Genomic DNA, 230,686 nt, shown 5'->3' on the forward strand with positions numbered 1-230,686 from the left:
GATGCTGATGTTTTCACCGATCTTAGTTACAAGAGCGATACGTGCGTCTTCAAACTTAGCTTGAAGAGCAGCGATGTCTAGACGTTCAGCTAGAGCTACTTCAGCTACTTCGTTAGCAAATGCAAGGAAACCTGCATCTTTAGCAACGAAGTCAGTTTGGCAGTTCACTTCAAGAAGAGCGGCAACGCCAGCTGCTTCTTTAATGATGATTGTACCTTCTGCAGCAACGTTACCAGCTTTTTTAGCTGCTTTCGCTGCGCCAGATTTACGCATGTTTTCAATTGCTAGCTCGATGTCGCCTTCAGCAGCAACAAGAGCTTTTTTACATTCCATCATGCCCGCAGCTGTGCGTTCACGAAGTTCTTTTACTAGAGCAGCAGTTACAGTTGCCATTCTCTATTCCTCAGTTAGTTCGAAAAAAGGTAAAAATCAGGGGCCTATATTGGGCCCCTGATGCTAACTAATACTCAATCGATACATACTTTATAAGATGTACCCATTTAGCATGGTTAAGAGCCGCTATTATTCAGCTTCTACAAAACCATCTTTTTCGCCAGCAAGAGCAGCAACATCTTTGTTACGACCTTCAACAACTGTTTGTGCAACAGCGTTTAGGTAAAGTTGTACTGCACGGATTGCATCATCATTACCAGGAATGATGTAGTCAATGCCGTCTGGGTTAGAGTTAGTATCAACAACAGCGTAAACTGGGATACCTAGGTTGTTAGCTTCTTTAACTGCAATGTGCTCGTGATCAGCATCGATTACGAATAGAGCGTCAGGTAGGCCGCCCATATCTTTGATACCACCAAGTGACTTCTCTAGCTTCTCCATTTCACGGGTACGCATTAGAGCTTCTTTCTTAGTTAGTTTATCAAATGTACCGTCTTGAGCTTGAGCTTCTAGCTCTTTAAGACGTTTGATTGACTGACGAACAGTTTTGTAGTTCGTTAGCATACCGCCTAACCAGCGGTTGTTAACGTAAAACTGGTTGCTTGCAACAGCAGCTTCTTTAACAGCTTCAGATGCAGCGCGCTTAGTACCAACAAAAAGAACTTTACCTTTCTTCTCGCCAACTTTAGCTAGTTCAGCTAGAGCTTCGTTGAACATTGGAACAGTTTTTTCTAGGTTGATGATATGAACTTTGTTACGAGCACCAAAGATGAATGGCTTCATTTTTGGGTTCCAGTAACGAGTTTGGTGACCGAAGTGAACACCAGCTTTAAGCATATCGCGCATTGATACAGTTGCCATTTTAAAATCCTCTATGGGGTTAGGCCTCCACACTCCCCATGAATCCGACCCCTAACATCTATCTACTAATGCAAATAGTTTTACTGTTGAGGCACCCCGGAACATGTGACGGAATGTGTGTGATTTAAATTAAAGTGAGTGGAATACAACAATCAACGTCGCTTATTTACTTTAAACTACGCTTATTACGGACGTAGATGTTAATAGCTTTTATTAACGTAAAAAGAATAGAGACAATTGACCGTTATTCCGGGGCGCTTTATACCATATTTTCGCATTATATGGCTAGTAAAAATTCCTTACTAAGCAGTAAGGACCCGGTGGTATATACTGTGACTATATAAAAACACATACAAAACATGCTCATTGACACAAATACACATTCATAGAACTTCCTGATAGAATGCGACTCATTATTGTCGAGAGCTCCTACAAATTGGTCGAGAATTAGCGCGAATGTCTATGAAAATTAAAAACCATGAAGAAATTGAAAGAATGCGTATTGCTGGCAAACTAGCCGCAGAAATTCTAGAAATGATTGAACCCCATATAAAAGAAGGGGTTACCACCGATGAGTTGAATACACTCTGTCATAATTATGCGACAGACCGAGGTGCTTACTCTGCACCTCTCGATTATCACGGTTTCCCGAAATCAATTTGTACCTCTATCAACCACATCGTTTGCCATGGCATCCCTGCTTCTCAAGATGAAAAAGGCAGCAACGGTCAATTAAAGCCAGCAGTGTTGAAAAACGGTGACATTCTAAACGTCGACATCACAGTTATAATTCCTGATGAAGAGAACGCCAGTTTAAGTACTCGTCCACAAGGCTACCACGGTGATACATCAAAAATGTTCCTCGTTGGTGAGGCATCTCCGGCAGACAAGCGCTTGTGTATGGTTGCTCAAGAAGCTCTATACGTGGGTATGCGCAAAGTAAAACCGGGCGCTACTGTTGGTGATATCGGTACGGCTATCGAAAAATACATCAAAGAGAACAATAAGAAGAACCCGCGTAACAAGTTCTCTATTGTTAAAGACTTCTGTGGCCACGGTATTGGTAACGAATTCCATGAAGAACCACAAGTGGTTCATTACAAAAACACTGATCGCCGCGTATTAAAAGAAGGTCACTGCTTCACTATTGAGCCAATGATCAACGCGGGTAAATTCGGTTGTTCGGTAGATGCCGAAGATGATTGGACAGTTTACACTGGCGACGGTAAGAACTCTGCTCAGTGGGAACACACATTGCTTGTAACAGCAACAGGCTGTGAAGTGTTAACTCTTCGTAGTGAAGAGAGCATCCCTAGACTGATGAAAAACTAACTCAAGGCTAATACAGCCTCATGCTAAGTACGTCTTACTTAGTATAAATAGAGTGATAGAAAACCAACTTTGATGTCCCTGCCTAGCAGGGATATTTTTTTATCAGCCCCTATCTGATAGATTAAATACCTCAATACCCATATTCAATTTGCATGGACTGCTGCATATGCCGTATCAATCGCCACTGACTTTCTCAACCGAACAACTTTCAATCGTTTCACTTAAAGATCAGTTAGAGAAGTTTTCCGAATATCAAAAGAGTGAGTTTCTTGCTCACCACCCTATCAACGATCTCGTTCTCGGGCGTTCCGATTATATGGATCTATTGTTGCACCGGCTTTGGATAGAATACGGATTTAACAACCTACCTAATATTACTCTCGTTGCCGTTGGCGGCTATGGTCGAGGTGAGCTTCACCCTCTTTCCGATATCGATATATTGATTGTTTCAAAAAAGACGCTGCCTGAGTACCTTGGCGCAAAGGTTAGTGAATTTATCACCCTGTTATGGGATTTAAGGCTTGAGGTCGGCCACGCCGTTCGCACCATCGACGAGTGTGTCACTATCGGACAGGAAGACTTAACAGTCGCCACTAACTTACAGGAAGCACGTTTGCTCTGCGGCTGTGAAGATACCTATAGTCAACTGAGCACAAGAATTGGTGCCCCCTCATTTTGGCCAAGTGATGACTTTTATAAAGCTAAAATCAATGAACAAAAAGAGAGACATGCACGCTATCACGATACCACTTACAACCTTGAACCTGATATTAAATCCACACCCGGAGGTTTGAGAGATATTCATACCCTCAGCTGGGTAGCAAGGCGACATTTTGGAGCGACTTCACTGCTTGAAATGAGTAAATATGGGTTTCTAACCGATGCTGAATACCGTGAACTGGTTGAGTGCCAAGACTTTCTTTGGCGGGTACGTTTTGCACTACATATAGAGCTGAAACGTTACGACAATCGGCTCACCTTTGGTCACCAAGCTCAAGTAGCTGAAAGCCTAGGCTTTAGTGGTGAGGGGAACCGCGGTGTCGAAATGATGATGAAAGAGTTTTATCGTACATTAAGGCGCGTTGCTGAACTGAATAAGATGCTGCTAAAACTTTTTGACCAAGCGATTCTTGATAACGGTGTTGAGTATGAAGCTGAGATTCTTAGTGACGACTTTCAGCGTCGAGGAAAACTTATCGAAGCTCGAAAACCCGCACTATTTCAAGCTAGGCCAGAAACTATTCTCGATATGTTTATTCACATTGCGAACGACTCTACAATTGAAGGCGTTGCTCCCGCAACGATGAGACAACTGCGAACAGCGCGCAGAAGGCTGAATAAGTTTCTTCATGTTATTCCTGCTGCTCGTGAAAAGTTTATGGATCTGGTTCGTCACCCTAACAGCTTACACAAAGCGTTTAGCCTTATGCATAAACTTGGTGTGCTTGCTAGCTACCTACCACAGTGGAGTCAAATTGTAGGTCAAATGCAATTCGACCTATTCCATGTTTATACAGTCGACGAACACAGCATGCGTCTACTAAAGCACATCAACCGTTTTGGACAGATTAGTAATCGCGATAAGCACCCTATTTGCTGTGAAATCTACCCGAAAATCTTTAAAAAAGACCTGCTCATCTTGGCGGCGATATTCCATGATATCGGCAAAGGGCGTAATGGGGATCACTCAGAAATAGGCGCGGTTGAAGCTTACGAATTTGGTATTGAACACGGATTATCTAAACCTGAAGCGAATCTAATATCATGGTTAGTTAAAAATCACTTACTGATGTCTGTCACCGCTCAACGACGTGATATCTATGACCCTGAAGTTATCACCGAGTTTGCCAAAAAAGTCAGAGACGAAGAGCGCCTTGAATACTTAGTTTGCTTAACCGTTGCCGATATTTGCGCAACAAATCCTGATCTTTGGAACAGCTGGAAACGAACGTTACTCGCAGAGCTATTTTACTCCACACAAAGAGCACTGAGACGGGGTCTTGAAAATCCGGTTGATGTAAGAGATCGGATTCGCCATAACCAGCAGTTGGCATCAGCACTGCTCCGTAAGGAAGGATTTACCGCCCGTGAAATTGAAGTGCTATGGCAACGCTTTAAAGCCGACTACTTCCTTCGTCATACCCACAAGCAGATCGCATGGCATTGTACGCACTTACTCAACCGAACTGATGAAAGCAAACCACTGATACTGATCAGCGAAAAAGCAACAAGGGGTGGCACTGAAGTGTTTGTTTACGGTAAAGACCAAAATGCCTTATTTGCTACGGTCGTTGCCGAGCTAGATAGACGTAACCTAAATGTTCATGACGCTCAAGTAATGACCAGCAAAGATGGCTATGTGCTCGATACTTTTATGGTACTTGACCAGAACGGTGAAGCCATAGATGTCATGCGTCATAAATCGGTGGTTAAACACCTTGCTCATGTTCTGGAGGATGGTAGACCAACCAAGATTAAAGTTCGCCGAACACCGCGAAACCTACAGCACTTTACGGTAAAAACAAAAGTAGACTTTCTTCCAACAAAGAGCAAAAAACGGACTCTGATGGAGTTTGTCGCTCTGGATACTCCAGGCTTACTTGCTAAGGTGGGAGCAACCTTTGCCGACCTAAACATTAGCTTGCATGCCGCGAAGATCACCACAATAGGCGAACGTGCAGAGGATCTGTTTATTTTGACCAACAGCAATGGCTCTAGACTCGATGAAGAAGCACAAATTCAACTAAGGGATAAGTTGATTGGAAATATCGCAGAGCTTGCGCCAAATTAATCGCGATCTTGCCCACAAGTTGCGCAGTTGTTTTTATTGTCAGCTATCTACCACGAATATAGGCTGCTACATTAGTTATGATTTAATCAATTTTACAACACTAACTAGAGGTAGCCTATGTTTCCAAACCTCACAGGCTTAGGGATTCAAAACCCGAAGCAAATTGAGCGTTACTCGTTACGACAAGAAGCGCACAAGGATGTGTTAAAGATCTATTTTCATAAGCAAAAAGGCGAGTTGTTTGCCAAGAGTGTGAAATTTAAATATCCGCGCCAAGTGAAAAACGTTTTGGTCGATAGTGGCAGTCATCAATACAAAGAAGTGACTGAAATCAATAGAAACTTAACTCTTGTAATCGACGAACTCAATAAGGTAACAAAACCAGAGAAATTAGCAGAGATCGACGTTAAAGCTAAAATTTTAATGGACTTACGTCATCTTGAAAAAGTCGTCGCTAGTAAAATTGCAGAGATTGAATCAGATCTAGAAAAATTGAACTAACTTTTTTGAAATCGGATACGCCAAAAAAAGGTTCCCAATGGGAACCTTTATTATTTTATATGGCTAGATTGCTAGATCTCTAAACAACTAAGCAACTAAGCAACTAAGCAACTAGTTACTCTAATAAAAATCACTACCAACCCGCGTAGGTCCCAATAAAATAGAGCGATATCGCGGCCATAACACCCGCAACCACATCGTCAACCATAATACCTACACCACCTTCGACTTTCTTATCAAGCCAACCGATAGGCCAAGGCTTAACCATGTCAAAGAAGCGGAAAAGCACAAAACCCGCAGCAATCCACTTCCAATCAAATATCGCAACACCAAGCATTGGGACGACAAGCATAGTGATCCAAAATCCAACAAACTCATCCCAAACGATTGAACCGTGATCGTGTACTTTCATATCATCAGAAGTTACCTGACAAATCTTAACTCCGATGAAATAAGAACCAATAATCACTGCGATAAATAGCCACAGAGGAAGTTGTACTAACAAAAGATATAAAGGCACTGATGCCAAAGTGCCCATCGTGCCCGGAATAATTGGGGAAAGACCACTGCCAAATCCTGTCGCAAGTAAGTGCCACGGATTTTTTAAAGAAATTCGAGATAAAGGGTTCGTCATTGTTTAACCTTAAAGTGATCATATCCATTAAGTTGCCAGTCAAGCTCTGTACCGCTGTTATGAAGCTCAAACGTACCTGCAGGACGTATCTGCCCAATACAAGTGATTTTCGCTCCAGTATGGTTTAGAACGCTCTCTATAGAGCCTCTATTTTCCTCAGGTACGGTAAAGCACAGCTCATACTCTTCACCACTGGTTAACGCATATTTTTGCGCAAGGACTTCATCTTGAGTAAACCCAAGCAGCTCTGGTGATAGAGGAAGTGAGCTGACATCTACCGACGCACCGACATTTGAACGGTTTAGAATGTGGCTTAAATCAGAAATTAACCCATCCGAGATATCGATAGCTGACGATGCAACATTGAGTAAAGCTTGACCGACCAATACTCGTGGTGAAGATAGATAGTGTCTCTTCTCCAGAATGTCAGAATTTGCTTTTTTTCTTTGCTCATCATCGAGAATAACATCTAAGCCCGCTTTGCTGTCACCTAGATCACCGGTGACGTATATCCAGTCGCCAATTTTAGCACCACTGCGTCTTAACGCTTTCTCTTCGGGCACAAAACCTTGTACCGTCAGCGTGAGGCTCAGTGGTCCTTTTGTTGTATCACCACCAATTAGCTGAATTCCAAAGTAATCCGCTAGTTGAAAAAACGCTTCACAAAAAGGCGCAAGCCACGCTTCGTCTGGTTTTGGCATGGTAAGCGCAAAAGAGACCCAAGCGGGTGTTCCGCCCATGGCTGATAAGTCACTAATGTTTGAAGCCAGCGCTTTATGAGCGACCCAGCGAGGGTTTGCACCTTCAAGAAAGTGCGTACCTGCAACTAAAGTGTCGGTACTGATCGCTATCGCAACATTGCTTGGACTTTTAACCAGAGCACAATCATCACCGGCCGCAAGCAGCACATCTTTTCGCTGTGATTGTCGACCAACAAAATACTTATCAATGAGATTAAATTCACCAGACATATTAGTCATTCTCAAACAAAGAGTTAATTTTATAAAGAGGCTATAGATGCTAAATAATCGATATAAAAAAGGCCAGCACTAAGCTGACCTTATTTTCACGATTACTCGTTACTTCTTCTTACGTACGTGCGGTGCCGCTTTATCAAGCACACCGTTAACGAACTTATGGCTATCTTCTGCAGCGAACACTTTAGCAAGTTCAATCGCTTCATTGATAACAACTTTGTAAGGTACATCTTCACGACGTGTCATCTCGTACATAGCAAGACGAAGCAAAGCCAGTTCCATCAGATCTAGATCCTGCATAGGACGAGATACGAATGGACGAAGCTTGCTATCTAGTTCCATATGACTTAGAGCAACACCAGTCAGTAGGTCGCGGAAGTATGCCACATCTGTTTCTGGTGCGATAAGAGCAGGCTCAGCAGCATGATGTTCTTCTTCATCATACTTACCACCAGATATAAACTGTTCTTCAACTACGGCAACATTTTCTTTGCTAATTTGCCATGAGTAAATTGCTTGTAGAGCAAATTGACGTGCATTACGACGTGCGGCTGGTTTCACACTGGCCCCCATTAGGAATCGATTTCAGAAAGAACGTTGATCATCTCAAGTGCGCTTAGTGCAGCTTCTGCACCTTTGTTACCAGCCTTGGTTCCTGCGCGTTCAATAGCTTGATCGATGGTATCAACAGTAAGGACACCGAATGCCACTGGAAGACTAAACTCCATAGACACCTGTGCCAAACCTTTATTACATTCACTACAAACATAGTCGAAATGAGGCGTACCGCCACGAATTACTGTACCTAGAGATACAATCGCATCGAACTGGCCAGTCTTGGCAACACGCTGAGCAACTAATGGAAGCTCAACCGCACCAGGACAACGAACAACAGTAATATTGTCTTCGCTTACCTGTCCATGACGTTTTAAAGTATCGATTGCACCAGAAAGCAGGCTTTCGTTAATAAAACTGTTGAAACGAGCAATAACGATAGCAATTTTTGCATTTGGCGCTGGGAAGCCACCCTCGATCACTTTCATAAGCCTTCCTTTAACTATGTTCATCAAGTGAGAATCGCCGGATTCTAGCATAAAACTGTGAGCAATATCTAATAGATATTAAAGTTTATACGAACCTTCGGCGTGTCTAATTTAAGTTTCTGATAGTGATAAAAAATCACTATTATCGATAAAAAAGGAAGCAAACGCTTCCTTTTTTACAAAGTTAGCCGAGTGTCACTCACCTAGCTAATTGTTTTTATTCACAAACGTATTCAATCACATTTAGACCAAAACCACCAAGAGCATGGTAACGTTTTGAGCTAGAAGACAATAAACGCATATCTGTCACACCAAGATCAGCGAGAATTTGTGACCCTACACCCACACGGCGTGATGTACCTTGCTTCTTCGCCATCGTTGGCGCTTCGCCTTTATCTTGGGCTTCGAATACCTTAACTTTATGAATAAGTGTTTCGGTCGACTCTTCATTGCCAAGAATAATTAATACACCGCCTTCTGAACCGATTTTCTTCATTGCCGAATCTAAAGTCCAGCTACGTTCAGTTCCACGGTCAGAGTGCAGTAAGTCAGTGAACGTATCATGCAAATGAACACGAACTAACGGTGCTTTATCAGCATCCACAGAACCTTTCACCATCGCATGGTGAATTTGATTATCAATGGTGTCTCTGAACGTAACTAATTCAAAATCGCCAAATTCCGTTGGCAACTTACATTGTGCAACACGCTCGATGGTTGTCTCTGTGTTGTTACGATATTCAATAAGATCGGCAATGGTGCCAAGCTTTACATCATGCTTTTTAGAGAAAACTTCCAAGTCTGGGCGACGAGCCATAGTGCCATCATCGTTAAGGATCTCAACAATCACTGATGCAGGTTCAAGCCCGGCTAATCGACCTAAATCACAACCGGCTTCGGTATGACCAGCACGAGTTAACACACCACCCTCTTGAGCGGTTAAAGGAAAGATATGACCGGGCTGAACGAGATCGGCTGCTTTTGCCTCTTTCGCAACTGCTGCTTGAACTGTGATTGCGCGGTCAGAAGCTGAAATACCAGTCGTTACACCTTCAGCGGCTTCAATAGACACTGTAAAGTTCGTGGTGTACTGAGCATTATTGTCTTGCACCATCGGCGGAAGACCTAGTCGCTCACAACGCTCTTTAGTCATGGTTAAACAGATAAGCCCACGACCATGAGTCGCCATAAAGTTAATCGCTTCAGGCGTAATATGTTCTGCAGCCATGATTAGATCACCCTCATTCTCACGATCTTCATCGTCCATGAGAATCACCATTTTACCAAGGCGAATATCTTCAATAATTTCTTGTGGAGTGCTAATTGACATGCTTAATTCCTTTATTTTTATACTCTTTTGATCGTGACTGCTGTTTCGATCATGACTAACGGTTTTAAACGTTTTTTATTTATTGAGAAAGCTCGTTAGGCAAAACCGTTTTGCTGTAAAAATTCCATACTTAAACGAGATTTAGGCTCAGCCTCTTCTTTCTGACCTTGAAGAAGCCTTTCCATATAACGAGCTAGAACATCCACTTCCAAGTTTACTTTACGGCCCACTTGAAAACTATTGATCGTCGTCTCTTCACCCGTATGTGGAACGATGGTGAGTTTGAAGGCATTTTTGCGTAAATCGTTTACCGTCAAGCTAATTCCGTCGACAGTGATTGAGCCTTTTTCCGCTACGTATTTAGACAGCTCCGCAGGCATTTCAACCCAAAACTCGATAGCACGACCAACTTGGTGGCGCTCTACAATTACACCAACACCATCAACGTGCCCTGAGACAATATGCCCACCAAAACGAGTGGTTGGCAGCATTGCTTTTTCAAGGTTGACTTTGTCACCGGCTTGGTAGTCTGTGAAGCCTGTCTTATTGAGCGTTTCTAACGAAAGATCGGCAGTGTAACTGGACTGATTAAAATCAACCACGGTTAGGCATACGCCATTTGTCGCGATACTGTCACCAAGGTTCACATCTGACATATCGAGTTTACCGACATTCACGGTGACACTGATATCTTCGCCTTTTGGAGTAATCGCCGCTAACGTGCCGACTGTTTCTACTATTCCTGTAAACATACTATTTTTCTTTCTTAATAAGTGTGGCTAGGTTTATCGAGTTCTACTGTTTTTATTAATAGTAGCGACGATTCTAATATCAGGCCCAACGAGACGTAAGTCTTGAATGGATAAGTCATGAGTCTCGTTCATCAACTCTAGCCCGAGAGCACCAAACAGACCACGACCATCACTACCCATTAATTTAGGTGCTAAATATAGCACTAACTCATCGACAAGCTCAGCTTCAAGCAGTGATTTCGCTAAGGTAGCGCCAGCCTCAACCCATAAATGGTTAATATTGTGTGAATCGACCAGTTGTTTAAACGCTTTAGTGAGATCAACCTGACCTTGAGCGTTTGTTTCAGCAGCGACCTCTCCATTGGGAGAAACTGTCAGTATCGGGCCTGCGGTATTAAAAAGCTTGAGATCACCAGACAGTCTTTGTTGTCGATCGAGTATGACACGAACTGGTTGGCGCAATTGACTCTCTTCATAATTTGATTGAAGAGTTTTAGGTAAATCATCCCAACGAACATTCAATGAAGCATTGTCATCAATAACCGTTTTACTGGTGGATAATATTGCACAAGATTTCGCACGATAGGCTTGAACGTCTTGTCTAGATTGGGGAGACGTTATCCACTGACTAACACCGTTACTTAATGCTGTTTGGCCGTCTAAGCTCGCCGCCATTTTTAATTGTACAAACGGCAAGCCTGTTTGCATTCGCTTAATAAAAGCAGGGTTGAGCGCTTTGGCGTCCGCTTCTAATAACCCGACATCAACTTGAATACCCGCTTCACGGAGCATAGCAATGCCACGTCCGGCAACTTTGGGATTAGGGTCTTGCATTGCACAAACAACACGCGTGACTTTGGCATTGATTAAGCCTTCAGCACAAGGTGGGGTGCGACCATAATGCGAGCATGGTTCTAAAGTTACATACGCGGTCGAGCCAATTGATTGCTCACCGGCCATACGAAGCGCATGCACTTCAGCGTGAGGTTGACCTGCTCTTTCGTGAAAACCTTCACCAACGATTGTAGTGTCATGCTCAGTTTCGCCATGTCGAACAATAACGCAGCCAACATTAGGGTTTGGTGCAGTGGTATAGATGCCCTTTTTTGCCAACGTAATGGCACGAGACATCATTTGAAAATCAAATTTGGAAAATAGAGACATAATCGGCGAACTTAATCTTCTAACTTAGCAATTTCTTCGCCAAACTCGCGAATGTCTTCAAAACTTCGATACACAGAAGCAAAGCGGATATAAGCGACCTTATCTAGGTCTTTAAGCTGATCCATTACGAGATTACCGATCATATCGCTTGGGACTTCACGCTCACCAGTTGCACGAAGTTGAGATTTAATCATGCTGATTGCGAGCTCAATAGAGTCGGCACTCACTGGGCGCTTCTCTAATGCACGCTGAAAACCTCCCACCATTTTATCTTCATTAAATGGTTCTCGATTGCCATTGGTTTTAATGACTTTTGGCATCACTAGTTCGGCTGTTTCAAATGTAGTGAAACGTTCGCTACATGCTAAGCACTGGCGACGGCGACGTACCTGATGACCATCAGCAACTAATCTAGAATCAATAACTTTTGTGTCGTTCTCAGAACAGAAAGGACAATGCATATTACCTCCAAGTAATTACCCACAGTGTAACGGAATTACTCTTATGAAGAAAAGTAAAAGGGGCGTAACGCCCCTTTATAATTCCAAATGTCTGTGTTACTTCAAGCTCGTATTATGGTCGAGCTAAATAGTTCGCTTTGCCAACCCACTTATAGCTGGTTAGCTCTTCAAGCCCCATTGGTCCACGAGCATGCAGTTTTTGCGTAGAGACAGCAACTTCTGCGCCTAAACCAAACTGTGCACCGTCAGTAAAGCGTGTTGATGCGTTAACATAAACTGCGGCCGAACCCACTGAGTTAATAAAGACTTCTGAGTTTTGTAGGCTGTTAGTCATGATTGCGTCTGAGTGACTGGCATTATGCACACGCATATGAACAATCGCTTCTTGAACGTCTTCAACCACTTTCACGCCAAGTGTATAACTCAGCCACTCGGTATCGAAATCACCTTGTTCAGCATCGCGAACATTGTCAGCACCATTCAATAGTGCTTTTGCACTTGGGTCTGCTACAAATGTCACCTGATCACTCATACGTTGTGCCGCTTTCGCTAGGAACTCTTTTGCTACCGCTTTATGAACCAATAGCGTATCTAAAGAGTTGCAAGCCGATGGACGCTGAACTTTCGAGTTTTCAACAACATTCAATGATTTATCAAGGTCAGCGCTTTCGTCTACAAAAATATGACTAATACCAAAACCACCAATAATCACAGGAATTGTGCTGTTCTCTTTACACATTTTGTGCAAGCCCGCACCACCACGAGGAATGATCATATCAACGTAATCATCAAGTTTAAGCAGTTGAGAGACAAGCTCTCTATCTGGCTTTTCAATATACTGCACAGAAGCCGCTGGAAGTGACGCTTTTTCTAGAGCAGATTGAATCACTTTCACAAGCTCCATGTTGGAGAAAAACGTCTCTTTTCCACCACGTAGAATACTTGCATTACCCGTTTTCAAACAAAGAGCCGCGATATCGATGGTCACATTTGGGCGTGCTTCGTAGATAACACCAACCACACCAAGTGGCACTCGACGACGAGACAGCGACATGCCATTTTCAAGCATTTTACTGTCTATCTCACTGCCAACAGGATCGTCTAAGCTGATCACGTTACGGACATCATTCGCGATACCAACTAAACGCTCTTTGTTAAGTAATAGTCGGTCTAATAGAGCGTCAGTCAAACCTGCGTCTCGGCCCAATTGAATGTCTTTTTCGTTCGCTGCTAAGATGGTTTCAGCATTCGCTTCTAGCTCATCTGCAATAATCGCTAGTGCTTGATTCTTCTGAGACGTTGACGCTGTTGCGAGGTGAAAAGCCGCTTCTTTAGCCGCTTGCCCCATATTGTTTAAATCCACTTTAATTTCCTCTCTTTTATTCTTGGATGACAACAAGATCATCGCGATGAATCACTTCTGAGCCGTAGTCATAGCCAAGAATAGAAATAATATCTTTACTGTGTTTACCAGCAATACGAGCCAAGTCTTGGCTTGAGTAACTCGTAATACCGCGAGCGATCAAATCACCGTGGGTATCTACGATACGAGCCACCTCGCCTCGCGCAAATTCGCCGTGAACTTTAGTCACACCCTTTGCGAGTAAACTGCTTCCTTTCGTGACAACAGCGCGCATCGCTCCATCATCAACCACAATATCACCAGCCGCCGCGGGACCAGCTAAGATCCAACGTTTACGGTTTTCCAGTGACTCAGCCAGTGGTAAGAATCGGGTGCCTTGCGGTACATCGCTGATCGAGTCAAATATGACGTTTTCAGCACTGCCCGCCGCAATAATAACCTCAATCCCAGCACGTCTTGCGATATCCGCCGCTTGTAGTTTTGTCGCCATACCGCCAGTACCGAGCGTCGTGCCACTTCCACCTGCAATTTTGCGAAGAGTGGCATCAATAGTACGAACTTCTTTGATTAATTCAGCATTGGGATCTTTGCGTGGATCAGCGGTAAACAACCCTTTCTGATCGGTGAGCAATAGCAGTTTATCTGCGCCACATAGGATGCCAACTAAGGCGGACAAATTATCGTTATCACCCACTTTGATTTCACTGGTCGCGACTGCATCATTCTCGTTAACTACGGGAATGATGTCATTATCAACCAAAGCATTAATCGTATCTCGCGCATTCAAAAAGCGTTCTCGATCATCTAAATCAGCGCGTGTTAGTAGCATCTGGCCGATTTTCATACCATAGATAGCAAACAACGACTCCCAAACTTGAATTAATTGGCTTTGTCCTACAGCGGCTAGAAGCTGCTTGCTAGACATTGCGTTGGGGAGTGCGGGGTAACCTAAGTGCTCGCGTCCGGCAGCTATTGCGCCAGAAGAAACCATTACAATTGAATGGCCGAGTTTTTTTAACTCAGCACATTGACGCACAAGTTCGACCATATGAGCTCTATCAAGAGCTTGGGTTCCACCTGTGAGTACACTAGTGCCCAGTTTAACAACCACCGTTTTTGGTTGAGCTGAGGTTCCGCTATGTTGATTCGTTGTCATGATACTTTTTGATAAGAATTACGTATAAGAGCTGATGTTTTAACAATCAACGCTGAATTTAACAAGTGAAAAAGGCGCTTAAAGCACCTTTTTATATAAAGTAGAGGGAATTGAGCTGAATTATACGAATTCGACGGACTCTTTATGAAGTTCCACCGTCATTTGAAATTTCTCTTCTAAAGTCTTGGTCAGCTTATTATGGAAATCATCTTGCGTTCTGTTCACTTCGGAAATCGCCTTCTTAGGAACAGAAACTGCGTCCCAGTTACCTTCAAGGTTGTATCGTCCAACAAAGTAATTTGCTTTAAAGCCCTGCTCATCTTGCTCAAGCTCAAGCCACCAACCCCAAAATTCACGCTCTTCCGGAGATTTCTTGTCATTGACACAGGCAGACAAACAATCAAATAAATAATTACCTTCACTGCATTGCATCTCTCGAAGGTACGGTCCGACAGCTTTTAATGTACTTAATAAGCGATAATGAGTTGGCAACTTTGTCACTTCAGCCATATGAGTTACTCCATTAAATAATTAGCGATAATATTTTTAATTAGGTGCGATTTATAGTTATTGACTTACTATTGTCACTTCTTGTTATGTGGTTATTTTTCAACCATATATATATTATGCTTAACTAATAATGGGGAAATGTCATCTATATAGTTCGTCTTCCATCCATTTTATAGCTAAAGCGAGGGATTGCTCATATCCTTCTGAAATTATTTTATTATTTATTTTCCGAGCCTTTCCATATTGGCTATATAGTGCTACTAGTTGATTATCTGAATGTGGGGACACCGGATCACCATCAAGGCTCATTGCCAAAATAGGCACTTTAGTTTTGCGGCTCGACACCACACCTTGAACCTTCAGTGACCACGCCATTAATTGACCAGATAAGCTCCCTACATCGACAATCGACTTACCAATCCTGCACGCCAGTAGGTCCAAATACATCTTAGACATATTCTGTAGTTTCTTTGGTGAAGCCAAAAGATCATGGATTGGCGCGCCCATTGAAACACACGCTTTGATCTTGTTTTGCTCTAAGAATGAAAGACGCACCATTGCGTTACCACCAAATCGGAACCCTAAAAGGCCGACTTTATAGTGATCAACCCACGGGATATTCGGTAACTCATCGAGTACAGCCTGATGAAGGCAAGAGGTATCTTCGCTTAAAGGCCAGTGACTGTTTTGCCCAACGGAAGGCATATCAACAGTCAACATTGCGATATTTTTTGGTGCTAGATGGTCTCGAAACAGTCGCCACATATCCGTTTGTAATGTATCAAGCCCAGCACTAACAATAATTACCGGTTGTGGTTGAAGTGTATTGGTGGCGTGTAAGTTCGCAGTGATCTTTCTTTTCCCGTAAGGAATTTGAAGACGCTTTACGACAAACTTACTTTTTTCAGCCGCTTCCGTGTAAGCCGCATTAGCTTGAACTTGAGCTTGAAGTGATAGGTTATCATTTTTCAAATGTGGGTAACCCGCGATGCTAAAGCACAACGAAGCCGTAAATAGCTCTTCAGCCCCTTCGTCTCCATCTAAAGCCTTGCCACGCTTTTGGTGTTCCATTCCAAGCTTGCCCCACTCATAAGCCCAGTTACCGCTGCGAAACCCGATGACAGTATCTAACCAATGATCATGGGTACGAGAGTGTGGTGACGATGCGATTCTAGCTAGCACTGCTTCTTGTTCAATTGGATCAACCCCTTGCCAAGCCCACTGCATGCGACGCAGATTCCGATACCAAGACCCTGTATTGATTTTTTCATCCAAAAACGGTTTGTTGCTCGGCATGTATTGGGTCAGTGCTGATGTTTCTTTCGCTTGCTTGTTTTTAACAAAAAGAGTTTCAGACAAGTTCTTATCGCTTTGATCAGACATATTAATTCCTAATGGGCAGCTTTAGACGTTTATAGGGGGTAAAAAAAATGACCCATAAGAGGGTCATTTTTCACTATTCACGCTAAGAAGCAATTATTTTACGCTAAGAAGCGATTATTTTTGCTTGCGATTAATAGGCTCAGCAAATTGAAGCGCCGTATCCCACGGTTGTTCAATCCATGTATCTTGAGCAATATCAACAACGTAATCATCAAGCAGATCAACGCCAGAAGGTTTAGCACATACAGCAATTAGTTTAGCTTTCGGGTACATTTCACGAAGCTTACGCGCTGTATCACCACTGTCTACCAAGTCTTCTACAATTAGAAAGCCTTCGCCGTCACCTTCAGGTGCTTTAACAACCGTCATGTCACGCTGGTGATCATGATCGTAGCTAGAGATACAAATTGTATCTACGTAACGAATACCAAGTTCACGAGCTAAGATTGCAGCGGGAACAAGACCGCCACGGCTAACACCTAGGATACCTTTCCATTGTTCTGCTGGCATTTGCTTTTCAGCTAATTGACGGCAGTATGCTTGCATGTTGTCCCAAGTGATAATGAATTTATTGCTCATTGTATAAACCTAATAATTTGAAAAATATGAATTTGTTTATTCTACGATGTACTTAATGATAAAGATGGCTGACATAACCCAAACACTGAGTGAAACATCACGTCCTTTACCACTTAATAGCTTAATCGCTGCGTAGCTAATAAAGCCAAGTGCGATACCTTCTGCAATTGAGAAAGTCAGTGGCATTAGTAAACATGTTACAACCACTGGAGCCGCTTCTGTTAGATCGCGCCAATCAATGCTCACTAAACCAGAAAGCATTAGGATCGCAACATAAAATAGCGCACCTGTCGTCGCGTAGGCTGGGATCATACCAGCAAGTGGCGAGAAGAATAATGCAAGAAGGAACAAAATGCCAACAACAACCGCAGTTAATCCTGTACGACCACCAGCTGCTACACCTGCAACACTTTCAATGTAAGAAGTTGTGTTAGATGTACCTAGAAGCGCACCAGCAGAGGTTGCTGTAGAGTCAGCAAGAAGTGCACGGTTTAAACGAGGAATCTTACCGTCTTTACCAATTAAATCTGCTTTTTGAGCAACACCAACTAACGTGCCAGCGGTGTCGAATAAATCAACAAATAGGAAAGCGAAGACAACTGAAATCATACCGATTTCAAATACTGCTGAGAAATCAAGCTGCATAAAAGTAGGTGCGATGCTTGGTGGCGCAGACATGATACCGCCCCATTGAACATCACCAAATACAAGACCCAGCGCAGTGACTACTAGGATAGCAATCATTACCGCGCCTTTTAGACCGCGATGCACCAATGCAATCGTAATGAAGAAACCGATAGCGGCTAAAACAGAAGAAAGTGACGTGATATCACCCATAGTCACTAGCGTTACTGGATTACCAACAACGATGCCAGCATTTTTAAGACCAACAAGCGCCAAGAACAGACCAATACCTGCTGAGATGCCTGTACGCAAAGACATTGGAATAGAGTTGATGATCCACTCACGTATCTTGAAGATACTTAAAAGAATGAACAGCACACCAGAAACAAATACAGCAGCTAACGCAACCTGCCATGTATGTCCCATACCCAAAACAACACCGTAGGTAAAGAAGGCATTCAAACCCATACCTGGTGCTTGAGCAATTGGGTAGTTAGCAATAAAGCCCATAATGAAACAACCAATTGCAGCAGCAAGACACGTCGCTACAAAGACAGCCCCGTGATCCATGCCTGCATCAGACAACATTGCTGGGTTAACAAAAATTATATAAGCCATTGTTAGGAATGTAGTAACACCTGCAATGACCTCAGTCTTCACGTTCGTGCCGTGTTCACTGAGTTTAAATAGCCTTTCGAGCATGATCGGATCCTATGAGGGTAAAAAGTAAACGGTTGCGTAATCGATTGGCCTGAATTATAGAGTTATCAATTAACAAATTCCAGATAGAATTATGACTCTAATGAATAATTACTGGGTAAGAGAAGAAAAATCAGGACGAATTTCAATAGAAAAACAAGATAAACCCTTTAATTTCAATCGATAAGATAGTGGAATAAAATTTAAGGTCATGATGTTTTTTTAAACCATGTTCTAAACTTTCATAAGGATTCATGGGGAAACAGGACTTCAAAGTATGAACTACGATGAATAGACGTTAAAGAATTGTTCTAAATATAGAAACTAAACGTTAGTGGCGAATGATTAATCAGTTGGCAATTTATAGATAAAAAAACGCCACTCAAATGGAGTGGCGGTTGAATCATCTCAGCTAAGTAGCTGTAAAAAAATTCCAATAATTAGGGGTGAACAAATTGTTCAAATAACATGCTTTCGCTGTTACCAACTCAACTATTGAGAATAGTCAGTTGTGATAACCTTGATTGCTAATAACCTAGTTATTAATAACCAAAGCTGATTGGGTATACAAAGTCGCTAGTGTAAACATTGCTGTTAGTCCAGAACATTGCAGATGGTAAACCTTTCATAACTATCACCTTAAAATCAATTAAAAAATACAGTTTGATTCTCAGTTCCTTGGAGGCGATTAACGGACTCATCCTTTGAGCATTTCTTCTTCATTACTGAAGATGTGACTAATATATCACCATGAAATTTAATTACAAGTAAATAGTGATTTAAATCACAAAACATTAGGGAAATAATGAATAGCATACATTTTACGTAATTAAATTACACAACCATCAATAGCCAAATTAACACCCCTGTGTAGAAGCGTATATGAGTTAGATTTAATGTTTATATTCTGTGACGGCCGTGAACAATTTCATTACAGGATAAGCTACACCCCTCGTGTAGTGAGTGGTATGCTGTGATCCACTACACCACAGTCCGCATCCAGTTAATCCATCTTTATAATATGGGTTTTTCATCGTTAAGATGTGGCAAATTAATAAATTAGGAGTTATCCGTGTCTGAATTCCACTCTGAAATTAGCAACTTATCACCTTCATCTATTTGGCAGTTTTTCGATAAGATCTGTTCTATTCCACACCCTTCTAAACATGAAGAAGAGCTAGCTCAATACATCATTAATTGGGCTAAAGCTGAAGGTCTGGATGTGCGTAGAGATCCAACGGGAAATGTGTTTATTAAAAAGCCAGCGACAGCGGGTATGGAAAATCGTAAAGGTGTTGTTCTACAGGCTCATATCGATATGGTGCCACAGAAGAATGAAGATACCGATCACAACTTTGAAACAGATCCAATTCAACCGTATATCGATGGCGAGTGGGTCACCGCTAAAGGTACAACCCTAGGTGCAGATAACGGTATGGGTATGGCTTCATGCTTGGCAGTCTTGGCTTCAAATGAGCTTAAGCACGGTCCACTGGAAGTACTACTTACTGTTGATGAAGAAGCTGGAATGACAGGCGCTTTTGGCTTAGAAGCAGGTTGGCTAGAAGGTGACATTCTTCTTAACACTGATTCTGAGCAAGAAGGCGAAGTCTACATGGGTTGCGCTGGCGGCATCGACGGCTCAATGACGTTTGATATTGTTCGTGAAGATATCCCTAAAAACTATGTAACTCGTAAACTCATTCTTAAAGGTCTTAAAGGCGGTCACTCAGGTTGTGATATTCACACTGGTCGTGCAAACGCGAACAAGCTGCTTGCTCGTTTTCTGTCTGGCCACGCTAAAGAGCTAGATCTACGATTAATCGAATTTAAAGGTGGTAGCCTACGTAATGCTATTCCTCGTGAAGGTTTCGTTACTGTCGCTGTACCGGCTGAAAACCAAGATAAGCTCGCTAGTCTCTACACTCACTACACTGAACTTCTATCAACTGAGCTTGGCAAAACAGAAGATACCATCGCCACCTTCAATGAAGAAGTAACGGTAGCTCAAGGCGCAATCACTCCTGCAGATCAAGCTCGTTTTGTTGCAGCTCTGAATGCTTGCCCTAACGGTGTAATTCGCATGAGCGATGACATCGAAGGTGTTGTGGAAACCTCACTGAACGTAGGTGTCATTACAACAGAAGATAACAGCATCACTGTTTTATGTTTGATTCGCTCTTTAATTGATTCTGGCCGTAGCCAAGTCGAAGGCATGCTGACATCCGTTGCTGAACTTGCTGGTGCGAATATGGCATTTTCTGGCGCATACCCAGGTTGGAAGCCGGATGCTGATTCAGAAATCATGGCGATTTTCCGTGATATGTACGAAGGTATCTACGGCAACAAGCCAAACATAATGGTAATCCACGCAGGGCTAGAGTGTGGCTTGTTCAAAGAACCTTACCCTAATATGGATATGGTTTCTTTCGGTCCAACTATCAAGTTCCCTCACTCTCCTGATGAAAAAGTGAAAATTGATACCGTTGCACTGTATTGGCAACAAATGGTTGCCCTGCTAGAAGCTATTCCAGAAAAAGCGTAACTTCCAGCTTTCTAACTCAAAATAAAAGCCGAGTCTCATGACTCGGCTTTTTTGATCAGACCTAATTAATTCGTACTGGCTTAACCAAATGATGCCCAAATAACCGCAGCGACTAAGGTAGGACAAACGAACTTAATATAGGTTGGCCATAGCTTCCCAAACCAACCTTGAGTAAATTCAGGGCAACCTTGTTCAATCTCTTTTATTTTGCCGTTGCGGCTCCATACCCAACCGCCAAACAAACAAAATAACAACGCTGCAAACGGCTGTAGATATTGCGTAGCAACCATCGCCACCAATCCAAACAACGTGCCAAAGTTAAATACAATCACCACACTCGCTAACGCGATTAAACCGCCAAGAATCCAGCTCGTCGCCGTACGGGGCGTATTAAAGCGTTCACCCACTAGCGCAACCGGGCATTCAAGCATAGAAATTGAAGACGTAAGCGCTGCAATCGTCAGCAGCAGGAAGAATACAACAGCAAATAACTGGCCTAAGAAGCCCAAGCTATCAAACATCAATGGCAATACGGTAAAAACGAGCGTGTCAGAATTGAGCAAAGAGCCATCTTCTGCGTAAATTTGAACGCCTTTTTGCATCGCAACAAACATCGCAGGCATAACGACTAATCCGGCAATGAAGGCAACGCCCGTATCTACCAGAGTCACGTTCATCGCCATTTTCGGTAGGTTCTCTTTCTTACTTAGATAAGAGCCGTAAATCAGCATCGAACAGCCACCAATCGTTAACGAGAAGAAGCCCTGCCCCATAGCCGCTAAGATCAGTTTTCTATCCAATAGCTTTTCAAAATCGGGAACCAAATAGTGTTTCAGTCCTTCCATTGCGCCTGTTTGCATCATGATATAAGCAAATAAAAGCAAAAATAGAACAAGCAACGCAGGCATCAGTCGTCGAGACCATTTTTCGATGCCCTGCTTCACTCCACCTTGAACGATTAAGATAGTTAACACATAAAAGGCAATGGTTCCGAATAAGTTACGTTCGACGCTAAAGCCTTTAAACCAAGCAGTCGCAACTTCCATTCCAAGCAAGTCAGTAATAGCCCCCAAAAGGAAACAAATTAACCACCCACCAACCACGCTATAAAAAGCCAATACAGCGCATGGCACGGTTAATCCTAGCCAACCGATGCTTCCACCAAGTTTCTTTGCGAAAGGATTACTGGTTAGTGAACGCATACTATCAACAGGGTTTGCTTGTCCTGCTCGGCCAATCGCCAATTCAACCACCAACATAGGGAACGCGACAACAAGAATCATCAATAGGTAGACAAGCAAAAAAGCGCCACCACCGTTACTCGCTACTTGAGTAGGAAATCCCCAAATATTACCAAGACCAACTGCAGCGCCGGCGGCTGCAAGAATAAATCCAATACGAGAGCTAAAATGCTCACGTTGCGACGAAGTTTGCGCTGACATACGACCCTTTACAATGCATCAATAAACTAGTGTGCTAGTACGATATTGATAAATGACTAACAAAACAATATCTACGCATGATTTTCATACGCATTATCGGCAATCTCCAGTCAACATAACTGTACACGCTGCAATACACTAGTAGAAACAACCACTCAAATTATTAAGCCAACCACTTCGTGAAGTCAGCCGAACAAATAATGTAATAACCAACTCCCTTCCACAACATTGGTGAAGTGCGCTGAATAAATTCATTAATTCATACAGTTACCGAGCAAACCCTCAATATTCGTCTAAAAGTTAATGTGAGTATTAAAAATGAGACAAGGAGAAGGAAATGCTCTCAAAGTTTGTAAAAGGAATTGTGATTGCCAGTTGTGCCGTTAGTGCACCTGCATTGGCATATGACTGTAGCAATACCCTTAATTGGGACAGCACGGCTGTTTATACCTCCGGAGATAAGGTGCAGCAATCATCTAGCGCCTACTCTGCCCGCTACTGGACTCAGGGTAATGATCCTGTAACTGCATCTGGACCATGGGATGCATGGGAATTACTCGGGACATGTGATTCGGGTGGTGGAAATCTTCCTCCTCAAGTCTCTCTCACGTCACCGTTAAACAATGCCGTAATGTCAGAAGGCTCTGTTATTTCAATCCAAGCAACAGCAAGCGATGACGATGGTAGTATCGATAACGTCGAGTTTTTCGCTAACAACATGAGCTTAGGTGTCGATACACAAGCTCCTTATGAGATGAATTGGACTGCAGTACTTAATACCACCTCAATAAAGGCTGTCGCTACCGATAATGAAGGGGCTAGCCAATCAAGCCAAGTTGCAATTTCAGTGACATCGTCTGGAGACTTAATTCCACCAACCGTTGAACTCACAAGCCCTACTGGTAGTGAGAAGCTCACGGCAGGTGACGCTCTCATTGTTTCAGCAAATGCAGCTGATTCAGACGGTGTTGTCGATAAAGTCGATTTCTATATCAACAACCAAGTCGTAGCAACAAGTACCAGTGAACCGTATCAATACACTTGGACTTCACAAGCTGGGGCGTATTCTTTTAAAGCCAAAGCAACAGATAATGATGGACAGTCAACATCAAGCCAAGAAGTATCACTCGTAGTTTCTTCTGCAAGTTCTGGCGGCTGCGCAGATGCGGTGCCATATGTGGCAGGAACTAACTACGCTGCTGGTGATCTTGTTCATAACCAAAATCAAAAATTCCAATGTGATATAGCAGGTTGGTGTTCTTCTAGCTCAGCTTGGGCTTATGAACCAGGTAAAGGTGAGTATTGGCAAGAAGCGTGGACAGGATTAGGAACGTGCAGCACTCCGCCTACGGTTACAATTACTTCACCAAAAGATAATCAGGTTGTACTAGCTGGTTCTCTCATCAACATTAATGTTGATGCGACAGACCCAGATGGAACAGTATCTCAAGTTGAAATATTCGCTAATGACGTCAGCTTAGCTGTTCTATCTCAGCCGCCATTCACAACCCAATGGTCAGCTACTTTAGTCGGTGCTAATACCATTAAGGCACTGGCAACTGACAACGACAACAATGTCAGTGAAGCGGTAGTCTCTGTATCCGTAAGCGATCAAGACTTAGTTGTCACTCTGACTGAGCCAAGTGCAGGTAAAACGATTGGCCTTGGTAAGTCTACGTTACTCACCGCCGATGCAACTTCGTTAACAGGTTCTGTCGACAAAGTGGACTTCCTTGTTAATGGTGCGGTCGTTGGTAGTGATAACACGTCTCCTTATAGCTATAACTGGACACCAACAGCGATAGGTAGTTTCACTGTATCCGCTCAAGCAGTTGATAGCAGTGGTTCAAGCGCCCTTTCTGATGCTGTTTCGGTTAAGATTGTAGAGCAAACAGCGAAGAAACATAAGTTGGTTGGTTACTGGCACAACTTTGTTAACGGTGCTGGTTGTCCAATGCGATTGGCGGATATGTCTGATGCTTGGGATATCATAGATATTGCCTTTGCTGAAAATGATAGAAACAGTAATGGTACTGTTCACTTCAATCTTTACTCAGGTGATATACATAGTAGCTGTGCAGCGCTAGACCCAGCTCAGTTCAAACAGGACATGGCTAACCTTCAAGCTCAAGGCAAAGTATTCGTTCTATCTCTAGGTGGTGCTGAAGGTACTATTACACTCAATAACGACCAAGATGAAGCTGCCTTTGTTTCAAGCCTTACCAGTCTTATTAATGAGTGGGGATTTGATGGACTGGATGTGGATTTAGAAAGTGGTTCGAATCTACTCCACGGTTCAGAAATTCAAGCGCGTTTAGGTCGAGCTCTACTGCAAATCGAAGCCAATATTGGTGGGGATATGTATCTAACCATGGCACCAGAACACCCTTACGTTCAAGGTGGCATGATTGCTTATAGCGGTATTTGGGGTGCGTATATTCCAGTCATTGACGTTGTGAGAGACACATTAGATTTACTGCATGTCCAGCTCTACAACAACGGCGGCTTGCCAAACCCATACATGACAGGTGCAGCACCAGAAGGCTCGATTGACATGATGGTTGCTCAATCAAAAATGTTGATTGAAGGGTTCGAGTTAGCCGACGGTTCGATGTTTATGCCATTAAGAGATGATCAGGTTGCTATTGGTCTACCTTCAGGCCCAAGCTCTGCAAACTCAGGGCAAGCACCTACGCAGAACATCCTGGATGCATTAGATTGTTTAACCAAAGGAACACGATGTGGCACTGTTGTACCAAGCTTTACCTACCCTAACTACGCAGGGGTGATGACTTGGTCAATTAACTGGGATGAACATGATGGGTTTAATTTCTCAGGCCCCGTTGGAGAGAAGCTCACTCAAATGAATGCGGGTCAGTAACAAGAGATAGAAGCAACAAGAGAGCAAATTAAGCTCAACCGCTACCATTTAACTAAATGAAAAGCGCCGATATTAATTAATATCGGCGCTTTTATATCTATAAACAAGTATGTAACACGCTAAATAGTAAACACTTGATAGTCTTTTAGCTGAGGGATCTTCTGATGCAGTTTTTGCTCTTGATCTGCAATGTCATCGAGTGATTCACAAAACTCTTCCGTCTGTTTCTGCACTTCTTGATCATGAGCCTCAATACGTTGCTCTACTTTTACTTTGATTTCTGCAAGGCTGTCGGCTAGCTCAGTTAAATTCAACCCTCCATCTGCTTGCATCTTTTCGCTCATGGCATTAAAGGCACTGGATATAAACTCTGTATTAAAGATCTCTTTCGCTTTCTCGAAGTCTTCACTCCATGATTGCGTCATCGAATCAAAGCTATTAGCAGGAAGAACCAAGTCCCCGTCCTTATAATAGCGAGCCTCAACATCAGCCAAAAAGGTTTTCATTGATGCTTTCACCTCTTCAAACGCTTCAGGCGCATCCATCGTTTCGGCAATGTCATCGACAATATCATTAGCTAAAGCCAAGCTATCTGTTGCGACTTGCTTTGCTTTAGGAAGATAACTACTAAGCTCTTCTCGATATTGCTTTAAAGCTGACTTCTGCTGCTCGTCGAGTTCAATTTTCTTACCAGCAATGTATAAATCATTGTTAGTGTCGACAACAGCAGTGTCACCACTCACTTGAACAACTTCGAGTTGCTCGCTGTTCAAATGAATTTCGTTTTTCAAATTAACCTTACATTGACCAGCCAACGCAACCTGACTCATCAACAGAGTAACCAACAGTACACTTTTTCTCATACTTTCATTCATCCAATTCGTTAACGATTACGCTTCAAACAGTTCCGTCTATTTGATTTCAATAATTTCATAATAATAGACTGATTCGCCTATTTTTAGTTCCACTTCATCGTCTAGCTCGCGCCCGATGAGCGCTTTACCTAATGGAGCAAGTGGCGTAATAACAGACACAGAATTCCCCTGCCAATGAACACTAAGGCCACCAGAACATGGGCCAACAAACAGGTTTTTCTTTGTCTCATCTTCACATAACAATGTGACATACGCGCCTAGAGCTACTTTTTGATCGCTAAGATCATTAATAACCAAAGATTCAAACTGCTGTATCTCTTGCTCGCACTCTTGTACACGTAAGGCTTGCCCATGAGCAAGATACGACGCTTCTAACGCCAACGTGTCATATTTGTGTTCAGGAACAGTCTCTTCATCTGTCGCCGCATCAATTGCGCGCTGGGTGGCAGACTTTGCAATTTCCCATTTCTCTTTTAATGAAACGAGGATTATTTGTTTTAGCTCTAATTTGTTCATACGGAAACGATAAATTTAGCAAGGAGCAACAGGATAGAATCAGGTAGAATCAAGCGCAAGCTTTTATAGGGATTAGGGTAAGAGATGATAGAGCAAACATTAAAACAAACATTTGGCTTTGATGCGTTAAGAGGTGGACAACAACAAGTCATTGATACCGTAATGTCCGGACAATCTTGTGCAGCGATCTTCCCTACTGGTGCAGGGAAGTCGTTATGTTATCAGCTACCTGCTCTACATCTGCCACATCTAACGCTCGTTATCTCGCCTCTTCTGGCATTAATGAAAGATCAGCTTAATTTCCTGCACGACAAAGGTATTTCAGCTGCTTCCATTGACTCAAGCCAAGACAGACAACAAACACAACAAGTGATGGCGGATGCAAGAAGTGGAAAGCTAAAAATCTTGATGATCTCAGTCGAACGATTGAAGAACGAACGCTTTCGTCACTTTATCTCCCAAGTACCTATTTCATTACTGGTTGTTGATGAAGCGCACTGTATTTCAGAGTGGGGGCATAACTTTCGACCTGATTATTTAAAAATCCCTCAATATAACCAAGCGTTGAATATTCCTCAGACTCTTTTACTAACCGCGACAGCAACCACTGGCGTTGTTAAAGATATGCAGAGTAAATTTTCGATCTCTGAGGAAAACACCATTGTTACTGGTTTCTACCGCAATAACCTCAATTTAAGCATCGTGCCGTGTGAACAACAAGGTAAGCTAAACCAATTGAATCAGATTGTTCAGTCGGCCCCAGTCTCTCCAACCATCGTTTACGTTACCCTACAATACACCGCAGAATACTTAGCCAAGCAATTACAACAAGCCGGTATTTCAGCGCTGGCTTATCACGCAGGACTAGAGAGCCAAAATCGAGAGTATATCCAACATCAATTTATGTCTGGTGAAGTAAATTGCATCGTCGCTACTATCGCATTCGGAATGGGCGTTGATAAGTCAGATATTCGTCGAGTTATCCACTTTGATTTGCCAAAGTCGATTGAGAATTACGCACAAGAAATTGGTCGAGCTGGCCGTGATGGGGAAACGTCACAATGCATACTATTAGGTAATAAAGATGGCCTTAATACCTTACAAAACTTCGTTTATGGGGATACTCCAGACCGAGATTCGATTGAATACATTGTTAACGAAGTTTACCAAAACGCCCCCGTTTGGGAGACGCAGTTAACACGCTTATCGCGAGATTCAAACATTCGTCAACTCCCCCTAAAAACGTTATTGGTCTATTTGGAACTAGAGGGAGTATTGTCGCCCAAATACAGCTATTTTGCGGACTACCGATTCAAGTTTGTGCTCACTAAATCACAGATCATGGCAAAATTTGAAGGTGAACGCCATCACTTCGTCGAGGCTATTTTTGCTTGTTCACCTCAAGCTAGAACTTGGTGCCAAGTTGATTTTGACGCGCTTTGGCAAGGGTTTCAGGCTGATCGCCAACGTATCATCAGCGCCATTGACTACTTTAATGAACAAGGTTGGATTGAGCTTGAAAGCAAGCAAATTACCGATGTGTATCAAATAGAAGATACATCGACTGCTCAACCTATTGTTGTCGATAAACTCTTTCAGCTTTTTAAAAACAAAGAGAGTGCTGAAACAGGTCGTCTAGAAGAGATGATCAGCTTTTTTGAATCAGACCGTTGTTTAAGTGCTCGTTTGGCTCACTACTTCTCTGATCACAACGCGCCACCAGCTTGCAGTCACTGCTCTGTTTGCCAAGGTAATGTGGCTTTATTACCACAAGAGAAAAACAACCATATTGACTTAACCGAAGTAAATCAGTGGATAACAGAATTCTCGGCCCCAAGCAGTAAAATTCTTAGTGAAGAAGCTTTAACCCGCATGCTATGTGGCATTACGACGCCATTATCCACGAAGTTAAAAGCCAAAAAGATGGCAGGGTTTGGAAAGTTAGAACAACTACCATTTGGCCAAGTATTGGCCAGCGTCCAAAAAATTAGAAAAAACTCAGCTGTTTAGTTTGTACGTCAGGCTTAAGTATAACGCTTAAGCCTAGCAAACGAATCTCTCGACCGTTCTGACGCTTGAGGATATCTCTCAATAAACCTTTGAAGTCCTCGAGTTCCAACTCAGGGTGAACATGCTCTATTGTCGTTTGTTGAAAATCAGCAAACTTTAACTTAATTCCCTGTTTAATAATGAGCTTACTTGGCATTGCTTTTTCAAGCCTGATATCTAACTCAGGGAAAAGGCGCTCTTCAATCACCTGCCAACACTCTTCATAAGTGCTAATGTTAGTGCTAAATGTCCGCTCAACACCCACACTTTTTCTTTCCCTTTCAACAACTATTTCTCGCTCGTCAATCCCTTGGCTGCGCTTCCAAAGTGAATCACCCAATCGACCAAACTGGCGCAATAGCTCTCGGTAATCACTTGCTCGAACATCACGGCAATAAAATAGCCCAGCTTTGTGTAACTTTTCTAATCCAACCTTACCGACTCCCGGAAGTTTTCCTAATGGCAAATCGTCAACAACCTCTTGAACCTTATTGGGAGGGACGACAAACTGGCCATTGGGTTTATTCATATCAGAAGCCACTTTCGCTAAGAATTTTATCGGAGCAACACCAGCAGAGGCTGTCAGTTGAAGTTCATTCCAAATATCACGCCTTATCGCTTCTGCAATTAACGTAGCTGAGCCTTGGTGCTTCGTGCTGTTAGTGACATCCAAGTAGGCTTCATCAAGTGACAAGGGCTCTATAAGCGATGTATAGCGTGAAAAAATCTCTCTAATATGTACCGAGACCTCTTTGTAAACCTGCATTCTTCCCGGTACAACAAGAAGATCGGGGCACAATTTTAATGCTCGAGCGGTTGGCATTGCACTGTGAATACCAAACTTTCTCGCTTCATAGTTACAAGTGCTTAATACGCCCCGCTGTTTTTCATGCCCACCAACAGCTAATGGTCGGCCTTGATAGTGCGGATTGTCCCGCATCTCAACAGCTGCGTAAAAACAGTCCATATCAATATGAATGATTTTTCTTACTTCACTGACCATACCGCCGCCCATAGACTGTATAAAAAAACAGTATATTTTATATTAAAGATTCATTCTAGTAATCAATAAAAAATAGTTAGCGATCTATCAAATGTTGTTTATTATTAATAAAGAGTTAAGAAAAATGGAGTTTTCATTGAGTAGCAAAATACTTGTCGTTGAAGATAGCAGAGCATTCCGTAATTATCTGCACTCTTTGTTAAGCGATGCTGGCTATGACGTCTATACCGCAGAATCAATAGCAGACGCTAAAAAGTTATTGGCCGAAAAACATGACTTTCTGTGTGCTGTTCTTGACTATTGTCTTCCCGACGGTCAAGACGGCCAAATTATCGATATTGTTTTAAAGCAAAATTACAAAGTCATCGTGTTGACGGCTATGTTTCAAGAGGAAATTAGAGAGAGCGTTATTGCAAAAGGCGTGCTCGATTACATCTTAAAGGACAGCATGGCTTCAGTTTCGTACTTACTGCCTTTAGTTAATCGTTTAACAAATAACAAAAATCACCAAGCATTAGTCGTTGATGACTCTTTGGTTGTTCGAAAGCACATCAGCCAATTACTAGAGCATCAATACATCAATGTAATTCAGGCCGAAGATGGACAACAGGCCATCGATATTCTAGAAAAAAATCCAGATGTAACCTTCATAATAACCGACCATGATATGCCCATTAAAGATGGTATATCGATGATCCGTGACATTAGAATCAAACACGATAAGAATGAACTCGCAATCCTTGGTCTTTCAGGTAGTGATGATAGAACAATGACAGCTCGCTACTTAAAAGCGGGGGCTAATGACTTTCTTCATAAACCATTTAACCAAGAAGAGTTTTTCTGTCGAGTTCATCAAATTTTAGATATGAAGGAAGCAACGAGTAAACTGTATCGACTCGCAAATCAAGATGCTCTAACCGGGCTATGGAATCGACGTTATCTATTCCACAACCTTGAAGGTAATACTACGCTTCAAAACATTGCAATGCTGGATATCGATTTCTTTAAAAAAGTTAATGATAACTACGGCCACGATGGTGGCGACGCCGCGCTCATTACACTTTCACATATATTGAAGATCTATTTTGCCGACGACATTGTTGTACGCTTCGGAGGTGAAGAGTTTTGCATTCAGTCTAGCTCACCTAATGATGAGTTTTTGACTCGACTTGAACATATGCGGCAACGTATCGAAAATACAATTATTCCACATGCTGATCATGAGATATCCATTACGGTCAGTATTGGCGTTTCTAATATTGAAGCGGGTTTAGATGAACAAATTAAAGTCGCGGATGACCGACTCTATCAAGCCAAAGAAGGCGGTCGAAATCAGATAGTTTCTCAGTAAGCGTCAACTCATAAAACAAAACCCACCTAAGGTGGGTTTTATCATTTATAAAAAGTATCTATGCAATGCGGTTTTTTTCCCAAGCGGCTAATTTCTCTGCTCGAATAGCAGCTCGTTCTTCACGTTTTTTACGTGCATCACATGGTTCAGGGCAACTACATACTTTATCAATCCCCATGGCATCTAGCCCACCGCAACTGCCTTTTACAACTTTACGTTGGAAGATATAGCCAACACCCATTGCTGCGAATACCGCTAAGAACACAGCAAAAGTCACTAAAAACTCACTCATTGTCATTTGCTCACTATAGTTAATTTTATTCTATGTTTAAGGGGATAGTCTTCCCCTTATTATATGCAGTGAATCACTGCTACTTAACGATCAATGTTACTTTAAGTATGACTTAAACGCAGATGAAGTAAACTCTTCAAAACCTTCGGGAGTTTTCACTATCATATAAGCTGCAATGTCATATTTTTCCGCAACTTCCATGCCCACGTTTTCACCCAATACCATTATACCCGTTGCAAGACCATCAGCAGTCATTGATGAAGGATCAATAATGGTAACTGAAACCACCTTGTTATCCATTGGCTTTCCAGTTTTTGGGTTAATAATATGAGAGTAACGAATACCATCACGCTCATAATAGTTTCTATAATCCCCTGATGTTGCAATCGCCATATCACCAGGTTCAATAACAAGCTGAACAGCACGCTCTTCTACACTCGGTTTCTCTATCGCTATACGCCAGCGTACACCTTCACGATTGTGACCTTTTAAGCGCATCTCCCCACCAATTTCTACCATGTAGTTATCGGCACCAAGAGAGTTCATATATTCAGCAACAACATCAACACCCCACCCTTTTGCGATGGTTGACAAATCAACATAGAGCGATGGTAGTGTCTTGCTTAATGAAGTCGAAGTCGCACTTAAATGATGAATACCGATCATTGCCTTACGGGCAGCCAACTCTTCACCCGTTGGTATTGTTTCTGGTCTAGCTTCTGGGCCAAAACCCCACAAGTTAACCAAAGGCCCAACAGTCACGTCTAGAGCACCTTGAGTCAATTGATTAAGGCGTAGTGCTTCTTTAACGACTAGTGCAGTCTCAGAGGAGACTTCAAAAGGGTCACTGCCTTGATATTGATTGAAGCGACTTAACTCAGAGTCTTTACGGTAGGTCGACATTTGGTCGTTAACTTCTTCAAGTAAGCGATCGACCTCAACTTGGATTTCGGCTGAATCAAGCAAAGAGTCTGAATTGATATATTTAATATTGTAAGTAGTCCCCATTGTAGGACCACTAATATGAATTTGTTCTGCTGACTTTTCACAACCAGAAAGAACAAGTAGAGAAGCTAACGCAACAAGCCAATATTTCACCTGTTTACTCCTATTTAAATAAAGGTAATAAAGAATTTATAAAAGTGGATAGAAAAAAACGAACGATTTACACACGCTTTTCTCTAGATACTCAGTTATTAGATGCATCGATTTAATATGTTATCTAAAAAATAATGGCTGACTCAACAGAGCCAGCCATTATTCAATCACTTACAGTAGATTAACCACCGAAGTCATCAAGTAGGATGTTTTCATCCTCAACACCTAGATCTTTAAGCATACCGATAACAGCAGCATTCATCATAGGTGGACCACACATGTAGTACTCACAATCTTCTGGCGCTTCATGATCTTTCAGGTAGTTTTCATAAATTACATTATGAATGAAACCTGTGTAACCATCCCAGTTATCTTCTGGAAGCGGATCAGACAGAGCACAGTGCCATACGAAATTTTCGTTGTCTTCTTGTAGCTTATCGAAATCTTCAATGTAGAACATTTCACGCTTAGAACGAGCACCGTACCAGTAAGACATCTTACGCTTAGAGCTTAAACGTAGTAGTTGGTCAAAGATATGTGAACGCATTGGAGCCATACCTGCACCACCACCGATAAAGACCATTTCATTGTCGGTTTCTTTAGCGAAGAACTCACCAAATGGACCTGAAATTGTACATTTATCACCAGCTTTAAGTGACCAGATGTATGAAGACATCACACCAGGTGGCACGTCTGGGTTGTTTGGCGGCGGAGTTGCAACACGTACGTTCAGCTTAATCAAGCCTTCCTCTTCTGGGTATGACGCCATAGAGTATGCACGGATTGATGGCTCTTTTACGATTGACTCGTAACGGAACAGGTTAAACTTGTCCCAGTCGCCACGATATTCTTCAGGAATATCGAAATCAGCGTATTTAATGTGATGAGGTTCAGCTTCAATCTGAATATAACCACCAGCTTTGAACGGTACTTCTTCACCATCAGGGATCTTAAGTACTAGCTCTTTAATGAAGGTTGCTTCGTTGTCATTAGAAAGAACTTCACATTCCCACTTTTTAACACCGAAGATCTCTTCTGGAAGCTCAATGTCCATATCAGTTTTCACTGCAACTTGACACGCTAAACGCTCGCCTTCACGGGCTTCACCTTTAGAGATGTGATCAAGTTCGGTTGGTAAAATATCACCACCACCAGCTTTTACTTTTACGCGACACTGACCACAAGAGCCACCGCCACCACAAGCTGAAGATACAAAGATCCCCTTGCCTGCCATTGCGCCTAATAATTTGTCACCCGGAGAAGTAATAAAGCTCTTCTCAGGATCACCGTTAACGGAAATAGTAACGTCACCTGTTGGTACTAGCTTCGATTTGGCAAATAAAATAATTAAAACCAAAGCTAATACAATCAGGGTAAACATCACTACACCAAGGATAATAACTTGCATTGACTATTCCTTTAAAATTGTGTCGTTTACCCGACTTACAGTTGAACACCAGAGAAAGACATAAAGCCTAGCGCCATCAAACCTACAGTGATAAAGGTAATACCTAAACCACGTAGACCAGGAGGCACGTCAGAGTACTTCATCTTCTCACGGATACCCGCTAATGCGACGATTGCTAACATCCAACCAATACCAGAACCGAAGCCGTAAACGACTGACTCTGCGAAGTTGTAATCACGCTGTACCATGAAAGATACGCCACCAAAAATCGCACAGTTTACTGTGATAAGTGGTAGGAATATTCCCAGTGCGTTATACAAAGGTGGGAAAAAGCGATCGAGTATCATTTCTAGAATTTGAACCAAAGCTGCAATAACACCGATAAAGGTGATAAAGCTTAGGAAGCTCAAGTCAACGCCAGCAACAAGTGCACTGTCTCTAAGAACTAGGTTATAAAGCAGGTTGTTCACTGGAACCGCGATGGTTAGAACCACGATAACAGCAACACCTAAACCAAATGATGTTTTAACTTTCTTAGATACAGCCAAGAAAGTACACATACCTAGGAAGAACGAAAGTGCTAAGTTTTCGATGAAAATCGATTTAACAAGCAAACTAATATAATGTTCCATAACGTCCTTACTCCTTCGCTTCTATTTGATCAGGTCTAATGATACGGATAGCCCAAATCATAAAACCAATCAGGAAGAACGCAGAAGGTGCTAGTAGCATCATGCCGTTTGGCTGATACCAACCACCATTACTTACCAGTGGTAGCACTTCTAATCCAAACAATTTGCCGCTGCCGAATAGCTCACGGAAAAATGCAACTGTAATCAGTACAAAGCCATAGCCTAGACCGTTACCAATACCATCAATAAGAGCAGGTAGCGGCTTCGATTTCATTGCGTATGCTTCTGCACGACCCATTACAATACAGTTAGTAATGATAAGGGCAACGAATACAGATAATTGCTTAGAAATGTCGTATAGGTACGCTTTAAGTACTTCATCAACAACGATTACCAGTGAAGCGATAATAGCCATTTGAACGATGATACGAACACTGTTAGGAATGTGATTACGAATTGCAGAAACAAAGAAGTTAGACATCGCAGTTACGAAGATAACTGCCAGTGTCATAACAAACGCTGTTTCAAGCTTTGTCGTTACCGCTAATGCAGAACAAACACCAAGCACTTGAAGTGCAATTGGGTTGTTCTCTAGAATCGGCTCAACCAGATGCTTTTGCATGTCTTTAGTATTTGACATTAGTTCAAGCCTCCATCACGTACATTAGCTAGGAATGGTCCAAAGCCCATGTCACCCAACCAGAAATCAAACGTGTTTTGAACACCATTTGCAGTTAATGTTGCACCAGAAAGGCCATCAACACCATGTTCAGAACCTGCAGGAGCGCCACCTTTAACAACTTTTAGTGCCGGTTTGTCGTTAGAGTCGAATAACTTCTTACCAACAAACTGTGAACGCCATGTTGGGTTCTCAACTTCACCACCTAGCCCAGGAGTTTCACCCTGCTCGTAGTAAGTGATACCTGCAACCGTGTTACCGTCAGTTTCGACAGCCACAAAAGCGTACATCATTGACCATAAGCCGTTACCGTGTACCGGTAAAATAACTTTAGATACCGAGTTACCTTCTTTAACAAGGTAAACAACACCAGTATTCGCTCGGCGAAGGATCTTAGCTTCGTCTTGCGTTGAAGTTAGCTTAATCGACTCTGCAGGATCTTTAGCTGCTTTACGTTGATCGTAAGTTGCTGCATCACCTTCAATGAAGTTACCCGTATCGAAATCAACCAAACGAGGTTCAATATACTTAGCGTATAGCTCAGGGATTTGACCTTCTTCGCTGATGCCTGCAACTTCAACAATCTTGCTTTGTTTATCAAGCACTGCATTGGCTTCTTGCTTAGAGCGTAGGCCAACAGCTGCTGAAGATACGATGATTGAGCACACTAGGCTCAATGCAATAACAACAAACAGCGTATTTTTAATGCTATCGTTATTTTTTGCCATAACGCGCTAGCCTCCGCTTAACGTTCTTCTCAATAACAACATGGTCAAACAGTGGTGCAAATAGGTTTGCAAATAGAATCGCCAGCATCATCCCTTCTGGGTAAGCTGGGTTTACAACCCTGATCATTACACACATTGCACCAATCAAAATACCGTACACCCACTTACCGTTGTCGGTAAATGAAGCTGAAACAGGATCGGTTGCCATGAAGAACATACCAAATGCGAAGCCACCTAGAACTAGGTGCCAGTGCCAAGGCATACTAAACAGAACGTTGGTGTCTGAACCGATGACATTAAACAGCGTCGAAATAGCAACCATACCGACCATAACGCCAGCAATAATTCGCCAAGACGCGATGCCCATGTAGACAAGCATTGCCGCACCAATCATCAGCGCAAGCGTTGATACTTCACCGATTGAGCCAGGCATATTACCAATGAATGCACTCATCCAAGTAATAGTGTCGCCACTTACTAGGTTAACTAATGCACCTTCACCACCTTGAGCCCACTGGCTCAGAGCTGTTGCACCAGAGAAGCCATCAGCGGCAACCCAAACTGCATCACCTGAGATTTGAGCCGGGTATGCAAAGAATAAGAATGCACGACCCGCTAACGCAGGGTTAAGGAAGTTACGACCTGTACCACCGAAGATCTCTTTCGCAACAACAACACCAAAGGTAATACCTAGTGCCGCTTGCCATAAAGGAAGAGTTGGTGGAACGATTAGGGCGAATAAGATAGAAGTAACAAAGAAACCTTCATTTACTTCATGCTTGCGTACCATACAGAACAGTACTTCCCAGAAACCACCAACGATAAAGACCGTCGCGTAAATCGGTAGGAAGTAGGTTGCACCTAGCAACATTTTGCTAGCCCAACCGGCCTCAGCACTTAATGTGCCTCCAACCATTTCTGTCAGCCAGTAGTGCCAGTTACCACTGATTACTGTCGCAAGCTCAGCACCAGAATACATATGGTTAAGTGCTGCGATTGCTTGACCGCCAGCGTTGTACATACCCCAGAACATTGCAGGGAATACAGCGAACCACACCATAATCATGATACGTTTTAAATCAACGCTATCACGTACATGCGAGGCACGCTTTGTTACAAGACCTGGTGTATAAAACAGCGTTGCTGCAGCTTCATACAGTGCAAACCACTTTTCGTGTTTGCCACCAGGCTCAAAATGATGCTCGATGTCTTCAAGAAACTTCTTAAGCATGGGATTAGCCTTCCTTCTCAATCTTGTCTAGGCATTCACGGAGCAGTTGACCGTACTCGTACTTACCTGGACATACAAAGCTACACAATGCTAAATCTTCTTCATCAAGCTCAAGCGCACCGAGACGCTGAGCGCTATCGATGTCACCTGCACATAGGTCACGAAGTAGCAATGTTGGTTCCATATCTAGTGGTAATACTTTTTCGTAGTTACCGATAGGCACCATTGCACGATCACTACCATTCGTCGTCGTTGTCATATTAAACAACTGACCTTTGAATAGGTGACCTAAGAAAGTACGAGTCACAGAGAACTTATTCTTACCAGGCATAGCCCAACCGAATAGCTCTTTCTCACGACCTTCACGCAATGCAGATACTTGAACGTGATAACGCCCTAGGTATGCATGTGGACCAGTCGCGTGAGTACCAGTTAGCACAGAGCCAGAAATCACTCGTACTTCGCCTGGAATTAACTCGTTATCCGCTAAATCTTGAATATTTGCACCAAGAGTGGTGCGAATTAGACGTGGGTTATTCACTACAGGACCAGCTAAAGAAACAACACGATCTGTGTATAGCTCGCCAGTTAGGAATAATTTACCAATCGCAATAACGTCTTGGTAATTGATGCTCCACGCAACATTCTCTGGATTCACAGGGAAAAGATGATGCATGTGAGTTCCCACTAATCCAGCTGGATGCGGGCCATCAAAAACATGCTCAGCGACATTTGATTGAGAAGAACGAGGAAGACTAGTCCCTGTCTTACAAACGTAAACACTGCCATCTGTTAGATTTGAAAGAATATCAAGGCCGGCAACAAACGCTTCAGGTTGTTCATTGATAATAACCTCAGGCTGTGCCGCTAATGGATTGGTATCCATCGCTGTCACAAAAATAGCCTGTGTTTTAGACTTGATAGCTGGAACCTTGCTAAACGGTCGAGTACGTAAAGCTGTCCAAAGACCTGAATCAACAAGCTGAGTTTCAATCGCATCGCGACCCAAACCGGCTAATTGATTGGTTTCAAACTTATCAAAAGTAACCTGTTCATCACCTGCCACTTCAATCACAACAGATTGAAGTACACGTTTTGCACCACGGTTCACTTCGATAACTTTACCACTTGCTGGTGAAGTGAATTTAACGCCTGGGTTCTTTTTATCTTCAAAAAGAACTTGAGCTTTTTTCACTTCATCGCCTACACGAACATGCATCGTAGGACGCATACCAACATACTCTTCGCCAAGCAAGGCGACTTTACTGATGGTTTTACCATCATTAATCACCTGGGATGGAGCTCCTGCGATTGGCAGGTCCAAACCCTTTTTTATTGTAATCATACGCACTTGCACTACTTTTATCGGGAAAAAGATTCTTTTAATTGCGTAACTTTAAGACACGACATTTGTGTCCGGTTCTGGCTATGTTTTAAACACCAAAATCGCAACATTAAATTAATATACTCATCACAGAGATGTCATGAGGTTTACTAAGCACAATAGTGTAACATTTTTTCGAAACCTGATTCTATGACCAATAACTTGATTACTGATTTTATTTCAGAGGTTTTGAATAACAAAGGGATCTCGGTCGCTTTATCTTAACATTATCGCTCAAGCGGCAAGCAGATACCCCCTTGGAGGTATTTTATTTCTTTCATATTATTTAACAAACTTATACATTCTCATCGAATCAATAATTTGTTGTAACAGTGTTAAGCTTGACCGTAATTTTAGACACTAAAAAGCGCCTTGCACTGCTTTTTGCTATTTTTTATTTCCACCCATGCACATTGGGCTATCTGGTGCCGCTTCATGTTCACTTTGCCACTCTGTTGACGTATAAGTATGAATAGCTAACGCATGAATTTGTGTCGCTAGCTCTTCGGCAAAAAGTGTATTTACAGCTCGATGCCTAGCAATTAAACGCTTACCTTCAAACTCGTCACTAGCAATAATGACTTTAAAGTGACTTTCTGAGCCTTTTGGTACGTTATGCATATAGCTTTCATTAATCACTTCCATGTAAGTTGGGTTGAAAGTTTCTTGTATTTTTGTTTCTAATTTTTCTTTAAGCATAACAATTCCTTACATCAATATGACTTAACTCTACCTTTCTATAAGCGATAATTACGACACATTGAGAGTGCTGACCATCGCTTTATTATATTCCACATGGTAACGCTCGGTCACGCTGGGTAAAAGGTTTTAGTTTCTTGTTTGCGTGCCATTTGCGACAATAACCTCAGTAATATCACTAAGTAAAAGCCAACTATGAAAACCGAACTAACGCTGCACGAACGCTCGCTTGAGCTATTCCGATTCCCGCAAAGAACTGATGAAACACTTCAAGCTTGGGATGCAGGTGACGAGTATCTGATCAATCATATTGAAGAGATGTCACTACCAAAAGGACAACAGATATTAATACTGAACGACAACTTTGGTGCGCTTTCATGTTGGTTTAGTCAGGAGCATCAAGTAACAATGATGAGTGATTCATACATTGCTCATCAAGGCGTTCAGCTGAATATCGCCCAGAATAGCAGTGCTGAAGTGACGCTATTAAAAAGTACCGACTCTTTGCCCGATAATATTGATTTGGTCCTCTTCCAACTTCCTAAAAGTAACCGCTATCTCACATGGCAATTGACTCAACTACGAAACCAACTTAAGAAAGACACACCCGTCATCGCAGTTAATAAAGCCAAAGAGATTCACTCTTCAACACTGAAACTATTTGAAAAACATTTAGGCACCACGACTACATCGCTTGCATGGAAAAAGCACCGCCTTGTATTCTCAAAACCAGACTGTGAACCGCAACATCAAGTAGAACCATACACAAGTTGGGATGTTGAAAAAGAAGGAATTACACTGGATAACCTTGCTAACGTTTACTCTGGAGAGTCACTTGATTTAGGTGCTCGGTTGATGCTTGAGCACATACCAAGTAACCCTGATTACAAACATATTATTGACTTAGGATGTGGCAATGGCGTTCTGTCGGTAAAAGCGGCACGTCTCAATCCAAACGCTAAGATCACCTGTATTGATGAGAGTTTTATGGCGGTAAAGTCCGCTCGTAGAAACTTAAAGCACAATCTAGAGGATGATAACAACATTCATTGTTTAGCGAACAACTGCTTAGATAATTTTGAAGGTCAGCAAGCATCACTTATTTTGTGTAACCCTCCGTTTCATCAGCAGCAGGCTATCACAGATCATATCGCATGGCAGATGTTCTGTGATGCAAAGCATGTTCTGGCTAAAGGCGGCCAATTAATTGTTATCGGAAACCGACACCTCGGCTACGATGGTAAGTTAACTAGGTTGTTTAGTAAGTCCCAAGTAAAGACTATCGCATCAAATAAGAAATTTGTTATTTTACAAGCAACTAAATAGTTCACTATTATCACTAAAAGTTAATTCAACTCGAATTGAGAATATAAAGGAATACATAATGAGAAAACTGGTTCTAGCAGCTTCAGTGGCTCTACTCGCAGCTTGTTCTGCTCCTCAGCAAGAACAGATTAACTTTATGCCTAAGGCCGCACTTAGCAGCAGCGATCTTGTACAAGGTTCAACTTACACGCTAACAAGTAAAGATATTCGTTCAGCTCAGTACGTTGCATTAGTTGATAGCGGTCGTTCAAACATTGAGCCTATTCACGCTAGACAAAATGTTCGCATCGCTCTAGAAAATGTATTCGCTGACCAATTTTCATCGCAAGGCTTCCAAAATACAGTCAATAGCGAAAACAGTGTAGAAATCGAGATTCAAGAAGCATTAGTAACAATTAAACACACTGTCATGTCAAATGAGATTGATGGTCGCGTTACTATTGAGGTAACCGCTGAAACGCCAAAAGGTAAACTCGTTAAAACCTATAAAGGCAACGCGTCAAAATCAGGCATGTTGAGCGCTTCAAATGACGAAGTAGAAATGGTTCTAAACGATATTATGAACCTTGTTCTTAAAGAGATCGCTAACGATTCTGAGTTGAAAAACTACATGCAGGAGCGTTTCTAATGTTGCGCGTACTGTTAGCCTCTTTAGTTATCTTTAGTTGTAGCGTCTTTGCAGGGCCAAAAGTTCTCGTTGAGACCAATTTGGGCCCATTCACTATTGAGCTAAATCAAGCCCAAGCCCCTATATCAACGAAGAACTTTTTAAAATATGTTGAAGATGGCAGCTACGTTGGAAGTATCTTTCACCGAGTAATTCCTGGTTTCATGGCTCAAGGGGGCGGATTTAATCAAGATATGGGGCGTTTAGATACTTACCCACCGATTCGCAACGAAGCCTCTAATGGTTTAGAGAACAAAACAGCAACGATCGCAATGGCTCGTACAAATGTTCCTGACTCTGCGACCCGTCAGTTTTTCATTAACTTAAAAGATAACCACTTCTTAAACATGAGCGCTGGTGATGCTGGCTACGCCGTTTTTGGTGAAGTAACACAAGGCTATGAGGTCATTCAATCAATGGCAACTAAGCCAACAAAAACAATGGGCCGCATGCAGAATGTTCCTGTTGACCCAATCGTAATTATGAACGTTACTCTACTCAAATAATCCCAACTCAAAGGCCCTTGAAAATAGGGTCTTTTTACAAGGAAGTGTTTATGTCACTTGATACCCAATCTCTTACTTGGCGAGAAACCTTACGCAGTTATTTAGACAGACGGCTAATGTGGGTATTCATGCTTGGCTGCTCAAGTGGTTTCCCATGGGTATTAATTGGCTCAAACATGTCGGGCTGGCTAAAAGATGCAGGCTTAACCCGTGCTGCTATTGGTTACTTCGGTAGTGTCTTTGCCGTTTATGCAATTAACTTCCTCTGGGCACCATTAGTTGACCGCGTAAAACTTCCTGTTTTGCATGCGGTATTAGGCCAGCGCCGTAGTTGGATCTTCTTGTGTCAGTCTATTGTGTTAGTACTTACATTGCTCATTGCCGGTGTCAATCCAGCGAATGATCTTATGTTTACTTCAATGCTAGCACTCGGAATTGCGACTGCCTCTGCAACTCAAGATATCGCTATTGATGCCTTCCGTATCGACACATTCCCTAAATCCGAATCCAATAAACTACCACAAGCTTCTGCAATGGCCGTTATTGGCTGGTGGACAGGTTATTCACTTCCTGGTTATGTGGCCTTTATTAATGCCGATAGCATGGGCTGGAATGGTGTTTATTATGGAATGGCAGGCTTTGTCGCGATTCTGATGATATTTACCCTGCTAGTCGGTGAACCGAATACCAAACGAGAAGCGCTACAGAAGCAAGCTGAACAGCGCCATAACGAAGTAGTTGGTTCTAAAGTTGCGGCTTGGTTAAGTGTGACCGTTGTTGAACCGTTTTTGGACTTCTTCAAGCGTAATGGTGTTCAAGTAGCGATTACACTTCTTCTATTTGTATTCCTATTTAAGATTGGTGAAGCCTTTTTGGGAAGAATGTCGATCACCTTTTACAAAGAGATTGGCTTTAGCAACGAACAGATTGGCCACTATTCTAAGTTAATCGGCTGGGGAGCAACGATCGTCTTCACTCTGATTGGCAGTATGTTTAACGTTAAGTTTGGTATTGTACGAGGCTTGATGATTGGTGGCATTGCAATGGCAGCCAGTAACCTGATGTTTGCTTGGATTGCCAAAGTTGGACCTAACGAAAACCTATTCTTAGCCACGATTTTGGTTGATAACTTTACAACCGCATTTTCAACTGTCGCCTTTGTATCCTTCTTAACCATATTAACTGGCGAAGCATTCTCAGCAACTCAATACGCTTTGCTGGCTTCTTTAGGGAACTTTGGTCGAACCACATTGGCTTCATTCAGTGGAGAGTTAGCTGACTTTCTTAATGACTGGTCCACCTTCTTTATTGTAACCGCCGTCATGGTAATTCCGAGTCTGATCATGCTCTACTCATTACGACATTACTTTAATCGGTTACTAGAAAAGGCAAAAACAGAAAGCCAACAATAAATATTAAAGCACTATTAAAAGGTAACCTCTCGGTTACCTTTTTTTTGCCCAACCCAACCGATTGATATCACACTAATTGGTTGGTCCTCTTTAAAACTCATTCAGAATAGCCATATTAACCAAATAAGTTGTTTAATCGATAAACAGCACAACTGATCACAAACTCACCAATAGTGATTCGAATCACAAAAATACTGCAATACAGTGCAACTTTTATTAAGTTCACTTCAACTTGATGGAAGTGTGATTCAGATCACACTTTATTTGCAACGCAATCGTTTGTCTCTCTTTTATTTTAGAATTAAGTCGCTATTATGCGCTTCATTCGGACATACTTAGCGCACGGATAAGCGCCACGTAGCATACAAAATTATAGAGAGTACTTTTCATGCGCAAATCAATTTTAGCTCTTACAGTAATCGCAGCAGCAACAGCTGTTCCAGCACAAGCAGAATATCTATACGGTTGGGGTGACGTTAGCGTTAACTACCTTGACTGGTCAAAAGGCACAGAAGAGCGTAATGGCGGAAATAAAAATGATTTCATGTTCCTAGAGCTTGAAGGCGGCGCTGGCTTTACTTGGGGTGAATTATACGGCTTTGCTGATTTTGAAATGCAAGATAATGCAGATAGCTCTGGTCAAGCAATGGCTATGTCTACTAAAGGTTCTATCGCTGTTAAGACTGGTCTAGAAGAGCTACGTGTTTACGCACAAACTTACTCTACAGAAAACCAAGGTTTCCACGCTCGTAACACGGTTGGTGGTCTATCTTACAACTTCTCAGGCGATGCATGGTCATTTAGCCCGTTCATTGGTGTTCATTACACTAATACTGTCGGTTTTGCTGACTTCAATGGTGGTATGGCTGGTTGGAATGCAGCTTACAACTTTAATTTAGGTGATCACAAATTTACGCTTTCAAACTGGCATGAAACCGAGTTTGGTCGTGCTGACGAGTACATTGGTGACGGCTCTGGCGAAACTGACGACCTTTCATACAACGGTTCTCTTGCTGCTTGGTGGCATGTGACTTCTGAAGTGACTACTGGTGTTCAATACCGTTACGCTCATAACAAACTAGGTCAAGCTAAGACTGACAATGCAATCATCTATACTGTGAAGTACAACTTCTAATAGTAGATATTGCATAAGGAAAATGGCGCTCTTTAGCGCCATTTTTTGTGCCTGCTATTTAATTTTTATTGCTTTCCTACTCTAGCCTATTATCCTTGCCTCTCGCTTTGTAATTGAGACTTTAACGTGAATATTGTGGTACTTGGCCCCGGCGCAATTGGCGCTCTGTGGGCATCTCATCTCAGTACATCTGGGCATAATGTGTCGCTATGGGGACGAAGCCCAACAGCCACAACCTCAATCCAATTGGACGACTCTCCAAAGCAAAACTTTTCTAATCAAAATCAGCAAGCACTGGAAGATGCCGATCTTTTACTCGTCACCGTTAAGGCATGGCAAGTAGAGCAAGCTCTCACGCCACTCATTAAATTCATCAACACTGACTGCATTATCCTGTTTATGCATAACGGTATGGGGGCAGTCGATTCACTAGCCAAGCAATTAAAGCCCTACCCTGTGTTACTTGCTACAACAACTCACGGCGCTCTTAAAATAAGTACAAATAAAGTCAGTCATACCGGTAAAGGATCGACTCAAGTCGGACCTTACAATGAGCAAGGTGCAAGGTGTAAGTTCATCGTTGAGGTACTCAACTATTCGGTACCAAGCGTAAACTGGAATAGTGATATCCTCAGCGCTCTTTGGCAAAAGCTCGCCATCAATTGCGCTATTAATCCATTAACGGCTATAGAGCAGTGTAAAAATGGTGATCTTGCAGAGCCCCGCTTTCAGCAGAGAATATCTACGGTCATAAAAGAAGTGATCGAGGTGGCGCAGGCTGAAGGAATAGCGTTCTCTTTCCCTGTGCTACGAGAAACCGTTGCTACGGTTATCAATGCCACTAAAGAAAATTACTCTTCAATGCACCAAGATGTTTTCTATAAGAGAAAATCCGAGATAGACTTTATTACAGGTTATCTTATCGATACCGCCAAGCATCACCATATCGAAACGCCTGAAAACAACAAACTCTATCAGGCAATCAAACAAATCGAATCAAGCTGGAAACGTCATGACTAAAAAAATACTTATCCCTATCGCGCCAGGCACAGAAGAGATGGAAGCGGTCACTATTATCGACATTATGGTTCGTGCTGGATATGAGGTGGTAGTGGCGAGTGCTGATTTTAATGGCGAGTTAACCATGAAAGCCTCACGTGGCGTTACCCTAACCGCTGATTGCCGTTTGGTCGATATCGCCGATGATGAGTTTGATGCGGTGATCCTATCTGGTGGCGTCGCTGGTGCTGAAGTATTTAGAGATAGCCCGATTCTGATGGAAATAGTCAAGCAGCATAAATACGATGACAAGCTCATCGCTGCTATTTGCGCCGCCCCTGCTCTTGTACTGCAACATCACGACTTGTACCCAACAGCTCTAATGACTTGTCATCCAAGCTTTCAAGACTGTATTGAAGAACCTTATTTGAGACAAAAACGAGTGACAATCGACGTTACTCATAACCTAATTACAAGCCAAGGGCCCGGTACTGCGCTTGAATTCGCTATTGAGATCATTATCCGATTATCAGGTAAGCCTCATGCGTGGAGTGTTGCTGAACCTATGGTCACTCTACCTACGCTTCATTACTTTAAGCTAGGCAATGAACATGCTTAATATTGAAGCCATTAGGCAGCAGTTCCCAGCACTGAACCAACAGGTTAATGGCGAATCATTGGTCTACCTAGACAGCGCAGCGACAACGCAAAAGCCTCAATGTGTGATTGATGCAATCAGTCACTACTACAGCGCTCAAAACGCCAATGTCCATCGTGGCAGTCACAGTCTAACCGCTAATGCGACTAACCAGTTTGAACGTGCTCGATCTACTGTATCAACGTTTCTTGGTGCAGCATCCACCAAAGAGATCATTTGGACACGTGGGGCGACTGAAGCGCTCAATCTCATTGCTCAAACCTATGCTCGCAACACTCTGAAACCCGGAGACGAAATACTCATCAGTGAAATGGAACATCACGCAAATATTGTTCCTTGGCAGATCGTTGCCAATCAAACTGGTGCTCGTATCGTCAAAGTCCCTATGACGGATGATTGCCAGTTCAATGAAAAAGCATTTGATGATCTTCTATCAGATAAAACGAAAATCGTTACGTTAGCGCATATCACTAACGTAACTGGTGCAAGACAACCAGTAAAAAACGTTATCAAGAAATCGCATCAAGTAGGCGCTGTGGTGGTTGTGGATGGTGCTCAAGGTATCGTCCATGAAAAGGTCGACTTGAATACACTTAACGCTGATTTCTATGTTTTCTCTGGACACAAACTCTATGCCCCTGCTGGGATTGGTGTTCTTTACGGAAGACTAGAGTTACTTGAAGCAATGCCACCATGGCATGGCGGTGGGAAAATGGTAGAAAAAGTCTCTTTTGAGCAGACTACATTTTCTGATCTTCCTGGTAAATTTGAAGCAGGTACACCGAATGTCGCAGGAGCTATCGCACTTGCTAAAGCTATCGACTGGTATCAAGGTTTTGACTTGCATGAAATAGAGAAGCATATTGCCGAGCTTCAGCAGCAAACCTATCGAGCTTTAAAAGAGATAGAAGACATTCAAATCCTCGGTTATCAAGAAGGTGCGAGTGTTATTAGTTTCATCATTGACGGCGTACACCACCAAGATATAGCCACGCTACTCGATCAACAAGGTATTGCAGTTAGAGCTGGTCATCACTGCGCACACCCATTAATGGATGCACTTGGTATTGATGGGAGCGTTCGTATCTCATTCGGCATCTACAATGACCAAAATGATGTAGATAGACTAATTAAGGCGATCAACAAAGCCGTCGACATGCTTTGATTTTTTAATCTAATACTTGCTGAGTGTGAGCACTTAAAACGAAAAAAGGTTCGCTAATGCGAACCTTTTTAATATGAATTGATTAACTACTATTGTACTGATTTTATCTTTTCAACAATCGCTTTTAGACCATTACCACGTGAAGCACTCAAATGAGCAATCAGGCCAAGAGACTCAAAATAACTGTCTACATCGAAAGCTTGTATTTGCTCCGTTGTCTTACCATCAAAAGCCGCAAGAACTAATGCTATCAAACCACGAACGATACGAGCATCCGAATCTGCACAGAAAGACCAAACGCCATCAACTGACTTGCTGACTAGCCACACTTTGCTTTCACAACCCGCAACCGTCACAGAGTCGGTTTTAAACTCGTCAGGCATTTTTGGTAATTTCTTACCCCATTGGATTACTTGACGATATCGGTCTTCCCAACCTTTAAAATTCTGCATGGTTGATACTATTTCTTCAGTCGTAATATCATGACCAAATGGTGAAATTGGAAAATCCGTCATTCTAAACTCATCTAATTAAGTGATAACTAATATTACTTACTATGCTTAGCTACTTACTGTGCTTGGCAATAATCTTCTCAACGATTTTTGAAACAGCAACAAATCCAAAGGTTGCAGTCACGACTGTTGCAGCGCCAAAACCCGTCGCACAATCCATTCGTTTTGGGCCTTCTGCTGTCGATTTTGCCGCGCAAACAGAACCATCGGCTTGTGGGTATTTTAACTGTTCCGTTGAAAACACACACTCAATTCCAAATTTACGTGCAGGGTTTTTCGGGAAATTATGCAATCGTCTTAGGGTATCTTTTAGCTTCTTCGCAAGAGGATCTTGAATTGTCTTAGTGAGATCTGCCACCTTGATTTGAGTCGGGTCCATCTGACCACCAGCACCACCAATAGTAATCACTTTAATTTTATTACTACGACAATACGACAACAGAGACGCTTTCGCTTTTAAGCTATCAATCGCGTCCAAGACATAATCAAACTCTTTACTTAGATACTCTTGCTGATTATCTGGACCGATAAAGTCGTCAATGAGATTAACCTTACATTCAGGGTTAATCAGCTTAACGCGTTCCGCCATCACCTCTATCTTGCTCTGACCGACCGTTCCGCTCATTGCGTGTATTTGACGATTAATATTAGTCACGCATACATCATCCATATCGATGAGAGTGAGTTCGCCAACACCAGTACGCACCAACGCCTCAACAGCCCAAGAACCCACACCACCAATACCAATCACACAGACATGAGCTGCACGAAGGATTTCAACTTCACTATTGCCATATAGGCGGCGAGTACCACCAAAACGTTGGTCATAATTTTCCGAAGCAGGAGTGTCTAGTTCACGCATATCAAACGTCCACAATAGATAGGGTCACAAAATAGAGTAACAAAAAGAAAGAGTGCGATTTATACGCACTCTATTTTAAAAAGTCTAGCTGTTTTAAAGACAGTCGTTATTCGACCTTTTCAGCCGGCATCATCCAAGGCGCTTGAGTGGCTGAGCCTTCCAAACCTAACTTCCACACACGCCCGAAATGTTTATAGTGACCCGCCTCTGTGCCTGCTCTTGGACCCATGCCATGATAAAGGTCTAGATGGTTCTGTTTTACCGCACCACCAGTATCAAGCACGATAAGAAGACGAAGTTGATGTGCCCCGCTCCAAGTGCCATCGGCATTAAGCAGAGGGACTTCTGCTAAAATTGGGGTTCCCATAGGGAAAATAGAGCGATCACCGGCAACCGAGGCCATTGGTTGCAGTGGGATACCTGCTGTTCCCATGACTGACATCGCATCTCTTGGTGAGAAGAATACGAATGATGGGTTTTGCTCAAGCAGATCTCGAACAACTTGTTCATCGTTCGCCATTACCCAATCTTTGATCGCCTTTAGCGACATTTTTTCACGAGCAACTTCACCTTGCTCAATCAGAACTCGTCCAATACTTACGTAAGCACGATTATTTTTACCCGCATAAGCAAAGTATTCGAGTGTATCGTCATCTTCAAAATGAACGAATCCACTCCCTTGAACTTCCATAATAAACGGGTCAATGCGGTTAGCGGCGTAACCTAGTTCTAATCCTAAACCTTCAAGTGCGCCATCATAAATTTGAGCACGTGTTGGGCAATCACTGTCACATTCTGGCATGCCATAAACAGGGTATTTAAACGTTTCATTCGCTTCATGACGTAATTCCATCACAGGTGAAAAATAACCCGTAAATAGAACATTCCCTTTATCATCACCACCACCTAACTGCGCGAACTCAATACCAAAGTTGGCAAGTTCGCTAGGGTCACCACTTTGTAGCGCCCATTCATTGAGTTTTTCATAGAGAGGTTCAAATGTTGCTGCCATCGAAGGAGAGTTAATAACCACTTGCTCTGCTTGCTTGGCAAACTTGGTGAAATCACGCGGTGTGTTTGACTCCACAACAGCAACTTGGTTAAGAGTCGTAGGAAATTCGCTATCAACGTATTGCTGAGCACGTTCGGTTGGTTGAGCACAGCCGAAAAGTAACGCTGTAGCAGCTAAAGGGAGTAATTTTTTGAGCACTGGAGAGATTCCTTAAATTCAGTCATAAGAGCATGACAAACTCTCGATAAGAACTCAATTAGCTAAACGTAAATACGAGGTAAATTAATATGTAGTTTCATTAATTTACCTCTATAGCGCTAATACTTACGTAGTGGTTCTGTGTACTTTCCATCTAAACGGTAGACTGGGTTATAGTGACTGTCTGATATTTGAATCATCTGAGTATTCTCTTCGTTGGTCATACGAAAGTGATACTCAGTACTGCCTGTTTGATACTCGAGAACAGTTCCATCAAACTCATAACGAGTCGCGACAATACCACCAGCAACCGAGACACCATCAGGCCCAATATTGATTTTATTCGTGGCATACCCAGCTACATTTTGTTCAACCCAAACCCCATGGACAGACTCTTGATCAACCATACTTATACGTATCATTTTATAAAGGTAGCTATACGTTAAAACGACAGCAGCCGATATCGCGACGATCATTAAGATAACCGCTATTTCTCTCCATTTACGCTTTTTAGCTCGTTTAACGTTCCGCTTTGGCGGTTCTCTTTTGAATACTGTTTGCGGTGCTTTTCTTACATTAGCCATCATTCACTGCTCATGTTTCGCCCTTAACCTTGCGACTACCTTACTCAAATAGATTGGCCCACAGAGCTATACTCTATAAACCGCTTGCTCGACCGTGAATAAAAAGGCAATATAATCACATATAAATTCAATTGGAATGGCAAATTGAAAATTCGTAGTACAGCCTTGGTTAAAGGATTTAGACAATCTGCTCCTTATGTTAATGCTCACCGTGGAAAGACCATGGTGATCATGCTTGGAGGAGAAGCTGTCGCTGACAAAAATTTTACCAATATAATTAGTGATTTATCATTACTTCATAGTCTTGGTGTTAGAGTTGTGTTAGTTCACGGTGCTCGACCGCAAATAAATCAAACTCTTCATTCCAATAATATAGAAACGCCCTATCACAAGGGTATTCGTGTAACTGATGAAAAAACGCTTAACGTCGTCATGCAAGCAGCAGGTCAGTTGCAATTAGCCATTACTGCCCGGCTTTCTATGAGTCTAAACAACACCCCAATGGCTGGCACTCAACTTAATGTCGTCAGTGGTAATTTTATTGTCTCTCAACCATTAGGTATAGATGATGGGGTTGATTACTGCCACAGTGGCAGAATTCGTCGAATCGATATCGAGGGCATAAATAGAGCTCTCGCGCAGAACTCCATAGTTCTTCTTGGCCCAATCGCGAGCTCAGTTACCGGTGATTCATTCAACCTGCTTTCCGAAGAAGTGGCTACTCAAGTAGCAATCAAACTTGGCGCTGACAAGCTGATTGGGTTCTGCTCAGAGCAAGGTGTGATTGATGAAAATGGCAATGCCATTGCCGAACTTTTTCCCAAAGATGTAGATAAACTGCTAGACAGTAATAATGATCATTCCCTTGATAACTGCTCTGAAAAAATGATGCAAGATGACTCTTCAGGAACCACTCGCTTCTTACGTGCAGCGACAAAGGCGTGTCGAGCTGGCGTTCCTCGAAGTCATTTAATCAGTTACAAAGATGATGGCGCTTTGATTCAAGAGCTGTTCTCGTTAGACGGGATTGGTACTCAGGTCGTGATGGCGAGTGCAGAGCAGGTACGAACCGCTCAAATCGATGATATTGGTGGCATTTTAGATCTCATTCGTCCTCATGAAGAACAGGGTGTTCTGGTCAGGCGCTCAAGAGAGCAGTTAGAGCAAGAGATCCATCAATTCACTATTATTGAAAAAGATGGCCTGATCATTGGTTGCGCAGCACTGTATCCATACAAAGATGAGCATATGGCTGAGATGGCTTGCGTAGCGATTGACCCTGAATACCGTGATGGCAACAGAGGGTTGTTATTGCTTGAGCACATGAAGCTTCAGTCAAAGTCGCAAGGCATTAAAACGATTTTTGTCCTTACAACACACAGTTTGCACTGGTTTAGGGAACAAGGCTTCTATGAAGTTGGCGTTGAATCATTACCAATGACAAAACAAAATCTCTACAACTATCAACGACGCTCAAAAATCTTAGCGCTCCGTGTATAGCTTCAGCTAAAAAACAAAAGGCTTTAAATCTTACAATCGAGACAATAAGTAATCGATTTCATAGTAAATCCTGACAAAACCCTGCTTTATTTAAATTGAAAATATGGTTAAAATTCGAGCTCCTCAAAATGAGGAGCTCCCTTTCGGGGTCATTGGACTCTTTGCCTAACTCAGTTGGGCCCGCATGGAATGCCTTAAATACTAAAACAAGTAACTAAGAGCAAATTGTCGATGAAGACCGTCATATGTAACTCTATCCAAAGTTTTTGGGATATGGCTGATAACCACTTTTTAGAAGGCTTAGATGTACATTGCGTTTTTCCTGTCAATGAAGGTCTAAAAGCCTTTATTTTGAATTATCAGGAACGCTATAAGATCAACAGTATTTCTTTTACAAGCGCAGTTTGCTAGCAAACTCGTTCAGGTTAGCGCCTCAATAACAATGCAACACCGAGTAGCCAGGGATGGTTACTTATAATTCCACCCCATGCTCATTATCAGCGTCAATCTATTACTTCTTTCTAGCTTTTTACTTCTTGCCTATTTCAACCTCTCAACCAAGCCACTCGCGCGTTCAGTTTTCACTCTTATACCACGCTTAAGTACCGTCATATTGGCATATAGCTCCAAGCGTTTTTTAGCACGAGTAATCCCAGTATAAATAAGCTCTCTGGTTAATAGAGGTGTAAAGTCAGGAGGTAAAACCATCAACGTTAACGCAAACTCACTTCCCTGAGATTTATGTATGGTCATCGCATAAGCTGTATCATGGCTTGGTACTCGGCTTGGCAGTACCGACTTAACGCTTCCATCGGGCAGTTCAAAAAAGACCTTTAGACGCCGTTCTTCATCTGAATAGTCATACATACAAATACCAATATCACCGTTGTATAAACCGAGCCCATGATCGTTTTGCGTCACCATAACAGGTCGACCGTGATACCAAAGTTCATCTTGTGGCCGTATCAATCGTTGCGTTGTTAGCGCTCTCTCTATTCGCTGGTTCAGACCCGAAACACCAAAATCACCTTCACGTATCGCGCACAAAAGTCGGCATTGAGAAAACTGTTTTAGCGCCAATTGAGCACGTTTCAGTTGCTCTTCTAGTGAAGCTATAACGTCTGTTCTCGACGCGTGTATCTGCTTTAAATACAGTCCGTACTCATCAACCAACGTTTTTAGCATTTGGTTATAACTATCACTGCTTAGTGACTGTACTTGAATATCACTAAACCCTTGCGATAAAACTACATCAACACGTTTTGATTGCCCTGAGTTAATGGCCTTGGATAATTGTCCGATGCCCGATCGCGCATCAAAACGAAAGCTTTTTTGTAACATACACAAGCTATCACCAATGGCATGACTATTCGCATTGCTCTCATTACTGACGCCTTTCTCTTCAACGACCTCTGTTCCACCATCAGATAAATTCTGATACTGAGTTAAATCTTGAAGCAGCTTGGTTTGAGCTTTGCTATATCCAATTTTCTGAAATGAGCAAATATCACCTAATACCGAACCCGCCTCTACGGACGCAAGTTGATCTTTATCACCCAACAATATCAAACGTGCATGATCTGGTAACGCGTCAACCACCTTATACATCATAGGAAGATCGACCATTGAAGCTTCATCGATAACCAGTATATCTAGGTGTAATGGGTTTAATTTATTATGACGAAACTCAGCACTATTTGGCAGAGCGCCCAATAAACGGTGAATGGTGCTGGCTTGTGTCGGTATTTGAGCTTTTAGATCAGGGGAGACCGCAAGCTCTGAAATGGCCTGCCCAATAGATTCTGTTAATCTCGCTGCGGCCTTTCCTGTCGGAGCAACCAAGCAAATTGTCGGTACCCTCCCAGCTTGTTCAGCTTGAGTAATCAACGCCGCAAGTAACTTAGTAACCGTGGTTGTTTTCCCTGTACCTGGCCCACCAGAAATAACCGCAAACCGACGAGTTAGGGCAACCGCCGCCGCCACTTTTTGCCAATTCACACATACAGCTAATGGAATCAATGCATCCAATACGGATAAGTCTTCACTCTTCCTAGCCGCTAAAATTTGTTCATCAATGGCATTCCAATCCAATGCACTGCTATCCACAACATCAAGGTGATCACACACTAGCTGTTGGCGTTGTACCTGATTAAAATTCGTATAAGTCTCACCTTTAAGTGCATTAAACAGATAGTGATAGCTGCGTTGGAATAATCGATCGAGGAGTTCGGATAGGTTTTGGATCTCTGTAGGCTTTAGGATCATAGGTGACCCAAAGCTTGCTAACCTTTGTGAAAGGCCCATCTCATATTGCCAGTAGCGATGAAGATATAAACGGGTGCCATCAAACATCATAGGTATGGCCTCACCCTGAGTACCAATGACGTTCGACTGTCCTATTAATGCAGGCCAATCAATACGTTCAAGTTGCTGAGTTAACGCTATTGCCGCCTCCCCGTACAAACCAAGATTTAGTGCCCATTGGTGTGTAGCTATAGCATCGACTGCACCTTTTGAAGACGATGACGAACTCATTAAAGAGTGAGACACAACCACACAGATATTGCCTTTACTCAGTTCATAACTCACTAAACCCGCTAAAAAACCAATCTCCTGTGGAGAGGACTTTTCTTGCGAGGCGACAAATCGAGCGAACTGATAATCAAGTTGACGAATAGCGCCCTTTGAAGCCAACGCCTTTAAAGTATCAAGAAGAGAAATTGTCATTAAAAATCCAGCTCCATTTGATCGGTGCTAATACCTGCGCTTGATGCTTCACCATCAATGAGTTTATCCATATCGTTTAACAATTCTAAGCTTGGTTTTGCAGAAAAAATGCCATGGTCTGATTGCCCGTCCATCCCACGAAGAAAGAGGTAATAGACACCACCAAAGTGATCATCGTAATCATAATTCGCCATTCGACTACGTAAAAAACGATGTAATGCTAAGGCATAGATTTGATACTGTAAATCGTATCGATGCCCCGACATCGCGCCTCGAAGTGCCTCTCCATGGTAGCAAGCGACATCATCACCAAGGTGGTTAGATTTCCAATCCAATACGTAATACTTCCCTTGGTACTCAAACACTAAATCGATAAAGCCTTTAAGCATCCCTTTGACCGTTTGAAAGCCTAATACTCCTGCTTTAGCAGACAGCTCATCATGTTTACTGATCGTTTGATTTAGCCCATTGGCAGTCAAAACTTCGATGGGTAACAAAAACTCCATCTCAACGAGTCTCTGTGACGGTTGAGTTTGATTCAAAAGCAACTTCTCTCCATCTAAAGGCGTACTTAAAACGGTATCCACTAATTGTTGTAGAACAGGAAGCCAATGCGGTTCTAGCTGATCCTTTTCCATAAGATCAACAATGACCGCTTGGTTATTTTCATCATTGGCTGGTAGTGTAAACTCAACTTCTTCAAACAGCGTATGTAGAAAAGTGCCGGGCCTTGCGCCTCGTGGAAATGTAAAGATGGATCGTTCCGGTTCAACAATTTCAGACTCGTCATGCTCTTCGACTGAGTCAATATCAAAGCCTTGAATTTCGACAGTCGCATCATACTGAGAGTGGCTATTACCCTGCTTAACTAAACCTGAGTAACTGGTTACTCGCCATGATCTATCAATCGACCTTGTTAATTCGTTTGCATCAAACTCAACCAGTTCTTCTTCTGTGGCGATATAAACAGACTCTTGCTCAGCGGGTGAGTCAGTTAATGCGATAGCGGGCAAAGCTTTTGTTTGAGCGCTAATCGCATTGGTCAAATCAGAAATCGTGCCTTGCTGTCCATTTTGTAAAAGGTATCCCAAAGCGCTTTTGTCTACGCCTGTCGGTTCTTTGGTGGAGCGGCCATTTCGTATTGGCGATGTCCCAACAAAGCAGCCATAAACGGCTCTAGTTAACGCTACGTAAATAAGACGCAGATCTTCAGCTAAACGTTCTTTGTCTGCTTGCTTGAGCGCTGCGCCGCTATTAGTGATATCGAGAATGGTTTGATCGTTTTCTTCATCGTAATACTTACCCTCGCTTGCCTCACGATAGCTAATGACGAAAGGCAAAAAGACTAAGTCGTATTCGAGGCCTTTTGATTTATGAATAGTGACGATTTGAACGAGATTTCTTTCTGATTCAAGGCGTTGTATCTGATCATCACTGCCACCTAAGCCTTGCTCAGCTTGGCTAATCGTTTCGGCTAGCCAGCGCAGTAGACCATGGTCACTATCCAGATCTTGCCTTGCTTGTTGTAGTAGCTCACCAATGTGCATTAAGTCAGTAAGCGTTCGTTCACCGTTCTCTTCTTCAAGTAACCTTTCCGCGATATGACGCTTACTCATCACCGAGCGAAGCATGGGTAGCACACCCCGTAAAAGCCACAATTTACGATACTCTTTAAACTCGTTAACCGCGTTATCCCAAATTATCTCATCGTTATTTAATGCATCTAACTGACTCGCATTTAATGCAAACAACTCAGAGGCTAAGCACGCTCTCAGAGCTCGATCGTTTTCCGGAGTCAGCGTCGCTTGAAGTAGGCGTTGAATATCTTGAGCAATACCACTGGTAAACACGCTATCACGATTAGAAAGGTACACACTGGCAATGCCTTTATCCGCAAGAGCCTGCTTAATCATTCGTCCTTCATTCCCGGTTCTAACCAAAACCGCGATATCGCCCGCTTGAACCGTTTGTTGTTTCTCGCCACTTTCAAAGTGGGCCTTATCATTTTGCGCAGCGGTTAATATGGTTTGGATCTGGCTTGCTGTTGCCAGCGTCATCTCATCAAGATACTCACCTTTAGTGCGCGGTTTGTCTTCCGCCTCTTGTAACCAGTAAGTCATCGCGGGTTGAATCTGGTCATTGAGAACCCACTGCTTTTTGTCTGCAACAGGGCTGTAGTTCACTGGCAGGAATGGAATATCATCATCATAAATAAATGGGCTTGTTGATGATTCAAATAACTGATTTACCGCAAGCACCATATTGGCACTCGAACGCCAGTTAGTCCCAAGCGTATAGTGAGCACTTACCTGATTCCGCGCTTTGATATAAGTAAAAATATCCGCACCACGAAATCCATAGATCGCTTGCTTGGGATCGCCAATCATAAAGAACCCACACTCAGGGTTATTTAAGTAGATACGGCTAAAAATATTGTACTGAAGGGGATCGGTATCTTGGAACTCATCGATCATTGCCACAGGGTATAAACTACGAATGCGCTCAGTGAGAAGAGCTTCGTCATCGACATCTATCGCAGCAGAGAGTTGAGTAAGAAGATCATCAAATGATAGCCACTGTTTCTGCTTTTTCGCACTGGCTAACTTTTCACGACACTGCTCAATAGCATGAGCCATTAATGGTGCTTTTAAGTTTACGGGCGTGGCTAAAAACGCTTCAACCGCATCAAAAACGTCATGTTGTGGCGCGCTGCCTTTGGGTGTTTTTTCTAATAGAACATTTTGTGCAAAGCGTTCTAATTTGTCGGGATAATCGTAGCTTGTTGATGGGTGCTTGGCCCATTCAGATATCGCCTCAAGCCATGTAGGTAACGATTTTTTGGTGTAGCTACGTTTGTTAATATCAGAGTTTGCGATTAAGTCATGGAAATCATCGTGATGCTCAAGCCACAGCTGCTTTAGTGCATCAACTTTGGAAAGGTTTTCTTGATGTAGAGATTGTAAATCGCCACTCATGGCTTCCACTGACAAGGTTAATGGTGCACCTGTTAAGTAACCACCAATGTCAGAAAGCAATTCAGCCGGTGAGCCCCAGATGCGCCTCACTTCCCCGGCAAGATTAATCGCTAACGGATAAAAATTACGACGCCAATAATCAGCAATGACCTGAGCTTTTAAATGACTTTCATCGGTGACGAATTCATTGTTAAATCGGCTACCGGACTCAAAAGCATTTTGCGTAAGCATGCGCTGACAAAATCCGTGAATCGTATAGACCGCCGCTTCGTCCATTTGGCGCTCTGCTTGTAATAGTATTTTAGCGGCTTCTTTATGGTTGCTGATTACTTCAAGTAACGGAGCAATAACGGGATCGTTGCTCTTACTGCGAGCAAAAGCGATTCGTGCATCATGGATTCTAGCTCGAATACGATCTCTCAATTCAGCCGTTGCTGCCTCAGTAAAGGTCACGACCAATATTTGATCAACGGTTAGCGGCTGTTGATGACGGGTATTGTCATCGCCATGCCCAAGCAATAAGCGAAGATATAAACCAGCAATGGTAAATGTTTTACCCGTGCCGGCTGATGCCTCAATAAGCCTTGCTCCATGCAGCGGAAACGTCATGGTATCTAGTGCCGTTGTCATTATATCCAAACCCTTTTACTTGCTAACTGCATAAAGCTATCCAATTGAATGCACATTACTTTCATTGCTACTGAGTAAATTACCACTATCACACTCTCGAACTTAAATTTTTTACCCAATAAATTGGCTGTATAACGTGATCTAGCTATGAAAAATCTGACAAACTAATACTTAGTTACTAACCATACTAAGCTAGTGCGATCTCACTCACGGTAGAGGATCTGGTGAGCCTATAGTATGCGCTCACAGGTTAAGCGAGTATCCAATGCGAATACTTACAACCAACAGAATAATGGTCCCTCTGACCTATGGCCGTACAGAAAACGCCCTACACTATAATGATTGACTGGCGGCCATTTTACTTCTTCTCTATTCCGTATTTTTCCCGAACACTCTACATCTCTCAGCATCGACCAATCTTAGTAATTCATCCGTCAAAGCCTTCAGACTTTTGTATCTTCAGACTTTGGCATCCTCTGCATTTATAACCGCCAAACGCGGCGCCTGAATAACTAAGGCAGAAAGCATTCTTACCTGCGCTGCTAATTCATCATTCCATTGCGGCCAAATACGAGAAATATAAACATTGGCCCCTTCACCCGTTGCCATATAACTGTCATTAAACGTCGCAGACATTTTCTTATTCGATTTCTCTTCGTCATCGACCCATTTACCGCGACTAAATCCTGCATCGACATTGGCTAACGCTGTTTTCGGGAAGTAGCACAATGGCGTTGTCATGCCTTGATAATATAGACGGACAAGCTCATTAAGCAGGTCTTGCGCATATCCAATATCGTCTATCGCTGGATAGATTTCGTGAACAACCCCTTCTTTACGGTCGTAGCCAACAATATGAGTAGGCTTAGATGTGCCAGAGATCGTTAACAGTAAATGGTCGATCCAGGCAGAGAGGTAATCTTGAGCGCGAATTTTACCACTGCGATAGCGAACAAGACCGGATTGATAGTGCTGAGTCAGCCAGCCTGTTAGCTGAATATCTTTACCTTCACCAAGCACATCGAAAGTAAGGTTTATGTCGATGTCATCAAGTGGGCTACTGCAGATAAATGCCAAAGTCTCAACCAACTCTTCAGCTTGAGCTCTGTTGGTTTCAAATTCAATATCACCAAATGCACCAACAGGTAGCTTTCCTTGCGCCCTCTGCTGCGCGACAAAATCATCAATGATTTTCTGGCTGCCCTGCTTTCCTGATGAGTTCGGTTCACCAGATAGGCGCGCAGAAAGGATGCGTTCAAGCAGTTGGTCTCGTATCTGATAGCTTTCTAAACCATTAAGGACAAACGGTTCATCATCGGCCATGACGGGCAAAGGGGGTTCAAATACGACCTTTAAACGACGGTTGAAAAAGTACTGAACAGGCAAGCGCCAAAAACGTTGTAGTTCAACAACATCGAGTGATATCGGAAAAGTAGCACCTAATAAGTAGTCACTGAGCTGACGTTCAAACTCACCACTTTGCTGGCCAAGCCTATTAACGGCTGGCATCCACTCTTTGGCATAGCTGCCATATTCACTTGAAAACTCTGATGGGCTAAATGGCACCATAGCATGTTGAGAAATAAGAGATGAAACCAGCTTGTCTCCCGATTCATCACTCGGCAAAGTTTCATCGCCCAGTAGACAATAATTTTGCTGGCAGTACTCCATGAGTTCCGTGACTAATACGGAAGGAACTTGCTCGGTATTGTCCTGAATAGAACGCCCAATATAACTGACGTATAGTCGTTGATTGGCCGAAAGTATTGCCTCTAAAAACATGTAGCGGCTATCTTCACGCCTTGAGCGGTCACCCGGTCTAAAACTATTTTGTAAGTAGTCAAAGCCTTCGGTGATGTCATTGGGCGGATAAACACCATCATTCATCCCGAGTAAACAGACAACATTGAATGGGATTGAACGCATTGGCATCAGAGTACAGAAGTTTACCTGCCCGGCTAAGAAGCGCTGACTAACCCGCGTACCTGATAGCTTATTATTGAGGTATAAACTCACCACATTGGGTGCAATATCTTCAGAGTAAGCCGCTTCAGCAAGCTGATCTTTCAATGAGGCTAACGTGTCACGTATCGATTTCAGCGCCACTTCACCTTCAAGCTCCACCGAAAAGAAATCATCCAACAATCGATTAAGTATTTCACGCCAAGCTTCAATTGACTGAGTCTGAGCAAGTCTGTTTCGGTAATCGCTTATAAGGTCGATAAAGTGAGCGAGTTTTCCTGCTAGCTCAGCTTGCATACCTTGGACTTCGTTGTAAGGAGCAAGAGCTTGCTTCTGTTCTGATGAGTCAACGCCCATATCAAACAGCCCTGCTTGTTCGGGCATGGCGTAACCCAGTAGCATTCTTTGAATGCCAAATTGCCATGTGTTTTGCGATGTCTCTGGCAGTTCAAACTCTTTGGCGGTTAAGCCATCAAGACCCCAACGAATGCCCGACTCTTCTATCCAACGTTTTGCTTGAGAAAAATCATCATCATTGAGTCCAAATTTGGCCATCATTGCCGGTGTTTCTAACAACTCAAGTAACTCTGACGCTAAACAACGCGTGTTGGGTAAATCCACCAACTGCATAAACGCTGCTAGAATTGGGCTCTCTTGAGTGGCGGTTCTGTCGGATATAGAGAATGGGATGTATCGATCACCCGGTGCATTACCAAAGACGGCTTGAATCGCAGGGCTATAAGCGTTGATGTCAGGGACCATAACGATAATATCGCGAGGCTTTAGACCCTCATTCGCGTCAAACATACCAAGTAATTGATCGTACAATACTTCAACTTCACGCATCGCACTATGACACGCGTGCAGCGTTAAAGAGTGATCAGCACCAATAATGGTTTGCTTGTGTTGACTCGAATCAAGCTGTTCGTCGTCTTGATGCTCTTCAAGGTTTAGGATATCCGCTTGCAAGTTATGCAGCAGTGAGTCCCTTGGTATATCGACAAATGCCTCAATCTCGTGTGACTCCAATTGAGAAAGTAGAAACATATTATCGCGGCCGAGCTTACCTAATGAAGCAAGTAAGTTATTGCCGACCACATCTGTATGCAGCTCATCGATAACATTATCTTCCACACTGCCTTTTAATTGCTCTGTTAGACCGCCAACTTCAGAGTGATCGCTCTGCCACTCTACGTGTTGTCGGCCCTTGGCAGCCAATTTCGATAAATATTTTTGGTCTCGCACATCGCCCCAGTAATAACGACATGGGTTGGTAAACATTAAGTGGACATCAATATGCTCACCGATCGCTTTTAAGGCATCCATATAACGAGGAGGAAGCGATGAAATACCAAACACAAAAAGTCGCTTTGGTAAGTTTTCAAACGAACCTTGGTAGTGAGCAAGCGTATCAATGAACTCTTCATAAAGGTTTGCCCTATGAAAAGGGGATTGCTCAAGTTCAAGCGTATAGTCATACAAGGCTTGCCATAATATCGGCTGCCAAGGATGCAGGTCTTCAAGCTCAGCAACGCTCTGCCCCGCTTCCCAACGGGCTATCCACTCCGGTCGATACACCAAATAGCCATCAAAAATATCAGCAATCTTCTCTACCAATTGATAGCGTTTAGAGTGGTCATCATCATCGTCGAGATAACGAGCAAGTGGCTGAAATTCGTCTTGGCCCAGCATAGAAGGCAGCAGGTGCATCAACTTCCACGTCATCGCTTCTTTGTTAAAAGCACTGCGCTTGGGAACATCGGGCAAAATCTGGGTAAACATATCCCAAATAAAAGTCGCGGGCAGCGGAAATTCAAGGTTAGCGGCAATACCAAATTCGTTGGCGAGTTCCATCTTCAACCACTGAGACATGCCCGGGCTTTGAACCAGAATTTGTTCTTTTTCAAACGGGTTTTCTAATGGGTTTTGACGTACAAGCTCAACTAAAAGAGACTTGAGAATATCGATTTGATTGGAGTGATAGACGGTAAACAAAATACGCTCATACTATTCTTGCCGCAGATATAATGAGATTAGCATAGGCATCTCTATTTCGAGAGCGATATAAGCACATGATTGTTATTAATATCGTAAGAGAATAAACATAGTCATAGAATTAACATGGCGAGATAATCAAACCATTCAAAGAGGATTGAAAAACGTACAGAACTGAAAAAATACCCACCCTACTGAATAGAACAGTAAAGTGGGCATCACTCTTATTTTGAGCACTTTGTTAAAAGCTCTATTGAAGGCTCTTTAGAGTTAGCAACTCAGATTGAGCTCCCTACAAGACCCATCCCAGTCACCTAACCCTACTTAAACCTCCAAGCTCTTTCTTGACCGTATTAGCTTTTAGCAATCAGATCTTTGTAAGCGATCGTTTTGCCCTGCGGCTTCTCATTTTCCAACTTCATCTTCGGCGATCCTGGTTGAGACAACCAATATTGAGGATCTTTCTTCGGATTCAGCTTAGGTCCACATTCACCTTGAACACCACTACGCTCAAGACGTTGCATCACTTTATCTTGCGCTTGAGCTAGGCCATCCAGAGCTTCTTGCGGTGTTTTCTCACCACTTGCTGCTTCAGATACATATTGCCACCAAAGCTGAGCAAGCTTCGGATAGTCAGGTACGTTCGTGCCCGTCGGTGTCCACTGTTTGCGCGCATCACTACGGTAAAACTCAACCAAACCACCCAGTTGAGGCGCAGCATCGGTCATCGCTTGTGAGTTAATATCAGACTCACGAATTGGCGTTAGACCAACCAATGTTTTCTTCAAACTCACTGATTTTGATACAACAAACTGAGCGTATAACCATGCCGCTTGGCGTCGATCAAGTGGTGTACTGTTCAAGAATGTCCATGAACCCGCATCTTGGTAGCCGAGTTTCATGCCATCTTCCCAGTAAGGCCCACGAGGAGAAGGTGCCATACGCCACTTCGGTGAGCCATCTTCATTCACAACCGGCAATCCAGGTTTCGTCATATCAGCAGTAAAAGCGGTGTACCAAAAGATTTGCTGAGCGATAGAACCTTGTGCAGGAACAGGACCAGCTTCACCAAACGTCATGCCTTGTGCTTCTGGTGGCGCGTATTGTTTTAGCCAGTCAACGTATTTAGTTGTCGCGTAAACAGCTGCCGGTCCGTTGGTTGCGCCGCCACGGGCAACGTCTGACCCCACAGGGCTACAGCCCTCGATACGGATTCCCCATTCATCAACAGGAAGGCCGTTCGGAATGCCTTTATCCCCCGCGCCTGCCATTGAGAACCAAGAGTCGGTGAAACGCCACCCCAGTGATGGGTCTTTCTTACCGTAATCCATGTGACCGTAAACACGCTCGCCATCAATCATCTTCACTTTATCGGTAAAGAACTCGGCAATATCTTCATAAGCTGACCAGTTAAGTGGCACACCTAGCTCATAGCCATACACTTCTTTGAATTTCGCTTTTAGATCATCGCGCTCAAACCAGTCAGCTCGGAACCAATACAAGTTAGCAAACTGTTGGTCTGGCAGCTGATAAATCTTACCGTCAGGTCCTGTTGTAAAGTCTAGACCGATGAAGTCTGGTAAATCCAAGTATGGGTTAGTAACACTTTTGCCTTCACCTTCGATAAAGTCTGAAATAGGCACAACTTTTCCGTAACGTACATGTGTACCAATCAGATCAGAATCATTAATATAACCATCATAGATATTACGCCCAGTCTGCATCTGCGTTTGCAACTTCTCTACAACATCACCCTCTTGAATCAAGTCATGGTTGACCTTGATCCCGGTAATTTCATAGAAAGCTTTCGCCAGTACTTTCGCTTCATACTCGTGGGTGGTGATCGTCTCAGAAGCAACGTTAATCTCCATACCTTTAAACGGTTTCGCTGCATCAATAAACCACTGCATCTCTTTCTCTTGCTCGCTCGTGGTCATCGTTGAAGGAGTGAATTCTTCACTCAACCACTTATTCGCCGCCGCCATATCTGCATAAGCATTTGGCGAAAGCGCAGCAAAGGCTATCGATAGTGCCATGCAGCGAGAAAGGTAAGACTTTTTGATATCCATTTTCATTATTATTTAACTCCAATTATGAGTAATCGTGTTTCTACGTTATTCGTTGCGTCAAGCGAGGCTTTATCACTCCTGTAGGCTCAAATGTTCCTATCGCAGGCATCACTACAAAAAGCACCACCAAAAACACACCATCAGTTCGTTGCTTTTATCCCCATTTCAAAACAGTACACAGCCAAATTACACAAATGGTAAAAGGCACCCAGATAGAGAGTTCTGAAAATCCGACAAAGCCCAAGTGGACAAAAGCGGAGCTCAGTAACCCAATAAACAATCGATCACCGCGCGTGGTGGTAATCGGTAAAAATCCTTTGCGTTCGATACACGGTCTCTTGATTTCAAAAATAGTCATGGTTAATAAAATCAATGCAATACCAATAAAGAACAGTGCTGAAGGTGTGGTCCATGCCATCCAAGCCATTATGTTTACTCCTTATACTCGACCTAATGCGAAGCCTTTCGCGACATGATTCCTAACAAACCAAACAACCAATATGCCCGGTAGAATCGTTAATACGCCTGCAGCTGCTAGTACACCCCAATCAATGCCTGAGGCGCTGACGGTTCGGGTCATGACGGCGGAAATAGGCTTTGCGTCCACCGAGGTCAATGTTCGTGCAAGCAACAGCTCGACCCAACTAAACATGAAGCAAAAGAATGCCGACACGCCGATACCTGAGCGGATCATTGGAAGGAAAATCTTCAAGAAAAATTTAGGGAAGCTATAGCCATCGATATACGCCGTTTCATCAATCTCTCGTGGTACACCAGACATGAAACCTTCTAAGATCCAAACGGCTAACGGCACGTTAAAGAGACAGTGCGCCAGTGCCACCGCGATGTGAGTATCAAATAGACCCACCGAAGAATAGAGCTGAAAGAAAGGCAGTAGAAAAACCGCCGGTGGTGCCATTCGATTGGTCAGAAGCCAAAAGAACAAATGCTTATCACCCACAAACTTATAGCGTGAGAAGGCATACGCAGCAGGTAATGATACCGTTAGCGTAATCACCATGTTCATCACTACGTAAGTAATGGAGTTGATGTATCCCATGTACCAACTTGAGTCCGAGAAGATGGTGGTGTAGTTCTGAAACGTCCAGTTTTCAGGGAAGAAGCTCAACCCGCCAAGGATCTCCTGATTATCTTTGAATGACATGTTCAGTAGCCAATAGATCGGCAACATCAAACAGATGATATAGAACGCCAAACCGACTATCTGGGTGTAACGCGTGTACTTAGATTTGGTCATCGACATAGTGCTCTCCTTTGATCGACATAGGTATATCCTTATTTACTTTCGCCGTGGGTCATTGCGGTATAGAACACCCAGCTCACCAGTAAAATGATGAGGAAATAGATGATAGAAAAGGCAGCTGCCGGCCCGATATCAAACTGACCGATTGCCATTTTGGTTAGGGTTTGGCTCAAGAATGTGGTTGAGTTACCAGGGCCGCCACCCGTTAATACAAACGGTTCGGTGTAGATCATGAAGCTGTCCATAAAGCGAATCAGCACGCCAATGAGCAAGACACTTTTCAGTTTTGGTAACTGGATATAACGGATGATTGACCATGTAGAAGCGCGATCAATATTCGCCGCTTGGTAATAAGCATCCGGGATAGCTCGAAGACCCGAGTAAGACAGAAGTGCGATAAGCGATGTCCAGTGCCACACATCCATAAGGATCACGGTTAACCACGCATCCAACGGATCGCCAGCGTAGTTGTAATCTATGCCTAAGCTATTGAGCGCCCAACCAAACAGCCCGATATCAGCACGTCCAAAGATTTGCCAGATCGTACCGACTACATTGAGTGGGATCAGAAGCGGAACGGCCAAAACAATCAAACAAAACACTGACCACTTGCCTTTGGTGGGCATGGTGAGTGCGACCATAATGCCCAGCGGAACCTCTATCATTAAAATGGTAAAGGTGAAGCCAAATTGGCGCAGTAATGCCCCATGCAATCGTTCGTCATTCAGCGTATCTCGATACCATTCCGTCCCTACAAAGTAGGCAGAATTGGCATCGAAGATGTCTTGTAAGGAGTAGTTCACTACGGTCATGAGTGGAACAATGGCGCTAAATGCCACCAGAATGAAGACAGGTAAAACTAAAAACCACGCTTTGTTATTGGTTACTTTGTTCATCACATGTCCCCCACATTGACAAGAAATTCATCGACATACAGCATGGTCCATTGCTCTGGAATGCTAATAAATGCCTCGTTTTTCGGGACGATTTGATCTTCTTGAAGCCGCGCCTTAATTTCTTGCTGACCGAGCTTCAACGTCACGATCTTATAAGTACCTAGGTCTTCAACGTACAGCACTTCACAACGTAATGCTGAGTCGTTCGCTTTTTCCCATATGTGAACAAATTCGGGGCGGATCCCGATCTTGATATTGGTACTATTGGTTTGTGCTATCGCGTGTCGATAGGCCTCTGACAGTGGGATCTCAACATCATCAAAGCTAACACCTACTTCCGTTGGAGTGACTTCTATTAAGTTCATCCCTGGGCTGCCAATAAAGTAGCCGACAAAGGTATGGTTTGGTCTTTCAAAGAGCTCTCTCGGTGTACCAAATTGAACAATCTGACCGTTGTACATCACGGCTATTTCATCAGCAAAAGTCGAGGCTTCTAGCTGATCATGGGTGACGTAAATCATCGTAATATTGAACTGCTGATGTATCTGCTTCAGCTTTCTACGCAGCTTCCATTTCAGTTGTGGATCGATAACGGTTAACGGCTCATCAAACAAAATCGCAGACACATCATCTCGAACCAATCCTCGCCCCATTGAGACTTTCTGTTTCTCATCGGCGGTGAGGTGTTGTGCTCTCTTAGACAGCACATCAGTCAATTCCAAAATCTCCGCAATTTCAGTGACCTTAGAGTGCACCTTGGTTTTATGAATCTTCATATTGCGTAATGGAAAGGCGAGATTGTCATACACCGTCATGGTGTCGTAGATCACGGGGAACTGAAAAACCTGCGCGATATTACGATCTTGCGGGCGCAAATCATTCACTTTGAGCTCATCAAACATCACCTCGCCTTGAGAAGGGCTCATGAGCCCCGAGATTATGTTGAGCAGTGTTGATTTTCCGCACCCTGAAGGCCCAAGCAGTGCGTATGCGCCGCCTTGCTTCCACACATGGTTCATCTCTTTGATCGCATAGATAGATGAATCGGTTGGTTTTTTATCATAGGTATGAGCCAATGAATTTAGCGTAATTTGGACCATATCGATTACCCTCTCACGTCGTTGATTGGCGCATGAATTAGCTGTTCATCCATCCCAAACACATAGAACTTATGGATAGGAATATAAATTTTAATGGTTTCATCCACGTCGTAGCTATGTACGCCCGGTAAATGAAGAACTAAATCAACCAGAGTATTTCTTACGTGTAAGAAGGTTTCTGAGCCACTGATCTCAGCCACTTCCACCTGAACGGTCAGCTCTACATCATCATCATTTTTAGGTAACAGACTTAAATGGCTAGGACGAATACCGAATAGGTGCATGCCCTTATCCAGCTTGCTCAATGATTGGTTGAGCGGAAAATGAGAGGTTTTATCGAAGGTCACTTCATTGTCAGTGATCTCACCATTGATTAAATTAATCGGCGGCTCACTGAATAGAATTGCCGAGTCTACATTGTCCGGCTTGTGATAGACCGATGGAGTCACTCCAGACTGAATCACTCGCCCTTCATGCAATATCGTGGTAGTTCCACCTAATGCTAATGCTTCATTCGGCTCAGTCGTCGCATAGATGGCAATGGTATGTCTCGCCTGAAACAACTCGCGCATCTCTTGTCGAAGCTCTTCTCTTAACTTGTAGTCAAGGTTTACTAACGGTTCATCAAACAAGATAATTTCTGCGTCTTTGACTAGCGCTCGAGCCATCGCAGTTCGCTGTTGCTGACCACCTGATAGTTCTAAAGGGTGTTTATTTAGATGCTCTGTAATCTGAAGCATCGCGGCCGTTTCATGAACACGCTGCTTGATTTCATCTTCCGCCATTTTGGCCAAACGAAGCGGTGAGGCGACATTCTCAAACACCGTCAGGTTGGGGTAATTGATAAACTGCTGATACACCATAGAGATATTTCGTTCACGGACAGAAACCCCTGTCACATCAATTCCATTGACCCAGATGCTTCCAGAAGTTGGGCGATCCAATCCTGCGATGAGCCTCATTAAAGAGGTCTTCCCTGCTAATGTGCGCCCTAATAGTACGTTGAACGAGCCCGGCTCGAAGGTGAGGCTGACATCAGAAATGTGCGCCTCCCCGTCTACCAATTTGTTCACTTGATCCAATCTTAATGACACTTAACACTCCTTAAGCTCTGAACAAAATAACTTTCGATATTGTTCGATATTGCTAGAGTCGTGCCAAAACGATTGTGACTTAACAATTTATTTACATACTGTGCCTGCACGCCTTTATTTATATAGGCATCACTAAATACCACTGATAAAAAAGGCGTTTAATCACAATTTTACATGTGAGATCTAAGTAACATTTGTTAACAAAATGTGTTCACGTGTGATTGTATAGTGATATGTTGACTGAACACTTCGTGAACGTTTTTGTTCTAATACGAACAATTAGAATAAATACTTAATTTCGCCATTTGAACTATGGAATTAGGCAAAGCTAGAGATGGACGACAAACATCAATCGATTATTGAACAGTCTTGGCAGCGCTGTCGTCAGTCTGGGCTATTGCACAGCAGTACGCCGACAATTGAGCTCGAAACGGGTCATCTCTTCAATCAGGCTTTGGATGAACACCAAGGGCTTATCACGACCACACACAATAAAGTCATCCCCTTTTATGACAGCCTCTTAGCTAACAGTAATTGCTTGATCACGCTGACTGACACCAATGGGTTAGTGCTGAACAACTGGGGTGAACAGCGATTCTTCTCTCAACAACAACCCGACGTGTTTCAAAATGGCGTACATTGGCGTGAAAGCTTAATCGGTACTAACGCCATTGGCACTGCTTTGGAAACTGGATCTATTGTTCAAGTGTTTCGTGATGAACACTTCTTAACGTCCAACCGTTTCATGATGGGCTCAGCCGCACCTTTGTTTGATTCAGATAGAAAAATGGCGGGAGTACTGTCGATTTCAAGCGACGCCTACATGCCAACCTCTCATACGCTAGGCATGGTCAAACTAATGTCTCAGGCCATTGAAAATCAGCTCATCGCTTCGAAATTTCAAGATGAACACTACCTACTTTGGTTTAACACCTCACCAGAAAACATCGACAGCCAGTGGTCATCACTGCTTGTTTTTAATGACGATGGCGTCATTATCTCTGCTAATCGACGCGCAGAAGTCACATTGGGGCAAGGGCTGGCACTACAGCGGCTTGACCAACTGTTTGACATCAAACTTGAGCAGGTTTTATCGCACCCTCATTACAACCCTATGTCGCTGATTTCGCATTCAAAATACAATTTTTTTGCGATAGTAACACCGCCTAAAGTGCCAAGTGGGCGCAAAATTGATTATCGAATTCCAGAGAAAAAATCAGCACTTAATATTTCAAAAACACCTAACGAATTAGAAAATCTCAACATGGGTGACCCGCGGCTGGCCAAAGCTATCTCGCAAGCAAGCCGAATCTTAAATACCGATATCCCGATTTTAATTCACGGTGAAACAGGAGTGGGAAAAGAGGTCTTTGTGAATGCGTTGCACCTAGCGAGTGAGCGAAAACACGCACCGATGATCGCCGTCAATTGCGCAGCCATTCCAGCTGATTTGGTTGAGTCTGAACTATTTGGCTATGAAAAAGGCGCGTTCACAGGCGCTAACCAAAAAGGCTATATTGGGCTTATCCGAAAAGCAGATAAAGGAACTCTATTTTTGGATGAACTGGGCGATATGCCGATGAACGTTCAAGCAAGGTTACTACGTGTTTTACAAGAGAGGCAGGTAACGCCGCTGGGCTCAACCACCTCTTATCCAGTCAATTTCAAGCTAGTTTCTGCCACCCACTGCAACCTAAAAAGCAACGTTGAACAAGGCAGCTTCCGACAAGATTTATACTATCGCGTTACGGGGCTAAACATTACCCTTCCAACACTGCGTGACCGAACTGACAAAGTAGTGCTCATCAATCACCTATTAGATAAGTTCTCCATCGACGATGAACAACCTAGGTTAAGCCGAGAAGTTCTAACGATGTTTACCTCACATCCATGGCCTGGAAACATTCGTCAAATGGTCAGTGTTATTCAAATTGCTTTAGCTATGGCGGGCAATGAGACAGTCACTACAGAGCATCTTCCTGATGACTTCTTGTTAGACGTCGATGAGCAAAATATATCACAGGGTCTTTTAAGTATGGTTTCAGATGATTCTTCACCGAACATCAATACGCCACCAGCGAATGTTCTAACCTCTATAGATACTAGCCAATGGCTTAGTGTGTATGAGCAGCACGGTCGAAATGTATCAGCGACCGCCAAACAGCTGAATATCAGTAGAAATACTTTATATAAACGACTTAGAGAACAAGGAATACGATAATCCAACATTGGTTTGGTTGTGGCACTTGAGTTTTATTCTTCGAATATCTTACTCAAACAGCTAAAAGCTAGCCATTACTCACTATTCCCTTATTGAATTGATAAAAATGCATGTAGCGTATCGCGACGTAACTAACGACTAACGTGGCTACCAACAATTCAAACCCAGCCAAGTATTGAACTTGAGTCACATACTTTACGTCCATTCCTGTACTCTTTATCCACCCAGTCAATTTGAACAAAGCCGTCGCACTGATCACGATAGGAAAAGTAAATGCCGCATATCCAGCGCTGAACGGTAATCGTAATAGCTTAAAAAATGCGGTATATATCAGCATGGTCATTAAAATTGAAATTCCAAACAGCACACTAATGACAACTGGGGAAGGTGATGCTTGAACAGTCAGATACCCTGCTAATGAAAGGCTTGCCGGCGCTGCCATAATTGCGATGGTCGGTTTTGCTGCGTCGGGAATTTCATGGGTAAACATAAACCGATAGAGCATGATAGGTAACATGATTGCGTAAGCCACCATACCAAACAGCAGTATTCCATTAGCAATAGGCAGTAGCATCGGGTTACCAGAAAAAGAGACATCGGCAACGATTATCCCAATAGGTGGGACAAACCAGCTTGGAACCATGTGATGCAGTTTAAACTCGCGTGAACGATGATAGATAAAGCTCACCAGAAACACGACATGCAAAGCAATAGCCGAGAGCCATAACAGATCACCAGCAAGTGCGTAGAAATGACCTAGAGAATTAGAGATAACCATCACTCCCATAGCAAATGTCGGCACAACACTACCAACAACAGGATGCGCAAGATCTTCACGTAGCAGATGATTATGGAACAAAAATTTAACGGCAAGTATTGAGAGTAACCCCGTCGCTATAGCTGCACCACTCCACTGTCCGTAACCGTGTAGATCGATAAGATTCTCCCAGCACCAACCAAGGCTAGCAATACCAAGAGCAAGGCCAGCCATTGGAGTTGGTGCGTTCATTACTCTGTATTTCATTTTATTTATCATCGACGACTCACTTAGAGCATTGTTTACTTTCAAAGCTATTCTAAGCTTGAGTTTCGTTCTAATATATCTAATTATATAGAACACCCGTTCAAGTTAACTAAACGTAAACTATGTCTTCAAATATCTCGCTCAAACAACTTAAAGTGTTCACAACCGTCACCCAGCATAGAACGTTAACCTCAGCTTCTGAGGCTCTTTTTCTCTCTAAAGCGGCCGTCAGTATGGCACTGTCTGAGCTTGAAAAGCAGATTGGTCATGCACTGTTTGATCGCGTTAATAATCGTTTAATTATCAATCAAGAAGGGCTAAAACTGCTGCCTCTTGCTGATGAGTTACTGCATCGTGTCGATGATATCGACGAACTGTTTAATCATGAACAAGCTCTTACCGGTCAGCTACGCATAGGAACAAGTGACACAATAGGCAACCATATTGCACCAAAACTGCTTAGCGGATTTCGTACAAAAACAAACCACCTATCTCAAAGTTTGTTCATTTCAAACTCAAACTTAATATGTCAAAAGTTACTTGATTACGAATTAGACCTTGCGCTTATTGAAGGGAAAACTCAGCACCCACAATTGCTTTCGACTCAATTTAGTGAAGATGAAATGTGTGTGATCTGCCCTATCGACTTTCCACACTTTGATAAAGAAAACACACTGCTGAGTAAATTAGAACATAGCCAGTGGATACTTAGAGAAGCAGGGTCGGGTTCACGAGAGTTTTTCTTACGAGTTATTGCACCTCGCATAGAGCGGTGGCACGAAGCTTTTGAACTCAACACGACAGAAGCATTAATCAATAGTGTCTCATCAGGTTTAGGGCTAGGTTGCCTATCTCGCCTAGCGGCAGAATCTGCACTCAAAGACGGCAGAGTGAAAGAACTCAAACTCCCCCTCGATATGAGAAGGCGCTTCTGGCTCTTGGTACATAAAGAAAAATACCAGAGTCCATTACTCAAGAGCTTTATTGAGTTTTGTCATCAAATGGATAAATAGCCACCACACAGCTCCCAGAAATCCACCTCTCACTAGACTTAAACGGGAGTAAGCTGTATAAACAGCCAGTAATAGATTCAAATTAATTAGGGGAATAACCATGGCTGTAATCGTTAAGTACGTGGTGGAACGCAACGGAGAAGAGAAAATGACTTTTACCTCTAAAGCCGAAGCTGACGCTTATGACAAAATGCTGGATATGGCAGATGAGCTGTTTGAACTGCTTGGCAAAAGTGACGTGTTAGAAGATGAAGGTAAGCAAGAAGAGCTTGCACTTTACCTAGCTAAGAACAAAGAAGAAGTTCTATTTGCTCTAGGTGCTAAGCGTAAGCCTGCACCGAAAAAAGCAAAGAAAATTGAAGCTGTCGAAGACGCTCCAGAAGAAGACGCCGCTTAATCTTCCCTAAAGAAGACAAAAGACCGATAAAACCCAGAACATTGACTCTGGGTTTTTTATTGCCCACTCCTTAATCAGGACCTTTATCTACTTCAATAATACGGAAAGTTAATCCGCTAAAGATTACCCTAATAAAAGCGTATATTTCTCGTTAGGATAACCATTCAACCTCAGTTAGAGCACATCTATGACCTATCACATTGAAGTCTGTATCGATAATTTAGAATCCCTGCATAATGCCATAAAGGGTGGAGCAACTCGCATTGAGCTATGTTCATCTCTAGCACTCGGCGGCTTAACGCCAAGCTTTGGTTTCATGAAAAAATCAGCACAAATTTCAACCATTCCTGTTTATGCGATGATTCGCCCGCGCCAAGGTGATTTTCTCTACGATAATGACGATATTGAATCCATGTTGTTAGATATTGAAGCGGCCAGCCTAGCAGGCCTACAAGGTGTGGTTTTTGGCGTGCTCACCGCGAGCGGCGATATTGATATGCTCAACGCGAAAAAATTAGCGAATAAAGCCCATTCACTCAATCTAGGCATTACCTTTCATCGTGCCATCGATCAATGCCGAGATTACAAAACGGCCGTTGAACAGATCTGTGAACTGGGTTGTGAACGAATACTAACTTCAGGACTTGCACCAACCGTAGAAGATGGTGTGTGTGTACTCGCAGATATGGTTGATATTGCCAAGGGGCGAGTAAATATCATGGCTGGAGCAGGACTTAATGCCGACAATGTTCAATCGATCATTGAACAATCAAACGTAACTGAGGTTCACTTATCTGGTAAATCCACTCGTAGCAGCAACATGACCTATGTAGCAGAACAGGCTAAGATGGGAAATAATGATGACTTTATCGTCCCAGTAACCGACTCTGTTAAAGTTTCACTTGTCACTAAACAATTGCCTTCAAATTAATGATAATGTGGCGACTTCGTTAAGTATTTGCTCTGAATATGGAAATTAAACAAACTTATGGCTAAAGATCTTTTCTATCAGTTGGACCTGAATCTACTTCGAACTTTCTTAGTGCTCTCTCAAGAGCTCAACATGAGAAAAGCGTCTGAACGCCTGTTTGTTTCTCAGCCCGCCATTAGCCAAGCGCTACAAAAACTTCGAAACCATTTTGACGATGAACTGTTTGTTAAAGTGCACGGTGGCCTTCAACCCACCTCATTCTCAGAGAGTCTTGCAGATAGCATCACACCACACTTAGATGCTCTTTCCACATCACTCAACCAAATACATGAATTTGATCCAATCAAAATAGATCAAAAAATAACGATTGCCGTCCCACCAATCATTTTGGCAAATGTTTCTGGCCCGCTGTTCCTTAAGATCAAAGAGTTTGCACCTAATGCGGATGTTGAGATTTTTTCTTGGTCTCAAACAACGCTTGAAGAGATCCGTAACGGACATATCCTTCTCGGAGTTCATTATGACATTAACGATTCTAAAGAGCTCTACTCCCATAAGCTTTCAGCGATAGAAGGGCGAGCGGTTGTAAGAGAAGATCATCCTCTTAAGAAGGAAGAGTGTGATGTAAGTGAGTTCGTTGGTTATGAGCACGCTTCAGTTATCAGCCGAGGATGGAATGATCACTACACCCTCTCAGCCAAGGTAATGAATGATTTTGGGGTAGAAGCAAAAGTAGGTTTTCGCTCTGAACTTATCTTAGCGGTCATCGATGTCACTCAGAACACCGACATGATAATGCCGCAGTCAAACCTGTTTCCAATTGAAAACTACCCGAAACTGCGCTCAATTAAGCCGACCTTCAATGGTAAACCATACGAGATAGATGTGTTTAGCCACTTCCACAAAAGAAACAGAAAGAGTGCGCTAATTCAGTGGCTAAACGACATTATCCAAACTGCCATCAATGATAAACTCAAACATTGATAAGTTATACTTATGTCAGATATACATTGTAATAATTAGATACAATACATTCACCAGATTAATATTACTCACATCAGGAATTACTGACTCACGGAAAGAGTTCTCTAACCCTTACTGAGAGTAATATTATGAAAACAACTTTAGCAACCATCATCACCGCAGCTCTTCTTTCAACTCCTGCACTCGCTAATACATTTGAAAGCCAACACCGTGTAGGTCTTGGTTACGCATCTACTGACCTTTATTTCTCTGACACTGACTCATCTTTAGATTGGGGAAATGGCATCAAACTAGAGTACGGTTACGAGTTTAATCGTATGGTTGGTATCAACACTTCCTACGCTCAAAATAATGAATCATTTGGCTATGGTATTGAAATGGAAGGTTCATCATTTAAGATTGATACCGATATTGGTTACAAGTTTCTTTTAGATGGCTTCAATATCAAACCTTATGGCGCGATTGGTTTAATACGCTATTCTGAAAAACTTTCAGTACCAATTGGTTCAACAGAAGTCTCTGGTAGCTGGAACGACACGAATGTATTTATCGGCACAGGTGTACGTGCCGAAATAGGTCAACACTTCTATACAGATATTCGTTTTGACTTTACCTATTTCAACGACGGTAAAGACGATGTTGACTACGATCAGTTCTCTTGGACAGTCGGCTATAAGTTCTAATGGATAAAATGCCATGGACGGCATTTTAAGCTTTTAATTCTACACCCTGACTCGCTCCATTAAATCTATTCACATTCATCTAGTGCTTCTTTTTATAGAACCGATCCAAATACTTCCATTTTAATTACTTATTCTCTCCCTATTCTAAAATAAGCTTAATAAGCAGGGCTTATTACAAGATGGTAATTAAACTATTAGAAAACAGTGTTCAATAAAAATATGATAGCGCCTATAGGATGGAGAGTGCTCATGGAAAGAGTCTTAATTATCATTTGAGAGTAAATCATGAAAATAGCGTTAACCCCCCTTTTAATTGCATCTTTTATTTCAGCGCCTGTTTTAGCAAACACACTTGAGGGCCACCGCGTTGGTCTGGGTTTCAATAAAACAGATGTAGAAGACTCTATTGGCGTATTTTCCGATGAGTATTCTTCGAATGGTCTAAAGCTCGAATACGGTTACGACTTCAACAACATCGTTGGTATGAATGTATCTGTCGGTAAGGGCAGTGGTGACTTCCACGGTACTGACTTTGATGCTAGTACGTTCAAAATGGACGCTGACATTGGTTACGCTTTCGACTTAACAGATTTCACAGTGAAGCCCTACGGTGCTATCGGCTACGCCAGCCATAAAGAAGAGCATCTAGGGGGTGATTGGAAAGATTCAAACATCTTCCTTGGTTTTGGTGCCCGCGCTTATATTGGCAATCACTTTTATTCCGATCTTAGATTTGATTTCATCAATTTGAAGGATGGCAGTGTCAATAGTTATGTCGATCAACTGTCATTTACTGTTGGTTATAAGTTCTAGTCTAGCGCCTTAAGAAATATTACCGAGAATACTCCTATGAAAAAGCTACTTATCACATTGATGCTACTAGTGTCATCGAGCGTTTTGGCTAACAACGTACACATCTCTCCAGACATGAGAATTGGACCTTACACAGGTTCAGGTATATCAGGTGGTGGAGTTCAAGTTGGTCTTGCTGACATATATGGTTTAGATGCTATTTATGTTTCTTATAGCCACACATCTGCTGATTTCTTGACGTACAAAGATCGCTTAAAAACCTATCGTGTAGGTGGACAGTACCAATTAGTTACAGTACCAAAAATGGCTTTACAGCTTGAAGTTGGCGTCGTTGAGTATGAAGGCAGTAAAGACAATATTTGGGGCACGCAGACCAGCTATACCGAAGATACAGGAGCGAGTATTTCGGCTTCTTGGGTGATATTTATCAATGATCACATCGGATTTAGAGCTGGTGCTGATTTTAACTATTTAGACAAAGATAAGACGGATTTTAATCAAAACATTTCCGCAATGCTGTCGACTGGTGTCGTATTCCACTTCTAGCACGGCACACCCTAATTAAGTTACTCACTTAAAAATTCAAGTATTTTGCTCTATCCCCTTTCCATTACGTTGAAAGGGGAGGAACTGTTACACCTAATTTATTGGTATCAACTATGAAAAAGCTTTTTCTCTCAATCATATTGCTAGTTTCGACTAATGCATTAGCTAATACTATCCATATATCACCAGATTTTAGAATCGGGCCTCATTTAGGATCTGGTGTCGCTGGTGGTGGTTTTCAATATGGCTTAGCTGATACGCTTGGATTAGAGGCTCTTTACGCCTCTTACAGTCATACATCATCTGAAATACTTAGGTCACATACTCGCCTAGAAACCTACCGTGTAGGCGGGCAATTTCCAGTCATACCTGCCGCTAATATATCACTTCAAATAGAAGCAGGGGTTGTTAAGTACGAAGGAACCCGTAACTCTTATACCAGCGATGAAGTTCGCTATGGCGCTGCAACAGGCGCTAGTATTTCAGCTGCTTGGGTCATATTTGTTAATGACAATCTTGGTTTTAGATTAGGTGGTGATTTCAATTTCATCGATCAAAACAAAAGTACCGATTCACACTCTGTCTACGCAACGATCGCGACCGGTGTCGTCTTTCAGTTCTAATCTGATTTTTCAGTCATTTAACGAAACCAACCTAACAGACCTATATTATGAAAAAACTGCTTCTATCAATAATGCTCCTTACCCCCATCAGCGCTTCTGCAATGGGCATCCATATTTCTCCTGAAGTGAAGGCTGGCATTATGCTAGGTTCCGGCATACAACTCGGCGTTACCGATGTGTGGGGACTAGAGGCCGTATATGGAAGTTACCATTACATGTCTGAAACGAACTCGGTTTATGACCACTCTTCAAAAGCATACCGAATGGGGGTTCAAAAGATGTTTGGTCAAAATAAACGCTTTGGATTTCAGGCCGAGATTGGTTATGCAGAATATGAAGGAACACGTGATAGTTGGTCAGAAACCAAACATCGCACAGCCGAAAGTGTGAGTATTGGTGGAGCGTATGTGTATCAAGCAACAGATTCGATCGGTTTGCGAGCGGGAATGGATATCAACTTATATGGGATCGGAAATGCGTATTTCGCTTATGGCGCACAACCTTCATTTAGCCTTGGGGCGATATTCCACTTCTAATATACTGCTGACTAACTCAAAAGTTACGCAATACCGACAAACCTAGCGTAGTGCATCATCAATGCTCTGTTCGCCCAAGTGGCGAACATCTTTGCCTTTCACAAAATAGATGATGTACTCACAAATATTCTGGCAGCGATCGCCTACTCTCTCAATAGCTCTAGCTGACCACATCACTTGCAAAATATTAGGGATATTTTCAGGGTCTTCCATCATATACGTCATCAGCTGACGAATAACAGCGTCATACTCTTCATCTATCTTATCGTCTAATTTATACACCTGTGCAGCTGAGTTAACATCCATCCGCGCAAACGCATCCAATACTTGATGAAGCATAGCAATCGCTTGACGACTCAAAGGTTCTAAAGAAACATGAAACGGCTGCTCTTTAGAGGAGGGATTTTCAATTGCCACTTTTGCAATACTTGTTGCAACATCACCAATACGTTCTAAATCGGTAATCGTCTTAATGATCGCCATAATCAAGCGCAGATCTTTAGCCGTCGGTTGGCGCTTAGCAATAATTCGAGTACACGCTTCATCTATCGATACTTCCATAGAATTCACTTTATGATCGTCTTTCACTACTTTCTTAGCCAGCTCAATATCATCTTTGTGCAAAGCTTGCATCGCAAATGAGAGTTGCTGTTCAACTAACCCACCCATAGTTAACACATGGGTACGAATCGATTCTAACTCGACATTAAATTGACCTGAAATGTGACGACCAAAATTCATTCTTGTTCCGTTCTCCTATTTGATGCTAAGTGCTTATATTTCTAACCGTACCGACCTGTAATGTAATCTTCTGTTTGAGTCTTTCTTGGCGATGTAAAGATTGAATCGGTATCTGAGTACTCTATCAGTTTTCCCATGTGAATAAATGCGGTGTGATCACTAACCCGAGCGGCTTGTTGCATGTTATGTGTAACAATTGCTACCGTATATTTGTCTTTAAGATCATTGATTAACTCTTCAATGGTTAGGGTTGAGATCGGATCAAGTGCTGACGTTGGTTCATCAAGTAGGAGGACTTCCGGCTCTATCGCAATTGCCCTTGCTATAACCAAACGTTGCTGCTGACCACCTGATAACCCAAACGCATTTTCATGCAATCTATGCTTCACTTCATCCCATAATGCGGCGGCACGAAGTGAATGTTCAACTGCGTCATCAAGTGCTCGACTATTGCTAATCCCTTGTAGGCGTAAGCCATAAACCACATTTTCGTATATCGATTTAGGAAAAGGATTCGGACGTTGAAATACCATGCCGACTCGGCGGCGCAATGTAGCTACGTCCACATTCGGGTGGTAAACGTTCTTACTGTGGAGCTTTACCTTCCCCTCAACACGGCACCCTTCAACCAAGTCATTCATTCGATTTATACAGCGAAGAAGCGTTGATTTTCCACAACCCGATGGACCGATAAAGGCAGTCACTTGCCCCTTAGGGATCCGCATTGAAATATCACTCAGCGCTTGGGTATCTTTATAAAAAAGATTAAGCCCTTCTATAGAGATGGCTGTTTGATCTTCGGTTAGGTTGCTCACATCTAAAGGAGTTTGATATCCCAACGCTTGATTGACTGAAAACATGATTAATCTTGTCCTAAGGTACGGTATTTTTCCCGTAAGTTATTACGAATACTAATTGCCGTTAAGTTTAAGCTGATAATAACCGTCACCAGTAAGAATGACGTGGCATAAACAAGGGGTCTTGCCGCTTCAATATTGGTTGATTGAAAACCAACATCATAAATATGAAAGCCCAGATGCATGAATTTACGGTCTAAATGTACAAATGGGAACTCACCATCAACGGGTAAGCTGGATGCCAACTTCACAACCCCAACTAACATTAACGGTGCTACCTCACCAGCAGCTCTTGCTACCGCTAAGATTAACCCTGTTATGATAGCAGGACTGGCCATCGGCAATACTATTCGCCACAAGGTTTCAAATTGAGTCGCCCCAAGCGCAAGGGAACCGTGCCTAACAGAACTTGGGATTCGAGTTAAGCCCTCTTCTGTCGATACAATCACTACGGGCAATGTCAAGACAGCCAACGTTAACGCTGACCATAATAGACCTGGCGTACCAAAGGTAGGGGCAGGAAGCCGTTCGGCATACAAGAGTGAATCTATTGAGCCCCCTAATGTATAAACGAAAAAACCTAATCCGAATACGCCGTAAACAATAGAAGGTACGCCCGCAAGATTAATAACGGCGACTCGAATAATTCGTGTAAGGGCATTATTTGCTGCATATTCATGAAGATAAATCGCCGCAATGACACCTAATGGCATCACCACAATCGACATAATTATAACCAATAGAACTGTACCAAAAATAGCTGGAAACACCCCACCTTCCGAGTTCGATTCTCTAGGGCTTTCTGATAGGAATTTCCAAACTTGCTTGCACCACTGAGCCACTTTTTCAGCTGTGCTCATTTCATTTGGATACCATACATCAAGAATTTGGCTAACTGGAATTAACGTGCGTTGCCCTGTCATATCCTCAACGATCAACGTGTCTTTATTTAGCTGCTCACGCAGTTTAAATAAGTTTTTATCCGCGACTTCTAATTGAGCGTCAAGTTTGTGTTTTTTGTTTTGATACTCTTTTAAATAGGCTTCATCAAGCGTTCCGTTTAGCTCTCGCTTACGCTTATCTAGCCTCATTTGTTCAAGTATTCGACTGACCGCTTTAAATTCACGTTCAATAACAGAGTTTATCTCAACTCGAAGTAACTCAACTTTAGCGTGCCCTTGCGAAAATACATTGAGTAAGTCTTCCGATAAAACGTCAGCCTCTGTTTGATAGCCGACTGGTTTACCATAAAAATCACCATTCCTAGTTCTCTCAATCACCGCCCAGCCTTTAGGCTGTGTTTTTCGCTCAATATCTATATCTAATATCGATACAAAATCAGCAGGGTAAAGCTCTCGGTTTGCGACTTTTATACTGTAACGCGTGACCAAATCATCAACTTCTTTATTGCTAGGAAGCGTCAAGTTCATCGCTTGTAGTCGAGTGATCGGCACATATTCTTGCGCGTACAGTTGACCGACTAGAATCTCACCATCTTGTGTCTGCCACTGATATAACGGAGCCGGCCAAAAATAAGATAGCCCTTTCCAACCGATAAGCAGCATCAACCCCATCACCGACAGTAAGCTGATACTCACAGCTCCACCCGTAAGCCATATCCAAGGCGCGCCCGACTTCAACCACCTCAACATGGCATCTCTGCCTTAGCTTTTATAGTTAGATACATATAATAATTACAGCGCACGATAACGCTCCCGTAGCCTCTGCCTTACCCATTCAGCAATTGAGTTCACGGCAAAGGTAAACATAAGAAGCAGCAGCGCGCCTAAGAAGAGTATTCGATAGTGAGTACTAGCAACTTCGGACTCAGGCATTTCTACCGCTATCGTTGCTGAAAGTGTTCGCATTCCCTCTAAAATATTCCAATCCAAAATTGGTGTATTCCCTGTTGCCATTAATACAATCATGGTTTCACCTACCGCTCGCCCGAGCCCCATCATAATGGCTGAAAAGATCCCTGGGCTAGCCGTTAACAAAACCACGTAGATTAGAGTCTGCCAAGGTGTTGCACCGAGAGCCAAAGAACCATCAGATAGATGCTTAGGAACCGAAAAAATCGCGTCTTCAGATATCGTAAAAATTGTCGGTATGACAGCAAAGCCCATTGCAAAGCCCACCACAAGCGCATTTCGTTGATCAAAATCGACACCAATATCTGCCAAGTAGATACGGACATCGCCATCAAATAGCCACAGCTCTAAAGCGGCACTTTGGGATAAAATAGCGATTACGAGACAGACAAGAACTGGCATCAAAATTAATCCGTGCCAACCATTGGGAAACAATGAAACAAATTTACTCGGTAATACGTGCCATATTGCTCCAACTACCACCGTAGAGAGTGGTAAGAATATGAGTAGTGCAATAACGGCAGACAAATGTGTTTCAACAATAGGCGCGAACCAAAGACCGGCTAAAAATCCGATAATAACAGTAGGGAAAGCTTCCATAAGTTCGATCGATGGCTTCACAATTCGTCGCATTTTCTCTGACATGAAATACGCCGTGTATATCGCTCCAAACACCGAAATAGGGACGGCAAACAGCATCGCAAATGCAGCCGCTTTCAATGTGCCAAATGCGATGGGAACTAGGCTGAATTTGGCTTCAAAATCATCATTAGCTGACGTGGTTTGCCAAGTATATTGAGGCTCAGGATAACTTTCATACCAGACTTTGTGCCAAAGCGAAGAGAACGATATTTCCGGGTGCTCATTATTAACAAGCGCAACGGACAATTCATTACCCGTCAATGACAGAAGATATTTCTCATTATTCGACATTGCCGCTAGCGTTGGCGCTTGCTGATATGGACGCTCAAACATCACCAACTTTTCGCTAGTTGTGTAATGACTTTGCAAGCTGCCATTGGTGTAAAAGCTGTAAAAACCCTTACGAAAGGTATCTGGAAGTAGAAACTCAAGTTGTGAGGCGAGCTCGAATTCTCGGATGTATGTCAGTCTGCGCTCTCCATCACTCAATACATCAAACCATTGAGAGACTAAACCGTCTTGATGCGTCACAAGCAATGAATAGGCACCCGAAAGTAAATCAATATTGGATACTGAGTGCTTATTAGTACCTTGACTGAGATCCACCACTTCGCGCACCACAAACTTCTGGTTTTGCTTTTGTGCAACCACCAGATCAGATCCACTGCGCATATAAAGTGTCTCACCACTTGGGGTCAGGATCAGCTGTTCTAAATGGGGAAGAAGCGAGTTGAAACGAAACTCATGAACCTTAGTCCCATCGTTCCATCGAACCAACACCATACCACTTTCATAATATCCAACTAAAGTGAGCAGTTTTTCATTGATAGCAAAATCAAACTGAGATAACGAATCGGTGGAATGGATTAAATTCATCCCCTCTATCAAATCATAACTTTCAACGTTGGGAGTGAAGTTGCCACCCTTTCGACTTTGATTATTCGAAAACTGGGGTCTAAATAGAAACAGCTGATCTGAAGTGTCAATCACCGCTTGCCAGCCGTTAGGCTTTTTATTTTTTGTATATAGACTAATGTCATCGGCAATGGAAAAAGAGGTATGGGCGGACTTTGAGCCGTCTAAAGACCAGAAATCAAGTTGGCCCATTTTAGAAAGAGCATAGGCGTGCCCACCGTATTCATCGATTCCAATCGAAATGGACTCAGGGGTGTCAATAATATTTGAAGAGTGATTAGATTCGATATTGGCATCAGAAAAGAGTGGCAATACCACCAAAGCTAAATAAACAAATATCAGTACCAACGCAGCTAAGACTCCAATACCACCACAAGAGACCAATAGACGAACAACACGATCTTTGATAAATCGCTTTCTATCTGGCTCTTTTAATGAAAAGTCGGCGCTGGGCATGGAACTCTCTATCTAGGTTTAAGGTAATTAGAATATTTCACTTTGATGACAATTATATTACAAAACAAGCTAAGTCGCTGAAAACAAAAAAGCGTAAGGTGGTAAATAATCAATTATGAGCTGTTAAAGCGTAATTAATCGCCTAGCCATAACTTCTAATACTCTACGCCAATTTTCTTTAACTCTTGCCGTGCTATATCAGAGCTGATTGGGATATAGCCATCCTTTTTCACTAACGCCTGCCCCTGTGAAGAGAAAATAAAGCGTATGAATTCTTGCTCTATTGGTGTCAAAGCATGACTTGGGTGTTTGTTTATATAAATATAGAGGTAGCGTGATAGTGGGTACTTACCTGACAAAATATTATCATAGCTTGGGGCTACAAAATCTTGTCCGGTTTTTGATATTGGGATCAACTTAACGCCAGATATTTGATAGCCAACACCAGAATACCCTATTGTATTTATAGACGAAGAGACTGATTGAACAACAGAGGCAGAGCCTGGTTGTTCATTAACGTTATCTTTGAAGTCGCCACTACACAGTGCGTTTTGTTTAAAGTACCCATAGGTGCCAGAAACAGAGTTACGACCAAACAGCTGCATTCGTCTTTGGGCCCAATCGTAATCTAGACCCAGTTGAGACCAACTCGATACACGCTCGGTTGCACCACACCGTAGTGTTACGGAAAAAATACTATCAAGCTGTGAAAAATTAAGCCCACTGATCGGGTTATCACGGTGAACAAACACACCAATGGCATCTATCGCTACTCTTAGCTCGGTGGGTTTGTACCCATGTTCACGCTCAAATGCTTCCATCTCTCGGTTTCGCATAGGTCGACTCATAGGACCAAATTGCGCCGTACCTTCCGTTAGCGCTGGTGGAGCCGTAGATGAACCTGACGCTTGGACTTGAGCATTAATGCTTGGGTACTGCTCCTCGAACTCTTCTACCCATAACGTTGTCATTCCGGCGAGAGTATCAGAGCCAACAGATAAGATAGTTCCAGAGATGCTTGGAATTTTTTTATACGGTTTTAGCGTTTTCTTATCGGCAACTAAACGGCTTTCGTCCGTAATTAGTTTCTTATTTTCAGGCACTACCTCTTCAGCTTGAGCAGTGAGTGAACTCATAGAGAGTGCCAATAATAGATAAGCCGCGTATTTCATCATCACTCCACGATTAAACGACTAGGTAAGATAAACGAGAACTTACTGCCCACACCAACAACACTTTGAATCTCCAAATGCGCATCATGGTGGGTCAATGCATGCTTCACTATCGCAAGTCCTAAACCGCTACCACCAGTATCTCGAGAACGCGCTTTATCAACACGATAAAAACGCTCTGTTAATCTATGTAAATGCTGCGGTTCAATACCATCACCACTGTCCTCCACCTCAAGGCAAGCCCCTTGCGCAGTCTTAAACCAGCGCACTTTGATCTGTGCCCCTGCTTCAGTGTATTTCACCGCATTGTAAACAAGGTTTGAAATAGCACTACGCAGTTGATCTTCATCAGCAAAAACTTTCAATTCTGAGTCGACCTTGAATTCCAGTTGATGTGCGTCATCACCACTTAGGCTTACTGCCTCTTTCTCCAGTACTTCAAGCATGGCAGGGACATTAACCACATCGTCAAACTCATCCATCGGTGCGGCTTCAATCTTAGACAGCGTCAGCAATTGGCTCACCAAGCTGTTCATACGATTGAGTTGCTCAGTCATCACGCCATGCGCTTTGCCCCACATAGGGCCCACTAGCATGTCAGGATCTTCCGTCATCTCGAGATAACCGCGAAGAACCGTCATTGGAGTACGTAATTCATGAGATACGTTAGCGAAGAAGTTACGACGCATTCCTTCAAGCTTCTTGAGTTGCGATACATCACGTACCACCATAAGGTGCTCACCTTCCGTATAAGGCACGATACGTAGCTCAAGCATTCGCTCAACATTAAGTGGCGAAGGCATCTCTAGCGGCTCAGAAAAATCCTGCTTATTGAGATACTTAATAAAATCGGGCGTACGGATAAGGTTCGAAACCGGTTGACCTGAATCATCTGGCCATTTGAAGCCCAGTAAGTGCTGCGCAAGCTTGTTACACCAAACGATGTTCCCCTCGCCACGAAATACCACTACGGCATCAGGCAGGGATTCCGCACCATTACGGAAACGACGAATGAGGTTAGTAAGCTCTTTACGTTTTTTACGCTGACGTTGCTGAAGGCGGTAAATACCGTTAAACAGAGATTCCCAGTTGCCACTTCCTGAAGGGGGGGTGAGTCTTTTCTCATCCCATAGCCACGCAGATAATCTCATCTGATTATGTAGGTGCCACAACAACTGCAAAACCGTGGCAGCTAATAGCAACCACGGCATATATCCAAATATCCACCCTACAATAACCCAAGGGGTGTAAAAAAAAGCCAGCTCCCAAGCTAGCTTTTTCCAGGTTAACTTTTCAACCAATGTAATTCCTCGGACACCTGTCCTTTTTCTTCCTCAAAACGGCCTATCAATATCAACAATCTAATAGAATTAAGCTTTTACTGAGAAACGGTAGCCTGCTCCACGAACCGTTTGAATTAACTTGTCATGGCCTGCGTTCTCGAGTGCTTTACGTAATCGACGAATATGTACATCAACCGTACGGTCTTCAACATAGACGTTGGTGCCCCAAACATTATTGAGTAACTGCTCACGACTGTACACGCGCTCTTGGTGCGTCATAAAGAAATGCAGCATCTTAAACTCAGTTGGTCCCATATCGAGTGGCGTATCATTGGCCATCACTCGGTGAGAAACAGGGTCAAGTCTAAGTCCTTGAACATCAATCACATCTTCAAGTGCAGTAGGAGTAACACGACGAATCACTGCTTTTAATCGGGCAACAAGCTCTTTTGGTGAGAAAGGCTTAGTGATGTAATCATCTGCGCCTACTTCAAGACCACGAACCTTGTCTTCTTCTTCGCCACGTGCTGTTAGCATCACAACAGGGATATTGCGCGTTAGTTCTTCACGCTTCATGTGCTTAATAAAGTTAATGCCACTACCGCCTGGAAGCATCCAATCAAGTAGTACAAGGTCTGGAAAGGGTTCAGCTAGCTTATCTACTGCGGTGTTATAATCTTCCGCTTCTACTGCTTGGTAACCTTTCTGTTCAAGAACAAAACACAACATCTCACGGATTGGTGCTTCATCTTCAACCACTAGAATCCTTCTGGACATAATTCAATAACCTTATGTATAAAATTAACGCTAGGGTGATTTTCTCAATCATTAGCGACTTTGGCTTACCCTTTGCAACTATAGGCATTATTACCAGTTAGTATGACACTTTTGTGACCATTGCAAACAAAGTTTAATATAACTTTCGCGGCAGCTTCATAACAAACGACGCCAAACTGAGCTTATTAAGTCAATTTACGGTTAATCGTTTGCCCGATGTTAATTGTGCGAAGATTTTTACACACGGATAAGACAACCCGCTAAAAATTGCCTATCATGATCGACTTAATTCCAGCCTAGAGAAAAAATATGTGGTTTAAAAACTGTCTGGTTTATCGCTTCAATCGCGATATTGAATTCAATGCTGACCAGCTAGAAACGCAACTTGAAGAATTCCGTTTTACACCTTGTGGTAGTCAAGACAAACAAAAGTTTGGCTGGGTAACAGCTATGGGTCGTCAGGGTGACATGATGACGCACGTTTCTGAAAACCGTATTCTGATCTGCGCGAAAAGAGAAGAGAAGATGATTCCGGCTTCAGTGATCAAAGATTCACTGAACAACAAGATTGAAACGATGGAAGCCGCTGAAGGGCGCCCTCTTAAAAAGACAGAAAAAGAGACGCTAAAAGATGAGATCATCATCGATCTTCTTCCAAGAGCCTTTAGCCGTAGCAGCAACACCTTTGTTCTTATCTTGCCAAAAGAAGGTCTTATCCTTGTTGATGCAAGCAGCTACAAAAAAGCGGAAGACGTTCTTGCACTACTGCGTAAAACCATGGGCAGCTTACCGGTTGTTCCTGCTATTCCAGAGCAAGCGATCGATACAACAATGACTGAATGGGTTAAGACAGGTGCGACTCCACAAGGTATCACTTTACTTGATGAAGCCGAGCTAAAATCTATTCAAGAAGATGGCGGTATCATTCGTTGTAAGAAACAAGAGCTAAGCGCAGAAGAGATTCAAAATCACATTGAAGCAAACAAAGTGGTCACCAAACTTGCGCTGGATTGGCAAGAGCGTATTGAATTTTTACTCGCTGAAGATGGCAGTATTAAACGCCTGAAATTCTGTGATGATTTAAAAGATCAAAACGAAGACATTCCACGTGAAGACCAAGCGGCTCGTTTTGACGCTGACTTCTCTTTGATGTGTGGTGAGCTAAGCGTTTTCTTACCGAACCTTTATGAAGCATTGGGCGGTCTACCGCACCCAGACGCGTAATAAATATCTAAACCGTAGATACCACCTTTTAAAACAAACGCTCTTCACTGGTTATTTAGTTTAGCCTGAAGGGCGTTTTTGTTTTCTCTTCCTATCACTTCTCTCACTATTCTTAATGCATAAATTCTCTATTCCCTTATTAAAACTGTGCATTTGTTTTAAGTCACATTTTAACGTAAAATACGCGCCCCTTTACTTCCACTAGGTGGGAGTAACCTGACTTGAGATCAGACTGAGAAAGAAGCAATGACAACTAATACACCATTCGTACCCGAACTACTGTCACCAGCAGGCAGCCTAAAGAACATGCGTTACGCTTTCGCTTATGGCGCAGATGCGGTTTACGCAGGCCAGCCACGCTACAGCCTTCGTGTACGTAACAACGAATTCAATCATGAAAACCTAGAGATCGGCATCAACGAAGCGCACGCTCAAGGTAAAAAGCTTTACGTGGTATGTAACATCCAACCACATAACTCAAAGCTTAAGACTTTCATTCGCGATCTAAAACCAATCGTTGAAATGGGCCCAGACGCTCTAATCATGTCGGATCCTGGTCTTATCATGATGGTTCGTGAAGCTTTCCCTGATATGGCGATTCACCTTTCAGTTCAAGCGAATGCGGTTAACTGGGCGACAGTAAAATTCTGGTCTACTCAAGGTGTTGAGCGTGTCATTCTTTCTCGTGAGCTTTCTCTAGAAGAAATTGAAGAAATTCGTGAGCACTGCCCAGAGACTGAACTAGAAATCTTCGTTCATGGCGCTCTTTGCATGGCTTACTCAGGTCGCTGCTTACTGTCTGGCTACATCAACAAGCGCGATCCAAACCAAGGGACTTGCACCAATGCTTGTCGTTGGGAGTACAAAGTAGAAGAAGCAAAAGAAGATTCTACTGGTCAAATTGTTGAGAAATTTGACCCTGCAGCTGACGTTCAAGCCGTTGAAGTTCAAGACGAGCGCCCTGATAACACGCTAGGTCTTGGCAAGCCAATCGATGATGTTGTACTGCTTTCAGAAGCGCACCGCCCTGAAGAGAAAATGGCTGCATTTGAAGATGAGCATGGTACTTACATCATGAACTCTAAAGATCTTCGTGCTATCCAACACGTTGAACGTCTAACTAAGATGGGTGTTCACTCATTGAAGATTGAAGGCCGTACTAAATCATTCTACTACTGTGCTCGTACAGCTCAGGTTTACCGTAAAGCAATTGACGATGCCGTTGCAGGTAAACCATTCGATGAGAGCCTAATGGGTACGCTAGAGAGCCTAGCTCACCGCGGTTACACGGAAGGCTTCCTACGCCGTCACACACACGATACTTACCAGAACTACGATTACGGCTACTCAGTGTCTGATGCTCAACAGTTTGTTGGTGAATTTACAGGTCAACGCCGTGGTGATTTAGCGGAAGTTGAAGTGAAAAATAAATTCCTTGTTGGTGATAGCCTTGAGCTTATGACGCCAAACGGAAACATTGTGTTCACCCTTGAAGCAATGGAAAACCGTAAGTCACAAGTTATTGATGATGCAAAAGGCAACGGTCACTTTGTCTTCATCCCAGTTCCTGTAGAGTTGGATCTCTCATACGGACTACTGATGCGTAACCTTAATGCCGGTCAGGATACCCGTAACCCAACAGGTAAATAAGATGGCGCTACTGATCACCGACAAATGCATCAACTGTGATATGTGTGACCCTGAATGCCCTAATGGTGCAATCACTATGGGTGACTCTATCTTCGAGATTGATCCTTTGCTGTGTACAGAGTGTAAAGGCCATTACGACAAGCCAACGTGCCAGTCAGTGTGCCCTATCACTAAGTGTATTATTACGGATCCAAAAAACATTGAGACCGATGAAGAGCTTCTAGAGAAGTTCGTTATCATTCAAGGCTTGGCGTAGACTTCAAATCGTCTTAGCTAAAAATAGAAGATAAGAGAAGGAGCACGGACATGTGCTCCTTTTTTGTATCTATTGATTTTTCTTCATTGAGCCTTATTCGTTCGACCTTATTCATTCAGCATAGCCAAACATTGGTTCGGGGGGATTTTTGGCTTTTTCTTCTTAGCGGGTTTAGCAGTCACTTCTGTCTTATCTTCAGGTTTTGGCCACCAACTTTCTAGCTCATAACCGCAACCGTCCCCTTCTGGTGGTTCTGCTTGTGCCTGACAAGAGTTATCTCCTTTTGGGCAATTTAAGCGCACATGGATATGAGAATGATGCCCCCACCACGGTCTTACTTTGCGAAGCCATTCTCGGTTATCGACCTGCTCAGACTGACACAGCTTATCTTTGATTACCGGATGAACAAAAATTCGCGCCACTTGGTCATTCTGAGCAGCGAATTTCACTAATTGAAAGTGCTCATCACTCCAACGCTTTCTGTTTAATTCAAATTGCTTAACGTGAACCACGCTCATCGCTTTCGGTTTGGCAAGCTCTTGTTCGCTTAATGGCTCTTTGGCTAGGCGAAGCCAAACATCAATATCTAACCCCGTTTGGTGACTTGAGTGCCCAGAAGAAAAGCGCCCACCTTGCGGCAGAGAAAGATCGCCAATCAACAAGATCGAGTCTAAGCCTTGGTAGGTTTGCTTTGCGAGAGTTTGAATAAAGCTGACGGTGTCAGGGTGCGCATAATAGCGTTCACGTTGACTGCGGATGACTTGATAACCTTCGCCCTCAAGTGGTAGTGCTTTGCCTCCTGCTAAGCAGCCATTGGCATAGCTGCCAATCGATTCCGTTGGGTGAACCGATGGGTTTTGCTTTGCTTCCCAGCCAGTTGCATTAGCCAATAGCGGTATTACACCTAACAAAGTTCCTGTTAACAGAGCTACCTTATATTTCATTATCTCCTCCATGAAATAACGCTTATCCATAATTAGTCTCACCACCAAATTAGCATAATATAGATATAACTAGCGACTTGTAGCAGAGTTATATCACGCTCATTACCCCTATTCACACTAGTACAGCTTTGCTTCAAATATAAAAAAAGCTGCTAGATTCCTAGCAGCTTTTTGTAGCGGGTTAACAAAACGCCTTATGGCATTTCATCAAACTCTTCGCCTTCTTTCTCAATTTGAGGTGGCATTAGGTGTTCTTTCTGGATACCCAGTTTCAATGCTAGTGCTGATGCAACGTAGATTGAAGAGTAAGTACCGACAGTGATACCTAATAGCAACGCCAGTGCGAAGCCGTGAATCATTGCGCCGCCTTGCGTGAAGAGGGCAATAACCACGAATAACGTAGTACCAGAAGTAATCAACGTACGACTCAATGTTTGAGTGATTGAGTTGTTCATAACCTCAGGTGGCTCGCCTTTACGCATTTTACGGAAGTTTTCACGGATACGGTCAAATACAACGATGGTATCGTTGAGTGAGTACCCGACCACCGTCAGCAAAGCCGCGACAATGGTTAAATCCACTTCAATTTGCAGTAGCGAGAATATACCAAGCGTGATGATGACATCGTGCGCCAATGCCATAACGGCACCTGCCGCTAGACGCCATTCAAAACGAATCGATACATAGATCAAGATACAGATCAGAGAAGCAATGATCGCAAGACCACCCGCTTCTGTTAGTTCGTCACCCACGTTAGGGCCAACGAACTCGATACGACGCATCTCAACACTATCACCCGTACCATCTTTAATCGCATTTAGGATTTGGTTGCCTAGGGTTTCGTTTGCAACACCATCACGTGGACGCAGACGAACCATAACTTCACGTGCTGAACCGAAGTTCTGCACCGTTGCATCGCCAAAGCCTTCCGCTTCAAGTGCACTACGAATGTCTTCTAGATTAGCAGGCTGTTCAAAGCCCACTTCAATTAGAGTACCACCCGTGAAGTCTAGACCCCAGTTTAACCATTTAGTTGATAGCGTAAAAATCGCCGCACCAATCATAAATAGAGAAAAGGCAAATGCGACTTTTGACCAACGCATAAAGTCGATCGTTTTCTCTGCTTTTAGAATTTGAAACATATTAATTCCTAGCCTTAGATCGACAGTTTATCGACACGCTTACCACCGTACAGCAGGTTAACCACACAACGTGTGCCTACAATAGCGGTAAACATGGAAGTCAAAATACCAATGGATAACGTTACAGCGAAACCTTTAATCGCACCTGTACCGACAGCAAACAGAATGATTGCAGTAATTAAGGTGGTGATGTTCGCATCGGCAATGGTACTGAACGCGTTTGAATAGCCTTGGTGAATCGCTTGTTGTGGGTTTTTCCCATCACGAAGTTCTTCACGAATACGCTCAAAGATCAGTACGTTTGCATCAACCGCCATACCAACGGTTAAAACAATACCGGCGATACCTGGCAGCGTCATTGTCGCCCCTGGGATCATCGACATTACACCAATGATTAGAACCAAGTTCGCCATTAGAGCCATGTTTGCGATAAAGCCAAATTTACGGTAGTAGAACAGCGTAAATAGCATTACGGCAACCATACCCCAGATCATCGCTTGAATACCCATATCAATGTTTTGTTGTCCCATCGATGGACCGATAGTACGTTCTTCAACAATTGAAATTGGAGCAATCAAAGCACCCGCACGAAGTAGTAGTGCTAGGTTATGAGCTTCAGCAACAGAATCGATACCTGTGATTCGGAAGTTACGGCCAAGCGCAGTTTGAATTGTCGCTTGGTTAATCACTTCTTCATGCTTGGTTAAAATCACGCTGCCTTCAGGTGTCTTACGACCACTGTCTTTGTACTCTGCAAATACGGTCGCCATAAGCTTACCGACATTTTGACGAGAGAACGTCGACATCTTGCTACCACCTTCACTATCCAGTGAGATGTTAACTTGTGGACGGCCATATTCATCAACGCTTGAGCTTGCATCAGTGATGTGAGCACCACCAAGAATAACGCGCTTTTTAACCACTACAGGGCGGCCATCACGGTTGGTCTTGATTTCGCTACCCGCTGGAGCACGACCGCTCGCAGCCGCTGAAAGGTCAGCTTTATCATCAACTTCACGGAACTCTAGAGTTGCAGTCGCACCAAGAATTTCTTTAGCACGCGCTGTATCTTGAACGCCTGGAAGCTCAACAACGATTCGGCTTGAACCTTGACGCTGAACCAACGGCTCAGCAACACCTAGTTCGTTCACACGGTTACGCAAAATAGTGATATTTTGTTCAACAGCGTAGTTACGAATTTCAGTTAGGCGAGCTTCATTGAACGTTGCAACAAGAGCAAAACGACCGTTACTGTCTGAATCAACAAACGTCATATCACGGTGTTTATCAGCAAGAAGTTTTTTAGCACTTGCGAGTTGTTCAGCATCACGCAGAAGAACTTCAACGGCATCACTACCAGAAGGGCGAATTGAGCGGTAACGAATACGCTCTTCACGCAGCTCACTACGGAACGCTTCTTCTTGTTGGCCAACGAGTGTCTTCATTGCCGCGTCCATATCCACTTCCATTAAGAAGTGAACACCACCACGCAAATCAAGACCAAGCTTCATTGGCGCTGCGCCAATAGACTCAAGCCAATTGGGCGTAGCCGCTGCTAAGTTAAGGGCAACAATTTTGTCTTTGCCAAGCGCTTCGCTGACAATATCACGAGCTGCTAGCTGAGTATCAGTGTCGTTGAAACGAACAAGAACTTGTCCATTCTCTAGAGCAATAGACTTATGGGAGAGACCCTGTTTTTCAAGGGCATTGGTGATGGAATCCAGCGTTGACAGATCAACAGAGGCGCCGCGCGCCCCTGTAACTTGAATAGCTGGATCTTCACCGTAGAGGTTTGGAAGTGCATACAGCGCAGCTGTCGCGATGGCGAAAATCACCATCAAATACTTCCATAACGGATAACGGTTTAGCACAGCAAGATTCCTTTAGCTGTTTTATAGAGACTTCAGTGTACCCTTAGGTAGCACAGCAGTAACAAAATCTTTCTTGATTACAACTTCATTGTTCGCGTTAAGCTCAATTGAGATGTAGTCGTTATCTTCAGCGATTTTAGTGATTTTACCCACTAGGCCACCGCTAGTAATAACTTCATCACCTTTGCCCATTGCAGCCATAAGATTCTTATGCTCTTTTACACGCTTAGCTTGTGGGCGGTAAATCATGAAGTAAAAAATTACTGCAAACATACCTAGCATGATAATCATTTCGAAACCACCACCTGCTGGTCCACCTTCTGCTGCTGCGTGAGCTTGAGAAATAAACATTAAGACGTCCTCTATATATATTTTGTGTTAATTCAATGTAATTGGGGATCACCCCTTCATTTTCAAGTCTTATACCAAGTGTATTCAGGCTGAAAACAAAAGGGTTTTGTAATTATTCGTTACCGAGTGGCGGCGCAGAGCGATCACGACGTGCGTAAAACTCTTCTACAAAGCTATCAAATCGATCTTCATCAATCGCCAAGCGAATGCTTTCCATTAAACGTTGGTAATAACGCAAGTTATGAATCGTATTTAATCGCGCACCTAGAATTTCGTTACAACGGTCTAGGTGATGTAAATATGACTTTGAATAATTCTGGCAAGTGTAACAGTCACAGTGCGGATCTAGTGGTGTTGTATCGGTTTTATGTTTCGCATTACGGATCTTGATCACACCTCCAGTCACAAATAGGTGGCCGTTACGTGCATTTCGCGTAGGCATTACACAATCGAACATGTCAATTCCGCGACGAACGCCTTCAACTAGGTCTTCTGGTTTGCCCACACCCATTAGGTAACGAGGCTTATCTTCAGGAAGTTGAGGACAGGTATGCTCAAGAACGCGGTGCATATCTTCTTTTGGTTCGCCTACTGCTAAGCCACCAACAGCGTACCCATCAAAACCGATGTCAGTCAGTGCTTTTACTGATACGTCACGAAGATCTTCGTAAACACCACCTTGAACGATACCAAACAGAGAATTTGGATTCTCTTGGCGATCAAATTCATTGCGGCTACGGTCTGCCCAACGAACTGAACGCTCCATTGAGATTCGCGCTTCGTCGTGTGTTGCTGGGTATGGCGTACATTCGTCAAAAATCATCACAACATCAGAGCCAAGATCGTATTGGATTTGCATTGATTTCTCTGCATCCATAAAGACCTTGTCGCCGTTTACTGGGCTACGGAAGTGAACACCTTCTTCAGTAATTTTACGAGTCTTACCAAGGCTGAATACTTGGAAGCCGCCTGAATCAGTCAGGATAGGACCTTTCCAGTTCATGAAGTCATGCAAATCACCGTGTAATTTCATGATCTCTTGACCCGGACGTAACCAAAGGTGGAACGTGTTACCAAGAAGAATTTCAGCACCCGTGTCTTTTACTTCTTCCGGTGTCATACCTTTAACCGTACCGTAGGTACCAACAGGCATGAATGCAGGTGTTTCTACCGTGCCACGTTCGAATTGCAGTTGGCCACGACGCGCGTTACCGTTAGTTTTTTTCAGTTCGTACTTTAATCTCACGAGAACTCCAATTTGCCAGAAAAACAGTCTGACTATTATTGATGGGCTTTCACCCTACGAGAGCGGTCGCGGTTCCTTGCGAAGTAAGAGCTAAGCTCTTTCTCTAGCCTACTGCTAGCACTCGTTAATTTAATTTGTAAAAAGGAAGGTTAGTTAAGTTTTACGTGTTTAGCACAAGAAAAAAGCACGGAGTTTACGATAGTAAATGAGTACTTTTGACGCTGTGATAGACGCGTAAACGACACTAAGCTGTCTTTTTGTTGATGAACATGGCATCGCCATAGCTAAAGAAGCGGTACTCACCTTCTACAGCGCGCTGATACGCAGCCATGGTGTTGTCATAACCTGCAAAAGCACTCACTAGCATAATCAGTGTGGACTCTGGCAGGTGAAAATTAGTCACTAGGCAATCCACGAGTTGATACTCGTAGCCTGGGAAGATAAATATTTCAGTATCGCCAAAGAAAGGAACAAGGTCAGTGCCTTTTTTCACAGCGTCTTGCGCAGCGCTTTCTAATGAGCGAACCGAGGTAGTACCGACAGCAATAATACGTCCACCACGTGCTTTCGTTTCAGCAATGGCATCAACCACTTCTTGCGGTACTTCTACGTACTCTGCATGCATGTGGTGATCATTGATGTTATCGACTTTTACTGGCTGGAACGTGCCCGCTCCAACGTGCAATGTAACGTAAGCAAACTCAACGCCTTTCTCTTTAATCTGAGCAAGCAGCTCATCATCAAAGTGCAGACCCGCTGTTGGCGCGGCTACCGCACCTGGCTTCTTGTTGTATACCGTTTGGTAACGTTCTTTATCTGCATCTTCATCAGGGCGGTCAATATAAGGCGGCAATGGCATGTGGCCAACATCGTTCAATATATCGAGTACCGACTTTTCATCGTTAAACTGGATTTCAAATAGCGCATCATGACGAGCTACCATTTCCGCTTGATACTCATCGTTTTCACCAAGGAACAATTTCGTTCCTGGCTTAGGTGATTTTGAGCAGCGAACATGCGCAAGAATGCTTTTTTCATCCAGCATACGCTCAACAAGTACTTCTAACTTACCACCCGATTCTTTACGGCCAAAAAGGCGCGCTGGGATCACTCGGGTATTATTAAATACCATCAAATCCCCTGGCTTAACCAGATCGAGTACATCTTTAAATGAACGGTCATTAAGTTCACCATTCATGCCATCTAAATGCAGAAGGCGGCTTGCTGTACGCTCAGCTGTTGGATAGCGAGCAATCAGTTCATCAGGGAGTTCAAAGTGAAAATCAGAAACTTGCATGTTAATCGTCTTATCTAGTGAAAATCCGCGCTCATAAATAGAGCCGTCAGCGAAAACATTTACCATCATTGAGAAGCTGAGCTATTAATAAAAAACAAAGCTATCAGCGATGGTTTTTTCGCAGCCGAACAGTATAGATTCCTTAGATTTAATAGCAAGTTTTGTCGCGTCTATAGCAAATTTTTTAGGCTATATGCATCAAAAATAACTTAGGTCAAAGTTAGCGCCGATTCTTAGAAAAATACACGGCAAAACGAACTAGATCCCAACTAAATCCTGGAAAAAAAACTATAGTCATAAGGTACAGCTAATAAGCAGGAGGCGAATATGATTAAAGTCGAAGACATGATGACCCGTAACCCTCATACACTGTTACGCTCTCATACGCTGGCTGATGCAAAAAACATGATGGAGGCGCTTGATATTCGCCATATTCCAGTTGTCGATGCAGAAAGAAAACTACTGGGTATTATCACTCAGCGTGATGTACTAGCAGCGCAAGAATCGAGCTTACAAAAAGTACCGAGCGATCAGTCTTACACTCTAACCACACCACTGGATGATGTGATGCACACCAGTATCATGACGGTGTCACCGTGTGCAGGATTAAAGGAAAGTGCTAAGTATATGCAAAAGCATAAAGTTGGCTGCCTACCTATCGTAGAAAACAGCGAACTTGTCGGGATCATCACTGACAGTGATTTCGTTTCTATCGCGATTAACTTACTTGAACTTCAAGAGGAAGCCGAACCTGAAGAAGTAGAATAGATTCAGACCTCTTTGCTGCCATATTCTTCATCGAGTGATGGCAGCATTGTTGTGTTTTAAATTAGAGATTACCGCGCTACTCTCTAATTAAAGCGAGCCGATGCAGTTCTTTCTTCTTTCGTCGGGATGCATTGCCCCAAGTTTTCTTGTAGCCAATCAGCAAACTTCTGTTCTAATTCGTCTGCCGCTCTGTCTTGACTGAGCAATATGTAATTATGCCCAGATGAAACAAACCCAAATGGCGCAACTAAATTCCCTCTTTTAAGCTCATCCATCACAAGAGGGTACGAACCTATCGCTGCACCTAATCCATCCATCGCCGCCTGAAAACAGAAATAGAAATGCGCAAAGGTTTGGTGGGGATTTTCTGAAAACGATAAATCACTGTATTGAGACGACCAGCCTTCCCACGCTTTAGGTCTTGTCTGGCTGTGAAGAAGTTTGATCTTTCCTAAGTCACCTTTTACTTGATGCCAATATTCCGCCGAGAAAACAGGGCCTACCCACTCCTCTACCAACGTCGTTTTTTTATAATCATGAAGGTGTTCAAAGTCATCTCTGCGTATAGCTAACGACAGCCCAGATTCCCCTAGTGTCACAGGCCCTCCTGCCGTCGACAACCTTACATCAGCCCCAGAAGCCATATAAAACTCAGACAATCTAGGCATTAGCCAACGCATGGTTAGCGTCGGTTCACAAGAGACCTCAATGCACTGATTTTTCAATTGGGCAAGCTTACTCACACCTGTATCCAAAGCTTGAAATGCCTGCTCTGTATACGTTTTTAACAGTTCACCCTCTTGCGTTAGGCGTACATTGCGGCCTTGCTTATAAAAGAGAGCCTGAGATAGATGACTTTCCAATACCTTGATCTGCTTACTCACTGCTCCATGGGTAATATTGAGCTTTCTAGCAGCCTCACTATAGCTCGATGAAGAAGCGGCGGTATTGAAAACATGAAATGCTTTTAAATGCCTCATCTATGATTTTTTCTCACACATTTATAGAAGTTATTTCGATTATAGTCAGCATAAAATCCACATACAATAGTTACTCATTACGCATGATTGGACAAATTAGGAGACCCTATGGAAATGTTGAGCTTGGCTATACTAGGTGTATTAATCGTTATAAGCCCAGGGGCTGACTTTGTACTGGTACTTAAGAACAGTGTGAATCAAGGAAGAAAAGCCGGAATATGGACGGCGATAGGAGTGAGCTTAGCGATCTGTGTTCACATCGGTTATTCAATGTTCGGGATCAGTTACTTAATCTCTCAGAATGCGTTTATGTTCAGCCTAGTAAAATATGCAGGGGCAGCGTATTTAATCTACCTAGGATTGAAAGGAATATTCTCATCGAGTTCTGAGCAAGAGTCGCTAAATGACAACAAAAAAGAGATTAACGCGTATCGATATTTCGCACAGGGCTTTTTGTGCAATGTATTAAACCCTAAAACAATGTTATTTTTCTTGAGTATATTCAGCCAATTAATCTCGCCCGATGCAGCTGAAAATCAAGCAGCCTTATTCTATGGACTCTACATGGTGGCATTGCACGCTCTATGGTTTTCTATTGTCGCGATTCTGTTTACTTCAAAGGCACTTCAAACACGCTTAAACAGAATGAAGAAACGACTCAACCAAGTCTGTGGCGCAGGTTTAGTGAGTTTTGGTGCTCTACTCGCTATCAAGTCATAAAAAAGTACGTTATCAAATCGTAAAAAAAAGAGCAGCCTAGGCTGCTCAAATAGTGTTGCTTCTTTATTATAATGACGTTTATAGTGGATTAGGGTTTGGTCTATAGACCGACTTTATTCGTTATTTAAACTGCTCTTCTTCCGTTGAACCAGTTAGGGCTGTCACCGACGAGTTACCGCCTTGAATCGTATTGGTCATACGGTCAAAGTAACCAGTACCTACTTCTTGTTGGTGAGCCACGAAGGTATAGCCTTTATCTGCCGCTTCAAACTCAGGGCGCTGTACTTTCTCAACGTAGTGACGCATGCCTTCACCTTGTGCGTAAGCATGAGCCAAATCGAACATGTTGTACCACATGTTATGAATGCCTGCTAACGTGATGAATTGGTACTTGTAACCCATATCCGCAAGCTCTTGTTGGAACTTAGCAATCGTTTCTGAATCTAGGTTTTTCTCCCAGTTAAACGACGGTGAACAGTTATACGCTAGCAGTTGATCTGGGTATTCTGCATGAATCGCTTCAGCAAACTTACGCGCTTCTTCCAAGCATGGTTTTGCTGTTTCACACCAGATTAAATCGGCATACGGTGCGTAAGCTAGACCGCGAGAGATCGCTTGGTTGATACCAGCATCTACTTTGTAGAAACCTTCTGCAGTGCGCTCACCTTGGATAAAGTCGCTATCATACGGGTCACAATCCGACGTCAGCAGGTCAGCAGCGTTCGCATCGGTACGCGCAATAACCAGTGTTGTTGTTCCCGCTACATCAGCAGCCAGACGAGCAGCCGTTAGTTTTTGTACCGCTTCTTGTGTCGGAACCAGTACTTTTCCGCCCATGTGGCCACATTTTTTCACTGATGCCAGTTGGTCTTCAAAGTGAACACCCGCCGCACCAGATTCAATCATGTTTTTCATCAGCTCATAAGCGTTCAATACACCGCCAAAACCGGCTTCAGCATCAGCAACGATTGGTAGGAAGTAATCAAGACCAGCTTCATCTTGTGGTGTTATTCCCGCTGCCCATTGAATTTGATCCGCACGACGGAACGAGTTGTTTATACGCTTAACGACTGAAGGCACTGAATCTACTGGATAAAGAGATTGGTCTGGGTACATTGTCGATGCAGTATTGTTGTCTGCCGCTACCTGCCAACCTGATAGGTAAATCGCTTCAATACCCGCCTTCGCTTGTTGAACCGCTTGTCCGCCAGTCAATGCACCTAAACAGTTCACATAACCTTTTTTGGAATCACCATTGACCAATGACCACAGTTTATCCGCACCGCGTTGTGCAAGCGTATTAGCAGGGACTACTGAACCACGAAGATCAACCACCTCTTCCGCAGTGTAAGTACGCTTAACATTGTTCCAGCGTGGATTAGTTGCCCAGTCTTTTTCTAGAGCTTCGATTTGTTGGCGTCGAGTTAATGTCATGGTGTTTCCCTCTTATGTAGTGCGCTATTTACCTAGAAAGTAAGTGTTTACTCTCTGGTGAACGACATGCGCATTGGTCTTCCATTTCATAGCAGTGCTTAATCTTTACGGTAAGCGATTCTGCGTCTGAAGGTTGATTTCACGTTATTGGTTTTTCTAGTTAATCTTGTTCAAGTTTTACTTAGTCCAAGTAGTCATAACCTGGAACTGTTAAGAAATCGGTCAGCTCATCACTGGTGGTCAGTTTGGCCATTAACTTAGCGGCTTCATCAAAACGTCCACTGCTGAGTCTGTCTTCTCCCAACTCTTGCTTCACTACTTCAATTTCTTCAGTCAGGTATTGTTCAAACAAAGCTTTGGTGACCGTTTTTCCGTTATCTAAATCTTTACCGTGTTTGATCCATTGCCATATTGAAGCACGAGATATTTCAGCGGTTGCCGCATCTTCCATCATTCCGTAGATAGGGACACAGCCATTGCCTGAGATCCAAGCTTCAATGTATTGCAAAGCAACACGGATGTTATGACGCATGCCTTTTTCGGTTCGCTCACCGGAACACGGCTCTAATAATTCTTTAGAGGTAATAGGTGCATCGTCGCTTCGAGAAATATCTAGCTGATTGATACGCCCACCAAACTTGGCATCGAATACTTCTAGCGCTGTATCAGCAAGGCCCGGATGCGCCACCCAAGTACCATCGTGTCCATTATTCGCTTCAAGCGATTTATCGTGTTGGATCTTATCGAGTACTTGTTGGTTCGCGACCGGATCTTTTGCTGGGATAAAGGCGGCCATCCCTCCCATTGCAAAAGCACCTCGCTGATGACAGGTTCTCACTAGCAATCTTGAATAAGCATTTAAGAAAGACTTCTCCATGGTCACAACTTGTCTATCGGGCAAGATGCGATCAGGGTGGTTTTTGAGCGTTTTGATATAGCTAAAGATGTAATCCCAGCGGCCACAGTTCAGGCCAACGATATGTTCTTTCATAGCAAACAGAATTTCATTCATCTCAAACACAGCGGGTAGCGTTTCAATTAGCACCGTGGCTTTGATGGTTCCCGTGTCGAGACCAAAATACTCTTCTGTAAAGTGGAATACGTCGCTCCACCACTTCGCTTCGTGATGAGACTGAAGCTTTGGAATATAGAAATAAGGGCCACTTCCTTTTGCTAATAACGTTTTGTAGTTATTAAAGAAATACAGTGCGAAATCGAACAGTGCGCCAGGAATAACCTCTTGATTATACGTAACGTGTTTCTCTTTCAAGTGCAGACCACGTACTCGGCAGATCAGTGTTGCGGGATCCCCTGTCAATTGGTAATGCTTGCCATTGTTTGGGTTGGTATAGCTAATCGTGCCGTTAATCGCATCACGTAGGTTAACTTGCCCATCAAGCACTTTACCCCACGCAGGTGACATCGAATCTTCAAAGTCAGCCATAAATACTTTTACGTTAGCGTTCAGGGCATTGATCACCATCTTACGATCGGTTGGGCCCGTAATCTCTACTCGACGATCTTGCAAGTCGTTGGGAATACCAAGTATTTTCCAGCTACCTTCTCGGATATCTTGCGTATCCTCTTGAAAGTCGGGCAGTTCGCCTTGGTCGATTTTTTGCTGACGCTGTTGGCGAGCAACAAGCAAATTATCAACTCTCTTGGCGAACTTCCCACACAACTCAGATAAAAGGGCTTGGGCTCCAACAGGGAATATATCTTGATGTTCTGGTGAAATGTCACCAACAACCTCAAGTTGCTCTGGGGCTTTGTCTGTTGTTTTACTATCTATCGTATTATCTGAAATTGGTGCAAACATAACTCTCTTCCTTAGAACTATCTTCATTCCGCATAAAGCTATCTAGGTAACCAAACGCAACTTTTGTAACTATAAAACCACAAAATGACATCCTAACTATTTTTTGGTTTTCTTATATTTTGTTGTTTCTTGTCTATACCTTCACCTACTAAGAAACAATTTTCAAGACCCTGCAAACTAGACATAAGTCTTAACTTCCCTTGTAGATTCCATACTTAACTTACATCAAACGACCATAGAGCAACAGCTCTAAAGTTAACAAAAAGTTAAATTCAAAGTTTTATTCCGTTTGAAACAAGTGATTGATTCACCCCCTAAACACGTAAGTTATTACGTAATTTAATTACACTTTGTTTTGTGCAAAAATTGATTTCAAACAAGCGTATGAAAACCATTAATGGGAGTATAAGCCTTGATATATAAGCTTACCGAGAGCGAAGTGAGTGATAATTAAACACTGAGCAGTGTTTGATATGTAAAATTTACATTGTGAAGTTTTACAATGTTATGAAAGGTTCAGAAAGAAAAGCCTGTAAAATTTTACAAGTTAAAGTTAACCAGCAGCATAAAATGCTAAAAAGCACACTGAAACCAGTGTGCTTTTATGTGAGACAGATAAAAAAGAAGCTACGACCAAACTCTATAGTAGTTCAGAAACTACATCCGCTAACTGATTAAATGTCGTCGTTCGAGATGAACTTGGTCGCCAAACTAAACCAATATTGCGATAAGCTTGTTGACCAGGGGGATCAATGACGACTAAGTTCTGGTTTTCAAGTAACCCATGATCAATCGCCATTTGTGGAATAAAGGTAGTGCCAAGACCGTTGGCCACCATTTGAACTAGGGTATGTAAGCTTGTCGCGCTAAATGGGTTTATCTTCTCTTTATCAGTCAACTTACATGCAGAAACGGCGTGCTCTGTTAAACAGTGCTCTTTCTCTAGTAGGAAGACCGATTCATCCGGTAAATCATCGTAGCGAATAGGAACTCGAATAGCATCAGCTTGATTGCGACTTATAACCATTCTAAATGGATCTTGCCCTACTATTTTACTGTGCATTCCATCAATATCGACGGGCAATGCAAGAATAAGTACATCTAACTCTCCATGACGAAGAGCAGCCAAAAGGTTCGTTGTAGTGTCTTCTCTTAATAGCAAATTAAGATGAGGAAAGCTTCTATTCGCCTCTTGTACCAAATCACATAATAAGAAAGGCGCAATGGTAGGAATACAGCCTACTTTTAGTTGCCCTTGCATTTTATCACCATGACATACATGACCAAGCTCAACTAAGTCCTGCCCTTTGGCGAGTAACTCTCGTCCATGCGTTACCACCAGCTCCCCTGCTTGGGTAAAGACTAAAGGACTTTTCTTGTCTTTCTTTTCATATAAAGGACAACCGATAAGCTCTTCTAGATTTTGAATTCCTTTACTCAGTGTCGATTGGCTAACAAAACACTTGTCCGCCGCATCACTAAAGTGACGAGTTTCGTGCAAAGTAACAAGGTAGTGTAACTGCTTTAAGCTAGGCCATTTATTCATAATGTAATCAATAAGTTTTTGGGTTTCATTGAGGGAGGCAATCGATCAAGTTCCATCGCTTTTTTCGATTAACTTAATCTATTTAATTCGCTTTTTTCTATAGTAACTTTTGTACTATAGTTTGTCGCGTAGAAACGACAGCCCAAACAAAGATGTTTGGACATCAACTTTTTAGGAGATTCAAAATGGTACTAGTAGGACGTCAAGCCCCTGACTTTACAGCTGCAGCAGTTCTTGGTAACGGTGAAATCGTAGATAACTTCAACTTTGCTGAATTTACTAAAGGTAAAAAAGCAGTTGTATTCTTCTACCCACTAGACTTCACATTCGTTTGTCCTTCAGAGCTAATCGCTTTTGATAACCGTCTAGCTGATTTCCAAGCTAAAGGCGTTGAAGTAATCGGCGTTTCAATCGATTCTCAATTCTCTCACAACGCATGGCGTAACACTGCTATCGAAGATGGCGGTATCGGTCAAGTTAAGTACCCACTAGTTGCTGACGTTAAGCACGAAATCTGTAAAGCATACGATGTTGAGCACCCAGAAGCAGGCGTTGCTTTCCGTGGTTCTTTCCTAATCGATACAGACGGCCTTGTACGTCACCAAGTAGTTAACGATCTTCCTCTAGGTCGTAACATCGACGAAATGCTACGCATGGTTGACGCACTAAACTTCCACGAGAAGAATGGTGAAGTTTGTCCTGCACAATGGGAAGAAGGCAAAGCAGGTATGGACGCTTCACCAACAGGTGTTGCTGCGTTCCTATCTGAGCACGCTGACGACCTAAGCAAGTAATATTGCTAGGTTCCTTAATTATTAAGAGTGTAGCTAGCTACAAGATCAATAATTAGGGAAAACACCCGCGCTCAAACGGGTGATATGGTTGGACTCTCTATAAAGAGAACATATAAAGCTAAAAGCTATAGCGCAAAGCGCACGCCAATCAGTTATAAGTAAAGTCTTAATTAAAACCCGAAGTCCTGCTTCGGGTTTTCTTTTATCTGAAAACAAACTCAACTCACACCTATACCCAAAATAATTGGAGTTGCAGTTAACAAAGCTGCACCTTCAAGTACGACGGGTATATTTCTTATTGGACGAACATATCTCCAATAAGACAAGACATATCGGTTTACAGACTTTCTCTGCTTTAGGGCTTTCAACTCAGTAAACCTCTCACTATGATGGACTACATCAAATTTAGAGCTAAGGCTGATTCTTGGTTCAAACAATTAAACGCATGGAGATAACTATGGCTAACTTTGCAATTGCCTTTGGTACAGCAACAAAAAATCGTGATGGAAAAATCATTGAAGCATTCTTCCCAAGCCCTGTACTAAACCCAAGTGACGCACTAATCAATGCTGTTACAGCTGTCTCTGATTACGAGCAAGGTAATCAAGCTGTTGAAGTTTCTTCTAAACAGTGCGTTGAACTTGCAACGGCATTCGCAGCAAGTGGCGATATCGCTAATGCATCATTTGCTGAAAAAGCTGTTTCTTCAGAGCAGCCACTGGTTCTTGTTGTTCTAGCAACGGATGAAAAACCTCAGTCAGTTGCTGAAGGCTTCCTAAAGCTACAGCTTATTTCTAATCGCCTAGTTCAGCCACACGGCACAGTACTAGACGGTATTTTTGGTCTACTGCACAACATCGCATGGACTAACGAAGGCCCTATTGATCTTCCTGAATTGGCTGAGCGTCAAATCGAAGCTCGCCTAGCAGGTCGCGCTCTAAGTGTTGATTGCGTAGATAAGTTCCCGAAAATGGTTGATTACGTCGTACCAACGGGTATTCGTATCGCAGACACTTCACGCGTACGCCTTGGCGCTCACGTGGGTGAAGGCACAACGGTTATGCACGAAGGTTTCATCAACTTCAATGCAGGTACTAAAGGTGTCAGCATGGTTGAAGGCCGTGTATCTGCAGGTGTTGTAGTCGGTAACGGTTCAGACATCGGTGGTGGTGCTTCTATCATGGGTACACTATCTGGTGGCGGTACTATGGTTATCTCTATCGGAGAAAACTGCCTACTTGGCGCAAACGCTGGCCTTGGTTTCCCGATGGGCGATCGTTGTACGGTTGAGTCTGGTCTTTACGTTACGGCAGGCACAAAAGTTCGCATGCTAGATAAAGAAGGAAATGAAGTCGAGATCATTAAAGCTCGCGACCTTGCTGGTGTATCTGACCTACTGTTCCGTCGCAACTCTGTAACGGGTCAGATTGAATGTCTTGCAAACAAATCAGCGGTTGAGCTTAACTCTGAGCTTCACAGCAACAACTAATTAGCACTCTACCTAAATTAGTTTGATAAACAGCCTCCTTTGAGGCTGTTTTTGTTTCCTTTGACCACCGCCTATTTATTCGGCCTACTTTCTTCCTACCCGCCTCGAACACATCACGTTCGTACGAAATCAATTTAAACCATCAACACATTAATTCACAAATACATTGCACTAAATTAACAATTAAAACGTCCTAACGCCCATTTTTGATGTTCGTTTGTTTTCGTTTTAATCCAAATATGCACAATATGTAGTTCTCGAAGATTATCAATATTGAGATAGCGGCACTATTTCCTGTCGACAAATTGCAGTATTTTTATGGACAAAAAATACGTTAAGCGAACATTATCAATAATTTTCGTTACCAGAATTTCAACTAAAATATTAATAGCAGAATAACAAGGAGGCTTACTATGACTGAGCAGAAGTATATTGTCGCATTAGACCAAGGAACAACCAGCTCTCGTGCGGTAATCCTCGATCATGACGCCAACATAGTGAGTGTCTCACAGCGTGAATTTACACAAATTTATCCTCAAGGCGGATGGGTTGAACATGACCCATTAGAGATCTGGGCAACACAAAGTTCAACACTCGTTGAAGTTCTTGGGAAATCGAGCATACGTAGTGATCAAATAGCGGCCATAGGTATTACTAACCAGCGTGAAACCACCATCGTCTGGAATAAAGAGACCGGAAAACCTGTCTACAACGCGATTGTATGGCAATGCCGACGAACCGCTAGTATTTGTGAAGAGCTACAAAGTCGTGGCCTCGAGCAATACATAAAAGATACTACCGGACTCATCCTTGACCCCTACTTTTCCGGTACAAAAATTAAATGGATTCTAGATAACGTCGAAGGCGCTCGAGAAGATGCGGAGGCAGGAAAACTACTATTCGGAACCGTAGATACGTGGTTAGTGTGGAAAATGACTCAAGGTCGCGTCCATGTGACCGACTACACCAACGCGTCTCGCACTATGCTTTTTGACATCAATGAGTTGAAGTGGGACGAAACGCTTCTTAAAGAAATGGGGGTTCCCGCATCAATGATGCCAGATGTTCGTCGCTCTTCTGAAATCTATGGCGAAACCAACATTGGTGGAAAAGGCGGTACACGTATTCCTATATCAGGTATTGCCGGAGACCAACAAGCTGCCCTTTATGGCCACATGTGCGTTGAAGCGGGCCAAGCCAAAAACACGTATGGTACCGGTTGCTTCCTACTTATGAACACCGGAGAAGAAAAAGTCAGTTCCCAAAATGGGCTGCTGACGACCTTAGCCTGTGGACCTAATGGTGGACCAGCCTACGCGCTTGAGGGCGCGGTATTCATGGGGGGCGCTTCCATTCAATGGCTACGTGATGAAATGAAATTGTTAGCCGATGCTAAAGATTCAGAATACTTCGCAACAAAGGTCGACTCGTCTGGTGGTGTTTATGTGGTTCCCGCTTTTACCGGATTAGGAGCCCCCTATTGGGATGCGTATGCTCGTGGCACCATTGTCGGTCTCACTCGTGGCGTAAATTCCAATCACATTATTAGAGCTACGTTAGAAGGTATCGCGTATCAAACCCGAGATGTGCTCGATGCCATGCAAGCAGACTCGGGAATTAAACTCTCTGCATTGCGAGTAGACGGTGGCGCTGTAGCAAACAACTTCTTAATGCAGTTCCAGTCAGATGTATTAGATACAGAAGTTCACCGTCCAGAGGTAACCGAAGTAACCGCGCTTGGTGCCGCCTACCTAGCTGGCTTAGCGGTTGGTTATTGGGGCAGCGTTGATGAGCTAAAAGGTAAAGCGGTTCTCAACAGAAGCTTCAAGCCCCACCATGACGAAGAGAAACGCAACCGTCGCTATAAAGGTTGGAAGCGTGCAATAAAATGCGCGAAAACCTGGGCAGAATTGCGCGATCCCGAAGATTAATCATGCTTTGAGATTAAAAAGAGCGCTGTTACGCGCTCTTTTTGCGTTTTAAGCCAAATAATCACGCATCTATTCTTCAAAGATCGACTCCTCTAGCGCACAATAACTGTAAATAAAATCTCGAGTGGCTGCATATCAACGCCCGCTATCGAGGCTAGGGAAGATTAATGAAGCAAATACCAAGACACCAACAGATCATTGAACTGGTAAAAAAGCATGGATACGTCAGCACAGAAGAGCTTGTAGAACAGTTTGATGTAAGCCCTCAGACGATTAGGCGTGATCTGAACGAGCTTGCAAACGATAACAAAATTCGACGCTATCATGGCGGCGCAACCATCCCACTCAGTTCTGAGAATACAGCTTATAACACTCGAAAAAACATGAACTTCAATGAAAAGGATATCATTGCAGAAGAGTTGGTGAAGCACATTCCCGACGGTGCAACACTCTTTATCGACATAGGCACGACACCTGAAGCCATAGCAAAAGCACTCAATAAGAATCACAAACGCCTAAGAGTCGTAACCAACAACATCAACGTCGCCACCATCTTGTTACCCAACCCTGAATTCAATGTCATCCTCGCGGGTGGTGAAGTCAGGACTAGAGATGGCGGAATAGTTGGAGAGGCTACTCTCGATTTCGTAAAACAGTTTCGTTTAGACTTTGGCATACTTGGGGTTAGCGGTATCGACTACGATGGATCACTGCTGGATTTTGACTACCATGAAGTGCGAGTTAAACAAGCCATTATTGAAAATAGCCGTAGTGTTTATCTTGCGGTAGACCACAGTAAATTTGGCCGAAATGCGATGGTTAAGCTTGGAAACGTATCACAACTGCATATGCTATTTACCGATCAAGAACCTCCAAAAGAGATCTCTGAGATTTTGAAAAATCACTCTATTCCACTAGAAATAATTCAAGGTTAGATCCTAATAATTCACCTTCACGGTCCGCTTCTCTACTAACCTCTAGCAAATCTGCTAGAGGTTTTTTTATGTCCAAATCACACAAAACGCGCATTAGCGAAAATAAACAGTGATCATAAACGAAAGCTGAGTTACGATTGTTTCACGTTCATAAATGCTCGTTCGCTCACGAAGAGGCCCAATACATGAGTATCCAACAAACAACCACAGCTGTTAACACGTCCACAACATTAGACTTACTCGTTATTGGTGGCGGGATTAATGGCGCAGGAATCGCCGCAGATGCAGCAGGGCGTGGATTGTCAGTCGGTCTATATGAAGCGAATGATTTTGCATCAGCCACTTCCTCAGCCAGTTCTAAATTAATCCATGGTGGCTTACGTTACCTTGAGCATTATGAGTTCCGTCTAGTATCAGAAGCGTTGGCTGAGCGAGAGGTCATATTAAGAAAAGCGCCACATGTTGCGCTACCTATGCGCTTTCGACTGCCACACAGACCATTTTTACGTCCTGCATGGATGATTCGCTGTGGTCTATTTCTTTACGACAACCTAGGTCGTCGCACTACCCTTCCCGCTAGCAAAACCGTCAATTTGGCTGAGTCGGGCTTGCTCAAACCTGAAATGAAGAAAGGCTTTGAATATTCAGACTGCTGGGTTGATGATGCGCGATTGGTACTATTAAATGTATTAGCTGCAAAAGAGAATAATGCAGAAGTTCGTAATTACTGCAAAGTAGAATCAGCCAAGCGTGTAGATGGCATTTGGCATGTCACTATTCATGACGTAACAACAGACCAACGTTTTGAGCGCAAAGCCAAGGCACTTGTGAACGCAGCTGGGCCATGGGTAAAACAGTTCTTTGATGACGGATTAGAACAAACATCGCCGCGCAACATTCGTTTGATCAAAGGATCGCACATTGTAGTTCCTCGTATTCACAATGAACCGCAAGCGTATATTCTGCAAAACAAAGATAACCGTATCGTATTCGCAATTCCTTATCTTGATAAGTTCTCGATCATTGGCACTACCGATATGGAATACAAGGGTGATCCGCGCGATGTTTCAATTTCCGAACAAGAAGTCGATTACTTAATCGATATTGTTAACCAACACTTTGTCGATCAACTATCACGTGAAGACGTCGTCTGGACATACAGCGGTGTAAGACCTCTTTGTGATGATGAGTCAGACTCACCACAAGCGATCACCCGAGACTATACTCTTGAACTTGAAGCGAAAAACAGCCAAGCCCCACTGCTTTCTGTATTCGGTGGCAAGCTGACGACTTATCGAAAACTTGGCGAAGCAGCGCTTAAAAAATTGAGCCCTTATTTACCGAATATGGGCAAAGAGTGGACAGCAACGAATACGCTTCCGGGCGGAAACTTCAGTTGCAGCAGAGAGCAATTAGCTAATACGATTCATACTAAGTATCCATTACTATCAGAAGCTTTAATTCTTCGTTATGTGACTCAATTTGGCACAGATACATGGAATCTATTAGAAAACATCGTTAATGAAGCTGATCTGGGAATCCAGTTCGCTTTAGGTAAAGAAGGTGCACATGGTGTCTATCAACGTGAACTCGATTACTTAATTGAACACGAGCTTGCTGTCACAGCAGAAGACATTTTATGGCGTAGAACCAAGTTAGGTTTATACCTCAACGAGCAACAACAACAAGCGATCGCTGATTATGTGAAAGAAAAACTTGAGAAAAAAGTCGTTAACTTATCGCAAGTTGGTTAACGAAATCAAAGTAAGATAGCTCAACTATTCGCAAGTTTGATTCTTTAACGACAGAAACAATAAAGGCTTGGTAAGCTCTAATCGATAGAGTTATCCAAGCCTTTGCTTTTCTGAATCACTTCCTATACAGCAGGCTTGTTATCCAGGATGACCATCAACTCTTGGGCTGATCAGCATCTTGCCAAAGAAGCTGATATACATTGCAAACGCTAGAATCCATAAGCCGCCACTAATATTAACAATCATAAATAAGTGCTCAGGGAAAAAGGTTACACCTAAACTACGAATCAACGCTGCCAATACTAAAGAAATAAAGGCGATGCTCATATTAGGCCCTTGATAAATTGCGCGCCCAGTATGCCCCATGGTGACACGAGCGATCATCGCTAGAATCACTCCAGCTAACGCACCAATAGCAAACAAATGGATGAGATTATGATGCGCAAATGGGTTTTGTAAAACACCGCGTAAAATCAAGCTTAAAGGTAAGCACAAGTACGCGGCATGCAGTGACCATACAAGTGGCTCGCTTAACGTTAACCATGGCTTCCAGCGAATGAATCGGGCAAGTTGACCAAGTCCACCAATAAGCATTAACGGCTGACCTAGTTGAGCGAAAGTAACTGGGAAAAAACTAAGAATGAATAGACCAACCAACGGAAGGTTTGCCACCCAGTCTAGCCAAACAAGCGGCTGCGCTTTTTCAAAATTAAAGCGCCTTGCAGTAAAGAACGGGATAACACGGCCACCCATTACAGACAGTAAAATAGCAAACCACCACAGCATAGCCTGCCATACCGCAGACGAAGGAAATGGAGGGAGGCCCTTGATCGTGGCGTAACTCGCAAAGTTAGCGACAATGGCCAAGATAAACAGCGGTATAAAGAAAAGGTTTTTCCACCCTTTGGCTTTGACTACGCGAGTCGCTATCTCATAGGCTGTAAACGCTAAAAATAACCCTTCAATACTCGACACTAACCAAAGCGGCGCAGGCGTCCAAAATAGAATTCGAGGCAGTAACCAAAGCAAGACTAATATCGCTAACCGATGATGCTTTGTACCATTTATGCCAGTCCAATTTTGAACTGCGGTTAATACGAACCCCACGACAATCGCCATTGCAAAACCAAACAACATTTCATGCACGTGCCACCACAATGCAGGAACACTGAGTGCTTCCGGTTGGCCTGTTTGAAACATCCATACCCACAATGCAATGGCAAGCACTGCGTAAATGCTCCCTAGTAAAAAGAAAGGACGGAAACCTAAACGTAAATAAGCGGGGATCGCTTCTTCAACTTTTTTATCGGTAATATTAAGCAAATCAACTCCTAAACCACTTTCTAATCCAACGAGGAAACAAAGTGCGAATAATGATAACTAGTCTTAGACTGCATTTTTCGAGCCAAAACAAAAAAAACCAAATATCAAATAGATAACACCATCAAGCAGTCATAATGACACGGCGAACACATGTCAATAAGACACAAAAGCGTCACGCTGTGCGTATGATATTTGACCTTATTAGAAAAGAAATGTTAGTTTTAGTGTACCGCTAGGATCAATGTATAACGAAGGGAAATGTATGTATATATTTGGCTATGGCAGCTTAATGAATTCAGCCTCAAGGAAGTTAACAGGGCAAACTGGCGCGACTATCCCCGTCAATGTACGCGGATTAGTTAGATATTGGGGCAAGATTGATGACAGCTACACGCTTTCACCTCTGGTTGTTAACGAAGGTGAAGGGCAAGTAAATGGTGTACTGCTCAAGATTGATGAGCACACATTAACTGATTTTGATCGTCGCGAGCGCGGCTATCACCGAATTAAGATCAGTGCCCTACAAGTAGACGTAGACTATTCACGTGCCAATGGAACCATACTCAAAGATGACGCCGTCATTTGGGTTTACGTGAAAAATGAGCCAGAGCCACCCTGTACATTAAGCCCAATCATGCAGTCTTACGTCGACACCGTATTAGCAGGTTGTCTCGAAGTCTCCGAAAGCTTTGCCGAGCACTTCATTGAAAATACCGTTGGTTGGAACTTCCCATTCGAAAACGATCGTGATTCACCTAAGTATGGCAACGTGGCCGGAGTTGAGCCCTCTCACCATCAAACGATTGACTCGTTGTTAGAGACGGTCCGCTAATTCGTAGCCACCAATGAATGTCCGCAGGCTTACGGCGGACATTTTACTCTGATTTCTTTTGAGCTTTTGATCTCAATGCCGTTAAACGATACGAACCCCTGCAGACATTGCTCGTTCAGGTGCAAGTAAAACACTCTCTGACTCGTCATCCGTTTCTGCGCAAAGCAACATACATTCTGATGTTTCACCACGCATTTTCGCTTTCGCAAGATTACACAAAACCACTACCTGCTTACCAAGTAGCTCTTCTTCAGTGTAATAAGGAACCAGACTTGTCACTGTCTGTAAGCTTTTCTCACCCACGTCTATTTGTACAATATAAAGCTTGTCTGCATTTTGGTGGCGGGTCACTTCCGTTATTTTTCCAACTCGAATCTCAAGTTTAGCGAAGTCACCGTAAGCGATCGTTTCCATCATTAATACCTTTAGTAAATTTTAGTAAAAACACAACGTTTACACTATCAGTAATCTTCGTATTTTCAAGTGGTAAAGATCGCATTTATACAAGTCAATTTAATCGATGATTGCCTTATTTACACTCAAGGTGTTAAATGTGCGAAGGATAAAAATGAGGTAGACCATGGCCACTATTAAGGATGTTGCAAAAGAAGCGGGCGTTTCAATAGCTACCGTTTCACGTGTAATCAATAAATCACCGAAAGCGAGTAAAAAGTCTGTTGAGTCTGTCAGTGCTGCAATGAAAAAGCTCGGCTATAGACCCAATGCAGCAGCTAAAGCATTGGTGAGCCAAAGCACAAATACCGTTGGTGTATTGGTCGGTGATGTCTCTGACCCATTCTTTGGCACGTTAGTAAAAGCCGTGGATACAGAAGCCCACAAAGACAACAAGCACATCCTAATTGGCAATGGTTACCATAATGCTGATGACGAACGTCGGGCTATTGAATTGTTAATAAATAATCGCTGCGATGCATTAGTTGTGCACTCGAAAGCGTTGTCTGATCAAGAGCTCATCGACTACGCGAATGAAGTTAATGGCTTCGTTATTATCAACCGTCATATACCTGAATTAGCTACACAGTGTATTTCACTCGATAACGAGAAAGGGGCATACCTCGCCACTGAGTATTTGATTCGACACGGTCATACCAAGATCGCTTGTATTGCCTCAAGCCATAACATTGAAGATGCGGATCAGCGAGTTAAAGGCTACTTAGCGGCATTAAGAGATCATGATATTAGCTTACCAACAAGCTATATCGAACACGGTGATCCAAACAGTGATGGCGGTGAAACCGCAATGACAAACCTGCTGACCAAGTCTCTAGATATATCGGCAGTCGTAGCCTACAACGATTACATGGCTGCAGGTGCACTTTCTATCGCAATGGAAAATGGCATTCAAGTACCAGAAAAGATGTCGATTATTGGTTTCGATGATGGATTAATTGCTCGCTACACTCATCCGAGCCTGACAACAGTACGCTACCCTATTCAAATGATGGCCGAAAAAGCGACTCGTCTAGCGCTTTCACTGGCAAAAAAAGAGCCTGTTGAAAACGAACCGATGGTGTTCTCTCCAACGTTAGTGCGCCGTGACTCTGTGGGAAAATAAGCACCTACGCGCTAAACCAATAGTGAATCATTTATCCGATAAAAAAGCCTTGTTAATACTTCATTTATTCACAGTACTTTCTATGAATAAAAATAGGTATCAACAAGGCTTTTCACTTAAACCACCTTTAAGCTAACAATACGTCCCCCGACGCACTACTAGCCTAGAGATGTAAACTGATAGCACGTTGTAGACTTATACTCACTATTTGGCCGTAAGATACAGCTTGGCTGCTCCCACTCAGAGTGGTTTGGTGTATCTGGTAAAAATTGAGTTTCTAGCGCTAAGCCAGCGTAATCCTCATATTCACCACCACTTCGATTTGGCGTTCCCGCTAAATAATTACCGCTGTAAAGCTGCATAGCGGGCTTATCGGTAAAGACATCCAATTGCACTTTTTCATCAGGTGAGATAACACGAGCAACCGGCGCTACGCCCTGCAAACTGCAATCAAATAGATAGCTGTGATCGTATCCCTTAGCTCTGATTTGCTCATCATCTTTAAATAGGTCGCGTGCAATAGTTTTCGGCAGGCGGAAATCGAAATTGGTATTCATAACTGAAATAGGCTGATCAACCGGAATGCCGTACATATCAGTAGGCAGATATTGATCGGCATGAATTTGTACGATGTGCTGCTTACAATCTTCACCCGACTCTGCGCCTAGCAAGTTAAAGTAACCGTGATTAGTTAAGTTCACTGGCGTCGCTTTGTCTGTCGTTGCGTGGTAATGGATGGTCACTAGGTTTTCTTCCGTCACTTGATAAGAGACTAAAACCGCTAAGTTACCAGGAAACCCTTGGTCACCGTCAGGAGACTTAAGCCCCATCACAACACAATTTTCACTCTGCTCAAGAATATCCCAGCGTCGTTTATCAAAACCGTTCTCACCACCATGTAAGCAGTGTCCAGCTTGATTGGTGTCAACTTGATACCACTGACCATCAATTTCAAACTGACCATTGGCGATTCGATTAGCGTATCGCCCAACCGTTGCACCTAAGTAGCTTCCTTGACGTTGAAAGTCTTCCATCGTCTTCACACCGAGTAACACTTCTCGGTTCGGCTCATCAGTGATTGGAACCATGCAACTAAGCCAAGTCGCACCGATATCCATCACTACGATAGAGAAGCCATTTGAATTGGTGAGTTCAACAACTTTCGCAGGGTGACCATCAAAGGCCACCGTTTGCGTCATTGTGGTTGATAACGTCTGGGTCATAATAAACCTACTTCGCCTCAACCAGACCAGCACCATCTTTAGCTTGGCATACGTAGACAGATTCTTTTAGGCCCGTTTCAACTTGGTATTTCGCTTCTATTGCGGCTTTAACTTCATCCACTTTTGCAGGTGGAACAAGGGCAACTAAACAGCCTCCAAAACCGCCGCCAGTCATACGTACGCCGCCTTCTTCACCGATAACTTCTTTAACAATTTCAACCAACAGATCAATTTCTTTTACTGTGATTTCAAAGTCATCACGCATAGAAGCGTGTGATTCAGCCATCAGCACACCCATACGCTTCATATCACCCGCTGCGAGTACTTTTGCCGCTTCTACCGTGCGATCATTTTCGGTAATGATGTGGCGAGCACGTTTTGCTACCGTTTCATCTAGTTCATTTACTTTTGCATTGAATTGCTCAATGGTTACATCACGCAACGCTTTAACACCAAAGTTTCTAGCTGCTTCTTCACACTGCTCGCGACGTGTGTTGTATTCACTATCAACCAAACCACGTTTCTTGTTTGAATTAATGATGACAACAGACATGTCCTTTGGCATAGCAACCGCTTGGGTTTCTAGGCTACGGCAATCCAATAGCATTGCATGATGTTCGCGCCCTTCAGCTGAAACCATTTGGTCCATGATGCCGCAGTTACAACCAACGAATTCATTTTCAGCTTGCTGACCATTCAACGCAATTTCTGCTTGGCTGATCTCTAAGTTGTAAAGCACTTTGAACGTTTGGCCAATCACAACCTCAAGCGCAGCCGATGAACTTAAACCCGCGCCTTGAGGAACATTACCGCTTACTGAAATATCAGCGCCGCTAAACTCAAAACCGCGATCACGCAAACATTTCACGACACCACGAATGTAGTTCGCCCACATTTTGTCTTGCTGAAAATCTATTGTTTCCGTTAAATCAAACTCATCAAGTGCATCGCCATAATCAACAGAAATAACACGAACAATATTGTCTTCACGTTTGGCTGCAGCCACAACTGTTTGATAGTTAATGGCACACGGCAGAACGAATCCATCATTGTAATCCGTATGCTCCCCTATCAAATTGACACGCCCTGGCGCTTGGATGATATGAGTCGGAGCGTAATTCAATACGTTTTGAAACGAGTTTTTTACTTCTTTGATTAGGCAAGGCATAGACAGTCTCTCTAAATTTATAATTCATGTTGTGAAACCGCCAAGTCTTCAGGCGATTACAAAAATTCTTTATGTTTAACTATTCAGCTCGGTAGTGAACATCGCTTAAATCACGTAGACGCTGCGCCGCTTGCTCCGCGGTTAAATCACGCTGACTTTCGGCAAGCATTTCAAAACCAACCATAAACTTGCGTACCGATGCGCTACGAAGAAGCGGTGGATAGAAAATAGCGTGCAGCTGCCAGTGATCGATGTCTGTACCCTCTTCGAAAAATGGCGCGTAGTGCCAACCCATTGAGTACGGGAAAGAACACTGGAATAGATTGTCGTAGCGACTGGTGAGCTTTTTAATCGCTAATGCTAGGTCATCACGCTGAGCATCTGTTAATTCACTCATACGGCGAATGTGTGTTTTTGGCAGTAGCATGGTTTCAAATGGCCACGCTGCCCAATAAGGAACCACCGCAATCCAGTGCTCAGTTTCAACCACGGTACGTGAACCGTCTTTCATCTCTGACTCAACATAGTCAACAAGCAGATTTGTCCCTTGCTGCTCGGAGTATTCTTTTAACAATTTTTCTTTGCGTTCAATTTCATTGGGTAAAAAGCTATTGGCCCACACTTGTCCATGTGGGTGAGGCTGTGAACAGCCCATCGCTTCGCCCTTGTTCTCGAATGCTTGAACCCAAAGATAGTCTTTACCTAACTCTTCAATTTGTTCATTCCAGGTATCAACGACATTGCGGATTTCAGGAACGCTAAGCTCTGGCAGAGTTTTACTGTGATCAGGAGAGAAGCAGATAACACGACTTAAACCTCGTACGCCTTGAGTTTTAAACAACGGGTTCTCCGACTCAGGAGCATCAGGCGAATCAGGCATTAACGCCGCAAAGTCATTGCTAAATACATATGTCCCTTTGTAGTCTGGGTTTTTATCATCAGAAATACGCTCATTTGTCGGGCACAAGAAACAGTTATCTACGTAGTTCGGTAATTGAGCGGTTGAAGGCTGCTCGTCTTGCCCACTCCACGGGCGCTTAGCGCGATGAGGGGAAACCAAAACCCACTGCCCTGTTAATGGGTTATAACGGCGGTGCGGGTGATCGACAGGGTTAAATTCTACTTTTGACATCTTAAATACTCACAAAATTTTTGGTTAATAATTCAATCTAAATTTAAAAACAGCCTATTCCTTGAAAGAATCAGTACCCTTGCGGGTTATTCGACTGCCAATTCCAAGTATCCTTGGTCATGTCCATGACACTGCGCGTAGTTTTCCAACCCAAATCTCGCTCAGCTTTTCTGGTACTTGCCCAACATTCGGCAATATCACCAGGACGGCGAGGACATATTTCATAAGGCACAGGCTTTTCACTCGCGCTAGCAAAGGCTTCAACCATTTCAAGAACACTCGAGCCTTGACCCGATCCTAAGTTGTAAATATGTAAGCCAGATTTCTCACCCACTGATTTTAATGCTGCAATATGACCGTCAGCTAAGTCCATTACATGAATGTAATCACGAACCCCCGTCCCATCTGGCGTTGAATAGTCGTCACCAAAAATAGCGAGCTTCTCTCTACGACCCACTGCAACTTGAGCAATGAAAGGCATCAGGTTATTTGGAATACCTTGTGGGTCTTCACCCATGGTTCCCGATGGGTGAGCGCCAACAGGGTTGAAATAACGAAGCAGCGTTATGCTCCAATCATTTTCAGCGTCAAATAGATCGCTCAAACACTGTTCAACCATGTATTTGCTGCGTCCGTATGGGTTCGTTGTCGCCCCCGTTGGGGAGCATTCAGTAATCGGAACAATCTCAGGGTCACCATATACGGTAGCCGATGAACTAAAGACAATGCTTTTCACGCCGGCTTTACGCATGCTACGGGCGAGAACTAAAGAGCCATTCACATTGTTGTCGTAATATTCAAGAGGATTAGCGACTGACTCACCAACGGCTTTTAAGCCTGCAAAATGGATAACCGATTTAATGTCGTGATCTCTAAACACCGTATCAAGAAAGGCTTCATCACGAATATCACCTAAATAGAAGGTTGGCTTAACACCTGTTAATGCTTTGATTCTATTTAAAACTTCTACTTTAGCATTACATAGGTTATCGACAATGATGGGTTCCATACCCGCTTCAATCATTTGCACACAGGTGTGGCTACCTATGTATCCCATACCGCCAGTGATGAGTACTTTCACTTATGCCTCTCCTAATGCTTTCGTCCATGCTGCTTTTGAGCAGCAACTTTGTATGACCAAAAGTTTATCAATCAAACCGGATCATAGTCTGTGATCAAATTCGCATTGTGTAAACGTTTCCACAAAAAGACTTTTTCCATCATATCCCGATACCTTGCCAATTAATTTTACTTAACAACAACAAATACCTGTTAATTCATATGGTTAATATAGATGTGAGCATGGAGGGCTAGCTGTATCACATTAAATAATTTTTACTAAAAAAATCAGTACATATCTTTTCGCTTCAATTACAATAGGTAACAGGAAATTTTATTCTCACTAGGATGTGAGTTACGCCGACTGGAAGTGAATAATGGCAACACTAAAAGATATAGCAACCGAAGCTAGCGTTTCATTGGCTACTGTTTCTCGAGTATTAAACGATGATCCAACGCTAAGCGTTAAAGAAGAAACCAAACGTCGTATTTTTGAAATTGCGGAAAAGCTTGAGTACAAGACCAGTAGTTCAAAGAAATCAACATTAAACAAAAAACAAAACCACCACTTTCTTGCTTTGTATAACTACAAGCAAGAAGCGGAAGTGAACGACCCGTACTATTTATCGATTCGTCATGGTATTGAGACCCAGTGTGACAAGCTAGGCATTGACCTAACCAACTGCTACGACAGTAATATCGAAGTCGAAAGTAAAAAGATCACTGGTGTCCTTTTAGTTGGCCACTGTAAGCCTAGTACGTTGAAACAACTGCAAAAATTAACTGATAACATCTGTCATGTTGATTTCAATGATCTTGATTCACCTTATGACTCGGTTGATATTGATCTCGCTAAAATCAGCAAAGAGATCACCGACTTCTTTATTGGCCAAGGCTATCAACGTTTAGGATTTATTGGTGGTCAAGACCAGCCGAATACTCCAGACATCCGTGAGGTGGCTTTTTCTGAATACGGTCAATTAAAGGGCGTGGTATCAACTGACGATATATATCGTGGTGATTTCTCTAGCTCTTCAGGCTATAAACTCGCTAAACAAATGCTTGCCAAATCAGACTATCCTGAGGCCTTATTTATCGCTTCAGATTCAATTGCTATCGGTGTTTTACGTGCTATTCATGAGCATGGTTTGTCTATTCCCAAAGATATCTCTCTTATTAGTGTCAACGACATCCCAACGGCTAAATTTACCTTTCCATCTCTATCTACGGTGAGAATTCACTCTGAAATGATGGGAATTCAAGGCGTTAACCTTTTAGTAGAAAGGGTTCGCGATGGGCGTGCACTGCCCCTGCAAGTCTATGTACCAAGTAAATTGAAGCTTCGTGATACCACAAACTAAGATTAATCTATCAAAGCGCTGATTTATCAGCGCTTTACATTCCATACTGTATTTTTTCCTTTGCCATATCTCATCATTCAACGATGCATCATTAGTTGATAACCTTCCTTATCGCTACTCCTTCTATTGCATATATTGCTTTAAATAACGCCGATTCTATTTAATAAACACCGCTTTTAAGTCGATCACATCTCTCTCGTCAATCACTCACTAAAACGTGATCTAGTTAAAGTAAAACGTTCTCACTAATTTATTTTAGTAAAACTTTTACTAATATATTTCCCAGATGCTTATTTTTACAATTAGAACGTCGGCACGACCATAGTGATCGCCATAGCCGAGGGGAGAATCAACGTGAACAACTGGGAAAACTTTCTTCACCTGCATGAGAATAGATTAGCGCCCCGCGCTTACTTCTTCTCATACGACTCAGTTCAAAACGCAACAACATTTCAACGTGAGCTAAGTAGTCATTTTCAATTGCTCAGCGGTCAATGGAATTTCAATTACTTCACTAACCCTCTGTTGGTTCCTGAAGAGTTTTACAGCGAAAAAATGACCGGTTGGGGCAACATCACGGTTCCAAATATGTGGCAAATGGAAGGCCACGGCGATCTTCAATACACAGACGAAGGTTTCCCATTCCCAATTGATGTGCCGTTCGTACCTTCAGATAACCCAACTGGCGCATACCAACGTACATTTACTCTTGGTGATAGCTGGGCAGACAAGCAGACCATCATTAAGTTTGATGGCGTAGAGACCTACTTTGAAGTTTACCTAAACGGCGAATACGTGGGTTTCAGTAAAGGTAGCCGCTTAACGGCTGAATTTGATATTTCGGCGCATGCTAAGTCAGGTGAAAACCTACTATCAATTCGCGTAATGCAGTGGGCTGACTCTACCTACATTGAAGACCAAGACATGTGGTGGACAGGCGGTATCTTCCGTGACGTTTACCTTGTTGGTAAAGAGCAGCTTCACGTACAAGATTTAACGGTTCGCACTGATTTTGACGACGCATACCAAAGCGCAACACTTTCATGCCAAGTTGAGCTAGAAAACCTAGCATCAGCAAGCACAACCGCAACATTAGAATATGCACTGTACGACAACAACCAAGTTATCTCGCAAGGCTCACTGGATAACTTAACCGTTCCTAATAAACAGACTAGCGACACTGCATCTACTCAGTTTGCCATTGATGTTGTTAACCCAATCCAATGGAACGCTGAGAACCCATACCTATACAAACTTCTTCTGACGCTAAAAGATGCAACTGGAAATGTGTTGGAAGTTATTCCTCAACGAGTTGGTTTCCGTGACATCAAAGTTCGCGACGGTCTTTTCTACATCAACAACAAGTACGTCATGCTGCATGGTGTAAACCGCCACGATAACGATCACTTAAAAGGTCGTGCTGTGGGCATGGACAGAGTTGAAAAAGACTTAGTCCTAATGAAACAGCACAACATCAACTCAGTACGTACTGCCCACTACCCTAATGACCCACGATTCTACGAACTGTGTGATATTTATGGTCTATTCGTCATGGGTGAAACTGACGTAGAAACGCACGGGTTTGCAAACGTTGATGACTTAAGCCGAATCACCAATGACTCAGCTTGGGAAGCGGTCTTTGTTGAGAGAATTGAGCGCCATATTCACGCACAGAAAAACCACCCTTCTATCATCATGTGGTCTTTGGGTAACGAGTCTGGTTACGGCTGCAATATCCGCTCTATGTACGATGCTGCAAAAGCGATTGATGATACGCGCTTGGTGCATTACGAAGAAGATCGTGACGGTGAAGTGGTTGATATCATTTCAACTATGTATTCACGTGCCCAGCTAATGAACGCGTTTGGCGAGTTCCCCCATGAAAAGCCACGCATCATTTGCGAATACGCTCACGCAATGGGTAACGGACCAGGTGGACTCACAGAATACCAAAACGTGTTCTACAAACATGACTCAATTCAAGGGCACTACGTTTGGGAATGGTGTGATCACGGCATTCTAGCGCATGATGAAAACGGTACTGAGTTCTTAAAATATGGCGGTGACTACGGCGATTACCCTAACAACTATAACTTCTGTATGGATGGCCTAATCTACTCAGACCAAACACCAGGGCCTGGCTTAAAAGAGTACAAGCAAGTTATCGCTCCAGTAAAAATACGCGACTTCAACGCTGAAGATGGCACGTTCACGGTTGATAATAAACTTTGGTTCTCAAATATTGATGACTACACCATCACTGCAGAAATACGCGCTGAAGGCGAAACCGTTGCGGTTCAAAATATTAAGATTTCTGGTTTAGCTGAAAATTCTAGCCGTGAAGTCTCGCTTGAATTGCCAGCGTCATTACAAGGTGAAAACGCAGATCCTCGCGAAGTATTCGTTAACTTTACCGTTCGTAAAGACACTCGCACCTCGTACAGTGAAGCAAACCACGACATCGCGATTTACCAATTCCAAGTAAAAGAGAACACCGCTGTTCTACCAGCCTTCACCACCAACAATGCAACAGCACTGGACGTGATTGAGTCACGCTTAGACTACGTAGTAAAAGGTCACAACTTTGCGCTTAATTTCTCGAAAGTAAACGGCAAACTGACATCTTGGCTAGTCAACGGTGAAGAGCTGATTAAGTCAGAACCTAAGCTGAACTTCTTCAAGCCGATGATTGATAACCACAAGCAAGAGCACGATGGTTACTGGGAGCCTGCACACTTACAAATCATGCAAGAGCACTTCCGTAGCATTAACCTTGAGTGCGTGAATGTAGAAACGGTTGATGGAAAAGTAGAAATCACCACCACTAGCATCATCGCACCACCGGTATTCGATTTTGGTATGCGCTGTGAATATCGCTACCAAATCAATGCACAAGGTCAGCTGAACGTGGAACTAAGTGGCGAACGCTACGGCAATTACCCTCACGTTATCCCTGTAATTGGCTTTGATCTTGGCATCAACAGCGACTTCGACCAAGTGCAGTACTACGGTCGCGGCCCTGAAGAGAACTACCAAGATAGCAAGCAAGCCAACATGATTGACGTATACCAATCAATCGTTGACGACATGTTCGAAAACTACCCGTTCCCACAAAACAATGGCAACCGACAGCATGTTCGTTGGGCTGCACTTTCCAGCCGCGCGGGTAATGGCATTGCAGTGAAACCTCAGCAAGAGATTAACTTCAGCGCATGGTTCTACACCAACCAAAACATGCACCAAGCTCAACACACTATTGAGCTAGAGAAGAGCGGTTACATCACGCTAAACCTTGATCATCAAGTGATGGGACTTGGCTCTAACTCTTGGGGAAGTGAAGTGCTTGATTCTTACCGCGTCTACATGGATGAGTTCCGCTACGGCCTAACTCTGATTCCATTCCAAGCAGGTGATTGCAGCGCTCAAGCTCTGATGAACCACTCATTTGAACAAAATTTTTTCACCAAAACTAACGCAGCTTGCACTAAGCCTGCGACTAACGAGGCGTAACCGATGATCGTTTTAGAAAACTTAGAACAATTCAAGGTCGTCTATCGTGACGGTCGCAAATGGAACCGCTGTGTAGAAGCAATAGATAACATCGGCAATCTCAAAGATGGCGTTATGTACTCCATTGGCGATTCACTGGTCTACATGATTGAAGATGGCACAGCGCGTAACACAGAAACCTTTACCGGAAATCGCCGTTACTTCGATGTCCACTACTACCTTGAAGGACGTGAAAGTGTCGAGTTTGCAGATAAAGATCAACTTAACGTTGTAGAAGCTTACAGCGACGAAACTGACCGTGAACATTTAACAGGGAGCGGAGAAGTTCGTCAATTATCACAAGGCCAAGTGGCCATTTTTGATAACAACAAAGCTTACCGCTTCCATGGTGACAACCTAGTACGAAAAGTCGTACTAAAAGTCACGATTGAAGATGGCTACTTTTTGAATAAGTAGGTTTCTAAACAAATAGTTTCCTAAATAAATAGCTTTCTAAATAAATAGAACCTTTCGCTGGATATGACTGAGCCTTGCCGTTCAAGGCTCAAACCAGTATCACGCGAACTAGGTTCATTATAAAAGTACTCTTAGCATCCACCCTACATTGGAAACTAAGAGAAATAACGACAAAACATTACGTGATTCAATGGAGGACATTATGTCTGAATCTATGCGTGGCACGATAGGCAAGTTTGCTTTGCTATCGATGACGCTTGCAGCGGTATTTAACGTTCGCAACATCGTAAATAACAATATCGAATTGGGCTTAAGCTCGGCACCTATCTTTTTATTGGCCACTATCGTCTACTTCATCCCATTCGTATTCATCATTGCTGAGTTTGTTTCTGCAAACAAAGACTCTGAATCGGGTATGTATGACTGGCTTAAAAAGCCACTAGGGACAAAATCAGCGTATTTAGGCTCATTTCTATATTGGTTTGTAAATTTGTTCTGGTTTGTATCGCTACTGCCAAACGTAATTTCATACGCATCTTACGCAATGCTAGGTTATGAGTATGCATTCTCGCCGCTGGTGACATCAGCCATATCGATTGTTCTGTTTGCACTAGCAACGCACATCTCAACCAAAGGGGCATCTTGGTTAGGTAAGATCTCTGAGTTTGTTGCTTACGGTGTCTTTGCTTTGTTCGGTATTTACGTTCTGGGCGCACTCATGGCGCTAAGTGGCGATCACGTTCCGGTTGAGCCAATCACACTCGAAGCAATGACCCCAACTATTAACTGGGCAACACTGGGTATCATGTGTTGGATCTTCCAAGCAGCAGGCGGTGCGGAAACAGCGGCAGCTTACCTAAAAGATGTAAAAGGCGGCCAAAAGACCTTCATTAAAGTCATCATCGCAGCTGGTGTTCTTATTGGTGCAATGTACGCGATTGGTTCGCTACTGGTTAACGTATTCGTGGCTCGTGAAAGCTTAACTTACGCTGGCGGCATGGTTGAAATATTCACAGGTATGGCGCAGTACTTCAGCGTTTCAGAATCACTGGTTGGTCGTTTCGTTGGTATCGTATTATTCATCGCAATGTTCGGTTCAATGATGATGTGGACAGCTGCACCAGTAAAAATCCACTTCTCTGAAATTCCTAAAGGCATTTACGGTGAGAAAACAACAGAACTAAACGAACACGGTGTTCCAGTTCGCGCAGCTTGGTGGCAGTTTGCTTTTGTAGTATTCATGCTACTAGTTAGTGGATTTGGCTCTGAGTCAGTACAAGATATGATGAATGTCGCGATCAACTTAACCGCAGGTACCGCGATGCTACCACCTATCTTTATCATGGCTGCTTACTTTGTATTCCGTTGGAAATACGATGATACGCCGCGTGATTTCCGCATGGGTTCACGTAAAGTCGGCATGGGTGTCGTACTTGTTCTGATTACCATCTTTATTGTAAGTATGACAGCGTCAGCCTTCCCTACTGGTGTGAACTTCATGAGAGCATTCTTCATTAACGTCTTCATGACCGCTGTATTCTCTGCGATTGCATGGTGGTGGATATCTCGCTTTGAAAAAAAGCAGGCCGAAGGTGAAAAACTAGAAACAGCTAAGCAATCTTAATCTTTGCTCTAGCAATTAAGTAACCATTACCCCCTAATAACCGAAGCGTCAGAGATGGCGTTTCGGTTATTTTCCATCTAGTAAAAACACCTCAGAAAATCCCAATAAAAAATTAAGTAAAAAATTTACTTAACCTCACAAAAACGATCAGGTTCATTTAACTTTCGGTCACCAAATCTTTAATATCTTTCATGAAGAAACCACTCATTTATATCGATGTGAAAATCACAAACCTAAAAATATAGGTCATAGATGAGAATTTGAATTTTGGTTTCTTTCACGTACCTCTTATTTAAAAGTAATAGTTTGAAATTAGATTATTTTTACTAAAAGTAGATTTCAAATACGGTTCGAGTACGTGCAGTCAATCAGTTATGTAAATACGTAATAGAGTGACTACTTAGCAAAATCAAATCCATCCTAACTCGATGGATGTTTGCCAAACCAACATAACAATAAAGCACGGCCTATTAACCCCATAGGACCATGCACCTACTATAATTAACGTGAAACACCGGAGAACATCATGTCCGAAACTGCACGTGGCACGATAGGCAAGTTTGCCTTACTGTCTATGACCTTTGCTGCTGTCTATAGCTTTAACAATATCATTAACAATAACATCGAGATCGGTCTCTCTTCCGCGCCGATGTTTTTCCTTGCAACCATTTTTTACTTCATTCCATTTTGTTTAATTGTGGCGGAATTTGTCTCGCTCAATAAGAATTCGGAAGCCGGAGTTTACGCTTGGGTAAAAAGCTCGCTTGGAGGTCGCTGGGCCTTCATTTCGGCCTATACCTATTGGTTTGTAAATCTATTCTTTTTTACCTCACTACTACCAAGAATCATTGCCTATGCGTCGTACGCGTTCCTAGGCTTTGAATACATATTTACACCACTGACGACCGCTGTATTGAGTATGATTCTATTTGCAATCGCCACTCACATATCCAATAACGGTGCGAAGCTGCTAGGACCAATTACCTCAATCACCTCATCACTGATGCTGCTCCTTACAATGTCCTACATCGTACTCTCTGGTGGCGCATTGATTGGTGGTATTGAACCTGCAGACCCAATCACCATTGAAGCGATGACCCCTACCTTTAACTGGGCATTCTTGGGCGTTCTCACTTGGATCTTTATGGCTGCGGGTGGCGCTGAATCGGTTGCGGTTTACGTAAATGACATTAAAGGTGGCCATAAGTCCTTTGTTAGAGTCATCATCATTGCAGGCGTATTCATAGGTGCTTTGTATTGTGTCGGCTCTGTTCTCGCCAATGTCTTTGTTTCACGCGAAGAGTTGAAATTTACCGGAGGATCCGTTCAGGTATTTGAAGGTATGGCGCGACACTTTGGTCTATCTGAAATACTAATGAACCGATTCGTTGGCGTGGTCTCGTTTACTGCTATGCTTGGTTCGCTGCTTATGTGGACAGCAACGCCAGTTAAAATATTCTTCTCTGAAATCCCCAAAGGTATTTTTGGTGAGAAGACAGTCGCGCTTAATAAACAAGGGGTTCCAGTACGTGCAGCGTGGATTCAGTTTTTAATTGTTATCCCACTGATGTTCATTCCGACATTGGCGTCAGACACAGTGCAAGATCTCATGAGTACCATCATCAACATGACAGCCGCAGCGTCTATGTTGCCACCACTGTTTATTATGATTGCCTATTTAAACTTGCGGATGAAACTGGATCACCTACCGCGTGATTTCAGAATGGGCTCACGCTCTACGGGTATCGCTGTGGTTTCCGTACTGATTGCGATTTTCACTGTCGGTTTCTTTGCTTCGACCTTCCCTACTGGGGGCGATATTATGACGATCATATTCTACAACGTAGGCGGTATCGTTATCTTCCTTGGCTATGCGTGGTGGAAGTATGGAAAATATGAGAAAGGATTAACGGCTGAAGAAAAGAAGGCTGAAGCAACACCCATCAGCGCGTAATTCTCTGCGCTAAAGCAAAAATGTAAGCACTGACCTTTGGTCGGTGCTTTTATCTATCTGTTTTTAAATATGCGCTTTATTTAGCATGCAAATTATATAGGTTATTGATAATTACTTTGATAGTTTTGTTGCGACAAAAATTAAGTAAAGTTTTACTAAAACAGATCACACTTTTAAACCAAAGTTATTTTTCGAGCCCTAAAATAACGCTACTATCTTTCCTGAAATATAAGTTGATTGGTCAATACGCCGAATAGAGCATGCTTTACTAGAACCAAAGAGACTTATGGACATTCATTGATTAAACCTAATATAGAAGATCATTAAATGAAAAGTAGTTTTACTAAAATAACCTTTATCGCTAGCTGCATTTTCGCTGCTTTATCTGTCAATGCTGCCGAGACTGAAGCTAACCACAGCACCACTCAGGCGCCACAGTCTGAATCCAATACTTCGTACAACTTTTACGGTGAGCTTGGTCTGGGTGGACACACTGCACTGGAAGGTGACAAAAAAGGCCGTTACAGCGATGGTACTTACATTGAAGCTGGCCTAGCAATCGAGCACGGTAACTGGTTCGGCTTAGCGTACATGGAAGGCTGGACAGTTCAAGCAGACGACGAAGGGAATGCTTGGGCGACTGGTCATGGCTGGGGTGGCTTTGAAGGCGGCTTTAACCGTTTCTACGCAGGCTACCGTACAGATGGTAAAACGGAATTTATTATTGGTCGAAACGACTCTTCACTTGATGATATTCAGTGGTGGGGCGATGCAACCGTTGAGTACGGCTACGCGATTTCAAACACACGCGACGTAAACATCGGGCTTAAAATTCAAAACCTTGAAGGCAAGTTCCGTTACAGCATCTCTGCAGCGCCTAAGTCTGACTTTTCAGAAGATGACGCATGGGTAAACTTTGGCAAATACGATAACTTCGCAGATCAATGGAAAGACAAAAACGCGATGGTCAATGGTTATGTTCAATACGATGTGATTGATGATCTAACCCTACTAGCAGGTGGTGAAGCGCGTAACAATGATGGTGGCGAACTGGTTATTTTAGGTGCTGAGTACAAAAATGTCGCAGCACGTGTATGGCACGACACCGACAAAGGCAACCAAGAGTCATTTGGTAGCGAATCAGGCTTCCAAACCAGTGCATGGTACGAAGCAGCGCAAGGCGTTTACCTATCAGCAGCCTACAACTACGCTAAGTTCGATAACGATCTTGGTGAGAACGAAATCAACTCTTACATCAATGCGGGTGTTTGGTACGAATACGGCAACGGTACTTACGCGACCGCATTTGACACTAAATTCGCTGTTGGTGATGACACCGAAACAGGCGATGCACAACTGTTCGTCATGCAATACTTCTACTGGTAAGCCGAGGATAACTTAATGATTTTACGTAAAACCCTTACAGCCCTAGCAATCGGTTCAGTGATTACGCTTGCTGGTTGTTCAAACTCTAGCGATGAAACTGCGTCAACAGAACAGCTACACGCCGCTAGCTTTAAAAATGTCATTGACCGTACTGGCTCTCCAGAATACATGCGTGACTATGATTTTGATGACCACCAACGCTTCAACCCATTCTTCGATTTGGGCGCATGGCACGGCCACCTACTTCCAGACTCAGATGAAGGCATGGGCGGCTTCCCAGGTACTGCGCTACTAACGGAAGAATACATCAACTTCATGGCAAATAACTTTGACCGTTTAAGCGTTTACAAAGACGGCAATAAAGTTGATTTCACGATGAACGCTTACAGCTTGCCGGGTGCACTTGTTCAGACGTTAACATCAGATGACGTAACGGTTGAGCTGACACTTCGATTCGCTTCTGACCGTACATCGCTGCTAGAAACTAAAATCACAACTGACGCGCCAGTAGAGCTTGTTTGGGATGGTGAACTTTTAGAAAAAACGCACGCGAAAGAAGGTGAAGCACAGACCGATAAAACAATCGCTGAAACTTACCCAGACTATAACCGCCAAATCGTCGCTACTGATGACGGTCTAAAGGTTACGTTCGGCGAAGTCCGTTCAACATGGGATCTATTGACTTCGGGTGAGTCTGAGTACCAAGTTCACAAATCGATTGAAACGCAAACCAATGTAGAAGGCCTAAGCTTCACATCAACGGCAAGCATTGCAGAATCGACAACTATCTACACCACTTATTCTCACGTTCTTACGGCAGAAGAAAGCCAAGCTGAACAGGCTGAGATCAAAAAGATCATAGCAACCCCTACCGACTATTTAGATGCTTCAGAAGCACGTTGGGAAGGTTACCTTGAGATGGGTTTAACTAACCCTAACGCAACGCCTGAACAAGAGCGTGTTGCCGTTAAAGCGATGGAAACCCTAAACGGTAACTGGCGTGGCGCAGCAGGTGCAATGGAATTTGATTCTGTTACTCCTTCTGTTACTGCTCGTTGGTTCTCTGGTAACCAAACATGGCCGTGGGATACGTGGAAACAAGCTTACGCAATGGCGCACTTCAACCCAGAAGTAGCAAAAGACAACATTCGCGCAATGTTTGCCTACCAAATCCAAGCCGATGATTCGGTTCGTCCATGGGATGAAGGCTACGTGCCAGACTTGCTTGCTTACAACCTAAGCCCTGAGCGCGGCGGTGACGGCGGTAACTGGAACGAACGTAACACCAAACCAAGCCTTGCAGCATGGGCTGTAATGGAAGTGTACAAAACTACTGGCGACAAAGAATGGATCGAAGAGATGTATCCAAAGCTAGTTGCTTATCATGATTGGTGGCTACGTAACCGTGACAACAACGGTAACGGCATCCCTGAATATGGCGCGGCACTAGACAAAGCGCACAACACACCTGAAGGCGACATGTTCTTCACGGTAGTACGTGGCGACGAACATGAAACTATCGTAGGCCAAGAAGCGCTTGATAAAGTGGTAGCTGAAGGCGGTTACGACTTCATCGAAAGCCCTGCACAAATCGCAGCTTCGTGGGAATCAGGTCGTGATGACGCTGCAGCATTTGGCTTTATCGATATCGATCAGCTAAACGAATATGTAGCAAATGGCGGCAAGCGTTCTGATTGGGACGTAGAGTTTGCTCAAAACCGCGCAGAAGACGGCACGCTGTTGGGTTACTCACTACTGCAAGAATCTGTTGATCAAGCAAGCTACATGTACAGCGATAACAAGTACCTAGCTGAAATGGCCGACATTCTTGGTAAAGATACTGACGCGAAAGAGTTCCGTGAAAAAGCCGAGCATTTATCAAACTACATCAATACTTGTATGTTCGATGAAAGCACGAACTTCTTCTACGACATTCGTATCGAAGATAAACCGCTAGCAAATGGCTGTGCGGGTAAACCAATCGTAGAGCGTGGTAAAGGTCCTGAAGGCTGGTCTCCACTGTTCAACGGTGCAGCAACACAAGATCACGCTGATGCGGTTGTTTCTGTCATGAAAGACACGGAAGAATTCAACACTCACGTACCACTTGGTACCGCTGCACTATCAAGCCCAGCGTTTGGTCCTGATATCTACTGGCGTGGACGTGTATGGGTGGATCAGTTCTACTTCGGCTTAAAAGGCATGGAAAGCTACGGCTACCGTGATGATGCTATCGAGATGGCTGGTGCTTTCTTTGATAACGCAGATGGCCTGATTCAAGATGGTCCAATCCGTGAGAACTACAACCCACTGACTGGCGATCAACAAGGTGCACCGAACTTCTCTTGGAGTGCAGCTCACCTTTACATGCTATACAACGACTTCTTTACTGACGCAGAGTAATTTAGTATTGAAAGACAGTCAGTCTATCAATCTGCCTATTGATAAACTGGCTACTTACAAAGTCTGAATAAAAAGCGTTAGAGTTGGGGCTCTAGCGCTTTTTCTTTTAATGAATCAGAAATAGGTCGTTAGGGGGCCTGTTAGTTAATAACTGGTCGCTGATCTCTATAATAAAAACCAACAACTGATCAACGTTTTCATGGTTTTTATCTATATAAAATCAACAACTAACAACCTAATAAAAACCATTACAGCATATTCATTGATATGCGTTACCAATCAGTGTCTAATGGCCGAAGTCGATATTACGAGGTAAACCATGGCAACGATCAAGGATGTAGCGAAAGAAGCAGGTGTTTCCGTTGCTACCGTTTCACGCGTCTTAAATAAATCATCAAAAGCCAGCAAAGCAGCCACTGACTTAGTGAATAAAGCGATGAAGCAACTCGGTTACAGACCCAATGCCGCAGCTCGCGCACTCGTAAATCAGAGCAATCAAACCATTGGTATATTAGTTTGTGACGTTTCCGAACCCTTCTTTGGCAGTATGGTTAAAGCGATTGATAAGGTTGCCCATGAGCATAATAAACACATTCTTATTGGCAATGGCTACCATAACGCCGAAGACGAAAAGAAAGCGATTGAATTACTGATCAATAACGGATGTGAAGCATTAGTCGTTCATTCCAAAGCGCTTTCCGATGCAGAACTCATCGCATACGCCCATGAAATTAAAGGCTTGGTGGTCATCAACCGACATATTCCCGAGCTGGCTGAGCGCTGTATCTCACTAGATAACTTCAGAGGTTCATACCTTGCCACCGAGCTACTGATTCGAAATGGGCACCATAAAATCGCCTGTATCGCTTCAAATCATCAAATTGATGATGCAAAAGATCGAGTAGAAGGTTACTTGGCCGCCCTAAAAGCACACGATATTCAACTAACAAGCAGTTACATTGAATACGCGGAACCCAGCAGTGAAGGGGGGGAAAGCGCAATGACAAACATGCTGACCAAATCTATCGATATGACAGCCGTGGTTTGTTACAACGATTACATGGCTGCAGGCGCGCTTTCCGTTGCAAAAGAAAATGGCATTCAATCACCGAATCAGCTCTCTATCGTTGGCTTTGATGACGGCATTATCGCCAAATATGTCTCCCCTCGCCTAACAACGGTTCGCTATCCTGTAGAGCTTATGGCACAAAAGGCAGCGGAACTCGCGTTAACCTTAGCCAAAGGCATCGATAGCTCAGAGCAAGCTTTCTGCTTCTCGCCAACGTTAGTGCAAAGAGACTCTGTTATGCAAAACAAAGCGGCATTAGTCGCCTGAAGTCGAAAGAGTTTGAGCTTCGTTTAAAAAGAACATAAAAAAATCCCCGGCCATTAAGCCGGGGATTTTTATTTAACCGTTCGCAGATTTAAGTCCTATTACGAAAAAAGCGAGAATGTATATTGGTATTGCTCAGCTTCAAGTAAGTACTCACTATGAACACTAGGGCTCCAAGAGTCATCACCACCAATTCCCATGTGGAAACCATCAACGCGTACATAAATACAATCGTCTTTCACAAGCTCATTGGTGTGCTTCGCTTGAGCCAGTGAATCAATTGAATAACGACTTACCGAGAAGTGGAAATCACCTTCAATATTAACGTCACCCACTTGCGCCTGCTTCACATCGCAACGTAGACCATTTTCACTTGGGAAGATGTAATCGACATGCATCTCATCAACGCTTGATTGATAGTGACCAACACGCGCTGCCATGATTCGATCTGGGTAGTTCTCGTAAGGGCCACGGCCAAACCAATCTACTTGAACATCTTCACTTTGAGTATGAGTACTTCCCTTAATCAACGGAATGGCAAACTCAGCACCAACACGTGGTAGCGATGGCAAGCCTTGCGCCGCTTGAACGTTCACTAGACACTCAACCTTGCCAGAAGATTGCACCTTGTATTGCCAATCTGAAATAAACACAGTGCGTCCGTCGACTTCGTGCTTATGACGAGAAGAGACGATTACGAATTGCCCAACCGTATTCACTGCAAAATTAACACAGCTTGACTCGATTCGGTTAAGACCTGCTTTCGCCCAACGTGCAGCCCAGGTATTTGGGTCAACTCGGTCAACTTCACTAGTGCCAATGTCGTTATCGATAGGCGCACGGTAGAAGTTATCTTTGATTGCACGAGCTAACAGTGCTTTACCGTCTTGCAAAGCGTTCTCTAAGTGACCGGTTTGCTTGTTAAACGTCAGAGTTAACGCTGATGTTACCACTTCAACACTAAGATCAGACTCATTGATGGTAATGTTCGACGCAACAGAAGTCTCTTCCGTCAATAACAGCTCATTACTGCCCGGCAGAGTAAACTGTGCAATAGCCGTTAAATGACCAGCATCTGCCCACGCAGTATCAGACTGAAGTGATACATCAATATTCAAGTGATACGTTTTACCCGCTTTTGGCGTTGGAAGCTCAGCGACTAATTCAAATTCTTGCTTTGATTCAGGCAGCATCGCAAGTTCAAATTCACCTTGCTTGATAGTGATGCCATCTTCAACCAGTTGCCATGTTAGCGTTTCATTCAAGCCTTTCGTAAATAAGTACTCACTAACTACAGTTAATTTCAACGCATTACTTAAACCGAGGTTTAGCTCTTTTTCATTGATCTTGAATTGGTAGAACTGCTGCGCTTTTTTCACTTCCCAAAGGTGTGGATGTGGCGTGCGATCAGGAAATACTAAACCGTTGATACAGAACTGGCGATCATTGATCGTGTCACCAAAATCACCACCATATGCCCAGTACTCTGTTCCTTGGTCATCGGTTTTAGTGATACCTTGGTCAACCCAATCCCAGATAAAGCCACCTTGTAGACGTGGGAACTTACGGAAAGCATCCCAGTACTGATCAAAGCTGCCTAAACTGTTACCCATTGCATGAGCATATTCACACAAGATAAATGGGCGATCTTCACCCGGTTGGCTAATTTCGTTTTTAATTGACCAACGCTTAATGCCTTCACCGTCGTTCTCTTCATCAACACGTGCGTACATTGGGCACAGAATATCTGTTGCGGCTGTGCGTGAGCCGCCACCTTCGTATTGAACCACACGCGTGGTATCGCGCTGCTTTGTCCACTGGTACATAGCATGGTGGTTCAAGCCGATGCCCGACTCATTACCCAAAGACCAGATGATCACAGACGGGTGGTTCTTATCACGCTCAACCATACCGATCATGCGGCGCATATAAGCAGATAACCAACTTGGATCTTCAGAAAGATTACGCATTGGGAATTGACCATGCGTCTCGATGTTCGCTTCATCGACCACATACAAACCATACTCATCACACAGTTGATACCAACGCGGATCGTTCGGGTAGTGCGCGGTACGTACTGCGTTGAAGTTGAATTTCTTCATCATTCTGACGTCTTCAACCATGCTCTCGTAGCTAACGGCATGACCAAGCTCAGGGTGATGTTCGTGACGGTTAGCACCACGGATCAATACCGCTTTGCCGTTCACTTTTAGCAAGCCATCGGTGATTTCTACGCTGCGGAAACCAATCGAATACGCTTCGCACTCAATAAGCTGCTGCTCTTCATTTTCGAGGCTACTATCAACAAGGCTCACCACAACACGGTATAGATAAGGAGACTCTGCACTCCATTTGTTCGGGTTCGCGACATCAATGGCGTGAATGACTTTGTTATTCCAACCGCCTTTTTCATCGATATCGACATTATTCGTTGATTCAGCTTTATGGCTCGCGACTAACTCACCTTCTGCATCAAATAGTTTTATGCTAACCGCGTGTTTGTCGCTGTTTTGGTTTAGCGTCGTTGTGACGTTCAATACTGCGTCTTGATAGACATCATCGAGAGTTGTAACCACATCAACATCGGCAATGTGTACTTCAGGTTTGCTGATCAGAGAAACCTCACGGAATATTCCGCTTAACCACCACATATCTTGATCTTCAAGGTATGAGCCGTCAGACCAACGGATAACCATCACCGCCAGTTGGTTTTCACCTTCTTTAACGAAATCACTCAAATCAAATTCGGCAGGCAAGCGGCTGTCTTGTGAGTAACCAACCCATTTACCATTACACCAGATATGGAATGCTGAATTTACACCTGCAAATTGAATGCGTAGCTGACGCTGGCACCAATCACTGTCTAGATTGAACGACGTGCGGTAACAACCCGTTGGATTATCATTTGGTACGTATGGAGGGGTGTCGTCAAACGGATACTTAACGTTCGTGTAAATAGGCTTATCATGGCCTTCCATCTGCCAGTTACTTGGAACGGTAATTTCGCTCCACTGAGCAACATCAAACTCTTCATCCATGAAGTTATTAGGCACTGATTCTGGCCGTTCAAACAGCTCAAACTTCCATTGGCCGTTCAGTGATACATTATTCTCTGAAGGCTCAGCATTACGAGCGCTTAGCTCACTCGTGTATGCATTCAATGCAGTGTGCGGATTAAGAGTATTAGCATGAGTCACATGTTGGTTTTCCCAATCACGCGCTCGTAGGATTTCTTCAAAACTTTTCATTATTATTCATGCCTAGTGATGTTAAACAGCGAAGACCTATGTAAACGTTTCCACTCTATCTAAGGAAAACTAACCTTGTCAAAAAAAGTGCGACTGGCTGTGATTTAGATCGCTTCATTTTTTAAAATTAGCACTTACATAATCTTGGTGAATTGATCGTACTGGGTTGAAAAAAGGCAGTAGATCGTTAGATTCACTGCCTTTCTAAGGTTTACTCTTTAAGCTATTTAACGGCAGATACGATAGTAACCGTCGTCATAGGTTCAATAACGTAGCCCTGTTCAAACTGACCTACATTTTCAAGATTGTGATTTTTATTGGTGACATAGACCTCTGAATCAGCAAGCTCAATCTTCGCCGTATTTAGCTCTAAAGGCATTGCTTGTGTGGATGATGCATTAACCACAACAGTCACTAGCTGACCTTCTTCTTCACTGTAATAAGAAGAAGCCATTAGGCCATTAAGATCATCATGACCATCTAAAGAGACACGCTCGAAGCCCGGTCGGATAAAGCGGCTGTAGTTACCAACTGTCCAAAACAGTTTTGTCTCTTCCAGCGTATCAGCGTCTAATGATGAATCTATTTTCAGTAGGCCATCTTTGTAGTTATATGGCGTTACCGCTAACCACCAGTGCCATGCAGAGGCATTAAGACGCGTTAAATCACGGTGCATTACTTTGGCTACATGAATCGCTAAATCCATATCATCCGCTTCATAACCATGACCACCAAAGCTGCGAACATCACCTTCACCGCCTAAAATACAGATCTCACTCATCCAGATTTCAGCACCCGGAGAGACTGAATCTACGTTCTGGCGCAGTAAATCACGCAAATCACCCATACGCTCTGGAACGTGATCTGACCAATAACCGTGTACCGAGATCTTATTGTGTAGAACGTCTCTCATCTGTTCGTCACCAAGAAGCTCATCAATGTAGTTCTTATATAAGCCTTGATTACGACTATTCATCGCGCCGGTATAAGCGCCGTGATCAAATTGAATTTTGTATTCATCACTCAGTGCAGCTGTGTATTCCACGACTTCTGCGCCATCAACTGCGACGGGTGTAGATAGGTTTGCTTGTTTTAGTGCGTCGTCTAATTTGAAGTAAAGAGACTTTAGTTCATCCATGTTGTAGCGGTTCGCTTCCTGTGGCGTACCGCCTTCCCAGTCCCATGTAGGCTCATTAATTGGGCTGATGTGATTAACCGGAACACCCGCTTCTTTTTGCAGGTAATCCAAAACTGAAACCATGAAGTTTACAAAGTTCTCTTCTTGTTCAGGGTCTAAGTTGGTTGAACCTACGCCACCAAAGTCGGTGAAGTTTGCAGGATAAGTTAGACCATTTTTGGTTGCCCAATGTGGAGGGCTATTAATAAATGCAACGAACTCATCGACACCTAGCGCTTGTGCTTCTTGCATCATGCGGATCTGTCCAAGCTGTTTACTCGTGTCGATCTCACCATTAGGTTCAGCCATTAACAGCTCAGCACGACGAAAGGTATCCGAGATTTGGCTAGAACGACCTTGCTCAGCACTGCCTGCACCAATATTCACTCTCCATGCAGATAACCCAATACCATTTTCAGTGGAGAACAGAAGCTCAGCTAGCTGCTCAACGTGCTCTTCTTGGCCATTCTCAATCCAGTGATTGATCAGCGGGTTGATTGTCCAAGCATCAGAAGCACCAAAGCTATGCATCGTTTGATAAGTCGTTGAGGTATCAACAGCAAGTTGCGATGCATTATCACTGACTACGCGATTTGCAGCCGAGTCATTTGATGCACCGCTACAGCCAGCTAGCAGCAAAGATCCAACAAGGGCAGCAGTAATAGGTTTCAATTTAAAGTTCGTTAACATAGTTGTACTTCTTATCGTTATCTGTAGGGAAATGGATATAACACCCAATCAATGTAAACGATTCCATTTTAATTTATTAAAGTGAATATATACGTGATCCAAAACTCATTTTTAGGGAACCTGAAGAAGTTCAGTTTCATAATGATAATTTAAACGACAATAAAGCCCATTACAATCAAGATGTTATGTGACACGTGAAATACTTACTTACATATCTCCTATTTTGGATGTGTGAGCAGTATCATTTTTCATCAAAATCACGATTGCAAACGTTTACACACTTTCCTAATCTCTGCTTCGAACATCTATCCCTCTTACAAAAATAGTCGGAAATAATAATGAAAAAAACTCTTACCTCTATCGCCGTTGCTTGCTCATTAGCTACTGCAGTGCCAGCTACGGTAAGCGCTCACGAAGTTTATCGTGATGGCGCACGTTCTCTACACTTAGGCGGACGCCTATTCACTCTTTACCAAAGCTATGATGAAAAACACTTTGATTCTGAAGGTGTGCAAGAAAGCGATCCACAAGGAAACTGGAGCAACATGAATGCACGTATCAATGTGTATGGCGAGCGTCAATTAAGTGCAGACCTTAAATTTGCCGGTTTCTTTGAGCGTGAATTCGCTGCCAATGAAAATGATGAGCAACGTGCCCTTTGGATTGGTGTAGAGAGCCAAGAGTACGGCCGTCTAACCTTTGGTCGTGAAGAGAACGTGTTATGGAATGTTCGCCCAATGGCAGATATTGTTTCTGAGTCTATCTTTGACGGTCGCCGAATCGTGGGTGCGCAAGATGGTGAAAACTGGTGGAATGACAACACCATCGCCTACAAAGTATGGAAAGAAAAATTCGATTTCTCAGCAGCTTATGTTCTAAACAGTGGAGATACCCATGACGGTGCCACTAGCTTTAACATGTCAGGTAAGTACAAAACAGACTTTGGTTTAGATATTGGTCTTGGATATGTTTACGGCAAAGAAAAAGAAATGGATTGGGATAACGGCGTATACAACGAAAATGAGACCCAACACCAATATTGGGCAGGTTTACAGTACCGTATTGCTAGTTGGACCTTTGGTGGCGTAGCCTCTTTTGCTGACATCCAAGACACGGCTACAAATAAGAAAGATGAATGGTTCGATTTCGAAGTTGCCGCTACTTATGACATCAATCAGTGGACGCTTGGTGCAGTCTATGCACAACGTAATACTGAAGAAAAAGGGACTGTTCAATATAAGCAAGGAAAATACTCTGAAACGGACGCTATCAACTACGGCGCAACCTACCATGTAACTGATCACTTTAAAGTATTTGGTGTATTAGCATTTAATGATTCAGATAAGAGTGAAGAAACTAAATGGCACTTAGGTATTGAGTACTACTTGTAATCAGCAATATTAATAAAATTTTACTGTCCTTAATTAAAGCGATGCATTAGCATCGCTTTCTTTTTTGAACCGTGTCACACTTTCTGAGGGCTTATTACATGCCAAACACAGCCAAACGCATGAGTATTGTTGCGCTAACATGGCCTATATTTATAGAGGTTTTGTTACGAACAGCGCTAAATACCAGCGATGTGTTTATGCTAAGTAGCTATTCAGATAAAGCCGTCTCTGCTATTGGCGTTGTCACGCAAATCTCTTTCTTTCTTCTTATCGTTTCTAGCATGGTCAGTAGTGGTAGCAGTATTTTAATTGCTCAGTACCTTGGCGCAGGAAATAAAGAAAAAACACACCAAGTAAACGTCGCTAGTTTTGTATTGGCACTTGGCGTCGGTGTAATACTAAGTTTGTTTGCTTGTTTTTCAGCTTTCTATCTACTGCCCTTTCTCAGCCTAGAAGCTGAAGTTCTTAGCTACGCAAAAGAGTATCTTGTGATTAGTGGCAGTTTTACTTTTGTCGTCACGTTTGGCGTGGTGATCTCAACGATCATGCGATGCCATGGCTACTCAAAGTCACCGATGATCATCAATTTGATCGCAGGGGTGATCAACCTAATTGGTAACTACATTGCACTTTATCAACCGTTCGGACTCCCTGTTTACGGAGTATCAGGCGTCGCCATGGCAACCGTCGTTAGCCAAATTGTCAGCACACTATTGCTCTTTGCAATGCTTAGATACTGCTCAATACCACTAAAGCTGGCTCAATATCGTTTGATTCCAAAAGCGGTATACAAAAAAATAGTGAAGATCGGTGCGCTTAATGCGGGTGAAGTACTCTCTTATAATATGGCTCAGATAACCATTATGTATTTCGTCATATCAATGGGAACCGCTTCAGTAGCCGCTTACACCTATGCACAAAACATTGCTCGAATCGCTTTTGCTTTCTCTTTAGCCCTTGGTCAAGCCACACAAATCCAAACAGGCTATTACATTGGAAAACAATACATCGACGAAATTTGGCAACGAGTGCAGTGGTACTTTGTTGCAGGGTTTATTGTCTCAGTATTGATGATGGGCTTGTTCTACCTATGTCGCTTCTCAATACTCAGCATTTTCACCCAAGATCCAGAAATCATACAGCTCACTGCGGCTCTGATTGGCGCTTCTATTTTTCTAGAAGCAGGCCGTGCGTTTAATTTGGTGTTTATCTCGGCTCTCAAAGCCAGTGGTGATATCAAATTCCCCGTAAAAATGGGGATAATTAGCATGTGGGGGATTGGGGTCGTAATGAGCTATATACTCGGCATTCACTGGAGTATGGGCGTTCTTGGTGCATGGATAGCCATCGCCATGGATGAATGGTTTAGAGGCCTTATTATGGTCAGACGCTGGCGCAGTAAAATATGGTTGCAGTTTAAGCTGTAGAACAATTCAATATAATAAAACCTGTCTATATTTTCATCTCACAATTATGCGAATGAGATGGGTTTTACATACGAATAAAAAACGATTTTCAATTGAAAATGTTTCCAATTTTAAACGTAATTTAAAAATTGTAACAAGAGAATAACCCCTACCCGAAAATCATTTTTCCAACCCTGTTAATCGATATAATTCAGTCTTTAAAATCTTAAAAAATAGAGGATTAACATGGACCTTAATGTAGCTTCAGTTCTAATCATGGGATCAGCTAGCGTAGTCGCAATTGTCGTAGGTTTATACTTAGGACTCTCACGAGCAGCCAGCTAATCACTCAAAAGAGTCGCTCTACTATTTACGCTATAAACCCAAATAGGAGCGACTTTCTTCTTGTCGACACTCTAACCGTTTTTCCCAATCTGTCTGGCAACCCTACAAGCCTCTGCGACAACAATTCGAACTCTAATACCCTCTGATATCGCAATCATTACTTCACTCTAAAAAGCTAATTAGTCACACCTTTGAATGTGGATCAATATTGCCGATTCAGGATCTAAGATCGGTAAACTCAAACCTACCTTTTGCAGCAAACTACCCTTCACCATGAGTGGACTTTCTTCGGTCCAAGCAGGCTGATGCTTCATTAGGCCCGCACTTGATTGTGGGAAGCTAACCAGTGTGACTAGATAGTGACTCTCCCCCTCGAGCATCGCAAGCTTTAGTGGTTCCATGAGCATGTATTCAGGCATTGCCAGTTGCGCGACTGTGACGAGCATTTGCTTCTCATCAAACATTCCGTACGCCTGTCGGCCTTTGTCTTGGCTATCTAGATAGAAGTTTTGTCCTGAATGAAGCAATGGTCTAAAACGTTTGTGTAGATCGATATAGTGCTTAAACGCCAGCTTCTCTTGTTCAGTTTCGGCAACAGGATCCAGCTCTACTCCCATATGGCCAAACAACGCGGTTAAACCTCGAAAGTGAATGTCATGGATTCGACGCGTGGTGTGGCTTTTTTTAGGGCCTATGTGTGCGCCCATTAACTCTGGTGGGAAAAATATACTCATGTTGCGCTGAATTGTTTGTCTCTCTAACGCATCGTTGCAGTCTGACGTCCAAAAACGGCAGGTATAGCGCAAAATCTCATAATCCATCCGCCCGCCCCCAGAGGAGCATGATTCAATCTCTACATCAGGATGAGCTTGATTTAACTTCTCCAGTAGGCGATACAAGGCACGAGTTTGCCCATGGACTGCCGCTCGTCCAAGGTGGCTAGCCTGTACGATTTCTCGGTTCATATCCCACTTCAAATAGCCGATGTTGTGCTCAGTTAGCAGAGTATCTAACGCGCCGTATAGGTATTCAAAACAGTTAGGGTTTTGTAGGTTAAGCAGGTATTGATTGCGCCCGGTGACAGATCGGTATCCGTCAGTAGCTAATAACCAATCAGGGTGAGAACGAAACAGATCAGAATCAGGATTAAACATCTCGGGCTCAACCCATAGACCAAACTCCATTCCCAGATCATTAACTTGTTTGATCTGCGGAGATAACCCTTGAGGATACTTAGTTTCATCCACCAACCAGTCACCTAACGCCGCTCTATCATTGTTACGTCCTTTGAACCAACCATCGTCGATAATGAATCTTTCAACACCAATTTTAGCGGCTTCAGAAATCATCTCACTCAGGTAACTAGGTTTGTGATCAAAATAGATTCCTTCCCAAGTGTTGAGATGGACAGGTCGAACTTTCGCGTCATCAAATCGAATCAAGTTCTCGCGAATAAAACGGTGGAAATGTTTTCTCAACCCATTGATACCACGAGAACTGTAGCTCGCATAAAGCGTAGGGGTTTGGTAGCACTCATCTTGATTTAGTTGTACCTCACCCGGCAGCAATAACTCTCCGGCTTGCATCAAACGACGCCCGTCACTTTTTACCTCTGCTTTCCAGCGATGATTACCACTCCATGCTAAGTGAAAGCCCCAAACCTGCCCCTGTTGTTCTGAGAAACTCTCTTCGCCAATCAAACATCCTGGAAAGTATTCGTGTGAAGTTCTTCCTCGGCGGTTCTCTTGGGTAAATTGACCATGATGCAATGCCGTTCGTTGCAACTGCAACTCCCTACTCCATCGCCCATGAAATGAGAGCACTTCATTCGCTTGATAGGGAAGAGGAAGCGTTAGAGCAAACTGATTAAGAGATAGAAGATCTTGATGGATATTAGTGACGCTCATTCGCTTTGAAAGCACGTTTGATACTTCATCTAAAGTCATCTCAATAGATACGTTTAACGATGCCAGTTCATCTCGGCACTCTATCACTAGAGTCTGCCCTGTCTGTTGATGAGAGTGGTAATTTAGCTGCGGAGCCCAAGCTTGCCCATCTCGATGCGCTTCAATGCCCGGAGAGCCAAAGTTCGCTCGGCCAAGTTCAGGACACAGAGTAAGCGGAATATCTTCATCGATTCGAGCTTGCATCAATCCTCTATCAGTCAACGATAAAAAGCTCTCAATCTGCTGATGACTTAATAACTCTAACTTCTCTCCCCAATAGATGATCGCAGGGCTAGGCAACAAATTAATAAGAATGGTTGAATCTTGGCTATTGAGTTGGATTGTTTTATTCATCAGCGTCGCTCTGGCATAGTCTTAAACGAACATACTCTAAAGGCATGTTATGAAAAAAAAGCAGTGCTCATGCACTGCTTTTTGTTTATCTAATACGTTATCAGGTTCAAATACGGTAGCTAGGGGGAAAAGCTACAGACTTGGGATACGCAAACCATCTTTAAATAAGTGCGTATTTTCGAGTGCGAAGCTAAACGTCATTACATCACCACGCTGAGCTTCCATATCACCAGAAACATGAATCTTATAGTTATGATGTCCGCCCACTTCACCAAACAAATAAGTACTGTTACCAAGTCGCTCAATATCGCTCATAGTGAATTTTAATTGGTTTGGTAGCTCAACACCTGCGGCATGATGCTCTGGACGAAGTCCAAACGTGACCTTATCGCCAATCGACAAACGGGCAGCTTCACACGTCAATGTAAACGACTGTTGATCAGGCAAGATGATAGTGACTGAGTTACCTTGAATCGCGGTAATCGTGGCTGGCAACATATTCATTTTCGGAGAGCCGATAAACCCTGCTACGAACTCATTTTGTGGATAGTTATACAGCTCTAAAGGTGACCCTACCTGTTCAACTTGACCATCACGCAGTACAACAATCTTGTCAGCTAAAGTCATCGCTTCAACCTGATCGTGCGTTACGTAAATCATTGTTGTATCTAGCTCACGGTGCAGGTTTGAAATCTGCAGACGCATATCAACCCGCAGCTCTGCATCAAGGTTTGATAGTGGCTCATCAAATAGGAACACTTTTGGATCGCGAACAATAGCACGGCCTATTGCCACACGCTGACGTTGACCACCAGAGAGATCTTTTGGCTTACGCTCCATTAGTTGATCAAGCTGAAGTGCTTTTGCTGCTCTGTCTACACGACTTGCGACCTCCTCTTTAGGAAAACCGTTCATCTTCATGCCAAAGCCCATGTTCTCTTGTACCGTCATGTGCGGGTACAGTGCGTAAGATTGAAATACCATCGCAATGCCACGCTCAGATGGATCAAGGTGGTTAACTACTCGGTTTTCAATTTCTAGATCGCCTGAAGTAATCTCTTCAAGGCCAGCAACCAAACGCAGCAACGTTGATTTACCACAGCCCGATGGCCCTACAAAAACAACAAATTCACCCTGTTTGATATCGAGATCAACACCCTTGATCACTTTTGTATCGCCGTAGTTTTTTACAATTTTAGATAGCTTGATGTCAGCCATAATTCTTCCTCAGGATGTGTACAACGCTTTCGTTAAACACGTCTTTATCGAGTTAATTTGTTCATAGCCAAGCGCAGCATTGTCGCTTGGCCCATTATTCTTTTTATTCGTATCGGTTGTGTCTATTTAACTGAACCTGTCATGCCTGCTACAAACTGCTTCTGCATTAAGAAGAACACAGCGAGCGTTGGCAATGTGGCCAAGACCGTCCCAACCATAATGACGCTGAAGTCAGGGAAGTAAGCCGATGACATGGATGACAACACTAAGTTGATCGTTTTAAGCTCTGCCGATTGCAATACAATCAACGGCCATAAGAACGCATTCCACGAGCCCATAAAGACGATAATGAATGCCGCTGCGTAGGTTGTTTTCATCACTGGAAGATAAACGTATAAGTAGATCTTCCACTCAGAAACACCGTCCACTCGGGCCGCGTCAATCAGCTCATTAGGAAACGCCTTAGTGCACTGCCTAAAGTAGAAAACGATGAAGACAGATGCAACCGTTGGTAAGATAACCGCAAAGTGAGTGTCCAATAAGTTCAGCTTCGCCATCATGGTGAACAGCGGGATCATCATGGCTGCAAATGGGATCATCATGGTTAATAGCATCGCGGTATAAACGCGATCACGATTACGGTTCTTGTAAATTTCAAACCCGTAGCCCGCCATCGATGAGATAAGCAGTGTTAGCAGAGTACTTAAAATCGCGATTTTTGCCGTGTTACCAAAGATCAAAGTGATATCAACTTGCTCTGCAAATCGAGCTAAGTTAACAAACAGCTGGTCGCCAAACGTGAACTTACCTGTGTTGATTTCTGTTGTGGTATTCGTTGTCGAGACCAGCATCCAGTAAAAAGGGAACAAGGAAACAACCGACGCAATAGTTAACATTGCGTACATAAAAACAGTAGATATTTTTGTTTTAGACATTATTTATCCTTAGCGATTCTGAATTGAAGCATAGCTAAGATAGCTGCGAAGAAAACGATGACGTAAGAGACTGTCGCGGCATAGCCAAAGTTAGGGACAAACTTAAATGACAGGTCATAGATGTACATCGACAACGTCATGGTTTCGTTTGCAGGTCCACCTTCCGTAATGTTCATCACTTCATCAAACAGCTGCAACGTACCGATCGTCGACATCACGGTGGTAAATAATATAACGGGCTTAAGCAGTGGAACCGTAATGAAGAAGAACTGCTTCACTTTACTCACGCCTTCAATCGTAGCGGCTTCATAAATCGACTTATCAATGTTCTGCATTGCTGATAAGAAAAAGATCATGTTGTAGCCAGTCCAGCGCCAAGTGATCGCTAGAATGATGGTGACTTTTGCCCAAAATGGGTCAGACAACCATGGAATTGGGTCTGCAACTATCCCAGCCCAAAGTAAGAACTGGTTCATTATCCCTTCATACGCGAACATACTTTTGAATAGAATTGAGTAGGCAACCAGTGATGTCACACACGGTAAGAAAATCGCAAGTCTAAACAACCCACGGAACTTCAAGTTAGGTGAGTTTAGACATGAAGAGAGCACCAAAGAGAGGAAGATCATTACCGGCACTTGGCACAGTAAGAAAATAAAGGTATTGGTCAGTGCTTTTATAAAAAATGGGTCGTTAAATAAACGCTCAATATTGCCAAATCCTACAAACTCCACCATGACACCACGACCTGAGTGCAGCGACATCCATAAAGAGTTTAGGATTGGGTAGATCATAAACAGAGCCACAAGCGTGACCGCAGGCAAAACGAACGCCCAACCATTTATGTCATAAAACCGGTGAAAACTTTTGTTTTTCATTTTCTTATCTGTCGAGTTTGCTAGCGTTGCACTACTCATTAAACATACCTATTAAATTAAGGCACTTTCAGCGTAGTCATTCGATAATACGAAATCTTAGCGCTAAATAAGTGCCTTGTAAGCCGTATTAACGTAATTGATATTCTAGTTGCTGTTGAACGCGCTCAAGCATTGTATCAACAGGCATACCCTGCATCAGCGCTGGCATTTGTGAACTGATTGCGTTATCTACTTCATACGTATAGATACCGTAGTTCACTTGTGGGATATCAACTAACCAGCCAGCGAAATCAGAGTAAATTTGTTGGCCAGCAAAGAAATCAGATGTGTATTTGTACGCGTCCGATTTTGCAGAAGGTAAATAAGAACCAACCGCACCGCGTTCTTTCAAAATCGTTTCGTAGAAATTAACGTCTTTCGCGTAAACGTCATTTAAGAAATCAATCGCCGTATCGGTTACTTTCGACGTACCTAATACGTACCAACTTGAACCGCCAAGGTTAGAGGCATTAACCGCCCCTTCTTTTGATAGTTTTGGTGTCGGTGCAATTGACCATTTACCCGTTTGATCATCGGATGCTTTCACTGAAGGTGTAATCCAAACACCAGTTGTGATCGTTGCTACTTGGCCGCGGTTAACGGTGCCAACCCATTCAGACCAACCAACAGCAGGGCGAGAAAGATCATCAGACATCAACTGCCTAAACACTTCTAGTGCTTCTTTAAGTGATTCGTTGTTTACAAGGTTTAGAGAACCGTCTTCATTGAAGTACCACTCACCGCCAGACTGCATCATGATACGAATCATAGCTAAGTCATCTGGGTTGGTTCCAAGCATCGCAACGCCTGTTTTCTCTTTTACTTGCTTACCAATTTCAATATAACGTTCCCAAGTAATGTTGTGCATATCTTCAGCGCTGAAACCTGCTTTTTCCAGAATATCAGTACGGTAGTACATGCCCGTCACACCCGTATCAAAAGGCATTCCGTATACTTCGCCGTTATAGCTCATTACGCTCACTTTGTAGGGAGCGAAAGCACTGTAATCCACTTTCTCAGTCATTGGTGCAAATGAACCTGGGTAAGATTGTAGATACTTTTGTGCGTTGTAATCTTCAATAAGGACAACATCTGGCAAAGCAGACGTTACGCCAGACGCCAACATGGTATGAAGCTTCTGTTCAACTTCACCTTTAGAAAAATCAATGATGTTAAATGTCACATCAGGATTCTCTTTGGTGTAACGTGCTGCCGCTTCTTCCATAATGGCTACGTTAAAGTTTGGATCCCATGCCCACACAGTAACCTCTTCAGCCAATAAAGCTTGGCTAAACAGCGACATACCGATAGCAGAAGCAATCAATCCTTTGGTCATCGTCTTTTTCATTGTGTTATCTCTCTTATTGTAGGGAACGCTTTGGTAACGTTTACACAAAATCTATCATTTAAGAAAATGAACAGTTAGTCATGAACGTGAAAACTGTGATCTGAGAAATAACAGACACCAACACCGTGAGAAAGATCACGCCTACACAAGGCTGTATATAATGAATAGGCTTTAATGTATTTAGCCGACAACTAAGTTACAAACAACATTATCAATAGTAAATTTAGGGAGAATGCTTATCAAAAAGAACTCGAAACAACATGGTAAATATATTTACCATGTTGTTTTCGAACCGATTTGGAAACGATTACATAAAGAGAGGGCGTGTAGTTGGGTGTTATACAATAAGTTTGAAGTATAGTCAGAGGTGACGACCGACGTAGCAAATAAGGTATGGGGTTCAGGGGAGTATGGGGTTGCTCTGAATGATCCAAGTTTCTATTGATTAATAGAGTGCAAAAAAGCGCCAAGGGGAACCTTAGCGCTCAATAGTTACGTGACCTAATATTTAGTCGTATCTTAAAGCTGCTACACTATTTCTTGTTCGCGTACTTCATTGAATCGAGCGCGACCGCAAAGATAATGATGCCGCCTTTAATAATGTACTGCCAGTAAGGGCTTACGCCAATGTAGGTCATACCGTAGTTAATGATGGTAAAGATAAGAACGCCGGTTACGACCCCCATCACACTACCAACACCACCAGCAAATGACACTCCGCCCACCACACAGGCAGCGATAGCATCTAGCTCGTACATAAAGCCTAAGTTATTGGTTGCACTACCTATGCGCCCCGCTTCCAACATGCCGCCAAATGCGTAGAACACACCGGATAATGCATAGATTTTAAGCAAAGTTATAGGAACATTAACACCGGATACTTTCGCCGCTTCTGGGTTACCACCAATCGCGTAAATGTTCTTACCAAAGACCGTTTTATTCCATAGTACCCAGACAAAACCAATCGCAAAAATGGCGTAGAAGGTTAAGTATGAAAGCCTAAAGTCACCGAGGCGAATAAACCCTTGAGCAAATTCAGAAAAACGATCATCAAAGCCAGCTATTGGGGATGCCCCTACTGAATCAAAGTAGAGCGAGTTAACGCCGTACACCATGATCATTGAGCCCAAGGTGGCAATAAATGGCGTCACTTTTAAATACGCGACGATAATACCGTTGATCAGGCCAATCAAAGCGCCAACGGCGCAGACTGCAATAATCACCACGACAATTGGGATTTCACCAAGAGCCGGAAAAACCTTGTTCACGTTATCAGTAGCTTGAAGTAAGGTGGCCGACAATACTGCCGCTAAACCAACCTGACGACCCGCAGAAAGGTCAGTACCTTGAGTAATAATAAGACCCGCAACACCAAGCGCAATAATGATACGCACTGATGATTGAGTCAGAATATTACTTAAGTTACGTAAGCTTAAAAATGACGGTTCTTGAATAACAATGACCGCAAGTAAGATGAACAGTACCGCGTAAATACCGCCTTCTTTGAGGTATTTCAACATGCTCAGTCTTTTTAAAGTATCCATCTAAGATATTCCTTAAAGATAGCGAGAAGCTAGTTCTATAATTTCAGTTTGAGTCGTTGTTTTTGTCTCAACGATCCCAGCATTGCGGCCATTACTCATCACCATAATTCGGTCGGTCACTCCGAGAAGCTCCGGCATTTCTGATGAGATAATAATGATCCCTTTTCCTTTTTTCGCGAGGTCCAAAATCAATTGATAAATCTCGTATTTAGCCCCCACATCAATACCGCGAGTCGGCTCATCAAGCATCAATATTTCAGGGCTAGTTAGCAGCCATCGACCAATAATCACTTTTTGCTGATTACCGCCCGATAACGAACCGATATTGGTGGCATGAGACGGTGTTTTCACTCGCATTGAATCAATCACCCACTGGGTATCACTGCTCATTTTTTTATTACTTAGCAGGCCCAAAGTAGATTTATATTCATCAACATTCGCGACCAGTGAATTGAACGTAATATCGAGGTTTGAATAGATCCCAGTAGAGCGACGTTCTTCGGTAACCAACGCGAAACCATTACCAATAGCTTCATGAGCATCGCGGTTTTTCATTGGCCGACCGTGGAGGTGTATTTCTCCATCACTGCGTTCACGTACACCAAACAGTGTTTCAACAATGTCTGTTCGTTTAGAACCCACAAGCCCTGCAATACCTAACACCTCTCCTTGGCGAAGCTCAAAGCTGATATCTTTTATAGAAGGTTGATTTAAAGCGGTGAGATTACTGACTTTGAGAATGGTATCTTTCGGTTCATTATCCTTTTCAGGAAAACGCTGTGTGAGATCTCGGCCGACCATCATGGCAATTATCTTATCCATATCGAGATCTTTCAATGGCTTAGTATCTACCCACTGACCGTCTCGCAGCACGGTAACTTCATCACAAATGGCAAAAATCTCTTCCATTTTGTGGGAGATATAAACGATGCCACAGCCTTTTTCTTTAAGCTTTTTAATGATGGTAAATAGGTGATTTACTTCTTTTTCAGTCAGTGATGATGTTGGCTCATCCATGATCACGATACGTGCGTTATAGGAAAATGCTTTGGCGATCTCCACCATCTGCATTTGCGATACTGATAACGTCGACACTTTTACTTTTGGGTCGATATCAATATCAAGCTCTTCAAATACCGCTTTAGTGTCACGATACATTTTGTCGTGATCGACAAAAAAACCTTTTTTTGGATAACGACCAAGCCAGATATTGTCCATCACGGTACGCTGTAAAACTTGGTTTAGCTCTTGGTGTACCATCGACACGCCTGATTCCAGCGCTTGCTTTGACGATTGAAAATTAATCTTGTCGCCAAGGAAGACTATATCGCCTTCATTTTTTTCATAGATGCCAAACAGACACTTAAGGAGGGTAGACTTCCCTGCTCCATTCTCGCCCATCAAAGCATGAATGGAATGTGGACGAACCTTAAGGTTCACCTTATCCAATGCCTTAACACCCGGGAACTCTTTACTTATACCTGTCATCTCTAACAGGAATTCTTCTTGATTAGCCATGGCTTCACTTACTACAGAGTGAGAAATGAGTAAGGAGCAAAACGCCCCTTACTTACTTTAATCGTTAGAAAATTACTCTAAAGTGCTCTTATCAACGCCCACGTAGGCAACACGCACTACTTTGTTGACAACTTCCCACTGAGTACCTTCTGCCGCAGGCTTACCGTTAGCCAAGTTGCGTGCTAATTCAAAGGTCGCTTTCGCTTGAGATCCTGCGTCGTTTAGAACAGTACCCGCCATTTTTCCTGATTTAACCAATGCGAGAGCTTCACTTAGTGCATCGACACCAAATACAGGTAAATCAGAATCTGCCGCTTTCAGCGACTCTATCGCGCCCATTGCCATGCCATCATTGTTGGCAATAACAACTTCAATTTTGCTTCCGTTCGGGCCTGAAATCCATGCATCCATCTTATCTTTCGCCATAGCGGTATCCCACATGCCAGTATCAAGATGAAGTTTTTCAGTTTTAAGCCCACTGTCATTCAGAGTGCTAATAACGTAAGAAGTACGCGCCTCTGCATCTGGGTGGCCCGGTTCACCTTTTAGAAGTACATATTGAATTACGCCATCACCATTAAGGTCCCAAGCTGGGTTCGCTTGCCAATGCTGCGCTATCAAGTCGCCTTGAATAATGCCCGACTCTTTAGAGTCTGTACCCACGTAGTAAGCTTTGTCGTAGCTGGCGAGTGCTTTTGCTGACGGTTCTTTGTTGTAAAACACAATTGGCACATCATCCATTTTTGCCTTTTTGATAATCACTGGTGCAGCAGCTGGATCCACCAAGTTGATTGCTAACGCTTTTACGCCACGCGCCAACATCACATCAATCTGGTCGTTTTGCATCGACTGGTTGTTTTGTGAATCATTCATCAAGATACGAGTATCACCATCTTGATCTGCTTCTTTTACAATTGCTTGGCGCACAACAGACATGAAGTTATCGTCATACTTATAGACAGTGAAACCAATCGTCGTATCTGCGATAGCTTGAGTTCCAAAAGTCATTCCGGCGCACAGCGTTGCCAATAGTGTTAGCTTTCTCATTGAACAAGTCCTATTTGTAATTGTGTCTTTCTAAAGGGTGTAGGAGGTAAAAACGTCTTTTTGTTATATTCAAACAATGAATGGAAACGTTTACCCAATCGAGTATAGTGATATTTAGAACAATTAATGTGAATTGGTTAAAAGTTTGTTCACTCTCGAAGGAAATGTAACGATTTATGTTATTTCTATGATGACGGTAACACTTTGTACGATTTTAGAGCGGAAAATTCGATACAGCGATACAAAAAGAGTGCTGTGTCACGATTTTAACTGATTGCTAATAAGGTTGAATTGAAACCAGATCCACAAAGAAAACGACAAATAAATGCAGCCGGGTGGAAACGTTGCCATAAGGGCTGGGAATTATTGCTGTTTGAACAACTTCATTATGAAATATTTTCACGCACATTACGCATTAAGTGCTCTGTGTGCACTTTATAAGGTTTACCCTATTCCATAGCTATTTTTTGCCATATTCAGATACCGTTTACTCATAGCGCACTCTAAAATGGCGCGTTATCTTTTCCTTTGAGCCACTTTGATGCCAGACACCGACTCCACGATGAACAAACGAATGAGTATTGTTGCCTTAACTTGGCCAATATTTGTTGAGATATTGCTAAGAACAGCGCTCAATACCAGCGATGTATTTATGTTGAGTGGGTATTCAGACAAAGCCGTATCCGCCGTTGGTGTCATTGGGCAAATATCATTCTTCTTAATTATCGTTTCATCTATGGTCAGCAGCGGTACTGGCATTTTAATCGCTCAATACAATGGCTCATCACGCGCGCAAGACGCTAGTTATGTGGGTATCGCCAGCGTTATCCTATCGGTCATTCTCGGTATTGCGCTCAGCGTCATCGCTATTTTAGGGGCACACTACTTTTTACCTCTCTATGGGCTAGAAGCTCAAGTTGAACAGTACGGCTATGAATATCTTGTAATCAGTGGTGCTATGACGTTTAACCTAACGATTGGTATTGTCTTAGCGACGATATTACGCAGCCACGGTTATTCCCGATCGCCTATGGTGATTAACCTCATCGCAGGGGCTATCAACGTCATTGGTAACTACATCGCTCTCTATCAACCTTTTGGAATCCCTGTTTATGGTGTTGAAGGGGTCGCGATTGCAACGGTGATTAGCCAAGTTATCGCCACCGGAATGCTTTGGGTTGTCTTGAAAAAGAAAGATATTGAATTACCCTTCCATCAATACAAGCAGATACCAAATGAGATTTACCGCAAGATCATCAAGATCGGCGGCATGAATGCAGGGGAAGTGCTGTCGTATAACATGGCGCAAATGGCAATCGTCTATTTCGTGGTTCAGATGGGTACTTCATCGCTTGCAGCCTTCACCTATGCACAAAATATTGCCCGCATCGCATTTGCCTTCTCACTCGCTCTTGGGCAAGCGACGCAGATTCAAACGGGTTACTATGTTGGTAAAGGTTGGACAGATGAGATATTAACTAGGGTCCAGAAATATTTTGTGGTTGGCTTTTTAGCGTCAACCTCATTAATGGTTGCAATCTATTTCGTTCGTTTCGAGTTAATTCATTTATTCACTCATGAACCAGAGATCGTTGTCATCACCGCTAGCTTATTAACAGGATCAATCCTTCTTGAAGCCGGCCGAGTATTTAATCTTATCTTTATTTCGGCACTCAAGGCGACGGGAGATATTAAGTTTCCCGTCCAAATGGGCATATTGAGTATGTGGGGGATTGGCGTAGCAATGAGCTACTTGTTTGGTGTTCATTGGGGGTATGGCGTATTGGGTGCATGGATGGCGATTGCACTTGATGAATGGTTTAGAGGCTTAATAATGGCAAGGCGCTGGCGGAAAAAAGAGTGGGTTAAATTCTCTTTATAAATAGTAAGTGCTTGTTTATTGGTATCACGTACTAAAAACCGAGCGATTGTCGCCAGAACCACCGTATAGCAAGCACCAAAGGCTTAGATTGGTCTACACTCTTATAAAAAGCAAAAGGCTATGGAGTGTATGAAGCAAGCACAGCTACCCAATAGAATACTGCTTTCGGCTATTTTTATCGGCTGCCTCTTTTTTAGTTTCAATACCGTGATGACTCGTGGTGAATCGTTATGGATGTATGACTCTAAGCGACTCTTTGTTTGCGCTATTATTGTTGTTTTCTGCTTGGGACTCGCTCTTTTTAAAGAGCATCGATTTCAGTTTTGGTCAACCTTTAGTAATGTCACACCATTGTGTACTGCCCTTGTTATGGCTCTGTTTACCTTTGCAGCTATTGCAAACTGGCAACGTGTTTATGTTTGGAATGCACAAGAGAATTACTTCTACATACTCGGCCTCGCTATTGTCGCCACCAGCTTAGTCCCTATATTGCGCCACCACCGAGTGTTGGTTTATCAGTACTTCTCTTGGATCTCTATTTTTCTATTTTTATCCATCGCATCAGTATTTTGGTTTCGTGCCTACATGCAATTACCAGAATCCATCCATTCAATATTAAATCCTCGATTTATCAATCAAGTTCAAATATGGCTACTTATCCCTATTTTTTATCTCACAATCATGTGTAACCGAAAGCATTATTTCCATTATGTCATGCGGATCGTTTGTGCACTTAATGTGACGACTATTCTCGCCACCGATGCGCAGGGAATTGCCGCAGTAGGCGTGGTTTCAATCCTTTTATGGGCATGGCTAGAGGCAAACTGGCGTAAAGAGATCATCACGCTACTCATTCAGTCCATTATATTTGGCATAGTATTCAAACTCGTCTTACTCTCCCCTGTGCCTGAGTGGTTTTTACATGGCAATGTGTTTACGTGGAGCACACTCAAAACGGAATCATCAGGGCAAATAACCTTGTGGCTTGAAGCCTTTTCACTGACAAGCTTCTGGGGGCTGGGTGGCGACTCTTTTCTATGTTTAAAAGAGAGTTTTTCACAACCACCTAACTGGCCTCAATGGACAAATATTAGTTGGGGTATAGTGCCTCTTGTCTCCTACTTTGCTCTTCTTATTTATGGTTTTGTATCGGTTGCGAAAACTAAAAATCAGATGGTTCGAGTTACCGGCCTCAGTATGTTGATAGGTCTAACCTATAGCTTAGTTTCTGGGGTATTGGACTCCCCAATAAGCCAGTTGATCGGCACATTTAGTATTGCTATGTATTGGGCGAGCATGAAGCCGACACCACCACTTGCTCGCCATAGTTCTCTTTATCAACATACCATCATTATTTTTCTCTCTGTTCTGTGTATTTTCTTTATCACAAACAAAGTGAAGCAACGTGTCGATATTTACCCTCAAGTAGAGCAAGCTTCAGAGTTTAAAACTCAGATATGGCTTGGTTATAAGTGCTTGCTGCCGGATCTACCGAACAAATAACCCTATGACGGCTATTTGTGGGCTTCACTAGGTAACGTTCATTCTGGTCTATGCTATTAGTAAGAAGGTAGTGTGATATGTTAGGGGGAACTAATTGAGTATGGATACAACGCCTCGTAGGCAGACATGGAAAGTTCAATGGGTAAGTATCAAGCTTGCTTTTAGCGAAGATAAAATCCTTTATGGGTACGTACTATTTACTTGCACTAGCCTTTATTTGCTTTCAAAGCTAACCGGATTTGAAGTCAATATTCAGTACGATGTGTTTACATATTTAAGAAGTTTGGCCAGTATGTGCTACGTCTCTTTTCTAGTGTGGAGCGTCTACTATTATTGCTATTTGCTGTTCCATCGCACACCTCACCCACTAGTGCGCTATATAAAAAAAATCATTTCATTTTTCCAACCTATATCTAAATCCATTTCATTTATATTATTGATTCTTATCCTTAATTTTACTTTGTCTAGTTATACCTACTTAAAAACCATCATTCCCGACCTTCATCCTTTTGAGTATGACCTTGTATTTTATCAATTCGATAAATGGCTGCACTTTGGTGTATCACCATGGGAATTATCACACGCCGTGTTTTCGAATAAATATGCAACCTTTGTCCTTAATTTTTTCTATCACACATGGTTTCTTCTTATGTGGGGGTCATTACTATTCTTCGTAATTGACAGAAAATCAAAATTACTACGTGACCAATACTTACTCAGTTTCCTATCAAGTTGGCTTCTTATTGGTGGACTCTCGGCGACTCTATTATCTTCCGCAGGGCCCTGTTATATCCACCTACTCAACCCTGAGCATAACTACTTCTTACCTTTAATCGATATTTTAAGAACACAGAGCAGGCAGCTATTGGAAATTGGCTTTCCTCCCGTTTGGGCTATTGATGTTCAAGATGCTCTCTGGCTGAAGTACTTAAGCCGTGAGGGAGGAATAGGTGTTGGCATATCAGCCATGCCAAGCATGCATGTGTCCATTGCAGTTCTGATGGCTCTGGGAAGTTACCGAAAAAATAAGATACTCGGATACTTAATGTGGGGGAATGCACTTATTATTCAAATTGGGTCTGTACACCTTGCGTGGCACTACGCAATTGATGGCTATGTCAGCGCTATTTTAACGATAGTAATGTGGAAAGCAGTAGGACTGGCTTTAACAAAGCTTAATAGAGACAACTAACGTCACTCAATACTCGAGGCTTATAAATTCTTTCTGATATCTATAGTCGTTAGTTCTTCGCCACAACACTGGAAATTAAACGGCGTAGCCACTCGCTCTTTTCATCCTTATGCTTACTTACTCGCCACAATAGCGAAATATCAAAATCAGGCACTTCTATTGGAGGTGCAGCTGTCACTAAATGATCATTAAATGCATCTGTTTTTGCCATTAGCTCAGGAACAATCGCGATTAAACGGCGTTTATTTAACAAGCTACGAACTGTTAAGAAATTACGTGATGCGACAGTTACTTGGCGTTCTAAACCGAGTAGAGCTAAACGCTTATCAACTTGAGTCGATAAGCTACCGTCAGCACTAACCAATGCTTGATCAATATTTGCGAAACACTCTATTGTCAATTGCCCTTCAAACGTGACTTGTTCAGGGTCGAACAAACAAACATGCTTTTCGGTATAAAGTTTCGCTGAATTAAATAATGTATCGACTTCGGGAATACTGCCTATCACCGCATCAAGCTTCTCCTGCTCCGCCAATTTAACGTAATTGTATCGATTCACATTGATAAAGCTGACTTGCGCTTTAGGCGCACTATGACGAATTTCATCATACAAAACGGGGGCATAAATAAATTCAGCGTAATCGGTAAGTCCTACTCGACATACACCTTCGTAGTTCTCTGGCTGAAAGGTTTCTGTTGCAAGTAGCTGTGTTGAAATTGAATCAAGCAACTTGAGAACCACTGGCGCGACTTGATTCGACCGCTCTGTAGGCTCCATGCTGTGTCCTTTGCGCACAAACAGAGGATCATCGAGAAGTATTCTCAGGCGAGATAAACTGTGGCTCATTGCTGACTGACTGACATAACTTTTTTCGGCTGCAACACTAACACTGCGGTATTGGTAAAGCTGAGAGAATGTCACTAGTAGATTTAAATCTATGTTTTTCCAATTAATATCACTCATCAGATACTATCCAATATACGTTTGTTACCAGTAATCCTATTTGATTAATAGTACAGATTAAATCTATTAATTTGAATCATTCTAGTGCATTTCATACAGTACCGCCGAATGTAATTACTAATTTAAAATGTAGAGAAAATTATGTGGTCTATTTTTAAAACCTTCTTTGCTTTAGGTTGGATCAGTTTTGGTGGTCCTGCTGCTCACATTGGCTATTTTCGCAATGCGTTTGTGGAAAAGAGACAGTGGTTGGATGATAAAGAGTATGGTCAAATCGTTGCTCTAAGTCAGTTTTTACCCGGACCAGGTTCGAGTCAGGTTGGCTTTGCTATTGGTTACAAAAAAGCGGGGCTCGGTGGTGCAAGTATGGCTTTCTTGGGCTTCACACTACCTTCAGTATTAATCATGCTCGCTTTGGCTGTTTTAAGTAGCCAACTCACTGAACACTCGTTATTTCAAAGTATCATTCACGGTTTGAAACTACTCGCTGTGGTGGTGGTTGCCGACGCTGCTTGGGGGATGTATAAAAATTTCTGTAAGCAGACTTTAACTGTCGGATTGTGCGTCGCGACCGCGGCTGCATTACTTATTATGCCAAGTATCGCAACCCAAATTGTTGTTTTACTAATATCCGGACTCATAGGCGTGAAGTATCTAGCGACTTCAACCCCACAGCCAGACAATACACCCTTTAAGCCTTCTCTATGGCCCTTAGTTTTATTTGCTGTTTTACTACTGGGCGTACCATTTATTACATACCTAGATCCGAGCATTGCATTGTTTAGTGATTTCTTTCAGGCGGGTAGTTTAGTCTTTGGTGGAGGCCACGTTGTACTTCCACTGCTGCAAAACATTGTAGGCGACCAGATAAGTACAGATGCGTTTTTAACTGGCTATGCTGCTGCTCAAGCTGTTCCAGGGCCAATGTTTACTTTTGCTACGTATATTGGCTTTGAAATGCTCCCTGAAAGCCCTGTAGTTGGTGCTATCGTTGCGACACTAGCCGTATTTTTGCCCGGCTTCCTACTGCTACTTGGCGTATTAAAAAACTGGCAACAGCTAGCAAGCAACCATAAAGTATCAGGTGCTATTTCAGGCGTTAATGCATCTGTAGTTGGTCTTTTAATTGCAGCCTTATATCAACCAGTGTTTACGAGTGCCATATTTAGCGGTCTCGATATATCTCTGGTATTGATCGGTTTCTTTTTATTGAAACAGCTTAAACTACCGATTGTATGGATGGTTGTGTTCTTTGCTTTATCTGGCATTGCTTCAGGACTTATTTAGTCACCATGAGCTATTAGTACGCCGCTCAGGAGCGCGACTATCAACCCTAGCTACTAAAAAGGAGAGCACTCGCTCTCCTTTTAATTTCGAACTGTATTCATTTTTTCTAAGTAGACGTTATTACTGAACATCAACATCAACATCAACAGGATTTTCAATTGTTTTTGCTCTCACCTCAGCAAGTGCTCGCTCTAAGTTCTCATTAGCGACTTTATAGTAAGACGGTTTTTTATCTATTGCCTGCTGTAAGTAAGGGATAGCCTTGTCTGGATTCCCTTGAAGTATTAAGAAGTACCCCACGTTATTGAGGGCTTCCGCCGCATCCATTTGACGCATAAAGACATTAATTGCACGCTTGATCTGACCTTTACTCAAATAGATCAGAGCTAAGTTATTCTGAGCTTTTTCATCATTGGGATTTTGCTCCAATGCAGATAAGGTATATTTCAACGCCGTTTGGTAATCTCCTGACATATAGTAGGAATAGCCCGTATTGATTTGAGCTTTAATCGAGCGAGGCTTTATCAATAGTGCCTTCTTGTAAAAGGCCTGCGCTAACACATGGTTCGCTTTAACATCGGTTAACACCCCAAGCCCCATGTAAGCTGTTACTGGTGACTCATTATCAATTTGTAACTCCTCCACATCCTCAGGGTTCACTAAATCATCCGGGTTAAGTGTCGTGATACTTTGTAATCGAACTTGATCGGCATTCAATGCGCGTAAATAGTAACTATAACCCTGATCAACATCGCCAGATTTTGCGTAAATACTGCCTAATTGCTCAAGTACCTTTATGTTGTTTGGATTCTCTTGCAGTGCGATTGAGTAAGATTTTTCAGCTAATGCAAGATTGCCACGTGATTGGTGAATTCGACCAATATTATACAATGATTGATCATGATATTGACCATCAGGAAAGGAGAGCGAACGAATGTACTCATACAGTGCCAAATCGATATTGTTCTTACTCAGCGCGATATCACCACGCATAATGGCTTCTTTTTCATTGAGTGGTGGCGCATCTGACGATAATGTATCGACTGGTCGCCCATCATATAAAGTGGTATCAAAACCTGGTTGTTCAGGTTCAGTAGCACACGATGTCAATACCAGTGATAAGCCAATACCAAGTAATAATCTACATCCTTTCATAAACTCTCCTTAATTGCCTAGCGTTGCAGTGAGACTCAGCATGGATGGCCCTATCGCAACGATAAAAAAGCATGGCCAGATAAAGAGTAACAATGGAAAAATCATTTTTGTTGGGATCTTAGCTGCAATTTCTTCGACTTCCTGATTGCGACGGTCTCTAAAATCTTCAGTATATTCGCGCAACGTTTGAGAAATACTGCCACCAATCTTAGAAGCATGAGCAAGCATTTTAACCAAGCCAGTGATCTCAACTACACCCGTACGCTCAACTAAGTCTTCAAATGCATCTGACATTTCAACCCCAGCTTTAATCTTGGCACATACAGTATCTAATTCATCAGCAAACTCAGGGTGAGAGATCATTAACTCATCAGCAACACGTCGGAGTGCGGAATTAAAACCAAGACCTGATTCCGTACATACTACAAGTAAGTCTAGCGCATCAGGAACTCCGCCTCTTATACTAGATTGGCGTTTTTTAACCACATGATTAAGTGCAACATTGGGGGCAAACATACCAAAAGCAACACTACCAGCCATAGCCATTCTCAGGTTGCCCATGTCAGGAGCAAAGTAATAGAACCCTCCCGCCATGAGCAGTCCTACAACGAAACTAAATACTTTAATTGCATAGAAAATTGTCAGCGAATCAGCATCATGATAGCCAGCGTGCATCAACTGATGGCGAATACTCTCACTCTCTTTTGAGTTTTTGGGCGTCATCATTGGTGCTAAAGACTCTAGCGTATTATCAAATGTACGATTCTTTTTAAGCTTCTGGCTGCCGGACTCCTTACGGATCTCTTCAAGCTTTTTCTTTATCGGAGACTTAAAGCCAAAGAAAATAAACGCTATAGACATAACGAGTAGGCTGGTCGTTAATAATATCAATAGTAGAAAAAACACTTGTTCATCTATATTTACTTGATTAAGTAACTCCATAAGGCGTTCCATATCACACCTCGAAGTTAATAATATTTCGGATCCATATTGATCCAAAAAATAGACTAATAATCCCACCACTCACTAACGTCATCCCCCTAGGATCTTCGTACAATGGCGCTACATAAGTGGGATTGATAATGGACATGAAAATAAACAAGATGAACGGTGACAAAACCAAAATCCAAGCAGATAAACGGCTCTCTGCCGAAATAGTTTTGATTTTTCGTTGTAACTTAAAGCGAGCCCTTAATACATGGGATACTTTCTCTAGGTTTTCAGATAAGTTACCACCCGTTTCTTTCTGCAATAGAACTGCACTAGAAAAGGCCAGCATGGATACAGTAGGAGTTCGTTCAGCCATTTGCATGATTGCAAGGCGCATGTCATAACCGTAATTGAGTAGGTTAAAGGTATTTTTAAATTCGATACCAATAGGAGCTGGCATCTCATTTCCCACTTCATTAAAAGCCTGAGTAACAGGCTGACCGGCTTGTAACATACGGCGCATAATATCCAACGCATCAGGAAGTTGTTCTTCGAAAGTAGCTAACCGATTTGAGATTTTTCTCTGAATCATCATGTGCATCAATACCCAAACACCAATAAATGAGGCGATTTCCACATACCAAGGTTGGTTAAGAATAAGCAGAATAATTGAGGAACTAAGGGCAATCATAAAAGTGACCGCCAGTGTATTACTCAATGACCAATCGTAGCCTGATAGTTCTATATTCTTTTTCAGGTTTGATAAAACGCCTATCTGAACCAATTTCCTATCGGTTGGCGTCAAGCTCTTTAAATAGTGCTCTTGAAGAAGTGAACGTGTCTCTTCATCCAAATTGGATTGCGACTCTTTTAATCGTTCGGAAAGTTCTTTGTGTTTCGCTTTACTCCCGGCAGCAGGTAATATCAGCGCTTGAGAGATAAACACCACGGCAAAAAAGAGTAATACATAAAAGAGCGTCGGATCTTGTCCCATGACTTACCACTCCTATTGATATGTCTCATTAAAAATTTCAAATGGCATGTGCAGACCTTTTTTAGACAAATGGTCATGGCAAGCGGGAACTACTCCAGTGGCCGTGAAGTAACCAATAACCTTACCGTCTTCATCCATTCCTTGACGTTGAAATTTAAATATTTCTGACATGGTAATTATCTCACCTTCCATGCCGTTTATTTCACTGATACTGGTCATTCTTCGACCACCATCTTCTTGTCTTTCCATTTGCACAACAAGGTGGATTGCTGACGCAATTTGAGCACGTAAATTCTTAGTCGAAATGTTCCAGCCAGCCATTGAGAACATATTCTCGACTCGGCTCAGCGCATCTCTTGGTGTGTTGGCGTGTATCGTTGCCAATGAACCATCGTGACCTGTATTCATTGCAGCCAACATATCAACTGCTTCACTGCCACGTACTTCTCCTAATACAATCCTATCGGGTCTCATACGAAGCGTGTTTTTAACCAAATCACGTTGCGTGATCTCACCTTTCCCTTCCAAATTGGCAGGTCGAGTTTCAAGCCGGACCACATGAGGCTGTTGCAATTGAAGCTCTGCTGAATCTTCAATGGTTATAATGCGACAGTCACTTGGAATAAAGCTTGAGAAAATATTTAGCGTGGTTGTTTTGCCTGAACCAGTACCGCCGGAAATCAATACGTTTAATTCCCCATGAACTGCGGCTTCAACAAACTTTGCCATTGGTTCTGATAAGGAGTTGTAACCGAGTAAATTATCCATTGTGAGTTTATCAACGGCAAAGCGACGAATAGAGACGGAAGGGCCATCTAATGCTAAAGGAGGGATAATGGCATTCACACGGGAACCATCTAGAAGACGCGCATCAACCATTGGAGAGGCTTCGTCGATACGACGCCCTACCTGACTCACAATTCGGTCGATGATGTTTCTTAAATGGCGATCATCTAAAAAAGTATAAGGGGTCGATTCCAACTTGCCTCGACGCTCGACAAAAACACTTTTAGGGCCGTTAACAAGAATATCCGAGACGGTAGAGTCATTAAGAAGTGGCTCAAGAGGCCCTAAACCGAAGACTTCATCTTCAATTTGGGTAATAACTCGCTTTCGACCTTCAGCACTTAACGCATGGGTTTGATCATCAGCCATTAACTGCACAATCGCATCATGCAGATCTTTTTTAGCACGCTCTTGCTCTAAACTGGCCAGCAAACCTAGATCGAGTGTTTCAAGCAAACGTTGATGATAGTAATGCTTAGTCTCTAACTCTTGCTCAAGCTGCTTTTTTGCCTCATCAACGGCTTTATCTCTTTCCTGAATTTCTCGAGCTTTTCTCTCTCCAGCATTACTTGATGCGTCGGGGCTATTCGACAATGATTCAGCTACATTTTTTTGTCCACTGCCCTCACTATCAGAATTCTGGTTCTCAGCTTCCGCTAATTTCTCTTGTAGTTCAGGGTTTATATTCTTTCTTTTAAAAAACATCCCGACTCCCTACTCCATTAGGAAAAAAGGCTTTTAAACCAACCTTGCTTTTGTTCATGTTCCGGCATCATGGTTAGGGTAAATTCCGCCACTGACTTTGCTAATGCACTCTTTTTCTTTGAGTCTATAAATGGTCGCCCCAAATTGGCACTTTCAATCGCTACTTTAAAATCATTTGGGACCATGTGTACTTTGACACCTAGTATGGTTGCTTCTATATCTTTCAACTTAATCGATTGACGCTTTTCGTAGCGGTTCACGATGACTTCAAGTTGCTCCGTACCAATACCAAAATCTAAAGCCAATAACTTAGCAATGCGTGTCGTATTTTTTATCGAAACCAAGTTCTGCTGCGTAATAAGAAACACCTTTGTAACTGGCGCTATCACCGGAGCAAAAAGACGATCAACCCCTCTAGAAAGATCAACAATCACATAAGAGTAAAACTCCCTAAGTATAGGAAGCAATTTGTTTATATGCTTCGCTTTATCGTAATTATCATGGGTATTCTCATGCTTAAAACCGAGCACATGTAACCCTGAAGAGTGTTTGGTAACGAGACTAGCCAGTGAGACTTCATCTAGATCAGAAACACTCGCAATCGCATCAGATAAACTGTAAGGCGAAGATACGTTGAGATAGTCCTCAATTACGCCAAATTGCAGATCCAAATCAAGCAATAGAACTTTGTCAGGAAACTCTTTCGCGATCGTGATGGCGGAATTGAGCGCCAACGTCGATGCACCTGCACCACCTTTTGAGTTTACAAAAGCGTACATCTGACCTAAATCTCTGCTGGCCACTTTTTCCTCTGCTACATTTTTGAGCATCGGAATAAGTGCGTTGATCTCAGACCGATCTGAAACAAAATCAGCAGCGCCAATACGGAGCGCAATTTTCAATGCACCGTTATCGCTTTCATTACCAAAAACAATCAAAGAGGCTTCATAACCTTCTGATGCTGCGGGAGCTTCATACTGTTGAAGTTCTACGATCTTTTGTGCCCAATTTGGACCAGTTTCAACAAAAATAAGATCAGGCGCGGTGAATTGAGCAAGGTTTGCTACCACAAGGCTGTGTAGGGAAATAGTCTCAAAGCTAATACTTTGGCACTTAGCAAGCTCTTGACCTATGTGTAATTGAAATCGATCGCTTGAGTAGAACACCCAAATATTAAGACTGGTTTTCAAGCGTATCTGATTGTCATCGTTTCTGGTTAGCTTCACAGCCTCTCCCATACATTATTCTCCTAGCAGTCTGTATCTGTATTCGAACCTCTTATTTCACCCAGATTCTCTCTAGGTAAGACAGTTTCAAAATTAGGTACAGTGATGGTACCTTGCAGAAATGACAATAGCCCTGAAAACTGATAATCAAAATCGACTACTTCTGCTCTTACATAACGAATCTCTAAAAACACATCTTCATCCGCTGATGGGTCTCCAGCGATGACAGTTCCTGTGCTGTCTAAGTAATCCAACGCTATGTTCGCTGCAGTGAAGCCACCGGGGGCGTTACTTGGAACGACCAACGCCGGTATGTCGTCCTGATCAGCTACATTACAAACTACACCTAGCCTCGCGGCAACTCGGGTCATCTCATTGATTAATTGTAATGAATACATGTATCGACCGACTTCTATTACACCCAAAATCAAAAACAAAAGAGCGGTAGAGACCAATGTGAACTCAATGATCGTAATTCCTGAGTTTTTTTTCATGGCGCAGTCCTCATCATTGCAGAAGTATTTAGAGGAACACCAAACTCAAAACTTGAAGAAAATAAGTTCGTTATAGGAGTATAGGTATGATTTATCGTAACTGTGACATATTGATTTGAATGATCGATAGAAATGTCATTGGTTGTTAACCCATTGATAAGTGCCGCACTTGAATTTCCAACGGCTGCAGTACCATAAACAACAATATTTTTTATTTCTGTTTCATCGGCAATTTGATCGTAAGTCGCCGTTCCCGTCACCTCTGTTGTGGCATATCGAGCCCCATTTCGAGCCATCTTGTTTAGGGTGTTGTACTCGATAAATGCATTACCAAATTCAGTTACTGCCCCAATAATAAGTACCAATACAGGAACTGTGATTAAGAACTCAACGGCTGCAATGCCTCGTTGTTTTTTTTGAATATTCATATCAAGACTCCGTACTCAGAGGGTCTTTATAAAGAACAATTTTATACGGTCCGTCTGTATCTGCATCTTGGCCAGGCACGCCACCCGAAGCAGTACACTCTTCAATGAACTCACCAAACACAGGTTGTTTACTACCATTATTTGTAGGTGCCTCTTGTAGTAAAAAGAAACAACCTATTGCTGTAATTGTAAATGAGTTCACACCACCAGTAGCTCCCGTACAGTCAACTATTGGTACAGGTAAAATCCTTCGGTTATATTGACCTCCTTGTGCAATTCGGCAATCGCTATCACCAGTACAATCAGGTAAAGCGGCTTCATAGTCTGAGTATCCCCAGGGCTCACCACCTGATCCTGACTCGTCCTCGTATGTGATAACACCACTGTTATCCATTGTTGCCTCTTCAACTGGTTGACGTACATAAACATCAGAAGGATGGTCTGCCGCATTGACCCCACCACCACCATATTGACCAAAGCGAGTATTTAAACCTTGCCCTACAGGTCCAACCGTATTGCCGGGCTTCGTTAAAACCGGGTCATTAATATTAACTTCCGTTTCAAAACCACCTGCTAGAGCTTCTCTTACAGTGCTGGCCCCGGAACCAAAATCAAGAAGCTGAAAGTTACCCGGCCCCATATCCGAGTTTTGATTAGATGGGAGCTTTACTGCATATAATGTTCCTGGGTCAAATCCGTTTGCTCCACCATCTTCTCCTTCACATACAGCCATAGGAACAATATTAACTAAAATCACCTCAGGAGGGCTTGGTCCGGCAACAGCACTAGCAGCTATCTCTTTGCTCATACCAAACATTTGTACAAAAAACTCTTCTAATTCATAGTCGGTTACAGAAATTCGAACATAAGTATCTTCTATACTACTGTAGCTTCCATCTGGAAAAGTGGTTGGATCATTAGAATACTCGACGGTAATAGTTGCAGTTGAGAAATCCATTTCACTGTTTCCTGTCGCACCTGCCACATTCGTGAGTGTAGTATTGGCGACCGCAGTTGCTTCGGCTGTAGTTCCGTTATTATCAATCACCAATGCGGCAGCGAGCACCGCAGCATCCACACCATTTTGTAGACGTGTTTTATTCATCAGTGAATGGTTCACATCTATTGAGAGTGCGGCTACACCTATAAGTGCAGCCATTGCAACCGTTACCATAACGAGCACTAACCCTGACTGCTTTCCCCTTCTTCGAGTAGCGAGCTTACTTCGGTTCATATTGTGGTCCTTAAGGGCTACTACTGTCCAAACCCTTGTAATACTTGGCTATCTGTGCCTTTCAAGCTTTCACTTTGTAACCCTGTGTAGACTTGATAAGCCCCTTCCATTCGTTCACCACTGCCTAATGGAATCACTGTTGCGTTTTCTTTTGTTGCATTCGGGTTGTAGGTCTGTTCCGCTTTCACATTTGCCATGTGATACCCCAACTTCGCCTCATTTGCACAGCCTACAAGCGCACCAAAACTCAACAATGCTATCGCTACTTTGATCTTATTCATGCTGCTCTCCTATAAACTATGTCCAAATGAACCTTCAGAGCCACCTTGTGAGTGGTCGATAAATTCAGCGGCATTGTCAGGTATCTCTCCACTATTTTCATTCGGCGATGCAATGTATGCTCCCTGCCCTAACAAGTAATACTTCACATCATTTGGTTCAACAAATGCGTCTGTTGGCAGTGAAATTCGATTTCTATCTAATGGTTTGGCTAAACGAGGAGTCACTAAAATGACTAACTCAGTTTCACCTGATACATATTCCTGACTATTAAAAAGCTGACCAAGAACAGGAATATCTCCAAAGCCCGGCATCTTAGTCGCGACATCTCGAACGTTTTCGCTTAATAGCCCAGCGATACCGATAGTTTGACCATCAGCAAGTTCTAGTGTTGATGAAGCACTACGACGGGTAATAGGGGGGATAACATAAGTTCCATTCGTTTCGCCAGGGCTAAGAGTAAGTGAGCTCGCGTTAGCAATTTCACTCACATCCACGGCGAGGTTAAGATTGATTTTCTTATCACTTAACACCGTAGGAATGAATTTCAAGCCAACCCCGTACTCTTTGTATTCAATCGTAATACCGTCTTCATCCGGAACAGGTATTGGAAACTCACCACCCGCTAAGAATTCAGCGCGAGCGCCACTCAAGGCTGTCAAGTTTGGTTCAGCGAGAACCTTTGCCGCCCCCGTCTGCTTAGCGATATCAAGAGCAAAAGTAAACAGCGTATTACCGTCGACAAACGAACCTAATAAGCCGTAGTCACTACTCCCTGGTATACCAAATATAGGGGTTGCCGGACTGCCTATCAGCCCTGACCCTACAGAGGCTGCTCCCCAACCAAATTCAGATCCACTGCTTTGGAAAAAATGAAAATTAGCATCAAACTTTCTTACTAGACTTCTTTGGACTTCCGCAACAGTCACCTCTAGCATTACTTGCTGAGCACCACCGATAGACATTAAGTTAATAACACCAGTTTTCTTGACTGTCTCACTCAGTGACTCTTTCGCTTTATCAGCCTCTTGCCCAACGGCATAAGTCTCAGCAACTCTCAACGCAACATTCATTTTTTCTTGGGAGCTTATTTGCCCACTCAAAATTAAGCGATTCTGTGCACTGTGTACTTTGACGTTCTCATCAGGCAGAAACTCAAACAACTTAGCCTTTAGGCTATTTAGGTCATGAGTGACTTCTATATCTATCGATTCAATCAGCTGTCCTTTACTATCCCAAGCCATAAGATTCGTAGAGCCTAGTTTTTTACCTATAAGAAACAGTTCATCTGATTTCAGCATGACAATATCAAGCACTTCGGGATCACCTAACGACACACGTTTCGCTTTGGCAGATAAATTGACGTGCGTCGACTTATGATGAGGGACCTTAACGATTTTCCCTGTTTGAGTCGATGCGGTCACCACTGCTGTCGCACTCAAAAATAGTAGGGTGAAAAATATAATTATCTTTCTCATGATGCACCTTAGTCCTTAACTCGAATATTTGAAGACTGCGTCCCTTTAATTATAGTGACACTAGGTGCAACCCGCCGTTTAACTACTTTTTCCTCTGGCTCATGAGGATTCCTTAGTGTCAATTGAATGCTTCCTTTGCTCTTAGCCGTTAGTAGTTTTTCAGCGTCTTTCGGTGTTACTTCCAGTGTTACTGCTCGAACAACAACCGGTGAGTTCTCTTGCGTTTTGGCGGTTTGATCCACTGCAAGTACTTTGATGTCCTTTAAAACGGTTGATGTATTCGTATAAGTTTTGCTGTATTCAATGGTGTTTAATATATCGACTCGATTGCCAGGCAATAAGAAACCAGCAACACCGATAACATCATTAACTCGAATGGTTACAGCGCGCATATTTTCAGAAATCAATGCAGCTAAGGTTGAGCCAACCGCTCCTGATGTCACACGAAGCGGATTAATTAGCTCACCTTGGAAAATATCCGATTCTGCCACTAGGCCTACAACCACACTTTCATCTATGTACTGAGTCTCTTCCCTCCAATCAACTTCAAGTAGCTTGGAAGTCAAGTGCTGCTCCTCAATTACAGTACCAGCAGGAATAGGCTGAGCTGCAATAACAACGGGCTCTCGCTCGACAACTTCGGTTTCAATCGTTGGTTGTACTTGACTGTCCATCCATTGTTTAGCAAAAAATACAGCGCCTAAACCAAAAAGAATGGATAACATGAACAATAAAATGACTTGTTGCTTACTCATCTAGCTCCTCCCCCTTTACCGTCAGCGGTAAAGTAGACTTCCCATGCCCGTGTTAGTATTTCTGGAGTAATTACAGGCTCTATGTCTTCAAATGCAATGATATCCCGACTAATACCCACCATATCTTTGGGTAAACAAGGATAAAAACCCACGCTATGTTGACGATGTAAACTGAATAGATTTTCAAAAACTGCTGGTTCTATGGCTAGCTTTCTCCCCTCAGCGATCTTTCCCCAAAGCGCTTTATATTCACTATCCTGCAATGCGTAAAATTGAATTTTGTAACCTAAGCGACGCAAGAAGGCGGGATCAGCGATTGTTTGAGGGTCTAAATTACTTGAAAATGCCAATGTCAAAATAAAAGGTATTGTAATTTGTTGACCATTTGGCAAGGATAAGTGATCAAAGAAATACTCCATTGGCACAATCCATCGATTAAGCAAGGTATCGACGGGCATTGGCTGCCTTCCTAAATCATCGATAATAAAGATGCCGTTATTTGCCATCATCTGAAGAGGGGCCATCCAAACACGGTTATGCTCACTGTGGTTGACCTCAAGCATGTCCATAGTCAGCTCACCACCAACTTGTATATTAGGTCGCTCACTGAGTACCCAGCGGCGATCAAACTGCTCTTTAAATAAAAGGCTTTGTTGATCACTATTGTTACCAACCCGTTTATGATGTTGTGGTGAGAACACTTTGATGATGTTGCCTGCCGCGTAAACCGCATAAGGAATGTAAACAGAAGTGTTTAAGGAATTAAGTAGTCGAGTTGCAACAAATGTTTTACCTGTACCGGCATCCCCGTACAGCAATAAAGCACGGCCCGAGTTAATTGCTGGCCCAAGCACACCTATCATTCGATCTGCGCCATACACATCATTGAGTGCATGAGTGACATCGGCTTTTGTTACCACTCTAGCTCGCACGTCTTGATCTTTGACCATTTGATCATATTCACCAAGACACACAGGGGTTGGGCCTAAATAGGCGTCCTTTGTAAAAGCAGCATCAGCTTCTTGCATCCCCGTTTCAGATAAACCATAACGTACTGTGCCGCCGGTCTCTTGGGACATGAACCCTTCACTGGCTGCTTGAAACACTTCGACTAGGGATTTTTTGCGTAAATTAGCGATCATATCTTCGATAAGATGACTATTAATGCACATAAGTTTGGTTAGATTCAGAAGATCAGATTTTGGGAATGCCGCGATTTGTTTGATGAGTAAGTTTTCGACAACCGCTCTAGGTACCCCTAACCCTTCAAAAGAAGTAGGTACTTTGGGCGCCTCCGCTTGGGGCGTTAACTCTTCTCTATGTCTACCTTCACTCGATGTCGTATTCACGGAGACTCCTTGTAATGGTTCTCTCGCTAAAGAGCTGTCTCGCTAAACTATCATTCCATTAAAAAAACTGTGCATTGCTAGCCCTATAACGACAACGGGTGCAAAGGGCATTCTTAGCATCTGAGCATTATCTTTACTTATAACTATGGCCGATGCTTTAGCACTCTTACCATATGCAAAGATCATAGTATATTTTTGCAGTAATTGTTGAAATGAAGCCGGATCTTCTGCCATTCGGATAGCACCATATAAGCCACCAATCATCACACTAGATATTGCGATCCAAAAGGTTGCATTCATTAGTTGTCCCCAGCCAACAATAACGCCAACTACCCCCAAAAGTTTGACATCGCCAGGGGCCATTGCACGTACCATGTACATAAATAGAGATCCAAGAAACATGACGACACCGGCAAGCAATGAGCTACCGATAGTTATAAGTGGATCAACAGAAAAAGAGAGGCTAATTAAGGTGATGGTTAAAAGGTAGAGAAGTCCAAGATTTGGTATGCGATTCTCCCTCGCATCGGTTGTGCCGACAAAAAGCAACCCTGCCCAAATTAGATACTCCATTACGACTTATCCCTAGCGTATTGTTTATTCGACATCATTGGCACTAAATATAGAATCAAATTCATCCGTTATGATTCCATAAATAACTGTAAATAAACCAGAAAAACCTATAATCAGTGCTCCCGCTCCAACAATATATTCGACAACAGTGAGCCCTTCCTCATCATAAAGAAACTCTTTAATTGAATAGAGAAAATGGTTCATCAAAAGCCTCCTAACAATAATACTGACGACTTAATGCACAAATGCTAATGCAATAAATCTGTCAGTATTATATAGCGTAGACGGCAATTATAACTCTTGCGTAATTTTGCTGTATCAGTACTAGTTATTTGTAAATACGCTTGATAGCTCAGCTTCAAGAATAGTACTGAATGCACCAAATATTCCGGCTAAGCCAGCAACAAGTAAACCTGCACCTACAACATATTCTACTACTGTTAGCCCTTCATCATCCTGCATAAAAGCTTTGATATTTTTCACTAAATTATTCATCATTTGGTCTCCTTCCAAAAAAGCAACTTAATTTAATTGCTAACTAATAATCTAGATAGTTATTAAGTTATTTGTTAGGACTTTATTAATCTATTTTGGTACTTTCTTGTCATTAAATATTGATATTTTTAGTAATAATAACGACAAACAACTAATTTTAACTCACACAATCAACAATGATCAAAGTAGACAAGTCGTAGTAAAACTTATTAACTTACTGAGGTAAAAGAACGTTTTCCTTTAAGAACTTTCCATTAAGAGTTTTATTAACTCTAACCTTTGCCATTCTCAATATTGATACTTGACTATCTTTTATTATAGATAATTCCTGAACAAGGATCACATTATCAGGTCAACTTAACTAACAAAATAATCAATTAGGACTCTTCTATCACCATTATCTTGAAATATTTCTACCTATGACTAGCCTTAAATTAGTTATTAAGAACTAGCTAATCTAAGGCTACTATATTATGGATGTTCTTCACGCAGGCCATTGGATTGGGCAATCAGTATCATACATACCAAAAGATACCCTATTTAGTATCGAGAAGTTCTTTAAGGTGATTGAAAGTGGACACGATGTGTCTATTTTGAGCGACCCTAATATAAATGTTTGTTTTTTCTTTTTTGATAAACATGTCAACCATCCGCTACTACTTACAGCAATAAAGCTTTGTCAAAACCTTCATAAACAACTGATCATTATCCATAAAGGTGAAATAGATGACGATATTGTTGAGTTAAATATTATTTTTGATCATTTCGATCTAAATAATTTTGACATTTATGACTGGTGCGAAAATCTTAGTCGTAATATTCACTATCGCTTCACCGATCATCAATCTGTATTAGATATACACAAAAATGAGGTTGGTCTTAATAATCAATCAATTAGTAAAGATATAATTGAGGTACTGCGTTATATAGACCTCAATATTGCTAAAACAATCAGAGAAGAAGATATTGCTGATTATTGCCACTATTCCGTCAGCTACTTTTCAAAGGTGTTCCACAAATCCTTGGGGATCAGCTTTCGTGATTACCTAACCACAAAACGAATCGAACTTGCTAAACAACTTTTACAAGACGATAAAAAGAACAAAATTGCAGTCATTGCTTACCAGTGTGGTTACAACGATGTTTCCTACTTTTCACGCATTTTTAAGAAGAAGACTGGAATTTCTCCCGGTGTTTTCAGGCAGTTCCATTAGATAGATCACTCTAATCGATCAAAATCCCTTCATAATCTTTCACCTCCCTAACGCTCGTGCTAGTGTTAACTAGTGATTAACAATTAAATAACATAATAATTAATGCATCACTTCTAATACATGGAGTTAGAGAATGATTCAGCCTAATCAAATGACAAAACCTACTTGTACTCTCCCCCCACCAAACGAGTTGATTTTAAAGTGGTCTCAAGAGCGGCCAAATGAGGTGTACCTTAAACAAATCATCAATCGACAGTTTGTTGAGTTTACTTACGCTGAAGTAGCGGACAAAGCGCTACGCCTTGTGAGTGCCTTGAATAAACTTGGTGCAGAACCTGGTGACAAGGTCGCGCTCATTTCAAAAAACTGCGCTGAGTGGTTTATCTGTGATTTGGCTATGATGCTAGGTGATTTCGTTAGCGTGCCCATCTTCCCTACGGCAGGCGCAGAAACCATAGAGTATTGTGCGACACACAGTGAAAGTAAGTTCATCATTGCTGGTAAGCTCGATGATGCTAAAGCGACTCAAGAAGTACTCTCGAACTTACCTGACATTATTAGCATCGCTCTGCCATACGATAGCGCGCCAAGTTGCCAATACCAGTTTGAAGATCTTATAACGGAAGTAGAGCCCTCTACTTTTAGACCAGAACATTGCGATGATAAATTGATGTCATTGGTGTACACATCTGGAACCTCTGGCCAGCCTAAAGGGGCAATGTTGACCTATGGTGCATTCAGTTGGTCTGTTCAACAGTTGGTAAACCATATTGGTATACAAGATGGTGACAGACTGTTCTCATATCTGCCGCTTGCACACATTACCGAGCGTGTTTACATATTTGGCTGCTCAATTATGGGTGGCGTGGTGACTGCCTTCCCTGAGTCGTTAGATACCTTTATTGAAGACGTTAAAATGCAACGTCCGACTCTGTTTATCTCGGTACCTCGTTTATGGACTTTATTCCAGCAGCGCATTCAAGACAAACTTCCACCACGTAAACTAAACCTTCTTCTTAAGATTCCATTTATCAATAGTTTGATCAAAAAGAAACTCGCTGAAGGACTAGGGCTTGATCAAGCAAGAGTATTAGGTTGTGGATCTGCTCCTGTTTCTGCGGCGTTACTCAACTGGTACCACAGTGTTGGATTAAACATTACTGAAGCTTGGGGAATGACGGAAACATTCGCTTATAGCACGATCAACTATCCGTTTAGAGAAGACAAAATTGGCACGGTTGGTGATGCAGGACCAGGGATTGAACTGAAAATCGCTCAAGACAGTGAAATTATGGTTCGTGGTAAAGGGCTATTCTCTGGTTACTACAAAAATGATATCGCGACAAAAGAGACTTTTGATAGCGAAGGTTGGGTACATACTGGTGATATAGGATCGATTGATGCTGACGGGTATCTCTGGATCCAAGGGCGTAAGAAAGACACCTTTAAAACTGCTAAAGGTAAATTTGTCGCCCCAGTTCCTATCGAGAAAAAATTATTTGAATACAGCCGTGTCGAAATGATGTGTCTTATCGGCCTTGGGCTTCCTGGGCCAATCTTACTTGTCGTTCCGCATGATTTCCCTAACTTTGACAGAAAACGCTATGAACGCACTACCGAGCGCGTTATTGAAAAAATGAACGCACAACTTGGTTCGCATGAGAAAATCAAAGGTGTATTGATGATCAAAGAACCGTGGAGTATAGAAAACAATGTACTCACTCCTACGCTCAAAATAAAGCGCCATATCTTGGAGCAAAAGTACCATGATCTCGGCGCTGACTGGCCTAAAGACAAGTTGGTCATCTGGGAAGAATAAACGATACAACGAGTTAACACTAAAGTGATGGGGAGGCTTACTTTTGATAAAAGTTCGAAAGTAAGCCTTTTCTGTTTCATGAGTATCGTTATTTCAAAAAATAAAAAACCTCAGTGTGAATACTTAACACTGAGGTGATGCTAGACAGGAAGGTTAGCGAATATTTTATTTAAGCTCTTAAACGACGTTGTTTATTTACTCTTGTCTTAGTCCCAAAACACTCGGTTACTTTCCTTAGTCGCTTGTTCTTCACTCAGACCTACATCAGCGAGTAGGTGATCCGGAAGATCCGAAAGGTGTTTTCTTGAGCGGGATTTTGACACCCACATCTTGATAATAGAAAAGAAAGTCTTAATTAAATTAGATGAAGGTCGGCTTATAGTATTCGTGCCATTCATGATTGAAGTATTCATATCTCTCTATCTCCCTTTAATTAACTCAGTTGACAAGGTTAATAATCAACCATTATGGTAAATAGGACAAACGATACAAATTGGCATTGAGTTAAGGAAAACTAATGTGAAAGAACGAATGCCTCCATTTTTGGGGATCTATTATTTTTATACCGCCGCAGAGCTAGGCAGTTTCAAAGCCGCCGCCGCTCAGCTTTTTGTAACAGCGGCAGCGATCAGTCAGCAAATTAGATTACTCGAAGAGTGGGTAGGCACTGACTTGTTTATTCGTCAGCATAGACAAGTCGTCTTAACCCATGAAGGGGAAACGTTATACTTACAAGCCAAAAAAGGATTTGCTCATCTACAAGATGGAATACGACAAATAAACCAAGACCCCAATCCAACACAGCTTTCTATTTCCACATTACCCTCTTTCGCTCAACATTGGCTTGTTCCTCGTATTGGGCAATTTAAAGAGCAACACCCTGAACTATCCATGTTAATTGAACCGTCTAATCACGTGGTGTCATTTCAGGACTCAAGTGTTGATATCTGTATACGTTACGGAGAAGGCAATTACAAAAATGTCGAAAGTCGATGGCTAATGGATGAGGTGGTTTATCCCGTCTGTCATCCTATTTATCAAGAAAAACACGGTATCTATAGTGTGGATGACCTCTATAAAGCCGAACTCATTGAAGATCGTTGGCCAGATATGGATTGGCAATTATGGCTAGATTCAGTCGGAGTGAAAGGTGGTCAATCTACACTGCAATATGACGGTTCTCATTTTGTACTCGAAGGTGCTTTAGCGGTTCAAGGCGTTGCACTGGTTAAGCACAGTCTTGCTTTACGCTACCTAGATGAAGGAAAGCTCGTTCGTATTAGTAATATTGCTCTCAAGCCACGTTTTAGTTATTACTTATGTGCCCCTGCTGGGTATTTTCGTCGTGAAAAAATTATTGTATTTGAAAAATGGATGAAGCAACAAATCGAGCAGTTTTCCTGTTTAGGGCGCGAGGAGTTGATCATTAAGGAGAGCGATTATTCTTTAAAATGGAAGCGTAACTAAGCTTAAATGGAAATGTAACTAAGCCTTAAAGAATTGCTATACTATGCCCAACGAAACGGCAAATCTAAAGCTCACTTGCTCTCAACAGCGGCTGCGCTTAACAATAGTGAAATGAGAAAATGACACAAGAAAATAACCCTCTTCATGGCATCACGCTTCAAAAGTTACTGACTGAATTGGTTGAACATTACGGATGGGAAGAGCTTAGCCGTATGGTTAATATTAACTGCTTTAAAAGCGACCCTAGTATTAAATCCAGCCTGAAATTTTTGCGTAAAACCGAGTGGGCTAGAACAAAAGTGGAATCCATTTACGTTCAACTGAAACAAGCCTAGTTAAAAAGGTTCTGAATACAAAAAGCCCCGCTAGTCAGACTAGCGGGGCTTTTAAGTTAGAGACTAAAACGATTATTTCTTAGCGTTTTCTTCTTTAACTTTAGCAATTACTGCTTCAGCCACGTTCATTGGGCATGGTGCGTAGTGTGCGAATTCCATAGAGAATTGACCACGACCTGAAGTAATAGTACGTAGGTGACCGATGTAACCGAACATCTCAGAAAGAGGGATGTCAGCTTGAACACGAACACCTGTTACGCCAGCTAGTTGATCTTTGATCATGCCACGACGACGGTTAAGGTCACCAATAACATCACCAACGTGATCATCTGGAGTAAACACGTCTACTGCCATGATAGGCTCTAGAAGTTGAGCACCCGCTTTAGGGATAGATTGACGGAATGCACCTTTCGCTGCGATTTCAAATGCGATAGCAGATGAATCGACTGCGTGGAAGCCACCATCGAATAGCTCAATTTCAACATCAAGAACAGGGAATCCAGCAAGAACACCTTCGTCCATCATTGACTTGAAGCCTTTCTCTACTGCAGGCCAGAATTCTTTAGGTACGTTACCACCAACAACTGATGAAGAGAACGTAAAGCCAGAACCTGTTTCGCCTGGTTTGATACGGTAATCGATCTTACCGAATTGACCAGAACCACCAGACTGTTTCTTATGCGTGTAGCTATCTTCAACTGCTTGAGTAATAGTTTCACGGTAAGCAACTTGAGGAGCACCAACTGTTAAGTCAACGCCGTAAGTACGCTTAAGGATATCTACTTTGATATCTAAGTGAAGCTCACCCATACCACGTAGGATAGTTTCGCCAGTCTCTTCGTCAGTGTTTACTTTGAACGTTGGATCTTCTGCAACCATTTTACCGATAGCAACACCCATCTTCTCTGAACCGCCTTTATCTTTTGGCGTTACAGCGATTGAGATTACTGGTTCAGGGAAAACCATTGGCTCAAGTGTGATTGGGTCTTTAGGATCACATAGAGTGTGACCTGTTTGAACGTTCTTCATACCAACGATAGCGATGATGTCGCCCGCTTGTGCAGAAGTTAGTTCTTTACGCTCATCAGCTTGCATCTCAACCATACGGCCAACACGCTCTGTTTTACCAGTAAATGAGTTAAGGATTGTGTCACCCTTATTCAATGTACCTGAGTAAATACGTACGAACGTTAGTGCGCCAAAACGGTCATCCATGATTTTGAATGCTAGCGCTTTGAAAGTTTCGTCAGCTGAAACAAGTGCGTGTGAACCAGTCTCTTCGCCTTCTTCATCCATTAGAGGTTGAGGATCAACTTCTGTTGGTGAAGGTAGGTAATCAACAACAGCATCAAGGATTAGTTGAATACCTTTGTTTTTGAATGCTGAACCACAGTATGTTGGGAAGAAGTCCATAGTACGTGTACCCTTACGGATACATACTTTTAGTTGCTCAATAGATGGCTCTTCGCCTTCCATGTAAGCTTCCATTAGGTCATCGTCTTGCTCAACAGCAGTTTCAACCAGCATTTCGCGGTATTCTTCTACTTTGTCAACCATGTCCGCAGGAACATCTTCAACTGTGTAACGCTCTGGAAGACCTGAGTCATCCCAAACGTACGCTTTACGGCTAAGAAGGTCTACTACACCAGTGAAATCGTCTTCGATACCGATAGGTAGAACCATTACTAGTGGGTTAGCACCTAGTACGTCTTGAGTCTGCTTAACAACACGGTAGAAGTCAGCACCCATACGGTCTAGTTTGTTAACGAAAATGATACGTGCAACTTCAGATTCGTTCGCGTAGCGCCAGTTAGTTTCTGATTGTGGTTCAACACCACCAGAACCACAGAATACGCCGATACCGCCATCAAGTACTTTAAGTGAACGGTATACTTCAACTGTGAAGTCAACGTGTCCAGGAGTATCGATAACGTTGAAACGGTGGTTATCCCAGAAGCAACTTACAGCTGCTGACTGGATAGTAATACCGCGCTCTGCTTCCTGTTCCATAAAGTCAGTCGTTGATTCGCCATCGTGAACTTCACCAGTCTTATGAATTTGACCAGTTAACTTTAGGATTCGCTCAGTGGTAGTTGTTTTACCCGCATCAACGTGCGCGAAAATACCAATGTTTCTGTACTTCGATAAATCTGCCATTGTCTTACTCTGTTAATAGGATATAAAATGCGCGCAGAGTATACCATAATCCGTCAAGACTGGTACCCTTAGCGTGTACGAAGAAGATAAAAAACTTTTATAGGCCACTACTCAGCAAAAATCAATAAGAAGCATATCAATGATACGCTTTTATTATCCCCACTACTGCTCGTGGTATTAATGAGCGTAGTCTATTTAGGCTTGCTCTGATTTACAAACCTAATTCTCTTATTTGCTTTACAGCTCATCAAAAGCAGCAAGCGCATCAGATAGCTTTTTAACCCCATGAATTTGCATACCGTCGATACCATTCTTAGGCATATTGGCGGCTGGAACGATTGCTTTTTTAAAGCCATGCTTAAACGCTTCCATTAATCGTTCTTGGCCACTTGGTACAGGGCGGATCTCTCCAGCCAAACCAACCTCACCAAAGACAACCACATCTTTTGGCAACGCTCTGTCTTTAAAACTTGATAGTAGCGCAAGTACCAAAGCAAGATCGGCGCTGGTTTCAGTGACCTTAACGCCACCCACTACGTTAACAAAGACATCTTGGTCAGCCATCTGCAAGCCACCGTGCTTATGCAGTACCGCTAACAATAAAGATAACCGGTTTTGATCTAAACCGACGGATACGCGTCGCGGGTTAGCTAGCTGAGAGTAATCAACCAACGCTTGAATTTCGACAAGTAAAGGACGCGTTCCTTCCCATACCACCATGACTGAACTGCCTGACGTCTCTTCTTCACCACGGGATAAGAAGATAGCAGAAGGGTTACTCACCTCTTTAAGCCCTTGACCCGTCATAGCAAACACGCCTAACTCATTCACCGCACCAAAACGGTTTTTATGGCTTCGCATGGTTCTAAAGCGGCTATCGGCACCACCATCAAGTAAGACAGAGCAATCAATAATATGCTCAAGTACTTTTGGACCGGCTAATGTACCGTCTTTAGTTACATGACCGACAATAAAGACTGCAACGTTATTTTGTTTTGCGTATCGGGTCAGCATCGTTGCCGACTCTCTTACTTGCGCAATACTCCCCGGTGAAGATTGCACATCCGCAACGTTCATCACTTGAATAGAGTCAATAACCATAATACGTGGCTGCTCTTTTTCAGCGATTTGACAAATTTTGTCTACATTTGTTTCCGACAACATTTTTAGGTGTTCTTTCGGTAAACCTAAGCGTGACGCTCTCATTGCGACTTGCTGAAGCGACTCCTCACCCGTTACATATAACGTTGGCATTTGAGCTGAAAGCAAACACATGGTCTGAAGTAAAAGCGTCGACTTACCAGCACCAGGGTTACCACCTATCAATATCGCAGCACCGGGAACGACCCCACCGCCAAGTACTCGATCTAGTTCTTTGAAGCCACTGCTAAATCGAGGCACTTCTTGTAGATCGATTTCAGACAGAACCTGAACCTTTGATTCATTGATACCGCCTGCATATCCAGACAAACGATCATTGCGCGCTACCGTTGGTGATGCCGCCAAACGAATCTCTGTAATCGTGTTCCAAGCCCCACAAGCGTTACATTGCCCTTGCCAGCGGGGAAAATCCGCACCACAATCGTTACAAACGTATGCACGTTTTGCCTTAGCCATGTTTCCTCAATCTACTAAACTGTTTAATAAGCACTTAATTAAACGAATGATGAAAAGCGCGTGACGCATTCAGTGATGACTAACACCACTTGCTCACCTAGAGAGTTAACATCTGGCTAAAGATCTCGGTGATTCTGCCGATGTTAATGTAACGGACTACTCTAACAGAAAAATATGCAGCAATCTGAAATTCTATCTATCGCAGAAAGACTCATCCCCGCTTTTCATTCAGGGGATTTCGATTACCTTTTGTCACAAATGACAGAGGGCGAAGCCCCGTCAGCAAAACTGCTCATAAAGATGGAATTAAATCGGGTTATGGCACCTTGCACTAAACCCATTGACCTAAGAGGTCGAGTTCAAGGCGAGTGTCGAGAGTACGAGCTTGATGGTTTAAAGCACTGGCTCGATGATGTGGCTTTCAATGCCTACCACAAGAATTTCAAGAAGTTTAACGGCTACACCGAAGGGATGTGGGAAGCCTTAATTAATACCAAGAATAATTTCAGAGTAATGAAACAAAACGGTATTACGCCTCAAAAAGAGTCGTCACCAGAGACAACCCCTTTTCATGTTGAACCAATAACGCTGGGCTATGACTTAAAACGGCAAGAGAATCGCCTGAAGGTTTACTCTCAAGTTGAAATTACTTTGCAAAATAAGCAACTTGTTCATGCGGTGAGTATCGATCTGTCTCCCTCTGGCGCTAAATTTAAAGTTCCAGCCGCAATAAACTATAAGTTGGGCGAACTTGTTAGCGTTTCATTTGTTGAATTACAAAAATCGTCTGAAGTTGAAGAGATCGCTCTACCACTTAATTACCGAGTGGTGGGCATTGATGACAGTTACGAGAATGATGCCGTTAAGTTTATTCGCGCACTTAAAGTGTCAGAGTCTGATGTCATCAATCAAGTCATTGAAGAATCGCTACAAAACAACTCACAAAAAGTTCGCCATGATAACCAAGATAAAATAATTCGAGCTCGCACTCGTGGCTATGAACACACCTATTTAAAACATACCTGCAATCTGCCACTGTTTTTTAGTGGTAGTGAATTAAAGCTGATATTGATGACCGAAAATAACTTGCCCATTTGGAACTATTGGCAAGATGAGCGTAACCAGCAGGCTTTGGGATCTCTGTTTCACGAAGAACGTATCTCACTGCTGACTAAGGCAGGTATTCGTGGCAGCAGCAACACAATTTACTCTTTCACGCATCAACATGAAGGGAAATCTCTTTTCTTCTCAATGATGATGCCTGAAGCAACGAGAGAAGAGCGTCAATTGTTCTGGCATGTAGGAGCAAGACGAAAAAGTTGGAAAGCCTTTAAGCTGTCTATTTTTGAACTCTCCGATCCTGAATGTCAGCAACTAGCGCAGCATGCCAACGAATTGGGTATCAATACTGAAGCCCTCTCTCATTGCGGTATTTTACAAGAGATAGCTGATAGCGATTCAGCAGGGGATTATCTTTTCACTCAAAAGCCGAAACTACCAAGTAAGACGTTAAATCGCTTTCGACATACTCGAAAAATAATAGGCAACCCAACCTCTATCTATTTTGATGCAAAATCTCGTAGAAAAGAGCCTCGCTATCAATTTAAGTCACCTGTTGAATTAACCACACAATCTGGAAAAGTGTATTCAGGCAATACTCTTGATCTCTCAAGGCATGGCTTAAGTATTCAGCTTGACACGCCCAGTGACATCACCGCAAATGACCGATGTACCGTAAACTTACGTGAATTGCAGTTGTACGATAAATCGTTGCCTCTCAGTGAAGTTCCTTATCAGGTAATACGTGTCGGTTCAGATGATCAACAAGTTCAAATGAGTATCGATAACTCTACTCAGAATTTAAGAACGATAGGCTTCTTTGATCGATTAATAAAACACAATGAGAAAAAGCTGCCACAGAAAAAAGAGCTACTCCCTAGTAATGAATTACTTGAAGGGCTGCACGATATTTTATTGGATAAGATGGTCAGCAACCCTGTCTTCATCGAAAAAATTAAAGGCTCATTAGTCCCTAGGGTGATCGGTGTGAACTACCCTCTTCCTCCACACCTAGTGCTAATGGCAAGATTAGGCATTGAAAAGCAGTTTTCACTAGAACCTATTTATAAAGGAAGAATGACGACACTCCTTTCTGTTCCAATGAAACGACTTGAGGGTGCTGTTCCGCAATATCATGAGGTTTATATCTCTGCACTGATTTTTGGGAATCGAATTCAGTCATTACAGACAAAGTTAAGCAGTGAGTTTGAGAGCAATAAAGAACGACTTATTTTCATTAAAAAAGCGATGAATGTGGGTGACTTTTATGTTTTGCGAGTCTCTGGCGCGCCCATTTTTGAACCTCTGAGTAATCTATTAAAAGTGGATATTGAAGAGCTTACTCAAATCAGTATGCATCAAGCGAGAAGCTTGGAAAAAGAGATAAGTTCAACCGTTGGTTACGGTGAGATTGTTGATATTACCGATGAAGTATTGGTTCGATTAGAGCTGACTCGATAAGAGTAATAAGTCGCTTAAAGAATCGCGCGAGGGCTCTTCCTCGCGCTATATATGGCATAATTCGTTGAATTACAGCCATTGGGTTACCGTTTTTTGGCTACCGTTCACTCACATAATAGTCAGCCTAAGGTCTAGATTGCCAACTCAACTTCTTCTGTTTTACAAGCCCAGCAGAAAGTATGCATAGCACCCCACCAAGCCCTGAAAATCGAATCGCTGTTTGTGCCTGCTGTTCCACTTTTGCCTTTGCGTGATAAGCAATACCCAGACCTGCCGCATCCATCATAACAAGATCATTGGCACCATCGCCTACCGCTACAGTATTGTGCAGCTCAATATCGTACTGCTCAGACAGGTCGAGTAGAATATCCGCTTTCGTCTGTGCAGAGACAACATCCCCTAAAACATGGCCAGTTAACTTGCCATCGATAATTTCCAAGGTATTTGACTGAGCATGATGTAAGTTCAATTGCTCTTTTAGATAATCTGAGAAATAGGTAAAACCGCCTGAAGCGATGGCAGTTTTCCACCCCAGCGCATTGAGCGTTGTGACGAGTTCTTCTAAATCAGGCATGAACGGCAGGTCGCTACGTACCGCTTCTAAAATCGACTCATTCGCGCCAGTAAGCTTACCAACACGTTGGCGAAGACTCTGTTCGAAATCGAGTTCCCCTTGCATCGCACGCTCAGTAACCTCAGCCACCTCTTCTCCAACGCCTGCAAGTTTTGCAATTTCATCAATACATTCAATCTGAATGGCTGTTGAATCCATGTCCATCACAATCAAACCAGGCAGAGAAAGGTCAGGCATATCATCCAGACTGGCGAAATCTAGCCCCAATGAAATAACAATATCTTGATGCGCTTGAGTAAGTTGCCCAGACATTAGCGCGACTTCGTAGTGACCTACTTTCCAAGTTTCAACAATAGGCGTATAAACACCTGTGTAGGCATCGATGTCTTCAAAGTGCTGAGCTGAAAGCTGTGTTGAAAATATAATCCAATTAGCTTTGGCTTTATCATGTTGATTAGCAAAGCGAGTTTCTGGTAATCGGCTAAGAAGCGCAGTGTGTCTTCTAATAGAGAGTGTCTTTAACGTGTCCATGTTTTTAATCCTTGAAATAACTCCTCAACGTTACCCTATTGCAATTTAAAAACGCAAGTATCAATATTAATGAAAGTAAAATAAAATTAATGACAGTAAAATAATTCTGTCTAGGAATGCTATGAATCAATCATTGTTTTCATTTCGTATAGCAATCAAAGTCGTTGCGGTACTTACCCTACTCGCTATGGTGGCTGTCATTGCAGTCAATAGTGTTAAAATAAGCAAAGGTAATGAGCAGATTCAACATAATCAGCTCGAGACCTTAACCAAAATGTTGATTTCACAAGCCGCACTTTCAGCGAGTGAACCTGTCTTACAACAAGATCAGGAAAAACTGCTTAAGCTGGCCAATCAACTGACTCACAGTCACCTCTCTTTTGACGCTACAATTTATAATGCTGAAGGCGTTAAGTTAGCTGCTAGTGATGAAGCTCTATCAGCAAGAGAAGTGCTCGGACTCGATACGCCTTTATCTACCGCTAGAATAGGCCGTCAGCAGCTTGTAGAACCAATCATGCATGATTCAACTATTATAGGCTTTGTACGCATAACCTTTGAGACAGGGCGTGTTACAGCGATTTCAGATCACCACTATCGAAAGAGTGATCGTTACATGTACACAATGATTTTGATGAGTTTTATTGGTGGGGTGTTGATGCCGCTACTGATTAGAAAAAAGAGAAAGAACAAAGGCGAGAACTTGCTACTTCAAGGGCACTAGATATTCCAAGTACTTAGCTGATCAAGCATTTGTCTAAACACTCAAACAATAAAAACCTCAGGTCATATCGAACTGAGGTTTTTTGTTTTCTATTGCTAGAGGTGACAGTGAGAGTCATTCACTCAGATTAATCTTCGTCGCCAAGCAGTACTGAATCTAATGCAATTTCCATCATTTCATTGAAGGTCGTAGCGCGCTCATCAGAGGTTGTCTGCTCACCGGTTTTGATATGATCAGAAACGGTACAAATCGCCAGCGCTTTTGCACCATATTCTGCTGCGACACCGTAAATACCCGCTGCTTCCATTTCAACACCAACAATGCCGTACTTGTCCATCACATCAAACATCTCTGGATCTGGCGTATAAAACAGTTCAGCAGAGAACAGGTTGCCGACTTTTACTTCAATACCACGTGCTTTTGCTGCATCTTCAGCATTGCGAACCATCTTATAGTCTGCAATTGCGGCAAAGTCATGATCTTTAAAGCGAATGCGATTTACTTTTGAGTCAGTACACGCGCCCATGCCAATCACAACGTCGCGTAACTTGATATCTTCGCTTACTGCACCACAGCTACCAACTCGAATGATCTTCTTAACACCAAAGTCTTTGATAAGCTCGGTCACATAAATAGAGCATGATGGAATGCCCATACCGTGTCCCATTACAGAGATCTTGCGACCTTTGTAGGTGCCCGTGTAGCCGTACATATTGCGGACATCACAAACCTGAACGGCATTATCTAGAAACGTATCAGCAATGTATTTAGCACGCAATGGATCGCCAGGCATTAAAACGACGTCTGCAAAAGCACCATTTTCAGCATTAATATGTGGAGTTGCCATTATCTAATCCTTTGTTGAAAGCCTAGAGTTGATGACTAGGCTTGAATCATCATTATAAAAAGTTTTTACCGTAATCCATTGGCGAAGTGCCGAAATACGATGCCAAACTTTGACCAATATCTGCAAATGTATCTCTAAGCCCTAATGAGCCCGCAGGTACATTTTTGCCGTACACAATGACTGGAATATGTTCACGAGTATGATCACTACCAGGCCAAGTTGGGTCACAACCATGATCTGCGGTTAGAATAAGAATGTCATCTTCTTCCATTAACTCAATCACTTCATTCACTCGACTATCGAAATATTCGAGTGCTGCAGCATAACCAGCGACATCACGGCGATGGCCATAAGCAGAGTCGAAGTCAACAAAGTTAGTGAACACAATCGTATTGTCACCCGCTTCTTTAATTGCTTCTTTGGTTGCTTCAAACAGATCAGGAATGCCCGTTGCTTTAGTTTTCTTGGTAATACCACAACCAGCGTAGATATCTGAGATCTTACCTATCGAATGTACATGACCATCTTTTTCTTCAACGAGCTTTTGTAAAACAGTTGCTGATGGTGGCTCTACAGAGAGATCTCTTCGATTACCTGTGCGTGCAAATTCACCCGCTTTAGCGCCAACAAACGGACGCGCGATAACACGACCAATATTGTAATCACCCAGCTCTTCACGAGCGATTTGGCATAACTCTAGTAGGTTATCTAGACCAAAGGTCTCTTCATGACAGGCAATTTGGAATACCGAGTCACCCGATGTATAAAAGATCGGAAGACCGCTCTTCATGTGCTCTTCACCCAAGTCATCAAGTACTTGAGTACCCGACGCATGGCAATTCCCTAGAAAACCAGACAGACCTGCGCGTTTTAGAATGCGATCAGTGAGCTCTTTCGGGAAACTATTCTCTTTGTCGGTAAAGTAGCCCCAATCAAACAGAACAGGAACACCCGCAATTTCCCAGTGACCAGAAGGAGTATCTTTGCCCGAAGAAAGTTCTGCGGCATGACCGTAAGCACCAATCACTTCGACACTCTCTTCTAAACCAGCAGCGAACTTACCCGTTGATTCTTTGTGAGCCATCGCAAAGCCAAGCTTTGACAGGTTAGGCAACTTTAGTGCCCCACTGCGATCGGCATTATCTGCCAATCCTTTACTGCACTGTTCTGCAATGTGACCCATGGTATCTGCACCAACATCACCGAACGTATCCGCATCAGCTGTTTCACCAATACCAAATGAATCTAAAACTAAAATAATTGCTCTTTTCATTTCTCTCTCCAACAGACTTTACACGTCTTCAGAACGAATTTGACGATAAACATCTGGAGTCGCTTGATACTCTCCGCCCACACTAATTGCATTTAATAGTGCAGATGCGGCCTCTTGCCATTGCTCTTCATTACGTGCATGGATGACGGCCAACGGTTTCTCGTTAGTTGCCATCTCACCTAGACGAATGAAGTTATCAAAACCTACTGCGTAATCGATGCTGTCAGTGGCAACGCGACGTCCACCGCCCATGCCAACAACAGCCATACCGATAGCGCGAGTATCCATCGCAGATACAACACCGCTTTCAGATGCGTAGACAGGTTTGATAATTTCTGCTTTTTCTAAGTAGTTATTATAGTTTTGTACAAAATCTTCAGGACCACCAAGGCCTGCAACCATTTTGCCAAAGCACTCTGCAGCTTTGCCGTTATCGAGTACTTCCATTAGCTTAGCGCGCGCGTCTTCAGAGTCAGTGGCTAAATTACCCAGCACCAACATTTCAGCACAAGATGCCAAGGTAATATTGAGTAAACGAGGGTTACGGTATTCACCCGTTAGGAACTGAACCGCTTCTCGAACTTCAACGGCATTACCAGCAGATGAAGCGAGAACTTGGTTCATGTCGGTTAAAATAGCAGTTGTCTTAGTACCGGCACCGTTCGCCACAGCAACGATTGATTTTGCCAGTTCTTCAGATGCTTCATACGTTGGCATGAATGCGCCAGAACCCACTTTCACATCCATTACAAGTGAGTCTAAACCTGCGGCTAATTTCTTAGACAAAATAGAGGCAGTGATCAGTGAGATATTATCAACGGTCGCAGTGATATCACGAGTGGCGTACACGCGCTTATCAGCAGGAGCCAAATCGCCCGTCTGACCAATAATAGCAACACCTGCGTCTTTAGTGACTTGACCAAAAACATCGTTGGTTGGCGTAATGTTGTAGCCAGGAATTGACTCTAGCTTGTCAAGAGTACCACCAGTATGACCTAAGCCACGGCCTGAGATCATTGGAACGAATCCGCCACATGCTGCCACCATTGGGCCAAGCATTAATGACGTTACATCGCCAACACCACCAGTTGAGTGTTTGTCTACGATTGGACCATCAAAGTTCATGTGACCCCAATCGATCACCATGCCTGAATCACGCATAGCACACGTGAGAGCAATTCGCTCAGGCATGGTCATTTCATTAAAGAAAATTGCCATTGCGAATGCCGCAATTTGGCCTTCAGATACGGTGTTTTTCGCAACACCTTGAATGAAGAAGTTAATTTCTTCAGTCGTTAGAATTTCGTTATCACGCTTTTTGCGGATGATTTCTTGAGGTAAGAAAGTTTGAGATAAAGACATTAGAGCCTCCCAAGCGGTTAAGCATGGTTAGTAAGGTAAGAGGTATATGGAGCGAACTAGATCAACTCGACCTAGTCACTCCACGAATCAGACTTATTGTTTTCAGTTCAGAGCCAGTAGCGATTAGTACGCTGCAGGATCTGCTGTTTGGTCTGTTACTTCTAATGTATTTAATAGATTAGTTAGCAGGCTTGATGCACCAAAACGATAATGCATATTATCTGCCCACTCAGCGCCAAGTAACTCATCAGCCATACCAAGGTAAGCTTGAGCATCTTCAGCTGTGCGAACGCCACCAGCAGGTTTAAAACCAACTGTTTTTGCAACGCCCATGTCACGAATAACTTCAAGCATCATGCGTGCGTATTCTGGTGTTGCGTTTACTGGCACTTTACCCGTTGAGGTTTTAATGAAATCAGCGCCCGCTTCAATACAGATTTGAGAGGCTTTTTTAATTAATGCTTCTTCTTTAAGTTCACCCGTTTCGATGATCACTTTAAGAAGAATGTCACCACACGCTTCTTTACACTGTTTAACCAGCTCAAAACCAACTTCTGCATTACCAGCAATCAGTGCGCGGTATGGGAAAACCACATCGACTTCATCTGCGCCATAAGCAACGGCAGCTTTTGTTTCAGCAACAGCAATAGCAACATCATCGTTACCGTGAGGGAAGTTTGTTACTGTCGCAATACGCACATCTGGAGTGCCTTGCTCACGAAGAGTCTTCTTCGCAATAGGAACAAAACGAGGGTAGATACAGATTGCAGCAGTATTACCTACGGCTGTTTTTGCATCACGACATAATGAGATCACTTTTTCATCAGTGTCATCATCGTTCAACGTTGTAAGGTCCATTAATTTAAGTGCGCGTAGTGCTGCTGCTTTTAAATCGCTCATTTCTATCTCCGATCAATATATTCAATTCATTTACCACTGGGCATGAGATCTTTAGTTATAACCTCGATAGTTAGCCCAGTAGCCTTAAATGAACGGACTTGGTTCCTTGAAGACTCAATACATACAGCGAACATGTATTGATTGCTATCCTTGTCACCGCACAGTACCAAATGGTACATGGCACAACCATCACTGATGGACGTACCTGCGTAGGCAAATCATTTGCCTGTATGAGATGTGCTGCCGTTAAGTGATAAGTGGTCACTCAAACAGAAGTGCTTTATTTAATCTATACAGTATAGATATTCATCGCAAAACTGTAGTGCCATATAAAACGCAAACGGTTTGTATCTCAAAAATCTTACGCTCTTTCCTAAATTCAGGTTTATTGACTCCCATCTCTACGACTTTAAGCCGTAATCAAGTGAAACAATAAAACCTTATCGCCCAAAACGAAAAAAGCCCCGCAGCAATTTCTTGCTACGGGGCGATTTATTAAGGCGTCTATATATTAATTACCGAGTTCTATTAAAGAGCCGCAAGGCTTAAACAGAAACCAGCAATTGTTGCTGCCATTAGGTTCGAAAGCGTACCAGCGGCAACAGCTTTCATACCCATGCGAGCAATCTCATGACGGCGTTCAGGAGCAAGGCTACCTAAACCACCTAGTAGAATCGCGATTGAAGAAAGGTTTGCGAAACCACATAGTGCGAATGAGATGATTGCTTTCGTTTTCTCAGAAAGAATAACTTCAGCACCTTCAGCAAGGTATGGAGAGAACGCAACGTAAGCTACGAATTCGTTCGCTACGATCTTCTGACCGATGAATGAACCTGCAAGTGTCGCTTCAGACCATGGAACACCGATTACGAATGCTAGTGGAGAGAATACCCAACCTAGAATCATTTCTAGCGTTAGTTCTGGCATACCAATCCAGCCGCCAACACCACCAAGCATGCCGTTTACTAGAGCAATCAAACCGATGAATGCTAGTAGCATTGCACCAACGTTTAGAGCCAGTTGTAGGCCCATTGCTGCGCCGCCAGCGGCTGCATCAATTACGTTAGCAGGTTTGTCATCGCCACCATCTAAACTATCTGCAATGTTATCATCAGGCGTGTCTGTTTCAGGCATGATGATTTTAGCAAACAGTAGACCACCAGGTGCAGCCATGAATGATGCTGCTACAAGGTACTCAATTGGAACACCCATGCCAGCAAATGCTGCAAGTACACCACCAGCGATAGAAGCTAGACCACCACACATTACTGCGAATAGTTCTGACTTAGTCATCTTAGGAACAAACGGACGTACTACTAGAGGCGCCTCTGTTTGGCCAACGAAGATGTTCGCAGCTGCTGACATTGATTCCGCACGTGAAGTACCTAGCGCTTTTTGTAGTGCACCACCAAGAATCTTGATGACCCACTGCATAACGCCAATGTAGTAAAGTACAGAGATGAAAGCAGAGAAGAAGATTAATGTAGGAAGAACGCGGAATGCGAAGACGAAACCGCCGCCACCGAATAGTTCGAACATTTTACCCGATACTAGGCCACCGAAGATAAATTCAGTACCTTTGTTACCGTATGCGATTACATTTGATACTCCATCAGAGAAGCTTTTCAGCAGCTCTTGTCCCCAAGGAACGTAAAGAATAAATGCACCCAACACAAATTGAATAGCGAAAGCGCCACCTACAGTTCTTAAGTTGATCGCTTTGCGGTTGTCAGATAAAAGTACTGCTAGTCCAAGCAGAACGAACATCCCGACGATACTCATAAACAGGCTCATAGTTTATGATTTCCTTATTAGTTATTTATTGGCGTGTTACAAAGTGGAAGCTAAAAAAGCTAGTTAATTATACGCACCACAAATAAGATAAAGTAATGCCACGTTCACACTTTCTGTTAAGACACACAGTTCATTCATGCATAAGTGTGATGATGATCACCATTTTCAATAACTACATTCATCTATCGTACATTTTCTTTAGAAATCATTCACAAATAGAGAAGAGTAAATGGCTGTTTTGCCACAACGATTGCGCAATCGTTTGCTCTGTCTGTTTTTTCATCAAAGCCAGTTCTGATAACACTTTAGGTAGCATTAGTGGGTGATTATTTTGCCCCTGAAAACCATGCAGTGGCATATCTGGTGCGTCCGTTTCAATGACCAAATAGTCTAATGGTAAATCTGTAATCGCCTGCCTTGTCTTGTTCGCTCGTGGATAGGTAATGGTGCCACCGACGCCAATATAAAAGCCTAACTCAATGTAAGCCATTGCCTGCTGATAGCTACCCGAGAATCCATGCAGCACCCCTCCTTTCGATAACGGGTAACGTTTTAATAAAGGAATAAGACGATGGTGAGCTTTGCGACAGTGCAGAATGACGGGAAGCTGATACTGTTGTGCGAGTTCCAATTGCACTGATAGACAACGCTCTTGCAGGCCATGCTCGCTCTCAATGGCGAAGTCGAGCCCACATTCACCGATAGCAACACAATGTGTAGAGCGCTGCTCTAGAGCATGTGAGAGTGCTGATTGTATATCTATTGAAGTATGTGGAAGAAACCAAGGATGGAAACCTAGAGCGTGATAAATCTGTGGATGGCGTTTTGAAAGGGATTGAATCGATGACCAATTGCTTTCATTGATCGCGGGAACTAAAAATCGCTCAACGCCCTGCATCTCAGCTAATCTAAGTTCTGCTTCAAAATTGCCACTAAAAGTATCAAAATCAAAGTGGCAATGGGTATCGAATAAACCAATCATCGATACCTACTTGTCTTTTTCTTCATTTGGTTTGTTAATCGAAGAGCAGCTATTGGCAGGGTCTTTCCGGTAAGGGACGCAACTTCGCTTGTTCTCAGGAGTCAGCCCCATAGAGAGACACCAAGCATCATACTTGCGTAAACAAGACATCAACCATTTCAGCACTGCTGCTCTCCTTTTAATTCACCTATTAGCTGTTTAATAAACCAAAGAGCTTTATTGCTCATCACGTTTGAAGACAAGCTCTTTGTCTGACGATTCCGCTTCAACAAAGTAATAGCCTGCTGTATCAAAGCTTTGTAATGCCTCTACCGAATCGACTCGGTTTTCAATCATATAACGAGCCATCATGCCACGTGCTTTTTTAGCGTGGAAACTGATCACTTTGTATACGCCATTTTTACAATCTTTAAATACAGGCGTAATCACCTGAGCTTCTAAAGACTTAGGCTTGACCGCCTTGAAGTACTCATTCGAGGCTAAGTTAACCAATACCTTATTCTCTTGAGCCTCGAAAACTTGATTCAGCTTATCTGTAATTAGGTTGCCCCAGAACTGATAAAGGTTAGTACCACGAGGGTTCGCCAGCTTGGTCCCCATCTCTAGACGGTACGGCTGCATCAAATCCATTGGTTTAAGCAGCCCGTACAGCCCAGAAAGCATTCTTAGGTGTTGCTGAGCATAATCTAAATCCGCTTGCGAAAGAGAGTCTGCATCTAACCCTGTGTAAACGTCACCTTTAAAAGCAAAAATAGCCTGACGTGCGTTATCAAATGAAAACGTCTCACTCCACTGTTCAAATCTAGCCACGTTCAGGCCCGAAATTTTATCGCTCACCTTCATTAAAGCAGCAATATCGAGCGGCGTTAGTTTTCGGCACTCATGAATTAGCTCTTTAGAATGCTCAATAAAGTCAGGCTGAGTACACTGCTCAGTAGGAAGTTTAGACTCGTAGTCCAGTGTTTTAGCCGGTGAGATAACGATCAGCATATTTAGTTTTCCATGTAGGTTTATCTTTTATAGATTACAAAAAAAGCCATGCATTGTCTGCATGGCTTTTCAATTACTCTAATAGGAAGAACTAATTAGATTTCTTACTATTGTCCCAAATGCCTTTCTCAAGTTGAGACTGAAGCTCTGGGAAATCATTGGCGTCAAATGTCGGCACTTTACCAGCGTCCAGTTGGCGGTTGTAATCTTTAGCCAGCTTAATCACGATGCCGGAAAGCAAGATGATCGCTACTAAGTTCACAATTGCCATTAAGCCCATTGATACGTCGGCCAGAGCCCATACCGTCGGCAGTGATGCAAGTGACCCAAACATAACCATGCCAAGAACAATCAGTCTAAAGAAGATAAGACCTTTCTTATTGTTGTGCTCTAGGAAGATTAGGTTTGTTTCAGCGTATGAATAGTTTGCAATGATAGAAGTAAATGCGAAGAAGAAAATCGCTACTGCTATAAAGATGCCACCCCAGTCACCCACTTGCGCCGTCAATGCACGTTGCGTTAGTTCGATACCCGTAATTTCACCGTGCGGCACGTACTCGCCAGACATCAAAATGATGGCAACAGTACATGAACAGATCACAATGGTATCCGTGAACACGCCAAGCATCTGCACATAACCTTGTGATGCAGGGTGCGGAGGATAAGGCGTCGCAGAAGCTGCTGCGTTAGGCGCAGAACCCATACCCGCTTCGTTTGAGAACAAACCACGTTTGATGCCTTGAATCATTGCTTGAGCAATCGCGTAACCTAAGCCACCAGCGGCTGCTTCTTGAAGACCAAATGCACTCTTGAAGATCAAGCTAAGAACGTCTGGCACTTTCTCGATGTTCATCAACATAACGTAGATAGCGATCAATAGGTAAGCCAGTGCCATAACAGGAACAATCAATTCAGCTGTGCGAGCAATCTTACGAATGCCGCCGAAGATAACGAATGCTGAAATAACAACGATAGCAATACCAACGTACATCTCTTCAAAACCAAATGCGTTGTTCATCGCACCAGCGATAGCATTTGCTTGAACCGCATTAAAAACCAGACCAAATGCGATAATTAGGAAGATAGAGAACAACACGCCCATCCAGCGCATGCCTAACCCTTTTTCCATATAGTACGCTGGACCACCGCGGTAGTTACCGTCGCTGTCACGTGTCTTATAGAGCTGTGCAAGGGTACTTTCGGCAAATGATGTCGCCATACCAAGCATTGCAATCAACCACATCCAGAAAATAGCACCGGGACCACCAGCAGTCAGTGCAACGGCTACACCTGCCATGTTACCAGTACCGACACGAGCAGCTAAGCTAGTACAAAGGGCTTGAAAAGATGAGATACCCGCTTTATCTGCTTTACGGCTGTGTTTAAGAACGCTAAACATGTGGCCGAAGTGGCGAAACTGAATAAAACCAAGACGTACAGTAAAGTAGATACCAACGCCAACAAGTAGATAAACAAGGATCGATCCCCATAGAAGATCGTTCATCAAATTAATTAAGTCTGTCACAAGAACCTCTCTCGGTGTTTGCACTACTCTTAGCTACGAAAGCTTAGCTCTAAAAAACTCACATCGCTCTTCAAAGAGAAGGCGAAAAGTGTCTGTTATTTTATAATGATGTTTTTTATGTCGAACCCTAATTCTAGCTAGGGTTTCAAAGCAGTGTGTATTTTTGACCGCCGGATAATGCCGTGTGGCACATCAAAAATCAATACTCAACAAAACGCACATAAATAGTATTCCACACTGTAAATTGCGCCATTTTTAACATAAAACACTTACATTTCATCACAATTACAACACATAGATAAACTTCATTTGCAACATTAACAACTCGTTACATTCGGGCGGTCAAATTCAAGCCTAAAACACACCTCAAGCTAATAGCATAAAGGTGCAAAGGGTTTTGGTTCAATTTGGAGAAATCATAAAGTTCAGCTTGTATGGTTTCTAATAAAAAGTGGCAAATGTTAACTATTGAAGCGAATCATCGTTTTTAATCCCATTTGCCAATTAACAGTAAACTTTATCGTTTGCTAACGTCTGTTTGCTTACTGTTTGACCAACTGCGTTTTGATATTTGTGATATTCAGTAAAGAAACCACATTAAATATTCATAAAAAATAAACAAATGAGAAACAAATCAAGGATAGTCTTAGGCAAAACATGGTATTAAAAAGATCCTGTTTCAGGCATATTCGAATAAATAGAGGTGGCTTATGGAAGGCATACAGTTCGACGAAGTTATGGAAACATCTTTCCCTAGAGGTAAAGCAGCTCGTTCAAAACCCGTTAAACGTAAATGGCGAGAAATAGAAGCAATAAAAGACCGACAACGTCTACGAAAAGAACTACTAGATATGGACATGAACCTTAAACTCGAAGACATAGATATTTAAACTTCACCACTTACATGGCTTAAAGAATTAGATATAAATAAAAGGCGCTACCTAAAGCGCCTTTTGTCTATCTGGATATTAATGACAGCGATTACTTTAGACACATTCAGAATCTAATTGACTGATTCTGCGAGAGAGCTGCTGATATTTATCCGCGATGGTGCTACCAAATAAAGGATCGTCTTCACTCACATCCCAAAGTTTCTCAACCGCTTGCCAATCGCTGGTATTAAATGTGCGGCTTATAAGGGGGAGTATCGACTCTTCTTCAGTTTCTAAGTGACGCTTTTGTGCCAACATAAACTCTTCTAACAGACCGACAAACATTTCCTGAGGAATAACCGCATCTTTAAGAATCATGTCTACGACATTTAAAAACTCATGGGTCTTTTCTGATAGTTGGTGATGTTCTAGCTCTAAATTACTGATCTCAAATTGATGACCATATTGAGTAAGAAAGTAGTGGTATAAGATATTTTCTTTTGGGTGGTGTACTTTTTCAGAATGATTCGCAAGATAATCCACAACATCTCGAATGAGTGAATAATTGACGGTTTGTTCATTCTTCAGTCTTAATAGTTTTTGTCTCAATATAGCAAGCAAACGAATCATATAGCCATGCTCGCGCCGAATCCTTTCTATCATCATAACCTTCTCTCCTTAACACTTACTTTTTTTAAGTGTATATGAGAGTCACTGAGTGTGTATTGAGCTTGTTCAAAAAACACTCAGCTAATTTCAATTCTGGATTCTAACTCTAAATAGAGGCTATTTATTAGTAATAGAGTCGTCACTAGTACAACCTACCGAGTAAGACGAGGTTACCCAGTAATCGACATTAATCTAATTCAATATCTTCCAGTTTCCAATCAATAGGTTGTCTGTTTTGCTTCTCTAATAACTGATTGACTTGTGAAAAGTGCTGACAACCAAAGAAACCACGGTAGGCAGACAAAGGGGAAGGGTGAACAGAGGTTAGAACATGATGCTTATCGCGATCAATAAAGCGACCTTTCTTTTGAGCATGCGCTCCCCACAATATAAAAATAACCCCTTCATTATGTTGAACAATCTGATCAATCATGTGATCTGTAAATGTTTCCCAACCAATCTTCGAATGTGAATGAGCCTTACCTTGCTCGACAGTCAGTACAGTATTGAGTAGTAAAACGCCCTGTTTAGCCCAACTCTCAAGCGAGCCATGATTGGGAGCCTTAAAACCATCAATGTCCTGAGTAAGCTCTTTATAGATATTGACCAGTGATGGAGGGGTCTTAACGTTAGGAAGTACCGAGAAGCTTAGACCATGCGCTTGATTTGGCCCGTGATAAGGATCTTGTCCTAAGATGACTACTTTGACTTGATCAAATGGCGTCATTTCAAATGCACGAAACACATCCTCTTGCGCAGGATAGATGCTGCTTCCACCAGAGCGTTCATCATCAATGAACGTCATCATTTTTGTAAAATACTCTTGTTGTTTTTCAGCTTCGATTAAATCGAACCATTGCACAGAGTTTGCCATGTCGCATCCCTATAAATTGCAGTTTTGCTCATTTTATCAGAACGCATGCAATTTACAGAGATTCGATCGGCCTCACGAGCTTTTCTGTGGCGTTCTAAAACGGCCTTGGCCACTAATATGGCGATTCGGTGTTGGCATGCGTGAAGCACGTGCAGTATATGATACAGGGGTATAATGAATAGTAGACTGAGTAATAATAGACATAGTGTGGCACTCCTCTTTGATACAACTAACAACATTTCTATTCCGTGGGGAGTTATCTATTAGATAGTCTCCCACTACAATGTTGATTCTCATTAGTAGTAATGAAAGATCAGTGCCAACTTTTTCATGATGACAATTAACTTATTGAGTTCCAATGAAACTTTCTTAATGCATTGATTTCCTCAGCCCAAACATCAGAGTCTATTGTCTCTAAAATCAAAGGGATACCGTCAAACCTAGGGTCTTTTGCTATGTATTCAAAACAATCCCAACCAATCTCACCTTGGCCCAAGGAGTGGTGGCGATCGACACGACTCGCTAATTCTACTTTAGAATCATTGATGTGCATTGCACGAAGGTAGTGCATACCAACGATTCGATCGAACTCTTCAAAAGTATGATCACAGGCTTCTTTGGTGCGTAAATCATAGCCAGCGGTAAAGGTGTGGCAAGTATCGAGGCAAACGCCTACTCTGCTCTTATCCTCTACTTTATCAATGATTTGTGCCAAATGCTCAAACTTCCAACCCAGATTAGTCCCCTGACCCGCTGTATTTTCAATAACAGCTATCACATCAGGTACCGCTTGGTGAGCTAGGTTGATTGATTCTGAAATTAATTCTAAACACTCATTCTCAGATATCTTCTTTAAATGACTCCCAGGATGAAAATTCAATAATGTCAGCCCCAATTGATGGCATCGTTCCATCTCATCAATAAACGCCGCTCTCGATTTGAGAAGCTTCTCTTCCTCCGGCGCTCCGAGATTAATTAGGTAAGAGTCATGGGGAAGAATATGATCGGTTGTAAAGCCGAGCATTTCGCAATTTGCTTTAAATGCGCTAATGGTTTTAGCCTCAAGAGGCTTCGCTTTCCACTGTCTCTGGTTTTTCGTAAACAGTGCAAATGCATTAGCACCAATCTCTCTTGCCCTCATAGGAGCGAGATCGACACCACCTGCAGCTGATACGTGAGCACCGATCAACTTATTGCCATATTTTTTCACATTCATTGTCACAAACTCGCTGTCTAATGGATCTCTTACAATCTCAATATGATTCGTTTTTTCAGACGCTTTATAGCGCGTTTGGGCTTAAAAATCACCTTTTCATAATGTTGGAAAATTACTACAAATAAGACGATTAAAAAATATTTTAATCTATAAACTATTTTGGAATCACTTATTTAACAACAAGTTATTGATCTAAATCAAAGAAATACCCATAATTTAAATAATGTTTTTGGTTGTATTTTGACTCAAATCAATATTAGAATAGACCGCATAAGATAATTATTATTAGCTCAACTTAAAATTTAACAACAATTTCCACGTGAGTGGACTAGGAGATAGTTATGATTCAAGGTATCCAAATTACTACAGCAGCAAACGACGACCTACTTAACTCAATCTGGCTACTAGATAGCGAGAAGAACGAAGCACGTTGTGTTGCTGCAGCAAGTGGCTACGAAGCTGACCAAATCGTTGCAATCAACGATCTTGGCCAATTTGAGAGCCGTGAAGTTGCAATCGAAACTCCACCAAAAATCGAAGGTGGTCAGCACCTGAACGTTAACGTTCTTAAGCGTGAAACTCTGGAAGATGCAGTTGCACACCCAGAAAACTACCCACAGCTAACTATCCGTGTATCGGGTTACGCTGTACGCTTTAACTCACTGACAACTGAGCAACAGAAAGACGTAATCGCACGTACTTTCACTGATTCTCTATAATCAGATTGCTTGTCATTCCGATAGGGGTGAACCAGTAGCAAATAAAAAAAGCGGCGCTATTAGATAGCGCCGCTTTTGTATTTAAGAGCCTCACCTACTTCCTAAATACAAAGTAGGTAAGATTTTAATCGTTGATTATTTTTGCACTCGACGTAAAACGACTTTAAGCGCGTCAAAATCATTCGCTAGATCTTCAGACAACAGTTCCATTGCTGCATGCTTAGCTAAAGGCGCTGGCACATCAATATCAGAAGAAAGGATGTCATCCACCACTTCTTTGAATTTAGCCGGATGCGCAGTACATAAGAACAGACCCGTCTCACCAGCTTGAAGCTGCTCACCGAGTACTCGGTATGCAATCGCGCCATGTGGTTCACACAGGTAACCTTCGTTATGCAATTCACGAACTGACTCAGCACTTTGCTCATCAGTTACCATGCCTTTACCTAATGTATCTAAGCCCCAACCTTTCAACTGACAAAGCTCTTCAATACGTGGCCAGTTATTTGGTTGGCTAACATCCATTGCATTTGATGTTGTAGCAACGGTTGGCTTTGGATCCCATTTACCTGTTTCTAGGTAACGTGGAACGGTATCATTTGCGTTAGTTGCGGCAATAAAGCGCTTGATTGGCAAACCTAACGCTTTAGCAAGCAAGCCAGCAGTAAGGTTACCAAAATTACCACTCGGTACGGAGATCACTAGGTTCTCACGCTCTGCTTTCGTTAATTGAGAAGCAGCTTCAAAGTAGTAACAAATTTGAGCCATCAGGCGGCTGATGTTAATTGAATTCGCTGAGTTAAGGCCAATCTCTTCGCGAAGTTGTGCATCGTCAAAAGATTGTTTAACTAGAGCCTGACAAGCATCAAAATCGCCATCAATAGCAACGGTATGGATATTTCCACCCAATGTGCAGAATAACTTCTCTTGCAGTGGACTGATCTTTCCTTTCGGATATAGGATTACAACATTGATGTCTTCCATACCGTAAAAGGCATGCGCTACTGCTGCTCCAGTATCACCAGAGGTAGCCGTTAAAATGGTGATTTTTCCACCATTAGACACAGCCGCTAGAGACTGAGCCATGAAACGACCACCAAAGTCTTTAAACGCTAATGTTGGGCCATGGAATAACTCTAATGCGTAAACACCATCTTTAACTTGTTTAATCGGTGCTGGAAATTGAAAAGCTTCAGCAACTAGACCAGTAACAACCTCTTTTGATAGTTCGTCACCGATCAGTGCCGATAAGATTTTTGCGCTGCGCGACGTGAAATCTTCTGCTAATAGAGCATCGATATCGTCAAATTTTGGCAATTCAGATGGGAAGAATAGCCCTTGATTACGACCTAGCCCTTGGCGTACGGCTTGGCTAAAAGAGACTTGTTCATCATTTTCTTTGATGTTGTAGAGCTTCATAGTGAACTTCCTGTAACGGTCGATCCTTGCTTATCCAAACGACAAACATGGACGAATCCTTCTTGATTTTGTACATAATTCTGTTCGAGCCAGCGTGCAACTCGCTCGGCGACATCTTTATCTTGGCAAACACTAAATAGAGTTGGGCCGCTTCCTGAAATGCCAGTCGCTAATGCCCCTGCTGAGGTTGCGTATTTACGCGCTTCAGCAAAACCCGGTAGCAGTTTCTCACGATATGGTTCTGCAATCACGTCTTTGATCATTTTCGCGGCTAATTCAGGTTGACCTGAGTGACAACCGTGAATAAATCCTGCGAGATGGCGACCATGAGCAATGATATCTTGTCGACGGTATTGAGAAGGTAATATTTCACGTGCTTCCGCCGTTGATACTGTAATGCCAGGGTAAGCCATAACCCAGTACCACTCATCGAAACAAGGGACTTCTTGGCTGATGATACCCAACTCTTCAAGCATCAATTGTAAGCCACCAAGGTAACATGGAGCTACGTTATCGTAGTGAATACCACCCGATATTTTACCTTCCATCTCACCCATTAATGCCAGCAGCTCAGTCTCATTTAATGGTTGACCGTGAAAACGATTCAGCGCATCAAGTGCGGCAACAATAGAACATGCACTTGAGCCTAGACCAGACCCAATCGGCATATTCTTCTCAAGCGTCATCTCAAGTGGTTTTAGCTCAATACTTTTTTTCGCTAACTCTCTGGAGAACACAACCCAACAGTCATAAACGATATTTTCTTTTGCTTCTTTAGGAAGCTTTGAAACAAAGCTCCCTGAGGTTTTTAATGAAAATGCCTCTTCGCCAGATTTTACCAATACTCGGTCACCTAGCAACGTACCGTCAATCGGTGAGACAGCGGCTCCTAATACGTCAAAACCAACACTGACGTTACCAATCGAAGCGGGAGCGTAAACAACAACATCCATATCACTTGAACTCATTATTAAACCCCTAATTTCCAACCAAGAGTACGCATAACATCCGAGAAAACACCTGCAGCAGTTACTTCAGTACCAGCACCGTAACCACGTAAAACAAGTGGGATTGGTTGGTAGTAGCGGCTGTAAAATGCTAATGCATTCTCACCATCTTTAATTTTGTACATAGGATCATCGCCATCAACAGCAGCGATACGAACCTTACATTTACCATCGGTAATTTCACCAACGTAACGCAATACTTTGCCTTCTTGGGCAGCATCTTCTACTTGCTGTTTAAAGTACGCATCCGCTTCAGGTAGACGAGCCATAAACTCTTCAACACTGCCTGAATCATCAAAGCCAGGTGGCAATGCTTGGTCAACAATAACGTCTTCAAGCTCTAACGCCATGCCAGCTTCACGAGCAAGAATAAGCAGCTTACGCGCAACATCCATCCCAGAAAGGTCATCACGAGGGTCAGGCTCTGTAAAGCCGTTGTCTTTAGCAATGTTAGTTGCTTGGCTAAGTGTCATTCCTTCATCTAGCTTACCGAAAATGTAAGAAAGAGAACCAGACAAGATGCCATTGAATTTTTCTAGTTCATCACCCGCAGAGATTAGGTTTTGCAGGTTTTCAATAACAGGAAGGCCCGCACCTACTGTTGTTTCATACATCAACTTACGACGAGAGCTACGTGCGACTTCGCGCAGTTGATGGTAATAAGCCATGCTCGACGTGTTGGCTTTCTTATTTGGTGTAACTACGTGGAAACCCGCACCAAGGAAGTCGGCATACTGATTCGCGATTGACTCACTTGACGTACAATCAACCAACACAGGGTTAATGATGTGGTTACGCTGAACCAATGAAATAAGACGCGCTAAACTGAACTCTTCAGAGGCATCCTTCATACGATCACGCCAGTGATCCAATGGAAGGCCTGCACTATCAAGCAATAGGCCTTTGCTGTTTGCTAAACCACAAACTCGAATCACAATGCCTTTATCCGCCAGCTTCGCTTGTTGACGTTGAATTTGGTCAACAAGTTCACCACCAACACCACCAATACCAACAACAAAAACATCTAAGAAGTGTTTAGAGTTAAACAGATTCTCATGACACGCTTTAATCGCTTCAGCAATCTTGTCTTCAGGGATAACAGCAGAGATAGCACGCTCAGAAGAGCCTTGTGCGATAGCCACGATGTTAACGTTCACTTCAGCCAGTGACGCAAAGAACTGAGAAGCAACACCACGTGACGTACGCATGCCGTCACCAACGAGCGTCACAATTGACACGTTGTCCATAAACTCAACAGGTTCTAGAAGACCGTCTTTGAGTTCTAGTTCAAACGCATCACTTAATACTTTTTTGGCTTTTAATTTATCAGCGGATTCAATGCAGAAGCTAATGCTGTATTCAGACGAAGATTGAGTGATCAGGACAATAGAAACACCCGCAGATGACATAGCGCCAAATACGCGACTTGCCATACCAACCATGCCTTTCATACCAGGGCCAGAAACGTTAACCATGGTTAAGTCATTAAGCGTTGTAATACCCTTTATCGCTAGGTTGTCTTCACCGGTATCTTGACCGATTAACGTACCTGCGCCTTGAGGGTTAAAGCTGTTTTTAATCAAGCAAGGGATATGGAACTGGGCAATAGGAGCGATTGTTTTTGGATGTAGTACCGACGCACCAAAATAAGAGAGCTCCATCGCTTCTTGATAGCTCAGGGATTTTAACAGACGTGCATCATCAACAAGGCGAGGGTCACAGTTATATACGCCGTCAACATCTGTCCAGATTTCACAGCAATCTGCTCGTAGGCAAGCAGCGAGTACCGCCGCTGAATAATCGGAACCATTACGACCTAGCGTAACAAGCTCGCCTTTTTCATTACCCGCAGTAAAGCCCGGCATAATATTCACGTGGCCAGCAGGCAGTGGGTTTTGCTTAAAGTTCTGAGTTGATACTTCGACATCAACCATTGCTTCTAGGTGATCACCTTGAGCAAATAGGTATTGAATAGGGTCAATTAAACTTGCAGGCTGATCTTTCGCTTCAAGCACTGCTTTCATTAATTGAATAGAGATTCGTTCGCCTTTACTGATGATACGAGCATTGACATGGTTAGGGCACATACCCAATAAATTGATGCCATGAACAAATTGGCGTAGTTGCGATAAAGACGTTTTCAATTGATTGGTGAAGCCTTTACCACAAATGCTTGGTAACTCTGCCTTAATACGCTCAAATAGATCTTGAAAAGACGTTTCTAGCTCAGAAATTTGTAAATCCGCTTCACCATTTCTAAGAGCGGCTTCAATGACTGCTACTAGCTTATTGGTTGTTTTTCCTGGTGCTGACAGTACAACTGCCACCTCTTCTTGCTGTGCATTATTAGCAATGATATCCGCCGCTCTTAAAAAGCGGTCAGCATCAGCTAATGATGAACCTCCAAACTTTAATACTCGCATCCTTTCTCTCCAAAGTTTTTAAACTGATATAAAAAAAGGCCTGTATCTCGTGGGATACAGGCCTTTTTTTGAATTTCTTTTCGGTTAGCAGCCTGCCCCAACAATTGTAATGTCGGTAATAATAATGGTGGTCATTATTAGTGTGCGGCTGTTTAGCATAAAATGTTCTCTAACCTTCTCTGTCATTACCTATACGTTTACCTTACTTTTGGCTAACGAGTCAATGAAAACTTATTTTTTTTAACGTTCGTTCACTAATTAAGCAACAAAACGCCTATATTCAACCACTTTTAGTGATACAAAGCTTATTTGAATATCCTAATAACCAATTGCTATATAGAAGACAAGACACACGGTTAGTTTTTGTGCTTTACTTATCGTTGCAACAAAATAGTTGCTTTAAAAAATAATAAAATATAAACCAAGGAGTGGCCTATGAAGATACTATTCAGTTTTATCATGCTGATGATGTGCTCATACGTAAGTGCTACGCCATTGCCTTCGCTACCATCTCTTGCCAATTCAGCAACGACTTCGCCACATAGGCTTTTTGTCACCAGTGAACAAGGCCCTACTCAATTTGATTCTTGGAAAATTGACAGTGGCTATTCATATAGCCTCTTTGACAAGATTGACCTATACGTAGGTACTCGGGTTAACAACTCAGACAGTAATGAAAATGGTTTTTTAAGTGGAGTTAGTTATCAACTCACCAATCGAGTCTCAGTAAAAAGTACCCTTCATTCATATTCTGAAGTAATCGATGACACGAAATCAGATTCTGTGTCTGCTGAAGTATCAAGTCGAATGAAAATCACCGATAACCTTGATTTGCATGCCACCCTAGATTATCAAGAGTGGCAGCAAGGTATTGAACTTGGACTAGGATTTCGTTTTTAGCCAACCTAAACGGCTTGAAATCCCATTAAAAGAAAGCGCTAAAGAAGCTTCTCTTTCGATGTCAGCACACCATTCCAATCAGCGTATATATAGTCACTAGGTAGAATCATTTGACCTTGAATGGAAAGTGGGACACTAACCTGCCCAGCCCCTCGTTTTTCTGTTTTCAATGGACAGGCACCTATCGCTTTAATTCCTAATTCCATTTGAGACAATACAGCCACGTCTCGAACCGCACCAAAAATGATGACGCCTTCCCAATCATTTTCGATAGCCATAATCGCAACTTGGTCACCCATTAATGCTCGTTTACAAGAATGACTGCCATCTACGACCAATACCTTACCTTTACCATTGGTACTCAAAACATCTCGAACTTTTGAGTTATCGTGATAACAGCGCACTGTCTCAATCTGTCCATAAAAAGCATCCTTTAAACCGAAGTTTTGTAACGGTTGCTCTATAAGGGTGACCTTATCTTCAAACTGGTCACAGATATCAGGTGTAATATCGTTCATACTTCCTCCATGATTTATATAAATCCTTTCCTGCATCTGGCGTTTAGCCGCCCAATACTTGTCTCTGCCTGATCAATGCATGACAGTAGTATTAACTCGCCATCTTCAACGTAATAAATGGCATTTTGTGCGCATTTACGGGCCAGTTCCAATGCTGATATTCTGTCTATAGCAACTGCATAACTCTCTTCATACCAAGTAAAATCTCGATTCCCGACTAGGACATTAACGACTTCTACAGTTGGCGCGGCTGCTAATAATTGCTCATTTTGCAATAGGTTATCTTGATGGGACTGCTTTTTACCGAAACGGTTCCATCCTGTAATGATTGCGTAGTTATTACTGTGGGGTGTACTAGAAAAATCAAAGTACGGATCTCCGTAAACTCCCCATAAATAGGCATCAATCATCATATACACCTTTATTACAACAACACCATACTATTAATATTTGTTACATTTGAACTATTGATATAAATCAACAAAATGAAAGGAATTAACATTCTTGCATTGTTAGCAAGCTGTTAAGAATATAAAATCCGCGTCATAGACTAGTAGAGTATCTGATAAGGAAAAGGAAATTCCCCCCACAAACTGTGGTACTAAGGATAGTAGGCAACTGTAGTATTATTTCTAATAAGTTTGGTTTATTATTAAAAATAATTAACATTATGTTATGATTTTTGCCTAGTATTTAATCTATTAGCACAATTTTATCACAAGTTTAGGTACCGCCAATGCAAACCCCGCAGATTCTTATCGTTGAAGATGAGCAAGTAACTCGTAACACTCTAAAAAGCATTTTTGAAGCAGAGGGATACGCTGTTTTTGAAGCCAGTGACGGTGAAGAGATGCACCAAGTTCTAACTGACAATCAAGTTAACTTGGTTATCATGGACATCAACCTTCCAGGTAAAAATGGTTTACTACTCGCTAGAGAATTACGTGAGCAAGCGAATGTCGCTCTTATGTTCCTAACCGGTCGTGACAATGAAGTTGATAAAATTCTAGGCTTAGAAATCGGTGCAGATGATTACATCACTAAACCATTTAACCCTAGAGAACTGACTATCCGTGCTCGTAACCTATTAAGTCGTTCTATGAATGCAAGTGCTGCTCAAGAAGAGAAGCGCAGCGTAGAAAAGTACGAGTTTAATGGTTGGGTTCTAGATATTAACAGTCGCTCTTTAGTTAGCCCAAGCGGCGAAGGCTACAAGCTGCCTCGCTCAGAATTCCGTGCATTGCTTCATTTCTGTGAAAACCCAGGAAAGATTCAAACACGTGCAGACCTACTGAAGAAGATGACAGGCCGCGAACTTAAGCCGCACGATCGTACTGTTGATGTAACGATTCGTCGTATTCGTAAGCACTTTGAATCTGTTTCTGGTACGCCAGAGATCATTGCAACGATTCACGGTGAAGGTTACCGTTTCTGCGGTGACTTAGAAGAGTAAATAGCTTAGAGAGTCACTCTTTTAAATAAGATAACTTTCTGTTCTATAAGAAAGGCTTGCTATGATTAGCAAGCCTTTTTGTTTTATTGGTTACTTGTTTTAAGTAACTAATGTTTTACGTAACTAACAGCAGCGTTTAGTACACGACATCGATATTCACGTCATGCTCAACTAGCCACTTCTCATTACCATTGTTATTAAGCTGAATGGCAATATCAGCGGGCGTATCTGGTGAAATCGGAAGCTGCCAAGCAAAAGCTAACTCCCAGTGACTGGCACTGTGAGTGCGTACATCAATCTCTTCACTCTCAATTAGCCACGTTTCTGCGCCTTGCTTAATCGAAACACTGACCACTTCTAATTGTGCCGGCAATTCATCTTTTGACTCAATAGAGAGCGCTGCATGCAAATTTTGCTCAGAAGAAGATGCTTCCCCAATGGTTGGCATTTTATCAATCCAAAGAGAGCTTTTAAGTTCAATCATCATCTCTTCAACCATAACGGTACTGTCTTGCTGCCAATTAACTTCTGCTGTCTGGCATCCACCAAGTAGTACTGTGGCTAGTGACACCAATGCGATTTTTTTTATCATATAATTACCTTTGCGCTAACCAATTTTTTAATATTTGAATATCGTGCTGATAGCCATTCTTGATCTCTTCAACCCAATCAGCAATATTTTCCCACCATGTTACTCGCTCTGGTGATTGGGCTTTTTGTGCGATACTTTGAATTCGTTTCAAACCAATTGAGCCCGCTGCACCCTTAATTTTATGAGCTTCCGATACTATTCTATCTTGATCCTTCGCCACCATGTTCGAATCTAATATTTCGATATAGTCAGGCATCATCTCCTCAAACATCTCTATGCTATCAAGAACAGGCTTTACACCAACTATATCTACATAGGACTCAAGCATAGGCAAATCAAGCAAGGTACAATACGTCTCATCTGAGACTTGTTCCTTTTTAACAGGCTCAGGTTTGGGCGCACATAGTACTGGATCAATATCGCATAAGCGAGCAATCACATCTTGAATCGCAATGACTGAAAGCGGCTTACTTAACGCATCATCCATACCCTTATCTAAATATTCTCTTTTATTTTTCAAAACATTAGCGGTAAGAGCAACCAAAGGTGGGAGCTTGTTATAGGTCTGTCGATAGGACTGAGCAACATCAAATCCTGTCATATCCGGCAGTTGAATATCCAATAAAACCAAATCGTAACTGTCAGGATTAAACTGTTCTATCGCCTCTTGACCTGTCATGGCGACAGTAACTTGGTGACCTAAGCTCTCTAATAGTGACCGAGCAACGGTAATATTTAACTCAATATCTTCCACCATAAAGATTCTTAGACCCGGCTGGTCTACAGGTGCAAGCTTTTCTGTTGCAGACTCTTCAGCTAAAGGCACCGTCAAAGTCACACTGAATGTCGTACCAAAGCCCTCTTCACTAGAGACAGTAATATCGCCATTCATCATTTTGATCAGTTGTTTAGACACTGCTAGGCCAATACCTGTTCCAACGGCATGTAAGTTATCCTTACCCGATTTCACTTGATAGTACATGGCGAAGATTTTATCTAATTCACTATCAGCAATACCAATGCCGGTATCTTCTATCTCAATGATTATTTCAGCTTGTTCCCCTTGAGTTTCGGCACTGACGGTCATAACGACGCCGCCCTCTTTGGTGAATTTCATTGCATTACTAATTAAATTCCATAGCACCTGACGCAGTCGAGTCGCGTCAATTTCAACCGCAGAAGGTAGTGCACTTAATCGTTCTAGATCAAATCGAAGGCCTTTCTGCTCGGCCATCAATGCAGAAATACTTTCGATTTCAGCAATGAACTCTTCAAAGTGTAATGATGTCGGTAACAGCTCTAGCTTACGTCGATCAAACTTGTCCATATCAATAATGTCACTGAAAATATTTCCTAGTGTGATAGCACTGACATTGATGGTTTGCATGTATTTACGCTGTTCTTGATTAAGCTGGCTATCAAGAAGCATACGACTTAGACCGACAATTCCATTAAGAGGTGTTCGAAGCTCATGACTGATGGTAGAAATAAACGTTGTTTTGTCTCTACTCGCTTTCTCTAGTGAGTCCTCGTGCTGTTTACGCTCGGTAATATCTCGACCAAAACCCACTAAACCTAAGTGTGCACCCTCTTTACTGTAAAAAGGCACTTTTCGTAATTCAAAGTAGTTCTTCCTGCCATCTGGATATTCAAGCCACTGCTCGTAAGTAATCGCTTGATTATCAAGAAAGACTTTTTGGTCTGTATCGATAATTTGATCGGCAATCTCTTTACTATAGACATCTCTTGGCGTCAGACCAACAAGATCACTTTCTCGCTTACCCGTCAATTCTTCCATTGCTCTATTGCAACCAGAGAAGACGCCTTCCGCATTGCGGTAATAAATAAGATCAGGAGAAGCATCAATAAACGATCGGAGCAGCGCCGTTCTTTCCGCGAGTTCAACTTGGGTTCGCTCACGCTGGAAGACCTCATTTTCCAGATCATTAATCGCTTCTTTTCTTGCCTCTTCTGCTTTAATTCGCTCTTCAATTTGCAGGTTTAACTTTGCGATATTCTGCTGAAGCCTTAGATTGAGCTCTTGATCGCGTGAGCGCATGTCTTTTAATTTAGACACCAATTTTGATAATCGCTGGCGAGACTCTTCGAGTTGATCAACAACGACAGAAAGGAAGTAAACAGCCCAAGGGGTGATAATTAAACCAAAGAATACTGAGCGAACAATATCAATATCATCAACATGACCACTCAATCCAAGCGTTATCCCTACCTGTACGACAACGGCGAGTGCAACAAGCGCCATTGCTAATAATATAGAGAAACGAAGGATACCCAGCTTGACTAATAGATCGACATAATACTGAGCAAGATTTTTGATTGGCTTCATTAAAGGCTTCCTGCGTTAACTGCTGTAGGGAACTGGTGGTAATTAGATATTTATTCTACTCTTTTTACTCTTGATAGGTAAGCTAAGTGCATCACATCCATGCCCTTCTGGGTTATGGGTTTAGCCACTAATAATCAAGTATTTATAAAGTGCTAACATGGATATTAGTTCGATTGCGGCCATCCGACTTAGCTTGATACAAGGCGCTATCGGCCATTGCTACGATCGATTCCATTGAATCTGTCGGAGATGGAAGTATTGAGACTAGCCCTAGACTGACAGTGACATGTGAAGCCACACTAGAAGCTTTATGTTCAATCATAAGGGCTCTAACTTGAGCATGAACTTTCTCTGCGACATTATAAGCACCTTCCGTTGTCGTATTTGGTAGGATAAAACCAAACTCTTCCCCACCATATCGAGCGACACAGTCAGAAGATCGTGTTAATACACTCTTAAAAGCGTTAGAGACTAGTTTGAGAGCTTCATCTCCCTTCTGATGCCCGTAGAAATCATTATATCCTTTGAAGAAATCAATATCGCACAGCAGCACTGACATAGGCTGCTTCTCCCGAACATGAATAGACCACAATGTAGTTAATTGTGAATCGAAATGACGACGATTAGATACCTGAGTTAACCCATCAATTAAACTTAATCGTTCTAGCTCTTGGTTTGCTTCTGCTAATTTTTGTTCAGCCAAGTATCGCTCTGAAATATCTCGCGACATAACCAATACTCCGTTGGTACCAGAGGTTGGCTCTCTGAACGGTGACTTAACAACGTCATACCATCTCTCATGCCCATCTGAACCCATAACTTTGTCCACATAGCGAAGTGAGATCTCCTCACTAAGAACGCGTTTATCTGAATCAGAAAAACGTTCATATAACTGCTTTGGAATAAGCTCATCAAGCCGACGACCGATAAGGTCATCCACCTTTGTTAAACCCAGATCTTTAACAAATGGTTCATTACAGGCCTGATACACCATATTCTCATCAAATATTCCAATGGAGTCAGGACTAGACTCAAGTATCACTTGTAGAATGGTATCGCGTTTGGCTAGTGCCACTTCCGTATCTTTACGCTTCTCCATTTCATCACTGAGATTCTTTTGAATATTGTGCCAATCCGTTACATCATGGCTGATGCCTAAAATCCCTAGCTGCTCACCCTCTGGCGACATTAATAAGTTTTGATATGTTTCAAGTAAGCAACCTTGACCGTCAGGAGAGGTTGTCCAATGTCGCTTACTTGCTCGACCTCGAATAGCCCCTTTAATATCTTTACTACCTTCCTCTTTTCGATCTAACCAAAAAGCATCAAAAGATCGATTACTAAAAACCATATTACCGTCGAGACCTTTTACAAAGATAAGTTCAGATAAGGAATCGAGTGCGGTTTTAGCCGTAGACAGTGAATTAATTTGGTCTTGAAGCTCTCTTGTGGAGGCTTGCTTAGGGAATGCATAAATCAACCAGACCGACTGGCCACGATAGGTCACCTTTCTCCCTGTTAAAGAGATAGGCAAGCTCGTTTGCGAAGTGACCGGCCATTGAAGTTGATGAGATTGAAACTGATCGGAAGTATAGCTTTCAAGCTCGTTAAGAATGAACTTATTAGGGATATGCTTAGGAAAGAAAGATGATCGGCCGATGAGTCGAATACCCAGCAACTGCATGGCAAGACGATTAGATAGCTGCAATTCACCACTTCTGGCGTTAACCACCATTAAGGCGGCTGGAACATCCTGCACGAGTGTTTCGATGTATCTGTTATATCGGGAATAAATGATCACCACACATGCAATAGACAAAGCAATGATGATCACATCTAATCCGTGACCATCGGTCACATTCCACAACCAGTTTAACCATACTTCCATTGAAACAAATAACCCTAGTGTATCCATACTCTAAAGGGTACGAAAGATATCAGTTTCTCGCTGACTATTCTTGTGCTAACACGGGTTTTGAATAAATAAATGGCTGAGCAATTAATGAACCCTGAGCACCATCACTGTCTAGAGCCCGGCCGATTTCGGTCATCGCTAGCCAACGGTTTTCACACCATAAGGGGGCAAGCAGTGTTGGACGACGAGCCGCAGAAGAGACGCGATGGTAAATGATGTCTGGTGGTGTCATCCGGATCACCTCGCTAGCGATAGATACGTACTCATCAAGCTCTGGCGCTTTTAGTTTTCCGGCACGCCACGCTTTTGCCATTGTACTGCCTTCAACAATATGTAACCCATGAAGCTTGATTCCATCTGTACCAACATCGAGTACTTTTTGTAGCGTCTCAAGATTGTCACTGCGAGTCTCTTTGGGTAAACCTACAATAAGATGAGTACATACTTTTACGCCTAAAGCGCGAGCGCGTTTGGTGATGTCAGCGTAACACTCAAAATCATGACCACGATTAATACGTTTTAATGTCTGATTATTGGCAGTCTGTAAACCCAATTCTAGCCATATCTCATACCCCTTATCGACATATTCAGATAACAGCTCTAATACAGCATCTGGGACACAATCAGGACGAGTACCGACACACAAACCCACTATATCAGCCGCTTTTAGTGCTTCTTCATACATGTTTCTCAGTACTTGAACTTCGGCATAGGTGTTGGTGTAGGCTTGAAAGTAAGCGAGGTACTTGCGTGCTCGTTTGATTTCTCCTGCTCGGTCGGTCAGTTGGTCAACAATACTCTGGACTTGTGTTTGCTCGTCAACAAATGAAGATACATTGCAAAATGTACAGCCACCACGGCCTATGGTCCCATCCCGATTTGGGCAGCTAAAGCCACCGTGCAACGTCAGTTTATGTACTTTCTCACCGTAACGGCGCTGTAAATCTTGTCCAATGGTATTCACTAACTCATGTAACTGCATATATAAACCACAACTGTATTTATCGATACTCTTTAAACGAAACCATTCTCAATTCGATCACTGAAAGTTAATTACATTCCTTGCAAGAGAAAGTCACGCATCATAATTAACCCGCTAAAGGTAATAACTATCAAAAATCAATAAACATGCAGAATTATTGGCAAAAAACACTCTTGTTGCGTAAATGTTATCTATATTATGCATTTTTTAACTAAAAAAAAGCACGACGGCAGTGAGTTTTCATTGCAATCAGCCTCGACAAAATTGTAGGATACTTACACAATGCCGTATAAATTGTGATCTTTATTACAAGATTAGTTGCGGATAAATCGGTGAATCCTACCTCCCACCTATATAAATCACTGGATTGTGATTGTAAATAATTGGATTTCACCAAGGATTGTTTTTCTCGCCATATATTTCAGCGAGAGACAGAAAGGACTCAGGCCAACCACCACTGGTTGGTTAGATTCATAAAAATAAAGGAACAGACTCAACACTAAGTTGGACTTAGGCATGTTGCGTCAATATTTAACTGGAAGGATGTAATCTATGGTAGATAGAGAGCAGGAAGCGCAAGGTCTGTATACTCCAGAGCTGGAGCATGACGCTTGTGGTATCGGTTTTGTCGCTCACCTAAAAAACCGTAAATCGCACGATGTCGTTACTCAAGCGCTCGATATGCTAGCTCGTATGGAGCACCGCGGCGGTCAAGGTTGTGACCCAAGTAGTGGTGATGGCGCAGGTATTTTACTGCAAAAACCTCATGAATTTCTTTTAGAAGAAGCTGTTAAGCACAGTATTAAACTGCCTTCTTTTGAAAAGTACGGTGTCGGTGTTGTTCTATTCCCTAGAGATGAACACAAACGTGCCCAATGTAGAGATATTTTAGAACGTAACGCTCAACGACTTAATCTTGAAGTTTTGGGTTATCGTGAGCTGCCAACAGATAACTCTATGATTGGCGCTGACCCTCTTAGCACAGAACCTCAATTTGAACATGTCTTTATCTCTGGTGGTCCAGGTACAGAACCTGAAGAGCTTGAGCGTAAACTGTATGTTCTACGTAACTATACTGTTCGTGTTTGCCTAGAAAGCATCTCAAATATTGGCGATGATTTTTACATCAACTCAATGTCTTACAAGACATTAGTGTATAAAGGCCAACTAACCACAGAACAAGTACCGCAGTACTTCCTAGATCTGCAAAACCCTACGATGGTAACAGCGCTAGCACTTGTTCACTCGCGTTTCTCAACCAACACATTTCCACGTTGGCGTTTAGCTCAGCCTTTCCGTTATATTGCCCACAATGGTGAAATTAACACTGTTCGCGGTAATTTAAACTGGATGAAGGCTCGTGAAGCGATCATTGAATCAGATCTCTTTACTCAAGCTGAAATCGACATGCTGCTGCCTATCTGTCAAGAAGGTAGTTCAGATTCATCAAACTTTGATATGGCACTTGAGCTCCTAGTTCTTTCTGGTCGTAGCCTGCCACATGCATTGATGATGATGATTCCCGAAGCATGGCAAGAAAACAAAAACATGGATCCAACTCGTCGCGCGTTCTATCAATATCACGCGAACGTTATGGAACCGTGGGATGGTCCAGCCTCTGTTTGTTTCACCGATGGTGTTCAAGTAGGTGCAACGCTTGACCGTAATGGTCTTCGTCCATCTCGCTATACAGTAACTAAAGATGACTTCCTTGTAATGGCGTCTGAGTCTGGCGTTGTTGAGATTGCACCTGAGAACGTCGAGTTCCGTGGTCGTCTACAGCCAGGTCGTATCTTTGTTGCCGATTTAGAACAAGGTCGCATCATCTCTGATGAAGAAGTCAAAGATGGCATTGCCAATGGTCAGCCGTATGAGCAATGGGTTGAAGAAAACCTATTGAGCTTGAACAAGCTACCAGAAGCAACAAACCAATACAGCCAACCTTCTCCAGAAAAATTGCTTAACCGTCAACAGTCGTTTGGCGTAAGCTCTGAAGAAGTGAATGAGATCATCATCCCGCTGGTTAAAACTGCGTATGAACCTCTTTCTGCAATGGGTGCTGACTGGCCACTTGCGATTCTGTCCCATCAATCTCAGCACCTTTCAAACTACTTTAAACAGCTGTTTGCTCAAGTAACCAACCCACCGATCGACCCGATCCGTGAGCGCATGGTTATGTCTCTGAACACTTACCTAGGTAAAGATCAGAACCTACTAGCAGAAACACCTGAACACTGTCAGAAGGTTGAGCTTGAATCACCGATTCTGTCTAACTCAGAGTTAGAGAAATTGCGTGCGATTGATAACGAGCACTTACAAGCTAAAACGCTTGATATAGTTTTCCAAGCAAACGGTGATGACGGCAAGCTAGAGCGTGCTCTTAAACGTATTTGCCAATACGCTGAAGATGCTGTTATTGATGGCTACTCAATCATATTGCTAACTGACCGTGCCGTTAACTCGCACCACGCAGCTATTCCAGCGATGCTTGCTGTAGGCGCAGTACACCACCACCTAATCCGTAAAGGATTACGTGCTAAGTGTGACATCGTTGTTGAAACGGGTGATGCGCGTGAAACGCACCACTTTGCAACACTGATTGGCTATGGCGCAAACGCGATTAACCCATACCTAGTAATTGAAACGATTGTTGAATCACAGCGCACTAAGAAGCTTGATCCTTCAGCATCACCGAAAGATCTGTTCGAAAGCTACCGTAAGGGTGTGAATGGCGGACTGCTGAAAATCTTCTCTAAGATGGGTATTTCAACACTTCAGTCTTACCACGGTGCTCAAATTTTTGAAGCGCTTGGTATCAGCAAATCTGTTGTTGATAAATACTTCACTGGTACGGTTACCCGTATCGAAGGCCTAACGATTGACGATATTGCGAAAGAAGTTTTGATTCGTCACCGTCTTGGTTACCCAACTCGTGAAGTGCCAGTACAGGTTCTTGATGTGGGTGGTGTTTATCAGTGGAAACAGCGTGGTGAAAAACACCTGTTTAACCCAGAAACCATTTCACTTCTACAACAGTCTACTCGTGAGAAGAATTACTCTCAGTTTAAAGAGTATACTAGTGCTGTTGACTCACAAGGCGATAACGCGGCAACACTACGTAGCCAATTAGACTTTGTGAAAAACCCTGCGGGCTCTATTCCTGTTGAAGAAGTTGAACCAATTGAAAGCATCTTGAAGCGCTTTGCTACTGGTGCTATGTCATTTGGTTCTATCTCTTACGAAGCTCACTCAACACTTGCTGTTGCAATGAACCGTATCGGAGCAAAATCTAACTCCGGTGAAGGTGGTGAAGATCCAGCTCGTTTCGAACCTAACGCAAATGGCGATTGGGAACGTTCAGCAATCAAACAGGTTGCTTCTGGTCGCTTTGGTGTAACGTCTTACTATCTAACAAACTCTGAAGAGATTCAGATTAAGATGGCACAAGGTGCGAAACCGGGCGAAGGTGGTCAACTACCGGGTGATAAAGTCGATGATTGGATTGGTGCAACACGTCACTCAACTCCGGGCGTTGGTCTAATTTCACCACCACCACACCATGATATCTACTCAATCGAAGATCTAGCTCAGCTAATCTACGATCTGAAAAATGCAAACCGCGCTGGCCGTGTAAACGTTAAGTTAGTGTCTGAAGCGGGTGTAGGTACGATCGCATCGGGTGTTGCTAAAGCCAAAGCTGATGTTGTACTTATCGCAGGCTTTGATGGCGGTACTGGTGCATCACCAATGTCATCAATTCGCCATACGGGTCTACCTTGGGAGCTTGGTCTAGCGGAAACGCACCAAACTCTACTGAAAAACGGCTTACGTAACCGTATCGTTGTACAGTCAGATGGTCAGATGAAGACACCTCGCGATCTTGCTGTTGCTACTTTATTGGGTGCTGAAGAATGGGGCGTTGCCACAGCAGCACTCGTTGTTGAAGGTTGTATCATGATGCGTAAGTGTCATAAAAATACTTGCCCTGTTGGTATCGCAACTCAAAACAAAACACTACGTGAGCGCTTTGATGGCCGTGTAGAAGACGTTGTTACATTCTTCCAATACATGGCAGAAGGTCTACGTGAAATCATGGCTGAACTAGGTTTCCGCACTATCGAAGAGATGGTCGGCCAATCTCAGAAGCTTAAAGTTCGTGAAGACATTGCTCACTGGAAATATAAAAACCTAAATCTGACACCTGTTCTACACATTGAACCGGCTCGTGAGAATGATGGGATTTATAACCAGACACAACAAAACCATAACCTTGAAGACGTCCTTGACCGCAAACTGATTCAAGCCGCTGCTCCAGCGCTTGAGAAAGGTGAAGCCGTTAGCGCTGAATTCCCGATCATCAATACTGATCGAAGCGCAGGTACAATGCTGTCAAATGAGATTTCTAAGATCTACAAAGACAAAGGCTTACCTCAACCAATGAACGTTAAGTTCAACGGTTCTGCTGGTCAATCTTTTGGTGCTTTCCTAGCGAAAGGCGTTAACTTTGAAGTTGAAGGCGATGCGAACGACTACTGGGGTAAAGGTCTATCAGGCGGTACGCTTGTTCTTTATCCAGATACTAAGTCAACCATCGTCGCTGAAGATAATATCGTCGTAGGTAACGTATGTTTCTACGGTGCAACTTCGGGTGAATCTTATATCCGCGGTATGGCAGGTGAACGATTCTGTGTTCGTAACTCAGGCGCAAGTGTTGTTGTAGAAGGCGTTGGTGACCATGGTTGTGAATACATGACTGGTGGTGTCGCTATCATCTTAGGCTCAACAGGCCGTAACTTCGCCGCTGGTATGAGTGGTGGTGTAGCGTATGTTTGGGACAAAGATGCAGACTTCAATACTAAGCTCAACGCTGAGCTTGTTGATATCGACCCTATCGAGCAAGAAGACAAAGCTCTACTGCTAGATATGCTAACTAAACATGTGAAATTCACAGGAAGTGAAGTTGCTCAATCTTTCCTAAACAACTTTGAAGCGAACCTAGCCTCTATGGCGAAAGTGATGCCGCGTGACTACAAAGCGGTTCTTCAAAAGCGTAAAGCGATCGCTGAGCAAGCACAAACGGAACAAGTGGAGGCAGTATAATGGGTAAGCCTACTGGATTTTTAGAACATGGTCGCGAGCTTCCTAAGAAGCTCGACCCTTCTGTTCGTATTGAGAACAATAAAGAGTTTGTTCTTAACGAAGAGTTTGGTGACAAAATTGGAACTCAAGCATCTCGTTGTATGGATTGCGGTGTGCCGTTTTGTCACAGCGGTTGCCCAATTGGTAACATTATCCCTGAATTCAACGATGCTGTTTTTCGTGATAGCTGGGAAGAAGCTTGGAATATTCTAAGCTCGACAAACAACTTCCCTGAATTTACAGGTCGTGTCTGCCCTTCTCCTTGTGAAAGTGCATGTGTTCTTGGTATCAACCAAGATCCAATCACTATCTGTAACATTGAGAAGACGATTGTAGAAACCGCTTACCGTGAAGGTTATGCAAAGCCTAAAAAACCACGCTCTCGCACGGGTAAAACCGTTGCTATCATTGGCAGTGGTCCTGCTGGGCTTGCTGCTGCAGAGCAGTTAAACAGTGCTGGTCACTGCGTGACTGTTTTTGAACGTGATGAGAAGGTTGGTGGATTGCTTCGTTTCGGTATTCCTGACTTCAAACTAGGCATGGATGTCATCGACCGTAAAACAAACCTAATGGCAGAAGCTGGTGTTAAGTTTGTAGTAAATGCTCATATCGGTGTTGATATTAACGCTCAGCAATTGCGCCAAGATTTCGATGTAGTCTTGCTTACTGGTGGCTCAACGGTACCTAGAAATTTACCAATTCCTGGACGTGAGTTAACCGGCGTGCATTTTGCGATGGAATTTCTTGGTCAAAACAACCGCCGTGCCAACGACATGGATCTTAAAACAGAAGAGATTCATGCTAAAGATAAACACGTCGTGGTAATCGGTGGTGGTGATACTGGCTCTGACTGTGTGGGTACATCAAACCGTCATGGTGCAGCAAGTATTACTCAAGTTGAAATCATGCCGATTCCACCAGAGAAACGTCCGGTTAATATGCCTTGGCCGCAATACCCAATGATCATGAAGACAACCACTTCTCACGAAGAAGGCTGTGAGCGTCACTGGAATATTTTGACCAAAGAGTTTATCGGTAATGATAAAGGTGAAGTTGAAGGTCTACGTATTGCTGATATCGTTTGGCAAGATGCTAAGCCTGGTGAACGTCCTGGTTTTGAAGAAGTTGCTGGTAGTGAACGTGTGATTCCATGTGATCAAGCGTTCCTAGCAATGGGCTTCTTACATCCTGAACCGGGTGGTGTTCTAGCGCAACTCGACATTAAACTCGATGAACGTGGAAACGTGGCTAGCCAAGGTTACGCGACCAATCAAAAAGGTGTCTTTGCCGCTGGTGATATGCGTACGGGCCAATCTCTGGTTGTTCGTTGTATTAACGAAGGCCGTGAGTGTGCCATTGCGATTGATAAATACCTACTTGGTAACTCAAACTTAGAAGCTAAAGCGGATTCATTAATGCTTTCTAACTAAAATCATGCGTTAAACTCAATACGAGTTACCATCTAAAGCCAGCATTGATTGCTGGCTTTTTTATTTCCTCCCCCTTTAGGTTTATGTTACTAAAATGTAAAATCACAAACCCTATCCTCATGAATATACATGATATTTCAGAGTATTAAGCGGTAAATCGCAGTGCAACATGATAACCATCCAAGAACTTGACCTTTTTTATAATAACCTATACTTTGTGAATTCATTGATATCAAAGTTAATGAAAATTGTTAAATCAAAAAGGTATTTTGTCGCATAACTAAGCAAATATAATAACAATAACGAATAGTTAGTCATTTACTGTCTGGATGACAGAGAAGCAAAGGGAGAATTGCAATGGCTTTATATGATCCAAGTCTTGAGAAAGATAACTGTGGGTTTGGCCTAATCGCGCATATGGAAGGCGAACCAAGCCACAAACTAGTACGCACCGCCATTTCAGCACTTGACCGAATGACACACCGAGGCGGTATCGCAGCCGATGGCAAAACTGGAGATGGTTGCGGTCTACTACTACAAAAGCCCGACAGTTACTTACGTCTCATTGCCGAAGAACTCGGTTTCAAGCTAAGCCGTCAATACGCTGTTGGTATGATCTTTTTTAGCCAAGACAGTGCTAAAGCTCAACGAGCGCAAGAAATAATTAACAGTGAACTGGCAAAAGAGACACTCACCGTTGCCGGTTGGCGAAATGTTCCAACTAATTCCGATGTCCTTGGCCCTATCGCTGTAGACTCACTGCCCAATATCCAACAAGTCTTTGTATCAGCCCCTGCAGGTTGGCGTGAACGAGATATCGAAAGACGTCTATACATTGCACGTCGACGCATCGAGAAGCAGATCCTCGACGATAACGAATTTTATATCTGTAGCCTATCAACTCAAGTCATGGTGTATAAAGGCTTGTGCATGCCTGCGGACCTTCCAAGGTTCTACCTTGATCTTGCTGATCTCAGAATGGAGTCGGCGATCTGTCTATTCCACCAACGATTTTCAACCAATACCCAGCCACGTTGGCCATTGGCTCAACCTTTCCGTTACTTAGCGCACAATGGTGAAATAAACACCATCGAAGGCAACCGTCAATGGGCCAAAGCTCGAGCTTATAAATTTGCGTCGCCGCTACTGCCCGATCTTCAAACTGCGGCACCTTTTGTTAATGAGACAGGCTCCGATTCATCAAGCCTCGATAACATGTTAGATCTCTTCTTAGCTGGCGGAATGGACGTCTTTAGGGCGATGCGCATGCTCGTACCGCCCGCATGGCAAAACCACCCAGACATGGATCCTGAGCTTCGTGCCTTCTATGATTTCAACTCAAAGCATATGGAACCATGGGATGGACCCGCTGGGATTGTACTATCGGATGGACGGTATGCAGCTTGTAATCTCGATCGTAACGGCCTGCGTCCTGCCCGATATGTGATAACCAAAGATAAGCTAATTACGTTAGCCTCAGAAGTTGGGATCTGGGATTACGCGCCAGATGAAGTCGCAGAAAAAGGCCGAGTGGGACCGGGAGAATTACTGGTTATCGACACCAGAAAAGGGAAGCTATGGCAATCCAGTGAGATCGATAATGATCTAAAAACCCGCCACCCTTACAAGAACTGGATGGAAGAGAATGTACATCGATTAACACCTTTTTCTCAGCTTCCTGACGATCAAGTTGGAAAGCGAACACTAGACGAAGATCAGCTTAAAACTTATCAAAAACAGTTTGCGATGAGTAACGAAGAAGTGGATCAAGTATTACGTGTTCTTGGCGATATGGGACAAGAAGCAACAGGCTCAATGGGTGACGATACGCCAATGGCGGTACTTTCATCCAAAGCTCGCCTTGTTACTGACTATTTCCGTCAAAAGTTTGCACAGGTAACCAATCCACCTATCGACCCATTGCGTGAAAAGCACGTTATGTCTCTGGCAACCAGCATAGGCCAAGAGATGAACGTATTTTGTGAAACAGATGGGCATGCTCACCGTGTGAGTTTTGCATCCCCTGTTCTACTCTACTCAGACATGCAACAGTTACTTAATCTTGACAGTAAATATTACCAGAACACTGTATTAGATATTAATTACAACCCTGAGAAGACTGATTTAAAACAGGCGCTTCTTTCGCTTTGTGATGCTAGCGTCAACGCGGTTAAGCAAGGAAGTGTTCTGATTGTATTATCAGATAGAGCCTTAGTAAAAGGAACACTTCCTATACCAGCAGCAATGGCAGTAGGTGCGGTTCAAACTCGATTAGCCAATGAAAACCTTCGCTGTGATGCCAATATTATTGTTGAATCAGGAGCGATACGTGATCCCCACCAATTCGCAGTACTTTTAGGATTTGGTGCCACTGCAATTTACCCATACCTTGCTTATGAATCACTGGGTAAAATTGTCGATGATGGTGGCATTGATAAAAGCTATCGCGATGTGATGCAGAACTATCAGAATGGCATCAACAAAGGGTTATTCAAAATCATGTCGAAGATGGGGATCTCAACGATCGCCTCTTACCGTTGTTCACAGCTATTCGAAGCCGTCGGTCTTCATCAAGATATCGTAGAGCTCTGTTTCAAAGGCGTTGCTTCACGAATCCAAGGAGCGAACTTTGAAGACTTCCAACAAGATCTTTTCAATTTATCTCGTAAAGCTTGGGCTAAACGCAAACCAATTGATCACGGTGGATTGTTAAAATACGTCCATGATGGTGAGTTCCACGCCTATAACCCAGATGTCGTCAGCACACTGCAACAAGCAGTAAAAACAGGCGAATCAGCTGATTATCAGCAATACGCTAATCAGGTCAACGAGCGCCCTGCGGCAATGCTGCGTGACTTAATGGAACTGAATAAATCAGATAAGCCGTTAGCGTTAGAAAAAGTAGAACCCGCTAGTGAGTTATTTAAGCGCTTCGATTCGGCTGCAATGTCCATTGGTGCCCTTAGCCCTGAAGCTCATGAAGCCTTAGCCATGGCGATGAATAAACTGGGTGGCTATTCAAACTCTGGTGAAGGTGGTGAGGACCCTCGTCGATTTGGTACTGACCGAAACTCTCGAATCAAACAAATAGCTTCGGGCCGTTTTGGTGTGACACCTCACTACTTAACCAATGCTGATGTATTGCAAATTAAAGTCGCACAAGGAGCAAAACCCGGTGAAGGTGGTCAGCTTCCAGGGCATAAGGTCACCGCAGAGATAGCCAAACTTCGCTATTCAGTGCAAGGGGTGACACTCATCTCTCCTCCGCCTCATCACGACATTTATTCGATTGAAGATCTCGCTCAGCTGATTTTCGATTTGAAGCAAGTTAATCCTAAAGCCCTGATCTCTGTAAAACTTGTTTCTGAACCTGGTGTCGGCACTATTGCTACGGGCGTCGCTAAAGCATACGCCGACTTAATCACTATATCAGGCTACGATGGCGGCACTGCTGCGAGTCCATTAACCTCGGTAAAATATGCGGGATGTCCATGGGAGCTTGGTCTTGCAGAAACGCAGCAAGCACTGGTTGCAAATGGGCTACGACATAAGATCCGATTACAAGTCGATGGCGGTCTTAAGACTGGTCTTGATGTCATCAAAGGCGCCATTTTAGGTGCTGAAAGTTTTGGTTTTGGTACCGCACCTATGGTCGCTCTCGGGTGTAAGTTCTTACGTATCTGCCATCTAAACAACTGCGCAACCGGTGTTGCAACGCAAGATGAAACCCTACGTAAAGAGTACTTCAAAGGGTTACCCGATATGGTGGTTAACTACTTTACGGGCCTTGCTGAAGAAGTTCGAGTTCATCTCGCAGAACTCGGCGTTGAGAAGCTAACCGATTTAATTGGGCGAACTGATTTACTCGATGCTGTTTCAGGTCTAACAGCCAAACAGAATAAACTCGATCTTTCTAATATTTTAGAGAAACCAGTTTCACCACAAGATCACCCACTCTTTTGGACAGAACCAAACTCTCCATTTGATAAGGCACAACTCAATCAAAAGATCGTTGAGGATGCCAAAACAGCGATTGAATCTAAACAGCCACTCAACCTTTATTACGACGTGATCAATACCGATCGCTCTATCGGTGCAAGTCTGTCTGGTGAAGTCGCCAAACGTTACGGTAATCAAGGCGTAGCAACCTCACCAATCAAACTCAACCTAAACGGGACCGCAGGGCAATCCTTTGGCGTTTGGAACGCAGGAGGCATTGAGCTTTACCTCACCGGTGATGCCAACGATTATGTAGGTAAAGGTATGGCAGGCGGCAAGATCGTGATTAAGCCTCATACAGGAACAACGTTTGTTTGTAATGAAGCCACCATCATTGGGAATACCTGTTTGTATGGCGCAACTGGAGGGAAACTCTTTGCTGCTGGTACCGCTGGTGAACGATTTGGTGTACGTAACTCCGGAACTATTTCAGTTATTGAAGGTGCGGGTGATAACGCTTGTGAGTACATGACCGGAGGCATTATTGCGATCCTCGGTGCGACGGGCGTTAACTTTGGCGCAGGAATGACTGGCGGTTTTGCGTACGTTATGGATAAAAATAGTGACTTTGAAGGTCGCGTCAATAACGAGTCTGTTGAGGCTATATCTCTATCCGATCTCTATATCCATCAAGAGCACTTAAGAGGGCTTATTGCAGAGCACTTAGAAGAGACAGGATCAACCCACGCTGAAAATATATTGGCGAACTTCGATGCATGGATTCCTAAGTTCTACCTAGTGAAACCATTAGCTGCAGATCTAAACACTCTGCTTGGTCACCAAAGTCGTAGCGCCGCTGAACTTCGCGTTCAGGCACAATAAGAGTAGGAAGGAGCCTAAATTATGAGCCAGAATGTTTATCAATTTATCGATGTTAGCCGCGTTGACCCTGCGAAAAAGCCAATCAAGATTCGTAAGATCGAATTTATCGAGATTTACGAACCTTTCACTAAGCAGCAAGCAAAAGCACAAGCTGATCGCTGTTTAGATTGTGGTAATCCATATTGTGAATGGAAATGCCCTGTTCACAATTACATTCCTCAATGGCTAAAGCTTGCCAATGAAGGTCGAATTATAGAAGCTGCAGAGCTTTCTCATCAAACAAACAGTCTTCCTGAAGTCTGTGGCCGAGTTTGTCCACAAGACAGGTTATGTGAAGGCTCATGTACCCTTAATGACGAGTTTGGTGCAGTCACCATTGGTAATGTTGAAAAGTACATCACAGACAAAGCATTTGAAATGGGCTGGAAGCCTGATATGTCAAATGTTGAATGGACAGATAAAAAGGTCGCGATTATCGGGGCCGGACCTGCTGGCTTAGCCGCAGCTGATATATTAGTTCGAAATGGCGTCAAGCCTGTTGTCTTTGACCGCTACCCTGAGATTGGCGGCCTTCTTACGTTTGGTATTCCCTCTTTCAAGTTAGAAAAAGGGGTAATGAAAAATCGACGTCGTATCTTTAGTGACATGGGCGTTGAATTTCAAATGAATACCGAGGTTGGTAAGGACATTCAACTACAACAGTTAGTGGATGAGTATGATGCCGTATTCCTGGGTGTTGGTACCTATAAAAATATGCGAGCAGGCTTAGCTAACGAAGATGCTTCTGGAGTATTTGACGCTCTACCATTTTTAATTTCAAACACCTACAAAGTGATGGAACTAGACAGCCCAGAACCTTTGATTGATATGGCAGATAAGAAAGTGATCGTTCTAGGCGGTGGTGACACCGCTATGGACTGTGTCCGAACTTCTATCCGACAAGGTGCAAAAGATGTTATTTGTGCCTATCGTCGTGATGAAGCAAATATGCCGGGATCTCGTCGTGAAGTGAAGAATGCAAAAGAGGAAGGCGTGAACTTTATGTTTAACCTTCAGCCTCTAGGTATTGAAGTAAATTCAAACGGCGAAGTGAGTGGCATTAAAGTGGTCAAAACCGCTTTAGGTGAACCCGATGATGCTGGTCGTCGTCGCCCAGAGCCCGTTGCTAATAGTGAACATACACTCGAAGCTGATGCCGTAATTATGGCGTTTGGTTTCCAGCCTCATGCAATGGAATGGCTAAAACCTTTCGGCGTGGACCTCGATGAGTGGGGGCGTATAAAAGCACCTTCTCAGCAAGAGTTCATGTATCAAACCAGTAATAAGAAGATCTTCGCTGGCGGAGATGCAGTTCGAGGATCCGATCTTGTTGTAACCGCTATTGATGAAGGGCGCAAAGCTGCGGAAGGAATCTTAGACTTTCTTGATTTATAAGTTTTAACGGCAATACTATAAAGGATTCGATATCGGATCCTTTATTTTTTGTTGCTACCCAACAACTTATTGGACTCACTCTATGTCACGCGCAACCATTACTGTGTTATTTAGCTCCCTCCTTCTATCGGCATGTAGCCAAGGAGCTAAAAGTTTCAATGATCGTACAGCACTACCTTGTGGGGAAAGCCCCAATTGCGTCTCTACTGAGGATACTCGAGAGCAGCATCACCTCATCGCCTTTCAGCTAAAAAGCAAAGCAAATATCGAAGAAATAGAACAAGTTGCCCTACAAATGTCGGGGGCTAAAACGGCAACGAAAGAAGGTAATTACCTCAGAATTGAATACACATCTAAAATACTAAGGTTTGTTGATGATTTGGAGCTAAAAGTCGAAGGCTCGAAGCTCATCGTTCGTTCTGAATCTCGGGTCGGTTATTCAGATTTTGGGGTTAATAGAAAGCGAGCCGATCAATTGAGGACGATGCTCGATTCTGCTCAATTACTTAAATAATCACTCAGTAAGAAATGAAAGGCGATTAAAGACCGCCTTTCACAGAGGTTAGCTCAATTTAGAATGACTGTTTAGGAACAAAAACATTCTCGAGTGGTGTTCCGCCATAAAGCAATGTTTGAGCCGTGTTGCCCTTAAGCCCACTCTGAGGATCGTAGTAGCGTACGATGAAGTAATATTGCTCACCATCAACAACCGGCATCCAGTACGTACCGTCTTTTGGATCATCTGTACTGAACGTAATCGTTACATTACCGTCCGCATCCGGGGTTGTATTACCACCTGCGAATACTTGACGATTGCTTCCACCGATAGTATCAGGGTCTAGAGGCAAACGTGTCGCTGATTTATAACGAGTAATAGACCAAAACTCGCCAACGGCTTGCTCATGCGGCATTGTGAATACAAATGCCTCTGAACCATTTAGAGGCAGGCCTTGTGGAGTTACTGGAATATTTTCATAGTATGCATGTGCCGCGGGGAACCCTAAGTGCCCTAAATGTGTCACTGCCGCACGGATTAAATTGATACTATCGTGGTCTGCATCTGGATGGTCAGGGGTTTCGAATCCGCTGCTGTTGTTGGTGATCACCCCTGTCAATAATTTCTCTGTCACATACTCAGCCGTTTGTACGTAGCGATCATAATCGAAATTATTCACAGCCCCTTGTAGTTCATCAGCCGTCTCAGCCCATCCGTCATGATTATCTATTGCAAGTTGGATTACCGCTTTCGTATCTTTGCGGTCGGGTAGGTCAAATTCTTTCGACTTTTCTGAGATGTCCAATTTAAGTTGATGGCGATTTTCGTTCGCATAGCCATCGTCTCTATACTCAAATGTTTGTGTACGTACAAATAAAAAGGTCAGGTCCTCGTGGACTTCAATTATATCGGTGAACTCTCCGTCCGGTATATCATAATCAGCTCCTGCTCTAGTGATTAGGAATTGACCACCTTCTCGAGGGGTGGTTTCTGCATACACCGTGAAATGCTCTGAATCAACGATTTGTAATGAAGCATATCGGTCATCACGTATAGGCGTGGTTAATATAGCGGGCCCTCGGCTGACATCAACCATAGCTTTAGAGTAGAGGTGGTCTAATGCTGGCGTGATGACAAAGTAAGTATGATCCGAAATTGGTGGATGGTCCCACTGGTTGATACCAAACTCTTCAATATGAGCGATCATATTTTCAGCGTGGTGATAAACCCTTAAGCCTGTGAAATCTTCATTGGTGAATGTGTCTTGAGCATTAATGCTCAAACTGCACAATGCCAAGGTAGCTGCAATAATTTGTTTTTTCATTTTATAATCTCCGCAGTAATACGTAACTAGCCTGCGGTTAAGATAATGCACAAAAGTGCATATTTTGAAATGAAAATAAAGACTTCCAGATATAACCCATAACGATAACTAAAACTATATTGACCTCAGACTGACGCGATCATCATGAAAACATGAATCGTAACTCGTTTGATAGCCAATGTATTAATGGTGTATTTACACTTCTAGTCGCTATAAATGTACCTACATCACTGCCTATTTGCTCATCCTTGTGTCCAGAGTAAAATTGAACACCCTCTGGTAGTTTGACACCAGGTAAATCAGCATAGGGTAACAATAGGTCGCTTTCTTTTACAGCATCAAGGCAGATGTTTAGCTGATCAGCCTTAAGCTCGACCTTAGGCGTTATCCCAATAGCCAAGAGCTTTCGTTCAATCAGATTCTTATCCGTTGCAAAATCGGGTTGCTCTAAAAGTGCTAAAGGGTATGCTCCAATATCCTCTAAGCGTCCTTTCGATTGAAAGATAGGATGGCCGACACGGCATATCAGCTTAAATTGAGCATAGCTTAGCTTCTTCTGACTCAGTGCTTTGGATACCTCTAATGGGTAGTAGTTTATCCCTAAATGAATCTTGCCGACTTTTAAGTCATGTTCTGTATTCTCTCCCCAATTGACCAACCGAATGGTCGCATTAGGTATTGTTTCCCTAAGATGAGCATAAACTTTATGAGCGATGGGCTGATATAAAGAGGTACTTATCGCAATGCATATTTCATCAGTGTAATTAGAAATATCAAATTGCTCAGCATGGGAAAATATATCATCTAATACGTCGAACGCGAGCGGCAACTTTCTAAGTACTTCTTTACCAAATGGTGTTGGCTCTATGCCATACTGCTTTCGGGTGAAAATTTCATCACCACAATAATCTCGCATCTTTTTCAACCCCTTACTTACAGCAGGTTGAGATATGAACATTCTTTCGGCGGTGCGTTTAGTATTTAGCTCTTCACCTAATATTTTTAATAACTTAAGTGAATTAAAATCTAAGTTTCGCAACTGCTTATCATTCATGGTCATCATTCTCTACAATGCAATTGGTAATGATCATAGCGAGATTTAGTGTAGAGAGCGAATATGGAAGTGAGATCTCAATAACAAAAAGCCGAAGTTATACTCCGGCTTCATATAATTTAGCAATTAATGCTTAATTTTGTTCTTCATCTTGGAAAACAACAAGGCGCTTTGGTGCGACTCTTCCGTCATCATCAATCGTAGCAACGCCAAGAAATAATTTCTCTTCACCACTAGTCATGCGAACCGTTCCTTCAGTAGGTGCCCCAGCAATTTGCACTGGCATACCGTGTTGAACAAGGTCCATCAATTCAGCATTCATGTTCACTTCAGGAAGATCTTCTACCGCGGTATCCATAGGCATTAGCAAAGGATCCAGAAGCTCTCTAGGAGCCACTTCATCACGTTCCGCTTGCTCTAACAGTTCGTTCAACTGTTCAAGAGTCACCATTTTCTCATATGGATACTTTGCAACGCCAGTACGACGGAGATAGGTTACGTGAGCACCACAACCTAACATTTCACCAAGATCATCAGTAATAGTGCGAATGTAAGTCCCTTTAGAGCAGTGGACTTCCATTTCAATCTCGTCACCTTCAAAACGCAGCAGCTCGATAGAGTAAACCGTGATCTTACGTGATTCACGTGGAACCTCGATGCCTTCACGTGCATATTCATAAAGCGGACGGCCTTGGTGCTTCAATGCAGAAAACATAGAAGGAACTTGGTCCGTTTCACCTTTAAAGCTTGCTACGCAGCGTTCTAGTTGCTCTTGTGTGACATTAATGTCGCGAGTCTCGACAATTTCACCATCAGAGTCAGAAGTGTTTGTTCTCTCACCAAGCTTCGCTTTAACGACATAACGTTTATCTGAATCTAACAAGAACTGAGAAAACTTAGTCGCTTCACCTAAGCAGATTGGCAACATACCTGTCGCTAATGGGTCAAGTGCGCCGGTATGACCCGCTTTTTGAGCAAAGTAGATTCGCTTAACTTTTTGCAAAGCATCGTTAGAAGAAATACCGGTCGGCTTATCTAATAAGATAACCCCATTGACTGGACGACCCTTACGACGGCGAGCCATTACTTGCCTTCCTCTTCAGAACCGTTTTGATCCTGTTCTTCTTCGCGACCAGATTCAATCTGCTTACGCTTGTCTTCAGTTAGTATTTCACTAACTAGGTTCGACATACGCATACCTTCAACTAAAGTATCGTCATAAGTAAAACGAACTTCAGGTGTTAGGCGGTGACGAATACGCTTACCTAGCGCCATGCGAACAGGAACTTCGTGCTCTTTTAGTGCAGCAAGACAGCTCTCTGGCGTTTGTTCACCAACACATAAAAAAGTAACGAATACTTTTGCGTAAGCAAGATCTCTTGATACTTCAACATCAGAGATGGTAACCATCCCTAAGCGAGAATCACGAACTTCACGCTGTAGAATAATCGCGAGTTCTTTTTGTAATTGCTGCGACACGCGTTGTGTGCGGCTAAATTCTTTTGACATAATCATTTCTCATAAATAGAAAGAATGGGGGGATGGCCAAAGCCAGCCCCCCATGGTGCATTCAACAACCGATTACCTTGCCTTTATAAGGCGGGTAACTTTTATCAATTAGTCGAGTGTACGTTTAATTTCAACGATTTCGAATACTTCGATTTGGTCACCAGCGCGAACATCATTGTAGTTCTTAACGCCGATACCACATTCGTAGCCATTCTTAACTTCTTGAACGTCATCTTTAAAGCGACGAAGTGATTCTAGCTCACCTTCGTAAATAACAACGTTTTCGCGTAGTACGCGGATTGGGTTGCTACGCTTAATGATGCCTTCAGTAACCATACAACCAGCGATTGCGCCCAGTTTAGGTGACTTAAACACGTCACGTACTTCAGCAAGACCAATGATCTCTTGTCTGAATTCTGGAGCAAGCATGCCGCCCATTGCTTGTTTAACTTCATCAATCAATTGGTAAATGATTGAGTAGTAACGAAGATCTAGGTTTTCGTTATCAACAGTACGACGAGCAGTTGCATCAGCACGTACGTTGAAGCCTAGGATGATA

General features: G+C 42.9%; 192 protein-coding genes and 1 other annotated feature (2 of these 193 running past the window's edge). Of the genes, 68 read left to right on the plus strand and 124 right to left on the minus strand.

The genetic code is table 11. The features are described from left to right. Together tsf and rpsB are read right to left on the minus strand one after the other, a co-directional pair. Positions 1–393, minus strand: the 5' portion of a protein-coding gene (tsf, locus tag L4D20_RS07315; protein WP_428800925.1) for a translation elongation factor Ts. Its footprint begins 453 nt before the window's first position; the window shows 393 of its 846 coding nt (coding positions 1–393); it begins with the start codon at positions 391–393; its stop codon lies off the left edge, out of view. A gap of 129 nt (positions 394–522) precedes the next feature. Continuing rightward, the gene (gene rpsB, locus L4D20_RS07320; RefSeq protein WP_428800926.1) at positions 523–1,254 is read right to left on the minus strand and encodes a 30S ribosomal protein S2; all 732 of its coding nucleotides are present in this window, start codon (positions 1,252–1,254) and stop codon (positions 523–525) included. Between the two features lie 456 nt (positions 1,255–1,710). Between rpsB and map the strand changes: the two genes are divergently transcribed. The 3 genes from map (at position 1,711) to L4D20_RS07335 (ending at position 5,878) form a co-directional block, all read left to right on the plus strand. Further along, entirely contained in the window at positions 1,711–2,586 is an 876-nt protein-coding gene (map, locus tag L4D20_RS07325; protein WP_428800927.1) for a type I methionyl aminopeptidase, read from the plus strand. Between the two features lie 166 nt (positions 2,587–2,752). Continuing rightward, the gene (gene glnD, locus L4D20_RS07330) at positions 2,753–5,377 is read left to right on the plus strand and encodes a bifunctional uridylyltransferase/uridylyl-removing protein GlnD (RefSeq protein WP_428800928.1); all 2,625 of its coding nucleotides are present in this window, start codon (positions 2,753–2,755) and stop codon (positions 5,375–5,377) included. Between the two features lie 117 nt (positions 5,378–5,494). Further along, positions 5,495–5,878 (plus strand): DUF3461 family protein, encoded by a 384-nt coding sequence (locus L4D20_RS07335; RefSeq protein WP_428800929.1) that lies wholly within the window; start codon positions 5,495–5,497, stop codon positions 5,876–5,878. Positions 5,879–6,011: 133 nt separating this feature from the next. Here L4D20_RS07335 and pgpA read toward each other — a convergent pair whose 3' ends face one another. The 15 genes from pgpA to vcdP form a co-directional block, all read right to left on the minus strand. After that, positions 6,012–6,512, minus strand: a complete 501-nt coding sequence (gene pgpA, locus L4D20_RS07340; RefSeq protein WP_428800930.1) for a phosphatidylglycerophosphatase A — start codon at positions 6,510–6,512, stop codon at positions 6,012–6,014. Further along, a complete protein-coding gene (gene thiL, locus L4D20_RS07345; protein WP_428800931.1) occupies positions 6,509–7,483 on the minus strand; it encodes a thiamine-phosphate kinase in 975 nt (324 codons plus the stop codon). The genes pgpA and thiL overlap by 4 nt, the downstream gene beginning before the upstream one ends. Positions 7,484–7,591: 108 nt before the next feature. Further along, a complete protein-coding gene (gene nusB / locus L4D20_RS07350; protein ID WP_017035058.1) occupies positions 7,592–8,062 on the minus strand; it encodes a transcription antitermination factor NusB in 471 nt (156 codons plus the stop codon). Further along, entirely contained in the window at positions 8,062–8,532 is a 471-nt protein-coding gene (gene ribH / locus L4D20_RS07355) for a 6,7-dimethyl-8-ribityllumazine synthase (protein ID WP_248007687.1), read from the minus strand. Before ribH ends, nusB begins: the two co-directional genes overlap by 1 nt. Positions 8,533–8,749: 217 nt before the next feature. Continuing rightward, positions 8,750–9,862 carry a bifunctional 3,4-dihydroxy-2-butanone-4-phosphate synthase/GTP cyclohydrolase II gene (ribBA, locus tag L4D20_RS07360; RefSeq protein WP_428800932.1) on the minus strand — a complete coding sequence of 371 codons (1,113 nt, stop codon included), beginning with the start codon at positions 9,860–9,862 and terminating at the stop codon, positions 8,750–8,752. 95 nt (positions 9,863–9,957) lie between these two features. Then, on the minus strand, positions 9,958–10,614 hold the full coding sequence (locus L4D20_RS07365; protein WP_428800933.1) for a riboflavin synthase: 657 nt from the start codon (positions 10,612–10,614) through the stop codon (positions 9,958–9,960). Between the two features lie 33 nt (positions 10,615–10,647). After that, positions 10,648–11,778 (minus strand): bifunctional diaminohydroxyphosphoribosylaminopyrimidine deaminase/5-amino-6-(5-phosphoribosylamino)uracil reductase RibD, encoded by a 1,131-nt coding sequence (gene ribD / locus L4D20_RS07370; protein WP_428800934.1) that lies wholly within the window; start codon positions 11,776–11,778, stop codon positions 10,648–10,650. 11 nt (positions 11,779–11,789) lie between these two features. Continuing rightward, on the minus strand, positions 11,790–12,239 hold the full coding sequence (nrdR, locus tag L4D20_RS07375; protein ID WP_428800935.1) for a transcriptional regulator NrdR: 450 nt from the start codon (positions 12,237–12,239) through the stop codon (positions 11,790–11,792). A 112-nt stretch (positions 12,240–12,351) separates the two neighbouring features. After that, positions 12,352–13,602 (minus strand): glutamate-5-semialdehyde dehydrogenase, encoded by a 1,251-nt coding sequence (locus L4D20_RS07380; protein WP_428800936.1) that lies wholly within the window; start codon positions 13,600–13,602, stop codon positions 12,352–12,354. Positions 13,603–13,618: 16 nt separating this feature from the next. After that, on the minus strand, positions 13,619–14,758 hold the full coding sequence (gene proB, locus L4D20_RS07385; protein ID WP_428800937.1) for a glutamate 5-kinase: 1,140 nt from the start codon (positions 14,756–14,758) through the stop codon (positions 13,619–13,621). 120 nt (positions 14,759–14,878) lie between these two features. Then, on the minus strand, positions 14,879–15,268 hold the full coding sequence (gene crl, locus L4D20_RS07390) for a sigma factor-binding protein Crl (protein ID WP_428800938.1): 390 nt from the start codon (positions 15,266–15,268) through the stop codon (positions 14,879–14,881). A 141-nt stretch (positions 15,269–15,409) separates the two neighbouring features. Continuing rightward, the gene (gene frsA / locus L4D20_RS07395) at positions 15,410–16,651 is read right to left on the minus strand and encodes an esterase FrsA (RefSeq protein ID WP_428800939.1); all 1,242 of its coding nucleotides are present in this window, start codon (positions 16,649–16,651) and stop codon (positions 15,410–15,412) included. A 114-nt stretch (positions 16,652–16,765) separates the two neighbouring features. Continuing rightward, a complete protein-coding gene (gene gpt / locus L4D20_RS07400) occupies positions 16,766–17,230 on the minus strand; it encodes a xanthine phosphoribosyltransferase (RefSeq protein ID WP_428800940.1) in 465 nt (154 codons plus the stop codon). 36 nt (positions 17,231–17,266) lie between these two features. Then, on the minus strand, positions 17,267–18,556 hold the full coding sequence (locus tag L4D20_RS07405; RefSeq protein WP_428800941.1) for an NCS2 family permease: 1,290 nt from the start codon (positions 18,554–18,556) through the stop codon (positions 17,267–17,269). 539 nt (positions 18,557–19,095) lie between these two features. Next, positions 19,096–19,254 carry a small protein VcdP gene (gene vcdP, locus L4D20_RS24285; protein WP_489686419.1) on the minus strand — a complete coding sequence of 53 codons (159 nt, stop codon included), beginning with the start codon at positions 19,252–19,254 and terminating at the stop codon, positions 19,096–19,098. A gap of 371 nt (positions 19,255–19,625) precedes the next feature. On the opposite strand from vcdP, the gene L4D20_RS07410 reads away from it, so the two are divergent. Next, on the plus strand, positions 19,626–21,098 hold the full coding sequence (locus L4D20_RS07410) for an aminoacyl-histidine dipeptidase (protein ID WP_428800942.1): 1,473 nt from the start codon (positions 19,626–19,628) through the stop codon (positions 21,096–21,098). 80 nt (positions 21,099–21,178) lie between these two features. On the opposite strand, the gene L4D20_RS07415 is transcribed toward L4D20_RS07410, so the two are convergent. Next, positions 21,179–22,540, minus strand: a complete 1,362-nt coding sequence (locus L4D20_RS07415; RefSeq protein ID WP_428800943.1) for a sodium-dependent transporter — start codon at positions 22,538–22,540, stop codon at positions 21,179–21,181. 337 nt (positions 22,541–22,877) lie between these two features. Between L4D20_RS07415 and L4D20_RS07420 the strand changes: the two genes are divergently transcribed. Further along, positions 22,878–25,421 carry an Ig-like domain-containing protein gene (locus L4D20_RS07420; protein WP_428800944.1) on the plus strand — a complete coding sequence of 848 codons (2,544 nt, stop codon included), beginning with the start codon at positions 22,878–22,880 and terminating at the stop codon, positions 25,419–25,421. Between the two features lie 119 nt (positions 25,422–25,540). Here L4D20_RS07420 and L4D20_RS07425 read toward each other — a convergent pair whose 3' ends face one another. Together L4D20_RS07425 and L4D20_RS07430 are read right to left on the minus strand one after the other, a co-directional pair. Then, positions 25,541–26,284, minus strand: coding sequence for a YggN family protein (locus L4D20_RS07425; protein ID WP_428800945.1), 744 nt, complete (start codon positions 26,282–26,284; stop codon positions 25,541–25,543). A 48-nt stretch (positions 26,285–26,332) separates the two neighbouring features. Next, entirely contained in the window at positions 26,333–26,812 is a 480-nt protein-coding gene (locus L4D20_RS07430) for a GreA/GreB family elongation factor (RefSeq protein ID WP_428800946.1), read from the minus strand. An 84-nt stretch (positions 26,813–26,896) separates the two neighbouring features. Between L4D20_RS07430 and L4D20_RS07435 the strand changes: the two genes are divergently transcribed. Then, the gene (locus L4D20_RS07435; RefSeq protein ID WP_428800947.1) at positions 26,897–28,822 is read left to right on the plus strand and encodes a RecQ family ATP-dependent DNA helicase; all 1,926 of its coding nucleotides are present in this window, start codon (positions 26,897–26,899) and stop codon (positions 28,820–28,822) included. On the opposite strand, the gene dinB is transcribed toward L4D20_RS07435, so the two are convergent. Beyond that, positions 28,800–29,864, minus strand: coding sequence for a DNA polymerase IV (dinB, locus tag L4D20_RS07440; RefSeq protein WP_428800948.1), 1,065 nt, complete (start codon positions 29,862–29,864; stop codon positions 28,800–28,802). The two genes, L4D20_RS07435 and dinB, sit on opposite strands and share 23 nt — an antisense overlap. 136 nt (positions 29,865–30,000) lie before the next feature. Here dinB and L4D20_RS07445 point away from each other — a divergent pair, with 136 nt between their 5' ends. Continuing rightward, entirely contained in the window at positions 30,001–31,215 is a 1,215-nt protein-coding gene (locus tag L4D20_RS07445; RefSeq protein ID WP_428800949.1) for a response regulator, read from the plus strand. Between the two features lie 58 nt (positions 31,216–31,273). Here the strand turns inward: L4D20_RS07445 and nqrM are convergent, their stop codons facing one another. From nqrM to bolA, 9 genes are all read right to left on the minus strand, one after another. Then, on the minus strand, positions 31,274–31,507 hold the full coding sequence (gene nqrM, locus L4D20_RS07450) for a (Na+)-NQR maturation NqrM (RefSeq protein ID WP_428800950.1): 234 nt from the start codon (positions 31,505–31,507) through the stop codon (positions 31,274–31,276). Between the two features lie 96 nt (positions 31,508–31,603). After that, on the minus strand, positions 31,604–32,605 hold the full coding sequence (locus L4D20_RS07455) for an FAD:protein FMN transferase (RefSeq protein WP_428800951.1): 1,002 nt from the start codon (positions 32,603–32,605) through the stop codon (positions 31,604–31,606). A gap of 181 nt (positions 32,606–32,786) precedes the next feature. Beyond that, the gene (nqrF, locus tag L4D20_RS07460) at positions 32,787–34,013 is read right to left on the minus strand and encodes an NADH:ubiquinone reductase (Na(+)-transporting) subunit F (protein WP_428800952.1); all 1,227 of its coding nucleotides are present in this window, start codon (positions 34,011–34,013) and stop codon (positions 32,787–32,789) included. A 35-nt stretch (positions 34,014–34,048) separates the two neighbouring features. Then, positions 34,049–34,645: an NADH:ubiquinone reductase (Na(+)-transporting) subunit E gene (gene nqrE, locus L4D20_RS07465; protein WP_428800953.1), complete on the minus strand. Its 597-nt coding sequence runs from the start codon at positions 34,643–34,645 to the stop codon at positions 34,049–34,051. 7 nt (positions 34,646–34,652) lie between these two features. Further along, positions 34,653–35,285 (minus strand): NADH:ubiquinone reductase (Na(+)-transporting) subunit D, encoded by a 633-nt coding sequence (locus L4D20_RS07470; protein WP_428800954.1) that lies wholly within the window; start codon positions 35,283–35,285, stop codon positions 34,653–34,655. Then, positions 35,285–36,052: a Na(+)-translocating NADH-quinone reductase subunit C gene (locus L4D20_RS07475; protein WP_428800955.1), complete on the minus strand. Its 768-nt coding sequence runs from the start codon at positions 36,050–36,052 to the stop codon at positions 35,285–35,287. The genes L4D20_RS07470 and L4D20_RS07475 overlap by 1 nt, the downstream gene beginning before the upstream one ends. Further along, positions 36,039–37,283 carry an NADH:ubiquinone reductase (Na(+)-transporting) subunit B gene (locus tag L4D20_RS07480; RefSeq protein ID WP_428800956.1) on the minus strand — a complete coding sequence of 415 codons (1,245 nt, stop codon included), beginning with the start codon at positions 37,281–37,283 and terminating at the stop codon, positions 36,039–36,041. The genes L4D20_RS07475 and L4D20_RS07480 overlap by 14 nt, the downstream gene beginning before the upstream one ends. A gap of 4 nt (positions 37,284–37,287) precedes the next feature. After that, positions 37,288–38,628: a Na(+)-translocating NADH-quinone reductase subunit A gene (locus L4D20_RS07485; protein WP_428800957.1), complete on the minus strand. Its 1,341-nt coding sequence runs from the start codon at positions 38,626–38,628 to the stop codon at positions 37,288–37,290. A 426-nt stretch (positions 38,629–39,054) separates the two neighbouring features. After that, complete coding sequence (gene bolA, locus L4D20_RS07490) at positions 39,055–39,366, minus strand: transcriptional regulator BolA (protein ID WP_428800958.1); 312 nt, start codon at positions 39,364–39,366, stop codon at positions 39,055–39,057. Between the two features lie 195 nt (positions 39,367–39,561). Between bolA and L4D20_RS07495 the strand changes: the two genes are divergently transcribed. The 8 genes from L4D20_RS07495 (at position 39,562) to csdA (ending at position 47,234) form a co-directional block, all read left to right on the plus strand. Beyond that, a complete protein-coding gene (locus L4D20_RS07495) occupies positions 39,562–40,692 on the plus strand; it encodes a methyltransferase (RefSeq protein WP_428800959.1) in 1,131 nt (376 codons plus the stop codon). A gap of 58 nt (positions 40,693–40,750) precedes the next feature. Beyond that, complete coding sequence (locus tag L4D20_RS07500; RefSeq protein WP_428800960.1) at positions 40,751–41,320, plus strand: YajG family lipoprotein; 570 nt, start codon at positions 40,751–40,753, stop codon at positions 41,318–41,320. Continuing rightward, a complete protein-coding gene (locus L4D20_RS07505; protein ID WP_428800961.1) occupies positions 41,320–41,865 on the plus strand; it encodes a peptidylprolyl isomerase in 546 nt (181 codons plus the stop codon). The genes L4D20_RS07500 and L4D20_RS07505 overlap by 1 nt, the downstream gene beginning before the upstream one ends. A 50-nt stretch (positions 41,866–41,915) precedes the next feature. Continuing rightward, complete coding sequence (locus tag L4D20_RS07510; protein ID WP_428800962.1) at positions 41,916–43,277, plus strand: AmpG family muropeptide MFS transporter; 1,362 nt, start codon at positions 41,916–41,918, stop codon at positions 43,275–43,277. Between the two features lie 388 nt (positions 43,278–43,665). Then, positions 43,666–44,412 carry an outer membrane protein OmpK gene (locus L4D20_RS07515; RefSeq protein WP_428800963.1) on the plus strand — a complete coding sequence of 249 codons (747 nt, stop codon included), beginning with the start codon at positions 43,666–43,668 and terminating at the stop codon, positions 44,410–44,412. A 126-nt stretch (positions 44,413–44,538) separates the two neighbouring features. Next, on the plus strand, positions 44,539–45,432 hold the full coding sequence (panE, locus tag L4D20_RS07520) for a 2-dehydropantoate 2-reductase (protein WP_428800964.1): 894 nt from the start codon (positions 44,539–44,541) through the stop codon (positions 45,430–45,432). Then, positions 45,425–46,030 carry a DJ-1 family glyoxalase III gene (locus L4D20_RS07525; RefSeq protein WP_428800965.1) on the plus strand — a complete coding sequence of 202 codons (606 nt, stop codon included), beginning with the start codon at positions 45,425–45,427 and terminating at the stop codon, positions 46,028–46,030. Before panE ends, L4D20_RS07525 begins: the two co-directional genes overlap by 8 nt. Next, a complete protein-coding gene (csdA, locus tag L4D20_RS07530; protein WP_428800966.1) occupies positions 46,023–47,234 on the plus strand; it encodes a cysteine desulfurase CsdA in 1,212 nt (403 codons plus the stop codon). The genes L4D20_RS07525 and csdA overlap by 8 nt, the downstream gene beginning before the upstream one ends. Positions 47,235–47,323: 89 nt before the next feature. On the opposite strand, the gene csdE is transcribed toward csdA, so the two are convergent. The 4 genes from csdE to L4D20_RS07550 all read right to left on the minus strand — a co-directional run bounded on the left by csdE (position 47,324) and on the right by L4D20_RS07550 (position 50,405). Next, positions 47,324–47,749, minus strand: a complete 426-nt coding sequence (gene csdE / locus L4D20_RS07535) for a cysteine desulfurase sulfur acceptor subunit CsdE (RefSeq protein WP_428800967.1) — start codon at positions 47,747–47,749, stop codon at positions 47,324–47,326. Positions 47,750–47,798: 49 nt separating this feature from the next. Continuing rightward, entirely contained in the window at positions 47,799–48,608 is an 810-nt protein-coding gene (gene tcdA, locus L4D20_RS07540; RefSeq protein ID WP_428800968.1) for a tRNA cyclic N6-threonylcarbamoyladenosine(37) synthase TcdA, read from the minus strand. 106 nt (positions 48,609–48,714) lie between these two features. Beyond that, a complete protein-coding gene (mltA, locus tag L4D20_RS07545; RefSeq protein WP_428801274.1) occupies positions 48,715–49,827 on the minus strand; it encodes a murein transglycosylase A in 1,113 nt (370 codons plus the stop codon). Positions 49,828–49,937: 110 nt separating this feature from the next. After that, positions 49,938–50,405, minus strand: coding sequence for a DUF2850 domain-containing protein (locus L4D20_RS07550; protein ID WP_428800969.1), 468 nt, complete (start codon positions 50,403–50,405; stop codon positions 49,938–49,940). Positions 50,406–50,546: 141 nt separating this feature from the next. Here L4D20_RS07550 and argA point away from each other — a divergent pair, with 141 nt between their 5' ends. Beyond that, complete coding sequence (gene argA / locus L4D20_RS07555; RefSeq protein WP_428800970.1) at positions 50,547–51,902, plus strand: amino-acid N-acetyltransferase; 1,356 nt, start codon at positions 50,547–50,549, stop codon at positions 51,900–51,902. Positions 51,903–52,133: 231 nt separating this feature from the next. Then, positions 52,134–52,313, plus strand: coding sequence for a hypothetical protein (locus tag L4D20_RS07560; protein ID WP_428800971.1), 180 nt, complete (start codon positions 52,134–52,136; stop codon positions 52,311–52,313). 129 nt (positions 52,314–52,442) lie between these two features. On the opposite strand, the gene recD is transcribed toward L4D20_RS07560, so the two are convergent. From recD to L4D20_RS07605, 9 genes are all read right to left on the minus strand, one after another. Beyond that, positions 52,443–54,629, minus strand: coding sequence for an exodeoxyribonuclease V subunit alpha (gene recD, locus L4D20_RS07565; RefSeq protein WP_428800972.1), 2,187 nt, complete (start codon positions 54,627–54,629; stop codon positions 52,443–52,445). Then, positions 54,629–58,234, minus strand: a complete 3,606-nt coding sequence (gene recB / locus L4D20_RS07570) for an exodeoxyribonuclease V subunit beta (RefSeq protein ID WP_428800973.1) — start codon at positions 58,232–58,234, stop codon at positions 54,629–54,631. Before recB ends, recD begins: the two co-directional genes overlap by 1 nt. Before the next feature lie 459 nt (positions 58,235–58,693). Continuing rightward, positions 58,694–62,191 (minus strand): exodeoxyribonuclease V subunit gamma, encoded by a 3,498-nt coding sequence (gene recC / locus L4D20_RS07575; protein WP_428800974.1) that lies wholly within the window; start codon positions 62,189–62,191, stop codon positions 58,694–58,696. Between the two features lie 353 nt (positions 62,192–62,544). Beyond that, on the minus strand, positions 62,545–64,266 hold the full coding sequence (locus L4D20_RS07580; protein WP_428800975.1) for an ABC transporter substrate-binding protein: 1,722 nt from the start codon (positions 64,264–64,266) through the stop codon (positions 62,545–62,547). Positions 64,267–64,414: 148 nt separating this feature from the next. Then, positions 64,415–64,687, minus strand: a complete 273-nt coding sequence (locus L4D20_RS07585; protein WP_428800976.1) for a DUF2160 domain-containing protein — start codon at positions 64,685–64,687, stop codon at positions 64,415–64,417. A 12-nt stretch (positions 64,688–64,699) separates the two neighbouring features. Continuing rightward, positions 64,700–65,518 (minus strand): carbohydrate ABC transporter permease, encoded by an 819-nt coding sequence (locus L4D20_RS07590; RefSeq protein WP_428801275.1) that lies wholly within the window; start codon positions 65,516–65,518, stop codon positions 64,700–64,702. Positions 65,519–65,556: 38 nt separating this feature from the next. Then, complete coding sequence (locus L4D20_RS07595; protein ID WP_428800977.1) at positions 65,557–66,420, minus strand: carbohydrate ABC transporter permease; 864 nt, start codon at positions 66,418–66,420, stop codon at positions 65,557–65,559. Continuing rightward, entirely contained in the window at positions 66,420–67,520 is a 1,101-nt protein-coding gene (locus L4D20_RS07600; RefSeq protein WP_428800978.1) for an ABC transporter ATP-binding protein, read from the minus strand. Before L4D20_RS07600 ends, L4D20_RS07595 begins: the two co-directional genes overlap by 1 nt. A gap of 5 nt (positions 67,521–67,525) precedes the next feature. Beyond that, positions 67,526–68,614, minus strand: coding sequence for an ABC transporter ATP-binding protein (locus L4D20_RS07605; RefSeq protein WP_428800979.1), 1,089 nt, complete (start codon positions 68,612–68,614; stop codon positions 67,526–67,528). 334 nt (positions 68,615–68,948) lie between these two features. Between L4D20_RS07605 and L4D20_RS07610 the strand changes: the two genes are divergently transcribed. Continuing rightward, positions 68,949–70,835, plus strand: a complete 1,887-nt coding sequence (locus L4D20_RS07610) for a sigma-54-dependent Fis family transcriptional regulator (RefSeq protein ID WP_428800980.1) — start codon at positions 68,949–68,951, stop codon at positions 70,833–70,835. Positions 70,836–70,902: 67 nt separating this feature from the next. Here L4D20_RS07610 and L4D20_RS07615 read toward each other — a convergent pair whose 3' ends face one another. Further along, entirely contained in the window at positions 70,903–71,871 is a 969-nt protein-coding gene (locus tag L4D20_RS07615; protein WP_428800981.1) for a TDT family transporter, read from the minus strand. A gap of 110 nt (positions 71,872–71,981) precedes the next feature. Here L4D20_RS07615 and L4D20_RS07620 point away from each other — a divergent pair, with 110 nt between their 5' ends. The 9 genes from L4D20_RS07620 (at position 71,982) to L4D20_RS07660 (ending at position 78,385) form a co-directional block, all read left to right on the plus strand. Next, a complete protein-coding gene (locus L4D20_RS07620) occupies positions 71,982–72,872 on the plus strand; it encodes a LysR substrate-binding domain-containing protein (RefSeq protein ID WP_428800982.1) in 891 nt (296 codons plus the stop codon). Between the two features lie 100 nt (positions 72,873–72,972). Then, complete coding sequence (locus L4D20_RS07625; protein WP_428800983.1) at positions 72,973–73,269, plus strand: YebG family protein; 297 nt, start codon at positions 72,973–72,975, stop codon at positions 73,267–73,269. Positions 73,270–73,456: 187 nt separating this feature from the next. Next, positions 73,457–74,200: a copper homeostasis protein CutC gene (locus tag L4D20_RS07630; protein WP_428800984.1), complete on the plus strand. Its 744-nt coding sequence runs from the start codon at positions 73,457–73,459 to the stop codon at positions 74,198–74,200. Positions 74,201–74,257: 57 nt separating this feature from the next. Next, entirely contained in the window at positions 74,258–75,184 is a 927-nt protein-coding gene (locus L4D20_RS07635; RefSeq protein WP_428800985.1) for a LysR family transcriptional regulator, read from the plus strand. A 128-nt stretch (positions 75,185–75,312) separates the two neighbouring features. Further along, positions 75,313–75,867, plus strand: a complete 555-nt coding sequence (locus tag L4D20_RS07640) for a porin family protein (protein WP_428800986.1) — start codon at positions 75,313–75,315, stop codon at positions 75,865–75,867. A 285-nt stretch (positions 75,868–76,152) separates the two neighbouring features. Continuing rightward, a complete protein-coding gene (locus tag L4D20_RS07645; RefSeq protein ID WP_428800987.1) occupies positions 76,153–76,680 on the plus strand; it encodes a porin family protein in 528 nt (175 codons plus the stop codon). A gap of 36 nt (positions 76,681–76,716) precedes the next feature. Continuing rightward, a complete protein-coding gene (locus tag L4D20_RS07650) occupies positions 76,717–77,226 on the plus strand; it encodes a hypothetical protein (RefSeq protein WP_428800988.1) in 510 nt (169 codons plus the stop codon). A gap of 113 nt (positions 77,227–77,339) precedes the next feature. Then, the gene (locus L4D20_RS07655; RefSeq protein WP_428800989.1) at positions 77,340–77,849 is read left to right on the plus strand and encodes a hypothetical protein; all 510 of its coding nucleotides are present in this window, start codon (positions 77,340–77,342) and stop codon (positions 77,847–77,849) included. Between the two features lie 47 nt (positions 77,850–77,896). Next, positions 77,897–78,385, plus strand: a complete 489-nt coding sequence (locus tag L4D20_RS07660) for a hypothetical protein (protein WP_428800990.1) — start codon at positions 77,897–77,899, stop codon at positions 78,383–78,385. A 42-nt stretch (positions 78,386–78,427) separates the two neighbouring features. Here L4D20_RS07660 and phoU read toward each other — a convergent pair whose 3' ends face one another. The 7 genes from phoU to phoB form a co-directional block, all read right to left on the minus strand. Next, a complete protein-coding gene (gene phoU / locus L4D20_RS07665) occupies positions 78,428–79,126 on the minus strand; it encodes a phosphate signaling complex protein PhoU (RefSeq protein ID WP_428800991.1) in 699 nt (232 codons plus the stop codon). A gap of 41 nt (positions 79,127–79,167) precedes the next feature. Continuing rightward, a complete protein-coding gene (gene pstB, locus L4D20_RS07670) occupies positions 79,168–79,986 on the minus strand; it encodes a phosphate ABC transporter ATP-binding protein PstB (RefSeq protein WP_428800992.1) in 819 nt (272 codons plus the stop codon). Positions 79,987–79,988: 2 nt separating this feature from the next. After that, positions 79,989–81,635 (minus strand): phosphate ABC transporter permease PstA, encoded by a 1,647-nt coding sequence (gene pstA, locus L4D20_RS07675; protein WP_428800993.1) that lies wholly within the window; start codon positions 81,633–81,635, stop codon positions 79,989–79,991. A gap of 42 nt (positions 81,636–81,677) precedes the next feature. Next, positions 81,678–83,867 (minus strand): ABC transporter permease subunit, encoded by a 2,190-nt coding sequence (locus L4D20_RS07680; protein ID WP_428800994.1) that lies wholly within the window; start codon positions 83,865–83,867, stop codon positions 81,678–81,680. Positions 83,868–84,022: 155 nt separating this feature from the next. Next, positions 84,023–85,039, minus strand: a complete 1,017-nt coding sequence (locus L4D20_RS07685; protein ID WP_428801276.1) for a PstS family phosphate ABC transporter substrate-binding protein — start codon at positions 85,037–85,039, stop codon at positions 84,023–84,025. Between the two features lie 2 nt (positions 85,040–85,041). Continuing rightward, positions 85,042–86,340 carry a phosphate regulon sensor histidine kinase PhoR gene (gene phoR, locus L4D20_RS07690; RefSeq protein ID WP_428800995.1) on the minus strand — a complete coding sequence of 433 codons (1,299 nt, stop codon included), beginning with the start codon at positions 86,338–86,340 and terminating at the stop codon, positions 85,042–85,044. Positions 86,341–86,409: 69 nt separating this feature from the next. After that, positions 86,410–87,099 carry a phosphate regulon transcriptional regulator PhoB gene (gene phoB, locus L4D20_RS07695; RefSeq protein ID WP_428800996.1) on the minus strand — a complete coding sequence of 230 codons (690 nt, stop codon included), beginning with the start codon at positions 87,097–87,099 and terminating at the stop codon, positions 86,410–86,412. Between the two features lie 309 nt (positions 87,100–87,408). Here phoB and rdgC point away from each other — a divergent pair, with 309 nt between their 5' ends. The 3 genes from rdgC to L4D20_RS07710 all read left to right on the plus strand — a co-directional run bounded on the left by rdgC (position 87,409) and on the right by L4D20_RS07710 (position 90,229). Then, positions 87,409–88,323: a recombination-associated protein RdgC gene (gene rdgC, locus L4D20_RS07700; RefSeq protein ID WP_428800997.1), complete on the plus strand. Its 915-nt coding sequence runs from the start codon at positions 87,409–87,411 to the stop codon at positions 88,321–88,323. Between the two features lie 246 nt (positions 88,324–88,569). Continuing rightward, a complete protein-coding gene (gene trhP, locus L4D20_RS07705) occupies positions 88,570–89,973 on the plus strand; it encodes a prephenate-dependent tRNA uridine(34) hydroxylase TrhP (RefSeq protein WP_428800998.1) in 1,404 nt (467 codons plus the stop codon). A gap of 1 nt (position 89,974) precedes the next feature. After that, positions 89,975–90,229, plus strand: a complete 255-nt coding sequence (locus L4D20_RS07710) for a YfhL family 4Fe-4S dicluster ferredoxin (RefSeq protein ID WP_248007628.1) — start codon at positions 89,975–89,977, stop codon at positions 90,227–90,229. Between the two features lie 107 nt (positions 90,230–90,336). Here the strand turns inward: L4D20_RS07710 and mepA are convergent, their stop codons facing one another. The 6 genes from mepA to queA all read right to left on the minus strand — a co-directional run bounded on the left by mepA (position 90,337) and on the right by queA (position 97,080). After that, on the minus strand, positions 90,337–91,173 hold the full coding sequence (gene mepA, locus L4D20_RS07715) for a penicillin-insensitive murein endopeptidase (RefSeq protein WP_428800999.1): 837 nt from the start codon (positions 91,171–91,173) through the stop codon (positions 90,337–90,339). A 194-nt stretch (positions 91,174–91,367) separates the two neighbouring features. Further along, the gene (gene secF, locus L4D20_RS07720) at positions 91,368–92,315 is read right to left on the minus strand and encodes a protein translocase subunit SecF (protein WP_428801000.1); all 948 of its coding nucleotides are present in this window, start codon (positions 92,313–92,315) and stop codon (positions 91,368–91,370) included. A 14-nt stretch (positions 92,316–92,329) separates the two neighbouring features. After that, positions 92,330–94,186, minus strand: a complete 1,857-nt coding sequence (gene secD, locus L4D20_RS07725; protein ID WP_428801001.1) for a protein translocase subunit SecD — start codon at positions 94,184–94,186, stop codon at positions 92,330–92,332. A gap of 21 nt (positions 94,187–94,207) precedes the next feature. After that, positions 94,208–94,537: a preprotein translocase subunit YajC gene (gene yajC / locus L4D20_RS07730; protein WP_428801002.1), complete on the minus strand. Its 330-nt coding sequence runs from the start codon at positions 94,535–94,537 to the stop codon at positions 94,208–94,210. A gap of 112 nt (positions 94,538–94,649) precedes the next feature. Next, positions 94,650–95,783: a tRNA guanosine(34) transglycosylase Tgt gene (tgt, locus tag L4D20_RS07735; protein ID WP_428801003.1), complete on the minus strand. Its 1,134-nt coding sequence runs from the start codon at positions 95,781–95,783 to the stop codon at positions 94,650–94,652. 244 nt (positions 95,784–96,027) lie between these two features. Next, on the minus strand, positions 96,028–97,080 hold the full coding sequence (gene queA / locus L4D20_RS07740) for a tRNA preQ1(34) S-adenosylmethionine ribosyltransferase-isomerase QueA (protein WP_428801277.1): 1,053 nt from the start codon (positions 97,078–97,080) through the stop codon (positions 96,028–96,030). A 327-nt stretch (positions 97,081–97,407) separates the two neighbouring features. On the opposite strand from queA, the gene L4D20_RS07745 reads away from it, so the two are divergent. Continuing rightward, complete coding sequence (locus tag L4D20_RS07745) at positions 97,408–97,848, plus strand: CBS domain-containing protein (protein WP_428801004.1); 441 nt, start codon at positions 97,408–97,410, stop codon at positions 97,846–97,848. Between the two features lie 83 nt (positions 97,849–97,931). Here L4D20_RS07745 and L4D20_RS07750 read toward each other — a convergent pair whose 3' ends face one another. Further along, positions 97,932–98,828, minus strand: a complete 897-nt coding sequence (locus L4D20_RS07750) for a LysR family transcriptional regulator (RefSeq protein ID WP_428801005.1) — start codon at positions 98,826–98,828, stop codon at positions 97,932–97,934. 108 nt (positions 98,829–98,936) lie between these two features. On the opposite strand from L4D20_RS07750, the gene L4D20_RS07755 reads away from it, so the two are divergent. After that, complete coding sequence (locus tag L4D20_RS07755) at positions 98,937–99,548, plus strand: LysE family translocator (protein ID WP_428801006.1); 612 nt, start codon at positions 98,937–98,939, stop codon at positions 99,546–99,548. Between the two features lie 120 nt (positions 99,549–99,668). Here L4D20_RS07755 and aceA read toward each other — a convergent pair whose 3' ends face one another. The 3 genes from aceA to L4D20_RS07770 form a co-directional block, all read right to left on the minus strand. Then, the gene (gene aceA, locus L4D20_RS07760) at positions 99,669–100,982 is read right to left on the minus strand and encodes an isocitrate lyase (protein WP_428801007.1); all 1,314 of its coding nucleotides are present in this window, start codon (positions 100,980–100,982) and stop codon (positions 99,669–99,671) included. A gap of 181 nt (positions 100,983–101,163) precedes the next feature. Further along, a complete protein-coding gene (aceB, locus tag L4D20_RS07765) occupies positions 101,164–102,801 on the minus strand; it encodes a malate synthase A (protein WP_428801008.1) in 1,638 nt (545 codons plus the stop codon). Positions 102,802–103,441: 640 nt separating this feature from the next. Continuing rightward, positions 103,442–104,347, minus strand: coding sequence for a hydrogen peroxide-inducible genes activator (locus tag L4D20_RS07770; protein WP_428801009.1), 906 nt, complete (start codon positions 104,345–104,347; stop codon positions 103,442–103,444). A 185-nt stretch (positions 104,348–104,532) separates the two neighbouring features. Here L4D20_RS07770 and L4D20_RS07775 point away from each other — a divergent pair, with 185 nt between their 5' ends. The 5 genes from L4D20_RS07775 to glpD all read left to right on the plus strand — a co-directional run bounded on the left by L4D20_RS07775 (position 104,533) and on the right by glpD (position 111,250). Continuing rightward, a complete protein-coding gene (locus tag L4D20_RS07775) occupies positions 104,533–105,141 on the plus strand; it encodes a peroxiredoxin C (protein ID WP_428801010.1) in 609 nt (202 codons plus the stop codon). Between the two features lie 457 nt (positions 105,142–105,598). Then, the gene (gene dapD / locus L4D20_RS07780; RefSeq protein ID WP_428801011.1) at positions 105,599–106,630 is read left to right on the plus strand and encodes a 2,3,4,5-tetrahydropyridine-2,6-dicarboxylate N-succinyltransferase; all 1,032 of its coding nucleotides are present in this window, start codon (positions 105,599–105,601) and stop codon (positions 106,628–106,630) included. Positions 106,631–107,043: 413 nt separating this feature from the next. Next, positions 107,044–108,561 carry a glycerol kinase GlpK gene (gene glpK, locus L4D20_RS07785; protein WP_428801012.1) on the plus strand — a complete coding sequence of 506 codons (1,518 nt, stop codon included), beginning with the start codon at positions 107,044–107,046 and terminating at the stop codon, positions 108,559–108,561. A 167-nt stretch (positions 108,562–108,728) separates the two neighbouring features. Next, positions 108,729–109,496, plus strand: coding sequence for a DeoR/GlpR family transcriptional regulator (locus L4D20_RS07790; protein ID WP_428801013.1), 768 nt, complete (start codon positions 108,729–108,731; stop codon positions 109,494–109,496). A 185-nt stretch (positions 109,497–109,681) separates the two neighbouring features. Further along, positions 109,682–111,250: a glycerol-3-phosphate dehydrogenase gene (gene glpD / locus L4D20_RS07795; RefSeq protein ID WP_428801014.1), complete on the plus strand. Its 1,569-nt coding sequence runs from the start codon at positions 109,682–109,684 to the stop codon at positions 111,248–111,250. A 138-nt stretch (positions 111,251–111,388) separates the two neighbouring features. On the opposite strand, the gene L4D20_RS07800 is transcribed toward glpD, so the two are convergent. Further along, positions 111,389–112,573 (minus strand): NnrS family protein, encoded by a 1,185-nt coding sequence (locus L4D20_RS07800; protein ID WP_428801015.1) that lies wholly within the window; start codon positions 112,571–112,573, stop codon positions 111,389–111,391. A gap of 262 nt (positions 112,574–112,835) precedes the next feature. Here L4D20_RS07800 and L4D20_RS07805 point away from each other — a divergent pair, with 262 nt between their 5' ends. Beyond that, positions 112,836–113,405, plus strand: a complete 570-nt coding sequence (locus L4D20_RS07805; RefSeq protein ID WP_428801016.1) for a gamma-glutamylcyclotransferase family protein — start codon at positions 112,836–112,838, stop codon at positions 113,403–113,405. Positions 113,406–113,486: 81 nt separating this feature from the next. On the opposite strand, the gene L4D20_RS07810 is transcribed toward L4D20_RS07805, so the two are convergent. After that, positions 113,487–113,819 (minus strand): tRNA-binding protein, encoded by a 333-nt coding sequence (locus tag L4D20_RS07810; RefSeq protein WP_428801278.1) that lies wholly within the window; start codon positions 113,817–113,819, stop codon positions 113,487–113,489. A gap of 166 nt (positions 113,820–113,985) precedes the next feature. On the opposite strand from L4D20_RS07810, the gene L4D20_RS07815 reads away from it, so the two are divergent. Beyond that, positions 113,986–114,981: a substrate-binding domain-containing protein gene (locus L4D20_RS07815; RefSeq protein WP_428801017.1), complete on the plus strand. Its 996-nt coding sequence runs from the start codon at positions 113,986–113,988 to the stop codon at positions 114,979–114,981. Positions 114,982–115,139: 158 nt separating this feature from the next. Here the strand turns inward: L4D20_RS07815 and galM are convergent, their stop codons facing one another. The 4 genes from galM to galE form a co-directional block, all read right to left on the minus strand. Further along, positions 115,140–116,204, minus strand: a complete 1,065-nt coding sequence (gene galM, locus L4D20_RS07820; RefSeq protein WP_428801018.1) for a galactose-1-epimerase — start codon at positions 116,202–116,204, stop codon at positions 115,140–115,142. A gap of 7 nt (positions 116,205–116,211) precedes the next feature. Beyond that, positions 116,212–117,372 (minus strand): galactokinase, encoded by a 1,161-nt coding sequence (galK, locus tag L4D20_RS07825; protein WP_428801019.1) that lies wholly within the window; start codon positions 117,370–117,372, stop codon positions 116,212–116,214. 79 nt (positions 117,373–117,451) lie between these two features. Then, the gene (locus L4D20_RS07830; RefSeq protein ID WP_428801020.1) at positions 117,452–118,504 is read right to left on the minus strand and encodes a UDP-glucose--hexose-1-phosphate uridylyltransferase; all 1,053 of its coding nucleotides are present in this window, start codon (positions 118,502–118,504) and stop codon (positions 117,452–117,454) included. 70 nt (positions 118,505–118,574) lie between these two features. Next, positions 118,575–119,585 (minus strand): UDP-glucose 4-epimerase GalE, encoded by a 1,011-nt coding sequence (gene galE, locus L4D20_RS07835; RefSeq protein ID WP_428801021.1) that lies wholly within the window; start codon positions 119,583–119,585, stop codon positions 118,575–118,577. A gap of 355 nt (positions 119,586–119,940) precedes the next feature. Between galE and ebgR the strand changes: the two genes are divergently transcribed. The 8 genes from ebgR to L4D20_RS07875 all read left to right on the plus strand — a co-directional run bounded on the left by ebgR (position 119,941) and on the right by L4D20_RS07875 (position 133,593). Continuing rightward, complete coding sequence (gene ebgR / locus L4D20_RS07840; protein WP_428801022.1) at positions 119,941–120,924, plus strand: transcriptional regulator EbgR; 984 nt, start codon at positions 119,941–119,943, stop codon at positions 120,922–120,924. Between the two features lie 354 nt (positions 120,925–121,278). After that, positions 121,279–124,434, plus strand: coding sequence for a beta-galactosidase subunit alpha (gene ebgA / locus L4D20_RS07845; protein ID WP_428801023.1), 3,156 nt, complete (start codon positions 121,279–121,281; stop codon positions 124,432–124,434). A gap of 3 nt (positions 124,435–124,437) precedes the next feature. Continuing rightward, positions 124,438–124,890, plus strand: coding sequence for a beta-galactosidase subunit beta (locus L4D20_RS07850; protein ID WP_428801024.1), 453 nt, complete (start codon positions 124,438–124,440; stop codon positions 124,888–124,890). Positions 124,891–125,092: 202 nt separating this feature from the next. Further along, positions 125,093–126,514 carry an amino acid permease gene (locus tag L4D20_RS07855; RefSeq protein ID WP_428801025.1) on the plus strand — a complete coding sequence of 474 codons (1,422 nt, stop codon included), beginning with the start codon at positions 125,093–125,095 and terminating at the stop codon, positions 126,512–126,514. Between the two features lie 526 nt (positions 126,515–127,040). Further along, positions 127,041–128,468 (plus strand): amino acid permease, encoded by a 1,428-nt coding sequence (locus L4D20_RS07860; protein ID WP_428801026.1) that lies wholly within the window; start codon positions 127,041–127,043, stop codon positions 128,466–128,468. Positions 128,469–128,795: 327 nt separating this feature from the next. Then, positions 128,796–129,854: a protein YgjJ gene (gene ygjJ / locus L4D20_RS07865; protein ID WP_428801027.1), complete on the plus strand. Its 1,059-nt coding sequence runs from the start codon at positions 128,796–128,798 to the stop codon at positions 129,852–129,854. A 15-nt stretch (positions 129,855–129,869) separates the two neighbouring features. Continuing rightward, positions 129,870–132,257, plus strand: a complete 2,388-nt coding sequence (gene ygjK / locus L4D20_RS07870) for an alpha-glucosidase (protein WP_428801028.1) — start codon at positions 129,870–129,872, stop codon at positions 132,255–132,257. Between the two features lie 319 nt (positions 132,258–132,576). Then, on the plus strand, positions 132,577–133,593 hold the full coding sequence (locus L4D20_RS07875; protein ID WP_428801029.1) for a substrate-binding domain-containing protein: 1,017 nt from the start codon (positions 132,577–132,579) through the stop codon (positions 133,591–133,593). Positions 133,594–133,691: 98 nt separating this feature from the next. Here L4D20_RS07875 and L4D20_RS07880 read toward each other — a convergent pair whose 3' ends face one another. Both L4D20_RS07880 and L4D20_RS07885 read right to left on the minus strand, forming a co-directional pair. Next, positions 133,692–136,838, minus strand: a complete 3,147-nt coding sequence (locus L4D20_RS07880) for a beta-galactosidase (RefSeq protein WP_428801030.1) — start codon at positions 136,836–136,838, stop codon at positions 133,692–133,694. Between the two features lie 223 nt (positions 136,839–137,061). Beyond that, positions 137,062–138,705 (minus strand): glycoside hydrolase, encoded by a 1,644-nt coding sequence (locus L4D20_RS07885; protein ID WP_428801031.1) that lies wholly within the window; start codon positions 138,703–138,705, stop codon positions 137,062–137,064. Positions 138,706–139,043: 338 nt separating this feature from the next. On the opposite strand from L4D20_RS07885, the gene L4D20_RS07890 reads away from it, so the two are divergent. Both L4D20_RS07890 and L4D20_RS07895 read left to right on the plus strand, forming a co-directional pair. After that, the gene (locus L4D20_RS07890; protein ID WP_428801032.1) at positions 139,044–140,096 is read left to right on the plus strand and encodes a porin; all 1,053 of its coding nucleotides are present in this window, start codon (positions 139,044–139,046) and stop codon (positions 140,094–140,096) included. 98 nt (positions 140,097–140,194) lie between these two features. Then, positions 140,195–141,523 carry an MATE family efflux transporter gene (locus tag L4D20_RS07895; protein ID WP_428801033.1) on the plus strand — a complete coding sequence of 443 codons (1,329 nt, stop codon included), beginning with the start codon at positions 140,195–140,197 and terminating at the stop codon, positions 141,521–141,523. 503 nt (positions 141,524–142,026) lie between these two features. Here the strand turns inward: L4D20_RS07895 and L4D20_RS07900 are convergent. From L4D20_RS07900 to mglB, 8 genes are all read right to left on the minus strand, one after another. Continuing rightward, on the minus strand, positions 142,027–144,147 hold the full coding sequence (locus L4D20_RS07900; RefSeq protein WP_428801034.1) for an alpha-galactosidase: 2,121 nt from the start codon (positions 144,145–144,147) through the stop codon (positions 142,027–142,029). 132 nt (positions 144,148–144,279) lie between these two features. Beyond that, on the minus strand, positions 144,280–145,365 hold the full coding sequence (locus L4D20_RS07905; protein ID WP_428801035.1) for an ABC transporter ATP-binding protein: 1,086 nt from the start codon (positions 145,363–145,365) through the stop codon (positions 144,280–144,282). A gap of 122 nt (positions 145,366–145,487) precedes the next feature. Further along, positions 145,488–146,300 carry a carbohydrate ABC transporter permease gene (locus L4D20_RS07910; protein WP_428801036.1) on the minus strand — a complete coding sequence of 271 codons (813 nt, stop codon included), beginning with the start codon at positions 146,298–146,300 and terminating at the stop codon, positions 145,488–145,490. Further along, positions 146,300–147,217, minus strand: coding sequence for a carbohydrate ABC transporter permease (locus tag L4D20_RS07915; protein ID WP_428801037.1), 918 nt, complete (start codon positions 147,215–147,217; stop codon positions 146,300–146,302). The genes L4D20_RS07910 and L4D20_RS07915 overlap by 1 nt, the downstream gene beginning before the upstream one ends. A gap of 88 nt (positions 147,218–147,305) precedes the next feature. Beyond that, a complete protein-coding gene (locus L4D20_RS07920) occupies positions 147,306–148,565 on the minus strand; it encodes an extracellular solute-binding protein (RefSeq protein ID WP_428801038.1) in 1,260 nt (419 codons plus the stop codon). A gap of 533 nt (positions 148,566–149,098) precedes the next feature. Continuing rightward, complete coding sequence (gene mglC, locus L4D20_RS07925) at positions 149,099–150,109, minus strand: galactose/methyl galactoside ABC transporter permease MglC (protein WP_428801039.1); 1,011 nt, start codon at positions 150,107–150,109, stop codon at positions 149,099–149,101. A 12-nt stretch (positions 150,110–150,121) separates the two neighbouring features. Then, a complete protein-coding gene (gene mglA, locus L4D20_RS07930; RefSeq protein ID WP_428801040.1) occupies positions 150,122–151,627 on the minus strand; it encodes a galactose/methyl galactoside ABC transporter ATP-binding protein MglA in 1,506 nt (501 codons plus the stop codon). Between the two features lie 72 nt (positions 151,628–151,699). After that, the gene (gene mglB / locus L4D20_RS07935; RefSeq protein WP_428801041.1) at positions 151,700–152,674 is read right to left on the minus strand and encodes a galactose/glucose ABC transporter substrate-binding protein MglB; all 975 of its coding nucleotides are present in this window, start codon (positions 152,672–152,674) and stop codon (positions 151,700–151,702) included. 541 nt (positions 152,675–153,215) lie between these two features. Between mglB and L4D20_RS07940 the strand changes: the two genes are divergently transcribed. The 3 genes from L4D20_RS07940 to L4D20_RS07950 all read left to right on the plus strand — a co-directional run bounded on the left by L4D20_RS07940 (position 153,216) and on the right by L4D20_RS07950 (position 157,251). Next, positions 153,216–154,556 (plus strand): MATE family efflux transporter, encoded by a 1,341-nt coding sequence (locus tag L4D20_RS07940; protein WP_428801042.1) that lies wholly within the window; start codon positions 153,216–153,218, stop codon positions 154,554–154,556. Between the two features lie 129 nt (positions 154,557–154,685). After that, on the plus strand, positions 154,686–156,059 hold the full coding sequence (locus L4D20_RS07945; RefSeq protein ID WP_428801043.1) for a hypothetical protein: 1,374 nt from the start codon (positions 154,686–154,688) through the stop codon (positions 156,057–156,059). 100 nt (positions 156,060–156,159) lie between these two features. Then, positions 156,160–157,251 (plus strand): phosphatase PAP2 family protein, encoded by a 1,092-nt coding sequence (locus L4D20_RS07950; protein ID WP_428801044.1) that lies wholly within the window; start codon positions 156,160–156,162, stop codon positions 157,249–157,251. 49 nt (positions 157,252–157,300) lie between these two features. On the opposite strand, the gene L4D20_RS07955 is transcribed toward L4D20_RS07950, so the two are convergent. Then, positions 157,301–158,215, minus strand: a complete 915-nt coding sequence (locus L4D20_RS07955; protein WP_428801045.1) for a LysR family transcriptional regulator — start codon at positions 158,213–158,215, stop codon at positions 157,301–157,303. Positions 158,216–158,356: 141 nt separating this feature from the next. On the opposite strand from L4D20_RS07955, the gene chrA reads away from it, so the two are divergent. After that, the gene (chrA, locus tag L4D20_RS07960; protein ID WP_428801046.1) at positions 158,357–159,502 is read left to right on the plus strand and encodes a chromate efflux transporter; all 1,146 of its coding nucleotides are present in this window, start codon (positions 158,357–158,359) and stop codon (positions 159,500–159,502) included. 120 nt (positions 159,503–159,622) lie between these two features. Here chrA and L4D20_RS07965 read toward each other — a convergent pair whose 3' ends face one another. From L4D20_RS07965 to L4D20_RS08035, 15 genes are all read right to left on the minus strand, one after another. Beyond that, positions 159,623–160,657 (minus strand): tetratricopeptide repeat protein, encoded by a 1,035-nt coding sequence (locus L4D20_RS07965; protein ID WP_428801047.1) that lies wholly within the window; start codon positions 160,655–160,657, stop codon positions 159,623–159,625. Between the two features lie 9 nt (positions 160,658–160,666). Beyond that, positions 160,667–161,611: a type II secretion system F family protein gene (locus tag L4D20_RS07970; RefSeq protein WP_428801048.1), complete on the minus strand. Its 945-nt coding sequence runs from the start codon at positions 161,609–161,611 to the stop codon at positions 160,667–160,669. Position 161,612: 1 nt separating this feature from the next. Continuing rightward, positions 161,613–162,581, minus strand: a complete 969-nt coding sequence (locus tag L4D20_RS07975; protein WP_428801049.1) for a type II secretion system F family protein — start codon at positions 162,579–162,581, stop codon at positions 161,613–161,615. Between the two features lie 12 nt (positions 162,582–162,593). Further along, the gene (locus L4D20_RS07980) at positions 162,594–164,072 is read right to left on the minus strand and encodes a TadA family conjugal transfer-associated ATPase (protein ID WP_428801050.1); all 1,479 of its coding nucleotides are present in this window, start codon (positions 164,070–164,072) and stop codon (positions 162,594–162,596) included. Between the two features lie 17 nt (positions 164,073–164,089). Next, a complete protein-coding gene (locus L4D20_RS07985) occupies positions 164,090–165,310 on the minus strand; it encodes a nucleotide-binding protein (protein WP_428801051.1) in 1,221 nt (406 codons plus the stop codon). An 11-nt stretch (positions 165,311–165,321) separates the two neighbouring features. Then, positions 165,322–165,792, minus strand: coding sequence for a TadE/TadG family type IV pilus assembly protein (locus tag L4D20_RS07990; protein ID WP_428801052.1), 471 nt, complete (start codon positions 165,790–165,792; stop codon positions 165,322–165,324). Beyond that, on the minus strand, positions 165,789–166,220 hold the full coding sequence (locus L4D20_RS07995; protein ID WP_428801053.1) for a TadE/TadG family type IV pilus assembly protein: 432 nt from the start codon (positions 166,218–166,220) through the stop codon (positions 165,789–165,791). Before L4D20_RS07995 ends, L4D20_RS07990 begins: the two co-directional genes overlap by 4 nt. Position 166,221: 1 nt before the next feature. Next, positions 166,222–167,454, minus strand: coding sequence for a TadE/TadG family type IV pilus assembly protein (locus L4D20_RS08000; RefSeq protein WP_428801054.1), 1,233 nt, complete (start codon positions 167,452–167,454; stop codon positions 166,222–166,224). 20 nt (positions 167,455–167,474) lie between these two features. Continuing rightward, the gene (locus L4D20_RS08005; protein ID WP_428801055.1) at positions 167,475–167,735 is read right to left on the minus strand and encodes a hypothetical protein; all 261 of its coding nucleotides are present in this window, start codon (positions 167,733–167,735) and stop codon (positions 167,475–167,477) included. Between the two features lie 9 nt (positions 167,736–167,744). Further along, positions 167,745–169,211 (minus strand): type II and III secretion system protein family protein, encoded by a 1,467-nt coding sequence (locus L4D20_RS08010; protein ID WP_428801056.1) that lies wholly within the window; start codon positions 169,209–169,211, stop codon positions 167,745–167,747. An 8-nt stretch (positions 169,212–169,219) separates the two neighbouring features. Further along, positions 169,220–169,966 carry a Flp pilus assembly protein CpaB gene (gene cpaB, locus L4D20_RS08015; RefSeq protein ID WP_428801057.1) on the minus strand — a complete coding sequence of 249 codons (747 nt, stop codon included), beginning with the start codon at positions 169,964–169,966 and terminating at the stop codon, positions 169,220–169,222. After that, a complete protein-coding gene (locus L4D20_RS08020) occupies positions 169,963–171,315 on the minus strand; it encodes a DUF8689 domain-containing protein (protein WP_428801058.1) in 1,353 nt (450 codons plus the stop codon). The genes cpaB and L4D20_RS08020 overlap by 4 nt, the downstream gene beginning before the upstream one ends. Positions 171,316–171,357: 42 nt before the next feature. Further along, a complete protein-coding gene (locus L4D20_RS08025) occupies positions 171,358–171,888 on the minus strand; it encodes a prepilin peptidase (RefSeq protein ID WP_428801059.1) in 531 nt (176 codons plus the stop codon). Positions 171,889–171,912: 24 nt separating this feature from the next. Beyond that, positions 171,913–172,092, minus strand: a complete 180-nt coding sequence (locus tag L4D20_RS08030; protein ID WP_428801060.1) for a Flp family type IVb pilin — start codon at positions 172,090–172,092, stop codon at positions 171,913–171,915. Positions 172,093–172,212: 120 nt separating this feature from the next. Beyond that, positions 172,213–172,383 (minus strand): Flp family type IVb pilin, encoded by a 171-nt coding sequence (locus tag L4D20_RS08035; RefSeq protein ID WP_428801279.1) that lies wholly within the window; start codon positions 172,381–172,383, stop codon positions 172,213–172,215. 473 nt (positions 172,384–172,856) lie between these two features. Here L4D20_RS08035 and L4D20_RS08040 point away from each other — a divergent pair, with 473 nt between their 5' ends. Then, complete coding sequence (locus L4D20_RS08040; RefSeq protein ID WP_428801061.1) at positions 172,857–173,597, plus strand: helix-turn-helix transcriptional regulator; 741 nt, start codon at positions 172,857–172,859, stop codon at positions 173,595–173,597. Between the two features lie 133 nt (positions 173,598–173,730). After that, positions 173,731–175,416 carry an AMP-binding protein gene (locus tag L4D20_RS08045; RefSeq protein ID WP_428801062.1) on the plus strand — a complete coding sequence of 562 codons (1,686 nt, stop codon included), beginning with the start codon at positions 173,731–173,733 and terminating at the stop codon, positions 175,414–175,416. A 206-nt stretch (positions 175,417–175,622) separates the two neighbouring features. On the opposite strand, the gene L4D20_RS08050 is transcribed toward L4D20_RS08045, so the two are convergent. Next, entirely contained in the window at positions 175,623–175,829 is a 207-nt protein-coding gene (locus tag L4D20_RS08050) for a DUF1127 domain-containing protein (RefSeq protein WP_428801063.1), read from the minus strand. Positions 175,830–175,935: 106 nt separating this feature from the next. On the opposite strand from L4D20_RS08050, the gene L4D20_RS08055 reads away from it, so the two are divergent. Together L4D20_RS08055 and L4D20_RS08060 are read left to right on the plus strand one after the other, a co-directional pair. Further along, complete coding sequence (locus L4D20_RS08055; RefSeq protein WP_428801064.1) at positions 175,936–176,883, plus strand: LysR substrate-binding domain-containing protein; 948 nt, start codon at positions 175,936–175,938, stop codon at positions 176,881–176,883. 119 nt (positions 176,884–177,002) lie between these two features. Further along, positions 177,003–177,218, plus strand: a complete 216-nt coding sequence (locus L4D20_RS08060; protein WP_428801065.1) for a VF530 family protein — start codon at positions 177,003–177,005, stop codon at positions 177,216–177,218. A gap of 72 nt (positions 177,219–177,290) precedes the next feature. Here L4D20_RS08060 and fusA read toward each other — a convergent pair whose 3' ends face one another. Then, a complete protein-coding gene (fusA, locus tag L4D20_RS08065) occupies positions 177,291–179,375 on the minus strand; it encodes an elongation factor G (RefSeq protein WP_428801066.1) in 2,085 nt (694 codons plus the stop codon). A gap of 237 nt (positions 179,376–179,612) precedes the next feature. Next, positions 179,613–180,992, minus strand: a complete 1,380-nt coding sequence (gene radA, locus L4D20_RS08070) for a DNA repair protein RadA (RefSeq protein ID WP_428801067.1) — start codon at positions 180,990–180,992, stop codon at positions 179,613–179,615. Positions 180,993–181,166: 174 nt separating this feature from the next. On the opposite strand from radA, the gene L4D20_RS08075 reads away from it, so the two are divergent. Then, entirely contained in the window at positions 181,167–183,512 is a 2,346-nt protein-coding gene (locus L4D20_RS08075; RefSeq protein WP_428801068.1) for a PilZ domain-containing protein, read from the plus strand. A 124-nt stretch (positions 183,513–183,636) separates the two neighbouring features. Here L4D20_RS08075 and serB read toward each other — a convergent pair whose 3' ends face one another. After that, positions 183,637–184,617, minus strand: a complete 981-nt coding sequence (gene serB / locus L4D20_RS08080) for a phosphoserine phosphatase (protein WP_428801069.1) — start codon at positions 184,615–184,617, stop codon at positions 183,637–183,639. Between the two features lie 121 nt (positions 184,618–184,738). Between serB and L4D20_RS08085 the strand changes: the two genes are divergently transcribed. Then, the gene (locus tag L4D20_RS08085; protein ID WP_428801070.1) at positions 184,739–185,341 is read left to right on the plus strand and encodes a YtjB family periplasmic protein; all 603 of its coding nucleotides are present in this window, start codon (positions 184,739–184,741) and stop codon (positions 185,339–185,341) included. Between the two features lie 127 nt (positions 185,342–185,468). Here the strand turns inward: L4D20_RS08085 and deoD are convergent, their stop codons facing one another. The 9 genes from deoD to L4D20_RS08130 form a co-directional block, all read right to left on the minus strand. Then, positions 185,469–186,188, minus strand: coding sequence for a purine-nucleoside phosphorylase (gene deoD, locus L4D20_RS08090; protein WP_428801071.1), 720 nt, complete (start codon positions 186,186–186,188; stop codon positions 185,469–185,471). Between the two features lie 52 nt (positions 186,189–186,240). Next, positions 186,241–187,461, minus strand: coding sequence for a phosphopentomutase (locus L4D20_RS08095; protein WP_428801072.1), 1,221 nt, complete (start codon positions 187,459–187,461; stop codon positions 186,241–186,243). An 18-nt stretch (positions 187,462–187,479) separates the two neighbouring features. After that, positions 187,480–188,823 carry a thymidine phosphorylase gene (gene deoA, locus L4D20_RS08100; RefSeq protein WP_428801073.1) on the minus strand — a complete coding sequence of 448 codons (1,344 nt, stop codon included), beginning with the start codon at positions 188,821–188,823 and terminating at the stop codon, positions 187,480–187,482. A 123-nt stretch (positions 188,824–188,946) separates the two neighbouring features. Next, positions 188,947–189,723, minus strand: coding sequence for a deoxyribose-phosphate aldolase (gene deoC / locus L4D20_RS08105; protein WP_428801074.1), 777 nt, complete (start codon positions 189,721–189,723; stop codon positions 188,947–188,949). A gap of 528 nt (positions 189,724–190,251) precedes the next feature. Continuing rightward, on the minus strand, positions 190,252–191,517 hold the full coding sequence (locus tag L4D20_RS08110; RefSeq protein ID WP_428801075.1) for a NupC/NupG family nucleoside CNT transporter: 1,266 nt from the start codon (positions 191,515–191,517) through the stop codon (positions 190,252–190,254). Between the two features lie 205 nt (positions 191,518–191,722). Further along, positions 191,723–192,499, minus strand: coding sequence for a TatD family hydrolase (locus tag L4D20_RS08115; protein WP_428801076.1), 777 nt, complete (start codon positions 192,497–192,499; stop codon positions 191,723–191,725). A 6-nt stretch (positions 192,500–192,505) separates the two neighbouring features. Then, positions 192,506–192,649, minus strand: coding sequence for a DUF5363 family protein (locus L4D20_RS08120; protein WP_428801280.1), 144 nt, complete (start codon positions 192,647–192,649; stop codon positions 192,506–192,508). Between the two features lie 66 nt (positions 192,650–192,715). After that, positions 192,716–193,489: a peroxide stress protein YaaA gene (gene yaaA, locus L4D20_RS08125; protein WP_428801077.1), complete on the minus strand. Its 774-nt coding sequence runs from the start codon at positions 193,487–193,489 to the stop codon at positions 192,716–192,718. 91 nt (positions 193,490–193,580) lie between these two features. Next, a complete protein-coding gene (locus tag L4D20_RS08130; RefSeq protein ID WP_428801078.1) occupies positions 193,581–195,014 on the minus strand; it encodes an alanine/glycine:cation symporter family protein in 1,434 nt (477 codons plus the stop codon). Between the two features lie 710 nt (positions 195,015–195,724). Here L4D20_RS08130 and L4D20_RS08135 point away from each other — a divergent pair. Then, a complete protein-coding gene (locus tag L4D20_RS08135) occupies positions 195,725–195,904 on the plus strand; it encodes a DUF3545 family protein (protein WP_428801079.1) in 180 nt (59 codons plus the stop codon). A gap of 96 nt (positions 195,905–196,000) precedes the next feature. Here L4D20_RS08135 and L4D20_RS08140 read toward each other — a convergent pair whose 3' ends face one another. The 4 genes from L4D20_RS08140 to nfo form a co-directional block, all read right to left on the minus strand. Further along, positions 196,001–196,552: a hemerythrin domain-containing protein gene (locus L4D20_RS08140; RefSeq protein ID WP_428801080.1), complete on the minus strand. Its 552-nt coding sequence runs from the start codon at positions 196,550–196,552 to the stop codon at positions 196,001–196,003. 190 nt (positions 196,553–196,742) lie between these two features. Further along, positions 196,743–197,429: a uracil-DNA glycosylase gene (gene ung / locus L4D20_RS08145; protein ID WP_428801081.1), complete on the minus strand. Its 687-nt coding sequence runs from the start codon at positions 197,427–197,429 to the stop codon at positions 196,743–196,745. Between the two features lie 72 nt (positions 197,430–197,501). Continuing rightward, entirely contained in the window at positions 197,502–197,633 is a 132-nt protein-coding gene (locus L4D20_RS08150) for a hypothetical protein (protein WP_428801082.1), read from the minus strand. A gap of 136 nt (positions 197,634–197,769) precedes the next feature. Then, positions 197,770–198,645 (minus strand): deoxyribonuclease IV, encoded by an 876-nt coding sequence (gene nfo, locus L4D20_RS08155; RefSeq protein WP_428801083.1) that lies wholly within the window; start codon positions 198,643–198,645, stop codon positions 197,770–197,772. A gap of 341 nt (positions 198,646–198,986) precedes the next feature. On the opposite strand from nfo, the gene grcA reads away from it, so the two are divergent. After that, a complete protein-coding gene (grcA, locus tag L4D20_RS08160; RefSeq protein WP_428801084.1) occupies positions 198,987–199,364 on the plus strand; it encodes an autonomous glycyl radical cofactor GrcA in 378 nt (125 codons plus the stop codon). 135 nt (positions 199,365–199,499) lie between these two features. Here the strand turns inward: grcA and thrC are convergent, their stop codons facing one another. From thrC to thrA, 3 genes are read right to left on the minus strand one after another with little or no spacing between them, the layout of a single operon-like run. Continuing rightward, positions 199,500–200,783 (minus strand): threonine synthase, encoded by a 1,284-nt coding sequence (gene thrC / locus L4D20_RS08165; RefSeq protein WP_428801085.1) that lies wholly within the window; start codon positions 200,781–200,783, stop codon positions 199,500–199,502. Continuing rightward, a complete protein-coding gene (thrB, locus tag L4D20_RS08170) occupies positions 200,780–201,736 on the minus strand; it encodes a homoserine kinase (RefSeq protein ID WP_428801281.1) in 957 nt (318 codons plus the stop codon). Before thrB ends, thrC begins: the two co-directional genes overlap by 4 nt. A gap of 17 nt (positions 201,737–201,753) precedes the next feature. Further along, a complete protein-coding gene (gene thrA, locus L4D20_RS08175; RefSeq protein WP_428801086.1) occupies positions 201,754–204,213 on the minus strand; it encodes a bifunctional aspartate kinase/homoserine dehydrogenase I in 2,460 nt (819 codons plus the stop codon). Positions 204,214–204,242: 29 nt separating this feature from the next. Then, positions 204,243–204,359, minus strand: a sequence feature (Thr leader region). A gap of 289 nt (positions 204,360–204,648) precedes the next feature. On the opposite strand from thrA, the gene L4D20_RS08180 reads away from it, so the two are divergent. Then, complete coding sequence (locus tag L4D20_RS08180) at positions 204,649–205,113, plus strand: hypothetical protein (protein WP_428801087.1); 465 nt, start codon at positions 204,649–204,651, stop codon at positions 205,111–205,113. Positions 205,114–205,151: 38 nt separating this feature from the next. Here the strand turns inward: L4D20_RS08180 and L4D20_RS08185 are convergent, their stop codons facing one another. Both L4D20_RS08185 and L4D20_RS08190 read right to left on the minus strand, forming a co-directional pair. Further along, entirely contained in the window at positions 205,152–205,631 is a 480-nt protein-coding gene (locus L4D20_RS08185; RefSeq protein WP_428801088.1) for a putative 4-hydroxy-4-methyl-2-oxoglutarate aldolase, read from the minus strand. Between the two features lie 14 nt (positions 205,632–205,645). Next, positions 205,646–206,044: a DUF3293 domain-containing protein gene (locus tag L4D20_RS08190; protein WP_428801089.1), complete on the minus strand. Its 399-nt coding sequence runs from the start codon at positions 206,042–206,044 to the stop codon at positions 205,646–205,648. Between the two features lie 323 nt (positions 206,045–206,367). On the opposite strand from L4D20_RS08190, the gene arcA reads away from it, so the two are divergent. After that, positions 206,368–207,084: a two-component system response regulator ArcA gene (arcA, locus tag L4D20_RS08195; RefSeq protein ID WP_428801090.1), complete on the plus strand. Its 717-nt coding sequence runs from the start codon at positions 206,368–206,370 to the stop codon at positions 207,082–207,084. Positions 207,085–207,220: 136 nt separating this feature from the next. Here arcA and L4D20_RS08200 read toward each other — a convergent pair whose 3' ends face one another. The 4 genes from L4D20_RS08200 to mnmL form a co-directional block, all read right to left on the minus strand. Next, positions 207,221–207,676 carry a hypothetical protein gene (locus L4D20_RS08200; protein ID WP_428801091.1) on the minus strand — a complete coding sequence of 152 codons (456 nt, stop codon included), beginning with the start codon at positions 207,674–207,676 and terminating at the stop codon, positions 207,221–207,223. A gap of 4 nt (positions 207,677–207,680) precedes the next feature. Then, positions 207,681–210,023, minus strand: a complete 2,343-nt coding sequence (arcB, locus tag L4D20_RS08205; RefSeq protein WP_428801092.1) for an aerobic respiration two-component sensor histidine kinase ArcB — start codon at positions 210,021–210,023, stop codon at positions 207,681–207,683. 142 nt (positions 210,024–210,165) lie between these two features. After that, complete coding sequence (locus L4D20_RS08210) at positions 210,166–211,911, minus strand: diguanylate cyclase domain-containing protein (protein ID WP_428801093.1); 1,746 nt, start codon at positions 211,909–211,911, stop codon at positions 210,166–210,168. Positions 211,912–211,975: 64 nt separating this feature from the next. After that, a complete protein-coding gene (gene mnmL, locus L4D20_RS08215; RefSeq protein ID WP_428801094.1) occupies positions 211,976–212,920 on the minus strand; it encodes a tRNA modification radical SAM protein MnmL/YtqA in 945 nt (314 codons plus the stop codon). A 552-nt stretch (positions 212,921–213,472) separates the two neighbouring features. On the opposite strand from mnmL, the gene gltB (L4D20_RS08220) reads away from it, so the two are divergent. The 5 genes from gltB (L4D20_RS08220) to L4D20_RS08240 all read left to right on the plus strand — a co-directional run bounded on the left by gltB (L4D20_RS08220) (position 213,473) and on the right by L4D20_RS08240 (position 226,258). Then, on the plus strand, positions 213,473–218,020 hold the full coding sequence (gene gltB, locus L4D20_RS08220; protein WP_428801095.1) for a glutamate synthase large subunit: 4,548 nt from the start codon (positions 213,473–213,475) through the stop codon (positions 218,018–218,020). Further along, positions 218,020–219,489, plus strand: coding sequence for a glutamate synthase subunit beta (locus tag L4D20_RS08225; RefSeq protein ID WP_428801096.1), 1,470 nt, complete (start codon positions 218,020–218,022; stop codon positions 219,487–219,489). Before gltB (L4D20_RS08220) ends, L4D20_RS08225 begins: the two co-directional genes overlap by 1 nt. Positions 219,490–219,846: 357 nt before the next feature. Then, positions 219,847–224,310, plus strand: coding sequence for a glutamate synthase large subunit (gene gltB, locus L4D20_RS08230; RefSeq protein ID WP_428801097.1), 4,464 nt, complete (start codon positions 219,847–219,849; stop codon positions 224,308–224,310). Positions 224,311–224,331: 21 nt separating this feature from the next. After that, a complete protein-coding gene (locus tag L4D20_RS08235; protein ID WP_428801098.1) occupies positions 224,332–225,744 on the plus strand; it encodes an FAD-dependent oxidoreductase in 1,413 nt (470 codons plus the stop codon). Positions 225,745–225,826: 82 nt separating this feature from the next. Continuing rightward, positions 225,827–226,258 (plus strand): DUF1499 domain-containing protein, encoded by a 432-nt coding sequence (locus L4D20_RS08240; RefSeq protein ID WP_428801099.1) that lies wholly within the window; start codon positions 225,827–225,829, stop codon positions 226,256–226,258. 58 nt (positions 226,259–226,316) lie between these two features. Here the strand turns inward: L4D20_RS08240 and L4D20_RS08245 are convergent, their stop codons facing one another. The 5 genes from L4D20_RS08245 to infB form a co-directional block, all read right to left on the minus strand. Beyond that, on the minus strand, positions 226,317–227,564 hold the full coding sequence (locus L4D20_RS08245) for a DUF1254 domain-containing protein (protein ID WP_428801100.1): 1,248 nt from the start codon (positions 227,562–227,564) through the stop codon (positions 226,317–226,319). Positions 227,565–227,706: 142 nt separating this feature from the next. After that, complete coding sequence (locus L4D20_RS08250) at positions 227,707–228,618, minus strand: LysR family transcriptional regulator (protein ID WP_428801101.1); 912 nt, start codon at positions 228,616–228,618, stop codon at positions 227,707–227,709. A 133-nt stretch (positions 228,619–228,751) separates the two neighbouring features. Then, positions 228,752–229,702, minus strand: coding sequence for a tRNA pseudouridine(55) synthase TruB (truB, locus tag L4D20_RS08255; protein ID WP_428801102.1), 951 nt, complete (start codon positions 229,700–229,702; stop codon positions 228,752–228,754). Then, positions 229,702–230,127, minus strand: a complete 426-nt coding sequence (gene rbfA / locus L4D20_RS08260; RefSeq protein WP_428801103.1) for a 30S ribosome-binding factor RbfA — start codon at positions 230,125–230,127, stop codon at positions 229,702–229,704. Before rbfA ends, truB begins: the two co-directional genes overlap by 1 nt. Before the next feature lie 108 nt (positions 230,128–230,235). Next, a protein-coding gene (gene infB / locus L4D20_RS08265; RefSeq protein ID WP_428801104.1) for a translation initiation factor IF-2 crosses the window boundary here: on the minus strand, positions 230,236–230,686 show its 3' end. 2,249 nt of this gene lie beyond the right edge of the window; only the last 451 of its 2,700 coding nucleotides appear in the window; the start codon falls outside the window, past its right edge — the gene reads right to left on this strand; it ends in the stop codon at positions 230,236–230,238.

It is taken from the genome of Vibrio kyushuensis (assembly GCF_050337325.1).
Classification (GTDB): Bacteria; Pseudomonadota; Gammaproteobacteria; order Enterobacterales; family Vibrionaceae; genus Vibrio; species Vibrio kyushuensis.

What these genes read in the sequence shown, in the direction of transcription:
- rpsB (WP_428800926.1), bottom strand. Translation starts at nt 1,254, where the DNA reads ATGGCAACTGTATCAATGCGCGATATGCTTAAAGCTGGTGTTCACTTC.
- map (WP_428800927.1), top strand. Translation starts at nt 1,711, where the DNA reads ATGTCTATGAAAATTAAAAACCATGAAGAAATTGAAAGAATGCGTATT.
- glnD (WP_428800928.1), top strand. Translation starts at nt 2,753, where the DNA reads ATGCCGTATCAATCGCCACTGACTTTCTCAACCGAACAACTTTCAATC.
- L4D20_RS07335 (WP_428800929.1), top strand. Translation starts at nt 5,495, where the DNA reads ATGTTTCCAAACCTCACAGGCTTAGGGATTCAAAACCCGAAGCAAATT.
- pgpA (WP_428800930.1), bottom strand. Translation starts at nt 6,512, where the DNA reads ATGACGAACCCTTTATCTCGAATTTCTTTAAAAAATCCGTGGCACTTA.
- thiL (WP_428800931.1), bottom strand. Translation starts at nt 7,483, where the DNA reads ATGTCTGGTGAATTTAATCTCATTGATAAGTATTTTGTTGGTCGACAA.
- nusB (WP_017035058.1), bottom strand. Translation starts at nt 8,062, where the DNA reads ATGGGGGCCAGTGTGAAACCAGCCGCACGTCGTAATGCACGTCAATTT.
- ribH (WP_248007687.1), bottom strand. Translation starts at nt 8,532, where the DNA reads ATGAAAGTGATCGAGGGTGGCTTCCCAGCGCCAAATGCAAAAATTGCT.
- ribBA (WP_428800932.1), bottom strand. Translation starts at nt 9,862, where the DNA reads ATGTCAATTAGCACTCCACAAGAAATTATTGAAGATATTCGCCTTGGT.
- L4D20_RS07365 (WP_428800933.1), bottom strand. Translation starts at nt 10,614, where the DNA reads ATGTTTACAGGAATAGTAGAAACAGTCGGCACGTTAGCGGCGATTACT.
- ribD (WP_428800934.1), bottom strand. Translation starts at nt 11,778, where the DNA reads ATGTCTCTATTTTCCAAATTTGATTTTCAAATGATGTCTCGTGCCATT.
- nrdR (WP_428800935.1), bottom strand. Translation starts at nt 12,239, where the DNA reads ATGCATTGTCCTTTCTGTTCTGAGAACGACACAAAAGTTATTGATTCT.
- proB (WP_428800937.1), bottom strand. Translation starts at nt 14,758, where the DNA reads ATGACAACGAATCAACATAGCGGAACCTCAGCTCAACCAAAAACGGTG.
- crl (WP_428800938.1), bottom strand. Translation starts at nt 15,268, where the DNA reads ATGGCTGAAGTGACAAAGTTGCCAACTCATTATCGCTTATTAAGTACA.
- frsA (WP_428800939.1), bottom strand. Translation starts at nt 16,651, where the DNA reads ATGTCTGATCAAAGCGATAAGAACTTGTCTGAAACTCTTTTTGTTAAA.
- gpt (WP_428800940.1), bottom strand. Translation starts at nt 17,230, where the DNA reads ATGAGCAATAAATTCATTATCACTTGGGACAACATGCAAGCATACTGC.
- L4D20_RS07405 (WP_428800941.1), bottom strand. Translation starts at nt 18,556, where the DNA reads ATGCTCGAAAGGCTATTTAAACTCAGTGAACACGGCACGAACGTGAAG.
- vcdP (WP_489686419.1), bottom strand. Translation starts at nt 19,254, where the DNA reads ATGAGTCCGTTAATCGCCTCCAAGGAACTGAGAATCAAACTGTATTTT.
- L4D20_RS07415 (WP_428800943.1), bottom strand. Translation starts at nt 22,540, where the DNA reads ATGTCAGCGCAAACTTCGTCGCAACGTGAGCATTTTAGCTCTCGTATT.
- L4D20_RS07420 (WP_428800944.1), top strand. Translation starts at nt 22,878, where the DNA reads ATGCTCTCAAAGTTTGTAAAAGGAATTGTGATTGCCAGTTGTGCCGTT.
- L4D20_RS07425 (WP_428800945.1), bottom strand. Translation starts at nt 26,284, where the DNA reads ATGAGAAAAAGTGTACTGTTGGTTACTCTGTTGATGAGTCAGGTTGCG.
- L4D20_RS07430 (WP_428800946.1), bottom strand. Translation starts at nt 26,812, where the DNA reads ATGAACAAATTAGAGCTAAAACAAATAATCCTCGTTTCATTAAAAGAG.
- L4D20_RS07435 (WP_428800947.1), top strand. Translation starts at nt 26,897, where the DNA reads ATGATAGAGCAAACATTAAAACAAACATTTGGCTTTGATGCGTTAAGA.
- dinB (WP_428800948.1), bottom strand. Translation starts at nt 29,864, where the DNA reads ATGGTCAGTGAAGTAAGAAAAATCATTCATATTGATATGGACTGTTTT.
- nqrM (WP_428800950.1), bottom strand. Translation starts at nt 31,507, where the DNA reads ATGAGTGAGTTTTTAGTGACTTTTGCTGTGTTCTTAGCGGTATTCGCA.
- nqrF (WP_428800952.1), bottom strand. Translation starts at nt 34,013, where the DNA reads ATGCAAGTTATTATCCTTGGTGTAGTGATGTTTACCCTGATTGTATTA.
- nqrE (WP_428800953.1), bottom strand. Translation starts at nt 34,645, where the DNA reads ATGGAACATTATATTAGTTTGCTTGTTAAATCGATTTTCATCGAAAAC.
- L4D20_RS07470 (WP_428800954.1), bottom strand. Translation starts at nt 35,285, where the DNA reads ATGTCAAATACTAAAGACATGCAAAAGCATCTGGTTGAGCCGATTCTA.
- L4D20_RS07475 (WP_428800955.1), bottom strand. Translation starts at nt 36,052, where the DNA reads ATGGCAAAAAATAACGATAGCATTAAAAATACGCTGTTTGTTGTTATT.
- L4D20_RS07480 (WP_428800956.1), bottom strand. Translation starts at nt 37,283, where the DNA reads ATGCTTAAGAAGTTTCTTGAAGACATCGAGCATCATTTTGAGCCTGGT.
- L4D20_RS07485 (WP_428800957.1), bottom strand. Translation starts at nt 38,628, where the DNA reads ATGATTACAATAAAAAAGGGTTTGGACCTGCCAATCGCAGGAGCTCCA.
- bolA (WP_428800958.1), bottom strand. Translation starts at nt 39,366, where the DNA reads ATGCTTAAAGAAAAATTAGAAACAAAAATACAAGAAACTTTCAACCCA.
- L4D20_RS07495 (WP_428800959.1), top strand. Translation starts at nt 39,562, where the DNA reads ATGAAAACCGAACTAACGCTGCACGAACGCTCGCTTGAGCTATTCCGA.
- L4D20_RS07500 (WP_428800960.1), top strand. Translation starts at nt 40,751, where the DNA reads ATGAGAAAACTGGTTCTAGCAGCTTCAGTGGCTCTACTCGCAGCTTGT.
- L4D20_RS07505 (WP_428800961.1), top strand. Translation starts at nt 41,320, where the DNA reads ATGTTGCGCGTACTGTTAGCCTCTTTAGTTATCTTTAGTTGTAGCGTC.
- L4D20_RS07510 (WP_428800962.1), top strand. Translation starts at nt 41,916, where the DNA reads ATGTCACTTGATACCCAATCTCTTACTTGGCGAGAAACCTTACGCAGT.
- L4D20_RS07515 (WP_428800963.1), top strand. Translation starts at nt 43,666, where the DNA reads ATGCGCAAATCAATTTTAGCTCTTACAGTAATCGCAGCAGCAACAGCT.
- L4D20_RS07525 (WP_428800965.1), top strand. Translation starts at nt 45,425, where the DNA reads ATGACTAAAAAAATACTTATCCCTATCGCGCCAGGCACAGAAGAGATG.
- csdA (WP_428800966.1), top strand. Translation starts at nt 46,023, where the DNA reads ATGCTTAATATTGAAGCCATTAGGCAGCAGTTCCCAGCACTGAACCAA.
- csdE (WP_428800967.1), bottom strand. Translation starts at nt 47,749, where the DNA reads ATGACGGATTTTCCAATTTCACCATTTGGTCATGATATTACGACTGAA.
- tcdA (WP_428800968.1), bottom strand. Translation starts at nt 48,608, where the DNA reads ATGCGTGAACTAGACACTCCTGCTTCGGAAAATTATGACCAACGTTTT.
- L4D20_RS07550 (WP_428800969.1), bottom strand. Translation starts at nt 50,405, where the DNA reads ATGATGGCTAATGTAAGAAAAGCACCGCAAACAGTATTCAAAAGAGAA.
- L4D20_RS07560 (WP_428800971.1), top strand. Translation starts at nt 52,134, where the DNA reads ATGAAGACCGTCATATGTAACTCTATCCAAAGTTTTTGGGATATGGCT.
- recD (WP_428800972.1), bottom strand. Translation starts at nt 54,629, where the DNA reads ATGACAATTTCTCTTCTTGATACTTTAAAGGCGTTGGCTTCAAAGGGC.
- recB (WP_428800973.1), bottom strand. Translation starts at nt 58,234, where the DNA reads ATGACAACGGCACTAGATACCATGACGTTTCCGCTGCATGGAGCAAGG.
- L4D20_RS07580 (WP_428800975.1), bottom strand. Translation starts at nt 64,266, where the DNA reads ATGAAAATGGATATCAAAAAGTCTTACCTTTCTCGCTGCATGGCACTA.
- L4D20_RS07585 (WP_428800976.1), bottom strand. Translation starts at nt 64,687, where the DNA reads ATGGCTTGGATGGCATGGACCACACCTTCAGCACTGTTCTTTATTGGT.
- L4D20_RS07590 (WP_428801275.1), bottom strand. Translation starts at nt 65,518, where the DNA reads ATGACCAAATCTAAGTACACGCGTTACACCCAGATAGTCGGTTTGGCG.
- L4D20_RS07595 (WP_428800977.1), bottom strand. Translation starts at nt 66,420, where the DNA reads ATGAACAAAGTAACCAATAACAAAGCGTGGTTTTTAGTTTTACCTGTC.
- L4D20_RS07600 (WP_428800978.1), bottom strand. Translation starts at nt 67,520, where the DNA reads ATGGTCCAAATTACGCTAAATTCATTGGCTCATACCTATGATAAAAAA.
- L4D20_RS07610 (WP_428800980.1), top strand. Translation starts at nt 68,949, where the DNA reads ATGGACGACAAACATCAATCGATTATTGAACAGTCTTGGCAGCGCTGT.
- L4D20_RS07615 (WP_428800981.1), bottom strand. Translation starts at nt 71,871, where the DNA reads ATGATAAATAAAATGAAATACAGAGTAATGAACGCACCAACTCCAATG.
- L4D20_RS07620 (WP_428800982.1), top strand. Translation starts at nt 71,982, where the DNA reads ATGTCTTCAAATATCTCGCTCAAACAACTTAAAGTGTTCACAACCGTC.
- L4D20_RS07625 (WP_428800983.1), top strand. Translation starts at nt 72,973, where the DNA reads ATGGCTGTAATCGTTAAGTACGTGGTGGAACGCAACGGAGAAGAGAAA.
- L4D20_RS07630 (WP_428800984.1), top strand. Translation starts at nt 73,457, where the DNA reads ATGACCTATCACATTGAAGTCTGTATCGATAATTTAGAATCCCTGCAT.
- L4D20_RS07635 (WP_428800985.1), top strand. Translation starts at nt 74,258, where the DNA reads ATGGCTAAAGATCTTTTCTATCAGTTGGACCTGAATCTACTTCGAACT.
- L4D20_RS07640 (WP_428800986.1), top strand. Translation starts at nt 75,313, where the DNA reads ATGAAAACAACTTTAGCAACCATCATCACCGCAGCTCTTCTTTCAACT.
- L4D20_RS07645 (WP_428800987.1), top strand. Translation starts at nt 76,153, where the DNA reads ATGAAAATAGCGTTAACCCCCCTTTTAATTGCATCTTTTATTTCAGCG.
- L4D20_RS07650 (WP_428800988.1), top strand. Translation starts at nt 76,717, where the DNA reads ATGAAAAAGCTACTTATCACATTGATGCTACTAGTGTCATCGAGCGTT.
- L4D20_RS07655 (WP_428800989.1), top strand. Translation starts at nt 77,340, where the DNA reads ATGAAAAAGCTTTTTCTCTCAATCATATTGCTAGTTTCGACTAATGCA.
- L4D20_RS07660 (WP_428800990.1), top strand. Translation starts at nt 77,897, where the DNA reads ATGAAAAAACTGCTTCTATCAATAATGCTCCTTACCCCCATCAGCGCT.
- phoU (WP_428800991.1), bottom strand. Translation starts at nt 79,126, where the DNA reads ATGAATTTTGGTCGTCACATTTCAGGTCAATTTAATGTCGAGTTAGAA.
- pstB (WP_428800992.1), bottom strand. Translation starts at nt 79,986, where the DNA reads ATGTTTTCAGTCAATCAAGCGTTGGGATATCAAACTCCTTTAGATGTG.
- pstA (WP_428800993.1), bottom strand. Translation starts at nt 81,635, where the DNA reads ATGTTGAGGTGGTTGAAGTCGGGCGCGCCTTGGATATGGCTTACGGGT.
- L4D20_RS07680 (WP_428800994.1), bottom strand. Translation starts at nt 83,867, where the DNA reads ATGCCCAGCGCCGACTTTTCATTAAAAGAGCCAGATAGAAAGCGATTT.
- L4D20_RS07685 (WP_428801276.1), bottom strand. Translation starts at nt 85,039, where the DNA reads ATGAAATACGCGGCTTATCTATTATTGGCACTCTCTATGAGTTCACTC.
- phoB (WP_428800996.1), bottom strand. Translation starts at nt 87,099, where the DNA reads ATGTCCAGAAGGATTCTAGTGGTTGAAGATGAAGCACCAATCCGTGAG.
- rdgC (WP_428800997.1), top strand. Translation starts at nt 87,409, where the DNA reads ATGTGGTTTAAAAACTGTCTGGTTTATCGCTTCAATCGCGATATTGAA.
- trhP (WP_428800998.1), top strand. Translation starts at nt 88,570, where the DNA reads ATGACAACTAATACACCATTCGTACCCGAACTACTGTCACCAGCAGGC.
- L4D20_RS07710 (WP_248007628.1), top strand. Translation starts at nt 89,975, where the DNA reads ATGGCGCTACTGATCACCGACAAATGCATCAACTGTGATATGTGTGAC.
- mepA (WP_428800999.1), bottom strand. Translation starts at nt 91,173, where the DNA reads ATGAAATATAAGGTAGCTCTGTTAACAGGAACTTTGTTAGGTGTAATA.
- secF (WP_428801000.1), bottom strand. Translation starts at nt 92,315, where the DNA reads ATGTTTCAAATTCTAAAAGCAGAGAAAACGATCGACTTTATGCGTTGG.
- yajC (WP_428801002.1), bottom strand. Translation starts at nt 94,537, where the DNA reads ATGTTTATTTCTCAAGCTCACGCAGCAGCAGAAGGTGGACCAGCAGGT.
- queA (WP_428801277.1), bottom strand. Translation starts at nt 97,080, where the DNA reads ATGCAAGTTTCTGATTTTCACTTTGAACTCCCTGATGAACTGATTGCT.
- L4D20_RS07745 (WP_428801004.1), top strand. Translation starts at nt 97,408, where the DNA reads ATGATTAAAGTCGAAGACATGATGACCCGTAACCCTCATACACTGTTA.
- L4D20_RS07750 (WP_428801005.1), bottom strand. Translation starts at nt 98,828, where the DNA reads ATGAGGCATTTAAAAGCATTTCATGTTTTCAATACCGCCGCTTCTTCA.
- L4D20_RS07755 (WP_428801006.1), top strand. Translation starts at nt 98,937, where the DNA reads ATGGAAATGTTGAGCTTGGCTATACTAGGTGTATTAATCGTTATAAGC.
- aceA (WP_428801007.1), bottom strand. Translation starts at nt 100,982, where the DNA reads ATGACATTAACTCGACGCCAACAAATCGAAGCTCTAGAAAAAGACTGG.
- aceB (WP_428801008.1), bottom strand. Translation starts at nt 102,801, where the DNA reads ATGTTTGCACCAATTTCAGATAATACGATAGATAGTAAAACAACAGAC.
- L4D20_RS07770 (WP_428801009.1), bottom strand. Translation starts at nt 104,347, where the DNA reads ATGAATAAATGGCCTAGCTTAAAGCAGTTACACTACCTTGTTACTTTG.
- L4D20_RS07775 (WP_428801010.1), top strand. Translation starts at nt 104,533, where the DNA reads ATGGTACTAGTAGGACGTCAAGCCCCTGACTTTACAGCTGCAGCAGTT.
- dapD (WP_428801011.1), top strand. Translation starts at nt 105,599, where the DNA reads ATGGCTAACTTTGCAATTGCCTTTGGTACAGCAACAAAAAATCGTGAT.
- glpK (WP_428801012.1), top strand. Translation starts at nt 107,044, where the DNA reads ATGACTGAGCAGAAGTATATTGTCGCATTAGACCAAGGAACAACCAGC.
- L4D20_RS07790 (WP_428801013.1), top strand. Translation starts at nt 108,729, where the DNA reads ATGAAGCAAATACCAAGACACCAACAGATCATTGAACTGGTAAAAAAG.
- glpD (WP_428801014.1), top strand. Translation starts at nt 109,682, where the DNA reads ATGAGTATCCAACAAACAACCACAGCTGTTAACACGTCCACAACATTA.
- L4D20_RS07805 (WP_428801016.1), top strand. Translation starts at nt 112,836, where the DNA reads ATGTATATATTTGGCTATGGCAGCTTAATGAATTCAGCCTCAAGGAAG.
- L4D20_RS07810 (WP_428801278.1), bottom strand. Translation starts at nt 113,819, where the DNA reads ATGGAAACGATCGCTTACGGTGACTTCGCTAAACTTGAGATTCGAGTT.
- L4D20_RS07815 (WP_428801017.1), top strand. Translation starts at nt 113,986, where the DNA reads ATGGCCACTATTAAGGATGTTGCAAAAGAAGCGGGCGTTTCAATAGCT.
- galM (WP_428801018.1), bottom strand. Translation starts at nt 116,204, where the DNA reads ATGACCCAGACGTTATCAACCACAATGACGCAAACGGTGGCCTTTGAT.
- galK (WP_428801019.1), bottom strand. Translation starts at nt 117,372, where the DNA reads ATGCCTTGCCTAATCAAAGAAGTAAAAAACTCGTTTCAAAACGTATTG.
- L4D20_RS07830 (WP_428801020.1), bottom strand. Translation starts at nt 118,504, where the DNA reads ATGTCAAAAGTAGAATTTAACCCTGTCGATCACCCGCACCGCCGTTAT.
- ebgR (WP_428801022.1), top strand. Translation starts at nt 119,941, where the DNA reads ATGGCAACACTAAAAGATATAGCAACCGAAGCTAGCGTTTCATTGGCT.
- L4D20_RS07850 (WP_428801024.1), top strand. Translation starts at nt 124,438, where the DNA reads ATGATCGTTTTAGAAAACTTAGAACAATTCAAGGTCGTCTATCGTGAC.
- L4D20_RS07855 (WP_428801025.1), top strand. Translation starts at nt 125,093, where the DNA reads ATGTCTGAATCTATGCGTGGCACGATAGGCAAGTTTGCTTTGCTATCG.
- L4D20_RS07860 (WP_428801026.1), top strand. Translation starts at nt 127,041, where the DNA reads ATGTCCGAAACTGCACGTGGCACGATAGGCAAGTTTGCCTTACTGTCT.
- ygjJ (WP_428801027.1), top strand. Translation starts at nt 128,796, where the DNA reads ATGAAAAGTAGTTTTACTAAAATAACCTTTATCGCTAGCTGCATTTTC.
- ygjK (WP_428801028.1), top strand. Translation starts at nt 129,870, where the DNA reads ATGATTTTACGTAAAACCCTTACAGCCCTAGCAATCGGTTCAGTGATT.
- L4D20_RS07875 (WP_428801029.1), top strand. Translation starts at nt 132,577, where the DNA reads ATGGCAACGATCAAGGATGTAGCGAAAGAAGCAGGTGTTTCCGTTGCT.
- L4D20_RS07880 (WP_428801030.1), bottom strand. Translation starts at nt 136,838, where the DNA reads ATGAAAAGTTTTGAAGAAATCCTACGAGCGCGTGATTGGGAAAACCAA.
- L4D20_RS07885 (WP_428801031.1), bottom strand. Translation starts at nt 138,705, where the DNA reads ATGTTAACGAACTTTAAATTGAAACCTATTACTGCTGCCCTTGTTGGA.
- L4D20_RS07890 (WP_428801032.1), top strand. Translation starts at nt 139,044, where the DNA reads ATGAAAAAAACTCTTACCTCTATCGCCGTTGCTTGCTCATTAGCTACT.
- L4D20_RS07895 (WP_428801033.1), top strand. Translation starts at nt 140,195, where the DNA reads ATGCCAAACACAGCCAAACGCATGAGTATTGTTGCGCTAACATGGCCT.
- L4D20_RS07900 (WP_428801034.1), bottom strand. Translation starts at nt 144,147, where the DNA reads ATGAATAAAACAATCCAACTCAATAGCCAAGATTCAACCATTCTTATT.
- L4D20_RS07905 (WP_428801035.1), bottom strand. Translation starts at nt 145,365, where the DNA reads ATGGCTGACATCAAGCTATCTAAAATTGTAAAAAACTACGGCGATACA.
- L4D20_RS07910 (WP_428801036.1), bottom strand. Translation starts at nt 146,300, where the DNA reads ATGTCTAAAACAAAAATATCTACTGTTTTTATGTACGCAATGTTAACT.
- L4D20_RS07915 (WP_428801037.1), bottom strand. Translation starts at nt 147,217, where the DNA reads ATGAGTAGTGCAACGCTAGCAAACTCGACAGATAAGAAAATGAAAAAC.
- L4D20_RS07920 (WP_428801038.1), bottom strand. Translation starts at nt 148,565, where the DNA reads ATGAAAAAGACGATGACCAAAGGATTGATTGCTTCTGCTATCGGTATG.
- mglC (WP_428801039.1), bottom strand. Translation starts at nt 150,109, where the DNA reads ATGGATACTTTAAAAAGACTGAGCATGTTGAAATACCTCAAAGAAGGC.
- mglA (WP_428801040.1), bottom strand. Translation starts at nt 151,627, where the DNA reads ATGGCTAATCAAGAAGAATTCCTGTTAGAGATGACAGGTATAAGTAAA.
- mglB (WP_428801041.1), bottom strand. Translation starts at nt 152,674, where the DNA reads ATGAGAAAGCTAACACTATTGGCAACGCTGTGCGCCGGAATGACTTTT.
- L4D20_RS07940 (WP_428801042.1), top strand. Translation starts at nt 153,216, where the DNA reads ATGCCAGACACCGACTCCACGATGAACAAACGAATGAGTATTGTTGCC.
- L4D20_RS07945 (WP_428801043.1), top strand. Translation starts at nt 154,686, where the DNA reads ATGAAGCAAGCACAGCTACCCAATAGAATACTGCTTTCGGCTATTTTT.
- L4D20_RS07950 (WP_428801044.1), top strand. Translation starts at nt 156,160, where the DNA reads ATGGATACAACGCCTCGTAGGCAGACATGGAAAGTTCAATGGGTAAGT.
- L4D20_RS07955 (WP_428801045.1), bottom strand. Translation starts at nt 158,215, where the DNA reads ATGAGTGATATTAATTGGAAAAACATAGATTTAAATCTACTAGTGACA.
- chrA (WP_428801046.1), top strand. Translation starts at nt 158,357, where the DNA reads ATGTGGTCTATTTTTAAAACCTTCTTTGCTTTAGGTTGGATCAGTTTT.
- L4D20_RS07965 (WP_428801047.1), bottom strand. Translation starts at nt 160,657, where the DNA reads ATGAAAGGATGTAGATTATTACTTGGTATTGGCTTATCACTGGTATTG.
- L4D20_RS07970 (WP_428801048.1), bottom strand. Translation starts at nt 161,611, where the DNA reads ATGGAACGCCTTATGGAGTTACTTAATCAAGTAAATATAGATGAACAA.
- L4D20_RS07975 (WP_428801049.1), bottom strand. Translation starts at nt 162,581, where the DNA reads ATGGGACAAGATCCGACGCTCTTTTATGTATTACTCTTTTTTGCCGTG.
- L4D20_RS07980 (WP_428801050.1), bottom strand. Translation starts at nt 164,072, where the DNA reads ATGTTTTTTAAAAGAAAGAATATAAACCCTGAACTACAAGAGAAATTA.
- L4D20_RS07985 (WP_428801051.1), bottom strand. Translation starts at nt 165,310, where the DNA reads ATGGGAGAGGCTGTGAAGCTAACCAGAAACGATGACAATCAGATACGC.
- L4D20_RS07990 (WP_428801052.1), bottom strand. Translation starts at nt 165,792, where the DNA reads ATGAAAAAAAACTCAGGAATTACGATCATTGAGTTCACATTGGTCTCT.
- L4D20_RS07995 (WP_428801053.1), bottom strand. Translation starts at nt 166,220, where the DNA reads ATGAATATTCAAAAAAAACAACGAGGCATTGCAGCCGTTGAGTTCTTA.
- L4D20_RS08000 (WP_428801054.1), bottom strand. Translation starts at nt 167,454, where the DNA reads ATGAACCGAAGTAAGCTCGCTACTCGAAGAAGGGGAAAGCAGTCAGGG.
- L4D20_RS08005 (WP_428801055.1), bottom strand. Translation starts at nt 167,735, where the DNA reads ATGAATAAGATCAAAGTAGCGATAGCATTGTTGAGTTTTGGTGCGCTT.
- L4D20_RS08010 (WP_428801056.1), bottom strand. Translation starts at nt 169,211, where the DNA reads ATGAGAAAGATAATTATATTTTTCACCCTACTATTTTTGAGTGCGACA.
- cpaB (WP_428801057.1), bottom strand. Translation starts at nt 169,966, where the DNA reads ATGAGTAAGCAACAAGTCATTTTATTGTTCATGTTATCCATTCTTTTT.
- L4D20_RS08025 (WP_428801059.1), bottom strand. Translation starts at nt 171,888, where the DNA reads ATGGAGTATCTAATTTGGGCAGGGTTGCTTTTTGTCGGCACAACCGAT.
- L4D20_RS08030 (WP_428801060.1), bottom strand. Translation starts at nt 172,092, where the DNA reads ATGAACCATTTTCTCTATTCAATTAAAGAGTTTCTTTATGATGAGGAA.
- L4D20_RS08035 (WP_428801279.1), bottom strand. Translation starts at nt 172,383, where the DNA reads ATGAATAATTTAGTGAAAAATATCAAAGCTTTTATGCAGGATGATGAA.
- L4D20_RS08040 (WP_428801061.1), top strand. Translation starts at nt 172,857, where the DNA reads ATGGATGTTCTTCACGCAGGCCATTGGATTGGGCAATCAGTATCATAC.
- L4D20_RS08045 (WP_428801062.1), top strand. Translation starts at nt 173,731, where the DNA reads ATGATTCAGCCTAATCAAATGACAAAACCTACTTGTACTCTCCCCCCA.
- L4D20_RS08050 (WP_428801063.1), bottom strand. Translation starts at nt 175,829, where the DNA reads ATGAATACTTCAATCATGAATGGCACGAATACTATAAGCCGACCTTCA.
- L4D20_RS08060 (WP_428801065.1), top strand. Translation starts at nt 177,003, where the DNA reads ATGACACAAGAAAATAACCCTCTTCATGGCATCACGCTTCAAAAGTTA.
- fusA (WP_428801066.1), bottom strand. Translation starts at nt 179,375, where the DNA reads ATGGCAGATTTATCGAAGTACAGAAACATTGGTATTTTCGCGCACGTT.
- radA (WP_428801067.1), bottom strand. Translation starts at nt 180,992, where the DNA reads ATGGCTAAGGCAAAACGTGCATACGTTTGTAACGATTGTGGTGCGGAT.
- L4D20_RS08075 (WP_428801068.1), top strand. Translation starts at nt 181,167, where the DNA reads ATGCAGCAATCTGAAATTCTATCTATCGCAGAAAGACTCATCCCCGCT.
- serB (WP_428801069.1), bottom strand. Translation starts at nt 184,617, where the DNA reads ATGGACACGTTAAAGACACTCTCTATTAGAAGACACACTGCGCTTCTT.
- L4D20_RS08085 (WP_428801070.1), top strand. Translation starts at nt 184,739, where the DNA reads ATGAATCAATCATTGTTTTCATTTCGTATAGCAATCAAAGTCGTTGCG.
- deoD (WP_428801071.1), bottom strand. Translation starts at nt 186,188, where the DNA reads ATGGCAACTCCACATATTAATGCTGAAAATGGTGCTTTTGCAGACGTC.
- L4D20_RS08095 (WP_428801072.1), bottom strand. Translation starts at nt 187,461, where the DNA reads ATGAAAAGAGCAATTATTTTAGTTTTAGATTCATTTGGTATTGGTGAA.
- deoA (WP_428801073.1), bottom strand. Translation starts at nt 188,823, where the DNA reads ATGTCTTTATCTCAAACTTTCTTACCTCAAGAAATCATCCGCAAAAAG.
- deoC (WP_428801074.1), bottom strand. Translation starts at nt 189,723, where the DNA reads ATGAGCGATTTAAAAGCAGCAGCACTACGCGCACTTAAATTAATGGAC.
- L4D20_RS08110 (WP_428801075.1), bottom strand. Translation starts at nt 191,517, where the DNA reads ATGAGCCTGTTTATGAGTATCGTCGGGATGTTCGTTCTGCTTGGACTA.
- L4D20_RS08115 (WP_428801076.1), bottom strand. Translation starts at nt 192,499, where the DNA reads ATGATTGGTTTATTCGATACCCATTGCCACTTTGATTTTGATACTTTT.
- L4D20_RS08120 (WP_428801280.1), bottom strand. Translation starts at nt 192,649, where the DNA reads ATGTCTTGTTTACGCAAGTATGATGCTTGGTGTCTCTCTATGGGGCTG.
- yaaA (WP_428801077.1), bottom strand. Translation starts at nt 193,489, where the DNA reads ATGCTGATCGTTATCTCACCGGCTAAAACACTGGACTACGAGTCTAAA.
- L4D20_RS08135 (WP_428801079.1), top strand. Translation starts at nt 195,725, where the DNA reads ATGGAAGGCATACAGTTCGACGAAGTTATGGAAACATCTTTCCCTAGA.
- L4D20_RS08140 (WP_428801080.1), bottom strand. Translation starts at nt 196,552, where the DNA reads ATGATGATAGAAAGGATTCGGCGCGAGCATGGCTATATGATTCGTTTG.
- ung (WP_428801081.1), bottom strand. Translation starts at nt 197,429, where the DNA reads ATGGCAAACTCTGTGCAATGGTTCGATTTAATCGAAGCTGAAAAACAA.
- L4D20_RS08150 (WP_428801082.1), bottom strand. Translation starts at nt 197,633, where the DNA reads ATGTCTATTATTACTCAGTCTACTATTCATTATACCCCTGTATCATAT.
- nfo (WP_428801083.1), bottom strand. Translation starts at nt 198,645, where the DNA reads ATGAATGTGAAAAAATATGGCAATAAGTTGATCGGTGCTCACGTATCA.
- grcA (WP_428801084.1), top strand. Translation starts at nt 198,987, where the DNA reads ATGATTCAAGGTATCCAAATTACTACAGCAGCAAACGACGACCTACTT.
- thrC (WP_428801085.1), bottom strand. Translation starts at nt 200,783, where the DNA reads ATGAAGCTCTACAACATCAAAGAAAATGATGAACAAGTCTCTTTTAGC.
- thrB (WP_428801281.1), bottom strand. Translation starts at nt 201,736, where the DNA reads ATGGATGTTGTTGTTTACGCTCCCGCTTCGATTGGTAACGTCAGTGTT.
- thrA (WP_428801086.1), bottom strand. Translation starts at nt 204,213, where the DNA reads ATGCGAGTATTAAAGTTTGGAGGTTCATCATTAGCTGATGCTGACCGC.
- L4D20_RS08180 (WP_428801087.1), top strand. Translation starts at nt 204,649, where the DNA reads ATGAAGATACTATTCAGTTTTATCATGCTGATGATGTGCTCATACGTA.
- L4D20_RS08185 (WP_428801088.1), bottom strand. Translation starts at nt 205,631, where the DNA reads ATGAACGATATTACACCTGATATCTGTGACCAGTTTGAAGATAAGGTC.
- L4D20_RS08190 (WP_428801089.1), bottom strand. Translation starts at nt 206,044, where the DNA reads ATGATGATTGATGCCTATTTATGGGGAGTTTACGGAGATCCGTACTTT.
- arcA (WP_428801090.1), top strand. Translation starts at nt 206,368, where the DNA reads ATGCAAACCCCGCAGATTCTTATCGTTGAAGATGAGCAAGTAACTCGT.
- L4D20_RS08200 (WP_428801091.1), bottom strand. Translation starts at nt 207,676, where the DNA reads ATGATAAAAAAAATCGCATTGGTGTCACTAGCCACAGTACTACTTGGT.
- arcB (WP_428801092.1), bottom strand. Translation starts at nt 210,023, where the DNA reads ATGAAGCCAATCAAAAATCTTGCTCAGTATTATGTCGATCTATTAGTC.
- L4D20_RS08210 (WP_428801093.1), bottom strand. Translation starts at nt 211,911, where the DNA reads ATGGAAGTATGGTTAAACTGGTTGTGGAATGTGACCGATGGTCACGGA.
- mnmL (WP_428801094.1), bottom strand. Translation starts at nt 212,920, where the DNA reads ATGCAGTTACATGAGTTAGTGAATACCATTGGACAAGATTTACAGCGC.
- gltB (WP_428801095.1), top strand. Translation starts at nt 213,473, where the DNA reads ATGGTAGATAGAGAGCAGGAAGCGCAAGGTCTGTATACTCCAGAGCTG.
- L4D20_RS08225 (WP_428801096.1), top strand. Translation starts at nt 218,020, where the DNA reads ATGGGTAAGCCTACTGGATTTTTAGAACATGGTCGCGAGCTTCCTAAG.
- gltB (WP_428801097.1), top strand. Translation starts at nt 219,847, where the DNA reads ATGGCTTTATATGATCCAAGTCTTGAGAAAGATAACTGTGGGTTTGGC.
- L4D20_RS08235 (WP_428801098.1), top strand. Translation starts at nt 224,332, where the DNA reads ATGAGCCAGAATGTTTATCAATTTATCGATGTTAGCCGCGTTGACCCT.
- L4D20_RS08240 (WP_428801099.1), top strand. Translation starts at nt 225,827, where the DNA reads ATGTCACGCGCAACCATTACTGTGTTATTTAGCTCCCTCCTTCTATCG.
- L4D20_RS08245 (WP_428801100.1), bottom strand. Translation starts at nt 227,564, where the DNA reads ATGAAAAAACAAATTATTGCAGCTACCTTGGCATTGTGCAGTTTGAGC.
- L4D20_RS08250 (WP_428801101.1), bottom strand. Translation starts at nt 228,618, where the DNA reads ATGAATGATAAGCAGTTGCGAAACTTAGATTTTAATTCACTTAAGTTA.
- truB (WP_428801102.1), bottom strand. Translation starts at nt 229,702, where the DNA reads ATGGCTCGCCGTCGTAAGGGTCGTCCAGTCAATGGGGTTATCTTATTA.
- rbfA (WP_428801103.1), bottom strand. Translation starts at nt 230,127, where the DNA reads ATGTCAAAAGAATTTAGCCGCACACAACGCGTGTCGCAGCAATTACAA.